Here is a 230,686-nt window from a genome sequence, read left to right as displayed (position 1 = left end):
GAAAGAATCGGTAATATTCACTACCCTTCCGAAGCTAAGCGCGACAAGCTTTATGGGCAACTACGTTTAGCTGTTATGATTCAGCCTAATGGCTACGTGGAAAACATTGAGATATTACAAAGCTCTGGCATTCTCATCCTAGATGATGCTGCCATGCGTATTGTTCGCTTAGCCGAGCCCTTTACTAGTTTTCCTAGCGAACTTGCAGCCGAAGTAGATAAATTAGAAATCATTCGTACCTGGCAGTTCATTCCAGGGCACACACTGCAAAGTCGCCAATAATGTGACGACCCCTTTTGAGTTATTACAGACCTAAAAAAAGCCTCATCAGAGGCTTTTTTTACAGTCATCAGCTTGCTTTAAGCAAACTGACCTTCACCCATAGACTGCCTGATTTTCGCCATGGCATTCTTTTCAAGCTGTCGAATACGTTCTGCCGACACCCCATATTCATCAGCCAAATCGTGCAATGTTGACTTAGTATCAGACAACCAACGTTGTACTAGGATGTTACGGCTGCGACCGTCAAGCTCTGACATAGCTTCTTGTAAGCGACGATTAGAGTCTTCTTCCCAGTTGCCATTTTCCATTAAAGACGCTGGATCATATCTGTGGTCTTCAAGGTAGTTCGCTGGTGCTTGGTATGCGCTATCATCGTCATCATCAGAAGACGCATCAAAGGTAGTATCAGACGAGCTCATACGGCCTTCCATCTGACGCACAACATCAGGACTAACGCCTAAGTCACCCGCTACAGACTCAACCTCATCATTACTAAACCAAGATAAGGTTTTCTTCGCACTGCGTAGGTTAAAGAACATTTTACGTTGCGCTTTTGTTGTCGCAACTTTAACGATACGCCAGTTTTTAAGAATAAATTCATGAATTTCTGCTTTGATCCAATGCACTGCAAAAGACACTAAGCGAACACCCACTTCTGGGTTAAAGCGTTTTACGGCTTTCATCAAGCCAACGTTACCTTCTTGAATAAGGTCACCTTGGTTCAATCCATAACCTGAATAGCTTTTGGCAATATGTACCACAAAGCGTAAATGGGACATGACAAGCTGTCTCGCCGCTTCCAAATCACCATCATAATAAAGACGTTCTGCCAGCTTATTTTCATCTTCTGCTGACAAAATTGGAATCGTGCTTACTCCCTGAATGTATGACTCGAGGTTTTGACCCGGTGTCATCATGTCAACTGGTTGCAGAGCTTTACCCATCTCTATCTTTACCTCTAAAATTAATTTCGTTATCTCTATGACTAGATACTATCAACAAAGTTGCCAAAAAAATGTGAAAAGAAAGTGTATACAAATAGCAACTTTAAAAATTTCGGTTCAATAACACTAAAAAATACGCGAGCTTGCAAGCTTTTATTGCAATTCTATATCGCTAATGTGCTTATTGACCGCTATCCAGGCCCCAAGTGTGCCAATAATGGCACTTATTGTTAAACAAACGACCACTTCACTGGCACTAAATGAGGTTAGTTGAAAATCACTGTGGTACAAGTCTATTAATTGCATTGCCGGACCACTGACCCAAAGACTCACAGCCAATATACAAATACAGGCGCATAAACCACCTAGGACACCAAACCAAAACCCCATGTATAAAAAGGGTCGACGAATATAGGCATCTGTTGCACCTACAAGTTTCATAACAAGCACTTCATCACGGCGGCTTTCAACAGCCATGCGTATGGTATTACCGACTATCAGCAGTACCGCAATCACCAAAAGGCTAGAAAGCGCGTAGACAAACCTTTCACCAAAACTTAAAAAGCTGGCAAGTCGCTGTAACCATTGAGCGTCCAACTCCGCGTATTCAACTTGCTCTTGTTCTTCTAATTCAATCCTTAAAGATTCTAAAATATCTAAGGTATCAAGTTGCACTGTCTCCATTGGAATCACTTGCAACACAATAGGCAGAGGGTTTTCAGGGAGAGAGGATAGAATTTGTTCGTAACCACTGACTTGCTCAAAGTACCTTAAACCTTCTTCTTTAGAGACATAAGACACAGATCGCACATCGTCTCGAGCAGAAATCTGATGAGATAACGCCAATGCTTGCGTATCTTCCAACTCAGAAAAAAGATAAAGGCTGATGACTGACTGTTGCTCCCATTGGTCAGTAACTGACTGAACATTTTTCAGCATTACATAAAGACCACCTGGTAGAGACAAAGCAATCGCAATGACCATTAGGGTCATAAAGCTCGCCATAGGGTAATTCAATAAACGTACAACACTTTCCATCAGTACCGCTTGATGCTGTCGCAGATGCTGACTGAGATTAAAAGGCTGACGTTTCGCTTTTTGATTTGGCTTTTGAGTATTAACGGGCTGATTAGCTTGGCGCGTTGCCCCTCTTTGAGGCGCTTTGTTAGTATTCGGACGAGCGCTCATTAACTAAAGCCTCCATCATTTACCATACGGCCTTGATTCAGCGTCAAGACTCTGTGCCTCATACGTGCAACTAGAGCGAGATCGTGACTCGCCACCAGCACAGTAACACCAACATGGTTAAACTCTTGAAACAGATTCATGATTTCTGCAGACAGTTTTGGATCAAGGTTACCAGTAGGCTCGTCCGCTAAGAGTAGTTGAGGCTTATTAACCACTGCTCTCGCAATACCAATACGCTGCTGCTCACCGCCAGACAAGGCCATTGGGTTATACTTTTCTTTACCCAATAAGCCGACCTTATCTAATGCGGCACGCACACGCTTGCCAATTTGGGCATGATCGGCACCAGAGACTTGAAGAGGTAAAGCGACATTATGAAAGACACTACGGTCAAACAGCAGTTGGTGGTTTTGAAACACCACCCCTACTCGACGCCTATGTTCAGGCACCATTTTTTTTGACAAATTTCTTAAGTCCCCACCATCGACCAAAATATTGCCTGAGCTTTGACGCTCAATCATCATCATAAGTTTCAGTAAGGTACTTTTACCAGCACCAGAATGGCCTGTTAAAAATGCCATTTCACCCTGCTGTAAATGAAAGCTAACTTGGCTCAGGGCTTCCTGACCACTGTCATACTTCTTTCCAACTCTTTGAAATTCGATTTCCACAAGCCAATCCTATTGGTCTATCTCTGCAAGCTTAAACGCTAACAGCTTAAATTAATCATCTACTAAAACGGTAGCTGCTAGTCCTGTTCGAACAAGGCATCTACAAAAACTTCGGCATCAAAGTCTCTTAAGTCATCAACTTGCTCACCCACGCCAATAAATCGGATTGGGATTTCAAACTCTTTCGCTATCGCAAAAATAATACCGCCTTTGGCAGTACCGTCTAACTTAGTTAACGTGATACCGGATACACCCACCGCTTCGCTAAAAAGCTTGGCTTGGCTAATGGCATTTTGCCCTGTGCCTGCATCTAGTACTAACATCACTTCATGCGGTGCATTTTGATCAAGTTTCTTCATCACACGAACCACTTTTGACAGCTCGTTCATTAGGTTACTTTTGTTTTGTAAACGACCAGCAGTATCGGCAATGACAACATCAAAGCCTTTTGCTGTTGCTGAATCAATGGCATCAAAAATAACAGAGGCTGAATCAGAACCTGTCTGTTGTGCGACCACAGGAACCTGGTTACGTTCACCCCATACCTGTAATTGCTCGACCGCAGCAGCCCTAAAGGTATCGCCTGCCGCCAACATGACTTTCTTACCTTGTGCTTGGAACTTCTTCGTCAATTTACCTATGGTTGTAGTTTTACCTACACCGTTTACACCCACCATCAAGATAACATAGGGCGCTTTTTTACCTTCTACTTCAGGTTCAGTCACTTCAAGTGGTTCAGCAGAGCCCGCTAGCATCTCTCTTAATTCATGCTTTAAAGACGCCATTAAAGCATCCGCATCTTTTAGTTCTTTGCGGTTCATTTTTTCTGTTAAGGTTGCAATTAGGCTTTGAGTTGCTTCAACACCCACATCGGCCATCAATAACTGAGTTTCTAACTCTTCAAGCAAGTCATCATCAATTTGCTTGCTACCCACAATCAGATTCGCAAGCCCATTACCTAGACCGTTACGAGTACGGCTTAAACCTGCTTTAACTCTTTGCGCCCAAGTAAGACCTGAGTCAGCTTCCTCTACTTGAGGCTCTGCAATTGGTGCTGGTGCTGGTTCCAATTCACTATTTGTTGTTGTCTCTGCAGTTTTTGGCTCTTGAACTTCAACATCTACGGTTTCTGCTTTGGCTTCTACTTGAGAAGTCTGTTCAACGCTTTCTGTCGTTTGTTCTATTACCTGAGAAACCGTCGAACCTTGTTTCGATTCAACCGCATCTAGTTGTTCTGTATCTTTTTTATCTAACTCGTTCGCGTCTGCACCCATTTTTTTAATGACACGAGGTTTAATTGCATACGCTAAGACAGCGAGCAAAGCACCGATAACGATAGGTGCGTATTGGGCATATTCCCCAAAATAAGGTGTAAAAAACGCAATAATGCTATTAACAAATTCCATTCAGTGGATCTCTTACTGGGCTAAAAATCGAATTTAGTCACGATGTTTCAGCGAATTGAATAAAATAATTTGATGACCTGTGGTAAAAAGGCACAGAAAACAATCAATTTTAACATTATTCCTGTGAGCAAACAGGCCCATAAGAATGAAATTTAGTGTCTAATTGAATTCTTTCAGGGAATATATCCCTTTTTAAGTAAATCATTAAGTATTCGGTAATTAACCATTAGCCTTATGAAAAAATCCGACAAGCCATTATTTAGTAAACCCGTCTTAGCAGGATTAATGATCTTCATTAGTCTGATGGTTCTCGTTCTTAATCTTACCGCGCCACCTTCAAAATACCCTGAAGCACACATAGAGTATTGGCAGACAGAGAATCAAATCCCCATTACTTGGGTTTACCAAAATACTTGGCAGGGCACGAATAAACTTGAATTACGGATTCGTTTTAATCATGGACGCAAAGACGATAGTAAACTTGGCTTAACCGATGCCGTGTTTTCATTATTGATGTTAGATACCTTGCCCCTAAGCACTAGCTCAATCAATCAACGCTTATCCGATGTCACCACACAATTAACCTACCATGTTAGTAATAAAGAAAGTGAGCTGGCTATCACATTAAATAGCGAACCCAGCTTTTTGAGTGCTAGTATGGATATACTTATCCCTTGGTTTAGCCAGCCCGATTTTAAAAACCGTACCTTTCAAAACTGGCAACAAGGCCACATACCTTACTATTTATCAAATAAAGCCCAGTTAGAGCAAAAACTCTTTCCTCAAGCGAACAACCTACCTTTAGATGGGGTGTTAGACGAATACAGTTTGACTCAGCAAGACATTCAACAACACTATCAAACACTGCTTGGCCAGATAGATAAAATCACACTGGCAGGCAATATTAATGGTGTGCAAGAGATGCAGGCTTACCTCGCTCAATTGACTAAAAATGCTGCTTACTCACCAACACCAGAAGCAAATAATACGGCTCAACGAATCGGCTTGCAGACTCAAGTTGGCCCCCAACTATTACAAAGTCATGGTGCATTTTCCTTCAACCAGGTGAACAACGCCAAAGAGTGGATCAGCTTACAACTATGGTTGCCTTATTACCTATCTCAGCTTAAACAAGCCAGCGCACCCAGCTATGTACAGTTGCATTTTGAATCTTCACCCCAGCAGAAATGGGCTTGGTGGAGTATTCAGCACGAGCAAAGTCCACTATTAGATGCCTCTAAACCAGAAGGTAAATACCGCCAAGATGAGTACTTTTCACGGCAGGTACTCGAAGATTCAATCACAAGTTTTAGCCAAGATGCATTCGAACAATCATTAACCCGCTATCAAGAGAGACTAACTAATTATACTCAGTCTCCTAGTTGGTGGGCTCGCATGGCAAGCCAAGAAACCTTGGCACTTGAAGAGCAAGAGGGCCTAACGCTGAGTCAATGGAATGAGTCCTATGCTGAGGCGATAGAAGATTTAAGCTTTAAAGAGTTTAACGCCAATATTCGTCGCTTAATCATGACGTCAAGCCTGCAAGAATTACAGCAAAGACAATAGTTAATAGGGCTTTCTTAATCAGGGTTGAGCCTTTAAAATAGCCAACCTTAAAAGCCCTACCAGTTGGAAGATTAGCCATGAACGCCCGCTCACGCGCCCCTAAAAAACTTGATCACGCAACCAATAAATCTAAACAGCAAAGAGCAAAGCTTAGAATTATTAGCGGCCAATGGCGTTCACGCATGTTACCTATTCCAGAACTAGAAGGACTTAGACCAACACCGGATAGAGTCAGAGAAACCCTCTTCAACTGGATTAATACCTATGTGCCAGGCGCTAAATGTGCGGACTTATTTTGTGGGTCTGGTGCTTTAGGGCTAGAAGCGCTTTCACGTTCAGCAAAGAGCTGTGTATTTGTCGATGCCTCTCGGGTTGTTACCCAACAAATGCAGCAAAATTTAGCAACGCTTGGCTGTAAAGACGCGCTAACACTCAATCAAGATGCACTGAGTCTATTGAAACTACCGATAGAAGCTCAACCAAACTTAGCCGATAAAGCCCCTTTTGATTTAGTCTTTATTGATCCGCCTTTTCGTAAAAGCTGGGTTGAGAATATCTTGCCGTTATTAGAGCAAGGTTGGTTAGCTGAAGGCGCTCTCGTTTATTTAGAAATGGAAAAAGAGACGCCTTTACCTAGCATTACTCAATCTTGGGACTTGTTGAAAGAAAAGACAGCAGGACAACTCACCTATCGTTTATTTCAAGTCTATAGAGATTAATCACAGTTTGACCCCTATCAGATAAAACTGAATCAGATTAAACTATGATTCTTCCTTTTAACCTTAGGCAAAGCGGAGCAGGATGCGCACGTTAAGCTCGACTTATACAGCGTCTAAAAAACTCTTAGTACTGCAATTGCTTTGCTGGTGCTGTTTTTTTGCCCTGCCTGCGATTAATGCTCAAGGTCAAGTCAGCGGTTATTGGGTTTCTTTATGTACCACTGCAGGCATTGAACTCGTTAAAATAGAATCTTCCAAAAGTGATTCTAAACAACATCAAACCACTCAATGCCCCTGTGTTCAGGATGTTATCAGTCTAAGCTTCCCTGAATTTCTCGCACCTTCTAATTTAACTTCTACATCCCTTGTTCGTTATGCAAGCCAAGTTTCACTAAAGAAACCCTATACGCTTGCCCATCCTAGAGCACCACCAAGCCGTATCGAGTTTTACCTTCTGCAATCAGCCTGAACACCTGATTGCTACTTGTAAGAGTACTAGCTGAGCACTGCTTAATTTTAAGCAGTGCTTTAGTGCGTGTGCGCGCACCTTTTTATCTATTTAGTTTGCCAATTCCCCATTGGCTTAAAAAATAAAGGTTTCCCATGTCTATTCCACTTTCCAGTCAAGAATCTAAACAAAAATCTAAACCCGTCTCACGACATTTTTATCACTCCGTTTGGCGCTGGCACTTCTATGCAGGGCTGTTTGTTGTGCCTTTTTTAATTATTCTGTCGGTTACAGGGCTCATCATGCTTTACCAACCGGTTCTTGAACCACAACTTTATCAAAACAAATTTTTTGTCGAGGTTGGAGAACAAAAAGCCTCTTTTGAATCCCAAAAAGAAAATGTCAGCCTTGCCTACTCAGGCACTATCAAAAAATTTATTCAGGGCAAAGCGCCTAACCAGAGCAATCAATTTATCGTTAAAACGTCTGAAGGTGTGAACCTCAAAGTGTTTAGCAACCCTTATACAGGGCAAATACTGGGTGATTTCAACCTGGATAATGGCCTCTATGCCCTAAGCAATGACATCCATGGCAGCCTAATGATTGGCGATATTGGTGACAGATTAATGGAGCTAGCTGCAAGCTTTACCATTTTGCTGGCAATCACAGGAAGTTACTTATGGTGGCCAAGAAATACACCCAAGAAACAAACTGGCAATCGTTTTATTCAAGCCCTTAAAATCAGAAAACAAAATGGTAAAAGAATGTTTTGGCGTGACCTACATGCCACCACAGGTCTAGCATCACTTGTCTTTTTAGTTTTCTTCTCGCTTTCAGGGTTAGCTTGGAGCGGTATCTGGGGCGGGCAATTTGTACAGGCATGGAGCAGCTTTCCAACGGAAAAGAGAGCATCAAATTTCAACTCAAACCCAATAACGGACTCTGATGATATTCATGCCAGCCACAAAAGTTTAAATACAGGTGTGATCGAAACTATGCCATGGAACCTCGAACTGAGCCCTTTGCCAGAATCAGGCACTAACTCTGGCTCAAAGGGCATTGAACAAGGTGTTGAGGTTAACCTTGATTCTGTTTCTGCTTTTGCACAGACAGTCGGATTTACTCACTTCACCATTAGTCTTCCAAGTAACGACACTGGGGTGTATACCCTCTCAGCAAATACTATGAGCGGCGACATTCAAGACGCGACTCAAGATAGAACCCTGCATTTAGATCAGTATACCGGCAAGGTCTTAGCCGATATTGGTTATGCAGATTACAATTTAATGGCCAAATCGATGGCGGTAGGTATTGCGCTTCACCAAGCTAACTACAGTCTTTGGAATCTTATTCTAAATACTGTCGCTTGCGCCATGATCATAATGCTAAGTGTCAGTGGACTTTATATTTGGTGGTTACGCCGTCCAAGTCAGAGCCGCGGTTTAAGCGCCCCACCTTTACCGCAAAATCTAGGGCGTTGGAAAAATGCCAGCATACTCATGTTCATCTTATCTTTATTCTTGCCTTTGGCTGCCATTTGCCTAGTTAGCTTGATGATTATCGATGCGATACTTGTACGCTTTGTACCAAGTATCAAGCGTGTTTATCAATAACCAAAGAACCTAGAAAACAAGCACTAATAAGGAGCAAAACAGCGTGTTTTGCTCCTTTATCAAGGCTTATTCACTTCTTATCTATCTTATGAAACGCTTAATAGACTAGATCACTTGAAGGCCTTATGCGCACAGGATAGACTGTGCCCACTATAGCCAAATATTAGACAGCTTAAAGGTCTTAAAACACGGGCTAATTTAGCTTTTCGAGTCACCCATTCAAACCAGGAAATCTATTCGTATGCCGGACAATATCCCAGCCGATTCCGTTGGTATTGTGGTTCCTCAAGTTGCGCACTTCGAACAGGCTTTAAGCCTAAGTTGCGGCACTGAGTTAGCCCAATATGACCTAATCTATGAGACATACGGCTCACTTAATGCCGAACGCTCAAATGCTATCTTGATTTGCCACGCACTCAGTGGTGATCATCATGCGGCGGGCTATCATGCAATGGATGATAAAAAACCAGGTTGGTGGGATAACGCGATAGGACCAGGCAAACCAATCGACACCTCACGCTTTTACGTTATTTGTTTGAATAACCTAGGAGGCTGTGGCGGAAGCACAGGCCCAACAACAGTCAACCCAGAGACGAATCAAGTTTGGGGGGCAGACTTCCCTATTGTCACAGTAGAAGACTGGGTAGAAAGCCAAGCACGCCTTGCCGATAAGTTAGGCATAGATACTTTTGCTGCCATAGTGGGTGGCAGCCTAGGCGGCATGCAGGTCCTACAATGGAGCATACGTTATCCAGATCGTTTAAAGTCAGCGGTTATTATAGCTTCTGCCCCTAAACTATCGACACAAAACATTGCCTTTAATGAGGTCGCACGACAATCCATTAGCCGTGACCCAGAATTCCATCAGGGTGATTACCATGCTCAACAAACGCTACCCAGAAACGGCTTAGGGTTAGCACGTATGCTGGGGCATATCACCTATTTATCAACAGACTCACTAGGTGAAAAGTTTGGCCGAACCATGCGTCATGATAAGTATCAGTACAATTATGATATTGATTTTGAAGTAGAAAGCTATTTGCGCTACCAAGGTGAAGCTTTTACAAAACGCTTTGATGCCAACACCTACATGCTGATGACAAAAGCGCTGGATTATTTTGACCCAGCAGCGAAAGCCGACGGTGACTTAGCCAAGGTATTAGCAGTTGCTAAATGCGACTTCTTGTTAGTGTCTTTCTCTACTGACTGGCGCTTTTCACCAGAGCGCAGCGAAGAGATAGTTGATGCTCTAGTGAAAGCCGGTAAGCATGTCAGTTACGCCAGAGTCGAAGCCAGCCAAGGCCATGATGCCTTTCTATTCCCGTTACCAAGATATATGGCCGCCCTCTCAGGCTTCTTAAACAGAACCCATAACACACTGCTTTCTAGCAAGAACAAGGGAGCAAACTAATGCGCGCCGATTTAGACATAATTAATGAATGGGTCCAACCCAAAAGCCGTGTTCTTGACCTAGGTTGTGGCGAAGGCGAGTTATTAAGCCATATTATTGGCAACAAAGAAGTACAAGGTTACGGCCTTGAGATCGATGCTGCGCACATTAACCAATGTATTGAAAATGGCGTGCCGGTACTAGAGCATGACCTTGATAAAGGTTTGGATAACTTTGATAACGAAAGCTTTGATCTCGTTGTCATGACGCATGCACTACAGCAGTTTCGCCGTCCAGATCTATTGCTAGACGAAATGCTAAGAGTGGGTAAGGAATGCATTATCACTTTCCCTAACTTTGGTCATTGGCGTAACCGTATCCATCTTGGGTTAAAAGGCCACATGCCAGTTTCCGAGTTCTTACCTTATAATTGGTATGATACGCCCAACATTCACTTTTGTACTTTTAAAGATTTTGAAACCCTTTGCCAAGAAAAAGGCATCAAAATCTTACGATCTGCTGCGGTAGATGGCCAACTGAGAGACAGATGGTGGATTAAAGCTATGCCAAATTTATTCAGTGAAACCGCGATTTTTCACGTAAGCCGTTAGGAAGGTACCATGAAACACATCATTATTTTCTTTTGCTTTATCTTCAGTAGCCTAGTTCAGGCCGAGCAAAAACAGAGCTTTGGTAAACTAGAGGTTCACTACAACACCTTTGAGTCCACCTTCCTTACCCCTAAAATTGCTCAGCAATATGGTTTTATCCGCAGCAAAGGTCGTGGTTTGTTAAATGTCGCAGTCATCAAGCCAAGTAAATCCGATTTACCCCAAACTTTACCTGCTATTGTGACAGGTAAAGTGACTAATTTAATTGGTCAAATCGTAAAACTAGACTTTGTAACCATAGACGAAGGCAACGCGATTTATTATATTGCCGCCTTCACAAAAACAGACGATGAGATTTTGCGCTTTCAAGTCGATGCAAAACTCGACGCTAACAGCGCTCCCATGACTGTTAAATTTAAAAAACACCTCTATGTTGACCGATAACAAAGGATCATTTGCATGAGTAAGACCCTTGTATTAGCCAGTAACAATACGGGCAAAATCAATGAATTCAATGACATGCTGTCTAACTTGGGATTTGAGGTTAAACCTCAAGGTGAATTCAATGTAGAGGAAGCCGAAGAGAACGGCTTAAGCTTTATCGAAAATGCCATCTTAAAAGCCCGTAACGCCTGTGCTCAAACAGGATTACCAGCCATTGCAGATGACTCTGGCATTGAAGTAGATTATTTAAATGGCGCACCAGGTATCTACTCAGCACGTTTCGCTGGCGAACACGGTAATAGCGAAGCGAATAATGCGCTTTTATTAGAAAAGCTTGAAGGCGTGCCAGAAGAAGAGCGTACCGCACGCTTTCACTGTGTACTGGCTTACATGAAACATAAAGATGATCCAACACCTTGGGTATTCCACGGTGTATGGGAAGGTTCAATCTTGACCGAAATTCAAGGCAAACACGGTTTTGGTTACGATCCTGTATTTTATGTGCCTAACCGAGACTGTAGCGCTGCTATGCTGACTAAAGATGAGAAGAATCGCATCAGTCACAGAGCCATTGCTCTTCAGCAACTGCTTGCTGCATTTGAGCAGGCGAAAGCCTAGTTTCAATGCCAGATTTATTACCGCCATTAAGCCTTTATGTACACTTACCTTGGTGTGTTCGAAAATGCCCTTATTGTGATTTCAATTCACATCAGGCAGACCGCTTTGAAGAGGAAGGTAAGCTACCAGAAGCGGCCTACCTCAAGCAATTATTAGCAGACCTCGAAGTCGACCTTGCCTATGTGCAGGGTCGTCAAATTCAAAGTATGTTTATTGGTGGTGGTACTCCCAGTTTAATGAGCGCCGACTTCTACTATCAATTGATGTCTGGTTTAAAGCAGAGATTAGATTTTGTCCCTGATGCTGAAATTACCATGGAAGCGAACCCAGGTACGTTTGAACAAGAAAAGTTTACTCATTTTCGTAAAGCCGGCATCAATAGACTCTCCATTGGCATTCAAAGTTTTCAGCCAAACCTGTTGAAAACCCTAGGAAGAATCCACAACCGCGAAGAAGCCATGACTGCTGTGGATAAGTCACGCCAAGCTGGCTTTGATAATATCAATATTGATTTGATGCATGGATTACCTGAGCAATCCCTCGAACAGGCCATGGAAGATCTAGAAATTGCCATTAAATTAGCGCCAGAGCACCTCTCTTGGTATCAATTAACGATTGAACCCAATACCGAATTTTACCGTCGTCCACCTGAACTCCCTGAAGATAATACCCTTTGGCACATTCAAGATATGGGACAAGCCCTGTTAACTAAACAAGGTTATGCGCAATATGAAGTATCAGCCAATTCGCAAGTAAATAGACAAGCAAAACATAATTTAAACTATTGGCGTTTTGGGGATTACCTTGGCATAGGCGCCGGTGCTCACGGCAAGATCACCTTAGCCGACGGTCAAATTTTTCGTACCCGTAAAACTCGTCATCCAAACCATTATTTAGGTAATTTACCTGCTGCTCTTTGTATTAAAGAGAGTGTCGAAAAAGACGATATGCCGTTTGAGTTCATGATGAACAGGTTAAGATTGTTTGAAGCGTTCGATCTGGCAGAGTATGAGCAGTTTTGCCAACACCAACCACCTGAAAGCTTATTAAAACAGCTACAAGAAGCCGTTGATAAAGGCTTACTAGAAGCACAGGATTGGCAGCAAAAGCGTATTTGCACCACAGAAAAAGGCAAACTCTTTTTAAACGAGTTATTGGAAATGTTTTTATAACATCAGCTAGGGAACCTAAGGAAGGATATGACAAAGTTTTTTCTATTACTTAGCCTAGGCTTAGCTTCCTCCGTTAGCTATGCCCAACAATACTTTTCGTTTGGCCTTAAAGAGAATAGCTGGCTTAAGCAATCAGACGAGCAAAAGTACGCGCTAGATCATAGCCAGTATCAAACCTTTCAATATGGTTATTCTGGCCCTATCAAGCCTGCTGTATTGGTCGATGTTAGCCTTGATAAAGACAAAGAGGTTCGTGAATTTTCTATTAGCTATGTCTGGCAAGAGCACTTCTTTCAAATAGACCAAGGCGTCATTGCTGGCACCACAAGTGGTAATTCAGATAACGCTGATGGCACTTTTTTTAATACCTACAAGCAACTGCTTATATTGAAAAAGCGTTTTAAAGGCTCAAGTGTGATGCTAGGAACAGGCTATCGAACCAGTGAGGTGCCGCACCTATTTAAATACAGCAATCAAACCTTGCAAGACGATGCCCTTAAGATCACCACCTTTGGTGTTGGTATCTATAATGATCCTATTTATCACTATATACATTCGGATGAGCAAGGAGAAAGGAAGGACTGGTACTTCTCTACCTCTGCTGTTTTAGGTTTATCGCAAGCCACAGCCAGTAATGCTAATGCCTTAAGTAACAAGGGTGTGAATGGTGAAAGCTGGTTATTGTATGGTGCCCAAGGAAACTACGAACTGGGTTATTTTTACGGTTTTAAAAATGAGAACTACTCACTCGCGGTGAATATTGGTTACCAAGTACAAAGTGACTTTTTACTCAGTGCAAGGCCTTTCGATTTATTCGACTCGACCAATAACGAATTATCACTCTCAAGTTTAAAACGCATCACCCATGGGCCAAGTGCGCGAATAAATTATGCATTTTAGGCTCGAAACTGGTCTATAAATAGTGTTAGAATCTCGACCCTCTTAAGGGAGTAATTTCCTTGCCAGTGGCACATTAAAACTGACAAGGTTCTTTATCAACATAATCGAACCTCAAGTTCGTGGTAAAGAAGTCCTACTGGGATTAATGAGACTTAAGACAAATTCCTGTTCCAATGTGGGCGACGGGGTTTTGTCTTATTGTCAGTTAGCCCACATTAGGAACCTTTATATGCAAGCCTTAATCGCATCTCTAAGCTCAGTCACTCTGGCTGAAATCGGCGATAAAACTCAATTACTGACTCTCTTTCTAGCGACTCGCTTTGCCTCCAAAAATGCCATCATAATGGCGATTCTATTAGCCACCTTAATCAACCATGGTATCAGTGCGTATTTTGGCCTCTGGTTAAGCTCTTTATTACCTGCCAATGGGCAAACCTGGTTAATTGGCTTGAGCTTCATTGCGGTCGGCTTTTGGTTACTAATTCCAGACAAAGAGGTTGACGATGAAAATAAGCTTTTTAAATACGGCGCCTTCATTACCAGCTTTATCCTGTTCTCATTGGCTGAAATCGGCGACAAAACTCAGGTCGCAACTGTCATTCTAGGCGCAAACTTCCCACAAACTCTTCAAGTTGTGATTGGTTCAACGCTGGGCATGCTGCTTGCTAACCTGCCTATGATCTATGCGGGCAATTATCTGATGCAGCGCATTAATTTAGATAAATCTCGCCGTCTCGCTTGCGCTTTATTTTTACTCTTAGGACTCGCCACCATAGGCTTACCTATGTTAAAGATATAACCCAAAGTTATTGATAAGGATAGGGAAATGCCTAAATTAGAGATTCATGCTGGTCCAGAAGCATTAACACAGCTGCAGCAAGAAGGTTTTCAGAGCCATCTATTTAGCCACTTTTTAGGTGCCAGTGGCGGCCCTAAATGGTTTTCTCATTACGCTTTGGATAGCTATTTAATCGCCGAGTTTTTCCAAAAAAGAGAGACTCCTCTACATTTCATTGGTTCTAGTGCCGGTGCATTTCGAGCCTCATGTTTTGCTCGTAAAAAGCCAGTAGACGCCTTAGAAAATCTAGCCCGAATTTACTCGCAAACTTGCTATTCAAAAGGGGCGAATGCTAAACAGATCAGCCAACAAACACGTGACCTTATCGATGAACTTTTTGCTGAAACAGGGGCAGAAGAGATCATCAATAACCCCCTCTATCAGGCCCATTTTGTCGTAGCCAAATGCCAAGGTTTTGGCGCGAGTGAACAGACAGGCCTACAACTAGCAGGTATGTTTTCGAGCTATGTAAAAAACCGTCTCGGCCGTCAACATCTTGCCAGCCAATCTCAACGTTTTATCTTCCAACCTGCCCACAGCAAGCTGCAAATCAGTGACCCTTTTAAAATCCCCACCCAACAGGTCACACTCACTCAAGAAAATATTAAAGATGCCCTATTGGCTTCAGGTTCGATTCCTCTTGTCATGGAAGGTATTGCCGATATACCAGGCACACCAAAAGGCATGTATCGAGATGGTGGTTTGATTGATTACCACTTTGACTTAGACTTTCATAATCAAGGACTTATCCTCTACCCTCATTATGATGCCAAGCCTAAAGCGGGTTGGTTTGATAAGTCGCTGAACAGAACGCCGCACGCAGGTAATTATGATAAAACGGTGATCCTTTGCCCTTCAGCTGAATTTATCCAATCTTTCCCTTTTCAGAAAATTCCAGATCGTAATGATTTTAAAAACCTGACGGATGAAGAACGTATCCCTTATTGGCAAAAAGTCATGGCCATGACACAAGTATTAGTCGATGAACTTGATAACCTCATTCAATCACAAGATATTAGCCGTATTAAGCCGCTAGCTCTGGTCTAGATTATCAAGGCGTTTAAACTCAGTGGGTGATTTACCATATCTTAAATAAAAGCGGCGGCTAAAATGCGACACATTTAAAAAGCCGCTTTCAATGCTGGCTTGGGTCACGCTCATCCCTTGTTTCAACTTGGTTGCTGCTACTTCAATACGCCTTTGAATTTGATACTCGCCAGGAGTACAACCTAGCTGTTGTTTAAAACGCTGGAAAAATTTAGAACGGCTCATACAGGCAAGCTTTTGTAGTTGCGCCATATCTAAGGGTAAATCAAGATAGTCTTCTATATGCTGCATCGCCCTATGTAGACCTGTGAGTTCAGGGTCATAATCCAGTTGTTTAAGCAAAAAATTACGAGCTTGCTGCTGTAGCATTCGCACGGTTAATTCAGAAATCCCCAGTTCTATCATCAAATCACGTTCGTCACTGTTTTCAGAATAGAGCGCGACTAACCTTTCTAATAAAGATTGAGTCGGTTGGGACAAATCCATATGCAAATGATCAGTATCACGGTAGCGCCACTCACCAATTTCAGCCATGGGCTTATTTTTCAGATTGAGCTGATCACAAATTTGTTGAATACGAGCCTGACTCAAGTTGATTGTTAAGCAGGTCGTTGGGTCTTGTTCTTTTGCCAGTGGAAAATCGATATCAATATGTTGGTTTGGTGACATAACAAAGGATTGCTGCGGTAAAAAGTCGAAGGCAACATCATCACAATGCACCACTTTCTTTCCCGTAAGCATGCCACATAGGGTAATACCGTCCGAGTCCAACCCAACTCTATTCGCACTTTCATAGGTGTCATAAATACTCAACTCAGACTCTAGCCCAGCAAAACCAATACGGTTTTCCACCATCTTTAACGGGTTGGATCTGGCTCTATTTATATTGCTATGAGCCTCTTTTAACACAGGTCTTGCTGCTAAAACTGCCATCAAATCGCCTCGCCATCTTTTTATTATTTTTAAGCTTACAAGCCTTCCTTGGTTTTTGCTCAGCTATTCAGTTTGGACTGAGACAACAAAGGTTAGGACTGTCAGAGCAATGGTTATAGAAAAACAAGCATAAGATGTTTTAAAGCAAGTCCAAAACATCGTCAATCATTTTGACAGAGATGAAAAAGATTACGACTAGCCATAAGTAGCAGATACACACCTTTAAACAAAAATAAAAAACGGAGTTACATTATGATTTATCAACCACCTGGCCATCCTGAATCCCCTATTCAATTTAAAGATAAGTACGCCAACTTTATTGGCGGAGAATGGGTTGCCCCTGTTAAAGGCCAGTATTTTGACAATGTTAGCCCTGTAACAGGCGAAGCGTTTTGCCAAATCCCTCGCTCTAGCTCAGAAGATGTGGAGCTAGCACTGGATGCAGCTCACAAAGCAAAAGACGCTTATGGCGCTTTATCCGTCACAGAACGCTCTAACCTATTACTGAAAATTGCAGATCGCATCGAAGCGAATTTAGAAAAACTCGCTGTCGGCGAAACCTGGGACAATGGTAAAGCGGTACGGGAAACCCTAGCGGCAGATATTCCATTAGCGGCAGATCACTTTCGTTATTTCGCGGGTTGCCTACGCTCTCAAGAAGGCTCTATGGCCGAAATTGACGGCAACACCGTGGCTTACCATGTACATGAGCCATTAGGTGTAGTGGGACAAATCATCCCATGGAACTTCCCTATTTTGATGGCAGCATGGAAACTTGCTCCAGCACTCGCTGCTGGTAACTGTGTCGTACTTAAACCTGCTGAGCAAACACCTGCAACCATCTTAGTCTTAATGGAATTGATTGCAGACCTAGTACCACCAGGTGTTATTAACGTTATTAATGGCTATGGTGCTGAAGCTGGCCGGGCACTATCCACCAGCAAACGTATTGCTAAAATTGCCTTTACAGGCTCGACCCCTGTTGGCCAAGAAATCTTACGTTGTGCCGCTGAAAATCTTATTCCTTCTACCGTGGAGCTGGGTGGTAAGTCACCGAATATCTACTTTGAAGATGTGATGCAACATGAAGACGAGTTTGTGAGTAAGGCAGTAGAAGGCCTAGTCCTTGCTTTCTTTAACCAAGGGGAAGTTTGTACTTGCCCTTCTAGAGCCCTAATCCAAGAAAGCATTTATCCAGAGTTTATCGATATGGTGGTTAAACGCACCCAGTCGATTGTTCGTGGTAATCCGCTCGATACGGAAACACAAGTGGGTGCTCAAGCCTCTCAAGAACAGTTCGATAAGATTATGAGCTATATGGATATTGGCCGTGAAGAAGGTGCTGAGTTCCTGATTGGTGGTAATGCGGAGCGTTTATCAGGCTCTTTCTCTAAAGGGTATTATGTGCAGCCAACCTTAATGAAGGGCAGCAATGATATGCGTATTTTCCAAGAAGAGATTTTCGGCCCTGTGGTAGGTATCACAACCTTCAAAGACGAAGCAGAAGCCTTACGTATTGCCAATGATACTGAGTTTGGTCTAGGTGCAGGTCTTTGGACACGAGATATGAACCGCGCTTATCGTATGGGTCGCAGCATCCAAGCAGGTCGAGTTTGGACCAACTGCTACCATGCATATCCAGCTCACGCAGCTTTCGGTGGCTACAAGAAATCAGGTATTGGCCGTGAAACCCATAAACTCGCGCTTGAGCATTATCAGCAAACAAAAAACCTACTAGTGAGTTATGACACTAACCCACTTGGTTTCTTCTAAGCTAATTGATTAGCTGGTAAGCAATGAATAAGCACGCATAAGTCACAGCTTATGCGTGCTTTTTTATGGGCAGCTTTCTCGTACTACAAGCTCAGTTTGCAATACTTCATCTTTCGCTTCTCTTAAGCCTAAAAAGAGTTCAGCTGCGACACGACCTTTTTCTTCATTTTGTTGATGTACTGTAGTGATAGTTGGATGAATACTGGCACTTTCAGGAATACCATCGAAACCCACAACATTCACATCCTCAGGTACTTTAAGTCCCATTTGCTGGGCAACCTGGACAGTGGCAATCGCAATGATATCACTCATACAGATAATAAGTTCAGGTCTATCCACCATACCCAGTGCTTCACGTGCGGCTTGGTGAGCAAGCTTATGACTACTCTCTGGGATATTCCAAATATTCTCAGAGTTGATTTCGTAATCACACTCTTTTAAGGCATCCATATAACCATGCAAACGACGAATCGAAATAGAGGCAGCAGCATCTAATAGCTCGTCATCACGAATACGACACACACGGTTAGTATCCAACAGAGCAAGACCTAAAACAGCCACCCCTTTTGGTTTATGTTTGAGGGCATGTAGAGTAATTTCTTTCGCCCCTTCATAGTTTTCAACATTCACCGAAGCACAGCCGGGAATAAAACTATCTACCGCTATCGTATGTTTATTAGGAAGAGACCAAGGTGCATTAACAAATTGCTGAGGTTTATGCCCATAGACAATAAAGCCATCTACCATGGAAGATTGCATACGGGTTTGTACATCTTGCTCGGCATCATGGGATGAGAGCAGCAACATGTTGTAATCATGGGCGTCGAGCACTTCTGCCATGCCACGTAAGAACTGGCTGGCCACGGGATCTGACATGCTGTAACTCAATTTGTCAGACAAAACGATACCAACAATACCCGTACGACCCGTACGTAAACTGCGTGCCGCCGCGTTAGGGCCAAAATAACCTATGTCTTCACACTCTTTCAAAATGCTGGTACGTAGTTCAGCCGAAAGTTGATCAGGGCGGTTAAAGGCATTTGAAATTGTCGCGGTAGAAACCTTTAATCTAGCAGCAACATCTTTAAGGGTTAATCGTCTAGGTAAGTTAGCTTTCATATTATCTTCTTATTATTAGTGGAAGACGTGAAGCCAGTGACGTGTCACTGGCTTCCTACTAACAGACTAAAAGCTGTTTAAATAAACCTTGTCAGGCTTACTAATCAATACGCGCATAAAAAGCTTGGTAAGCAGGTAAACTCACTACTTGCTCATTCAAACTTGCTGTAAAACCGTGACCTTCTAATACATCTGTCACTGGCATAGACAGCTCTGCTGTTTGCGCGTCTTTTGTCATGTTAATGACAACCAAAACTTTCTGACCTTCATACTCACGTACGTAAGCAATCAAATCTTGGTTGTTTACTTCAACTTGTGTCAGTTCACCATTTAACAATTCTGGTTGAGTCTGACGCCATTTAATCAATTGGCGAACCTTATGCAACAAAGAAGCTGGGTTAGCTTCTTGCTCTGCCACAGACAAAGCAAGGTGTCTGTCATCAACAGGCAACCAAGGCTCAATCGTAGAGAAACCACCTTGTTCTTCTTTATTCCACACCATAGGTGTACGACAGCCATCACGACCTTTAAACACAGGCCAAAGAGGAATGCCGTAAGGATCTTGAATACGCTCAAAAGGCACATCAGCTTCAGGTAAACCTAGCTCTTCACCTTGATAAAGGCACACGCTACCACGTAGAGAGGTAATCAACGCAAGGGCTACCAAAGGATAAGCGATAGTATCTTCACCTTCTCCCCAACGTGTTGCCGAACGTACAACGTCATGGTTAGAAAGTGCCCAGCAAGGCCATCCATCACCCACTATGTCCTGCATATTCGTCAGAACATCACGAATGTAAGTCGGCGAATGTGGCGTATTCAATAAATCGAAGGTATAAGCCATATGTAGCTTATCACCACCAGAAGTATATTCTGCCATGCGCTCTAGCGGATAATCATCCCCTAGCTCACCCACAGTGGTACTACCTGGAAACTCATCCATCAGGCTGCGCAAATCTTGCAAGAAGCCTAAGTTCTCTGGACGGCTAATATCATACACATGTCGTTGATATGTGTAAGGATTATCATGAGGCGCGCCCATAGTTTTTGGCTCACCTTCCGGTACTGGTGGGTTATCTTCTAAGCCTTCGCTATGGTAATAGAAGTTAACAGTATCTAGACGGAAACCGTCCACACCTAGCTCAAGCCAAAAACGCATATTGTCGAGCTGAGCTTGGCGCGCAGCAGCACAATGGAAGTTAATATCCGGCTGACTGGTTAAGAAGTTATGCAAATAATATTGCAAACGACGGCTATCCCATTGCCAAGCACTGCCGCCAAAAATAGATAACCAGTTATTTGGTGGTGAGCCATCCGGTTTAGGATCAGCCCAAACATACCAATCAGCTTTATCGTTGGTTTTATCTTGGCGGCTTTCTTCAAACCATGGGTGAGACTCAGCAGAGTGGCTCAACACCTGATCTACCATCACCTTAAGGTTTAATTCATGGGCACGAGCTATCATTTTTTTGAAGTCGTCTAAAGAACCAAACAAAGGATCGATATCACGATAGTTTGACACATCATAGCCAAAGTCTTTCATTGGCGAAGTGAACACAGGTGACAACCAGATTGCATCCACACCTAGGGAAGCAACATAATCCAGTTTTGTTGTGATGCCGGCGATATCGCCCACACCATCACCATTTGAGTCCATAAAACTACGTGGATAAATTTGGTAGATGATACCGCCTTTCCACCAGTTTAAGTTGGTTGTCATTAGACGCTCCAATAAGTAAATCAGTCGTTATTAATTAAGTTTGTTTTATAGCCGACGATAGTTATCGCCAGCTGCATTAAACAAATGCATTTTTTCGGGTTTAGTGGTTAAGGAAACGTTATCGCCTCGTTTGTACTGCAATGTACCTGCCAACTTAGCCACCACAAGATCCGCCCCTTCTTGAGTTTTCACATATAAAAGTGTGGCTTCACCTAGGGATTCAACAAAAGCAATCTCGCCCTCAACCAAGACAGTATCAGCCTCAGATTGACAAACGGTTAAATCTTCAGGGCGCACACCAAATTGAGCCGATAAGCCCATCTCGCTTGAACTCAACGTAATTGGCATTTGAACCTGATGATTCGTGTTCAAGGTTAACTGTGTTTCTTTACCTGCTTGTGTCACAGTCGCAGGCATAATATTCATCGCTGGCGAACCAATAAATTTCGCCACAAAAACGTTCGCAGGGTTCTCATACAGATCCAGCGGTGCACCAACTTGTTCTATGTTGCCCGCAGATAAAAGCACGATACGATCAGCTAAGGTCATCGCCTCAACCTGATCATGGGTTACATAAATCATGGTGGATTCAGGCATGCTTTCTTTTAAGTTGGCAATTTCCATACGAGTCGCCACACGAAGTGCTGCATCTAGGTTAGAAAGTGGCTCATCAAATAAGAAGACCTTTGGTTGACGCACAATCGCTCGACCAATCGCTACACGCTGACGTTGTCCACCTGAAAGCGCTTTTGGTAGACGGTCTAGATAGCTAGTCAATTGCAACATATCAGCGGCTTTACGCACCTGCTTATCGATATCTTCTTTACTTACCTTGGCAATTTGTAAGCTAAAAGCCATGTTGTCATACACAGTCATATGCGGGTACAAAGCATAACTTTGGAATACCATGGCAATGCCACGCAATGCTGGCGGAATGTCATTAACCACATCCCCATCAATCTCTAAAGTGCCACCCGAAATGCTCTCTAACCCAGAGATCATCCGTAACAAGGTGGACTTACCACAGCCTGATGGCCCAACAAACACAATGAATTCACCTTGTTTGATGTCTAGATTAATATCGCGCATGACTTCTACGTTGTTATCGTAGATTTTTTTCACATTCGTTAGTTTTAAATCTGCCATTTGTTGCCTCTTTATCCGCTTAGCCCTAGTCGGCTAGCGTCTTAAATTCTAAAAATTGTTAGTCGTACTTTTTCTTTCAGTGGACCTATTAGTATGGTCAAAACCTATTTCACTGAACCCGATAACAAACCTCTTACTAGGAATCGTTGCAATCCAATAAATACACCTAGCGGTACTAAGATGGTAATAAAGGCGGATGCGGTTAGAATTTCCCAATTGCCTCCTCGCGATCCTAATAACTCACGCAAACGGCCCGTTAGTACGAGTTGTTCTTCATTGTTACCAAGGAAAACCATAGCAATTAACAAGTCATTCCATACCCATAAGAACTGGAAGATAGAGAAAGATGCCAACGCAGGAAAAGATAAAGGCAGAATGATTTTTCTGAAAATATCAAATTCAGAAGCACCATCAACACGTGCTGATTCAATAATTTCTCGGGGTAATCCAGCAATATAATTACGTAATAAATAAATCGCTAAAGGCAAACCAAAGGCGGTATGGGCAAGCCAAATCCCAACATAGGTTTTCGAGCCAGTTCCCAAAAACTCACCAATCACATTATAAGAACGTAACAGCGGAATCAGAGACATTTGCAGTGGTACAACTAATAACCCCACCACAGCAGCCACCATTAAAGCGCGCCCAGGAAACTTCATCCAAGCTAAGGCATAGGCTGCAAATGCGGCCATCAAAATGGGGATGATGGTTGCAGGTATGGTCACGGTTAAAGAGTTAATAAAAGACTTACCTAAGCCTTCGGATGTCAAAACTTCACGATAGTTATCTAAGGTAAAGCGAGGCGGTACTTCAGCCGTATAAAAGACCCGCTGACCGCGACCTTTAAAGGCTTTAGGCGAGGTAATTACATAGTCACCGTTCGCTTGCACTATGAGAGTCTTACCTCTTTTCAGCTCAGCTTTTGTCCCAGCTTCAAAGGCTTGTGGCTTAAGTGAGCTATAACCAAACTGCTGGACACTGCTGTCACCAGCTTGAGTAAAAACATTGCCACGGATCACATACACACCGTTTTCCATGGTTTGATCTTTAGGTATCTCAATTCGTGTTACCAAACGCTGCTCTGACGCTGATAATGCTGTCCACCAACCAGAAACAGATAGCTGATCCTTATCTCGAATCGAAGAGATAAATAGGCCAGCAGTAGGAATTGTCCACATCACCACAAGGAAAAGAACCGTAAGGTGCACAACAAAAGTTAATGGGGAACGAGTATTTGCAGATGAAACCATATTAACGGCCCTCCATTTCAGCATTGGCACGGCGGATGTTCCAAACCATGATAGGAATAACAAGGACCATGATGATGATAGCGATAACAGCGCCACGCCCTGAGTCACCACCGCCTCTAAACATCCAATCAAACATCTGGTTAGCTAAGACTTGGGTGTTCCATTGGCCATTTGTCATGGCGAGTACGATATCAAATACCTTGAGTACCAAGATGGTAATTGTGGTCCAAACCACTGCGATTGTGCCCCAGATTTGCGGCACCATAATGCGGAAGAAAATCTGCACACCGTTGGCGCCATCTAGCACGGCAGCTTCAATGGTTTCTTCTGAAATGCCACGTAACGCGGCAGATAGAATGACCATGGCAAAACCTGTCTGAATCCAAATCAGGATGGCCATCAGGAAGAAATTGTTCCAAAAAGGCATGGTAATCCAAGCTTGAGGCTCGCCACCAAAGAAAACCACTATGGCATTTAATAGACCGATTTGCGCATCGTCTCCACTGCGAAAATCATAAATAAATTTCCAAATAACCGAAGCACCAATAAACGAAATGGCCATCGGCATAAAGATCAGACTCTTAGCAATATTGCCCCACCAAATACGGTCTGTCATGGTCGCGATTACTAGGCCTAAAAAGGTTGCAGCAGTGGGTACCACAATCAGCCATAGCATGTTGTTCTTGAATGACTCAAAGAATTCGGCACTCGAAAATAGCCAGCGGTAGTTATCAAAACCAATAAAGTTTTCACCGGTTCTGTCTAAAAAGGACAAACGTAAAGAATCAAACACAGGAAAAATAAGGTAAAAACCAAGTGCTAATAATGCAGGGCCAATAAACAACCATGGTCGAATGGTGTTGGTGATGCGCAGGTTCTTAGCTATGACTAAATGAGGGCGATTTTTCGTTGGAAAGCAAAGATCGAGTATTAGGTTTGAGCCATAAAAATAAACAGCACAGCCTAAAACACCGATAGACATAACAAACAAAGCAGAAATGAGTTGTCCCATGGGACCTCCATTCCGTAGAAACAACCAGTCGTGAAACCAGTCATTCAAAGGTGAGACGATAACAGACCCCTAGAGCATAGGATTACTAGGAGCCTGTTTATGAACTAAGGGTATTGCTAGGGTTACTTCAAGGTATCCCAGTTATTTTGGATCTCTGTTGCTACGGTTTTCGCATCTTTACCGCCAGCATAATCGACCATGCCAGTCCAGAAAGAGCCCGCACCAATTTTACCTGGCATCAGGTCAGAGCCATCAAAACGGAAAGTGGTTGAGTAACGTAAAATCTCACCTTGTTTCTTCGCTGATTCAGATGAATACAGATCAATATTGACGCCTTTATGAGCCGTCAAGAAACTCTTCTGCGCCATCCAAATTTCATGAGCAATCGGCGTACGGATAAAGTCCATAAAAGCACGCGCGCCTTCAGAGTCTTTAGTGATACTCAGCATAGTTCCGCCACCCAATACTGGGTTGCCTAACTCTTTAGACTCATAAGAAGGGAAGTAGAAGAAGTCAGCATCTAAGCCCAATACCGTGTTTTCTGGGAAGAAAGCCGGAATGAAAGATGCTTGTCTGTGCATGTAACATTTTGGTGGTGACGCGAATAAACCTTTAGGGCTATCACGGAAGTCAGTCGCCGCAACCGCTCGGCTACCGCCATCTACATTATCATCGTTACGGATAAACCAACCAAAGTCTTCGATGGCTTCAACCACTCGAGGATCATTGAATTTGATTTCATTACTTACCCATTGGTCATACACACTAGGCGATTGAGTACGCAACAATAAATCTTCTACCCAGTCAGTTGCTGGCCAGCCAGTTGCTGCACCCGAACCCAGACCGATACACCAAGGAGTACCGCCGTCAGCAACGATTTCTTGCGTTAATTCTTTCAACTCTTCCATAGTTTCAGGGATCTCATAATCAGCATCCGCGAAATTCTCTGGTGAGTACCAAACCAATGACTTTAAGTCAGCACGATAAAAAACACCGTATAGGTTTTCTTCGTTTTGTTTGTTTTTAAAGGTCGCAAGGTCTACCCAAGATTGTCCTGCTGCGTAGTTTTCTTTAACCCAATCGCCCGTCTTGTTATCAAGCGGCGTTAGTAAATTTTTAGAAGCTAGGTCAGCGGCTAATCCAGGCTGAGGGAAAATAGAAATGTTTGGCGCACTACCCGCCTGAGTATCGATAACGATTTGCTGCTCAAAAGAATCAGAGCCTGCATAGTTTACTTTTGCACCTGTCGCTTCTTCAAAATAAGCGATAACACTTTCAAATGAGGTCTTTTCATCACCTAACCATGGACCAAATACTGTCACGGTTTCACCAGATAGGTCTGTGGACTTAAGTGCCTCATAAGACGCCCAGTTAAAACGGGAATCTTCATTAGGTTTAAAAATAAGAGATTGCGCAGAGGTTTGAGCAGATACAGCACCTATTGCTAGGGCGATTGTGGCGGATAACAGAGACTTCTTCATTGTCACTCCTTCATGGCCTATTAGGTAAAACTAACTGACCTTTATTTTTATTATGCTTAAACAAGTTTTTGTATTTTATTTTTACGTTTTCACTCTTCTATAAGGATTAAGAAGACCCGTAAATTATTAACAATGAGGTTTGGGCTTTCAAGTTAACTGAGCACTTAAATTTGTCTTAATTTAAAGTTAAGTAAAGATAGAAAAAGAAAAGAGACTAGGTGAATATTTTTTGAGATAACACATCTAAAAATAAATTTATTAAAGATCAATGTGTTATAAATTCTAATTTAGAAGTTTTTTTATTTTTATGACGAGTACAATCAAGTTCAGTTTAAAGCTGCTTAAAATTTAAGCAGCTTTCTTAAGTTTTTACTTTTTCCTTTTGTCGTGGTTTTTAACTACTTTTTGCTTAAAACTGATCGTTTTTTATTCTTAATCGTTTTAAGAAAACTTAATTTAGTAAGCGTTTATCTACTTGCTCTTGGTTCGGTAATGCCGGATACGCACCAAACTCTGTTACCGCACAAGCGCCAGAAGCCACAGCATATTCTATGATGGTTTTCCAACGCGCTTCATCAAGTTCAGCACAGGCTTCAACATTAGGAGCAAGACGAATAAGTTGTGCTAGCAGACCACCCACAAATGCATCACCCGCTGCGGTTGTATCCTTCACCTCAACTTTAGGCGTTGCAACTTCACCTGTGTGCAAACGAGTAAAGTAACGCACGCTTTTAGCCCCATCAGTTAACACAAAGATTTGTGTCTTATTTGTTAAGGTTTGCTTAATCAGGTCCATCGGGTCTTGAGTTAATTCAGTCAGCTCTTCTAAGCTCGCCTTAATAACATGAGCCTGCATCATCCAGTCAATGACTCTTTGCGTATTAGGCTTATGGTCTGGCCACAGGTTACTGCGCAAGTTCACATCACAAGAGATTAACCAGCCAGCGTCTTCAGCCATAGCCATGCCAGCTAAAGTAGCCTGAGTAATGTTTTCGTCTGTTAAGGTATTAGAGCAGGTATGGAAAATCCCCTGATTCCCCTTAAACCAATCAGCGTTAAAATATTCAGCACGATATAGAATATCTGCTGAGGCTTGTCGATAAAACTCAAAGGTACGCTCGCCGTCTTTATCTAGGCTAACAAAAGCCAGTGCTGTCTTAGCTTCTTTACTAAAACGCATATTCTCAATTTGCACACCATAACCTGCTAAGCAATCTGCCAAGAAATGGCCAAAACTATCGTCCCCCACTTGCCCCACAAAATGGCTATTCACGCCTAGCTTAGCAGCTGCAACCGCCACATTAGCTGGTGCGCCACCTGGATACTTAACAAAGGATTCCTCTTGGCTTTCATTGGCCGCTTTATTGGAAAGGAAATCAATTAGGGCTTCACCAAAGGCGATTAGTTTTGTGTTTTGCATGGGCTCTCTCACATGGGCTAACTAGAAGTTCTGATTAAAATCTGAACGAAATTAATCTTATTTATTGAGTATGAAAGTTCAACTCAATTAAATCAACTTAATTTATTTAATTAGAGACAAATTGGTTATCCATTCAATTCTTGTTAAACTCTGAAGATGCCGCTATTCCTATATCAGCAGACGATCATCAATATAAATAGAAGAGATGTATGACTCGATCTAAAACGGTATTTGTCGTCGATGACGATGCAGAAATTCGCAATTTACTGAAAACATATTTAGAAAAACATCAATTTAATGTTCGTACTGCCGATTCAGGTGAATCATTTTTAGCAGATTTTGAACAAGATTCAGCGGCAGACCTTATCATCCTCGATATTATGCTTCCTGGAGAAGATGGTTTTTCTGTCTGCCGTTCGCTAAGAATGAAGTCTCTTGTTCCTGTGATTATGCTCACAGCGAATTCAGATGAGATGGATCGTATCATTGGTTTAGAGATTGGTGCCGATGATTACCTTGCCAAGCCTTTCAACCCAAGAGAGTTATTGGCCAGGATGAAAGCTATATTTCGTCGTATTGAGCAGATCTCAGTGACGAATCAAGACACTCAAGTTGATGCCCAGTCTGACGGCCCCAACACTAAATCCAATCCCTGTATTCAAAAGCATTTTCGCTTTGCCGATTTCTGTTTAGATACTCTATCTAGAGAGTTAAGCCATCAAGATGGTTCAGTCGCAGCGTTATCGGGTGCTGATTACAATCTACTTATGTTGTTTTTAAACAATCCAGGTACCGTTCTTAGTCGCGACTTTATTGCAGAAAATACCCGTGGACGAGATAGCGCCCCACTGGATAGATTTATTGATGTTCATATCAGCCGTTTGCGTCAACGCTTACATGAAGATGCAAGGCACCCTCAGCTGATAAAAACCATTCGCGGTGAGGGTTATATTCTGACTGTCGATGTAGACTGTAAAGATGCCAACTCAGTCGCACTCTAATTCATCCCTTAAAAGCAAAGCGAAGCATGCTTTAAGCAAGTTTCGCCGTTTACCTAGCTCTTTAACTGGGCAAATACTGATTATTCTTGCCTTAGGGGTGACTGTCGCCCAGTTAGTTAGCTCTACGATTTGGCTCAAGCAACTAGCAGCTGACGCTGAGCAAAACGTGAGAGAAGTGGCCCAACCTATGGCCTTTCGCGTCGCTTCTACTATTAGTTACTTTTCGTCTTTACCGCAAAACTATCGACATATTGTCATTGACCAATTGCAAGAAATGGGTGGCACTCGCTTCTTTGTAACCGTTAACAATGAAGAAATCCTCATTAATGAACTTGAAGAATCACCCTTACAAAATGTGGTGATCGAAGAGTTTCGTAATACTTTGGCAAAGCAACTTGGCATTACTAACCCTAAAATAGCCTTTTCAAGCCCAGATGATTTACATGTGATTAATAATCACACTCGCCTATCAGATCTACCCGAAAGATGGGGTCACCATAGCTTATTAGTAAAACCCTTAACGCCCCCTATTTTAGTGATACAAATCCCGATCAATGAAAAAGATTGGCTTTATTTAGCTACCCTAATGCCTGACCCTTATTTTCTGGATGGCTCATCCCCTATTTCTAATGACAGACTATTCTCACTGGCCATTTCTATTATGACAGTACTGTTATTAAGTTTTTTAATTATCCGTCGAGTAACCAAACCTTTGGCCAAATTGGCCAGAGCAGCAGAGTCATTTGGGCAAGGAGACTATCAGCCCGTAGAAGAAGTCGGCAGTGAAGAGATTCGTAACACAGCCCATGCTTTTAATGCCATGCAAACCCGGATTCAGCGTTATCTTGATGATAGGGAACGTCTTTTTGCCTCTATTTCCCATGATTTAAAAACCCCCATTACTCGACTAAGACTCAGGGCTGAAATGGTGGACGAAGAAGACACTCGAGAAGCCATGGTACGGGATCTAGAAGACCTAGACATGCTGGTAAAAGGAGCACTGCAAAGTGTGAAAGAGACAGATATTCATGAAAATCGCGTCGAGATTAACATTTTAAAAATGCTCAAAGATTTACAGAATAGCGCCCAACTAGCCCAAAGAGATATGCAATTAAGTGGTGAGTTGGATCAGCCTTATACCGGCAAACCACTTGCCATCAAACGCTGCCTAACGAACCTGATAGATAATGGTTTGTATTATGGAGAAAGGATTACAGTCGAGTTAGATAATGATGATGAGTTAGTCACGATTCGCATACTTGATGAGGGTCCAGGCATTCCAACTGAAAAAATGGAAAAAGTCTTTCAGCCTTATACTCGCCTAACGATTAAACACGCGAGTCACCCCAGTGGCATGGGACTTGGCTTAAGCATTGCCCGGAATATTGCACGAGCCCACGGGGGAGAAGTCCACCTCATTAACCGTCCAGAAGGCGGCCTAGAAGCCAAGCTCATCCTGCCATTACACTAAATCTAGGCGCTTTGATCCACACGCTAAGGCGGGAGAACTTATTTGCAAATTCACTAGTTTAACGGCTATCAGTGACTCAAAACCTCCTTATTGCCAAGCCCGTCTATACTTAAGTATTACTTTTAAGTTGGATTCGCATTATGTGGTTATTACTTGCGATAAGCATATTTATTATCATTTTTATTTTAGCAAACAGAAAAGAGCATCAAGACTCTCAAGAAGAGCCTGAGCAAGAACTACAAGAGAGTCGTACTCAAGATCACGCTTCTAGTCACAATCATAATCAAGATTTGGCTCAAGAAAAGAAGATGCAGATACATTCTGTTGTCACAGATGTTGTTCACCCAGAAAACCCCGTTTCGGATCAAGACGACTTAGACAAATATGTCTCTGAGGACCCCAAAGCAACAAAGGATGAATCAACTTCAGAAACATCTATTGATCAAAAAAGTACTGAAATGTCAGACTTTACGAGTCATTTATCAATGCTAAAACTAGAGTTTGATCTATTTCATGAGTGGCAATTATTTAGCTCAAAAGCAGCCATTTTTTGGCATCCAGATAATCCTCTTGTCACCATACTTTGTCTTAGTCATTTCGTTAAAGGCGAGGCTAAAAGCCTGATTTATAAAGAATATAAATTCAACACAGATTCTTGGTCATGGCAAGGCGCAAGCCCTAAAGGGGCAGCTAGTGAAGTTAAAAAGAAACTAAGCGAAACCTTTAAAGAGCAAGCTAAAAAATAGTGTGATCGCACGTTTTAGTCAGTAAATAACATCTTTTTTAAAATCAGAGTTTTTCTGCACCTGATAAAATAAGTAATAGATTCAGAGGATGAATATAATTTAAGATGAATTTATTCACTCGCGCAAAATTACTAATACTTGTTGAAATAAGATGCCTGATTCCCGAAAAAAACACACCAATAACCAAGCTAAAGCAGGCCTTAGTCTAAAAACTTTACAGTTAACCTTTTTAGAGCTTAAAGAGGTAATTTTCACGAATAAAGTCCTATTAAATGGTCTCTTGTTAGTGACTAGTTTGCTATTTTCCCTGTCCGTTTTCGCCCAAGATCAAGTAATCCGTATCGGTGGTGATGTAAATTACCCACCCTATGAGTTCCTCAATAGTCAGGGAGAACCTGATGGCTATAATACAGAACTTACTTTGGCGATCGCTGAGGTAATGGGAATGAAAGTTAAGTTTGTCTTTGATAGTTGGAGTAGTGTTCGTCAACAGCTAGACAACCAAGATATCGATATTTTACAAGGTATGGTCTATTCGGACTCAAGGGCCAAAACCTTATCCTTCTCCCCATCCCATGCTTTAATCACTCAGTCTATTTTCACCCGTAAAGGCCTACCTTTAATTAGTAACTTAAGTCGGTTTGACGGCCAAGGACTGGTCGTACAAGATCAAGGCATCATGCATGATTATCTGGTTGAAAATAAAGTTAATGCCGAACTCGTGCTAGTGGAAACCCATGCTGATGCCCTACGTTTAGTGGCGTCAGGTGCAAATGATTATGCCTTGGTTGCCAATTTGCCGGGACTTTATTTGGGGAAAGAGCTCGCTCTTTCTAATTTAAGATCTATCACTCAACCTTATGGCACCCAAAGATATGGCTACGCTGCCCTGCAGAAGAATGAAAATCTGATTGCTAAATTTAGTGAAGGGATGGCCATTTTAAAAAACACCGGTCGCCAACAAGAAATTTACGACAAGTGGCTAGGCCCTTTAAGTAAGCAAGGGCCAGATTGGAAGCTTATCGGGCAATTCACCCTTATCGCCTCCTCCCTACTTTTACTCTTTTTAGGCGGTTCACTCATTTGGAACCGTATGCTATCCAAAGAAGTACTTAAACGTACCCAAAAACTTGAATTACAGCAGCAGCAATTAATTCAAGCAGACAAAATGGCCTCCTTAGGTGTACTCGTTTCTGGTGTAGCACACGAAATTAATAACCCCTGTAGTTTGATGCTGCTTAACATTCCAGCCATTCAAGAAGTGCATCGGGACCTCGAAGAGATTCTCGAAGATCATTATCAAAATCAAGGTGAGTTTTATCTCGCAGGCATTGAATACTCCCTCATGCGAGATGAATTACCTAAGATGCTCAATGACATGATGGCTGGAAGCCAACGTATTAGCCGCATTGTCAATGACCTAAGGGATTTTGGTCGCCAAGAAAATATTGAGCTAACAGAGCATGTGGACATCAACCAGCTGGTTTCTACGTCCTATCGACTGATAGAACAAACCGTTAGAAATTACAGCGATAATGTCAGTATAAAATATGAAGACACACTCCCTACTTTTTTGGGTAGTGCTCAGCGTATTGAGCAGGTCATCATCAACCTCATCCTTAATGCCGCTCAGTCGCTCACCTCGAAAGAAAAGAGTATTGAGGTCCGAACCTACATGGATAGAAACAAAGGTTTGCTGATATTAGAAATTAAAGATCAGGGCTGTGGTATCGCCATAGAGAACTTAAAACGATTAGAAGACCCCTTCTTCACCACTAAAAGGGATCAAGGCGGAACAGGGTTAGGCCTGTCTATTTCTTCCAATATTGTCAGCGAACATGGCGGGCAACTTAGCTTTCAATCCATTCTGAAAAAGGGGACGACAGTCACTCTGACTCTCCCTATATTTAATCAAAAAGCTAACCAAAAGGCACATGCATGAGTAACAACCTTTACCCAGACTTTGGCATTCTATTAGTCGACGATGAAGATTCATTCTTACGCAGCTTAACCATGACACTCAAACGTCGCGGTGGTATTAATCATCTGTTCCAAACGAATGACAGCCGCAATGTGCTGGATATGTTAGAACAACATCCAATCGAGCTGGTACTCTTGGATCTCAACATGCCCAATGTGACGGGCATGTCACTACTTGAGCAAATTCTTGAAACACACCCCCATGTGCGTGTCATTATTATCAGTGGTCTCAACCAAATTGAAATTGCTATGCAGTGCATACGTTTGGGTGCCTTAGATTACTTTGTCAAAACCACAGACGAAGCCCATTTAATTGAAGGTATCAAGCGTACGATTCGCAGTATTGAAATGCGCTCAGAGAATGACAAACTCAGGTCTCGTTTTTTGAATGACACTTTAGAGCACCCTGAAGTATTCGAAAGCATTCTCACGCTAGATAAAAATATGCGTTCTATTTTCCAGTATTTAGAAGCGATTGCCGCCAGCAACCAGCCCATTATGATTAATGGTGAAAGCGGTGTGGGCAAAGAACTCATCGCCCAAGCCATTCACAAACTGAGTCACAAGTCTGGCCCCATTGTCAGTGTTAACGTGGCTGGGCTGGATGATAATATGTTCTCCGATACCCTATTCGGTCATAGCCGAGGCGCTTTTTCTGGGGCAGAAAAAGCTAGAGCAGGCATGATAGAGCAAGCCAATGGTGGCACCTTATTTTTAGACGAGATTGGTGATTTGAGCTTAATGTCTCAGGTGAAGTTGCTGCGTTTATTGCAAGAAGGTGAATACTATCCATTAGGCAGTGACCACCCAAAGCGTCTCAATGCCAGAGTTGTCGTTGCAACGCATCAGGATTTAACGCAAAAACAAGAAGCAGGCGAATTTAGAAAAGACCTTTATTATCGCTTACAAACCCATCAAGTCAGTATCCCGCCACTACGCCAACGCCGTGGCGATATTGCCATTTTGCTAGACCTCTTTTTAGAAGAAGCCGCTACCGAGTTGAATAAAACCAAACCAGCAATTCCAAAAGAATTACCTGTCTTGTTAGCTAATTATACCTTTCCTGGCAATGTACGAGAATTAAGGGCACTGGCTTTCAAAGCCATGGGATTACATCGCAGTAAGATGTTATCAATGGACTCGTTTAAAGAACTCATCAACCCTAAAGACTTGTCACAAGCTTGGTCTGATAGTGAAGAGGAGCAAGCCTGCATCAGTTTTAACCCAGAGCAAAGCCTGCCTTCTCTAACTGAAATTGGCGACTTATTGATTGATGAAGCCATGCTAAGAGCCAAGGGCAATCAATCAATAGCCTCTCGCCTTGTGGGGATTTCCCAACCGGCATTAAGCAAACGTATTAAAAAAGCGAATAGCCAATAGTCGCTCCCTCTCCCTAATTTAACCCCTATAACCTAGGTTATTTCTATAACCTAGGTATAACCCGTAAGCCACTGATAAATATACTTTTTATAAAAAACCATAAATACCTATTCCCTGAGTTATACCCCTTCCATCAAATTGGTTTTCTGTTTTTCTTATATATTTCAATAAGTTAAGAAATTATAAAAACTGGCCCCCGAATTGCAATCTAGTTCACTAATCAAACGCGGTGCTTAAGCCTTAAGTCGTTTGAAAAAGTCATAATAACAATGAGAACAAGATGCACACACCAGCGACAGAAACAAAGCTAGCCATGCGTAAAGAGAAAGATCTATTAGGTGAACTTGATGTACCTAACACCGCTTACTACGGCATTCAAACCCGCCGCGCATGTCAGAACTTTGATTTATCAGGCATACCTATCAAGCATTTTCCTGAGCTAGTAAACGCACTGGCTTATGTGAAACTTGCCTGTGCCAAAACTAACAATCAGCTGGGGCAATTGTCCGATAAGAAAACACAAATCATAGAAGCAGCAGTGAATAAAATCCTACAGGGTCATCACCATGAGGATTTTGTTGTCGACATGATTCAAGGTGGCGCAGGTACTTCCACCAATATGAATGCCAATGAAGTAATCGCTAACATTGGCCTAGAACTTATGGATAAGGAGAAGGGAAACTATACTCACCTTCATCCAAATAATGACATCAATAAATCCCAATCTACCAATGATGTTTATCCAACCGCGGTTCGTCTTTCCATTATTTTATTGCATAGCCAACTGGTTGAAGCCCTAACCTCTTTGCGCGATACCTTTAGCAATAAAGCGCTAGAATTTCACGACATCATCAAGATGGGCCGTACCCAACTACAAGATGCTGTGCCTATGACTCTAGGTCAAGAGTTTCAGTCTTTTGCCAGTACGCTAAACGAAGATATTCAACGAATTGCCGACCTGTCTCAGCTACTCAAAGAAGTAAACCTTGGGGGCACAGCGATAGGCACAGGCATTAATACCAACTCGGATTACGCACCTTTAGCCGTGCAAGAGTTAGCAAATCTAACAGGCGTAGATTTTATTCTTGCTACAGACCTGATCGAAGCGAGCTCAGACATGGGCGCCTTTGTTCTTTTCTCCAGTATGTTGAAGCGCCTTGCAGTGAAGCTATCGAAAATATCCAACGATTTACGCCTTTTAAGCATGGGGCCACGCTGTGGTCTTGCTGAAATTCAACTGCCTGCGGCACAACCTGGTAGCTCAATTATGCCAGGCAAAATCAACCCAGTAATTCCAGAAGCTATGAATCAGGTGGCTTATCAGGTTATGGGCAATGATCTTGCGATTACCTTTGCAGCAGAAGCAGGCCAACTACAACTCAATGCCATGGAACCCTTAATTGCCTACAAGGTACTTGAGTCTATTCGTCTGCTTACAAAATCAATGGGCATGCTAGAAACACGCTGCATCCAAGGTATTACAGCCAATAAAGAAAGATGCCAAGAACTGGTGAATAACAGCATAGGCATTATCACAGCCATTGCGCCAACTCTGGGTTACGAAACAGCAACCCGTGTTGCGAAGCAAGCGCTAGCCACTGGTCGCAGTGTGTTAGAGCTGGTGCTAGAAGAAAATCTCATGGATGAAAAAGAGCTTAAAACCTGCTTACAACCACAGAACATGGTTAAGCCCCAACACAGGGAAGTATAACGCTCTAACAAACCTGAAATTCAAATTACAACAATAACTTAAATAAGACCGGGCCTGTTAACAGGCTTAAATCTAATTATAAAAAAGGTAATCACATGTCTATATCTCAAGCACAAAGCCCTGCTAAGCCAGGTCTAGCCCTATGGCATAAAATTCTTATCGGTATGGTTCTTGGCGTAATCGCTGGGGCGATCTTGGGCCCTAACGCCGAAGTACTCAAACCGATAGGTACCCTCTTCATTAATGCAATCAAGATGTTGATTGTGCCGTTGATCTTCTGTTCTTTAGTTGTTGGTGTTACTTCATTAGAAGACACTCGAAAAATGGGCCGTATTGGTATGAAATCTGTTGCGCTTTACCTAGGTACAACAGCCGTTGCCATTACCATAGGTTTAACCTTGGCAGCAGTTTTCATGCCTGGTGCAGGCCTTAACATGGCTGTTGAAGCAGGCGCAGCAGCAGGTAAAGATGCGCCACCTTTGATACAAACCTTACTTAACATCATTCCTAAGAACCCAATTAATGCATTAGCATCTGGCAACATTCTACAGATCATCGCTTTTGCTATTGGTTTAGGTATTGCTCTGACATTAGTCGGTGAGAAAGCGAAACCTGCTATTGCTGTCTTCGACAGCCTAGCAGAAGCGATGTACAAGCTTACCGAAATGGTTATGAAACTAGCGCCATACGGTGTATTCGGTCTTATGGCTTGGGTTGCGGGTAAATATGGTCTTGAGATTCTACTACCACTAATCAAGCTAGTTGCACTGGTTTACATTGGCTGTATCTTGCATGTTGTTGTGGTGTACTCAGGTATTATCACTACTATCGGTGGACTAAGCCCAGTTCGTTACTTAAAAGGTGTTCTTAACCCAGCTGCCGTTGCGTTTACCACAACGAGTAGCTCAGGCACGTTACCAGCAACAATCAAAGCAGCCCGCGAAGAACTTGGTGTTTCTAAAGGTATTTCCAGCTTCGTTCTTCCACTTGGTGCAACGATTAATATGGATGGTACAGCCCTTTACCAAGGTGTATGTGCCCTATTTATTGCCCAAGCATTCGGCATTGATTTAACCACCTCTGATTACCTACTTATCATAATGACATCAACCTTAGCCTCTATTGGTACAGCCGGTGTACCAGGTGCAGGTTTGATCATGTTGTCTCTTGTTTTAACCACAGTTGGTCTGCCAATTGAAGGCCTAGCCATTGTTGCCGGTATCGACCGTATTCTAGATATGGCTCGTACTAGTGTGAACGTATGTGGCGACATGATGGTTTCTGCCATCGTCGGTAAGAGTGAAGGCGAGCTAGACACGGCTATCTATAACAAAGAAAGCCCTGTCAATCAGCAAGCTTAAGCACAGCTAAAGATTTCACAATTTCAGCAAGCTTTTATTCGTCAATTTAAGCTTTTGGGCAATCTAACAAGCCACCGTTAGGTTGCCCTTTTTTTATTCATCAAACCGCAGGAAAGTACTATGAAGAAAATAACGACCCTAAGTTCGATTCTAATCAGCCTAATTGGCTTCTCCTCTGCTGCTAACGCGGACGATTTGGATGATATTAAAGCCAAAGGTAAGCTCATTGTCGCAGTAAAAGCCGACTATAAACCCTATGGTTATCTTAATAACCAAAATGAAATTGTGGGATTAGAGATTGATCTTGCTAAAGATGTAGCTGACAGGTTAGGTGTTTCGCTTGAACTCGTACCAGCACAAAGCAGCAACCGTATGGAATTCTTGATTAATGGCAAGGTGGACTTACTGATTGCCACCATGAGTGACAAACCAGAACGTCGTGAACTTGTTTATATTGCTGACCAAGCTTACTACTCTTCAGGTAGTAATATTATTGCCAATAAATCGAATCAATACTCCAGTTGGGGTGATTTAAGCGGTCAAAAAGTTTGCGGTATCAAAGGCGCTTTTTATAATCAAGAAACAGAAAACACCTTTGGAGCAACGATAGTGCCTTTCGGCAGTTCTGAAGAGTCTTTAGCTGCATTAAAAAAAGGCCAATGCAGCGCATTTGTCTATGACGACTCTTTTATTGCAGGCAAGCTTAAAGACGCAGAATGGGCACAAGACTATGAAATGCCACTCCCGACCATCAATGATAACCCTTGGGGATTAGCCGTCAGATTAGGTGAAGACAGATTCCATAGTTTTATGAATAGCACCATTATAGAGTGGCATAAAACAGGCTTTATACTAGAACTTGAAAGCAAATACGGTCTTAAAAATACCCCTTTTGCTTTGGGCATGAATGGCTTGTATAAATAATGCTAGATAGAGAACGATAAGCTAAGCACCTAAAAAGTCTAGACACAAAAAAGCCGATGTACCTTATCAGTACATCGGCTTTTTTGTGTCTGACATATCCTTCATATAAAAAGGAAATAGACCCGTTTTTTCCACTTCCTTGCTGATGTTTTAGTACTCACTAAGTTTTGTAACCAAACGCTTTTACCCTGCCACTATGAGAAATATCAACTAAGCTTATTGGATTCACTATCTCAAGGAAGGGAAGAATCATGACGATTAAACAAAAGTGTCTCCTCATCTGCATCCTAATTGTCTTCGCCGTATTAATTTTGTTGGGTTTAGATTTTTACAAAATTAATAAGATCAGCACTTTTAACCAAGTCCAAGCCACTTTAGACCAAGTAAAAATCAGCACACTTGAACTGCGCCGTAATGAAAAAGACTTTTTGTCACGTCAGGATTTAAAGTACCTCAATAAATTTAATCAAGAATTTGAAGTTACTCAAAATAAGCTGGCCAAACTCAATCAAGCTGTCACAAATGCAGACATTAAAACTGATGGAATAGGGATACTGACACAAGAATTTAAACAGTATCATGCTTTATTTAATCACCTAGTGAATACCCAAAAGCATATTGGCCTGACACTAAAAGACGGCCTTTACGGCAATCTACGTAACTCCGTACATAGGGCTGAAGAGTCACTTGCCAAGACCAAGTCTTCGCAATTATTAGCTCAGCTGTTACAGCTACGTCGTAATGAAAAAGATTTCTTACTACGTTACGACCCAAAATACCTCGATACATTTAACCAAAATTACCAAGGCTTTATCCGCATACTCGAAGCAAGTTCTTTAAGCATAAGCGCACAACAAAGCATTCGTTCTAGCATGCAAGATTATGCCCTTAAGTTTCAACAAGTGACTCAAATGATGATTAGAAAAGGACTAAGTGAAGAGACAGGGATTCGAGGGGAAATGCGCGCTGCAGTCCATGCAACAGAAGGTGCTATCACCCAATTAAGTACTCAGTTAGAAACAAACATTGCCAAGGAAGTAGGCAGTATAGATAACCTAATACTAACCACACGTATTATTGCTTTTATTATTTCCGCATTATTGCTCAGCGCCATGGCTTGGATAGTAAGAAGTATCTTACTTCCTTTGAAGCAGCTATCCAGCACCATAACCAGAGCCAAGGAAGAGAATGACTTAACCATGAGGATCAATGTTAACTCAAATGACGAAATAGGCAGTGCTGCCAAGACTTTCAATGCCATGATGGAGCAGTTCCAAGGCATCATAATCAAGATATCAGGGGCGGCAAGTAATGTATCAGCAGCAACAGAAGAGATGTCCTCTACTGCGTTACAAAGCAACCTGAGTAGCCAACAGCAAGAATCTAAAATTCAGCATTTGAGTGAGGAAATGCAATCAATGAAATCCATGATTTATCAAACTCATGATAATGTTGCCAGTGCCGCAGCCATTGTCCATGAAGTGAATCATGAGTGCGAGAAAGGTAAAGGTATTATTAAAAATGCCAGTGATACCATGATGACATTAGCCAACAGTGTCGAAAATACAGCGGGCACAATCGATAAGGTAGAGACAGACTCGAACCGTATTGGCTCTGTGTTAGATGTGATTCGAGATATTGCAGAACAAACTAACCTGCTTGCTTTAAATGCAGCAATAGAGGCCGCCCGAGCGGGTGAACAAGGTAGAGGGTTTGCTGTTGTTGCCGATGAAGTCAGAACTTTAGCAGGCCGTACTCAGATGTCGACTGAAGAGATACAAGAAATGACTCAGTCATTACAAGCCGCCTCTCAGGATGCCGTTGCTCTTATCCATGAGAACCACAGTAAAACTCAAAGCAGTGTCACCGAGACAAACGAGGTCACAACCGCCCTTTCCAGCATTATTGATGCGGTTGAAAAAATCACGCTAATGAATCAAGACATTGAAGCCGCATCACAACACCAGAAACAGGTATCAGATGCCGTCAATAACGATGTGCTACACATAGCCCAAACAGCAAAAGAGTCGACCATGAGCTCAATGTCGATCGCAGAAACAAGCAATAATTTGGCAGAGTTAGCCGTTGACCTACAAACTATAGCGACTCAATTTAAAACCAGCTGACCAAGTAGCTAAAGGTGGAAAAACTTGCCTTAAGCAAATAAAAAAACGCAGCCTTAGCTGCGTTTTTTTTCACTAGAACACTTAAGGGGAGTTAAGTGTTTAGTATTCGAACTTACCCGCTGTGTACAGTTTAAAAGCGGCTTCCCAAACAGGGCCAACTTTTCCATTACCAACAGCTTGGCCATCGATAGTTGTCACAGGTGCGAGTTCTTTAGATGAACTGGTTACCCAAATTTCATCTGCATTGCGCACTTCTTCCATTGAAATATCACGTACTTCAACAGGAATAGAGCCATCTTTTTCAAGGATAGATAAGATAATGTTACGAGTAATACCCGGTAGGATTTGGTTATCCTGAATAGGTGTAATTACCTTGCCATCTTTGACAATAAACGCATTCGAAGAACTGGCTTCAGTCAGGTTATCTTGATCGTTATAAAGCAAGATCTCATCGTTACCACCTTCATAACCTTGTTGGAAATGTAGAACATTACCTAGCAAAGCAGTCGATTTAATTTGGCAACGCTGCCAGCGTAAATCTTGAGTGGTCGCCACAGAGAAACCTTTTGCAGTAGCGGCATTTGCTTCAACCGCCGGTTTGATCGGGTTAGCCATCGCAAAGATAGTGGGTGTTACACCTTCAGGGAAAGCATGGTAGCGTTTCACATCAGCACCACGGCTGATTTGTAGGTAAATACCTTGGTTACCACCACCATTTTTTTCCATCACACCTTCAATGATTTGTTTCCAATCATCTAAAGTTAATTCAGATTTGATACCAATTGCAGCCATGCCATCAAACATACGTTGCATATGAGGCTCAAGACCCACTGTTTTACCATCATAAGCTGGGATGACTTCATAGATGCCGTCACCAAACAAAAAGCCACGATCTAATGGCGAGATTTTCGCCTCATCAATTGGCATAAACTGACCATTAAGATAAACAATGCTCATTTTTGTATCCTCTATAATCTCTGTCTTTAATGTCTAATTTTTATCGATTTACAGCGGTTTCAGGCAAAGCCTGTGAGTTGGCGTAACTTAACAATAAGCTCATCACCTGCACTCGCTTCTAATCCATCTTCCGTTAACTGATTTAAGCGAGTTACCCCATCTACACTGCCTAAATTAGATAGGTACTGCAGAATTTTAATCGGGTGTATTTCACCTAATAAATCCCTTTCTTCCATTTGCCCTAATAAGGCAATCAAACCATAGCCGCCCCAATTAGAGACATCTGCTATCACCAGCTCATCACACTTGGTGGAAGCCGGTACTATGTTTAAATTCTCTAGCGCTGAGGTGACATTCCCCATGCCGATCTCATTGCCACCATCACCAATCGCAATGGTTGGGCATTCACACTCCAACATAAAGCTATCAAAACAAGCCGTGCGTGGGCTAATGTCTTCACCACGCATATTGTAATAACCACCATCAGCGGCCATACCAGGGCGTTCAATAGATAATAGTAGCTGAGGTTGCCATTTTGCTAAGGCAGCTTTGGCTTCGGCCACTCTATCATGCGCCGTGCCTAGCTTTAGTGGTTCAACGCGATACTCTTTTGCAATCGCATCAGATAAAGGTGGGCCACATACGATGACAGGCTTAGCACCCAACTTCTCTAGCGCTTCATATAAAGCAATCGCGCCCACAGGACCATCAGTTTCAAAGGTGTCAGTAACAGGAAACCCCGTACCAATAAAAACACAACCTTGAGTCGTTGCAACATCTGCTAAAAGACAAGCCGCTCTTAAGCTATAACCAGGTTTAAGGGCAGGTTTCACCTCAGCCATGCCTCTTAAATTACGCTCAACTAACAGCGCTTCTAAGACATAACTTGTTTCTTCAATCGACCCCATTGTTCGGTCTCCTAACTCTTTTAAATCAAAGACATGGCTACCTGTGGTTAAATCAAATGCTCGGCTTGACTTTCTCACGGCTAGACCACTTCAACTAGTGTAATTTGTGACTCTTTATATTTTTGAATCTGGTTTATGCCATGGGCATCTTCAATAGAAACCGGCTCAAAACGTAATTTTTTACCTTGGGTTAATTGCGCTAGTTTGGCCGTGTCTCGTGCCATAACTGAGCCAATTTTCGGATAACCACCAATGGTTTGCCTGTCATTCAACAAGATAATAGGTTGACCATCAGCAGGCACTTGAATCGCCCCATGGCAGATACCTTCAGACAACATAGCGCTTGTGCTTGAATGGATTTCTGGCCCTAACATGCGATACCCCATGCGGTCCGCTCTTTCACTGACAGTGTATTCGCAGCTAAAGAAAGAGGCTTTATCAACACGACTAAAGCTGGCTTCTTGATAACCTAACACCGTATGTAACACACACTCAGCGTCATAATTTGGAATAGCCAAACTTGGCATCGCCAAAGGGTTCATTGCCGACACTTTATGGCTGGCTAATATGTCTGTTTTCGCTAGACCTTTACCGCTAGAGTCGGCACCGGTTAAACCACCAACACCTTCACGCACAACGGTTGCAGTACTGCCAAATTGCGCCTCAACATCAAAACCACCCGCAACAGCTAAATAGATACGCGCACCTTGGCTAGCAAAACCTAATTTAATTTTGTCACCCGCTTTAATGTTAAGCGTCTGCCACATAGGCGAATCTTGATTATTCACTTTAACTTGAGTCACAGCTCCTGTTATAGCGATTTGAGTATCCACCATGGCTTCTAGCTGTAGGCCACCAATGGTTGTTTCTATCGCAGTCGCACCAGCTTCATTCAGACAAAGACGATTGGCCCAAGTAAAAGCAAATGGGTCCATAGGACCACCCACTGTCAGGCCGATATTATGTTGTCCAAATCGACCGGCATCTTGTAATAAAGACATTACCCCTGGGTTAATCACTTTAAAGGTGTTCATAGTTCACCTCCCATAGCGATAAATTCAGCTTTAGTGATGGGTTCGAACTTGATTCTGTCACCCGTTGTCATGGGCATACTCGGTGTTTTCGCCGCATCAAACATAGGAACAGGGCATAGACCAATAAGATTCCAACCACCCGGAGAAACGGATGGGTAAACCGCTGTTTGTCTATCTGCAATCGCGACAGCGCCTTTTGGTACCGCTTTTCTTGGTGTTGCTAATCTTGGAGCAGCAAGGCGCTCATCAAGTTCACCTAGATAAGCAAAACCTGGAGCAAAGCCTATGGCATAAACTCGATATTCTTGCTCATGGTGTAACTTAATAATTTCGTCAGTTGTCAGTTCTTTAGCACGTGCAAGGTCTTCTAAATCTGGCCCAGATTCCACGCCATAATAAGCAGGTAAAATAATTTGCTTACCCGTTTGTGACGCTCCCTCTTCTGCCTGCATAGCTGCTTCACGAATTCGCTCAAGCACAAGCTGGCGAGCTTGATAAAACTCAAGTTGGTTATCATCAAAAACAATCAGTAAAGAGGCATAGGAAGGCACTAAGTCAATCAAACTATGGCCGACTAATTCTACTAAGGCTTGCGTTGCAGCTTGAATTTGAGCGGCAACTTGAGCACTGGTTTGCTCGGCAAAGTAGAGAATAAACGCTTGCTCACCAGCGACTTTCAAACGTAAATGCGAAAGCATATGCGCTGAAACTTGTGGTGTTGTAACAGTATTCATTAGGCAATCAACTCCCGGATGGCCGCGATCGCGCGTACGCCTTCCTCATTGTCACCATGCACACATAGAGTGTCGACATCCAATTTTAAAGTATGGCCACTCACACTAGTGACAGTACCTTCGCTCACTAACTGCTGTACCTGAGCCAACATGCGTTCACGGTTATGCACAGCACCTGCTTTAGTGCGAGACAACAAGCGTCCATCATCGTCATAACAACGATCTGCAAAGGCTTCAAAGCTCACTTCAAGTCCTGCGGCTTGCGCTTCTTCTCTGTGTTTCACACTTTCTGGTGTTGCCTGCAATACCAAGCGTACTGGCTTATAAAAGCTTGCGACAGCCTGCATGATAGAAGCACGCACACTGTCTTTACTCATCATGTCGTTATATAGGGCACCATGAGGTTTTACATAGGTCATTTCTGAGCCATGGCTTTGAGCCATACCATCTAGCGCCGCCATTTGATAATGCATCAAACCGACAATTTCATCATGTGAACAGTTCATACTACGGCGACCAAAACCAACAAGGTCTGGATAACCTGGGTGAGCACCCACTTCAACCCCATTAGCAACCGCTAACGCTAGGGTTTTCGTCATCCAAACAGGGTCACCAGCATGGAAACCACAGGCAATATTTGCCTGATCTAAAAACGGCATAGCCTGCTCGTCCAGCCCCATTTTCCAAGAACCAAAACTTTCACCTAAATCACAGTTTAATTTCATTATGGTCTCCTTAAAGAATGGACAAAGAACTGTTACGAATATCAGTTACCAACATGCAACCCGGACTATGGGTAATACAAAATGGTGGTTTGGCTTGTTCTAGCGCTACTTGAGGCGTGACACCACAAGCCCAGAACACAGGCACTTCGCCTTCTTTAATCGTGACAGCATCACCAAAATCAGGGGTATTGATGTCATTAATGCCTATCATGTCTGGTTGGCCAAAGTGCAAAGGCGCGCCATGTACAGAAGGGAAACGGCTACAAATTTGAATTGCGCGAATGGCATCTTTAGGTACCATAGGGCGCATACTGACGACTGTCGTGCCCGAAAAAGGGCCAGCAGATTGGCATTCAATGTTAGTGCGATACATAGGCACGTTAACATTTTCCGTGATATTTCTTACTTCTAAGCCATCTGCGATTAATGGCTCTTCAAAAGAGAAAGAACAGCCTAGAACAAAGGTCACTAAATCTTCTTGCCAAAAGTCTGTGATGTCACTGACTTCTTGCTTAAATTCCCCATCACGAAAAATTTTATAGTTAGATACATCACTGCGAATATCAACATTCTCACCCACATTCGGTAACAAGAAGTCACCTGGGTTTTCTGACATACCCACAATTGGGCAGGCTTTAGGGTTAAGTGTGGCAAACTTTAAGAAATCATCTGCCCACGCTTTTGGCAGAATAACAATATTTCCCTGTACATAGCCTGAGGCTAAACCTGATGTATTTCTCCCCCATTGTCCTGATCGAATTTGATCACGAACTTGAGCAGGGGTTGATAGTGCATTCAGTGACATACAAACACCTTAAAATTGTGATGAGCGAATGTTGATTTAGGCCAACATTCTTATAAGAAAGACACGCTGTCAAACAAGATTTTTTTAATAGTGAATAACACTTCAAAAACTATACTTTTAAGTTTTAATTGCTTTTAAAGTTTATTTTTAAAGATATTAATACCTACCTTTTAATGTTTGACAGTTTAGTCAACTATAAAGATCAGCTTATAAAAAAGGCTGACAGACAAGCCTGGCAGCCTTTTTTATGGCTGTAATGAAACAACCTATATTATGCCTTAATGACCATTTTGTTGATAAACCTTACAGAGATGCTGCTGCTCTAGAGGCTTGATCATAAAGACTCGACAAAGCACGTAAATGCTCTGCCATTTCAGATAACTTTTCTGGTGAAAAATTAAAGTTTTTCAGTGAATCTGTTAGGCAGTCTTCACGCACGTCACGATAGGTTTCGCAAAATATACGCCCTTGCTCGCTAGTACGATAAAACATCTCCTTACCTATTTTTTCTCCTTGAACCAAATCCCGCTTAAGCAATTTTTTTAACGAGTAGTTCACCGTGTGAGCATCTTCTACATTCAGTACAAAGCAGATATCTGTTAAACGTTTAGCTCTTTCCCTATGATTCACATGATGCACCACTAAAATATCTAGTGGTGTCAGATCAACCGCACCTGCACTTTTAGCACAATGTTGCATCCAGCGATTAAAAGCACTATTGGCAATAATCAGTCCGAATTCATATTCACTTAAAGAAGCTCCCTTTTCAGAAGCTAGGTGTGAAGAAGAGACAATACGTTTATCAGACATGTTTTATTTTCCGCTCATATTATTAGGTAAGAAGGTTACGATTTCTGGGAACCATGTTATCAAAACTACAGCCAATAAAATTAACAAGAAGAAAGGTAATGAGGCACGTGCCACATATAATATGTTTTTCCCTGTTAATGCTTGTATGACAAAGAGGTTAAAGCCCACCGGCGGGGTTATCTGGGACATTTCCACCACCAATACGATATAAATACCAAACCAAAGTAGATCGATACCCGCCTGTTGTACCATAGGTAAAACAACCGCCGTGGTTAATACCACCACAGAAATACCATCAAGGAAGCAACCTAGAATCACGAACAATACAGTTAGATAAATTAACAGTTCAGTTGGTGATAATGTCATCGCAGAAATCCACAAAGCCAATGACTTTGGAATACCTAAAAAGCCCATGGCTAAGGTTAAAAAGTGTGCACCAGCAAGTATCAAACCTATCATGCAAGAACTTTTTACTGCGCCTAGTAAGCTGTCAACAAAGCTTTTACGGTTCAAGGCTTTTGATAACAATGCTAAGAACAAAGCACCAACAACACCTAACGCAGCCGCCTCAGATGGCGTAGTAACCCCACCATAAATCGACCCTAATACGAATACGATTAGTGCAACGATTGGCAAGAGTTTACGTAAAGCGATGACTTTTTCTGGCCACGAGATTTTAGTGCCGTCATGGGCAGGTAGCTCATTGCGATTCAACTTAGCCCAGATCATGGTGTAACCCATAAACATGCTAACTAGTAGAAGGCCAGGTAACGCACCCGCAATAAATAAACGGCCGATGGAAACCTCTGCTGCCACACCGTACACAATCAAAATGATTGAAGGCGGAATCAACAAACCTAATGTACCTGAGCCTGCTAAGGTACCAATTGCCATACGCTCGCTATAACCACGCTCTTTAAGCTCTGGCAGCGTCATACGCCCTATGGTTGCAGCTGTCGCCGCAGAAGAGCCAGAAACCGCAGCAAAAATACCGCAACTCAGTACGTTCACATGCAATAACTTACCTGGTAGACCATTCAATAAAGGCGATAAGCCTTTAAATAGATCTTCCGATAAACGAGTTCGAAACAGAATTTCGCCCATCCAGATGAAAAGCGGCAAAGCCGTTAATGACCAAGAGGTTGTTGCGCCCCAACTTGATGTCGCATAAAGCAAGCCTATTTGGTCATTACCCGAAAGTAATAAACCTAAGACTCCCACACCAATCAGAGACAATGCGACCCAAATACCACAGGCCAACATTAGCAACATAGCGGCGGCAAGGGTAATTGATAAAGTAATCGTATCCATTAGACCTCACCTCCTAAATCATTATCTAAACTTAATTCTTCATCTTCATGCTGCATATATTTAGGGGCTTTACCCATCAACATACAGATCAAGTCATCGGCAACTGCAATCGCGAACATAATGGAGCCTAACGCGACAGGAACTTGAGGCATCCATAATGGGATAGGAATATAGCCATAAGATACTTCTTCAAACTCATAAGATTCCCAAGCCAGATGCACCATATAAAACGCCATAAAAGCAGTCAGTAAGGTCGCAAAGATAAGAATTGCCCCTTCTTGAAAGCGACGAACTTTAGGTGGTAAAGACTTTATTGCTAGGGTGACTCGAATATGACCACCTTCATGGAAGGTGTAAGCAAGACCAAAAAACGTCGCTGAGGCTAGACTATAAACAGCAAAGTCTTCGGCTGACGGCACGATAAAACCGAATAATCGGCCTACCACTTGCGCCACTATCAAAAGGGTTATCATAAGGATACTAAGTCCTGATAAATAACCCGATGCAAGATAGGTATTATTTAATAATTTACGCATAACCAAAACCTTTAAAAACGACCTCTAAACCTTTGGGAGGGCAAGGCAAAGAGGTCTATAAAACTAAAATTACTGCTGATAGTTTTCTAACAAAGTTTTGATCGCTGGACCTGACTCATCAATCCATTCTTGCGTCATAGTTTCACCAATTTTGTTAAATTCGCCTGTCAACTGAGCGGTTGGTGTTGATACTGCGATACCGTTAGCAGCTAGGCTATCAGTGTCTTGCTTAGCATTGATACGGACTTGTTCCCAACCTTGCTTTTCAACATTTGCAGCGGCGGCCAAGATGATCTTTTGCACATCTTTATCAAGACGTTTGAAAGAACGCATGTTCACAACCACCATGTTTTTTGGAATCCAAGCTTGGATATCGTTGTAATGGCTTAGGTAATCCCATGCTTGACCATTTACACCTGTAGTAGGTGACGTAATCATGGCATCGATAATACCTGTGCTAAAAGCTTGCGGAATTTCAGGAACTTGAATTGTCGTTGGCGTGGTATCCATCAAGTCAGCAAGACGTGAGGTGGACGGGCTATAAGCACGCATTCTTGAACCTTCAATATCCGCTAAGCTATTAATGGCTTTCTTGGTATAAAGACCTTGAGCAGGCCAAGCCACAGTATAAAGTAACTTCATCCCTTCTTTTTTAAGCTGCTTTTCCATTTCTGGTTTCGCTGCTTGCCATAGTTTTTCAGCATCATCAAAGTTTGTTGCTAGAAAGGGAATGTTGTCATGTTTAAACACAGGGTGAGTGTTACCCATGATACCTATAAAGATTTCACCCATTTGAACCTGACCGGTTTTAACCGCACGAGGAATTTCGGTGTGTTTGACCAAAGACGCACCAGAGTGAACCGTGATGTTTAAATCACCATCTGTTTTTTGTTTAACTTCTTCGGCGAATTGATAAGCAAGTTTTGTCGGAAGATTAGCATCGCCGTAAGGGGTTGGCATGTGCCATTGCGCTGCATTCACAGTAGATAGGAAGCCACCAAATACAATGGATGTCGTCAGCAAGGTTTTTTTAAGCATCTTGTTTCTCCGTTATTATAATTTATGATCAGGCGAGTTTTTCACCTCTCATAAAATTGATTAAGACATAAACAATTACAATTCGCCAACGTTTTATCTGCGTTACATCTAAAAAACATAACAAATATTTAGTCGATAAAACTATAATAATTTATATTTAAAGTTTATTTCACTAGTAAAATCGTTTTTTATAGTTTTACTAATATTAGGCGACTTTAATACAAAGTTTTTACGACCTATTTTAAATTCTCTATAATGGAATTCACTTTCAGTCATAAAATGACAATTAACTCACTAACCAAGCTTAAAGTGGGTCTAAATAGAAAAGGTAGAAGCATTTATCGATGCATTCAGAAGCAAGAATTGCGGTAACAGCTTGAACTTCCATTTCATTTACCCTCATACTATTTTTCAAGCGAACATCAGGTCAGCAAGGTCGCTGGCAAGGTTCAGCATAGGAGAGATTTATGAAATTAACCCCATTCCACCTTGCGATTCCCGTTAGAGACATAGACGAAGCCAGAGATTTTTACGGTACTAAGCTCGGCTTTTCTGAAGGTCGTAGTACCAACGAATGGATCGACTTTAATATGTTTGGTCATCAAGTCGTCACGCACCTTAACCCCAATATAGGAAAAGATGGCAAGGTACAAAGTATTCATAATCATGTTGATGGGCATGGCGTTCCGGTCCCCCACTTTGGTGTGGTACTGGAATTTGACGAATGGCAGAAACTGGCTGATAAAGTCAGTGGATTTATCGATGAGTTTCTCATTGAGCCCTATATTAGATTTGAAGGCCAAGTAGGTGAACAAGGCACCATGTTCTTCTGTGATCCTTCGGGTAATGCCTTGGAGTTTAAAGCCTTTAGAGATATTGAAAACGAGCTTTTTGCCAAGTAAGTTATTCGCCAAATAGCTTAATATCAGGAATCAAGCTCATAAGATAAGCGAGCAGTGAAATAGGAATACATTTAGGACTCACACAAATCTGGAGAAAGGTATGATCAGTGATAAGGATATAAAACACCAATCTGATAAAGAGGCTAGACGTTCTAAAAATCCCATCGTGTGTTACGAAGTAGAGAGCCTTCCTCCCTTTGATGAGGCCTTTTACCAGCAAGCAAAAAATGGCATGGAAATAGTGTCGAAAGTCTTAATTCCCCCAAGAGATGGCAAGAGTTTCAAAGTGCCTGCGGGGCATTTCTTCCGTATTGTCAGTGTTGAAGGGCCACAAGTAGGCGACTTAAACTTATGGAATGCCAACAATATAAATGAACGTTTTTTTAGTGGTAAAACCCGTCAACTCCATGCCAGCCATCTAAACACAGGCGATAGACTCTGGAGCAATATGCCTTACCTTAGACCTATGGCAACCATCACTCAGGATACGTTAGATTGGTACGGTTGGGATGATGATGGCGCTGGAGTGCATGATGTCATCGGGACACGCTGTGACCCTTACACCAACCATATGCTTAAAGAAGTGGATTACAATTATTGCTGCCATTCGAACCTGACTCGCGCGCTCGCTGAATCTCAGCAACTGAGTGCCGAGCAAGCCGAGCCTCATGTTCATGATGTTATGAATGTCTTTATGTGTACTGGCTTTACCCGCGAGACTCACCAATATTTCATGAAAGCCAGCCCAGTAAGGCCGGGGGATTTTATCGAATTCTATGCTGAGATTGATTTATTAGGTGCTTTATCAGCCTGCCCAGGAGGCGATTGTGGTAGCAGTCATTCAAATGATGACACAGCTTGTTACCCTTTATTGGTGGAAATTTATAAACCCACAAAGACAAATAAAGTTGAGAAAAAGCCTTTTTTAACCAGTGGCTATCAAGGCCATCATGGTCTAGATTAAATTTTCTCTTTGTTTTTGCTGACACATTGCTTTTATTTTTTTGTTATTTTTAACCAAATAAATCAGTGTGTTAGCTTTTTCGTTAAGACAACATTAAGACTAAGTTGCATCTTGCAAGACTAAGTTACAATAGGTTGCTCTACTTTACCCCTTGTTCTAAAAGACTTTGCTAAATTGAATGACTATGAGTTATCAATCATAAATTAGCCATTTGCTTTTCGGCTTAATTCAAATACAACTCATACACAATTTTGACCCTCTCAATGAGAGACCTTAAGTTGGTACTAGATACCGAAATAAAAATAACAAGGGTTACTATCATGAAAAAGTTTGCATTCGCTCTAACTGCTGCCGCTCTAACTGTCGGTTCAGCCAATTCTTATGCCGGAGAAGTTGAAGTACTTCATTGGTGGACATCAGGTGGTGAAGCCGCTTCTATCAATGTACTAAAAGGCTTGATGGTTGAAGAAGGCCACACTTGGAAAGATTTCGCAGTTGCCGGTGGTGCAGGCGAATCCGCAATGACAGTCCTTAAATCACGTGCCATTTCAGGCAACCCACCAGCCAGTGCGCAAATCAAAGGACCAACTATCCAAGAATGGGGTAGTCTAGGTTTCTTAACTAACCTTGATGAAGTTGCTGCACAAGGCGAATGGGATGTGGTTCTACCTCAAGTTGTTAGCGATGTAATGAAGTACGAAGGCCATTATGTAGCAGCACCTGTAAACGTTCACCGTGTAAACTGGATGTGGGCTAACCCAGAAGTATTCCGTAAGTCTGGCGCTGATCTACCAACCTCTTGGGATCAATTCCTAGTCGAAGCAGAAAAAATCAAAGCGGCTGGTTACACACCACTTGCTCATGGTGGTCAGGCTTGGCAGGACGCAACCTTGTTTGAAGCAATCGCCCTAGAAAAAGGTGTTAACTTCTATAACAAAGCTTTCATCGCTCACTCTGACAAAGCGCTACGTAGCCAAGACATGATTGATGTTTTCAACACGTTCAAACAAGTAAGAAAGTATGTTGATGTCGGTTTCTCTGGTCGTGACTGGAACGTTGCTACTTCTATGGTTATCAATGGCGAAGCAGCAATGCAAATCATGGGTGACTGGGCTAAAGGTGAATTCACAGCAGCAAACAAAAAAGCCGGTATCGACTATGTTTGCCTACCAGCACCGGGTACAAGCGACTCTTTTACCTTTAACATTGATAGCCTAGCTATGTTCAAGGTTGACGGTAAAGACAATCAAGCAGCACAGCAAGACCTAGCTCGTTTGATCCTTGAACCTGAGTTCCAAGAAACATTCAACCTGAACAAGGGTTCTATCCCAGCACGTTTGAACATGCCTCGTGAGAAGTTTGATACTTGTGCTCACGCGTCTATGGATTCATTCCTAGCAAGTTCAACAACCGGCAACCTAACGCCAAGTATGGCTCACGGTATGTCTACTTCATCTATGGTGCAAGGCGCTATCTATGATGTAGTTACCAACTTCTTCAATGATGATTCAATGACAGCAGAACAAGCGGTCGACAAACTAGCGCGTGCTGTAAAAGCAAGCCTATAAGACCCTGTTTAAACAGCTGGGGCAGATGCCCCAGTTGTTATCTCGCACTTTTAATCAGTACGAGACGCGCTAATACCCGATTTAGTTCACGTTTATAATTACGAAACCTTTGCAGCCTGCTGTGGGTCTAGTTCATGTCATCCATGGATAACGCCAATAAGCACTGTCGACTGCAAAGGTTTTAACTAGATGCTCTACGGAAGCTCATTATTATGACAATCAAAGCCTCCTCACTTGAGTCAAAAGCTACAGCAGCTCAAGCAAAGTCCTTTTCACTTGGGGATCTGATTCCTAAGCTAGTGATGGCACCGACCATAGTGGTCACTATTATTTGCATGTATGGCTATATGATTTGGACTGCTGTCCTGTCGATGACCAACTCTCGCATGCTTCCTTCTTATGACTTTGTTGGTTTAAGCCAATATGAGCGTTTATTTAACAATGACAGATGGATTGTCGCCCTCACCAACTTAGGAATCTTTGGTGGCTTGTTTATTTTTACCTGCTTATTTCTTGGGGTAATGCTAGCGATTTTTCTCGATCAAAAGATTCGAAATGAAGGCGCTATCCGTACTATTTACCTCTACCCTATGGCGATCTCCTTCATAGTGACAGGTACTGCTTGGAAGTGGTTATTAAACCCGACCAATGGCCTTGAAAAGATGATGATTGATTGGGGGTTTGAAAGCTTCACCTTCGATTGGCTAGTTAACCCAGATAAGGTAATTTACTGTTTAGTTATCGCCGCTGTTTGGCAAGCCTCTGGCTTTGTTATGGCACTTTTCTTAGCAGGCCTTCGTGGTGTTGATGGTGACTTAATTAAAGCGGCAAACCTAGATGGTGCCAATATCTTTACCACTTATCGCCGTATCATTTTACCGTCACTAAAACCGGTTTTCTTTAGTGCCGTTGTGATCCTATCTCACATTGCCATTAAGAGTTTCGACCTAGTAGCAGCGCTTACTAATGGTGGTCCGGGTTACTCATCTGACTTACCGGCTAACTTTATGTATGCCCATACCTTTACTCGTAGCCAAATTGGTCTAGGTTCTGCCTCTGCTATGGTTATGCTGGGATGTGTCTTGGCTATTTTGATTCCTTATCTTTATTCAGAACTAAGAGGAGAGCGTCATGACTAGCGCAAACACTATGAATTCAAGCTCCAGTCGTCGTCAAAAGACGCCTTTAGAACACATACTAAGAGTTGCACTCTATATTTGCCTATTAGGTATGGCTGCTGTCTACCTAATGCCTTTTATAGTGATGTTCTTAACCTCACTAAAAGATGTTGAAGAAATACGTTCAGGCACACTTTTATCACTACCGGGCAGCCTTAATTTTGATGCTTGGAGTAAAGCTTGGGGTGGCGCATGTACTGGCAGTAGCTGTAATGGCATTGCACCCTACTTTATTAACTCGTTTCAAATCGTTTTACCTGCTGTTTTGATCTCGACAGTAATCGGTGCTCTTAACGGTTATGTGATTTCCATGTGGAAGTTCAAAGGCAGTGATATCTTCTTCGGTGCACTATTGATAGGTTGCTTTATTCCATTCCAAGTTATCTTGCTACCTATGGCACGTACATTGGGCTGGTTAGGCATAGCAAATACCACAACTGGTTTGGTCTTTGTACACGTAGTGTATGGCGTTGCCTTTACCACCCTTTTCTTCCGTAACTTTTATCAAGGTATCCCAAGTGATCTGATTAAAGCGGCAAGACTAGATGGCGCAGGTTTCTTCACCATATTCCGTCGCATTATTTTGCCAATCTCAACCCCAATTATTGTGGTAACCATCATTTGGCAGTTTACCCAAATCTGGAACGACTTCCTGTTTGGTGTGGCTTTCTCTGGATTCGATACTCAGCCTGTTACCGTGGCTTTGAATAACCTAGTGAATACCAGCTTTGGTGGTAAGGAATATAACGTCGATATGGCTGCAGCCATTCTAGCGGCACTACCGACCCTGCTGGTTTATGTTTTAGCCGGTAAATACTTTGTACGTGGCCTAACTGCTGGTGCAGTAAAAGGCTAAACAAACAACCTAGTGATTGATTGGAATGGGCGCATAAAACGCTATACGCCCAGTGTCTTCCAGTCCCCTTGATAATATTGCGGAGCAGCAAGATGGCAAATTTAATAATTGAACAAGTAAAGAAACGCTACGGATCAACTGAAGTCTTAAAAGGTATTGATATTTCTATTAAGGCAGGTGAATTCCTAATCCTCGTTGGCCCATCAGGGTGTGGTAAATCAACCCTAATGAATGCGATTGCTGGTCTTGATGATGTAAGTGAAGGCCGCATCATGATAGCGGATAGAGATGTGACTTATGCCGATCCTAAAGACCGTGACATCGCCATGGTGTTCCAGTCTTATGCGCTCTACCCAAACATGACGGTAGAAGAGAATATCTCCTTTGGTCTTGAGATGCGTAAAGTACCAAAAGAAGAGCGTGATGTGGAAGTGAAACGCGTGTCTGAGATGCTACAAATAGACCACCTATTAAGCCGAAAACCCGCTCACCTTTCCGGTGGTCAACGCCAGCGTGTTGCCATGGGTCGAGCCCTAGCGCGTCGCCCTCAGTTATATCTTTTTGATGAGCCTCTTTCTAACCTAGACGCTAAGCTACGTGTTGAAATGCGTACCGAAATTAAAAAGTTACACCAGAAGCTTGGCACCACTATCGTTTATGTAACCCATGACCAAATCGAAGCCATGACTTTGGCTGATCGTATCGCCGTGATGAAAGATGGTGAAGTACAGCAACTAGGTTCACCACAAGAAATTTATGACAACCCAGCTAACTTGTTTGTAGCTGGTTTCATGGGCTCTCCCGCCATGAACTTTATCCCTGCCACTGTGGTATCAACAGATAATGGCATCATGCTTGAGCTAGCAACCAAAACACCAACACTCTTACCTTTCCCTAAGAAAGAAACACTCAATGCATATCTAGGTAAGGAAATTTTATTAGGTCTAAGACCTGAAATGATCACTGAGCCGCAGCATCACAAAGAAGGCTTAGAATTTGTGGTTAAGTCACAAGTCAATGTTGAAGTTACTGAGCCTATGGGTGCCGATACTATGGTCATTACCCGCCTTAATGACAGCGAGATCAATTGTCGTTGTCATCCAGCTTATCCGGCAGCACCTGGTAGTGACATCGAATTGATGTTTGATACCTCAAAAGCGGTAGCCTTTGATAAGGATTCAGGCGAGCGTATCGACGCTTAAAATTGCACTTTTTATGGGTCACTTTTTTACGTGCTGGACAGCCTCGTTCAGCGCGTTTTTTTATTTATGTCTTGCTAATATATTGTCCTTAATATGGATTATTTCCTCTTTTTTTCTATTTTTCCTGCACAAATGGTCAATTTCGGCTTCCTAAGTATCGATATCTTAAGCTGAATGTTTTATGGTCTTGCGGGTGTGTTTAGAAAATAAAATAATGAAAGAGAATTTCATTAGCACGACCCTATAACAGAAAAGTATAAAACAAAGGGAACAATCAATGACTTCAATGAAGCGTTATATCTCGCATTTTGCCGTTTCAGGTGTTGCACTTGCTATTGCAGGTTGTGCATCTGTAGGCCAACAGGCTCCTACATGGGAAGCAGATCAAGAATATAAACTGACCATCCTTCACACTAACGATCACCACGGTCGCTTCTGGGAAAACCGTAACGGTGAATACGGCATGGCTGCTCGTAAAACCCTTATCGATAACCTACGTGAAGAAATTGCGCTTGAAGGCGGTGCTTCTCTACTATTATCTGGTGGTGACATTAACACAGGGATACCAGAATCTGATCTACAAGATGCCGAACCAGACTTCAAAGGCATGAACATGCTGCAATATGATGCGATGGCATTAGGTAACCACGAGTTTGATAACTCTCGTGAAGTCTTGATCCAACAGCAAAAATGGGCAGGTTTCCCATTCTTATCAGCTAACGTGATTGACGCAGAAACGGGTGATCCGCTGTTTGACGCTTATAAAATCTTTGAAGTAAATGATCTACGTGTTGCTGTTGTTGGTTTCACAACTGACGATACTATCAAGCTAGGTAACCCTGAGTATCTAGAAGGTCTAGAAATCAAAACGCCCGTTGAAGTTGCAACTGACCTGATCCCTGAGCTAAACAAAAAAGCTGACTTAGTTGTAGCAACCACTCACATGGGTCACTACAGCAATGGTAATTACGGCGGTAACGCACCTGGCGACGTAACATTAGCTCGTAGCGTACCTGGTATCGACGTGATTGTTGGTGGTCACTCTCAAAACAAACTAGAAAAACCAGATGAGCAAAACGGTACTCTTATTGTGCAAGCACAAGAATGGGGTAAGTATGTTGGTCGTCTAGATCTAGTTATCAAAAACGGTGACATCGTTTCTTCTGACTACCGTTTAATTCCTGTTAACTTGAAGAAAAAAGTTGTTCAAGCTGACGGTACTAAGAAACGAGTATTCATCGAGCAAGAAATTGCACAAGATCCAGCAATGCTAGCTATGTTGAAGCCTTACCAAGAAAAAGGTCAGGAAGAGCTACTAGTAGAAATTGGTTTTGTGGATGACCTACTCGTTGGTGATCGTTCTGTTGTTCGTAAACAGGAAACTAACCTAGGTAACCTTATCGCTAAAGCAATGCGTGAAAAAGTAGGTGCTGATGTTGGTATCATGAACTCTGGTGGTATCCGTGACAACATGGAAGCTGGCGTTGTTACTTATAAGAGCGTACTAAAAGTACAGCCTTTCGGTAACATGGTATCTTCTGTTGATCTATCTGCTGCTGAGCTAACTGACTACCTAACGGCTGTTGGTAGCAAGCAAGCAGGTTCTGGTGCGTTCGCTCAATTCGACGGTGTTTCTTTCGCAATGAGAAACGGCACAGCAACTAACATCAAGGTTGATGGTCAGCCAATTAAAGATGATCAAACTTACCGTATTGCAATCAACAGCTATGTTGCAACAGGTGGTGACGGTTATCCTAAAATGACAGGTCACGCTAACTACAATAACTCAGGTTATGTAGATGCAGATGTCTTGGTTGAGTACTTCAAAGAGAACTCACCTGTGCTCACTAACACGCTAGCACCAAGCGGTGCAGTGTCTCGTTAGTAAATCTGGTTAATAGAGAACTCGCTTAACCTTAGGTCATCCCACTTAAGGTTAAGACTGAAGACATAAAAAAACCGTTATCGAGTGATCGATAACGGTTTTTTTGATGCTGCTCAGAAAAGCCTAACGTCACAGCATCTAGGCTGGGGACCTTGTTACCACAATGAACTTATTGAGCTAGTTTATAGCTCAAGGTCCAAGTCAGAGGCTGAGGTAGTTTTTCAGACTCTATTGTTGCTGTGTACAGCATTTCACTTTCACTCACCATCTTCCACATATTAGTGCGAACACCCTTGTCACTGGTCAAGACAGTCGCAATAAAGTCATCACCACGGTTAATGGTGCCAGTAAAAGTGGAACCATCCTGCTTAGTCACAGCTTGATCTTTCGCTGTTGTCGCCAACTCAAACACCTCATCTTGGTTACATTGCCAAGAAAAATTATTGTTCAAAGCAGCAAAGTTCCATGTGTTGCAGACTTGTGCTTGCTCTTTAAGTTTGGAGCGAGCAATTTTACGGATGAAGAAATTCATTTCTTGTACCACTTCTTCTACCGCAGTATCTAAAGTAGCTTGCGTGTTTTCAGCACCTTGAACTTGCCAAACACCTTCGATCATTTCTGCAGAAGCAGACATGGATAAACTAGAGCCGATAATCAAGGCTGGTAAAATCGTTTTTTTCACATCTTTCCCCTTTTATTGTTTTTGTTGGTCTTAAGATTATTTTTTGCGTCGCGCTAGAGGCTAATACGCTAAGTTCTACACTAGTAAACAACATGATATAACCTAAAAGCAACAAAAACCTAAATGATATAACTAATATGAGATATGTTTATGTATTTCCTTCCCTTATATGACTCTCTCACAAGCAATTAAAGGAGAAAAGGAAGATATAAAAAAAGCGCAAACTCTTCACAATTCGCGCTTTTTATCGACATATTGATTAATTAAACAAGCTTTTTGATGCATTTTAGCTGCTGTTCGATTAATTAAATTACCCGTGTAATCACCATGTTAAACACTTTAATTACGAGTGTATGTCAGCTTCCAAGTTAATGGTTTTGGAATCTTATCGGACTCAAGTGTGGTGGTATATTCCAGTTCATTCTCACTCACCATACGCCACAAATTAGTTCGCTTACCTCGTTCCGATTCCAGAACAGTGGCCACATATCTATCACCTTCCTTGTATGATCCAGTAATTAAGCGGCCATCATCACTCATGGTTTCAGTTTGATTCGCCGTTAGAGCAAGCTCATTCGCTGGGATTTCGTCACATTGCCAAAGAAAGCTTTCATCTGTGGTTGCTAGCATCCAAGAGTGACAAACATGGGTTTCACGTTTAAGCACAGTACGACCAATTGCACGGAACAAAAAGTTCATTTCTTGCACCACACCCTCGATTGCGGAATCTAGCGTTTCTTGCGTATTATTGCTGTCCTGCAAGGTCCAAACACCAGACAGCGGTACCCCAGCCATACTTGGCATTGAAATAACAGACGCGAGTATTACGGCAGGTAAGATAGGCTTTTTCACAACATTCCCCTTTTTTATTTTTGTTTAAGTAATTTGGGTTTTATATGAATTTCCATGCCCCTAAGCACATTCAATTCATGCCTTTAAGTAAACACTATGTTATTACAATAAAGTAATATCACTTTGTTTTTACATAACGAAAACAAATAACATGAATACCTAGCCTTCTCTATACATAAAGTAACCAAAGGCAGTAATAAGCGGACATAAAAAAGCCCTCTATATAGAGGGCTTGAAAGGCTATTTTTTAGCTTAACAACAAAGCATTAGCGACGCGTCACAGCAAGCGCTGTTCCCATACCACCACCAATACAGAGTGTTGCTAAGCCCTTATCCACTTCACGCTTATGCATTTCATGGATTAAGGTCACCAAAATACGACAACCTGAGGCACCAATGGGATGGCCAAGAGCAATCGCACCACCATTTACATTCACCTTATCTGTGTCCCAACCTAACTCACGGTTAACGCTAATAGCTTGCACAGCAAAAGCTTCGTTCGCTTCGATCAAATCCAGGTCTTCAATTTGCCATTGGGCTTTTTCAAGGCATTTACGGGTCGCAGTGATTGGTCCTGTGCCCATAATTTCTGGTGAAATACCCGTATTTGCGTAACCTGAGATTTCAGCCAAGATAGGTAAACCGAGTGCTTTGGCTTTCTCTTCGCTTGCTACAATTACCATAGCAGCACCATCATTAAGACTCGATGCATTACCTGCTGTCACTGTGCCCTCTTTATCAAAGGCAGCCCTTAAGCTGGCTAGCTTTTCCAGCTTGGTATTTGGCTTAGGTTGTTCATCATGAGAAACAATAATTGGGTCTTTTTTACGTTGAGGAACAGAAATAGGTAATATCTCTTCCGCAAAACGATTCACTTCCATTGCGGCACCTGCTTTTTGCTGAGATGCCACTGCGAAAGCATCTTGATCAGCACGCGAGACACCATACTTCTTAGCAATATTTTCAGCAGTCACACCCATATGGTAATCGTTAAATGCATCCCAAAGGCCATCTTTCACCATGCTGTCTTCCATGGCCCAATTACCCATTTTGCTACCATTACGACTATTAGGTAACACATGAGGTGCGTTACTCATGCTTTCTTGACCACCGGCAACCACAAGCTCTGCATCACCCGCCAAAATCGCCTGGGCAGCAAGTTGTACTGCTTTCAAGCCAGAACCACAAACCTTATTAATGGTCATGGCAGAGACAGATTCAGATAGGCCAGATTTAAGTGCGGTTTGGCGTGCCGTATTTTGTCCACAACCCGCCGTCAGCACTTGTCCAAGTATGACCTCATCAATCTGATCTTTCGCTGCAGGTACTTTATTTAATAAGCCTGTCAGTAATTGGCTGCCTAGATCAACGGCTGAAAGACTCGCTAATCCACCACCAAATGCGCCTACGGGTGTACGTCCTGCTGCAACTATAACAAGCTTCATATTTTGCTCCTTCATTAATTCAAAAGTACGACTTCCTGATTACTTCTATGCCTAAACCAAGAAATAACTGAGTGATCAAAAAACACTCATCTTGCTAAGCCATTTCTTTGTAACACAGTAATCAAGGCAAATTTATGAAACTTTGAATTTGCCTCTTAAAAAGCCGAGAGAAACGTCATGGGTCATGTTTTAGCACACTAGGAAGCGAATAATAATGGTGATAAAAAGCAGAAAAGGTGACAAAAAAGCCGCTAAAATCGTCAATTACGCGGTTTCTCTTAATTAGAAGGGAGTGAGAAAAGTACAATCTAATTCAGTTTGTTTAGCAAAAGAAAACAAAAAACGCCCGCTTATCATAAGGAAGCGAGCGTTTTATAAAGTCTAATTAAGACTATTTTTCGAACAAAGCATCACGCTGTGCTTGTAGGATTTCATTGATCCCTTTGCGTGCAACTTTTAGCATGCCCATCATGTGCTCATCAGAGAAGGCTTCTCCTTCTGCTGTGCCTTGAATTTCGATAAAGCCACCCTTATCGTTCATGATCACATTCATGTCGGTTTCAGCATTTGAATCTTCTGGATAGTCTAGATCCAATACTGCTTCGCCCTTATAGACACCCACAGAGATCGCCGCGATTTGAGAGACAATCGGGTTTTCCTTGATCTTCTTTTTCTCAACAAGTTTTTTAACGGCATCAGCTAAAGCAACAAAACCACCTGTGATAGAGGCGGTACGAGTGCCGCCATCCGCTTGAATCACATCACAGTCAATTGTGATGGTATGCTCACCTAGCTTTTTAAGATCAACTGCAGCACGCAAAGAGCGGCCAATTAGTCGTTGAATTTCTACCGTACGGCCAGTTTGTTTACCACGTGCCGCTTCACGATCAACACGGCTATGAGTAGAACGCGGCAACATGCCGTATTCTGCTGTAATCCAACCTTGACCCTTACCTTTCAAGAAACGAGGTACGCCAGGCACCAAGGTCGCAGTACAAATTACCTTAGTATCGCCACATTCGATTAATACGGAGCCTTCCGCGTGCTTAGTAAAATTGCGGGTAATTTTTAGATCACGTAACTGATCTACAGCTCGGCCACTTGGACGCATACTCATCTCTCACTTCAATTTGGAAAACGCCAATTATAACCAAGCTCACGTCGAATGCACTCACTTAAGCTGACAAATAGGGCTTCAACTGAACCGGATTCATCCTCACTTTTAAGTACCATAAGAATGCCAGTCTTATGCACCTCTTTACTGTTCCTAGAATCAGCCCTGAGTTACACTTAAGCGCAATATTGAATCGACTTAAAACTATTGCAATGGATGAGATTATGACAGCAAGCATGACCGCCTTCTCCCGTCAGGAAGCCGTTTTCGACTGGGGCACAATCAGCTGGGAAATTCGCTCGGTAAATCAACGTTATCTTGAGCCGCACTTTCGCATGCCAGAAGGCTTTCGTGAACTGGAGTTTAATCTAAGAGATCAGCTAAGAAAGCAGCTCACTCGCGGTAAAGTTGAGTGCCAACTTAGATTCCAAGCGATAGATAAGGCCTCTTCTGGATTAAACATCAATGCAGATAACGCTCAAAGCCTAGCTCAAGCATTACAAGCGCTGGCTCAACATATGCCTAATTTAGCTCAACCAACAGCACTGGATGTATTACAATACCCAGGCATATTGGCGGACTCTGGTAACGACTTTGATACCATGAAAAAAGAAGTATTAGCGCTTTTCTCTGCCGGAGTAAAAGATCTGATCCAAGTCCGCCTGCGTGAAGGTAAAGCCTTAGAAGAAATGATCCACCAGCGCCTAGATGCTATCGATGCCATCGTCGTGGAAGTACAGGCTAAATTGCCTGAAATCATCGCCGCGCAAAAGCAAAATCTATTAGATAAAATGGCCGACGCAAAACTTGAACTTGAACCAACCCGCGTTGAACAAGAGATTGTCATTGTGGCGCAAAAAGCCGATGTGGCCGAAGAACTCGATCGTCTTGCTGCTCACACCAAAGAAGTACGACGTCAACTTAAGCAAAAAGGCCCGATAGGTCGTCGTCTCGACTTCTTGATGCAAGAACTTAATCGCGAAGCCAATACCCTTTCTTCTAAATCTATTGTCATCGAAACCACCCAAAGCGCGGTAGAACTTAAGGTTCTGATCGAACAAATGCGCGAGCAAATTCAGAATATTGAGTAAGGCTTAATCAAACTTTAGTTAAAACAAAAAAAGCCTTAAGTAGATAATACTTAAGGCTTTTCCTATTAGAATACCAAGTATTAGTTTAGTTACACCTCACGCTTTAGCGCATGGATAATCTCTTCGTACATGGCATCCACAGCTGTTGAGGATTTAGACTTTTTACTACGTACTAACTCAACTTCCATTGTCGGTAATTGAGGCAATCCATTTTGGCTACCCAAGACTTTTAATTTAGGCGTTAGACTGCATTTGGTGAGCACTGCAACCGCTATTCCACTTAAGGCAACAGCCACTTGTCCTGAGGTACTCGGGCTTTGATACACAATTCGATACGGCGTATTTTGGCTCTCTAAACGCGCTAATACGGTTTCTCTGATATGGCTACTTTCTTCGTGAGTTGCTAACGGCAAAGGGTCTTTCTCCCACACTTTATATTCTTCTGCTGCTACCCAATATACCTCTTCTAAAAAGAGTAATTCTCCACGAGTCACCTTATCTCTTGTGACAAGGGCGATGTCTATCTCACCGGCTTCAACCTTAGGTATTAAGGCACCTGTGTGCTCACAAGTTAAGGTAATCTCAGCACTAGGGTGACGAATGGCAAAAGCCCTTAATACAGGCGCAAGATACGCATTAGCATAGTCATCTGGAACACCCAAATGGATACGACCTCTTACCCCTTCTCCTCGGGTAAGCTCTAGTGCCTGTGATTGTATTTCCAGCATTTTACGGGCGTAACCTATTAAGTCTTTTCCTGTTGGAGTCAGCGTTAAACTTCTCGCATTACGCTCTAACACTGGCTTGCCAATCACGTTTTCGAGTTTTTTAATCTGCATGCTAACGGCTGACTGGGATCTATGAACTTGCCGTGCTGCATCGGATAACGTGCCAGCATCAACGGCGGCAACAAAAGCTTTTAGCCAATCAATCTGTAAATCTTGCATTGCCATAATTATTCACTCTAATCACTTAACCTATTCGAAAATCGAATTCTTACTAGATGAATTATTCGTTTTTATAATCTTAAAGACCTACTTATAGTTTATCAACCCAGTTCATACCGAATGAGAAGTAGATAGAAGCCCCTTATGTCAGAACATCAAGCATGCCATTCAAATCAAGCTACCTTGCTAATGGCATCAGGCGGTTTGTTATTAGGTACCATAGGCATTTTTGTTGCCAATACAGGACAATCTCCATTAGCCATTGTCTTCTATCGCTGCCTTTTTGGTTGCCTCGCCCTACTCGCTTGGGCTTATTTCTCAGGCAAGATAAATGAATTAAAACTCTCTAAAAGCCAGATGAAATACGTCAGTATTATCGGTGTTTTTATGGTGATTATTTGGAGTCTTTATTTCTATTCCTTACGCCTAATCCCTATAGGGATTTCGACCTTGGTATTTCATATACAGGCTTTTTGGGTACTGATTTTAGGCGCCGTTTTCTTTAAGGAGAAGATCACCCTAAGGTCCTGCTTTATCCTCACTTTAGCTCTCTTAGGGCTTGCCTTAAGCACAGGTTTATTAAATGGCAGTAGCGCAGAGTTTGGCCTTTCAAATGCCTTTTTAAAAGGCATAGGCATATGTATTTTAGGTTCATTTTTCTACGCTGTGACAACCCTAATTGCCAAGCTCGATACCGGTATTTCTTCTTTATCACTGACATGGTGGCAATGTGCTGTTGGTGCTTTAGTCACGGCTTGGATACCGTTTTTAAAAGGCTGGCCACTTGAGGTGTCTGCTTGGGCTTGGTTAATCGGTATAGGGGTCATTCACAGCGGCCTTGCTTTTACTTTGATTTACCAAGGTATCAGCCGCTTATCCACCAGCCGAATTGCCGTATTACAATTCGTTTATCCTGGTACAGCTATACTGATTGATTGGGCCGTTTATGATCATGCATTAAGCCTCATGCAATGGGTCGGTGTAATGCTTATTGCCTATGCATTATGGGCTTTGCGTAAGGCTTAAAAGGAAACTTGATTACCAAAAAATAACCAAGTCATCCCTATACTTAAGCATCAAATAACCAAAAATAGGATGGTTCGATGCAAGACACTCATTTAGACGTGAGCAGTTTTTTGATGCAAGCAAGCCTTGGAGCAGATGAGGATCTGATCAATCAAGTCACAGCACAAGGGATAGAAAATTGGCTTCATGAAGAGTTAAATACCCCACCTAGCCAATTAGGCCCATACCAGTCGAAAACCACAGAGATATGGCGGCACTTCCGCTCTCGTTTACTTAAAAAACATGGGCAAACAGCCATAGATGGGAATGGAAATAACCCAGCTTTACCCTACAAGTGGTACTTTCATATGGCATGGTGGCATCTTAATCTCACCGCTAATACTGACCTTCTACGCCATAGAATTGCTCAAGCTCTGAGCGAGATACTAGTCATCTCTGATAACTCAGTACTTGAACTCGATGCTATCGGATTAGCAAGCTATTACGACCTACTTTATAAACACGCCTTTGGCAGTTATGCCGACCTTTTGACACATATCTCTCGTCACCCTTGCATGGGTGTTTACCTAAGCCATATGAATAACCGAAAAGCTGACGAGTTTCAAAACACTCACCCAGATGAAAATTATGCTAGAGAAATCATGCAGTTATTTTCAGTTGGTCTGTACGAACTGAATCAGGATGGCAGTCGTAAAAAAGACCCTATAGGGAAGGATATCCCAACTTACGACAATAGGGATATCAAAGAGCTTGCCCGTGTTTTTACTGGCCTTAAAGCCTCAAGCTATCAATTTGAATGGGAGAACAGTTTCTGGGATAAAAGTTTTAATGGTTATCAAGTTAGCTTCGAAGATGACATAGATAAACGTTATAAAACAGTACCTTTCGTCAATATGACGAAAGCCATGCAAGTCGACGAAAAGTATCATGACAGACAAAGTAAATCTCTGTTGAAGAAACATATTAAACTAGATGCAAACCAGTCAGGCGAGAGAGAAATTAGCCTTGTCTGCGAGCGGTTAGTCGCACACCCTAATACCGCCCCTTTTATTGCGACTAAACTCATCAACCAACTGGTCACGTCCAACCCAAGTCCTGATTACGTTAAGGCTGTCGCAACGGCTTTTGGTACAGACGGTGATCTAAAAAAAGCAATAACAGTAATTCTAACTTATCCTCTTACACATACTGTTTCTAAAAAGCGCTTTTTATCGGCAACTAAAACCAAACAGAAATTAGTTCAATCGCAAAAACTCAAGTCACCAATTTTACGGACAACCCAAATTCTAAGGGCATTTTCAGCCTCCAATACATCTAAAAAGCTATGGCTGATAGGTGATGACATTGAAGAGCAATTACAACAGCACCCTCTTTCTTCACCTACCGTATTCAATTTTTATAAGCCTGATTTTACTCCTCTTGGGCCGTTGGAAGAGCAAAACTTATTAGCTCCAGAGTTTGAACTTCACAACTCGGCAAGCTCGATCGCTTATGTGAATTATTTGTATTACATGCTTTTTGCAAACTATTTACCCGCAGTCAGCACAGACATTAGCCGCCAGCGCGGCATTAATAACGTGGCAGAGCTAGATATAGACACCCTACAGCAGCGCCATGAAGATCGATTAAAGCTGAACTTTGATAAATACATTCAAACAGCGAAAGACCCATCGCAACACAGTGCCTTGGTTGATGAACTCAGTTTATTGTTAACCGCGAAAGCACCGTTAACCTCTAAACAGCACATATTGTCATCTTTCTCCGCTTATAAAGAACACCCTGAATGGGTTGTCCAAACCATTGTTTTCTTTATTGCCATTTCCCCCGAGTTTACAGTTCTAGAGGTATAGTTATGAGTTTATCAAGAAGACAATTCATCCGTTCAAGTGCTCAGGTCACAGTCGCTGCAAACCTAGCCATTGCGGGCGCTGCACCTGTATATTCAGCGCCTTCATCTTCGGCGAATAAAACCCCCATAGTGAGTATTAAGCCAGAGTCAAAAGCATTGGTGTTTATCATGTTAGATGGCGGTAATGATGCCTTTAATATGCTGGTACCTAGCTCTAATAACCATTATCAAGAATATAAGAAAACAAGAAGCAACTTAGCCTTAGACCAAAGTGAGCTTTTGTCATTAAGTGGATTCAAAGATCAAGACGGAAGACACTTTGGATTACACCCCAGCATGCCTGAAGTTAAGCACTTATTTGAGCAAAATAAGTTAGCCTTTGTTGCCAATATTGGCCCCATGATCACCCCAGTAAATAAGTCCCTTTTTTATAGCCAAAGCGCTAATTTACCTCTTGGTCTCATGTCTCATTCAGACCAATTTAAACATTGGCAAACAGCAAGACCTGAACTCAGAATTAATCGTGGCTGGTTTGGCTTACTCAGTGATTCCTTACAGGCAAGCCAAGCTTCCCCCCGTATTCCTATGAATATTTCCTTGGCGGGAATTAATATTATGCAAAATGGTTTTCAGTCTGGCGCTTACTCAATTACAGACGAAGGCAGCGTGGGTTTAGTCATTAATGAAGTCCCAAATCAACTTAACAAACTGCTGTTAAAAAACTTTGAAGACAGCCTAAATCAAAGCTACTCCAATGATCCATTTAGGCAATCCTATCTTTCCATGACTCGACAATCTCAAGCTCAGCATCAAATATTTAAAGAAGCTTTGGAAGGTTCCAAGATGAAAACTCAGTTCTCCAATAGTGAGCTTTCACAACAGCTTCGTAAGGTTGCACAATCGATTAAAAGTGCAAAAGCCTTAGGCCACAAACAGCAGACATTTTTCCTTAGGTATATTGGCTGGGATCATCACGATGAACTGCTTAATAACCAAGGTAAGATGCTAAAAGTGTTGAGTAAGGCCCTTGGAGAGTTTCAACAAAGTCTAGACGAGCTCGGTCTTGCGGATCAGGTCGTTACTTTTACTGGCTCGGATTTCGGCAGAACGCTCACATCCAACGGAAACGGCACAGACCATGGTTGGGGCGGTAATACCTTGGTGATGGGGAGTCAGATCAATGGCGGTAGAGTATTTGGACAATATCCAAAACTCAGCCTAGGTAAAGAAAACCCTCTGGATATTGGCGACGGTGTTTTAATTCCCACCTTAGCAACCGATGAGCTTTATGCCGAATTAGCACTCTGGTTTGGCGTAGAGAAAAACCAACTCGATTTATTGTTTCCTAATCTAAAAAACTTTCCAGCTAAACAGAGCAAGGGATCACTAAAAGAGTTAATTAGAGCCTGATAAACGCTCAAAAAAAATCAAATATGCTTTCAAGAATCAGACCTGAAGGCATATTTGAAAAATAACTTGGAAAAACTAATGTATAAACAAAGGGCTTTAGCTACGCCAGCTATTCCCGATTAAAAGAGAAATCCCTACAGAAATCCCAAAAGCTAACAAAATATTAACCAGTGAGAACCCCCATATAGCGATACACACAGCAAGCGTCACGACCATCCACAATAAGGTCTCTAAGATCCAGGTTCCCATATCAATACTCCAATGGATTAACTTAGATCTAAGTTTAAGGAGTCAGGGGTTAAGGTTTGGTTATCAGTTATCTTGGTGAGTGCTTGTTAAGAAAGACACGCTCGCAAAATAGCGATGCTTTTGTGCTTGTTGGATAAAATGCCAACCTTGGCTCTGGCATAAGCGTTCAATTAATATCAAACCAATACCAAAGGACGTATCAGAGTCACTGAGCTCTTGGTCATTTAATGAATTAGAGATGGTTAAACTATCAGACGATAACACAATGTCTATCTTGCCTTGTGCAGTATGCTGAAGCGCATTACGAATAAGGTTAGTGATGACAATCTCAACTAACACATGCGGTAAAGGGCCAACAGCAAACTCACTGTGCACATCAATGTCTGCCGTCACCTTCTTTTCATCAGCAAGGTAATAATGATTAGCCAGAATTTCTTGCACCAAACTTTCCATATTTATATGGCTAAGCTCTAAATCTAACAACTGGTTACGGCTCATCCATAACAGGCTGGTGATGAGATTATGCATTGTCACAACAGAACGATTAATACGTGCAACAGCCCGCTGCCCTCCTCTTGGCATCACATCAGAGAGTCTGGTTAGCATGTCACCACTCGCTGAAATGATTGAGACTGGCGTCCTCAATTCATGGCTTGCAGCACGGAGAAAAAACTCTTCTCTTTCTATCGCTTCCTGCTGAGATTTCACACTATCAACCAACTGCTCAGCGAGATGATTTACCTCGTTATAGCGAAAATGAGTCAGTTTTTCTGTGTCCTCTAAGTTTAGCGTTTGCGCCCATTGAGACATTAGAATAATAGGCTGAGTGAGCCGATGAATTAACAAACGTACCAGTACAAACACAAATAATAAAAGTGCTCCCACCATTAAAAATGCAGAGTTCAACTGATTGATAGACTCGGGAGGATTTTGGCTGAACAGCTCTAAATAAATGGCCTCATCATATTGCGACGCCACATAAAGGTAAGTATCTAAACTCATGACATAGTGAAGCGCGGCGTAATAATAATGGCCTGAACCTTCTTGCACGCCTGCCACATACTCTTCGTAAATGACATCAGGCTCGAAACTTTGCCAATCAAAGTGCATTTTAAACGCTGTTGGCAGTTGCTCAAACTCGCTATAAACCTGCAGCGTTTTACTCTGTGATTGAGGAGGAGCGCCATGAGCCAGATACTCTTGCTCAGCTAACGTTAACTCATATAAAAAGCCATACTTTACGGATTCATTCAGCCCGACTTGATAGCTCTGGCTTATCATCAAGACATAGACTGTGGTCAAACTCAATACTAGGCCAAACAAGTAAAGATAGATGTCTCGCTTAATACTCACCCGCTTCATTTTGAGACCTCTCGAATAGCCACTCCGACCCCATGAATAGTCTGAATCATTTTAGTTTCAAATGGGGCATCAATAGCCTGACGAAGTTTAAACAAGTGTACTTTTAAGCTGTCTGCATTTGGTAAATCATCCCCCCAAACTTGGTCTTCTAGTTTACTTTTGCTGACCACATTTGGGCTATTTTGCATTAAGCAAACTAAGATTTTCCAACACAATGGCGGCATTTTTAATACTTGCCCAGCACGGGTTACAAGATGCTTATCTAGGTCGATACTCAAGTCACCAACCGTTAAGTTAGTCACGACACCCTGTGCTCGGCGAACCAAAGCAAACAGCCTGACTTTCAGTTCTTCCATCGCAAAGGGTTTAACCAGGTAATCATCCGATCCAGCAGCAAAACCTGTTAATTTATCATCTAGCGTATCGCGTGCCGTTAACATCAAAATGGGGGTGGTGATTCCCTTTTGCCTGAGTGTTTGGCACACATTAATACCGTCCATTTTTGGCATATTAAGGTCTGTGAGAATAATGTCATAAGACTGATTTAGCGCCAGATTCAGCCCTGCGGCTCCGTTGTAGGCAAAATCAAACTCTATACCATCCAACTCCATATAATCGCTGATAGCTTCTGACAAGTCCTTATCATCTTCGATAAGCAAAACATTAATCGCCATGATGTAGTTACTTCCTTCTTTGCTCTTGTTTCCAAGCCCAAACCGGCGGCTTAACCAAGAGTTTAAAACGGTAACACCAAGTCGGTGCCTGCCAGATCTGCTTAATCAACTTAGTATACCCATGAAAATAGACTTTAAACGGATTGATGGAATTAATTCGAGGATAAACCCCATATTTCACTGGCTCTTCTTCTCTGGCAAAAGTACCAAACATTCGATCCCAAATAATCAGTATGCCAGCATAGTTTTTATCCAAATATTGCGAGTTTCTTGCGTGATGCACCCGGTGATGTGAAGGCGTATTGAATATGGCTTCTATGGGCCTTGGTAACTTTCGTACCGTTTCTGTGTGAAGCAATGTTTGAAAAACTTGCACTAAGGTTTCGCACAATAAAACAACGAAGGGATTAAAACCCATCAAAATCAGTGGCAAATGAAAGAAGAAGGGGAAAAACCAATCTAACGGGCCAAATCGATATGCTACAGAAATATTGAAATAAGGTGAGCTATGGTGAACTGAGTGGGTTCCCCACGCTAGACCATTACTATGAAAAAAACGATGTTCCCAATAGTAGGCAAGATCTGCCAATATCAAGCAACCAAGAATACTCCATCCTGTGATCGGCAATTGTGTCAGACTAAAGTTGTCATACACATAGGTAAAAGCCGCCACATAAGCCAGCCCAATAAAGAAGATGGTGACTAACAAAAATGACAAGGTAATTAAGTTGGTTGCACTATCGCCAACCATGTTCCAACTGAGCTTCTTCTTGAAAGCATAACGTATAAGTTCGACAGCAAACAAAGCCGTCGCAATAAGTAAGAAGTAATTGTTCACCCAAGATTCGGTGAAAATAATGCTCGCTTCAGAGAAGGCTTGAGACATAAACTCCATAAGATCTTTCCTGTAGATTCATTATTTATAATAGACAGACAACTGACTGGATTCAGGTTGCCCTTGCGGACTTAAGTAATGAACTTCCACTAATGCATCAACTGACTTTTTAAAATCAATTCGTCCCCAAGCATCAATAAATTCGGACACACTATATTGACCTCTACTGGCAAGAACATCCTCATTCCCCTTACCCAAAACGGGAAGTGCAATAAGGTCTTTAGATGTGGTTTGTTTCGGTGTGACATAACCAATTGTCACTGTCGCCTGAGTAAAGTCGCTATTCAAATCCTGATATAAAACCACAATACGATTGAGATTTTCAGGCAGCTTGTTTTGTTCAACCCATTCACCTTCAAACTCTCCCCACAGGGCAGACATGGACTCAAGCGCAATGCTTTTCGTCACACCATTCAAGTACTGTCGATCTATATTAGGCAACTTTGTCTCTACCTGAGTATGAGCCTGAGTCATACTCACACCTGGCTGTAATTCATCTGGTTTTGCGCTTTCGGCCATAACAGGTTGAAAGAGAACTAATCCCCAAATAGAGCCTGTAATAGCACCTGCTGTTAGTATTGATGCGAATAATTTCATCCTATCTCCCGTCGTTAAGTGCAACTTAGGAGGTAGAATATAGTTAGTCTGGTTAACAAAAGGTTATGAGATAAAAGAGAAAAACGGTAGCAAGCCACATTGAGGTGATAGCTTTTTGGCATACTTAATTGCCAGCTAATTTAGTAGTCAATTATGAAATGAAATCAGTGCGCAGCGAACTGGCCGACCATTATTTGAAGAAGTCTAAAATGTCTTTGAGTGAGATATCTTTCTTGCTGGGTTTTAACGAAGTAAATTCGTTTATTAGAGCGTATTCCGCTTGGAAAGGAGTCTCTCCTGGCCACTACAGAGAGACCTATCTGGCTTAAATAAAGTGTTCAAGTTAGAAGGCGTTAAAGCCTTCTAACTGCTTCAATTAATTGCGCTTTTTCTTGATCATTAATGATGGCGGCCCAACCGGTTTTCGCTAAACCAGAGGTTAGGTTAATTCGGTCACACACTTTGCTACCGCGAATAGCCAAACCTTGGCTTCGCTCTCCCATAATATAAAGGCCTAAAACAAATTTATGGCCAGCAGGTTGTTCGTCTGTATCATGGAGTATGGGCATATTATCTGCTTCCATAAACTCCTGCACGAGTACATTTTCCACCCCTATTTTAAGCAATTTTTGCTCTAGTTCAGCGTCACTATACGCCTTACCAACTAATACCCCTTGGCCTCTTGCACTGCCATTTCCTCTAAACAGATAATCATTTTTATGGGCAATAAAATGAGGCAATGTATCTTGAGATAAGAGGCAGGTATAAGGAAGATACTGCTTAATTGCTTGCCTTTGCTCTTGGGTTAAACGGGCTTGATAAGCTTCATCCCACATTAATGCTAACCAACGTTTGTTGCTTCTTAGCTCGTCTTCAAAGCCATGTAAAATGCGTGCTTCACTCTTTAGTAAGGCATGTAAAAATTCATCATATGGGTCAATTTCATTGAGCCCAAAACCGCGATAAACCAAAGTCTTTTTCGCCTCTTCTGGCGCTAACCAAGCTTTAGGGTAACTTTGCTCTGTGTGGGTAATCACAGGGAGTCTTACTCCCGCTTGAATGAAACTTAGCTGCATGAGTTCAAAGGACGGATAGCCTTTATCCGCATGGCTTTGCCAATCAAGAATCACCAATCTTTCATACTTTTGTTGGCGACACAGGGTTTTAATTTCTTCGGCTAAGGTGAGATAAGCGCTGACCTTGCCATGGTCGTAATAAGGCTCAAGCGAGAGGCTTTCCATCATCAAATCATAGGCATCACCACAGGCCATACCACCAACGCCTGTGTGCAAGTTCATTCCGCACACTGAGTAGCCTTTTTTATGAGGGACAAGATCTAGCCGAGCAATGGTTTGTTCGCCAGATAACAGCCTTTGCCAATTAATATAGGCACGCAGCACATTAGGAATCATAAAATAGTCGAGAATTTCTTGCTTACTTCTCTGTTGATAGATTTGATTCATTATGTTGGTTTGCGCATCTAAAAGGTGTTTTAGGTCATTCGATAATTTCTCAAAATCCGTTTGAGAAAAGATAAATGGGGTCGAGAAAAACTCATACCTATCCGCAGCTAAACCATTTTTAAAGGTCGTTAATCTCTCCTTTATCTGAGCTTTTTTTAGTTGGTCTGATTTTTCTATCATCAGTCCTTGCAGCTCACGGTTAAATTCACAAAACATTTGGCATCCATTCCTTAAGTGTCAAACAGGGCTACAAGTCCCCTAATTGTTTTAATATGTGGTAGCAGGCGACTAGGTCCAAGCTGCTATGACCTGTTGAGCTAAAAAGTGTGAGCTTAGATTTTAACGTGACATTAAAGGTCTCTGGCTCAGAACGTAAATCTAAAGCTTGAGTATGCTCGAACCCTGCTTCTTGCACAGCTGTGGCTCTGTCTTCCACCAGCAAAATAGAGTCGTTAATAATGTCTAACGACACTTCCCTACCCGTATAAGTAAAAGCCCCCATACAATTAATATGGCAGCAAGCTGGGTCTAAGGTTTCAATCAAGCAGGTTTTACAACTGGTTGCTGTGCTAAGAATCTGAGCGCCTTTTTGAGCATCTTGAATCGTATCGCAAACAACAAACTGCACCCGAGGGAAAGCCTCAGCCAAATGAGATGTAAACTGACTAGCTTTTAAAGGAGAGCGTGAATAGATCTGCACTCGTTTAATAGAACGAACCGCAGCCACACCCAAAAACTGCTGCATCGCTTGCTCGCCTGAACCAATAATCGCCAAGGTGTCAGCATCATCAGGTGCACCTAAATCTGTAAAATAGCCCGTAATCGCGGCGCTTTTTAAATTAGTAATCGCATTGCCGTCTAACACAGCTAAAGGCAAACCCGTCTCATAAGAGAAAGCATTCACTATGGCATGCACACTGGTTCGCCCTTTTTGAGGGTTGTCTTCGATAAAGTTAGCCGCTTTACAAATAAACAAATCCATCGGTTCACTCACGGCCATCATGGCTCCATAAGAGGCAGACTTACCTTCAGGCCTTATAATGTTCCGTAAGGGAGCTTGAATATGATTAAAGCCCTTACTCTCAACCAGATCTTGAATTTGCTTAACCATAAGCGGTATTACTTGCGCACGTTGAATATTGGCTTGATTCAAGTACTTCACACCTAACCCTCACATTGACTACGACAAGGAATCAAAAAGCTTCTTTCTACCAATAAACACACAGCCCCTTTCTGGTTAACACCTTTCGTCTCAACTTTCACCAACCCTTGATTTTCATCAGTCTCTGAAGAGGATTTTGCCAAAATCTTAGATTCAGCATACAAGGTGTCTCCCACATAAACAGGATGAGGCAAAGAGACATTTTTCCAGCCCAAATTCTCAACAGCAGGATTAACGGTACTGGCGAGACTTAGTTCATTCACAATAGAAAAGATCACTAGGCTAGAAACCAAAGTTCGACCACTTTCAATATCCTGTTTTAGTCTTGCGTTTGCTTGTGGTTGAAAGGTTTGTTGCATGTTAAGGGCAGAGTGCCAGATAGTATCTAATTCGGTCACTTTGCGACCTTGGTTATGTTGGAAAATATGGCCTGGGACAAAGTCCTCAAAATACAAGTCATGACTTTCCCAATAATGCTTCTCTTTATCCGCCGTGATATCGCTTATTTGCGCTTGTCCCATGCTAAATATCCTTATTAGTTAGCAAAGACTAATTAGGCACAATTCCCCTATGCTCTTAATATAATTAGCCATTTTAGTGATGAGAATGAACAGATAAAGCATAGTCATTTATGCCATAAAAACAGCTTGCAGCAATTACTGAATATTACGTGTTAATTAAAAGACAGGCATAAGGCAAAAAATAATTGATAACGACGAATAGAGATAAGGAAGCCAAGAAAGCACATAATTAAAACCAGCACCTCCTCATGTAGGGTGAAACCACCTAAAAAGAAAGCGCTGTCTTTTTGTTTTAACTCACACTCATGTTTTCTGGTGCCTTAGTGGTAACGACTAAAGCATTACGTTTAAGTTTGGCTTGATAAAGGGCTTTATCGGCAATGCTGTATAAACGTCCCTCTTCTACTTTGCTTGTAGGCGATAGGCTAAACATGCCAATCGAAATGGTTAAGAAATCACTGACAAGATTTTCCTTATGCGGGATTTCCAGCGACTGCACCTGCTCTTTAATCCATAAGAGTTTTTGCTTGCTGGTTTCAACACTCTGATCAACAAACACAATCGCAAATTCTTCTCCGCCAATTCTAAAAGCATAACAAGAATCGTCGACTGTACTACTAAACACACTCGACACTTTTCTCAGCGCTTCATCACCGACAGGGTGGCCATAAAGGTCGTTGAATTTTTTGAAGTAATCGATATCGAGAATCGCCAAATTGAGGAAAGAGGAATCACGTTGAGCATTATGGTATTCGCGACTTAAAATGGCATCAAAGCCACGGCGATTATACAAGCTAGTTAATTCATCAATGATAGCTAACTTTTTATTCGTAATACTGATCAGGGTATTGGTAAAACTCGTGATTTGATAATGCTTATCAAAGCTTGGTGCTATGGTTGATTGAGCCCAACAAGACTTGCCCTCACCATTAATATAATGCACTTCGCCACGCCATTCAGCACCGGTTTTTAGCACAGATAAAATCGCAGCATTTACCTTACTTGAGCGTTTGGAGTTATCAAAGAAATAGCTTTTTTGACCAATAATCTCAGATTTATGTTTACCTAAAAAACGGCATAAAGCATTACTCGCATTGAGTACCACACCTTCTTGGTCCAAATCAGCTAGCAAGATATTTTGATCGATTAAATGTTCTTTCTCACTTTGCTCTTTTTCAGACAACATGGCTCTTCTAATCGTGCGAGTCGCCAGTAAAAGGATGAAAATAATAGAAAAAATAGTAAAGCTGTAATTAATCCAAAGCGCTTCTAACTTTGCGACTTCAAACTCTTGCTGAAAGCTTTTAGCCTTATGATTAGCAAAATCACTCACCGTTTGAACATTCATCATCAACTGTTCAAGCAACACCGTTTCTTTACCCTTGGTGAGCACCATAGCTTGGGCATGCTCTCCTTGCCTTATCAGCGCAATGATTTCAGCCCGAATCGCCTGCCACTGGATAACCAGACGATAACAGGCATTAATAGCGTGTTTCTCACCTAAAAAGCGATCGGATAAAAGGTCGAAGTCCTTTAGCACTTTTTCTTCATGCTGCTGAATATGCTCTATTGCGAGGTTCAAATCTTGTATCGTATTTGCGGCAACAACATCTTTCATATCACCTTGCATAGACACAAGATTTAGCTTAATTCTTTGAGTGGTGTTCGAGACGATATAAGGATGCTCATAGAACTGGTTCATCGTATTTGCCATACGAGTCAGCAGCACTTTAGACACTATGCCCAAAACGACAATCATCAAAATAATTAAGGTAAAGCCAATGAACAGGGCTTTCTTTTGATTTTTAATTCTAAACTCCCTTATTGTCACCAATCACCCATGTTTGACTCTGTAAAAAAGAAGAGATCAATGAGCTACGAATTAAGGGGCCGATTTTACATGTATATTATTTGATCAGGGCTGATTTTTTATATGGTGAATTGTTAAGGGAGAGAGGACATCCGGGGCTAAGTGTTACATCATGTATATTTATGATTACTCAAAGTAATTTCCTGACAAAAAACTACCACTTTTCCAGCAAAGATAAGATATTTTTATCTCTAATTTTACACTCAGTCAAGTAGCTGACTTTATTGAGTTTACTTCATTTATTTTACATAAAATAAAAGTGTTTAAAAGTTCATCATCTTAGCTTTTAAATAAAGAGTAGCACTCTGTTTGATTCACATCATGAGGCGAATAAACAATCTAATCGCCTCACTAAATGAGGCGATTAGATTATAGGTTTAACTTGTATCGCGTACTACGTCCGCCCGCGCCCGTTTTCACCAAACAACCTAACTCAATTAAATGTGCCAAATGTCGAGTTGCCGTGGCGCGGCTTACCTTAGCGACCTTCTGATATTGACTACTATTAATACCCAACTCAAAGTCACCATCTAATAGCCTATTCAGTACTTTACTTTGCTCACTGCTTAATTGAGTTTGATCAAAGCCTTGCCAATATCGGGTTTTAGCAAGTGTCTGTTCTATATCTGCTAGGGTGTTAAGCAAGCTTTGATTCAAGGTTTGTAAAAACCAAACTAACCAACTTGTGATATCAAGCTGACCCTTTTGAACGCTTTCAAGCACGTCATAATAAGATTGACGATTTTCCAGAATACTCACTGACATAGCATAAAGACGAATGGATTGGCTTTCCCCTTGGGCTAGTGCAAGATCTGTTAACAGACGTGTTAAGCGCCCATTGCCATCATCCATAGGATGCAAGGTAACAAACCAAAGGTGAGTAATACCCGCCCGTAATACAGGGTCTAGAGATTCATCTAATAAAGACTGATTAAACCAATCTATAAAGAATGTAAGATCGGCCTCTAACCTTTCTCTTCCTGGCGCTTCAAAGTGCAGCGTTGGACGATCAATTCGACCCCTTTGTTTATAGGAAATGACCTGCATAGGAGATTCACCACGCAGCTCGCCACTTAACTTATCGAAAGAAATGTCATTTCTTATGTAACTTTGACTAGCATCACCAGAAAACAACAACCTATGCCAATGTAAAATACGGGGTAAACTTAGTGGGGTTCTAAGGGACTCAGCAGAGGAAGGCAGAGCATCTAACATCAAGTCAGCCAAACAATCCGATTGTTCAGATCGAGCATAAGGCTCACTCTCAGAAACACCGAGTTTATTAGCAAGGGATGAACGCACAGAAAAGGCATTCAGCTTCTCCCCTTCTATCGCACTGGAATGAATAATATTGGCAAGCAAGGTATCTAAAGTGGTATTCAGCGCTTCATCTTTTGATTGATGGCTCATACGACCCAACAACAAGCCTTGATTAAAATGCACCTCACGCAGCAAAGGCGCGAGCACATCAGATTGCCAAGTAAAATTAGGCCAATCCGCTTCTTGCCAAATCCACATACCACACCTCAAATGAGTCGAAAAACAAACCTATTCTACTCACCATATAAGGCGAATAGATGTTCGATTGTTACTAATATCTCATTTAAAATCGAAAAATAGCATTTAAAAACATCAACCTAAACGCTAATTCTAAAATTATAGAAGAATATACCTCAGACACTGTAAAATAAGCCTGAGTTTTTAAGACAGATATTACCAATTAAATTCACCATCAATAATCACAGCCTTTGTGAAAATAAAGCGAACTAAAAGCATCGATGTGAAATAATATTTATGCGATGATAGCTATATTGCTATTAAAAATTAAAATCGTCATTTTTTAGGAGATATTGAGTTGAAGCGCCCGATAATAAATGCTGTGGATCTGTTCTGTGGAGCTGGTGGGTTAACCCATGGATTAGAGAAAGCTGGCATTAATGTTGTAGCAGGATATGATGTCGAAGAGTCTTGCAGATTCGCTTACGAACACAACAACCAAGCTAAATTTATTAATCAGGATGTTACCAAGCTACAAAAAGACGAGATTAAGGCGCACTTACATGGAGGAGATTTCACATTACTCGCAGGGTGTGCTCCTTGCCAACCCTTTTCGACGTACTCTAGATCCACTAATTCTGCTAGACAAAAAGACAAGCGCTGGGGGCTACTAAATAGTTTTGGTCGATTAGTCTCAGAAGTATGTCCTGACTTTGTAACCATGGAGAACGTGCCTGGTCTAGTAAGCCAACCCGTATTCAATGATTTCCTCCAACAATTAACGAATGCTGGTTACCAATATGACTACCAAATAGTTTTCTGCCCTGCCTACGGTATGGCACAAACTCGAAAACGATTGATGTTACTAGCCTCACGGGAAAAAAATATTCAACTCCCAGAACCTTCACATACTCCTGTACAATACGTTACGGTAGCCGATGTGATTGCAGATTTACCGCCTTTACTAGCAGGGCAAACACTCGCTGACGACCCTTTACATCAAGCCTCTACATTAAGCCCTATAAACCTGAAACGAATTCAAGCATCTGTACCAGGGGGCACTTGGTTGGATTGGCCGGAAGACCTACGCGCATCTTGCCATCGAAAAGACAGCGGAAAGACATTTCCAAGCGTTTATGGAAGGATGTCATGGGACAAGCCCTCCCCAACTATCACAACACAATGTAATGGTTATGGTAATGGACGCTTTGGACACCCTGAACAAGATCGCGCCATAAGCCTACGCGAAGCAGCTCTGTTGCAGTCGTTTCCAAAAAGCTACCAATTTTCCCCTAGAGAAGAGAAACTATCTATAGGTGCACTAGCGAAAATGATTGGGAACGCAGTACCAGTACGACTAGGTGAAATGGTAGGCCTGAGCATAAAAGAAGCTCTGGCTTAGAGTAACGAAAAATACATCTAAACATGGGAAAGGTAATGCTCATTATTGATATAATTTTCATACGCATTCATCAAATGACTTAGATAGTCTTTCACAATATCAATTAGAATGCGAAATTCACTATATGCATGTCCTTTACCGCACTCTGCAAATGAGACACTGCCATGGCCTAGGCTATTACGTACTTCTTTGATATAACGCAATGGCCCTTGCTCATTACGAAAGGGTCGCCGTAATTTTTCTTCAACCGTACGAGGTAGTATCAACTCCACCCCGACGCGATTATTCAACTTACTAATTGCAACCATATCCCAATTACCACCTCCACCACGTGGGATAGTAATTTTAACTGGTTCGCGACCAACAGCTTGATCTAACAATTTCAGCGCCCGCTCAAGACGTTTTTCAGGTGTAAGGTTATCTTCTGGAGGAATCATGTGTTTTAGGTACAAATCACGTATCTTATCTGAAAGCTTAGTAAGATCATCGCTAATCCCCCTTTCACTATGCCGCCCAATAGCACTCAGTAATTGATTTACCGTCGATTCAACTAAGTTATATAGTTGTAAGTATGTACTGGAAAATAGAATTTTTTGCTGCTGAATAGTAACAGCGTAATAATTGTCATTTACTAAAAATTTAGCACCTCCGCTTCCAATTGCATCGCTGATGTTTCTAATGAGCTCAAAGTGCGCTTCAATGTCACTTACCCGTTCGTTATAGGTGTCTTTGACTAATTGCAAACTAAAAAACCTCTAACAATGCATCTTTCATGACATCAATTCTGCCAACTAATTTACTTTTGACGTTAGCTCCATCGGAGGTAACTTTCTTCAAGAAATCTTTGCTATTAACGATAGACTCAGCTTGCTGTTGAGTGATTGTAAGGTCAGGTTTGACCAGCAAGGCTTTGTATGAACCAATTGAGATAGATTCAAACCGAGCTCGAGGTGTAGTCTTTGCACCTGCAGATTTCCTAAACCCCAGAGGAAAAAACTTTTCAACAAAGTTCAGAACCTTGACTAATCGTTTACGATATAAGTCAGCTAATTTTGGGTTTGCCTCAAAAGCACTATTCATATTACGTGTGTAGATAAACAAAAACTCTTTTACTTTATCCTTGTACTCATCAAGCCCATCTGTGTAGGCAAAAAAGCGCAATGCTAACTCCTCTCGCTCCCTAGTCGCTTTCTGGCTAGTGGTTACATTTGCAAGACGGGTAAATTGCTCGTCTTTTGCGATATCAATAATGAATTCCATAAAGGGACCGCGCAGAGCACCACGACGAACTTCTGCTGGATTTGCAACCTTACTACCAGTGTTGATCCGCTCAAATAGGTCTATACGGGATTCCAGATCTGTTTTATCAGACAATACTACAGCTCGGATCGATTGGTTTTGGAGTTTGCGTTGCCGAGATAAAATCAAATCCTCAAATTTAGTTCCATTAAGAAAATTCAAACGATCTAACCCATCTAACCGTAATCGACTGTTCATATATTCTTCAAGGGTCCGTAAACGTTGTGATCCGTCAACAATTTCCAGTTGCCCCGTCTGATCATTCATCCAAAGGAATACAAATGGGATAGGAAGCCCCATCAATAAAGACTCAATAAAGCGGCATTTCCGTTTCGGTTCCCAAGTAAATTCACGCTGGTAATCAGGGACAGCAAAGTCCTGATTAGCTACTTTTTGGGCTAATATCTCTATGGTATATTCTGATGTATAAAAATCGATCTTCTTGCTGAATTCTTGTAACTGAAGTTCAGCCTGTTGTTGTTGCTCTTCTTGCGTCATATCTATATCCAATGGATCCATTTTCAAATATATTTACTGCGAAATAGAGTGCTCAAAAACCTCTAGTTCAACCAAGTTATAAAACATTATTTAGAGGATTTTTTGTTTGACCAACATCACTCATACAACTTTTAATTTGATATGTTCAAAATCCTTCTCTATCTCCATAGCACCATACAAAAAAACGCGGCCCATGCATACAAAAGCTGTCAGTAATTTAAAAGGTTAGAGCCTCATTAAAAACGAACTGAGTGAAGTTGAGACGAGGCAAAGATTTTACGAAATAGCGGAGTTTATCGTGATAAATGAGCATATTGAGTAAAAGCTTTAACAATGTCTCGGCAAACTCAGGCGTTTTAACCCCAATAAAAAGAAATATGGTACAATCCCTGTCCGATTTCTGATCGGGCTTCGCGCTTCGCGTTGTTATACTCTTATTTTTCCACTATTAGATCTTTATCAGAGACCCGAATGAATCAATCTCGCGGAAATCTTTTCATTCTTTCAGCCCCTTCTGGCGCTGGAAAATCAACCTTATATAAAGCATTACTGGCTCAAGATGAGCAGGTACGTATTTCTGTTTCTCACACCACCCGTGCTGCGCGCACAGGCGAAGAAGACGGCAGAGAATACTTCTTTATTGATGCTGATGACTTCTTAGATATGATTGCTGAAGATGCCTTTGTTGAGCATGCACAAGTATTTGATAACTATTATGGCACCTCGAAAAAAGCAATCGCAGATATGCTTGATCAGGGTCTAGATGTTATTTTGGAAATCGATTGGCAAGGGGCGCGTCAAGTACGTGAACTTTACCCTGATGCTTTGAGTATTTTTATCTTACCACCATCGACAAAAGCGTTAGATGAACGTTTGCGTGGTCGTGGTACGGATTCAAACGAGGTCATTGAGCGTCGTATGTCTAAAGCGGTTAGCGAAATGTCTCATTATGATGAGTACGATTATGTTGTCATAAATGACGATTTAGATCAGGCTCTCATGGAAATGCAGGCCATTTTTACAGCTATGCGCAATAGAAGACAGCTTATTGCACAAAAACATGCAGATCTTATCAATGATCTCTTGTCTTTGTGAGAAGCGGTTAAGTAGAATTAGAACATTCATGAATTAAATAGGTAGAGATCAAGATGGCTCGAGTTACTGTAGAAGATTGTTTAGAAAATGTTGATAACCGCTTTCAGTTGGTTATGGTTGCAGCAAAACGTGCTCGCCAGCTAGCAACAGGTGGTAAAGACCCAAAAGTTGCTATCGAAGATGACAAATTTACTGTTGTTGCATTACGTGAAATCGCTGAAGACGTTATCAACGCAGGTAATGTTGATCAGCAAGACCAACCGATTCACGAGTTTTAATTTATGGTATCGCTCGTTTCAACATATCTAGCTCACTGTTGAGGTGAGCGATGTATACCATAGAAGATTTAGCCTCTACCCTGATCCAGTACTTGCCATATGAGCAAGTCGCTGACATCAAACGCGCTTATTATTACGCCGAACAAGCTCACGATGGTCAACGTCGTAAAAGTGGTGAACCTTATGTGATTCACCCTTTAGCTGTTGCGCAAATTTTAGCTGAGTTCCGCATGGACTGTGATGGCCTAGTCGCCGCCCTGTTACATGACGTTATTGAAGATACCGGCATTAGCCGTGAAGCCTTAACAGAACAATTTGGTGAAGGGGTTGCGGCGCTGGTTGATGGGGTAAGTAAACTTACCCATCTCGAGTTTAATAATCAGCTTGAGAAACAGGCCCATAACTTCCAAAAAATGGCGATGGCCATGGCAGATGATATTCGTGTCATCTTGGTGAAGTTAGCCGACCGATTACACAATATGCGCACGCTGGATTCTATGCCAGCCCATAAAAAGCGTCGTATTGCTCGCGAAACCTTAGACATTTATGCGCCGATAGCCAATCGCTTAGGTATGTATAATGTTCGTATCGATTTAGAATCCCTCGCCTTTCAGGCTTATTATCCTATGCGTGCTCGCATGCTTAACCGTGCTATTAATAAGAAGTACGGCCAACGCATTAAGGATACTGAAAAGTTAGGCGATTATTTAAAGGCTGAACTAGCAGCAGATTATATTGAATCTGATATTAGTATTCGCGAAAAACACATCTATAGCATTTATCAGAAGATGCAGAAGAAGCGCCGTTCTCTAGGCGAAATTATGGATGTGGTTGGTGTGCGTATTGTCACTGACAAACATGATTCTTGTTACCGTATTCTCGGTGTTATCCACTCTTTGTTTAAGCCAGTTGAAGGTCGTTTTAAAGACTATATCGCTGTGCCTAAGTCCAATGGTTATCAGTCTTTGCATACCACGGTTGTGGGCACAAATGGCTTACCGATGGAAGTGCAGATTCGTACCCAAGAAATGAATACGGTAGCTGATAATGGCATTGCTGCCCACTGGGCATATAAGTCTACTAGTGTCGGCGCTAGCAATAGCCATGATAGAGCGACAAAGTGGGTTAAGAGCCTTTTAGAAATCCAGCAAAAAGCCGGTAATGCTATCGAGTTTGTCGATAACGTTAAGAATGATCTTTTCCCAGATGAAGTGTATGTTTTCACGCCTGATGGTGAAATTATCGAATTGCCAACAGGCGCGACACCGGTCGATTTTGCGTATGGCGTTCATACTGAAATCGGTAATACCTGTATTTCCTGTCGTATTAACCGACGCTTATCCCCATTAAGCACTCAGTTAGAAAGTGGCCAGACGGTTGAGATTATCACTGCGAAAAAAGCCCAACCGAATGTGGCTTGGCTAAGTTTTGCGATTACCGGTAAAGCACGTGCAAATATCCGTCATTATCTTAAAGACAAGCAACGTGAAAACGCCATTTCCATTGGTACCCGCCTTCTTAACCGCTCTCTGAATACATTTAAAACCAACATAGAACATCTCGCCCAAGAACAAATAGATCAAGTATTAGCTCATTATCAACTTGATTCTATGGACGATCTTTTAGAGTCTGTTGGTAAAGGCCGTCATGTGGGCTATTTGGTATCTCGCCAGTTGTTCCCACACTTCAACGAAGAAGAATTAATTTCTCCTAAGTCTTTCAAAGTGAATGGCTCTGAAGGCATGTTGTTATCTTATGCTAAGTGCTGTTCGCCGATTCCTGGTGATCCGATTATCGGATTTGTTCAGGTTGAAAAGGGCATTATTATTCACCACCAAGGCTGTCCTAATATTCAGGATCACTTAACTCAACCTGAGCGCTATATTCATATGGCTTGGGGTAAAGAGATAGAAGAAGATCTCAATATTAGCTTGATTGTCAGTTATGTGAATGAGCGTGGCGCGGTTGCTAAAATAGCCAGCTCGATCAGTGATACGGATTACCAAGTTTCTAACTTGGATATCATTGAAAGAGGCAGAATCAGTCGTTTACGCTTAAGCATTACTATTTCAAGTCGCGTAGGATTAGCCGATGTGATGCGCCGTATTAAAGCGGTACGCTGTGTTGAAAAAGTGACCCGCGAGACCATAGTTTCACGTTAGCGAGATGCCTCTCGCTAACTTTTAAGTCTGCAGTTGATTATAAAAAAAGCCTCTTGAAGGCCATAACATAATGAGGAAATAGAGATGTCCAAGCAAGTGATTCATACCGACAAAGCGCCACAAGCAATCGGCCCTTACTCTCAAGCGGTACGTGCAGGTAATACGGTTTACCTTTCTGGTCAAATTCCACTTGTGCCAGAAACAATGGAAATCATTAGTGAAGACGTATCTGAGCAAACCACTCAGGTATTTAAAAACCTTCAAGCTGTATGCGAAGCAGCCGGTGGCTCTCTAAAAGATATCGTAAAGTTAAACATCTTCATGCCAGACCTAGGTAACTTCAATGCAGTAAACGAAGTGATGATGCAGTTCTTTAGCATTCCTTACCCTGCACGTGCTGCGGTTGGTGTGCGTGCATTGCCAAAAAATGTAAAAGTTGAGATTGAAGGTGTGATGGTACTAGAAGATTAATCTTCTTTTCCTCAGATCTAAAAAAGCCGATGTTGAGACAGCATCGGCTTTTTTATTGCTTGTCGGCCAACCTATTGAACAAGCTGCTTGTTCAAATTTACTTACTTAAATAGTCTTTCAGTAAAGCTTGATAACCTTGCACATAACTTGGGTAGATAAACTGATAACCTAAGCTTTGCAATGCATTGGAGCTTAGTTGTTTGCCTTTAGCCGGTATCATGTCATTCAGGCTTAACTCTGAGCTTATTTCTTGTTCAGTCTCCATATGAGCAGCAATCCAATTCACTAGCTCCCACTGACTTACTGGTGCTTGGTCTGTGCCAATATAAATAGAGGCGAGTTTACTCCCTGCTAGTTTAACTTGGCCTAGAAAGAATAAGCTGGCGACACAGTCATCCCTATGAATACGGTTAGTCCATTGATTTGCTGCGCTAAACCCTTGGCCTTGGGCGATTTTATCTAGTGTTCTGTTTCGTCCCGGTCCATAAATACCCGAGAAGCGTACCACTGTGTGATCTAGTTGCCCCTCTAACCAAACGTTTTCAGCTTGATGTAATACCTTGCCTGTGACTGAACTGGGCAGAGCTTGCGTTGTTTCATCCAACTCTAAGCAGCCGTCTTGTTCGCTGCCATAGACACTGGTACTTGAGATAAAAAAGATATGCGGGCCATCTTGCGTCGCAAGCTTTTGGTAAACCTGTGACAATCTTTGGCTAGTTGCCAAATAAGCCGCTTCATACGCTCTCTGATTACGCCCTTGCGGGGTCATAATAAGGTAGACAAGATCCACTTTTGGAAAGGCTGCTTCAGGCAATTCACATATATCACCCAAAATACCTTTAACTCCTGTCGGGAATTCATTGGTAGAGCGTCGAATTGCGTGCACGTCATGCCCTTGTTCGACCAATTTTGTGGCAAGGCCACTGCCTAGATCACCACAACCTGCTATGAGTATGCTTGACATAAATGAAGCGTCCTTACGCGAAATAACGAATCTTAATATTATACTTTATCAAAAATTACTTTATCATAGTTATTAACAATCGATTCTATTTTATAGGCTTACTCTATGACGCTTACCGAACTTAAATACATTGTGATGCTAGCCAAAGAACAACATTTTGGCCGTGCAGCGGATGCTTGTCATGTTTCACAGCCTACCTTAAGTGTGGCTGTAAAAAAGCTCGAAGAAGAACTCGGTGCAGCCATTTTTGAGCGCTCTAAAAGTGCGGTTTATATAACGCCTCTTGGCCAACAAATTGTGGATCAAGCAGAACGAGTAATGGAGCAGGCGAATGTCATCAAAGAGTTGGCTTCTACTGGACAAAACCAGCTAAAAGGTCCAATTAAAGTGGGTGCAATTTATACTATCGCGCCTTATTTATTTCCTCATATGATTCCTTTCTTACATCAGCATACTCAAGGTATGCCTTTGATTATTGAGGAGAATTTAACTGAGAACCTAAGGCCTAAGCTAAGAAACGGTGAGTTAGATGCCATTATAGTCGCGCTCCCTTTTAGAGAACCAGATGTAGTGACTCAACCTATCTACGAGGAAGAGTTTGTGGTGCTCATGCCAAAAAACCATAGTTGGACCAAGCTGAGCCATATTGAGACCTCACAACTCAGTACTGACAACCTTTTGATCTTAGGCAAAGGCCACTGCTTTAGTGACCAAGTCACAGAAGCCTGCCCTATTCTTAATGAAGCCGATTATGATACCGCCAGAACCATAGTCAATGGCAGCTCACTAGAAACCATTCGTTATATGGTGTCTTCTGGTTTAGGCGTTACTGTATTACCTAAATCTGCGGCGACTAATATCAATTCAGACCTTTTAGAAGTGCGCCCTTTTGCTCATCCTGCACCAAAACGAACGGTCGCCTTGGCTTGGCGCGCGAGCTTTCCTCGCCCACAGGCAATTGATGCACTAAGTCAGTCGATTCGTGATGCTTATCAGCATTTCCCGGTCTAATTCGACCTATCTTTGATCGTTTGAACTCGCTTTATAAGGAGCCATATGGATTCGCTTGAATGTGTTGCAGTTACTGAGCTTAAAGGTGTCGGCGCGGCACTCGCTGAAAAGTTGCAAAAGCTGCATATCGAAACTCTGCAGGATTTAATTTTCCACCTGCCGATTCGCTATCAAGATAGAACCCGTGTGCTCCCTATTGGCCAACTCAAGTTTGGTGACGAGATAGTGGTAGAAGGCAAGGTTGCCAGTTGTGAAGTGCAAATGGGGAAGCGTCGTAGTCTGGTATGCCGTATTCGTGATGATTCTGGTTCACTATGCCTGCGCTTTTTCCATTTTAACGCCAGTCAGAAAAAACAGTTTGAAGCCGGTAAAGCGATACGCTGCTTTGGTGAAGTAAGACGAGGCAGCACGGGATTGGAAATGTTCCACCCCGAATATCAACTTGTAAGTGATGACTGGCAAGCTGAAGATGACAGACTCACACCTATTTACCCTTTAACTGAGGGCATAACGCAAAACAAGATTCGACTCTTGTGCGAGCAAGCTCTTGAGCATTTATCACCTTATAATTTACAAGAGTGGCTGCCAGAGCAAATTCGTCAGGAGTTTCAGCTACCTGCTCTTTATGATGCCGTACGATACCTGCACCAACCACCTACCGATGCCAATATTGAAGAGCTAAAAGCAGGATCTCATCCGGCTCAATATCGTTTATCTTTTGAAGAGTTACTCGCCCATCAATTAAGTTTAATTGGCAAGAAGTTTAAAGCCAAAGAAGACCTTTCAATCAGCTTAAATGAGCCCGGCGAAATTTTAGATAAGCTATTAAAAAGTTTACCTTTTTCTCCTACTAACGCACAAAAACGTGTGGTTGGAGAAATACTAGACGATCTTAAAAAAGGTCACCCTATGTTACGTCTGATTCAAGGTGATGTAGGCTCTGGTAAAACCTTAGTGGCCGCGATGACAGCGGCGGTCTTCGTCGCCCAAGATTTACAAGTCGCGATTATGGCGCCAACCGAGATTTTAGCCGAACAGCATCTGGTTAATTTCAGCCAATGGTTTGAGCCATTAGGTATAGAAGTCGCTTGGATGGTAGGTAAGCTAAAAGGTAAACAAAGAGAGCAAGAGTTAGCTAAAATTGCCTCTGGTGAGGCCAAAATAGTGGTCGGTACCCATGCACTCTTTCAAGACAGTGTTGCGTTTCATAATTTGTCTCTGGCTATTATTGATGAACAGCACAGGTTTGGTGTGCATCAAAGGATGGCACTTAGAGAAAAAGGCATGAATGGCCAGTTACAGCCTCATCAACTCATCATGACGGCGACACCGATTCCTCGTACTTTAGCTATGTCGGCCTATGCAGACCTTGATTGCTCGATTATTGATGAGCTTCCTCCTGGACGAACACCTGTCACGACGATTGTTGTTTCGGATCAAAGGCGTGATGAGGTTATTTCACGTGTTCAAGCCGCTTGTCAGGACGGTCAACAGGCTTATTGGGTCTGTACTCTGATTGAAGAATCCGATGCTTTACAATGCCAAGCCGCCGAAGATACTGCCACCATGCTCAGCGAGCAACTACAAGGTTTGTCCATTGGTTTGGTTCATGGCCGTTTAAAGGCGCAAGAGAAAGCGGACATAATGAATCGCTTTAAAGCAGGTGAATTACAGCTTTTAGTGGCAACAACTGTGATTGAAGTTGGAGTTGATGTGCCAAATGCCAGTTTAATGGTCATCGAAAACCCAGAACGCCTTGGTTTGGCTCAGTTACATCAGCTACGTGGTCGTGTTGGACGAGGTTCTGCTGCAAGTCATTGTGTGTTGCTATATAAAACCCCATTAGGGCAGCAAGGCAAAGCGCGACTTTCAACTATGAGAGAAACGTCTGACGGCTTTAAGATTGCGGAAAAAGACTTAGAGTTGAGAGGACCAGGTGAGTTGCTTGGCTCTAGGCAAACCGGTTTGATGGAGTTTAAGGTCGCCGATTTGCAAAGAGATAAAGGCTTACTTGATCAGGTTCAAGCTACAGCACAGCGTTTATACCACAATCACCCGGAAGCCATTTCGCCCCTGTTACAGAGGTGGCTGCCGAATATTGAGCATTATCTAAATGTTTAAGGTTTAGAGAATGTTAACGACTGTGGTGTTCTTCACTTCTTCCATGGCAACATAGGTACGTGACTCACGCACATGAGGAAGCGTTAGCAAGGTTTCACCTAACAATTGGCGATATGCATCCATATCTGGCACACGGGCCTTTAGTAGGTATTCAAAGTCACCAGCGATAAGGTGGCACTCTAAGATTTCAGGAATATTAGCAATGGATGCTTTAAATTCATTAAAACCTTCTGGTGATGTGGCTTTAAGGCGAATTTCTACAAATACTAATAAGCCCGCTTCTACTTTACGAGGATCGACTAAAGCGCAATAGCCTGTGATATAGCCATTACGTTCTAAACGACGCACCCTTTCTAAGCAAGGGGTCGCACTCAAGCCCACACGACTAGCTAACTCCACATTAGATAATCTGCCGTTTACTTGTAGTTCTCTTAATATTTTTCGATCTAACCTATCTAACGGTTTAGGCGAATTATCCATCTCTGTTGAATCTCCCCATTCAAACAAGGTCTTACGCTAGTCTAGCATGCGCTCAGCGAACAACAAAAATTACAAATCTTTGTATTTATTGATCTTAGCTTCAGTTTTAGAGCGTCTATATTTCACTGTTAAGCGAACAAAGTAAAACAATAACATTTTCAAGCCCTAAGTGATGGCTCAAAACAGACAATTATTCTGTACAAAAAGACATTTTTAGAAGATTCGACGAACCATTATGGTGCTTTTTTAAATTTTTAGTCTTAACTTAAACCTTACTAGTTGAAAGGTTTATTTTTGAAGTTGAATTCACTTTCTTTATCGAAAAAGAGTTAATCGATAAAGAAAAACTATAAAAAAGCAGGATCTACTCAAAATGCAGGGGTATTTTGTTAGTTTTCTCTTGACTCAGTACCTTAAACAGTAATTCTATAGAGGCCAGCCGAATGCTTTCAGAATATTCGGCTGTAATAATACAAAATAAAATAATAAGTTAATTTTGGCCTAAGAATTGCTATTGAAGAATTTAACTCACTAATAATTCGAGTTTTAACGCAAGTAAATATCAATAATCTATGTCTAAAAATTACGACCAATCAAAACGCCTGGGAGGCAAAATAAGATGAAATCTAACGTGGGTAAGTTAATTTCTACTGCAGCTGTTGCTCTAACAGTAAGTGCTGGTGCAACTGCTGGTACGCTTGACGATGTAAAAGCAAAAGGCTTTATTCAATGTGGCGTAAGCCAAGGTGTTCCTGGTTTCTCAAACGCCGATGACTCTGGTAACTGGACAGGTATCGACGTTGATGGGTGTCGTGCAACTGCAGCAGCAGTATTCGGTGATGCTCAAAAAGTTAAATTTACCCCTCTTTCTTCTAAAGAACGTTTCGCAGCACTAACCTCTGGTGAGGTTGACATGCTTTCTCGTAACACTACTTGGACTTACACTCGTGATACTTCACTAGGTCTAGACTTTACTGCGGTAAACTTCTACGACGGTCAAGGTTTCATGGTTCGTAAAGACCTAGGTGTGGAAACAGCATTGGATCTTGACGGTGCAACAGTTTGTACTGAACAAGGTACAACAACAGAATTGAACATGGCTGACTTCTTCCGTAAGCACCAACTAGAATACGTTCCAGTTGTTGTACAGAAAGTTGACGAAGCTGTAGCAGCTTATGCATCTGGTCGTTGTGACGTTTACACAACTGATAAATCAGGTCTAGCAGCACAACGTACTAAACTAGCTAACCCGAACGATCACATCGTTCTTCCAGAAACTATTTCTAAAGAGCCTCTAGGCCCAGTTGTTCGTCACGGCGACAACCAGTGGAAAGATGTTGTTACTTGGGCAATCTTCGCTCAGGTTAACGCTGAAGAAATGGGCATTAGCTCTAAAAACGTAGCTAAAATCAAATCAGAAACTAAAGATCCAGGTATCCTACGTCTACTAGGTGCTGAAGGTAATATGGGTGCAGCTCTAGGCCTAGACGCTAATTGGGCTTATAACATCATCTCTCAAGTAGGTAACTACGAAGAAGTTTTCGAACGTAACATTGGTCCTAACACTCCAGTTGGTCTACCACGTGGCGTGAACAAACTATGGACAGATGGCGGTGTAATGTACGCGCCACCAATTCGTTAATTCGTAATAGCCTCTCTAACATCAGGAGCTTTCGCTCCTGATGTTACCTCGCCCTACCATCCTACTGACGAGCAAACACTTTGCCTGAAACGAGATGAGCAATAATAATCCAACGAGTAATACCAGTTTTTTGAATGATGCTGGCAACCGCGCCATTATCTTTCAAGTTATACTGCTAGCCGTTGTAGTTTTTGTTGGTTACTACCTATTCAACAACCTACAATCCAACCTAGAGAGTCGCGGTATTTCCACTGGTTTTCGTTTTTTAAACGAACCAGCGGGCTTCCCCATTCTTATCCACCTAATTGATTACACAGAAACCAGCACCTACGGACGCGCCTTCATGGTTGCGCTGATTAATACCTTTGTCATTTCTATAATGGGTATTATTCTTGCGACTATCATTGGTGTTGTTATGGGTCTAGCAAGACTTTCTAACAACTGGTTAGTAGCCCGTCTGGCGACAGTTTATATCGAGACTTTACGTAACATCCCTTTGTTACTACAAATGTTCTTCTGGTATTTCGCCGTACTCTCTGCCTTACCTACCCCTAAAAACAGTATAGTTTTGGGTGATTTCATGTTGAATAAACGTGGAATATATTCACCTGATCCTCAATTCCAAGATGGTTTTGGTATCGTTATTTTTGGTTTCCTACTGTCTCTTGTGATGTCTATCGCATTGATTCGTTGGGCTAAAAAGCGCCAAACCAGGACAGGTGACTGGTTCCCTGCTTATTGGAGTTCTTTAGGTGTCATTATCGTCGTTACCTTTTTAGCCCTTGTTGTATCTGGCTTCCCGATTGAGTTTGAAGTACCGCAAAAAAGTCGCTTTAACGTAAAAGGCGGCATGGTGTTAACACCAGAGTTTGTGGCAGTTCTTATCGCTCTTTCTACCTATACAGGTTCATTTATTGCTGAAATCGTACGTGCCGGTATTTTGTCTGTTAACTGGGGACAAACTGAAGCGTCTCGCTCATTAGGTTTACCTGATGGCCTAACACAACGTTTGATTGTATTGCCACAAGCATTACGCGTTATCATCCCACCACTAACAAGCCAATACTTAAACTTAGCGAAAAACTCCTCTTTAGGTGCTGCTGTCGCTTACCCTGAACTTGTTGCTGTCATGATGGGTACAACCCTGAATCAGACAGGTCAGGCGATTGAGACAATTGGTTTATGTATGCTGGTTTACGGCACATTAAGTTTGACCATTTCATTATTTATGAACTGGTATAACAAAAAAATGTCACTAACAGAGAGATAGGAGGCGAATCATGGCGAAAATCTTTCAACCATCTCCAAGCCTTCCACCACCAGTAAACTCGGTAGGTGCAGTTGCTTGGGTCAAGCGCAATTTACTATCCTCTCCACTGAATGTATTACTTACCGTATTCAGTGTTTATTTAGTGTACTTGCTTATTCCACCCGTTATTAGTTGGGCTTTTATTAACGCAACTTGGGAAGGCACATCTAAAGCAGACTGTACTGCTGGCGGTGCATGTTGGGCCTTTGTAAATGTGCGATTTAATCAGTTCATGTACGGCTTATACCCACCTGAAGAATACTGGCGCGTTAATCTTGCCGGCATTATGCTAGTTGTTCTAGTCGCAGGTTATGCCATCAAAGCAATTAATAAAGCAATTTTAACCACTGTTATTATGGTTGGTTATCCTGTTATTGCTTACTTCTTGTTTGCTGGCGGCGTATTCGGTATGCCAGAAGTAGAAACAGCACAATGGGGTGGTTTATTCCTAACTATGTTGCTCGGTATCATAGGTATCGTTGCGTCATTCCCATTAGGTGTTTTGCTTGCACTAGGTCGTCAATCCGACATGCCTATTGCTAAGTCTGTATGTGTTGTTTTCATTGAAACTATCCGTGCAGTTCCTCTGATCACAATTTTGTTTATGGCGTCAGTAATGATTCCGTTGTTCTTACCTGATGGTATGAACTTTAATAAACTTATGCGTGTATTAATTGGTATCACCTTATTCTCTGCAGCTTACATGGCAGAAGTAATACGTGGTGGCTTACAAGCGATTCCGAAAGGTCAGTACGAAGCGGCTGATGCTATGGGTCTAACTTACTGGCAGTCTATGGTATTGGTTATCTTGCCACAGGCGCTAAAACTAGTAATTCCAGGTATCGTAAACACCTTTATCGGTTTGTTTAAAGATACAACTCTGGTTTACATAGTCGGTATGTTTGATTTCCTAGGTATTATCCAATTAGCAACTCATAATGCTAACTGGCTAGGTACTACCATCGAAGGTTATGCCTTTGCTGGCTTTATCTACTGGGCTATTTGCTTCGCTATGTCACGTTACAGTATGGCAATCGAGCGTAAGTTAGAAACCGGACACAAGCGGAACTAGAATTTTTTTGAGGCCTTTCAAATGACAGAACACAATATGGCACTCGCTCAGCTTGAGCCGGGCGAAAAAGCAATTATCGAATTTAAAGATGTAAACAAGTGGTACGGGGATTTCCACGTACTTAAAAACATCGATTTCAGTATCAAAAAAGGCGAGCGTATCGTTGTTTGTGGACCATCAGGTTCAGGCAAATCAACAATGACTCGTTGCATCAACCGTCTTGAAGAACACCAAAAGGGCTCTATCATTGTTGACGGCATTGAAATGAACGATAACTTGAAAAACATCGAAGCTATCCGTAAGGATGTGGGTATGGTGTTCCAGCACTTTAACCTGTTCCCACACTTAACGATTTTGGAAAACCTGACTTTAGCACCAATCTGGGTTCGTAAGATGCCTAAGAAAGAAGCTGAAGAGATGGCAATGCATTACCTTGAGCGTGTAAAGATAGCGAACCAGGCGAACAAATTCCCAGGTCAGCTTTCTGGTGGTCAGCAACAGCGTGTTGCGATTGCCCGTGGTCTTTGCATGAAGCCACGCATCATGCTGTTTGATGAGCCGACATCCGCACTTGACCCTGAAATGATCAAGGAAGTACTAGATGTAATGATTCAGCTAGCTGATGAAGGTATGACAATGGTTTGTGTAACTCACGAGATGGGCTTTGCAAAAACCGTTGCTGACCGTGTTGTTTTCATGGATGCGGGTGAAATCGTGGAAGCGAATGAACCACACGAATTCTTTGAAAACCCTCAGCATGACCGTACTCAATTGTTCTTAAGTCAGATTTTGAACCACTAATTGAGAAAAAAAGCAGTCATTGCACAAAAAAGCCCCTTTTAGGGGCTTTTTTGTTTTTCGATATTTGTTAAATTGCTTGCTTATTAACACTCATGACGCAAATTGAAATTTATGACTCAGCAAGAATCAGATATAACCCCAAGCCTAAAGGTTAAAATTGTTCACTTACAGGATTCAACCGGTAAGGTTCAAGCCATTTTCCCATTTGATTCTATGCTCGATATCGGTGCTATTACACGCGTTAGTAAGCGCCGCTTAGCCACGATAAATTCTTATAATGTCACCAGTGACCTACTGCTCAATACTCATAAAGTCATCACCTATATTGATGAAAGCCTCAAAGGTAAAACTAAGCTATCTCTGAAAAAAACAGATCTGACGAAATTTAACTCAATCGAGGCAATTGAGATTAATAAGATTTTTTCAGGCTCTAAATGTTACTTTGGCGATTTCTCCATCCCTCAAGATCAGCTTAAAACCGAAGTTGAAAGCCATGAGCAAGATGAAGAAAGCATGTTGAGTGCTTTAGGTGGATTTCAGTCCATTCGTCTTCGTCAACGTTTAGAAGAAACTCTTGAACTCCCTCCTTTACCAGCATCATCACAGCGCATCATACGTTTGTGTGCAGATGAGAATGCAGGCACTGATGAGTTATGTGAAGTGATTAGCCTTGACCCTAGTTTAGCGGCTCAGGTCGTTAGTTGGGCCAGCTCTCCTTACTATGGTGCGCCTGGAGAAATTGAGTCGGTAGAGGATGCTATCATTCGTGTGTTAGGTTTTGATATGGTGATGAACCTAGCACTTGGTCTATCAATGGGTAAAGCCTTAGCTGTGCCGGAAAATGGGCCTAGACACTATGATAATTACTGGCTTGAAGCGGTTTCCTTCGCCTCTTTAATGGAAGCGATGGTGAAAGCCATGCCTGCGAAAAAGCGCCCTAGGTTAGGCCATGCTTACCTAGCAGGCTTGCTACATAACTTTGGCTTGCTAGCCATTGGCGCCGTGTTACCACCTCATTTTAATATCTTGTCTCGTCAACTTGAAATTAACGCTCACCTTCCAACCAATTTAGTTGAAGTACAGTTACTTAAGCTCAGTAGAGAACAGATTGGGGCTTGGCTATTACGTCATTGGGACTTACCAGATGGTATCTGTAACGGCATTCGTTACAGTAAAAATTTGGCCTATGATGGAGAAAATGCCATCATAGCGAGAATGTTAAATGTATGTCATAACCTGTTGAATAAAGAAGATATTTCTAAAGCCAGCCAAGATATGATTGGGCTGGATCAGAAACAACTACAAAGCCTTTATAAAGACCTACAAGACAACTCAGAAAACATTAAGTTGATGGTATCTTTAATTAATGGCAATTAGGTAAGTCAGACTTCAATAGGAAAGGCTCTCTCTTTTCTTAAGCTCGGGTTATATTTTTAGACTATTGGGACAATATCCTTATTTTGATGCCAGTTATTGATCAGCCAAACAGCAACCCAAGACTCAACTTCACAGCGACCAAACAATTTGATTATGTTTGGTCATCTTTGAGCCGTGCTCACAGTAAAAATATTCCCGCTTTTATATTTCCATGGCTTACAGAGCAGGGTTCTTTAACGGCAAAAATTCAAACACTGGGCAAACTGACGGTCGATGTCATTTCAGATACTTGGGGCCAAACGACCCAAAGAGAAAGAAAAAAACTTAACTTAAAAGCCCGTGAAGCGGCTCGCATACGAGAAGTTATCCTTAACGTAGATGGTCAAGCCATTATCTATGCACGCTCCATCATTCCTGCAAGGTCATTAAAAGGCCATTGGCGCTATTTACCTAAGTTAGGTAATAACCCCCTTGGTGGCTTCCTTTATAAGCATAAAGGTCTGACTCGTGGCGAAATAGAAGTGGCCCAACTGCCTGCTAACTTGTTTTCTCATATAAACGAGCCAACTTGGGCAAGACGCTCTGTTTTCTATCAATATGGTCAAGGTATACTCGTCAATGAAGTGTTTTTTCCTGCAATCAAACCCTTTTTAAATTTAAAGGATGAATAATGAGTAAAATCATCGCTTTAGCCGAGTTAGCTCGACTAGATAAGCCGATTGGCACCCTATTACTCTTGTGGCCAACTTTATGGGCCTTGTGGCTTGCTGCTGATGGCTTTCCTGATTGGCACTTACTTCTTATTTTTATTGCTGGCGTCTTTTCTATGCGCTCAGCGGGTTGTGTTATTAATGATTATGCAGATAGAAAAGTTGATGGTTTTGTTGAGCGAACCAAGGGTCGTCCGCTGCCTTCAGGCAGGGTTAGCGAAAAAGAAGCCTTAGGCTTTTTTGCCTTATTATGTCTCATCAGTTTTGTACTCGTACTTTTCACCGATCTAAAAACCATTATCTTATCCTTTGTCGGTTTAGGCTTAGCAGCGCTATACCCTTTCATGAAACGAGTCACCCATTTACCTCAGTTATTTCTAGGATTAGCTTTCTCTTGGGCGATTCCTATGGCCTATGTAGCTCAAGGTGGCTCCTTAACTGACATTGAACTTTGGATGCTCTTTATGGCGAATGTGTTTTGGACGATCGCCTACGACACTTATTACGCCATGGTCGACCGCAATGATGATCTTAAGGTAGGAATCAAGTCCACTGCGATACTCTTTGCTCAATATGACCTTGTCATTATTTTACTGCTACAAGGACTTGCTCTGTCATTATTGGTTTGGGTCGGTGTTATCAGAGAGCTAGGCGCTTTCTTTTTTATCAGTTTGTTGATTAGCGCTGGCTTTTTCTTTCAACAATTTTGGCAAGCAAGAGAAAGGGAGCGATCTGCTTGTTTTAAATCATTTTTAGATAATAATCGCATAGGCTTTTGTGTATTTTTAGGCTTTATTGCGGGCTTTTTTGTACACTAAATTAAGTCATCTGTGACATTTTAACTAAACTGTCACAATTGATCGTTTTAATTAAACCGTTCCAGAGAAGAGGATAGATCCTGTGACCGGTAAAAAAGTATTAATAATTGACGATGAATCATCAATTCGAGAAATGATCGCCATTGCTCTTGAGATGGCTGGTTATGAATACCTTGAAGCGGATAATAGCCGTACCGCCTACGAGATAATCGTGGATCATAGACCCGATTTGATCCTTGTGGATTGGATGATGCCTGGTGGCAGTGGTATTGAGCTAACACGTCGTCTTAAAAAAGACGTACTAACAGCTGAAATTCCCGTCATCATGCTTACCGCAAAAAGTGAAGAAGACAATAAAATTCAAGGATTAGAAGCAGGTGCGGACGATTACATCACCAAGCCTTTTTCACCTCGAGAGTTAGTTGCTCGCCTTAAGGCGGTACTACGTCGAGCTCACCCTCAGGGTGTTGATGAGCCTATTGAGGTTGATGGTCTAAAACTTGATCCTCTAAGCCAAAGGGTTTCTATAGGCACTAAACCTTTAGAAATGGGCCCAACCGAATATCGTTTACTCAAGTTTTTAATCACTCACCAAGAAAGAGCTTATTCAAGAGCACAGCTATTGGATCAGGTTTGGGGTGGGAATGTTTACGTTGAAGAGAGAACTGTCGATGTTCACATTCGTCGCTTACGTAAAGCGATAGGTGATAGCCATGATTACCTTATTCAAACCGTTAGGGGTACAGGTTATCGATTTTCAAGTAAGCGTTTGGCTTAAAAACTTATGAAGACAGTTTGGAAAAGCGCCACCGTTAAACTTTTGCTTGGTTTTTTCACTTGCCTATTTATTGGCATGCTTAGCGAGCAAACTTTCCCTTTACTATTTTTATATGTTTTAAGTTTATTATGTTGGCAGTTTTACGAGCTTTATCGCTTTCATAGCTGGATTCGACGTTCTGGACGTTCATTACCTCCGGATTCTTCAGGAATTTGGGGGGATGTTTTTGACGCAGTTAATCGACTGCAAAAGAAACAAAGAAAGTCTAAAAAGCGCATGCAACAAGCTTTAGCTAGAATTGAAGACTCTACATCAGCATTGCAAGATGGCGTTATCATGGCCGATAACACAGGCCGCTTAGAGTGGTGGAATACTTCCGCTGGAGATTTGCTTGGTTTAGTTAAACCCACAGACCGAAGCCAGCCGTTAACCAACATTGTTCGCACTCCTGAGTTTTTTCGTTATTTTAGCCAAAAGCGATTTGGCGACCCTTTGGTGATTCAATCACCCGCCAAAGAAGGCACTTTTCTAGAGTTTCAAACCACGCTTTATTCAAAAAATGATCACCTTATTTTTGTTCGTGACGTCACACGTCTGCACTTACTTGAGCAAATGCGTAAAGACTTTGTTGCCAATGCCTCACACGAGCTAAAAACACCACTCACAGTGATTAAAGGCTATCTAGAAACACTGGATATGTTTAAAGAGTCTTTGCCTGAGCGGATGCAAAAAGGCGTGGTAAATATGAATACTCAGTCTAATCGCATGGAATTACTGATCGAAGACTTGCTCCTTCTTTCTCGTTTAGAAAGCAACCAAAGAGCAGATTCAGACCAATGGCATAATGTCAGTGATCTTATTCAGGTGATTTGTGATTCAGCTAAGGTGTTTACCACCAGCGAACACTTTTTAAGCTGGGATGCGGATGAAGAAAGCTCTATCTTTGGTAGTTACAGCGAACTTTATAGCGCGTTCTCAAATCTAGTCGTGAATGCACTCAAGTACTCACCCGATGGTGGTGAAATAGATATAAGCTGGCAAGTAAATAAAGACGGTGGGATTTTCTGTGTTCAGGATAATGGCTTAGGAATAGATCCTAGGTTTATTCCTAGATTAACCGAACGTTTCTTTCGGATTGATAAAGGTCGAGGTTCTGACACTGCAGGTACTGGCTTAGGTCTGTCTATTGTGAAGCATGTACTTCATCATCACGATAGTAAGTTGGATATTAGTAGTCAGCTTGGCTTTGGCAGTACTTTTTCCTGCCACTTCCCTCGTACAAGGGTAAGAGAATCAAGTACACCAGAGATTGAAGCGATTGATAAGGACGCCTCTTAGCGTTTATTGGCTAGTCCAATTCTATTTGGACTAGCCATTTATCTTTCTAGCAAGAAAACACTAACGCATATAACTCATGAAGTTAAACGTCTCGCTACAAGCTTTCAAACAAGGCTTTAATAAAAGTCTCTTTCTCTTCATCCTGATCAATTAACCCTAACGTGACGGTCAAAAAAGATGAGGTTGGTTTTTTCTCTGTTGTCGCTACGCCTTGCACATAATAGTTCAAACGGTTGACCTTACCTTTAAACTCTAAATCGAGCACGGCTTGATCTAATACGCTTGGAATAACATCGTCACTCTTAATCAAAAGACTGGCTTCTGTACAGCTAAACTGGATCACCATGGTTCTAAACTGCTTACCCGCAAAACGCACCATACTCGGCACTTTAACGTCTTTAATCGTGACTTTAGGGTGAGTGATTTTAGGTTTAGTAACCGTTGCTGCTTTCGGGCTTTTTCCTCCAAGTAAAACATCTAGAGAACCTGAAGTATGACTTGTCATGCCTTTAGGGCCAGAACCTGTCGCCGCTTTTGTTAGATTATCCAACACTTCCTTTTCAGCACCTGTGCCTCTAGCGCCTTTAGCCATCAGAGCGGAATCTAAATTATGCTTTTTCGCCGCTGATACTATTTTATTAACCAGTTGCTCACTGGAGAAAGGTTTACCTAGGTAATCCGTTACCCCAGTTTTTACCGCTTCCACTACATGGTCTTTATCGCCACGGCTGGTGATCATGACAAAAGGCACGTTTTCCTTTTTGTAATTATCTTGCTGACGACACCAATCAAGTAGTTCAAGCCCTGTCATTTCAGGCATTTCCCAATCGCATAAGATCATATCAAATTTGACCTTATTCATAAGTTGTTGAGCTTTACGACCGTTTACCGCTTCTTCCAACTGAGCTGATGGAAAGTGTTTTTTTAAAGTACGACGAATCAGATCTCGAGTAAAAGAAGCATCATCAACAACCAAAATTTTTATAGCCATTTATTTATTTCCAAAATTTTGTGCAAGGCTATCACTCTTTGAATAACTTGCTTTAAATGAATCACACCAAAGAATGGTAGAGGCCACCACCGCTAATGGAATGACCACAAAATTAACGAATGGAATAGGTAGTAGCAGCATGACTATGAAGCCAAAAGACCAACATAAAATAGGTTTTTGCCTAAGACCTACTCGCATTTCAGCAAAAGATACTCGGTTATTATCGAACGAGTAATCCATATATTGTATCGCTAACACCCAAGCGCCAAAGAATAGCCAAAGAAAAGGCGTAATGATGTTAACTATAGGTATTAAGGACAGGATAAACAAAAGTATAAAGCGAGGCAAAAAGTAGAGTACTTTCTGTAATTCGCGCACTACACTTTGGCTAATCAAGAGACATACTTTACGAAAGTCTAAATCAGATTCAACTGTCTCTCCCGATAATCTAGCCTCTACTTTTTCAGCAAGAATGCCGTTGAAAGGTGCTGCGATTATATTGACGCCGATAGAAAACGCATAAAATAGACTGATAGCACTTAACAAACTAAAGCCTAGATAAAATAGCCAACTTAAAAATGAAAGCCAATCAGGCAACCAGCTCATCAGATAAGCCGTTAAGTCACCAAAATAGCTAAATGCGACCATATATAGCAGCGCCATTAGGCCCATATTGGCTAATAAAGGTACCAGGATAAAAAGCCTTAAACCCGGCGAAAGTAGGATAGGTAACGCTTTTAAATAAGCCCCTATCACTTGAAAAGGTTGCAGTATCACAAATTTGTTCCATCAATTTTCTAGAAAATAGACATTATCATATTTTTATCTAACTTCCCTGTAATTATCACGCTTCCCAACCGATTTAGCAGAGCCTATTTATTCGTTTTTTAGATTAAACCTTTATTATGCGTATAGCGTAATGCGCAATTTCGATTGAGCCATTTACCCAATTAGTTAACTATCGAAGACTCAGACATTTGCTGCAATTAGAAAGTTTAGTGTCAGAGAAACAATGCACCATTAATAATAAATAACTTAAGTTAACTAAAGGGGCCTTTTATGAACCTGAAAAAAACTCTACTCGCTAGTGCGTTACTTAGCGTAGCCTTCGGCGCAGTACAGACTCAAGCTGCCGATGTTCCTGCTGGCGTTAAGCTAGCGGATGTTCAAGAACTTGTACGTGGTGGTGGCGCAGAACCTGCAACACTTGATCCACAAAAAGTAGAAGGAACACCAGGCTCTCACCGTACTCGTGAGCTTTTTGAAGGTTTATACAACCTTGATGGCGATGGCAACCTAACTCCAGGTGTTGCAACTAGCTATACAACAAATGCAGATAACACTGTCTATACATTCAACCTACGTAAAGATGCTAAATGGTCTAACGGCGACTCAGTTACCGCTCATGACTTCGTATTTGGCTTCCAGCGTGCTGTTGATCCAGTGACTGCATCTGCTTATGCTTGGTATGTTGAAATTCCATCTATTGTTAATGCGTCAAAAATTATTAACGGTAAAGCAAATGTGAAAAGCCTAGGTGTTAAAGCCGTAGACGACTACACATTTGAAGTAACACTGGAACGCCCTGTTCCTTACTTCGTAAAAATGACGTCTCACCAAACACTTTTCCCAGCACCACGTAAAACCATCGAAAAGCACGGTTCTGAGTGGGTTAAACCTGGCAATATGGTAAGTAACGGTGCCTACAAACTTGATTCTTGGATCGTAAACGAGAAGATGGTGATGGTTCGTAACGATAACTATTGGAATAACGACAAAACCGTTATCAACAAAGTAACTTTTTTACCGTTAGAAAATGATAGTGCTGACCTTAAGCGCTATGAAGCGGGTGAAATTGATATTACTTGGAACCTACCAAGTGACCACTTCAAGCGTTTGAAGAAAGAGTCTCCAAACGAAGTAATCATCACACCTCAATTGGGTACTTACTACTACCAGTTCAATACTCAGGTTGCACCTTACAACAACCCAGATGTTCGTAAAGCACTTTCTTTTGCGATCAACCGTGACGTCATTACTAAATACGTAACCGGTGTTGGTGAGCAACCAGCTTACTCTTTCACACCTTCTATCGTGAATGGTTTTGATCCAGAAACACCTGCTTATGCAACTATGACTCAAAAAGAGCGTGAAGCTGAAGCGAAAAAACTACTTCAATCAGCGGGCTTTGATAAAAATAACCCTCTGACTTTTAACCTTCTTTACAACACAAATGATGGCCACAAACGTATTGCGATTGCGATTGCTTCTATGTGGAAGAAAACATTGGGTGTAGAAGTAACACTTGAAAACCAAGAGTGGAAGACTTACCTAGAAACGAAAAAAGCAGGTGACTTCCAAGTTGCTCGTGCGGGTTGGATCGGTGATTACAACGAAGCATCAACTATGCTTGATTTGTTAACATCGACTCATGGTAACAACGACGGTAAATACTCAAACACTGAATATGACCGCTTGTTGAACGAAGCAAAAACAATGCAAAACCCTGCTAGCAACTATAACAAGGCAGAAGAAATTGCGATCAACCAAGATATGGCTGTCGCACCTATCTACACCTATGTTACTAAGCGTATGAAAAAACCTTACGTTGGTGGTTATCAGCCAAACCCAGAAGACAACATCTATAGCCGCGACATGTACATCATTGCTCACTAAGAGCTCTATGTATTAAGCGCTAGTAGCAGACTTACATTAGGTAAGTCTGCTACCTCCCTTACTTCTTCTAAGATCTAGTTTCCCTAGTATTAGTCAATGGTTAGAACCTTGGCCCATGAGGCTAATCAGGTATTATTATGCTGACATTTATTTTTAAACGTATTTTTGAAGCGATTCCGACTTTATTAATACTCATCACAGTTTCTTTCTTCTTGATGCATTCTGCACCAGGTAGTCCATTTTCAAGCGAGCGCTCTCTGCCGCCTGAAGTTTTAGCGAACATCAACGCTAAATACCACCTTGATGAGCCTGTTATTAACCAGTTCTTCTACTATCTCGGTGGCGTTTTACAAGGGGACCTGGGTCCATCCTTTCGCTACAAAGACTTTACTATCAATGAATTAGTAGCTCAGAGCTTACCTGTATCCGCTGAAATCGGTATCTGGTCTTTTATTATTGCCGTTGTCATCGGTGTGTCTTGTGGTATTTATGCTGCCTTAAGACAGAACTCATTAGTTGATTATTGTGTCATGGCCTTTGCCAATATCGGTATCGTGCTGCCTAACTTTGTCTTAGCACCTCTTTGTATCTTATTTTTCTCCATCTACCTTCAGTGGTTACCCGCAGGTGGTTGGAATGATGGCGCTTGGCCTTACCTTGTTATGCCAGTCATTGCCATGTCGACCAGTTACATCGCACAAATTGCCCGAATTACTCGAGGCAGCATGATAGAGACGATGCACTCCAACTTCATTCGTACCGCTAGAGCGAAAGGCTTACCGTCTTACCGCATAATTTTGCAACATGCGCTACGTCCAACCATGCTCCCTGTTATTTCTTATTTAGGGCCTGCATTTGTCGGCATTATCACAGGCTCTGTGATTGTAGATGTGTATTTTGGTACAGGTGGTATTGGCCAGCATTTCATTAATGGTGCGCTAAACCGTGACTACTCAATGGTTATGGGTGTCACCATTTTAGTTGGCTCACTTACTATTTTATTTAATGCCGTCGTCGATATTTTATACGCGGTTATTGATCCAAAAATTCGTTATTAAGGCACTCAATCATGATGTTAACTAAAGATAAAATCGAGGCCGTAGAAGATTTCGCACAACAAGTGACTGAAATTGAAGGCCGTAGTTTATGGCAAGATGCGAGACGCCGCTTTCTGTCAAACCATGCTGCGGTTATCAGTTTGATTATTCTTGGAATCATTGCGCTATTAGCGCTTGTTGGCCCTTTTCTAAGTGTGTGGAACTATGATGATATCGACTGGGAAGCCTTGTCTGATATTGAAAACTTAGGCCGCCCTAGCTTTGAAACTGGCCACTACTTTGGTACAGATGTTCTAGGCCGTGATATTTTTGTACGTACCATGCAAGGGGGCCAAATCTCCTTACTAGTGGGTATTCTAGGTAGTTTTGTGGCTATCGTTATCGGTACGCTTTATGGGGCTACATCTGGTTACCTAGGTGGTCGTGTCGACAGCATTATGATGCGTGCTCTAGAGATTCTTAACTCTTTCCCATTCATGTTTTTCGTGATCATCTTGATGACTATTTTTGGGCGTCATATCTTTTTGATCTTTGTCGCAATCGGTGCCATTTCTTGGTTAGACATGGCGCGTATTGTGCGCGGACAAACTTTAAGTTTGAAAAATAAAGAGTACATTGAAGCCGCGCATGCTTGTGGTGTGTCTTCATTCAAGATTATTACCCGCCACATTATTCCTAACTTGCTGGGTATCGTTGTGGTTTACGCCACCCTACTCGTGCCAGGCATGATTCTACTAGAGTCTTTCATCAGCTTCTTAGGACTTGGTGTTCAAGAGCCGATGACAAGTTGGGGGGCTCTTATTTCTGAAGGTGCAGGTACCATGGAACTTGCGATTTGGCAGCTTGCTTGGCCGCTAACCTTCCTGATTCTTACCCTGTTTTGTTTTAACTTCCTAGGCGACGGTTTGCGCGACGCACTAGACCCTAAAGATCGCTAAGGAGAGTTATATGAACTTATTAGATGTCCAAGATTTACGCGTTAACTTTAAAACGCCAGACGGTTCTGTAACGGCTGTTAATAATCTAAATTTCAGCCTTGCTGAAGGTGAAACCCTAGGCATTGTAGGCGAGTCAGGTTCTGGCAAAAGCCAAACTGCGTTTGCTTTAATGGGCTTACTTGCAGGCAATGGCTTAGTTGAAGGTAACGCTTTATTTGAAGGTCAAAACATTTTAGGTTTGCCTGAAAGCGCTATGAACCGCATCCGCTCTGAGAAAATCGCGATGATTTTCCAAGACCCTATGACCTCATTAAACCCTTACATGAAGGTCGGTAAGCAGTTGATGGAAGTCTTGATCCTACATAAAGGTATGACCAAGAAAGATGCTTTTGAAGAATCTGTACGCATGCTTGATGCGGTAAAGATGCCAGAAGCGCGTAAGCGTATGAATATGTACCCGCATGAGTTTTCTGGTGGTATGCGCCAGCGTGTCATGATAGCGATGGCGTTATTGTGTCGCCCTAAACTTTTAATTGCAGATGAACCGACCACAGCACTTGATGTAACGGTACAAGCACAGATTCTAACTCTGCTGAATGAGCTTAAGTCTGACTTTAATACCTCTATCATTATGATTACTCATGATTTGGGAGTAGTTGCCGGTTTATGTGACAAAGTATTGGTCATGTACGCTGGTCGTACTATGGAATATGGCACCACAGATAACGTCTTCTATCACCCTTCACACCCTTACACTCAGGGTTTATTAGAAGCGATTCCTCGCCTTGATACGGAAGGGGAAATCCTAGCAACCATTCCTGGTAATCCACCTAACTTATTACAATTGCCACAAGGCTGCCCTTTCCAAGAACGCTGTGTTCACGCTTCAGATAAGTGTCGTACTGAATCACCAGAACTTATTCAATGTGAGAACCATGGTTTACGCGCTTGTCATAAATCCATTAAGGAGCTAGTAGCATGAACAACAAAGTCCTAATGGAAGTAAATGATTTAAAGGTTCACTTTAACATCAAGAATGAGAATTCTTGGCCTTGGGAGAAAGGTCGCCCTCTAAAAGCAGTAGATGGTGTAAGCCTTAAAATTTATGAAGGGGAAACCCTTGGTGTTGTGGGTGAATCAGGTTGTGGTAAATCAACTCTTGCCCGTGCCCTATTACGCCTATTGCCAATTACCCAAGGCAATGTTGTTTGGTTAGGACAGGACCTAACCCAGCTCAATAAAAAAGACATGCGTGATAAGCGTCAAGAATTACAAATGATCTTCCAAGACCCGTTAGCCTCGCTAAACCCTAGAATGACTATTGGTGAGATCATCGCTGAACCACTTAAGACCTTTCAGCCTGACTTAAGTGATGATGCGATAAAAGAAAAAGTTCGCGCTATCATGACCAAGGTAGGTTTACTACCGAATGTTATTAACCGCTACCCACATGAATTTTCTGGTGGCCAATGTCAGCGTATCGGAATTGCTCGCGCACTGATTCTTGAACCAAAATTGGTTGTTTGTGACGAGCCGGTATCAGCATTGGATGTGTCAATTCAAGCTCAAGTGGTTAACCTGCTTAAGTCTCTGCAAAAAGAAATGGGACTTTCTTTAGTCTTCATTGCGCACGATTTAAGTGTCGTTAAACATATTTCAGACCGTGTTCTAGTGATGTACCTAGGTCATGCGGTTGAGCTTGCAGATAAGCATTCACTCTACGATTCACCAAAACACCCTTATACCAAAGCCCTATTATCAGCTGTCCCTGTGCCAGATCCTAAACTGGAAAGGGAAAAAGAGATTCAGCTGTTATCTGGCGATTTGCCATCCCCGATTAACCCACCGTCTGGTTGTGTTTTTAGAACTCGCTGCCCAAGCGCGACAGAAGCATGTGCTCAACATATTCCTCAACTGGAAAGTGTTACCGAGTCTCATGAAGCTGCGTGTGTGAGACTAAGCGACATTAACTAGACATTTTTGCAATGCCCTTTGATGCCTTCATTTATGATTAGATGAAGGCTTTTTTTTATTTTTCACTTCCTGCATTTAACGCCATCTAATTGATATACAATATTAATTTTCAACTATTGCTAGTTTATCGCTCGACTTGGTCTAAAATTCTTGGATTATTGTGTCCTTTATAAATAAAAAGAACCTTTATTCCATAAACTACCGAATTGTTACTGCAATCCATCATATTTTTAGACTAATATAATTAGTAAATTGATAATAAACCTTACGAAGGGACGCCCCATGCAAAGTTTGAAGTTTTGCTTAGTTTTAATAAGCCTAATTTTCTCTTCTGTATCCTACTCATTAGAACTGCCTTCAACTCGTACACTGTTAACAGTAAGTGGCCTAATAAGTAATACGAATAAAGATAGTAATGCGATTTTTGACCGCTATATGCTGGACCAACTACCTAGATCTAGTATCAGTACTCACACTCCTTGGAATGAAGGTAAACACACTTATACTGGGTTTAATGCTAAAGAGTTTTTTGATTTACTAGGGGTAGAAGGTGAAAGCTTAAGCCTTATTGCGCTAAATGATTATATGATAGAAATCCCAGTAAAAGATTTTACTGAGGTGGGTGCTATTTTTGCTACTCACATGGATGGCGTGCCTATGACGGTCAGAAATAAAGGGCCTATCATGATCATCTATCCATTTGATGATAAGCCAAAACTGAAAAATGAATCCTATTATGGAAAGTCTATTTGGCAAGTTAATCAGATAGTCGTTAATCAATAGCAAGTAACATAAGGATAGGAGCGAAATGTGAAGGGATTAACGAAAGACGTAAAATCAATCATGATGAAACGTCTCACGTCTTTCTTACTGGTGATTTTCTCATTCACCCTACTCGCTTCTGTTGTGCTCTACTTTTTAGCCAATTCAAACAGTACTAAGCATGTTAGAACCACCTACGAGAGTAGCATTTGGTCAAGCCTACAATTACAAGTACAAAGCTATCGTTTTGTCGACTACCTCAAACGCCTAGATAAAGATAATCCACCCGCAGCTGGTGATGTACTTTTTTATTATGACCTTTTGATGAGCCGCATTGATCTACTCAAAGTGGGCAGCGTCGGCAACCGCATTCATTATTATGGTGATGGCCGTAGCATTCGTATTTTAAATTTTATTAGTGCTGAATTAGAACTGTTACAACCCAACATTGTTCAGATCGAGAATAATGATCTATCCAATCTCAATAAGCTCGTCAATAAACTGCACTTACTAGAGCCTCAGATAAATAAGTTTGTCAGTCTCGTTAACCAAAGTAGCCGCGCCTATTCTGTCGAACAACGAGAACAAATTCTCGAAGAATTTCAGCTATTTAAGTACATAATGCTGATTTTCATCATTAATGCCATCGCACTTTTCTTGGTGCTAATGACGAATATTAGAAGCACTCGAATTGCCGTCATGAAAGCACAAGAGGCAGAACATCAAATTGAAAACATTGCTCAAGATAAAACACACTTTTTAGCGACCATGAGCCACGAAATTAACACCCCGCTAGATAGAGTGATTAATATGAGTAAGCTATTAAGAACCAAAGGTTTAAATAACGAGCAATGTCAGATACTGGATACCATAGAAGATTCAGGCACTCTGCTACTCAATCTGATTAAAGACTTTTCAGACTTATCTGATATTGCCTCTGATAATCTTACTCTGGATTATGCGCCTTTTAGTTTGGCGCAAGAGTTAGAGAAAAGTATCAAGTTTGCGGCCATGAGATCTAACCCTAAAGCCGTTAGGGTATTGAGTTATATCGATTTAACTCTACCTGACCAAGCGATTTACGATAATAGCCGTCTCCATCAGATCATTTATAACCTGATAGATAACTCTTTTAAGTTCACGCCATCAGGTCATATCAGCATAGTCATAAGAATGTCTCAATCTAAGGCGCCACAATGGCGACCTAGTCTTTATCCAGAAATACCTGCTAGCATGATTCAGGTGGTGATTAAGGATACTGGTATTGGCATATCCGAGAGTATTCTTGAGATGCTTCAAAGTCCTCTGGATAGTCAGGTGCCTAATTTCCCTGAAAACAAATACTGCTTGGGCCTTTATTTATGTCGTGCTCTCGCCCACCTAATGCATGGTGAATTAAGTTGTCATAGCCCTGAGTCTGGCGGCAGCGAATTTATTTTGGAACTGCCCATATTCCATCATCAAATTACACCGATTCAAGAAGGTAAAGCAGCACAAGCTTTAGTGAAATCATTAACCAATAAAAATATGATTATTCTAGAGGCGAGTGATTCAGTAGCGCATCTAATGGCCATGCAAGCCAATGGTTTGGGGCTTAATACGCCACTACATACTCACATGCTTAATCAGATACCAGAGCAAAAGATTCATTACATCTATATAGGTGATGACGCTATGCTAGATGACCTATCCTATATTAATTTACAAAAATTAGTTAATACAGGTAGCCAAGTTGTCGCTGATTCCAACTTAAGCCAGAACCGAACTAAAGCCCTTGCACATGCACTTTATAAAGGGCCTCTTTTACACTTAAATATGGGGCACGTTTTAAACGAGCTAGCCCATCAAGACTTTATATCTAGTCAAGCTTACTAGCCCTAAGCTGGATCTGTTTTATGACTCTGATGAGATAGAAAGATGGATGAACTTATCGATAAGCACACAATTACGCTTCTGATTAGCCAGCTTGGATTAGGCATGGTCAAAGAGGTATTTGAAGCCTTTGTTCCTAATGCAGAAGAGAACATACATTTCTTGCAGAAGAATTGGCATGTGGGACAACACCAGGATTTACGTATTAAGTCCCACTCTCTTAAGTCATCTGCCGCTAACCTTGGTTTTATGCAGCTATCAAGATTAGCGAAAAGTTTAGAAGAACATTGCGTTAATCATGAGCAACATGAATTCAATGCCAATCAAGATAAATTAGATGATCTCAGCCCAGCACTGCAAGCCAGCATAGATGAGCTTGCCTTGATGGGTATCGCAAGAGAGAGTTTATAACTGCCACTCAAACCGTGTTGCTTGCGTCAATGTACGTAATAGTGTTTCGATGCCCGCTTGGTCCTCGGCATCAAAGCGATTAGCAATCGGGCTATCTATATCTAAAACGCCAATCAGCTTACCCGCCACAACCATAGGCAGCACGATTTCTGATTCAGACGCACTGTCACAAGCAATATGTCCAGCAAAGTCATGAACATTCGCTATCCTTTGAATTTCTTGTGTACTGGCTGCTGTGCCGCATACACCGCGACCAAACGGAATACGTGTACAAGCCACTTTACCCACATAAGGCCCTAACACTAACTCTTCACCTCGTGCAAAATAAACCCCAGCCCAGTTAACGTCTTCTAAGCTTTGCATGAGAAAGGCAGCGAACTGTGACAGGTTACAAATCATGTCTTCTTCCTCCATCAACAACCCAGTTAATTGTAGGTTCAATGACTCATAGAACTCAGGCTTAGATGAAGATTGATCTGTTTCTAATGTAAACATGACGCTGTCCTTTTCCCTTTTAGAGGTGTGAATAATTAGCTTGGTCATGATAATCAAATATCCAAATACAGAAAAGGCCCCTAATCACTTAGGAGCCTTTCCTTAATCCATCAGACAAGAAGTATTATTCGATTTCTTGCTGAATCTCTTGAGCTGGTACATGGCGAACGTCGACACCTTTCACCATATAGATCAAATGCTGACAAACATGACGCGCATAATCGCCAATACGTTCAAGGGATCTTAGTACCCAAATAACATTCAAAATACGTGTGATACTGCGAGGGTCTTCCATCATATAAGTCGCTAAAGAACGTAGCGCTGTCTTATATTCCATATCAACAACTCTATCTTGCTTAGCCACTTTGATAGCCATATCTATATCTAGTCGAGCCGTTGCATCAAGCGCATCATGTATCATGCGAGATACCATGGTACCAATACGGTTAATTTCAACATAACCTCTTGGTGACTCACCCTCTTCAATCAAGGATAAGGTGAATTTAGCAATTTTCTTAGCTTCATCACCCATACGCTCAAGTTCACTGACCGCTTTAGAGATAGATAAGATCATGCGCAAATCAGAAGCTGCTGGCTGACGCTTAGCAAGAATACGAGTACATTCTTCATCAATCAGCTCATCTAGCTTATTCACTGTAGCATCCTGCTCACGTACATCCTCAGCTAACTCAGAGTTACTGTTTAGTAAAGCTTCAATCGCATCACTCACTTGCTTCTCAACCACACCACCCATAGTTAGAAAGTGTTGGCGTAAGTCTTCAAGCTCAGTATTAAACTGCTGCGATATATGGTGTGTCATTAGTTCTTTCATGATCTTCTTCCTTATCGACAGAGCTAGCCGTAACGACCAGTAATATAGTCTTCAGTTTGCTGCTTACTTGGATTAGTAAACAAAGTATTAGTATCACCAAACTCAATTAAGTCACCCATATACATAAAGGCAGTGTAGTCAGAAACACGGGCAGCCTGTTGCATGTTGTGAGTAACAATTGCGATGGTGAACTCTTCTTTCAGCTCATGGATCAATTCTTCAATTTTCAAGGTTGAAATTGGGTCCAAAGCAGACGCAGGCTCATCCAACAATAGTACTTCTGGCTTTACCGCTACAGTGCGTGCGATAACCAAACGTTGCTGTTGACCACCAGACATACCTAATGCACTTTCATGCAGTCTGTCTTTTACTTCGTCCCAAAGTGCCGCCGAACGCAAAGCCCATTCTACGGTTTCATCTAGAATACGTTTTTTGTTAATCCCTTGAATACGTAAGCCATAAGCTACGTTTTCATAGATGCTTTTCGGGAAAGGGTTAGGCTTTTGAAATACCATACCAACACGGCGGCGTAGTTCAGCGACTTCAGTCCCTTTCGCATAAATATTTGTATCATGTAGGTTAATCTCACCGGTAATGCGGCAAGTATCAACCAAGTCATTCATACGGTTAAAGCAACGTAATAGGGTCGATTTACCACAACCAGATGGCCCGATAAATGCGGTTACCTTCTTTTCAGGAATGATCATATCAATCCCGTTTAACGCCTGCTTATCACCATAGAAAAGCTCTAGGTTGTTCACAGTTAAACAAGGAGTTTCTGTTTCGATACGCAAAGTCTGTTGGCTACGCTGCATCGCCGAAATATCAATTGAGTGTGCTTTCATTTCGCTCATAATCGTCTCTTCTCTGCTATCTACATTTCCAGCGATTTATATTTTTCACGTAAGTGATTTCGAATAGTTACTGCTGATAAGTTCAATAAGGCAATAACGATCACTAACAATAAGGCTGTGGCATAGACAAGTGGTCTTGCCGCTTCAACATTAGGACTTTGGAAACCCACATCATAGATGTGGAAACCAAGGTGCATGAATTTTTGATCAAGGTGAATAAATGGATAGTTACCATCTAGCGGTAACGATGGTGCTAATTTCACAACACCCACCAGCATCAGTGGTGCAACTTCACCCGCGGCACGTGCCACAGCCAGAATGACACCTGTCATAATCGCTGGACTTGCCATAGGTAGAACAACACGCCATAAGGTTTCTGCTTTTGTCGCACCCAAAGCTAAGCTACCTTCACGTACGTTTCTTGGAATACGTGATAGACCTTCTTCTGTCGCTACAATAACAACAGGAACGGTAAGTAGTGCTAAGGTGATTGATGCCCACATCAAGCCGCCTGTACCAAATGTTGGTGAAGGCAAAGCTTCTGGGAAGAAGGCTTGGTCAATCGAAGACCCCATAAAGTAGATGAAGAAGCCTAAACCGAATACACCGTATACGATTGAAGGTACACCTGCTAGGTTGTTTACGGCGATACGAATAATACGTGTTAACCAACCTTGGCTAGCATATTCTCTTAGATAAACAGCAGCGACAACGCCAAACGGTGTTACCAAGATAGTCATCAATAGCACCATCATAATAGTACCAAAGATAGCTGGAAACACACCGCCTTCCGTATTCGCTTCACGCGGGTCATCAGATAAGAATTCCCACAGCTTAGCGCCATAGAAGCCGATCTTATCAAATACATTCATCGCATTAGGTCGAAAAGCACGTACCACTTTTGCAACCTGTAGTTCGCTGATCGTTCCGTCCATGGCTTCCACTACGAAAGTATCACGGTTGATCTCGCCATAAAGTGTAATCAACTGCTCTTGCAGCACTTTATACTCTTGATCAAACACGGCTCTATCAGAATCTAGGTCAGCTAGAATGGCTGGCGTTAAACCATCATTCAACTCTAAAGAACGTTGCTTCAGACGCAAACGCTCTAATCCATGGTTAATCGCACCTATATCATGCTTTTCAATTTGATAGATGTCTTCATGGATGACTAATGCTCTTTCGATACTTTTCTCAAAGCTTTCCCAAGTCGCTAACGCACTGTCAGTAACTTGCTTATCTTGAGTTTCAGCGATCACAGTGCCATCTTCTTTCACTGCTTTAAGGTAGCCGTAAAGGTTACCCCATTCGTGTCTTTCAGCAGCAATTAACATTTCAGGTTCTTTTACTTCTGTTAGGAAATCATCGATAACCCAACGAAAGTCAGAACCGTAGATATCGCGGTTACCTGTCTTCATTAGCGTACGAGAAACGATGTCCTTATCTGCGCTAATTTCGATACCCGCTTCTCTCACTTGCACTGCGGGTACTTCAAGACTTTCGACTCTCTCAGCAATTAAGTTGTAAGCAGGTTGACCAGGAACTTCATACTTAGCTTCAACAATATCTGCTGGCCAGAAATGGCCTAAGCCACGTACGGCAATAAGTAGTAACAATCCAACTACCATGATCACAGAGATAGCAACTGCCCCAGCATTTAGCCAGACCCATGGATCACCAGACTTAAACCAATTTGAAACGGATGGTTTTTGCATTTTTTTCTCTTTAATACTTGTCATACTGTTGCTCACTATAAGTTACAGAGAACCGTATTTTTTACGTAAATGTTGGCGAACTGTTTCTGCGATAGTGTTAACCACAAAGGTAAACAAAAAGAGCACAAATGCCGCTAAGAATAAGATGCGATAATGCGAACTATCGACTTCTGATTCTGGTACTTCAACCGCTAAGTTAGCTGCTAAGGTACGCATGCCTTCGAAGATGTTGAAATCCATGATTGGCGTATTACCTGTCGCCATTAGTACTATCATGGTCTCACCAACAGCACGACCCATACCTATCATAATGGCCGAGAAGATACCGGGACTCGCCGTTGGTAATACAACACGAACCATTGTCTGCCAATAAGTGGCACCCAAAGCAAGTGAGCCTTGTGTCAGTGCTTTTGGCACACTAAAGATGGCATCTTCAGTGATAGAGAAGATAGTCGGAATAACGGCGAAGCCCATAGCGAAGCCAACCACTAATGCGTTTCTTTGGTCAAACGTAATACCAAGGTCATTAGTAATCCAACCACGCATATCACCTGCAAAGAAATTAAGTTCAATCACAGGGCTCATCGCCACACAGAACCAACCTAAGAAGATAATCACAGGGATCAAGATGATTGGCTGCCAACCGTCAGGAAGCAACCAGCGAATCTGATTAGGCAAGCGCGACCAAATATAAGCAAACAATAGAATGCCTAGAGGCAATACCATCAGAATACTGAAAGCGGCTGCTAGGTTTTCTTCAAGGAAAGGCGCGAAAAATAGACCTGCCAAGAAACCCAGAATAACCGTAGGTAAGGCCTCCATAAGCTCGATCACGGGCTTTACCTTGCGGCGTAAACCTGGCGCCATAAAGTAAGCCGTATAGATAGCACCACAAATCGCTAAAGGTACCGCCATAACCATGGCATAAAAGGCTGCTTTTAAGGTACCAAAAGCAAGTGGCATCAGACTGTATTTAGGTTCGAAGTCATTATTGGCAGCAGATGATTGCCAAGTATAAGTTGGCTCTTGATAACCTTCATACCAAATCTCAGCCCATAATGACCCCCAAGATACTTCTGGGTGCTCATTATCGATTTTGAAAAAGCGAATACCTTGACCATCTTCTAACAATAAGCCGTTTGCTCTTGGAGAAAAGGCAATATTAGTCGCAGTCTCGTCACTCAACTTCTCATTGATCACTTGGCGTGAAGAGGTTGCATTATAAACAGCAACTACACCACGAGTGTCTAATGTGGCAAATCCTTTACGGCGTTGCTCCATAGCCACATCAATAATGCCTACCGGTTGAGATACGTCGCGGATAAAGGTGAGGTTTTCAACATTATCTTCATCACGAACATTAAACCATTGGCTCACTTTACCTTCAGAGTCAGACACCATGATAGATGATTGACCGAGTAAGTAGCTCATGGAGGTTAGTTCGCTACCTTCTTCCGTAAGCTGATGCTGGGCCTTTACTTTAATATCATCAATATCACGTAGATCAAGTTCTGTCATAGCCCCTGTTTTAGTTGCTATATACAAATACCTTTGATCACCACTGATAAGCAATGACGTCGCATTATTGATGAAAGGTAACGCTGCTTGTGTTTCTGTTAGCTCAACTTCTTCTGTTATGAAGTTGACATCTTTCTCAAGCTTAACGATACGGCTTTGGCTTTCTCCCATGACAACAAGCGTTAGCGCTTCTTCGCCATTTCGGATAGCGACTTGTTGAATAGGAAAGTCTGCAGCGTCAATTGCTTGCTCACCAAATGGGTATACAACCACAGGCGTGATCTTACGTTTACCATCTGGGTAGCTAATTTTGTAGTTATGTTGAGCAATTATAAGCTGACCATTGTCATAAGCTAACGCCATTATACGACTGGTATCATCTTCAATCGCAAACGCCGTCATATCAGCAGCAATCGTACTCTCTACTTGTTTAATAACTTGTCCATTTAAGTTATTAAAGAAGATGATGCTGCCATTTTGCGCAACACGCATTGCGACTTCATTCTGCTCTTCAACCGTTAAGTAATGACTAGCTCCCGCTTCTTCATACGGCAAGCTATATACGGCTTCTGCTTCGATTTCAGCACCAGCAAATAGCGGTACAACTTCATATAAGAGGTAAAAACAAATCAGTAGTACAGCAAGAATTACGCTGCTTCCACCTATTGCAATACCGGCTGTAGCAGCCTTGTCTTTTGCTCGCCTAATTTTTCTGTGGCGTAGCAAAGCTGGGCTGTTGAAATCCAAATCTGGGGCTTGACGGTCTGTTGTTTTACTCATCAGAAATCATCTTGTAATTTGTTGCATATTTGTGACAACAGCAAGCATAAGAAAAGCAGGAAAGATGAATCTTTCCTGCTTCAGATCTTGCTGTACCATTCAAATGTTATTGAATGCCTAGATCGCTCAAGTACTTGTTAGCAACCTTGCTAGGTAGTGGTACATAACCATCTTTTACGACAACTTCTTGACCAACTTGAGACAATACCATTTTAACGAATTCACGTTGTAGAGGGTCAAGTGGCTTGTTTGGCGCCTTGTTCACGTAAACGTAAAGGAAACGTGATAGAGGGTAAGCACCCGTCGCCGCGTTTAGTGGTGTTGCTTCGATGAACTTGCCACCTTCTTTTTTCGCTAGAGGGATAGCACGTACAGAAGAGGTTTTATAACCAATACCTGAGTAACCGATACCGTTCAAAGAGGTTGATACCGACTGTACAACAGACGCAGAACCTGGCTGCTCGTTTACACTGTTTTTGTAGTCACCTTTGAAAAGGGCTTTCTTTTTAAAGTAACCGTATGTACCTGATACTGAGTTACGACCGAACAATTGAACATCACGGTTTGACCAAGCACCCGTTAGGCCAGTTGTACCCCAGTTAGTGATATCTTGGTTGTATCCACCTTTACGAGTAGAAGAAAAGATAGCATCAATTTGTGGTAAAGATAGGCCTTTGATTGGGTTATCTTTATGTACGAAAACAGCTAATGCATCGATCGCTACTGGAACCGCTGTTGGCTTGTAGCCGTATTTCTTTTCGAAAGCAGCAACTTCTTTGTCTTTCATTGTACGGCTCATTGGGCCGAAGTTTGAAGTACCTTCAGTTAGTGCTGGTGGCGCAGTTGAAGAACCTGCCGCCTGAATTTGAATGTTAACATTTGGGTATAAACGTTTAAAATCTTCTGCCCAAAGTGTCATTAGGTTTGCTAGTGTGTCCGATCCAACACTTGATATGTTGCCAGATACACCGCTTGCCTTATTGTATGAAGGCAGCATTGGATCAACAGCAGCAACAGCACTTACAGATAAACTTGCGGCAGCAGTAAGAGCTAGACCGGCAACTAAATTTTTCATCATTACAATAGCCTCAGTGGTTACATCCAAATTCATGGGTTAATTCCCATATCTTGTTTGATGATTGATACTATAACGAGGGAATGTGACAAAAATGTTAAAGCTAAACGCCCCCTTCAATTTGCATCGGAGTTTTTTATCTAAAATTAAAAAAATCTTTAAAAATCAACACACTAAAATTTAAAACTATTTTATATTTTTTCAAAAAAGTACATTCCATCCTTTTTTAGCGTCATTATCCGTGTCATAAAAGTCTCTTAAATTAAGCGTCTTATCACAATTGTCATATTTGCCAATTTCTCTTAATAAGATAAATCCTTGATCTAATTAACACTTACTGTGTATTTGGTATTTGAAATCCCATAAACTTGAGCTTCAAAGGCGAAAATACGCCTTAAATCAATACATAACAGTCTGTGGACTTTGATCATGCTAAAAATAATAATCGACCTCGCTGAATCGCTTTCTTCTGCGGTTGGTAAGTGTGTTGCCTGGCTTACCTTAGGAATGATGGCGTTAACCTGTCTTATCGTTGTCATGCGTTATGGCTTTAATGCTGGCTCTATCGCATTACAAGAGTCTGTACTTTACCTACATGCATTAGTCTTCATGCTAGGTGCAGCTTATACCTTTAAGTCAGATGAACATGTACGTGTAGATGTTTTCTATCGTGGCTTTAGTGAAAAGAAAAAAGCTTGGGTAAACCTAGTAGGAGGCATTCTCTTCCTTTTACCTGTTACCCTTTACACTAGCTATTTGAGTTTTGATTACGTCTCCGCATCTTGGAGAGTATTGGAAACCTCGCAAGAGCCAGGTGGGCTACCTTTTATCTATTTATTGAAAACCTTGATTCCCTTGATGATGATCACCCTCATTATTCAAGGTCTTGCCGACATATTTAAAAGCATCGGCATAATCACTGGTCAGCTATCGTCACAATCAACACAAGGACCTCAAAATGACTGAGCTAATTCCACTTTGGCTCTTTGGGGCTGTTTGTATCTTTTTGCTCTTTGGTTACCCTGTTGCTTTCTCATTAGCGGGCACCGCCTTAATCTTTGCTGGCCTTGGCAGCATGATGGGGACTTTCGATCCTGTTTTTTTAGAAGCACTACCCAACCGCTTATTTGGCATCATTCGTAATGAAACCCTGATTGCCGTGCCTTTATTTGTCCTAATGGGCGTCTTGTTAGAAAAATCTAAACTTGCTGAAAAGCTGTTAGATAGTATGGCAATGCTATTTGGTACCTTGCGCGGTGGTTTAGGCATTTCAGTGATTCTTGTCGGTATGCTATTAGCAGCAAGTACAGGTATCGTTGGGGCCACTGTAGTCACCATGGGTATGATCTCATTACCGACCATGTTGCGCCGTGGTTATGATCCGTCCCTTGCAGCAGGTACGATTTGTGCGACAGGCACATTAGGTCAAATTATCCCTCCTTCGATTGCTTTAGTCTTGTTAGGTGATGTTATGTCCAACGCCTTCCAAAAAGCACAATTGGAAATGGGTATCTTCTCTCCTAAGACCGTCTCTGTAGGGGATTTATTTGTAGGTGCTCTGATCCCCGGCCTGTTATTGGTTGTGGCCTACATTATATATGTTGCTATGGTAGCTTGGTTGCAACCCCATAAAGCCCCTGCAGTTCCAAGAGAGGAATTATTAGCAGGCTCTACTGAACCTGTTGCTTTGCTACTTATTAAAGGTCTGGTACCACCTCTTACCTTAATACTGGCTGTACTTGGCTCTATCTTATCGGGTATTGCAACCCCAACTGAAGCGGCGGGTGTTGGTGCTTTTGGTGCTGCGATATTAGCGTTAGGAAGCGGTCGCTTAAACCTGACCACCTTAAAAGAAGTGGTTTACTCAACGACTCGCGTTACCTCAATGGTATTTTTAATCCTAATAGGAGCGTCTTTATTTTCCCTTGTCTTTAGAGGGTTTGGTGGTGAAGAACTCATTCATCACTTCTTTAGCCAGTTACCTGGTGGTGTCTTTAGTGCCATGCTAATCGTGATGTTAGTTATGTTCCTATTAGGCTTCATCTTAGACTTTATTGAAATTACCTTTGTTGTGGTGCCGATTGTCGCGCCTGTTTTATTAGCAATGGGATTAGATCCAGTTTGGTTAGGTATCATGATGGCAATTAACTTGCAGACATCTTTCCTAACACCACCATTTGGTTTTGCACTATTTTATTTACGTGGCGTTGCGCCACCAGAGCTTAAAACTCAATCAATTTATAAAGGGGTCATGCCTTTTATCTTGATTCAAGTTGCCATGCTGGTGCTATTAGCCATTTACCCAGAATTAGCCACTTGGTTACCGAGTGTCATTTACGGTGATTAAGCCAAGCATATAAGAGGACATTTTATGAAAGCGGTTCAAATACAAAATTATGGCCCAGCATCCGATTTAGCTGTGGTTGAAGCACCAAAACCTGCTATTACAGCAGGCCAGTTATTAGTACAAATAGGCGCAGCTGGCATAAACCCAGTGGATACTTATATTCGTTCTGGTACCAACAATTATCAAGCAAGCTTTCCTCATACTCCTGGTAATGATGGTGCAGGGACAATAGTTGAGGTAGCTGATGATGTCACCGAGTTTAAAGTCGGTGATCGTATCTACTTTAGCCGCTGCTTATCAGGCTCATCTGCTGAGTTTGCTTCTTGCTTAGCCGAAAAAGCCTTTCCATTGCCTGATAACATTAGTTTTGAGCAAGGTGCTTGCTTGGGCGTACCTTATACGACTGCTCATAGAGCCTTATTTGGTCGAGCGCATGCGCAAGCAGGCCAAAAAGTACTGATTCATGGTGGTACAGGCGCTGTTGGTATTGCTGCCGTACAGCTAGCTTTAGCGGCAGGTTTAGAAGTCGTTGCCAGTGCCGGCTCTGATGCCGGAGAAGAGCTTCTTAAGACACAAGGTGCGCACCTTGTCATTAACCATAAAGAAACCAATCACTTAGCGCCTTTTCAAAATTTAGAAAATGGTTTTGATATTATTATTGAAATGCTTGCTGACCAAAACTTAGATCAAGACTTAAAAGCACTAGCTCACGGTGGTTGTGTCGCGGTTATTGGAAATAGAGGTACGGTCGAGATCAATCCTAGAGACCTTATGGCACGTGATGCCGCTGTTGTTGGTGTTGCCCTTGCCAATGTGAAAACACCTGCACTTAAGCAAATTGGTAAGTCTCTATACCCATTACTTAATTCAGGCCTACTCACCCCTGTCGTTCGCAAAACTTACTCACTGGCTGAACTTGGCCAAGCTCATGAAGATGTTTTAAAAGCAGGAGCTCTCGGTAATCTAGTTGTCACTTTAGCGGATTAGACTCTCGATCATCGAGATGGGTTTCGATTTAAGGCCATTAATATCTTGTATTAATGGCCTTATTTTTAATTTGAAACTAGGCTCACTATATGAAATAGAAACTTTACTAATACGCTATTTCAAAGCAAACTTATTTGCTAGCCTAACTTATTAACGCACTTTAAAGGAGCCTTATATGAGTGTGACAGTTGTTGTAAGCTTTAAAGTTAAGCCATCTTTAGTTAATGAATTTATCGATCTATTGCAGTCTCATCAAAGCAGTATGATTCAAGCCGGTGCAAAAAACGTTACCCTCTTCACTACCCCAGACAGAGCAAACAAGGTTTTTGAGATAGAAACTTGGGATTCCGTCGATGATCACAAAGAATATGTTCGAATGATTTCAGAAAGCCCAGAACTCGAAAAGTTTAACGGCTATCTTGTTGAACCTTATAAAGTTTCTTATTTAGAAGAAGTCTCTAGATTGGATGCTTTCTAGCCTTCTATGAAGGCTTTTGCCTAAACAAAAGACAACAATACTTTACCTATTCTAGCCGCCATTGTATAAACTGATTTTATCTATACTAAATGGCGGAGAGAAATGTGTTAACGCCCTCTGATGTTCTATCCTTGCCCATTCAGGCACACACCCATGACCATGAATATCATCAGTTGGTCATAGTGCTTGATGGCGACACGGATTTTGACATTCAGGGACAAGGCCAACAACTCGCTCCTGGTGGTGGTTGTGTTGTGCCTTCTAGTGAAGGTCATGCTTTTGCAGGTTTAGGCGAAAATCGCATCATGGTGGTTAATTTACCCATCCCTCCTCAACAAGCCATTACCCAAGAAGAATATGAACTTGTTTCTCGCATGTTTGATCAAGCAAGCTTTTTCCAACTCAATGCCAGATTAAAACTATTGGCCACCAGCTTAAGCGGTGAGTTAGAACAGCACCCTGAAGACAAACTCTTAGCACGAGCCTGCGGTAACACATTACTCAGCGCCATACGCCATCAGCTCACCGAAACAGACATAGTCACTCCCATGACGGCAGGTCGTCGATTAGATATTGATAAACTAGATCAATATATAGATAACAATCTGTCTCGGCGGATTCAGATGCAAGAATTAGCACAATTTTGCTTTTTAAGTGTGAGCCAATTTCATCAGAGATTTAAAGAAAAAATGGGCTTAACTCCCCATCAATATGTACAGCAAAAACGCCTCAAGCATGCTCAATTTTTACTAGCTAATGGTTACTCTGCATCCCAAGCAGCCAGCCTTTGTGGCTTTTCTAGTCAAAGTGCAATGACCACACTTTTCTCTCAAGAACTAGGCATAAGCCCTGTTCGCTTTCAAAAGCTTTACCTCACTTAAACTTCCCTCGTTCGCCCAGAGTTTTTTGTAAAATTAGGCGAGCATTCAGTAAGACTGAAATCAAAAGTCATCATAAAGTAAACAAAATGTCATATTAGCACCTCACTGATACCGTTTGATTGTTAGATATTGTTCTAAAATCAAAACAGCGAGCGCTTGTATTCTATCTCCCCTATTGGGTATGGAGCTTACTTATGTTTAACGCAATTGATGTGCTTGATTCTTCTTTCATCAAGCAAAAACCTGCCCAGTTATGGGAACTTATCTCTCCCTTATACAATGTGGATGAAGCGAGCTGGTTAACACAGCTACTGCCTCTTGCTAAGCCTTCTAAAGAAACACTGCAAGCCACAACAGATAATGCGACTACACTGATTCAAGCGGTACGTGCTGACGATGAAGCTAGCAGCATGATTGACTCTTTGTTACTAGAATACAGCCTAGATACGAAAGAAGGCATATTACTAATGTGTCTGGCAGAAGCCTTGATGCGTGTGCCTGATGGTGAAACGGCTGACGCTTTCATTCGCGATAGACTTAGCGCTGCAGACTGGAATAGCCACTTAAAAAACTCTGATTCTTTCTTCGTAAATGCCTCAACTTGGGGGTTGATGCTTACGGGTAAAGTCGTTGGCATGAGTGAAAAAGATGATGGTACGCCAGCAAACTTAATGAACCGCCTCGTTAACCGTTTATCTGAACCTGTTATTCGTAAAGCCATGTATCAAGCAATGAAGATCATGGGGCACCAGTTTGTTTTAGGGCGTTCTATTAAAGAAGCCTTATCTCGCGGTAAAAGCTATCGTGATAAAGGCTATAGCTATTCATTCGATATGCTAGGTGAAGCCGCTCTGACACAGCAAGATGCAGACAAGTACCTCGATGCTTACCTGCGCGCAATTGATAGCGTGGCGCAAGATACTTACAAAGGTAGTGCAGCAAACCCAACTATCTCAATCAAGTTATCTGCTCTTCACCCAAGATACGAAGTGGCGCAAGAAGCTCGAGTAATGACAGAGCTATTTGAAAGCGTAAAAAACCTTATTATCAAAGCCAGAGAGAAGAATGTCGGTATTACTATCGATGCAGAAGAAGCTGATCGTCTAGAAATGTCTTTGACACTCTTTGCTAAGCTTTACCAAGACCCTGTTTGTAAAGGCTGGGGGTTATTTGGTTTGGTCATTCAGGCTTACTCTAAACGCGCACTTCCTGTACTAACTTGGTTAACAGCCATTGCTGCAGAGCAAGGGGATCAGATCCCTGTACGTTTGGTAAAAGGCGCTTATTGGGATGCCGAGATCAAACTTTGTCAGCAAAAAGGGTTTGATGGCTACCCTGTTTATACACGTAAAGAATCAACTGATACGTCTTACCTTGCCTGCGCTCATTACCTATTAAGCCAACATGCTAGACAGTGGATTTTTCCTCAATTTGCAACACATAATGCTCATACAATTGCAGCGATTAATGCGATTGCAGGTAATACAGGCGCAAGCACCGCTGAGTTCGAATTCCAACGCCTACATGGCATGGGTGATGCGCTTTATAATCGTGTCATCAAAGACCAAGCAGTGAATGTTCGTATTTATGCTCCTGTTGGTAGCCATAAAGACCTGCTTCCTTACCTTGTTCGTCGTTTGCTTGAAAATGGCGCTAACAGTTCTTTCGTACACAGACTGGTGGATGCTAAATGTCCAATTGAAGAACTAACACACCATCCAGTTGAAACCCTGTTAAGCCGTAAAACATTGGCTAACCCTTATATCAAGCTACCTATTGATATGTTCGAAGAGCGTCAAAACTCTTTTAGCCCAAATATCGACATCAGTTCACAATGGCTACCGTTTGAAAAAGAAGTGCAAAGCTATATGCAAAACACTTGGCAAGCAGGTCCATTGGTCTCTGGTGAAAAGCTAGCAACAGACATACAACACCTAGTACGTAGCCCATATAAACAAAGCCAGGTAGTGGGTGAGCTAAACTGGGCACAAGCAGATCAAGTAAGCCTTGCTATCAGCAAAGCGCAAGACGCTTTCCCAAGTTGGTCCGCAAAACCTATGTCCGAGCGTGCAGCTTGTTTATTAAAGATGGCTGATTTGTTAGAGCAAAATCTGGCTGAACTTGTTGCGATTTGCCACAAGGAAGCAGGTAAAACCATACAAGACAGCATTGATGAAGTAAGAGAAGCGGTGGATTTCTGTCGTTATTACGCTTGCTTCAGCCAAGATAATCTAGCCCAAGCTAAGCCTTATACTGACTTTAGAGGAAACCAGCAGCAACAATCATTTGAAGCCAGAGGTGTATTTGCTTGTATCAGCCCTTGGAACTTCCCATTGGCGATTTTCCTTGGCCAAGTGACTGCCGCACTAGTTGTGGGTAATACGGTTGTTTCTAAGCCTGCTGAGCAAACCTGCCTCATTGCTATGCGTGCTGTAGAGTTATTGCTAGAAGCAGGGGTTCCTGCTGATGTTGTTCATCTATTGCCAGGTGATGGCGCAACAGTCGGTAATGCCATTACTTCTGATAAGCGCATTGCTGGTCTTGCCTTTACCGGTTCCACAGGGACAGCACAACGTATTAACCGTGCCCTAGCTGCTCGTGGCGTTGACCCTGTTCCTCTGATTGCTGAGACAGGTGGACAGAACGCCATGATAGTGGACTCTACAGCTTTACCAGAGCAAGTAGTAAGAGATGCCGTTAACTCAGCCTTTGCGTCAGCCGGTCAACGCTGTTCAGCCCTGCGTGTACTCTTTGTTCAAGCAGACATCGCTGACCGTGTTATCACCATGCTACAAGGTGCGATGCAAGAGTTGGTCGTTGCAGATCCTCAGTTCCACAGCACTGACCTTGGCCCTGTTATTGATCAAACAGCTCAAAACAAGCTTGCTGCCCACATTGAAGTCATGAAAAAAGAAGCTAAGTTGATTGGTCAAACAAAGCTACCTGAAGCGTGTGATCAAGGTACTTTTATTGCACCAACCGCGTTTGAGCTAAGCAGCATTAATCAGCTAGGTGATGAGCAATTCGGTCCTATCTTGCACTTGGTACGTTACCAAGCTAGCGAGTTAGAGAATATGATTGAAGAAATCAATAACTCAGGTTTTGGCCTCACCATGGGTGTTCATAGCCGTAATGAAACAACCTGCCAACGCATTGCTGAAATTGCGCGTGTAGGTAACCTTTATATTAACCGAGATCAAATTGGTGCCGTTGTAGGTGTTCAACCTTTTGGTGGTCAAGGCCTATCGGGCACAGGACCAAAAGCAGGTGGACCTCATTATTTAGCGGCGTTTATGAAATAAAGTGTGACGCCACACTTTATTAATAAGCAGCCAATTCAGGTAAAAGAATTTAGGTACAGATATTATGAATACTAATAATAAAACACAAATTGATAAGGCAATGCAGGCGTTTCCATTATGGAACCAACTAGGTACTGAGCAACGCGCTGAAAGATTAACAAACAGCCTTAACACCTTAACTGGTGATGCAAGAAAAATGGCTCAGTGGCAGATCAATAATGCCCTAGCTCAAATTGCCGCTAAGCAGTTAATGCCTGGGCCGACAGGTGAGAGTAACCTGCTTTCAAATCAAGGTCGTGGTGTGTTTATCAGCCTTATCACTGATATACATGCTCAAAGAGAGCAGTTATTTACGGCGGTCGTGGGTCAGGTATATGCTGCTTTAGTAGCAGGAAATAGCGTTATTCATCATGGTGAAATGGGTCAAACCTTACTAGCAAGTTTAGACGCTTATTTACCTGATGGCGTCTTACAAGAAGCAGATCAGGCAGAACATCAAGCGAACTTGCTAGATATAAGACTGGCTGGGGTTTGCGCGTTAACTGATGATAAGAACTTGATTGAAATAAAACAGATACTCGCGAATAAAGAGGGCCTTTTATGTCAGCTAGTGAGTGAAACTGATTTCATCAATTACTCAAACCAAACTAAGCCGAGCTTTATTCACCAGTTCACCACAGAGCAGACCATTAGTACCAATACAACGGCTGTTGGTGGCAATGCAACGCTATTAGAATTGGGCAGTAAAACAGATTAGCCTCTGTTTCACAGGCATTAAAAAAGGCTTCAAAGTTAAACTTTGAAGCCTTTTTTTTATGACTTACTAGTAACCTAGATTAACTAGTCAGCATCACGAGCATTGATATAAGCACGCTCAGACACAGCATGCCATTTGCTCACTTTAGAGCGGAAATCCATGAAAGAGTCATATACTTTCTTACTCATTTCATCGCCTGCTGCCACTTCTTTCAAAGTCTCATCAGAAGCGGTACGCAATTGTGCTAACACTTCTTTCGGGAAAGGCTTAAGCTGAACGTTATGATCATTTACTAGGGTTACTAGTGCATCATTGTTCAGAGCAGTAAACTCATCAAGCATATCTTGGTTAGCTTGACGACCAGCGGCTTTAACAATCAGTTTAAGATCTGCTGGTAATGCTTCAAATGCTGTTTTGTTAACCATGGCTTCAAGCGTTGTACCTGGCTCGTGCCAACCTGGGTAGTAGTAGAATTTAGCCGCTTTATACAGACCAAACGCTAGGTCGTTATATGGACCAACCCACTCAGTCGCATCAATCGTACCTGTTTGCAAAGCGGTAAAGATTTCGCCACCAGGCAAGTTAACCGGTGTACCACCTACTTTTTTCAGTACTTCTCCACCTAGGCCAGGAATGCGCATTTTCAAGCCTTGGAAGTCATTAATAGAGTTGATTTCTTTATTAAACCAACCACCCATTTGTACACCAGTATTACCTGCTGCCATAGGGACTAGATTAAATGGAGCATATACCTCTTCCCACAGAGCCATACCACCGCCATGACTAACCCAAGCGTTGATTTCTTGTGCTGTTAAACCAAATGGAACCGCTGCAAAGAACTGTGCCGCTGGCGCTTTCCCTTTCCAGTAATAAGACGCACCGTGGCCCATTTCGGCTGTACCACGTGAAACAGCATCAAATACTTCTAGAGGTGGTACTAATTCACCCGCAGCATAAACTTTTACATTTAAACGTCCACCAGACATCTCTGTAATGTTTTTTGCTAGTTTCTCAGCACCTGTACCCAAACCTGGAAAGTTTTTCGGCCAGGTCGTTACCATTTTCCAGTTGATCACTTCGGCTTTAGTTTCAGCCTTTGCTTGCTCTTCAACTTTTTCACCACCGCCGCAAGCGACTAAGGTTGCGGCTGCTAACCCTGCAACCGCCCACTTTCCAAAACTTTTTGCTGTAAACATTTTGATTCCTCAGCTTTTATTGTTATTTATTTTGCTTTTATCAGCCTATTGATAAGGTCTAAAAAGTTAGCTTTGCCCATCTAAACGAAGCTAGTAAAACAAATACTAGGCGCACTAGCTCATTGTCTCAACTGATTTTTTTAACATTGTTCAAATTTATAGTGTTTGTAATTTAGCAAAGGCTAAGACAAGCCATTTTGTTCCTTCATCATCAAAGTTTACTTGTACTCTCGCTTGAGGCCCCTGACCTTCATAATTAATTACCAAACCTTCACCAAAAACAGGATGACTCACCCTATCGCCCATGCTGATATTGGTTTCAGGTACTTGATAACCCTCTAGCACTGAGTTGTTAGGACGTGCAAAATTAGGTCTATGGGTTGATACAGGTCGCGAGACTTGTGATCTTAGGCGCACTTCTTCCAGACAGTCGCTCGGGATCTCATTGATAAAGCGAGATGGGCTATTAAATGACTCACTGCCATGTAAACGGCGTGATTCAGCATAGGTAATATAGAGTTTCTCCATCGCACGTGTGATACCCACATAGCATAATCGTCTTTCTTCCTCTAAGCGCCCTGGCTCTTCAAAAGACATACGGCTTGGGAACAGGTTCTCCTCTACACCCGTTAAGAAAACAAGCGGGAACTCAAGGCCTTTCGCTGAATGCAAGGTCATCAACTGAATCGCATCTTGATACTCATCTGCTTGAGCCTCACCCGCATCAAGTACTGCTTGATCCAAAAAGGCCATCATAGGAGAGCTATATTCTTGCTCTTCCGTTTCAGTTTGAGTCCAGCTAAACCCACTAGCAGCACTGACCAGCTCTTTTAAGTTTTCAACTCTGGCTTCGCCTTTCTCACCTTTCTCTTTTTCATGGAAGGCTATCAGACCTACTTCTTGGATTAACTGCTCAAACACTTCACCTAAACCTAGATCATTACTTTGCACACTGTTCGTCATGCCATTCACTAGCCCAAGGAAAGCCTCAATAGCATTGGTCGCTCTTGCTGGAAGCAACTTTTGGCGTACAATTTCAGACGCAGCTTGCCACATAGAGCAGCCTTGATCTCGAGCTAGTTCACGAATTGTCCCTATGCTTCGCTCACCGATGCCCCTAGGAGGAACATTAATCACTCGTTCCATAGCCCCATCATCATTAGCATCTATCGCTAATCTGGCATAAGCCAAGGCATTCTTGATCTCTAATCTGTCATAGAATCGATGGCCACCATAAATACGATATGCCATTTGCTCACGCACTAAACATTCCTCTAAAACACGCGATTGCGCGTTAGAGCGATATAAAATGGCCATGTCTCTTAGGCTTGATCCATCATCACGCCATTTTTTAATAATGCTGAGAATAAATCTGGCTTCATCTTGCTCATTAAAACCAGCATAGAGGGAGATTTTTTCCCCTTCAGGGCTTTCTGTCCAAAGCTCCTTTCCTAAACGATCGTCATTATTCTTAATCAGACCGTTAGCCGCTTTTAGAATGTGGCCCGTAGAGCGATAGTTTTGCTCCAAACGAATCGTTTGTACCTCATTAAAGTGCTTAGTGAAGTTCTGTATGTTTTCAATTTTTGCCCCGCGCCAACCATAAATAGATTGGTCATCATCACCCACAGCAGTAATTGAGCCCTTATCACCCACAAGAATACGCAACCAAGCATACTGAATGCTGTTGGTATCTTGGAACTCGTCTACCAGCACATGTACGAAGCGTTCTTGATAGTGACGTAGCAAAGCAGGATTACCCAATAAGAGTTCGTGTGCACGTAATAAAAGTTCACCAAAGTCTAAGGTGCCATTACGTTCACAGGCTTCTTCATAGGAGTAATAAAGTTCACGCATACCTTTGGAAAAAGGATCATGACTATCAGGGACATGAGCAGCACGCCTGCCCTCATCTTTTTGACCATTAATAAACCAGCAAACTTGCTTTGGCGGCCAGCGAGTTTCATCGATGTTTTGTTCTCGCATGATACGTTTAACCATGCGTAGTTGGTCATCGCTGTCCATGATTTGAAAGTTTTCTTTTAGTCCAGCATCACGCCAATGAGCACGCAACAAACGGTGGGCCAAACCGTGGAAAGTGCCGACCCACATACCTTGAGGAGGTACCCCAACAAGCTGCTCTATCCTAGCCTGCATTTCTTTCGCGGCTTTATTGGTAAAAGTCACTGCCATTATGCTAAATGGCGAAACTTCATAAGCATGCATTAACCATGCGATTCTATGTACTAGAACACGTGTTTTACCACTCCCTGCCCCAGCTAGTATCAGGGTATTTTGCAAGGGAGCAGCAACAGCTTCTCGTTGTTTATCATTTAAAGAATCAAGAATAAAAGAAACATCCATTGAGCAGGTTCCGCCTTGCTAATTAAGTGGCTAAAAATTGATTTCATCTTTCTGTCACATAAAAAAACTACCATAGTGGTTGATTTTTGATCGATTTTACGGTCTTTTATGTGTTGTAACTTGTTGACCTCTATTTTGACTTTTTTCACCTGTCGATGACAGTGATCTGTGCATTTCATTGTCATTGAAATACATCAAAGGAAAAAACGATGAACAAACTAGCTACTGAGTTAAGTGAACTTAAAACAGAACTTTTACACGCATCTATCAGTTTTGATAATGAGAAAAGCGAGAAGCTACAAAAAGAAGACGGCGTACGCATGTTAAAAGCACGTCGTGCTATTGAAGCTTACCGAGAGCAAAAAAGCTTGTCTGATTCCATCTCAAGTGGATGGGATATTAACTAATTTCGCTCTGACAAGCGAAAAAAGCCAAGTTAATATCGGCTAATGCTCATTTTGTGATGTAACGTTAGTTTGCCTTAGCCAAATTAAGGTAACAATCAGAAACATCATGCCTTCCTATTGCTGTTTTACCCAGCAAGGTGTTTTTTCCGCCCTAAAAAAATATCTAATTCACTTACGTTTACATACGCTTTCCATTCACTGCAGACATTTGCTAGCGGTGCTAGACCTGTTGGAGTAACATAGCAGGGTTTTTTAAAGCGCTAATCAAATAGCACGCAATTAATAATTATAATAGAGCGAGTAACCCTTTTGGGGAGTCACCATGTTTGAGAACATTCAAGCTGCGCCAGCAGATCCTATTCTTGGTTTAAACGAGTCTTTTTCTAATGAAACTAACCCTAATAAGATAAATCTAGGGGTTGGTGTGTATAAAGATGAGCAAGGTAAAACACCCATTCTGCAAGCCGTTAAACAAGCAGAAGAAAGACTATTATCCAGTGAGACCAGTAAAAGTTATCTAAGTATTGAAGGCACTTCTCAATACCGTGAAGCAGTACAAAACCTTTTATTTGGTAAAGACCATCCAATTATTGCTAAAAAATTAGCCCATACTGCCCATACACCTGGTGGTACAGGCGCGCTGCGTGTCGCTGCAGAATTTATTAAAAAGCATATTCCAAATGCGACCGTTTGGGTCAGCAACCCGACTTGGGCTAACCATCAAGCCGTTTTCCAATCTGTCGGTTTAGAAGTGGCAAGCTACGCCTACTATGATGCAGTTAATAAAAGCCTAGACTTTGAAGCTATGCTTGCCAGTTTGTCTCAAATCCCTGAAGGGGATGTGGTACTTTTCCACGGCTGCTGTCATAACCCAACCGGCATAGACCCAACCGCAGAACAATGGCAGCAATTAGCCAACCTTTGTAGCAAACAAGGCTTTATGCCTTTGTTTGACTTCGCTTATCAAGGTTTTGGGGTAGGTTTAGAAGAAGATGCACAAGGTTTAAGAACCTTTACCCAGCAAGTTCCAGAAATGTTAATTGCCAGCTCATTTTCTAAAAACTTTGGTTTATATAATGAACGTGTGGGTGCTATTACTCTGGTTTGTGATACTGCTGAGCAAGTCGATATTGCGTTTACGCAACTGCAACGCACTATCCGTACAAACTATTCCAATCCACCAGCACATGGTGCAGCCATAGTGACAGAGATTTTATCTGATCCGGCACTGCGTAGCTTATGGGAAATGGAATTAGAGAGTATGCGTAAGCGTATTCATGAGATGCGTAGCTTGTTTGTTAGCACCTTAAGAGCTAACGGTGTAGATCAAGATTTCTCCTTCATTTCTCGTCAACAAGGCATGTTCTCTTTTTCAGGTTTAACACCAGATCAAGTTAGCCGCCTAAGACAAGAGTTCGCCATTTACATTGTTGGCTCTGGCCGAATCAATGTTGCCGGTATCACACATGAAAACATTAAACCTTTATGTGATGCGATTAGTGCCGTTGTTCAAAACAACTAACTAAAGCTATTAAAGTGCCTTAAAAGCAGCCCTTTTAATAAGGGCTGCTTTTTTTTTGCCTATCAATAAATTTCTTATGAATTCTTTTTTCTGACTTGTTCTAGATAGGCTTTAAGCATTATTCTGCCTTATCTAATTTAGTTAAGAACCTAAGGACTCTAACCTATGTCTGCTACTTTGATTTATTGCTACGACCCAATGTGTAGCTGGTGTTGGGGTTTTCAGCCCACTTGGAAAGCATTGCAGTTAGCACTTGAACCTTATATTGAAAGCGGAGAGATTCAAATCCAGCCCATGTTAGGGGGTCTAGCTGTTGATTCCAATGCACCTATGCCGTTACCGATGCAAACTAAACTTGCAGAGGTTTGGAAACAGATCGAAAACCAGTTAGGAACTAAGTTTAATCATAATTTTTGGCAAGACTGCCAACCTAGACGCTCTACCTATCCAGCATGTCGTGCATGCTTAGTAGCAAGGGACCAAAACTTAGAAAAAGAAATGTCAGCACAAATCCAGCAGGCCTACTACCTAAACGCACAAAACCCATCGGACCTAGGTACCTTAGCGCAATGTGCCACTAACATTGGATTAAAAGAAGATGGCTTTCTAAAAGCTATGGAACACTGCAAAAAAGCAGAAGTACTCGAACAGGAAGTTCAAATAGCGCGTCAATTAGGGCTTAATTCTTTTCCATCCATTGCCTTAGTAATGGCAAACCAAATGATTCAAATTCCGCTGGATTATCTTAATGCGGATCAAATGCTAACTGATATTCTAGCGGCATTAGCTCAATTAAAAAACGCTTAGTATTCAATCAAATAACTAAAACTCATTAGATATTCTAGTGAGTTTTAGGCTAAACCTAGTTTATTTATAACTTTCTCGTAAACCATATTAATAAAGATCTCCCCTATTCGATCGACTCGTATAAGGGGGTAAACCAATGTCTTTTTGCAAATGACTAGATAGGTTTGTCAACTGATCAAACTCTCTCTTAGATATATTTACTCCACTTAAATCATTGTTATTACTGTGTTTAGCAAGATTTTTTAAAATGTTTTTAAACGCTTTTTTAATAATCTCTAATATACTAATCAATAATGGGTACATGCTTGCATCTCCTTGTGTTTAGGCTTTTAATCATGCCTAAGAGAAGCGAAATACACGAACGCTAAAAACTAACGTTAAGAATAAGATAAACTTATGAGTTCTCAGCTATGGATACTAGAGTTACACATTTAAAAGCAATTCATTACTTTGCTGTTGCCAGTAAAACCTTAAGCTATACCAAGGCAGCACAAGAGCTGTTTGTCTCTCAAGCTGCAGTGAGCCAGCAGATCCGCCTCTTAGAAGAGCATCTTGGTAATAAGTTATTTTATCGTGCTGGGCGAGATATGCAGCTTACGACTCAAGGTCATATCTTAGCTGAGCACCTAGGAGAAGCTTTTTCTTTAATAGAGAAAGGTTTGGATAGAGTCAAAGCAGAACCTTTTGCAGGCAACCTAAGTATTATTTGTCCGCAGAGTTTTGCTTCTAGCTGGGTGATGCCCAAGCTTTGGCGCTTTACCGCTATGCATGATGAGATTACCGCTAGATTGCTCTGCTGTGATTACAGAGAAGACTTAAGAGCCGGTAATGCCGATATCGACATTACAACAGAAGTTGACTCTCAAAAGGACTGTCAGCAAATAAAGTTGCTGGAAACAAACCTAGTCCTAGTTGCCTCTAAATCCCTCGCTGAGAGTATTAAATTTCAGAGTATTGACGATTTACTAAAGTGTTGGTTAATACAAGCTGACGAAGCTGAATTTTCATGGTCTGCCTTTTTTACAGAATATGGAATTGATACCAATGTAAAACAAAAACTTTGGGCAGAGGTAGGCTCTTGGTATATGGGTATCAGCGCCGTAAAAGCAGGCCATGGAGTATTTATTTGTCCGGAAATAATGATTCAAGATGACCTTCTGTCCGGTGAACTAGTGCATGTTTTACCTCAACTTCCTTTTAGTAAAAGACTCACCTTTTACATGAATTATCAGGAGTTTTCGCCTCGTATCGAGCGTATCAAAGCATTTGAAAAATGGATTTTAGATGAGTTAGCAGGGGTAACAGTCGACCCATTTGACCACCGCCACCAAAGCTTAAAACCTATAACAGGCGAGCATTAGTGCTCGCCTGCCTAAATAGATTAACCAAAGTCGTGGTTAATTAGATCTAACATAGGGTTATAAAGGGGCTCATCTGTGCTGTCTTCTCGTTCTTTTTTACTACTTGTCGTCTCAGTACTTGTTTCATCTTTGTGAGTACTTACTTCTTCTTTAGACTTTTCAGAGCTTGTAAAACACTCTTTTTCTAACCAATTAAGGCTAACTTGAGTTTGGTTTAAACTTAGGTTAACAGCAAACCAATGATTAGCATCCTCAGCAAGACTTAGTAAATGGCCTGGTATCAAACCATGTAGATTACTCGCTTGATATGCTTGCCACTGGCTAATGCTAATTGGGCTATTACTGCGCACCCATAAGCTATGCCCGCCTTTATTAATAACAGCAGATAAATGCCCAGGGTTTAGCCTTTCTAAGGCTGATTTCATTTTCTCAGCATTCGCCCAAATAGATCGTGACATAGCGGCAAAGGCTTTTACAGGAGACTGATTTAATAATGGAATTAAAGCTAGCTGTAAATCTTCCCCAGGGCATAAACCAGCCACTGATAGCGCTTGAGCAAGTGGCTTTTCATAACGTCCCACTTGTAACCAAGCAATACTTGGTAAAGCATCATGTAGGCCTTCAAAACCGCCTATATAAGCAACTAAGCCAGTTTGATCTAATGACTTAAGACTCATAACAGCTTGCGGCCTATTCGGTAAATGTGAGCAAAGATCCCACTCAATACTAGGCAAGTCGTGCTTTTCTATCAGTGCATACCAACGACGTAAGCTAAGGTTACTTATTGCCTGTCCTGCGGGGAAAGAAAACTGACTAGGGAAGAGTAATAATTTAATCTCATCTTGTTCGATGATTTTATCCACCACATCGAGATCCACACCTCTTTCACCAGCATTTAGGCACACAGCTTCACGGCCTAGTGCTTGGACGGTATGCCTTAATCTATAATCACAGGGTGTTAAAATAAGTACCTTGTCACCCACTTGAGTAAGTGATTGCAGACTTTGCATCAGCAACTGGTTTGGATTATTTGCTAACCAAAGTTGATCTAACTTAGTTTGAACACCAAGTTGCTCTAGGTAATGGCTTAGCGCCTGACGTACAGCAGTTTCACCTTGAGGATGATGAATACTTAAATTATGGGGATTCAAAGAGAAAACATCTTGCTCTAACAGCTCGCTTGCCTGACAGGTCAGTGCCTTTTGATAGCTAATCTGCTCTTCTGGAGAAATGATATCTTTATCTTTAGAGTAATGGGGATGGTCTGCCGCCAACATAATAGCGGGACGAACCTGACTTTGATGGCAAACAAAGTAACCAGATTTAGGACGAGATTCGATCCAACCTTGTTGGCTTAGCAATTCATAACCATGAATCACTGTATTCAGGCTCATTCCTTGCTCTTTTGCCAGTTTTCTCAAGGATGGCATCTTATCGCCAGCCGTTAACTTATTTTGCTCGACTTGATCTTGAAACCAATCCACTAGCCCTTGATAAAGAAATTCAGCCACGGCGTTGTACCTTTTAAAATATTATTTGATAAAACTGTATCTAAAAGACTGGAAAAAACCAAGTAATGCCTGTTGGAATCAAGCAATATTTCTATTTAGGTCCTTAGAAACAAATTAGATAGCACCAGATAGATTCAAACTGGGTTACAATTTTGTCTCAGTTTTCGTTTTGTTAAGGACAGCTTTTCATTCATCATGATGCCATTTGACTCAATCAGCATACGTCAGCAGTTTCCTATTCTTGCTCAATTAGCCCATGGCCATCCCTTGGTCTATTTGGATAATGCCGCAACCACGCAAAAGCCAGAAGCGGTGTTAAATGCCATCATGAATTATTATCAAACCAGCAATGCCAATGTGCATCGTGGTTCTCATTTTTTAAGTGATAAAGCGACTAATGCTTTTGAACAGGCAAGACAAACGGTGGCTGATTTCATACAAGCACCTGAAAATAGTCATGTAATCTGGTGCAAAGGCGCTACAGAAGCCATTAACCAGGTTGCTTACGGGTTAGAGTCACAGCTAATGGCGGGTGATGAAATCCTTATCTCAAGCTTAGAGCACCATGCAAACCTTGTCCCTTGGCAACAACTAGCATTCAGAACGGGCGCAATACTGCGCTCGATTCCTTTTACCTCAGATGCCCAGTGGGAAACTGAGTACGCACACTATTTTAGTGATAAAACCAAAATACTCGCCTGTACTCAAATTTCCAATGCCATCGGCGTTAAGCTCCCTTTAGAGCAGCTCATCCAAGAAGCAAAAAGAGTCGGTGCGCTTACCTTAATTGATGGTGCCCAAGCTGTCGCTCATTACCCTGTTAATATGGCGCAACTAGATTGCGACTTTTACGTTTTTTCAGGGCACAAGATGTACGCACCAACTGGCATTGGCGTACTTTATGGTAAAGCAGCTGCGCTAGAAAAACTGACTCCCTTACAAACAGGGGGAGAGATGGTATTAAAGGTAAGTTTGCTTGAAACCGAATTTAATCAACTACCCTACCGCCTTGAAGCAGGCACCCCCCATATTGAAGGTGTCATAGGCTTAGCCTCTGCTTGCGAGTTTTTGATGCAACAAGACAGGCAAGCAATGCTCGATTGGGAGATAAGCCTAGCCAACCGTGTTAGACGTATTTTAATGAATGAGGCAGGTATTAAAGTCTATTCCCCCTCTAACAGCACTCTAGTTTCATTCTCCGTTAAAAATATTAACGTAACGGACCTGAACGCCTTTTTAGACAGTAAAGGCGTTGGCATTCGTTCTGGTAGCCACTGTGCCCACCCATTAATGGCTCAACTTGGTGTTAATGGCACATTAAGAGCTTCTTTTGCTTGTTATAACAATGAAAGAGATGCAGATCATTTTGTCGCAACTCTTTTGGATGCGATAGATTTATTGGCTGATTAAAACTTAGTGAATTGATATATAAAGAATTTTGGAATTTAAATTGAATACAAACGAGATCAAAGACACATTTAACCAATGTAAATCTAAAGAAGAGAGCTTTAGGGCATTAGTTAAAATAAGCAAAACGTTAAGTCGCTTAGATACAGATTTTAAAATAGAAGTGAATGCAGTGACAGGCTGTGAAAGTCAGGTGTGGTTGCTAGCACAAGAAGATAAAGAAACAGGTCTTTGGCATTTTCAAGCAGACAGTGATGCCAAGCTAATACGTGGTTTTTTAGCCATTATTTTAGCTTATGTAGAAGGATTAAATTCAGACCAGATTCAACAGCTTGATCTTCTCTCTCAGCTTAAAGATTTAAACTTAGAAGCCTATCTCACCAGCTCTCGTAACAATGGCATTCTAGCCATAATTACGAGAATAAAAGAATTAACGCAATAATCAGCGTTAAGCTTCTTGCGCAATTTCATCCGCTTTTTTTGTAAGCTTCTCCAATACACGACTCGCGGCCACAAACCCAAATGTCGCAGTAACCATGGTACAAGCACCAAAACCGCTGTTACAGTCCATCTTCTCGCCTCTTTCTATCTTACTTCTATCCATGCTAACACCGCCATCAGGGGTGGGATATCTCAACTGTTCACTAGAATATACGCAATCAATATCGAATCGGCGCTTAGGGTTACGGCTAAAATTATAGTGACGGCGTAAGAAGTTTCTTAATTTAGCTGCTAGCCTATCTTCCTCTGTACGAGAGAGGTCAGCAACTTGCACTTTACTCGGATCGACTTGTCCACCAGCACCACCAACGGTAATTAAGTTAACCTTATTACGCTTACACCAGGCCACCATAGCGGCTTTTGGCTTAATGCTATCTATGGCATCAATAACATAGTCATAATCACGGTCTAGGTGCTCCTGAACGCTTTCAGGGGTAACAAAGTCTTCAATGCAATCTATTTGGCAATCAGGATTGATGAGTTTTATTCTTTGCGCCATTGCTTCAACCTTAGCAACACCAATATTGCCATCTAGCGCATGGACTTGACGATTCACATTAGTAATACAAACATCATCCATATCAATCAATGTAATACGGCCTATGCCAGACCTCGCTAATGCTTCAGCGGCCCATGTGCCCACACCACCAATCCCCACAACACAGACATGTGCTTGAGTGAAATACTGATAGGCATTCACACCATATAAACGCCTAATACCACCAAACCTTTGTTCCACGCTCACAACCCAACCCCAACACTTATCTCAACAATAGGATCGCAACTTATTGCTAACTTGCTTAAAATGGAATTTTACGCAATTTTGTCGCGCAATCACAGCTAGCTTTTAGCTTTATGGAAGATGAGTGAATATGATTCAGCAAGCTTTTGATCAATTAGGCTTAAGCCCTAGAGAAACCCTGTTATATCAGACCTTATTGCAGCTCGGTCCAGCCTCTATCAGAGATATCGCAGATAAAAGTGGTATTAATCGCGGTTCAGCCTATGAATCTTTAAAACAGTTACAAGCCAAAGGGGTAGTGAGTTACTTTCCTAAAGGTAAACGCCGCTTTTTTAGCGCCGAGAATCCAGAAATTCTACTCAAACTTGCTGAAGAAAAACGCACTAACCTTGATAAGGCGATAGACTCCTTAAAGCATTCGATTATCCCTAACTTACACCAGTTACAACCAGATTATCACCATACCAATGTGAGGTATTATGAAGGGGATGAAGGTATTGAATGGGTACTAAGAGATATTCTAAATGTTGTTTCTGAGCAAGACAGTGATGAAAAAGAATATTGTGTTTTTTCTTCTAAGCCCATTCGACCTTTCTTGTACCGCCCTTTCCCTAACTTTACTAAGCAAAGAATCAAACTGGGTATCAAGGTAAATGTTATTGCGATTGGTGATGGTGGTGAAGATGCAGAACTTTCTGAGCGTAAATGGATACGGACTGAAGGTGCTGTTGACGCCAGTTACATAGCTATCTATCCACCTAAGTGTGCCATTATTTCTCTGGCCAGTGATAACTTCCCCTCTGCCGTGGTGCTTGAGTCTAAAGACATCGCTATGGCTCAACAAATTATCTTTAATACCTTGTGGGGATTGCTGTAAATTTTCATTATAAATCAGCAATAAAAAAGCCCCGTTTACCTAAGTAAGCGGGGCTTTTTTGAAACTCTCTTACGTAATCAGTTATTTCGAGCGAAATTGGCTGATAGTACGTAGTCGAGCAACGGCTTCTGCTAGCTGAGCGGTCGCACGAGAGAAATCGATATCTGAATTCTGTTGATTCAGCAATTCCTCTGCATGTTTCTTCGCTTCTAGAGCAGCCGCTTCGTCCAGATCATGGGCACGAATAGCGGTGTCTGCCAAGACGGTAATACGGTGTGGTTGCACTTCAAGGAAACCACCCGATACGAAGATAATATCTTCTTCACCGTTTTGTTTAACCACGCGAACAGGGCCTGGAAGCAGTGGAGTCAGCAATGGTGCATGTCCAGGTTTAATACCTAGATCACCAAAACTACCGGCTGCCACAAGAGTCTCTACCGATCCAGAGAAAATCTCTTGCTCAGCGCTTACGATATCGCAGTGTACTGTGATAGCCATAAGATGCCTCTCTATGTCAGGCTTAACCGGCAACTATCTAAGCCACCGGTTATGCATGGTTAAAGTTTCTTAGCTTTATCGACAGCTTCGTCGATGCTACCAATCATGTAGAACGCTTGTTCTGGCAATTCGTCGAACTCGCCATCAAGGATGCCTTTAAAGCCACGGATTGTATCTTTCAAAGAAACATACTTACCTGGCGCACCAGTGAAGACTTCAGCTACGAAGAATGGCTGAGACATGAACCGTTGGATCTTACGTGAACGGTTTACAGATAGCTTATCTTCTTCAGAAAGCTCGTCCATACCCAAGATCGCAATGATGTCTTTCAATTCTTTATAACGCTGCAATACAGTTTGAACGCCACGAGCTACGTCGTAGTGTTCTTGACCGATTACTAGAGGATCCAACTGACGAGAAGTACTATCTAGCGGATCGATCGCTGGGTAGATACCCAAAGATGCGATGTCACGAGACAATACAACAGTCGCATCCAAGTGCGAGAATGTTGTTGCTGGAGACGGGTCAGTCAAGTCATCCGCAGGTACGTATACCGCTTGGATAGATGTGATAGAACCAGTCTTAGTAGATGTGATACGTTCTTGAAGAACACCCATCTCTTCAGCAAGAGTTGGCTGGTAACCTACCGCAGAAGGCATACGACCCAACAATGCAGATACTTCAGTACCCGCCAATGTGTAACGGTAGATGTTATCTACGAAGAAAAGAACGTCACGACCTTCGTCACGGAACTTCTCAGCCATAGTCAAACCAGTCAAAGCAACACGTAGACGGTTACCTGGTGGCTCATTCATCTGACCGTATACTAGAGATACTTTATCGATTACGTTCGAATCAGTCATCTCATGGTAGAAGTCATTACCTTCACGCGTACGCTCACCAACACCAGCGAATACAGAATAACCACTGTGCTCGATAGCGATGTTACGGATAAGTTCCATCATGTTTACGGTTTTACCTACACCGGCACCACCAAACAGACCAACTTTACCACCTTTCGCAAACGGACATACAAGGTCGATTACCTTGATACCAGTTTCCAAAAGTGCGTTGTCAGAAGATTGTTCCGCATAGCTTGGAGCTTCGCGGTGGATAGCCCAACGCTCTTCTTCGCCAATTGGACCTTTTTCATCAATCGGATTACCCAGAACGTCCATAATACGTCCTAGAGTTTTGGTACCAACTGGAACAGATACTGGGTTGTTTGTATTTTCTACAACCAAACCACGCTTCATACCTTCAGTTGAACCCATGGCGATAGCACGTACAATGCCGTCACCTAGTTGTTGTTGAACTTCCAACACCAACTCTTTACCCTCGATCGTTAGGGCATCATATACTTTTGGCACATTATCACGTGGAAATTCCACGTCGATTACCGCGCCGATAATCTGTACGATTTGTCCGCTACTCATGTTCGGATCCTCTTAATACCTAAATACCTTAAACCGCTGCCGCGCCGCTTACAATCTCAGAAATTTCCTGAGTGATCGCTGCTTGACGAGCCTTGTTGTACACCAGCTGTAATTCATTAATGATATCACCAGCGTTATCCGTTGCGTTTTTCATGGCAAGCATACGAGCTGCTTGTTCACACGCAATGTTTTCAACAACTGACTGATATACTTGAGATTCAATATAACGAACTAATAAATCGTTCAGAATCTCTACAGCTTCTGGTTCATAAATGTAATCCCAGTGGTGCTGTAACTCTGCATTCTCTTCCGCATTAAGAGGTAGAAGTTGCTCGACTGTTGGTTTCTGAGTCATGGTATTCACGAACTCGTTAGAAACAACATAAAGACGATCAATTCGACCTTCATCAAATGCGTCCAGCATCACCTTCACACTACCTACTAGGTTTTCTGCTTCAGGTGCGTCACCTAATCCGGTAACAGCTGCTGTAACGTTTCCGCCGTAGTTTTTAAAGAATGAAACGGCTTTAGAGCCAACGGCACAGACATCGATTTCGACACCTTCGTTAGCAAACTGCTCCATATCTTTTAGGGTTTTCTTGAACACGTTAATGTTCAAACCACCACATAACCCACGGTCAGAAGAGACTACGATATAACCAACACGCTTCGCCTCACGCTCGGTAAGGTAACGGTGTTTATACTCAGGATTCGCATTAGCCAAATGGCCAATTACTTGGCGAATTCGTTCCGCATACGGACGAGAAGCGGCCATACGATCCTGAGCTTTACGCGTTTTACTTGCCGCTACTTTTTCCATAGCGCGAGTAATTTTACGCGTATTGTTAATGCTCGAAATCTGAGTGCGTATCTCTTTTCCGACTGCCATAATGAACTGCCCTTGTGAGAATGTTAATTCACAAACTGCAAATATAGACTGGTGGGAACTGCTAACGCAGTTCCCACCAATTTATTACCAAGTTTGTGTTGCTTTAAACTTCTCGATTGCCGCTTTAAAAGTCGCTTCAATCTCGCCGTTATAATTGCCAGTTTTGTTAATGTCAGCCATAAGATCAGCGTGTTCGCTGTTCATGTAGCTAAGCAAAGATTGTTCAAAACTACCAATCTTGTTTGTTTCAACATCTTCAAGGAAGCCATCGTTGGCAGCGTAAAGGATTACGCCCATATCAGCTATAGACATAGGGCTAAACTGTTTCTGTTTCATCAGTTCAGTAACCTGTTTACCGTGCTCTAGCTGTTTACGAGTAGCTGCGTCAAGGTCAGATGCGAACTGAGCGAAAGCCGCCAATTCACGATACTGAGCTAGGGCAAGACGGATACCGCCACCTAGTTTCTTAACGATTTTAGTTTGTGCAGCACCACCAACACGGGATACAGATACACCCGCGTTCATTGCAGGACGAATACCCGCGTTGAACAAGCTTGTTTCCAAGAAAATCTGACCATCAGTGATGGAGATTACGTTGGTTGGTACGAATGCTGATACGTCACCACCTTGAGTCTCGATGATAGGAAGAGCAGTCAAAGAACCAGTCTTACCTTTCACTTCACCATTGGTGAATTTCTCAACGTAATCTACGTTTACACGAGATGCACGCTCAAGAAGACGAGAGTGAAGATAGAATACGTCACCAGGATACGCTTCACGACCTGGAGGACGACGTAGTAGCAATGAGATTTGACGGTAAGCCCAAGCTTGTTTAGTCAAATCATCATAAATAATTAGTGCATCTTCACCGCGGTCACGGAAGTACTCACCCATTGTGCAACCAGTGTATGGTGCTAGGTAAAGCATAGAAGCAGGGTCAGAAGGGCCAGCCGCAACGATTGTTGTGTACTCTAATGCACCGTTTTCTTCTAGCTTTTGTACTACGTTAGCGATAGTAGATTGCTTTTGACCAATGGCAACATACACACACTTAATACCACTGCCTTTTTGAGCAATGATGGTATCGATAGCAAGTGCTGTTTTACCTACCTGACGGTCACCGATAATCAACTCACGCTGACCACGACCTACAGGTACCATTGCATCAATGGCTTTATAACCAGTTTGAATTGGTTGGTCTACTGATTGACGTTCGATTACACCAGGTGCAACCTTTTCAACTGCATCAGTAAGTTGAGCATTTACTGGGCCTTTGCCGTCGATTGGGTTACCCAATGCGTCAACAACACGACCAAGTAGTTCTGGACCAATTGGAACTTCCAAAATACGACCAGTACACTTAACTTTTTGACCTTCGACTAGATTTTGGTAGCCGCCTAATACTACAGCACCTACAGAGTCACGCTCTAGGTTCAATGCCATACCATAAACACCACCAGGGAATTCGATCATTTCCCCGTACATTACGTCAGCCAGACCGTGAATCAATACGATACCGTCTGCTACGCTGACAATTGTGCCCTCATTTTGGGCTTCAGAAGTCACATCAAGGTTCTCGATGCGCTTCTTAATAATCTCGCTGATCTCAGATGGATTCAGTTGCTGCATGCTAAATTCCTCAACCCTGGTTTCGATTTATCGAAACGCTAGGAGTTTATCGCCTCGGCCAGTTTCGCAAGTTTCCCGCGAACTGATCCGTCGATGATTAAATCGCCTGTACGGATAACCACGCCACCGATAAGGCTTGCGTCTGTTTCAGTCGCCAAGTTGACGGTACGGTCCAACTTTTTGCTCAATGAAGCACTGATTGCTTGCTCTTGTTCCGCTGAAAGTTCGTAAGCTGACGTCATATTAACGTCGACTGCTTTTTCGAAGTTCAGTTTGAACTGATTAAACAATTCGGAAATCGCTACCAATAAAGTTAGGCGGCTATTTTCCGACAATGATTTCACAAAGTTTTTACCTTGATCTGTCATTACTTCATTGCAAACATCTGCTAGCGCGTTTGCTTTTTCTTCAGCACTAAAAGCAGGATTTTGCACTGCCTGTGCTAATGTCGTGTCACTCGCAGCGGTAGCCAATACGCTAAGCATATTGGCCCATTCTGCTACTTGACCTTGCTCACGAGCAACTTCAAACGCAGCTTTGGCATACGGGCGAGCGACTGTCATTAATTCAGCCATTGGACCCTCGCTTAAAGCTCTTGTGCTAGTTTTTCAACTAGTTCGCTGTGGGCTTTCTCGTCAACACTGGCACCCAAAATTTTCTCAGCACCGATAAGAGCAAGTTGAGAAACTTGAGCGCGTAGTGCTTCTTTAGCACGTACAACGTCTTGTTCAATCTCAGAATTTGCTGCATCGCGCAAACGTTGGCCATCAGCCAATGCTTGTTCTTTTGCTTCGTCAATAATTTGGTTAGCCCGTTTGTTGGCTTGTTCAATAATTTCGGCCGCTTGTTCCTTGCTCTCACGTAACGTATGAGTGGCTTTTTCTTGAGCCAACTCTAAGTCACGTGAAGCACGGTTAGCTGCTTCTAAACCATCTGCAATTTTTGCACTACGCTCTTCAAGCGCAGCAATCACTGGTGGCCACACATATTTCATGCAGAACCAGACAAAAAAGGCAAACGAGATAGCTTGGCCTATAAGTGTGAGATTTAAGTTCACGCTAATATCCTCGCTCTAAGTCGTTTAAAAAATTTTTGCAATAAAAGCAAAAACTTAGCCAGCAACCTGAGCAACGAATGGGTTTGCGAAAGTGAAGAACAACGCAATACCTACACCGATCATAGTTACGGCATCAAGAAGACCCGCTACGATGAACATTTTAACTTGCAACATTGGAACCATCTCAGGTTGACGCGCAGCGCCTTCCAAGAATTTACCACCAAGTAGACCGAAACCAATCGCAGTACCTAGGGCACCTAGACCGATAAGAAGGGCTACAGCAATCGCAGTAAGACCAACTACAGTTTCCATTTTAACTCCTAATTTTCATAGTTTTAGATTGAAGGTTTAAAAAAACTTTATATAACTCTGTGCTCGTTTTACACCAAGATCTTAGTGATCTTCGTGTGCCATACTTAGGTATACAATTGTTAGCATCATGAAGATGAATGCTTGCAATACGATTACCAAGATATGGAAAATTGCCCATGGGACAGATAATGCCCACTGTACCCAGAACGGTAAAATAGCGATCAAGATAAAGATCAACTCACCTGCGTACAGGTTACCGAAAAGTCGCAATGCTAGGGAAATTGGTTTCGCAATAAGGCCTACACCTTCAAGCAATAGGTTGAATGGGATCATCCACTTACCGAAAGGTTGTAAGGTTAACTCACCAATAAATCCTGAAATACCTTTCACCTTGATGCTGTAGAAAACAATCAAGAAGAAAACAGAGAAAGCCATACCTAAGGTCGCATTCATATCTGTTGTCGGTACCACTTTAAAGTAAGGAATACCAACAAGAGAGGCTAGCGTAGGCAGGAAGTCTACAGGTATTAAGTCCATGGTATTCATCAAGAATACCCAAACAAAAATCGTTAGTGCTAGGGGTGCAATCACCTTGCTCTTACCATGGAAGGTTTCTTTGACGCTACCGTCAACGAACTCAACCATAAGCTCTACAAAGTTTTGCAAACCAGAAGGGGTATCAGCAGATGCCTTCTTAGCTGCTTTTCTAAATAGCCAAATGAACAACAACCCCAATCCAATGGAGAAACCCATTGTATCTAGGTGAATTGCCCAAAAGCCCATGTCGGCTGCTTCTGCTGCACCATGGGCAATACCCCATGTTCCATCAGGATGTTGACCATAGGTCAAATTCTGAAGGTGATGCTGAATATATTCAGAAGCTGTTGGATTTTCACTTGCCATATTATCTATCCACGCTCTTTAATGATTAAAAACTGTCATCCTTTTGTACTTAATTAATGCTTAAGTACAAAAGGGCTAAGCCAATGGCTTAAAACTGTCATTCCAAAACCCGCAAAAAAGTAACCTGCAGCTAATGGCTTTACTAGGCTAAAAATCAGACTCATCATAATTGCCGTGATGATTAACTTGCCTGCTTCACCTTTGTAAAAAGATTTCGCGATCTCTTGAGCCGGTCTAACCTTCTTACTTCCAAATACTCTAAACGCCATATAAGCACTTGGTATCACACTTGCGATAGCGCCTAAAAAAAATGAGTAGGCAGATAACTCACTATTCGCAAAATAGATAACCAATGAAATGACGCATGCCGCTAAAAACTGAAAAAAGACAAAACGATAGACTGCTGTTTTTTTCGCTTTAATAAGTTCTAAAGAACTTAGTGGCTTACTCTGTGTCATCGGTACTAAATCTCTAAAATTTTGTAACTAAACAAACCGAATATTTACCAGCTTATTTAACAAACTCAAATACTTAATTTGAATCTACAAAATACCCTAGAGGTTAAAAATTCGACGCATTATAGGGGGAATATGTGGCGCGTTCAACACTATCGAGCTATTCATGTCGATGATTCTTAAGTTTTATGGAAAAAATGCACAAAAAAAACGCATATGAGGCCCTTAGTTGGCCTCAAATAGTTCACTTAACAGTAATTCTAAGTGCTCAGGGTTACGGTACTCAATCACCAATTTACCCTTGCCTTTCGGGTTTTGTTGAATCTTCACGGCAGCATTAATTTTCTGGCTTATGCTTTCTTCTCTTTGTCTGAAATCAGGTAGGCTGACACTTTCTTGATCATTGTTCTGTGATTTAAACTGAATAGCCTTCACTAAACGCTCAGTTTCTCTTACAGACATACTTTTTGTGACTACTTGAGATGCTGCATGTATTTGATCATCGTGCTCTAGTGGCAGTAAAGCACGCGCATGGCCCATTTCAAGATCACCATGCTCTAATAAGCGTCTTACTTCAGGAGTTAAACTTAATAAACGCAATAAATTAGCGACAGCAGAACGTGATTTACCAACTGTCTCAGCAACTTCTTGTTGGGTCAGTTCAAACTCTTCAATTAAGCGTTGTAACGCGATTGCTTCTTCTACTGGGTTTAAGTCTTCACGCTGAATATTTTCAATCAGCGCTAAAACAACCGCATCAGAATCTTCCACATGACGAACAATAACGGGGACTTTTGATAATTCGGCGATTTTAGCAGCACGCCAGCGTCTTTCACCGGCAATGATTTCATATTTGCCACTTTCTATTGGACGAACAACAATCGGCTGCATTATGCCTTGTTGTTTGATAGAAATAGCCAATTCATCAAGCTGTACTGAGTTCATATCACGACGAGGTTGAAACTTACCTTTGCAGAGTAAGTCATGATCTAGATAGGTAAGCCCTGTCAGCTGTTCTACCACCTCATCTGTTTGCTCTTCATTAGCAACAACCTGAGGTGCTAATAAGGCATCTAAGCCTCGACCTAAACCACGTTTTTTAACCGTCATTTTTAAACCCTTTATACAAGTAATGCCCCTGTTGTTACAAAAGCATGCTTTAACTAGTGCTAACTATATTTACAAATAGGCAATATTTAAGCCTGATTTTTACGAATAAATTCGCCAGCTAATGCAAGGTATGCAATAGCACCTCGCGATTGCTTTTCATAATGAAGAACCGGTAGGCCATAACTTGGCGCTTCCGCCAAACGTATATTTCGCGGCACCACGGTATCATAAACTTTTTCGGCAAAGTGTTTAATCAGCTGCTGAGAAACATCATGAGTCAAACTCGGCCTTGGGTCATACATGGTGCGTAAGATTCCCTCTATGGCTAGAGTAGGATTTAAGGCTTGTGTAATACGCTCTATGGTCTGCAATAAGGCAGTTAAACCTTCTAACGCATAATATTCACATTGAACGGGAATAAGTACGCCTTGGGCTGCAGCTAGTGCATTCACAGTGAGCATATTCAAAGAAGGAGGACAGTCCAATAGGACAAAATCATACTCTTGTTCTACTTCGTAAAGAGCAGACCTAAGTCGCGTTTCTTTACTCGGCAAATCTAAGAGAACAACTTCAGCACCTGTTAAGTCACCATTTGCAGGTAAAACACTATATCCAGCAGGCTCAACATTCACCACAGCCTCTTTCACCCCATGGGTTCCTACTAGGACATCAAATACACTGATGCTCAAGGATTCCTTATCTACCCCACTTCCTGTGGTGGCATTACCCTGTGGGTCTAAATCAATCAACAACACCCTGCGTTTCATCGCGGTTAAAGATGCAGCAAGATTGACACAGGTTGTGGTTTTACCGACACCGCCTTTTTGGTTAGTGACGGCTATAATTTTTGCCATTACTCGCTTCCTTTACGTTTCATGACGACCAAGTGACGCTCAGCATCAACATGGGGAACAGTTAAGCTATGTACTGTATCAACATAGACATCTGCTGGTAATTCTTGAATCTCTTGCTCAGGATATACCCCTTTCATTGCTAAAAAGTTTCCTTCTTGTTTAGGCAATGGCAAAGTCCAATTAATCATATCTTGAATCGATGCAAAGGCTCTTGAAATGACATGATCATACTCGCCAGCAAAAGCATGTTGCTCGACTCTTTCATTGGCTACCGTCACATTATCGACAGCCAATTCCATTTTAACTTGGGTTAAAAAGCGCGTTTTCTTGCCATTGCTGTCTAACAAAGTGAATGACTTTTCTGGAAAACAGATAGCCAGAACCATGCCAGGTAAGCCTGGACCAGTTCCAACATCAATAATTTTGTCGCCTTGGATATAAGGAATCGTTGATAAACTATCAATCAAGTGTAAGGCAATCATTTGATCCACATCGCGGATGGCGGTGAGATTGTAGGCCTTATTCCACTTTTGCAATAATGCTAGGTAATCCACTAGCTTTTGAATAGTTGTCTCAGGAAGATCGACGCCCATTGTTTGGGCCCCTTTCTGAATAGTCTCAAAATGTGTCACAATCAATTCCGTAAAAAATAAGGTTAACGGCTGCTGATTCTAGGCACTTTTGCTCGCAATGGCACGTTTTTTAAGACTGATTAGCAATAATGAAACCGCAGCAGGGGTTATACCCTGTATTCTAGAGGCTGCAGCTAGTGTCTCAGGCTTGGCTTCGATTAGCTTTTGTTTCACTTCATTTGATAGACCTTCGATATTGGCGTAATCCATATCGAGTGGCAAAGGTGTATTTTCTTGACGACGTAACCTTTCAATATCTTCTGCTTGACGGCTAATGTAACCCGCATACTTAACTGATATTTGAACTTGCTCTGCAACTTGTTCAGAAACCGGTTCTTCGGGAGCATCTTTTAGATTTGCCACGTCAGCATATTCAACCCCAGGACGTTTTAATAAATCCATCAAGCTATATTCATGAGTAATTGGATTTTCTAATTTTGGGTTGATAGCCGCCGCTTCTTCCGTATTAGGAACAATCCAATTAGATTTCAATCTAGTTTGCTCGGTTTCGATTGCTTCTTTTTTAGTACAAAATGCAGCCCAACGCTCATCATCAATAAGGCCTAATTCACGGCCCTTCTCTGTCAAACGTAGATCCGCATTGTCTTCACGTAAAATTAGTCGATACTCTGCGCGGCTAGTAAACATGCGATAGGGCTCTTTCGTGCCCATAGTAATCAAGTCATCAACAAGCACACCAATATAAGCTTCATCTCGTCTTGGACACCAGGCTTCTTTCCCTTGTGCTAATAAAGAGGCATTTAAACCCGCCAATAGACCTTGAGCACCCGCTTCTTCATATCCTGTCGTGCCATTAATTTGCCCCGCAAAGAACAAGGCTGGCATATGTTTCGTTTCTAACGAGTACTTTAGATCCTGAGGGTTAAAATAATCATACTCTATAGCGTACCCAGGACGTGTGATATGAGCATTCTCAAAGCCTTTCATTGAACGAACAAGTTCGATTTGGACATCAAAAGGCAGCGAGGTAGAAATACCATTAGGGTATAACTCATGGGTTGTTAGACCTTCTGGCTCAACAAAAATTTGATGTGAGTTTTTATCCGCAAAACGCACAATTTTATCCTCAATTGAAGGACAGTATCTCGGTCCAATCCCATCAATTACACCAGTGTACATAGGTGATCTATCCATACCACCACGAATAATGTCATGGGTTCTTTCATTGGTATGAGTAATAAAGCAGTTTATTTGCTTCGGATGAAGTTCTCGTGAACCCATATAAGACATTACAGGGGTAATATCATCACCTGGTTGTGCTTGCATGACACTAAAATCGACAGAGCGAGCATCAATACGTGGTGGTGTACCTGTTTTAAGGCGATCAACTCTAAAAGGTAAAGCACGTAGTTTTTCAGCCAAACCAATTGATGGTGGATCACCTGCACGGCCACCAGCATGATTCTCAAGCCCGACATGAATAAGGCCACCTAAAAAAGTACCCGCTGTTAAGACAACGGTTTTACTTTGAAAACGAATTCCAGTCTGAGTAACTACACCACAGGCTTGACCATTTTCAACAATAAGATCTTCGACAGATTGTTGGAATAACCAAAGGTTTTCTTGATTCTCTAAGATGTCACGTATTGCCGCTTTATAAAGAATTCGATCGGCTTGAGCACGCGTTGCTCTGACAGCAGGTCCTTTTCGAGAGTTCAAAGTTCTAAATTGAATGCCAGCTTTATCTGTAGCAAGTGCCATTGCACCGCCTAAAGCATCAATTTCTTTTACTAGGTGAGATTTCCCAATACCACCAATGGCAGGGTTACAAGACATCTGCCCTAGCGTTTCTATGTTGTGGGTTAAAAGTAAGGTTTTCACACCTGTGCGTGCAGCAGCTAATGCCGCTTCAGTGCCAGCATGACCACCACCAACAACAATTACATCAAAGCGACTCGGGAAATCCACTTGAACCTCGGTATTACTAAATAAGAAAAACAAAACGAATAAAAAACGAACAATGCTCGAATTTGAGGGCGCTAGTATAAAGCCAAAATTTCAAAAAGAAAGCGAAGCAAGCTTGTTACCCCCGGTCATCATTAATAAAAATATAAGTATATATATGTCTATTCTTATATTTGTAGTTACTATATAACAGCTAAAATTCTGTTGATAAAACAAAAAAAACATTATAAATCATAAGATTAAAAGAATAGTAAACTGTTAAAAATAGACATATTAAGCTGTGATGTGGAAAACCTAAAGGTGTGTATAAAGTGCCTAGTTATACACTTGGATTTTTAACCCCCTTACTTGTTCAAAACTGTGCAAAACTTAATATTAGGATATCACCATACTTATTAACAAGATGTTTTTACCCTGATTTATGTGTGTAAGTGGCTGAATCAGTTGATAAAATAGGACTTTTGAAAGCATTGTTAATCTATTTTTAATATTTTTTTATCCACATTAAAAAACTTTAAAAAAATCGTATATTTCTTAAAAAAGATAAAAAATGTGAATAATACTTTCAACAGGTGGAGGCTTCTGCTTTCTTTTTTAGCTTATTACAGTGGATAAGGTGTTTTGAGCACAGGTTTTTTTATTCACAAAGCTAGATTGTATTTAAGAATGATAGATTAACGCTGAACTGAATGATTTAACTAAACAGCATAAAACTGAGGGAGGACTAGAATTGAAATGCGGTGTGGGATATGAGGAATTAATACAATATAATTAAGGCAGATAAAACCTCTTTATCTGCCTTAATTTAGCTACTTACCAATACAGAAGGAACCGAAAATACGGCCTAACAAATCGTCACTCGTGAAGGCTCCTGTGATTTCACTAAGGGCGTTTTGAGCTTCTTTTAAGTCTTCTGCTAATAACTCTCCTGCACCAAAGTCATGTAACTGTAATGAACCTGCATTAAGGAAGTCTTGAGCTTTATTTAATGCTTCAATATGGCGTCGGCGAGCGATAAAGCCCCCTTCTGTTGTACTGTCGTATCCCATGACATCTTTAAGATGTTGAGTAAGGTGCTCAACACCATCTTGATTTTTAGCAGATAAAGAAATAACAGGAATATCATTTACTTGAGTTACCCCAACGCTTTCTTCAGTGAGATCTACCTTGTTACGAACTAAGGTTAGATTATCTCGGCTAGCAAGCTGTGCAACAAATTCTGGCCAAATTTGGGCTGGGTCGGTTTCATTAGAAGATGACTTACTATCTACCATAAGCAAAATGCGATCTGCTTTATGGATTTCCTGCCATGCTCTTTCGATACCTATTTGTTCAACTTCATCAGGGCTTTCTCTCAGGCCTGCAGTATCGATAATATGAAGTGGCATACCGTCAATATGAATTTGCTCTCTGAGTACATCTCGTGTGGTGCCTTCTATATTAGTGACAATGGCAGAGTCTTTACCTGATAAGGCATTTAGCAAGCTAGATTTACCTGCATTAGGGCGACCTGCAATAACCACACTCATACCTTCTCGTATGATGGCACCCTGTTTGGCTTCTTTTTGAACTGCAACAAGGTTTTGCTGAATACCTGCAAGCTCCTTGGCAACCTTACCATCACCAATAAAGTCGATCTCTTCCTCTGGGAAGTCTATTGCCGCTTCTACATAAATTCGTAAATGGATAAGGGATTCAACTAATTCGTCAATACGCTTGGAAAAGGCCCCTTGCAGAGATCTTAAAGCGCATTTAGCTGCCTGAGTTGAGGCTGAATCGATTAAATCCGCAATGGCTTCTGCTTGAGTTAAGTCCATTTTATCATTTAAGAAAGCACGTTCAGAGAACTCTCCTGGACGGGCTAATCTCGCACCTAGCTCAAGTGTTCGGCTTAACAGCATATCTATAATGACAGGCCCACCATGGCCTTGAAACTCAATAACATCTTCACCAGTAAAGGAGTTAGGGTTAGGAAAATAAATTGCTATTCCTAAATCGATTTGCTCACCAGAAGCATCTTTAAATGGGCCGTAATGGGCATGTCTTGGGCTAGGTTTAAAGCCTAAGATTTGCTCTGCTATGGTTAAACTTAATGGCCCTGATAGCCTGATAATACCTACGCCACCTCTGCCAGGAGGAGTTGCTTGTGCTGCGATGGTATCTTTATCTAGGACTTGGCTTAATTCCGTCATTGTTCGCCTTTGTATTATAGAGCTAGGTAAATAGTGATTAAATTATCAGCTAGTCTAGGGGCAATCACAAGTTGCTAGAAGAGCTTAATAATAAAAGTGGGTCATAAAAAAGGACCTCATATGAGGCCCTTTTTAAACTATCTAGTTATAGAAAAGCTTAGGCTTCTCTTTCAATACGTTTAGTAATTACGTATTGCTGCATGATAGATAAGGTGTTGTTGACTACCCAGTAAAGTACTAGACCACTTGGGAACCACAAGAAGAAGAAGGTAAATGCAACCGGCATAATCTTCATGATGCGTGCTTGCATCGGATCTGGAGGTGTTGGGTTTAGCATTTGCTGACCTAACATACTGATACCCATAAGGATTGGCAGTACAAAGTAAGGGTCCATTGCTGATAGATCGTTAATCCATAGCATGAATGGAGCATGGCGTAATTCCACACTTTCCATCAATACCCAGTAAAGAGATAAGAATACTGGCATTTGGACTAGAATAGGTAAACAACCACCCAGTGGGTTTATCTTCTCTTTCTTATATAGTTCCATCATGGCTGCAGACATTTTTTGTCTATCATCACCATGCTGCTCACGTAAGCGTGTTAGTTCTGGGCCAAACTTACGCATTTTAGCCATAGAACGATAACTTGCTGCAGATAGTTTAAAGAACAAGGCTTTAACCACTACTACCACTAAGATAATGGCAACACCCCAGTTAACAACAAAAGACTGAATCGCAGTCAATAGCCAAAATAAAGGCTGTGCTAACCACCATAACCAACCATAATCTACGGTCAGCTCTAGATTAGCTGCGGTTTCACTTAGCTGATCTTGAAGCTTAGGTCCTATATATAGGGTTGAGCTTAAAGTACCTTGGTTACCCGCTGCAATTTCAACACTTGAGCCAGTAAAACCTATGATATTAAACTCACCTTTTTGACGAGTATATAGTGTTGCTTTATGGCCATTTTCTGGCACCCAAGCACTAACAAAATAATGTTGAAGTAATGCAATCCAACCATTATTTGTTGTTAATTTTGTTGGGGTTTCAGCCATGTCAGAAAAGCTAACCTTGGTATAAGGAGACTCTTCGGTAGATACCGCTCCACCTAGGTAAGGTTGTAGCCCCATACCACTAGACGCACTTGGATCTTCTGAATTATCACGTTTGATCTGAGCAAATAAGTTACCTTGCCAAGCCGTGTTTGAATTATTGTCTACCGTGATTTGCTGACGAACAGCATATTGACCACGCTTAAAGATATAGGTTTTTGTGTACTGAACACCTTGAGCATCGGTGAAATAAAGGTCTACCGCTAGGCTATCTTCACCGTCACCTAATTTATACTGGCTCTGATCTGCTCGATATACAGGGCGACCATCTTTATTCGCATCAGGACCATTTCGACCGACTAAACCACTTTGTGTTACATAAACACGCTCAATACCATTATCTAGTAGAACAAAAGGTTCGTTAGAGGCTTGTGCTTTTTTATATTCAGGTAAAGAGGCTTTAACAATGTCACCACCAACTGGGTCGATAGAAACAATTAAAGCATCTGTGACAACTTGAATTAGAGCTTCAGAAGCGGGTTGCTGAGAATCGACCACAATATCATTGGCAGCAGCTGGAGATGCAACCGTTGAAGGTATGTCAGTGTTGTTAGAGGAAGCTTGTGTTTGGGTTGTTTGAGCAACATTGTTTGTAGCCACTGAACCATAGTCTTGGTTCCACTGTAAAAACAGCATATAGCCAACAACAAAAAGTGCACCCCATAAAAAATAACGTCTGAAATCCATGGTATTCAACTAATATTGTTTGGTTAAAAAAAGGGCTAGGCCCTGAAACTCACGCCTTCTACATCCTGCCAATAATGGTCGCGCATGTCAGACAAAAGCTTCACGAAAAAAACTGGCGTTATTAAACCAGCCTTTCAAGCTTTTTTCAGCCTATTTCTGTTTGGCTTTGGTGTCTTTTGGCTGATTATTGGCTTTTTTAGACCTTTTAATAAGTTGATGCCATGCTTTGTCTATGCGTTTTGACAAAGTTGGGTTATCTAACTCTTTAATTCCTTGGCGCGCTAGAAAGACAATGTCGAATCCAGCGAGTTCGACTTTATGATGACGGAAGGAGTCCCGCACGAGTCGTTTGATGCGGTTTCGTCCTACTGCACGCTTTTCATTTTTTTTAGCGACAATGAGTCCCAACCTAGAAAGGTCGTCATCACGTTTTGTTGCCAAAAGCAGAAATTCGCCAGCAAAGACTTTACAAGAGGTGTGATTAAATACGGTTTGATAATCCCCAGCAGTCAGTAATCTGACCTGCCGGGGAAAACAAAAGTCTGTCATAAACGGCTTATGCGCTTAGAGACTTACGACCACGAGCACGACGACGTGTTAGTACAGCACGACCGCCTTTAGTAGCCATACGGGCACGGAAACCGTGGTTACGCTTACGTTTTAGAACGCTAGGTTGAAAAGTTCTTTTCATTTTCTTTCTCTCACTACTGAAGCAGTGTTTCAGTTTTGAGGGTTAGCCTTAGCCAAGCCTCTTCTTTTTGATTCAAAATCAGGCGGCGAATTTTATTGGAGTTCGCCAATGAATTCAATCGTTAAACATACAATTAGCCTAAAAAACTAGAGAAATAATACATCAACAAATTATTCACAGGGCTTATCAAATATGTGCATTAAAAAAATTAAAATACATAAAAGATATTCACATAACATGTTTTAATTATTTTTATTGTGAATAAAATCATGATCTTAATTTAAAAAAATCCTGTTGATAAAACAACTAACAAGGTCCTTTTTTTGTGTTGATAACTAGCTTGTTTATCCACATTTCATGTTTTTTATCTACCCTTGTGAATAACTGCCTCTGTTATTAACATTTTCTCACGGTTTAAGCTTTTCCTGTGTATTCTTAACTTATTTACATCTTTTTGTGGATAACTGATCCGCTCCGAGTTAGAATTTCGCGCTTAACTGTTTTTTATTTGCCCTGCAGGAGTAAAAGTTAGTGTCGTTGGAGTATTGGGATCTTTGCCAAAAGCGATTACAAGATGAGTTTTCTGCTCAACAATTCAATACTTGGATTCGTCCTCTTGATGCTGAAATCAACACAAATGGCGACTTAATCCTCTCGGCCCCTAATCGATTTGTATTAGATTGGGTAAGTAATAAGTATCAAACACGTATTAAAGAGCTCCTCACAGAATTTGCCGGAAGCGAACCCGCTCCTGTTTTATCTTTCACTGTGCGTGCTCAAGGTTTTAGTAAACCTAGTGCTCCACCAGCGCCAGCGCCTGTCATAGAAACCGTTGTGGCTCCTATGAGTGAAGACTTATCTTCTGGCGTAAGCTATCGTCCAGGCTTTAGCTTAATGGAAGAAGGCACAGAGAAGCATGCTGACCTTGAATTTGAAGCACCATTAAAACTCTCTGATAGTGGATTGATTGGTGATCTAGAACCCTACAAGCAGGGGCAATTACCTCTTTCTCCTTCATCTAACCGTAAAGTGGATGTTGAAGGGGGAATCAATCATGGTGCCAACCTAAACAACTCCTTCACTTTTGATAACTTTGTTGAAGGTAAATCCAACCAATTGGCCCATGCTGCAGCTTTACAGGTTGCTGAAAACCCAGGTGGTGCTTATAACCCATTATTTATTTATGGTGGCGTTGGTTTAGGTAAAACCCACTTAATGCAAGCTGTGGGTACAGAGCTTATGCGCCATAACCCGAATGCTAAGGTGGTATATCTGCATTCGGAACGTTTTGTGGCTGATATGGTTAAAGCATTACAACTTAACGCGATTAATGATTTTAAACGTTATTATCGCTCTGTAGATGCCCTATTAATTGACGATATACAATTCTTTGCTGGCAAAGACAGAACTCAAGAAGAGTTTTTCCATACCTTTAATGCCTTATTAGAAGGTGGTCAGCAAATGATTCTGACCTGTGATCGTTATCCAAAAGAGATCAAAGGATTAGAAGACAGGCTTAAATCACGTTTTGGTTGGGGCTTAACTGTGGCTATCGAGCCACCGGAACTTGAAACCCGTGTTGCGATTTTGATGCGTAAGGCAGATGAAAGTAATATTAAGTTATCTTATGATTCCGCTTTCTTTATTGCGCAAAAAATACGTTCCAATGTGCGTGAATTAGAAGGGGCGTTAAAACGTGTCATTGCTAACTCTCATTTTACTGGTCGTGCGATTACGCCAGATTTTGTGAGAGAGTCCCTTAAAGACTTACTTGCATTGCAAGATAAGCTTGTAAACATAGATAATATTCAGCGTATTGTGGCTGAGTATTACAAGATTAAAATAAGTGATTTATTGTCGAAACGTCGTAATCGTTCGATTGCCCGTCCCCGTCAAGTAGCCATGTCACTTGCAAAAGAACTGACTAACCATAGTTTGCCTGAAATTGGTGATGCTTTTGGTGGTCGTGATCATACAACTGCGCTTCATGCTATTCGTAAGATCAAAGAACTACAGGATACGGATTCGGATATTCGTGAAGACTATAAGCAACTTATGCGAATTTTGACGACCTAAGGTCGTGATTGATAAATACGAGGAAAATAATGAAATTTTCAGTTGTCCGCGAGGCACTTCTAAAGCCACTTCAACTCGTTGCTGGTGTGGTTGAACGCAAGCAAACGATGCCTGTTTTGGCCAATGTATTATTAGAGGTTAAAGACAATGTTTTAACCTTAACTGGCTCTGATTTAGAAGTTGAATTAGTTGGTCATATCACATTAGATGAGTGCCAAGAAGGCCGTATTACTGTTCCTGCACGTAAACTAATGGATATCTGCAAAAGTTTACCTGACAGTGCTGTGATTGAATTATCTGTTGATGATACTCGTGCAGTGATTCGTTCAGGACGCTCTCGTTTTACTTTATCAACCTTGCCTGCTGATGAGTTCCCAAATATCCAAGATATGCAGGGTGATCTAAGTGTGGTTGTGGCACAAAACAGTGTACGCAAACTGATTGAAAAAACAGGCTTTGCCATGGCGAACCAAGATGTTCGTTACTATTTAAACGGCATGCTGTTTGAAGTCGCTGATGGTCAGCTACGTGTTGTTGCGACTGACGGACACCGTCTTGCAACGGCTATTGAAGATGCACAAGTATCTGGTGATCTAACGCAAGTGATTGTACCTCGTAAAGGTGTACTTGAACTTAACCGTTTGTTGAGTGACACAGATGAAACTGTTGAGCTTCAAATCGGTTCTAACCATATCCGTGCGAAAGTTGCCGACTACATTTTTACGTCTAAATTAGTGGAAGGTAAATTCCCTGATTACCATAGAGTAATACCACGCAATAACGACAAAATTGTGATTGCAGATCGTCTAGAATTACGTCAAGTTTTCCTACGTGCTTCGATCCTTTCTAATGAAAAATATCGTGGTGTTCGTTTGATTCTTACCAATGGTATGTTGCAAGTGTTTGCTAACAACCCAGAGCAAGAAGAAGCTGAAGAATCTGTATTAGTTCAATACCAAGGTGAAAACCTAGAAGTTGGCTTTAATGTAAGCTACTTGCTAGATGTGTTAGGCGTGGTGAATAGCCAAGAAGTTCGTATTTCATTAAATGATGCGACAGCCAGTGCGCTAGTTGAAGAAGCAGATAGTCACGCGGCACAATATGTCGTGATGCCAATGCGTCTATAATCGATTTTCATAATACCAAGCCAAGTGATGATGAAACTTGGTTTGGTATTAGACGCTATCTCACAAGGTTTATCTGTATGCCCCTGCATCGCTTGGATATTTCCCAGCTAAGAAACTTATCCAACGTCCGTTTTCAACCTTCCCCCCAAGTTAATTTAATTTCTGGTGCTAATGGCAGTGGTAAAACCTCTGTTCTGGAAGCGATTCACTTATTATCTTTAGGCCGCTCTTTTCGAAGTCATAAGCATAAAACTTATATTCAAAAAGAAACCTCGGAATGTGTAATCTTTGCTTTGCTTGAGCAAGCAGAAACACCTATCGGCATGAGTCAACCACCTCAGCCAATAGGCCTTAAACGACAGTTAGATGGAAGCTTAGAAGCACGGGTATCAGGACAGAAAATTCAATCCTTGATTGAGCTAACCCAAGCCCTCCCCGTACAGTTAATTAACCCTGATGCCTTTCGATTATTAGAGGGTTCCCCTAAGATTCGACGCCAGTTTCTTGACTGGGGTGTGTTTCATCATGCAACAGGCTTTATAAATGCATGGCGAGGCTGGCAAAAAGCATTAAAACAGCGCAATTCCTTACTCAGACGTGGTAAAATATCTGATAGTTTGTTGTTAGCATTTGATCATGAGCTGATTCGATTAGGCTCAGAGGTAAATCAGTATCGTCATGATTACCTAGATCGCTTAATTCCTGTCTTTAAACAGGTTTTATTGAGCTTAAATGCTGAGCTAGAAGTGAATTTGCAGCTTTACCAAGGTTGGGATGCGCAAAAATCATTAGCTCAAGCACTAGATGCTAGCCGACCACGAGATATTGAGTCTGGGTATTCCAACACCGGACCTCAAAGAGCAGATTTAAGAGTAAAAACACCCCATGGTGATGCGCTTGATGCCCTCTCTCGTGGCCAGCAAAAATTAGTGGTATCTGCTTTGAAAATAGCTCAAGGCAAGCTGTTGATAGAATCAGGACGTTCGATCGTCTTTCTGGTAGATGATTTACCAGCTGAACTAGATAAAGAACACAGAGATAAACTCTGTCAATTATTAGAAGCGTTAGATAGCCAAATTTTTATTACAAGTGTCGGCCCAGAAATAATGGATTACAACTGGTCTGAGACGACCGACGTTCGTCATTTTGCGATGAAAGCAGGCGAATTGTCCCATTATCCGAGTGATGCTTTGCAGGAGAGTTAAATGAGCGAAAACAATTACGATTCATCCAGTATCAAGGTTCTAAAAGGCCTTGATGCAGTACGTAAACGCCCAGGAATGTATATCGGCGATACGGATGACGGCACTGGCTTACATCACATGGTATTTGAGGTGGTGGATAACTCAATTGATGAAGCGTTAGCTGGTCATTGCGATACCATTAATGTCATCATCCACCCAGATGAATCCATTACTGTGTCCGATAACGGACGTGGTATTCCCGTTGAAATGCACCCTGAAGAAAAAGTGTCTGCTGCTGAAGTTATCATGACAGTGCTACACGCGGGTGGTAAGTTTGATGATAATTCTTACAAGGTCTCTGGTGGTCTTCATGGAGTAGGTGTATCGGTAGTAAATGCCTTATCTAAAAGCCTGACTCTTACTATTCGAAAAGACGGAAAACTGTACGAGCAACATTATGCTCATGGTGACCCGCTTGCACCTATTGCTGCTATTGGCGAAGCTGAAGCAAATGGTACACAAGTACACTTTAAGCCTTCAGAAGATACCTTTAGTAATATTAAATTCCATTATGACATTTTAGCGAAGCGTTTACGTGAGCTTTCATTTTTGAACTCAGGTGTTGCGATCAATTTAAAAGATGAGCGTAGTGGCCAAGAAGAAGCCTTCAATTACACGGGTGGTTTACGTTCATTTGTAGAGCATTTGAATACTAATAAAACCCCGATTAACCAAATTTTCCATTTTATCTGCCAACGTGAAGACTTAGATGATGGCATTGCCGTTGAAGTTGCATTGCAGTGGAACGAAGGTTTCCAAGAAAACATCTATTGCTATACCAACAATATCCCACAAAGGGATGGTGGTACTCACTTAGCAGGTTTCCGTGCTGCTCTAACTCGTACCTTAAATAGCTTTATTGAAAAAGAAGGCTTAGGTAAGAAAACGAAAGTTGCCACAACAGGTGATGATTCTCGTGAAGGTTTGACTGCCATCGTATCGGTGAAAGTGCCTGATCCTAAGTTCTCTTCTCAAACTAAAGATAAGCTGGTTTCTTCTGAAGTGAAAACTGCAGTAGAGCAAGAAATGAGTCGTCGTTTGTCTGAGTACCTTCTAGAGTCTCCGAACGAAGCTAAAATCATTGTCAATAAAATGATTGATGCGGCTCGAGCGCGTGAAGCTGCTCGTCGTGCACGTGATTTAACTCGCCGTAAAGGCGCATTGGATATTGCTGGCTTACCGGGTAAGTTGGCAGACTGCCAAGAGAAAGATCCTGCACTTTCTGAACTATACCTAGTGGAGGGTGACTCTGCGGGTGGTTCTGCAAAACAAGGTCGTGATCGTCGCACACAAGCTATTTTGCCTCTTAAAGGTAAGATCTTGAACGTTGAAAAAGCCCGTTTTGATAAAATGCTCTCTTCTGCAGAAGTGGGAACACTGATTACTGCACTAGGTTGTGGTATTGGCCGTGATGAATTTAACGTTGAGAAGCTACGTTATCACAGCATTGTTATCATGACCGATGCGGACGTGGATGGATCACACATTCGTACCCTACTTTTGACTTTCTTCTTCCGTCAAATGCCAGAGGTGATCGAGCGTGGCCACATTTATATTGCCCAGCCTCCTCTTTATAAGATCGCTCGTGGTAAGCAAGAACAATATCTAAAAGACGAAGCTGCACTTGAGCAACATTTGATTGAAGTCGCTTTATCTGGTGCTCAGATGTTTGTGAATGATCAAGCGCCTGGAATTCAAGGTGAAGCCCTCGCTAAAATTATGCATGACTATATTGCAATATCGGATGATATTGAGCGTATGTCTCGTGTATATCCAACGGATGTGATGGGCAAACTTATGTATTGCGCAGAGCTGGCGCCAGATGACTTAAGTAATGAAGCCAAGGTAAACGCTTGGATTGATGAGCTTAAAGCTTTGATGCCACAAGATGTACGTACAGGCTTCCGTTTCGAGTTTAAAGTTGATCATGATGATGAGCGTGACTTGTATCTACCTGCAGTAGAAATCATGTCTCATGGTGTTGCCAACCATTACCGCTTTGAGCAAACTTTCTTTGCATCAGCTGAATACAGACGCATGGTTGCCATGTCTGGTTTGATTGATGAGATCTTCACAGAAGAGTCATTTATCAAGCGTGGAGAACGTACTCAACATGTTGATACTGTTGAAGATATGAAAGCTTGGTTAATGAAAGAAGCATCACGTGGCATGGCGATACAGCGTTATAAAGGTCTAGGTGAGATGAACCCTGACCAGCTATGGGAAACTACAATGGACCCAGATGCACGTCGTATGTTGCAGGTGTCTATTGATGATGCGATTGCAGCGGATCAAATGTTTACCACTCTTATGGGTGATGAAGTTGAGCCTCGTCGTAACTTTATTCAAGATAATGCTCTATCAGTTGCTAACCTAGACGTTTAATTTAGCTTTAGCAAAATCAAAAAAGCAGCCTAATGGCTGCTTTTTTTGTTTGTGTAATATGAGCTTATGATAGGAATTATATAGAGTCATACTTTGTTAGTGTCTTAAACTCAATATCCACTTCTATGCCAAAGATATCTTTAAGAGTGTTCATATAAGCATCTTTAGTATCTAAGTTGTATTCGGTAACACCTAACTCTGTTTTTACTTTCACCTTTCCATTTAAGAGTGTTGTTATGCCATCATGACTTCTAATTGTTGCGATACAACGTGATGTGAAAGCTGAGTTTGGGTGTGTCGAGGTATAATGGTTGGCGTACTCAATATCCCCTTTGCAAACATAGCTCATATCTAAGCTGTATAAATCTAACCAAGACTCCTCTTCTGTTTTTATCTGTAAGATTGCCCCATAAAATTTATCGTTCAACAAAACGAAATGTTTGGGAGTCTGTCTTTAGCTCTTCATTTAGCCTATAAGGAAGTGGTTCTCTAGGTGTCTGAGAACCAAAGCCCGCATCTAGTATCCATTGTTCACCTTCTAGGGTGACGAGTGTTACTTGATGGCTGCGCCCGCTTGGTTCCTCTGCTAAGTGTACTCTTGCCAACAGAGGTCTTGCTTCAAACCCCACCTGAATAAGAGCGCTTAATAACAAGCCGTTTAGCTCAAAACAGTAACCTCCCCGCTGGCTCATAACCAGTTTGTTAAAAAGCGCTTCTTCAGATAGAAGTATGAGATTGCCATTAACTATATCTAGATTTTCAAAAGGAATTTTTTTGTGTTGAGAGGCATGTAGCAGCTTCAAATACGCTCTATTAAGATCTTTTTGGGCAGTCATTCCAATTTTATTTAAATAGGCTTCTAACATACGCTCATTCATTTAGGTTAAACCTTTAATTGCTATTAATGGGGGCTAATTACTGACGTAATTTTTAACTTGATGTGAGTATAAAAGTTGAAGTTAAGTTTAAGTCAATAATGTTTAGTAAAACGCTTATTTGGCTATCAGTATGTGCCAAAATCTTTTTAAATAATGGTTTTTAAAGGCTTTCAGTTTTGCTTTCCTAATGCCTGATAATCAATCGCTTCCTTTATTAAGGTTAAGGTAGCTTCTAGGTTAGTAAGATCAACCGAAGCTAAGGCTAACCGAATAGCATGGGGTGTATGTTCTGTCGTTGAGTAAGGTTCTGCACCTGAAACGCAAATATTGAGATCTAATAAGGCCTTGATTAATAAGTCTGATCTCACATCCTCCGGTAAAGGTAGCCATAAAAAATAAGAGGCGGGATGAGATTGATAGCTCAATTCATGAAATACTTTTTTGACTATTTCTTGCCTTTTGATCGCATCTAAACGTTTCTCCTGCTCTAGGTGATAGATGCTGCCATCTTCAATCCATTGGCAAATTAGTGCTGACAACAAGCCTGCGGTGTTCCAAGTTGTAGCCCGAATACTTCTCTCAATTGATGAAACCCATTTCGTGGGTGAGAGGATAAACCCGACCCTTAACCCTGTGGCAAGACTTTTTGAGAAGCCGGATATATATAAGGTGATATCAGGAGCCAGAGTCACCAAAGCTGGTGGTGCTAGAGTCTCAAGAAAACTGTAGGCGGCATCTTCTATTATGGTGAGTTGGTGTTTTCTTGCTATCTCTATTAGCTGTTTTCTTTGTGCTAACCCCATTACTGAACCTAAGGGGTTATGTAATGTGGGCATTGAATAGATAGCTTTAATATTACGTCGCTCACAGGCTTGGACTAATGCATTGAGATCTGTGCATTGATTTAGCATAGGTATCGCAATCAGTTCCAAACCATGTACTTGGGCTAGGAGTTTAAAACCTGGGTATGTAATCGCATCAACTGCAACTAGGTCCCCTGGTTTTAATAAAGACATAACACTCAGTGCTAAGCCTTGTTGGGCTCCATTAACGATTGCCATGTTTTGTGTTTCTACACTGATATTATGATGAGCTAAATAGCTTTTGATGACGCTTTTATCACATTGACGACCATTATGAGGTTGATAACTTAATAAGGACTCTAAATCGCCTGAATAACTTAATTTCCTTAAGGCATCTCTTAACATCTTAGGTTGGTTATCTAAGAGAGGTGAGTTGAAATTAAGATCTTGCATACCTTCAGCTAATGAAACTTGTTTAATACCATGGCTAGGGGGAACCTGAGTTTCTTTGACAAAGGTACCTCGGCCAACTTCACAGCTCACTAGCCCCATCTTGGCTAATTCTTTGTACACCTTCGAAGCCGTGGCTAATGCAATCTTTTCTTGTGAAGCAAATTGTCTATGGGTGACAAGTTTAGATCCAGGGAGAAGCTTTCCGTGTCTAATATCTTCTACCAGTTTATCTAAAATACCTTTGTATTTTTGCGTGCTCATAAAATTGTACCTAGAACAATTTTTGTATTGTTATGGAAATAAGGATTAGAGTGCCATTTCAAACATTCTAAAGGATAAACACTGTGCATATCTCTATTCTTACCTTTGATAGCTTTAATGAACTGGACTCTTTTATCTCTTATGGCATTTTAAATCGAATCAAAAAGCCAGAATGGCGTGTATCTATTGCGGGTTCAAGCCCTCAAATCACCTCTATGAATGGCATGGTAGTAGAAAGGCAAATTGACTTAAATGAAGCTTCTAATACGGATGTGGTGCTGGTTGGCAGTGGCATGAAAACCCGTGATGTGGTGCTTGATCAAAGTATTATGTCGCAGCTTTCTTTAGATCCAAGTAGACAGTTAATTGGTGCTCAATGTTCAGGCGCGCTTGTATTAGCTAAATTGGGGTTATTAAACGAGGTGCCTGCTTGCACGGATTTAACTACTAAACCTTGGGTGCAAGAAGCAGGTGTCAAAGTATTAAATCAGGCCTTTTATGCGAGTCAAAACACAGCAACGGCTGGTGGTTGTTTGTCTTCCACATACCTTGCTGCTTGGGTGATAGCACGTATAGAAGGAATTGAGGCGATGAAAAATGCTATAGATTATGTTGCCCCTGTGGGTGAAAAAGAGGCGTATGTCGATCTTGTTATGCAGCAGGTTATGCCTTTTATAGAAAGAGACTCATCTTATAACTAGCCTCTTTCTACAGTTTGTATCTATTAAATTGATTAAAATAAATCTGTGTTATTAACTGTATTGATAAAGAGTTGCCAAAGTAAAGGCGGCAAGATCTGTATAAACCTGAAAATGACAGTCTATTTCTTTGTACTGAGTCTCTCTGCCTTTACCAGTAAGTACTAAGGCTGTTTTGCAGCCTCTAGCATGCCCAGCTTCCAAATCGCGTTTTGAGTCGCCTACCATAATCGCAGGTGTTTCTTCAAAGTTAACCCCAAGTTCTGCTTCAATAGACTCTATCATGCCGGCTTTTGGTTTACGGCAATCACATTGATCATCTGGACCATGTGGGCAATAACGAATCCCACTGATACTACCGCCCTCAGCTTTAACCAATTGAGTCATTTTATGATGCATGGCATCTAAGGTATCAATATCATAATAGCCTCTTGCTATGCCGGATTGATTTGTCACAACAAAGACTTTGAAACCTGCTTTAGACAAAGCTGCAATGGATTTAATACTGCCAGGAATTGGAATCCATTCGTCTAACGATTTCACATATTGATCAGAATCTTGGTTTATCACCCCATCTCTATCGAGCAAAATGATAGGTTTAACTTGAGTCATGTTGGTATCCTGGCCGTTGAGTTGAGGCATTATAAAGGCTTTGAAACAAGGTTAATAACATTTGTTTCACATCATTACTGTTTAACTAATCTAAACTAGGTCATATTAAGGCTGACAAGATAAAGGCAAGCAGAAGTCTGCTGAATCTTTTACAATAGCGCCCTTATACTTTATTAGATCTTGGTATTTATACCGTATAAATGCCTTAAAAGTACTGAATGGAATATTATGAACAATAAGTTAGGCTCACTTTTTATCTTTATTTTACGCTCTTTAGGACTACTACCTTTTTCTTTAGTGCAAAAACTAGGAGTCCTATTTGGATTAACACTTGCGAAGCGTAATCGCCGTACCATAAATGCTATCGACATCAACTTAAAGCTTTGTATGCCTGATAAAAACGCCGATCAAAGGCTCGCTATTCGTAATGATAGACTCAAAAATATGGGACAAACCGCTCTAGAGATGAGCCATGTTTGGACTAAGCCGAAGGAACAAGTCCTCGCCCTACTAAAACCAAATAACAATGATAACTCTGCCTTTGAAGAAGCGGTTAAAAGTGAATATGGGGTGCTAGTATTAGCGCCACACCTTGGCCACTGGGAAATGATGAACTACTATTTGGCGCAATTTAGACCTTTAACCGCCATGTATCGTCCTGTAAAAAATGCGAAGAAACTTGATGGCTTTATTCGCGATGCTAGGGAGAGAGCTGGTTCTGAGTTGGTTCCGACTAACCGTAAAGGCGTAATGCAACTAATGAAAGCCTTAAAAAGTAGTGGCTTGGTAGGGATTCTACCGGATCAAGTTCCAAAAGATGGCGGTGGTGTTTATGTGCCTTTTTATGGACAGCAAGCTTATAGTATGACCCTTACCTCGCAGCTGGTTAATAAAACAGGCGCTAAGGCTTTTATAGGTGCCGCTTTTAGGGTGAAAGGTGGTTATGAGGTGGCTATGCAACCAGTTGATGAAGGCTTCTACTCTGATGATATTGAAACGTCTGTCGCCGCGATGAACCGCTCTATTGAAAAACTAATTGAGCTACACCCAGAGCAATATCAGTGGGAATATAAACGTTTTAAAAAGCAGCCAGATGGCCACTCTCTTTATCCAAGAGGCTAGTTTGAGATTTAGCTAACGGAATTAAATTTCATTCAAAATAACTAAAAAAGGCGCATTAAAATGCGCCTTTTTTGTATTGCGTGTTTCAGCCTAAATAAGATATCCGGCTTCAATTATCGTCCTTTAAGTCTGCAAATTGCGCCCTACCGCAAGCGTTAATTAAGTCGCTAGGTTTAAGGCCAATATCTAAGCCCCTCTTACCACCACTAACGTAAATACTTACTAACGCTTTAGCACTTTGATCAACTGCGGTAATTAAGGCTTTCTTTTGTGCTATTGGACTAATTCCCCCAACCAAATAACCGCTGCTTTTTTGCGCTTCATTTGGGTCTGCCATGATGAGTTTCTTAACGCCAAAATGAGTGGCTGCTTTTTTCAAGCTTAAGGTGTGAGTGACAGGAATAATTGTCACAAACAACTTAGTGCCATCGCTCACTAATAAGGTTTTAAAAACACAGGCTGGTTCGAGTCCTAGTTTATCTGCCGCCTCCAAACCAAATTGAGTACATTGGCTGTCGTGTTCATACTCGTGCAAGCTGTACGGAATCTTCTTCTTTTTGAGAAAGTTACATGCTGGTGTCATAGGAGTCCTTACCTTTGCCAAAACATGGGGGTAAATAATACCAATAGCGTAAAGACTTCCAAACGACCTAATAGCATAGAGAAACACAACATCCATTTTGCAGGGTCACTGATAGAACCAAAGTTCGCGGCAACTTCACCTAAGCCCGGACCTAGGTTATTCAAAGTTGCTGCAACAGCAGACCATGCTGTGAGCTGATCTAAGCCTGTTGCCATCAAACCTATCATAAGTATTACGTAAACAAGCAAATAAGCTGAGAAGAAGCCCCATACTGCAGAGATAACTCTTTCATGAATTGCCTTACCACCAAGTTTGACAGGAATAATGGCATTAGGGTGGATTAAACGCTGAATCTCACGAAAGCCCTGCTTTAGGATAAGTAGGATACGAATTACCTTCATACCACCACCGGTAGAGCTGGCACAACCACCGGCAAAAGACGTGACGATTAATAAGAAAGGTAAGGTATTTGGCCAGGTTGAAAAATCTTCAGTGCCAAAGCCTGTTGTCGTGGCAATGGAAATACTTTCGAACATGGCGTATCTAAATGCGGTCGACCATTCATAGCTGGATGTCATCGCTAATACCAAGGTGGTAATGGTAATGGTACACAGCAAAATAAAGCCAAAAAACTTCACTTCTGAATCTTTGAAGTAATGCATGATGGAGCGACTACGCCAAGCGTAAAAGTGCAGCCCAAAGTTCAATGCTGAAATGATCATAAAGATCACTGTGATGGCTTCAATCATAGGGCTGTCAAAGTAACCTATGCTGGCATCATGGGTAGAGAAACCACCAATGGCAACGGTGGAAAAGCTGTGACAGATGGCATCAAATAAACTCATCCCCGCCGCCCAAAAACCTAATGCGCAGGCAATGGTTAAAGATGCATATATGTACCAAAGGGCTTTCGCTGTTTCGGCGATTCTTGGTGTTAACTTAGAATCTTTTACCGGACCTGGTGTTTCGGCACGATAAAGCTGCATACCACCAACACCCAACATAGGCATGATAGCTACAGCTAATACAATGATACCCATACCACCAAGCCACTGAAGTTGTTGGCGATAAAATAATAAAGCATGGGGCATATCATCTATGCCGGTCAGAATCGTTGCCCCTGTGGTTGTCAGACCCGAAATGGATTCGAATAAGGCATCGGTAAATGAGAGGGCTTGAGAGTCAACTAACATGAAAGGCACAGCACCAAATAACCCCAGTACTGACCAGAACAAGACCGTAATGATAAAGCCATCACGTATTCTTAATTCTTTGCGGTTCCCTTTAAAGGGAAGCCACATACAAAAACCACCAATAAGGTTAATGAGTAAAGCGTATAAAAAAGCATGAGTATCACCATCTTGGTAGATAAGGGACACGATTAAAGGCGGAATCAGGGTTAAGCTGAAGACCATAACCAGAATGCCAATAACGCGAAATATGACCTTGATGTGCATTTGCTTTCCTAATGTTGACGCTTCTGATTAATCTAGTGCGCTTTAGGTGATTGTTCTAATTCAATTAATAACTTGAGTGTCTTGTTAGCAATTTATTCTCTAGAAGAAGGTTAAGCCCACTTGGAATAATTGCTCGACAGCTGGGATTTGTTTTTTGTTCGAAACGAAGATAATGACATGGTCTTCTGCTTGAATCATAAGATCTCCCGTTGCTATCAATACCTCTTCATCCCTTACTACTGCGCCTATTGTCGCCCCTTCTGGTAAGTTGATATTGGCTATGGTTCGCCCTACTACTTTAGACGATTTATAATCACCATGTGCTACTGCTTCTAAGGCCTCAGCCGCGCCCTTTCTTAGTGAGTGAACATTTACCACATCACCACGACGAATGAAGGAAAGTAAGGTACTTATGGTCATATGTTGAGGTGAAATAACTATATCTATCATATCGTCCTGTACGATATCGACATAAGCTGGATTATTGATAATCGTCATTACGGTTCTAACACCTAATCGCTTTGCCAACATGGAAGACATAATATTTGCTTCATCGTTATTCGTAAGCGCGCAGAATACATCTGTAGACTCTATATTCTCTTCCAATAAGAGCTCTTGTTTAGATGCATCGCCATGTAAAACTATGGTGTTATTAAGGTTTTCGGATAAATAGCGGCATCTAGGTAAACCTCGCTCTACTATCTTCACTCTGTATTCATCTTCTAAGCTTTGTGCTAAACGCTCACCGATATTACCGCCCCCTGCAATCATGATACGGCGATAAGGATTATCTAAGCGTCGCAACTCACTCATCACATCTAGTACATCTCGTTGGGCTGTCAAAAAGAAGACTTCATCGTCAGCTCTAATATGGGTTGTACCGGCAGGTTGGATAGATTGACCATCACGATAAATCGCTGCAATTCGGGTTTGAATAGAAGGCATATGTTCTTTCAAGAAACTAATAGGTTGGTCAATGAGAGGACCCCCTACTTCAGCTCTTACTACCACAAGCTGAACCTTGCCTTCAGCAAACTCCATAACTTGTAGTGCACCTGGATATTGAATCAGGCGTTTAATATGACGAGTCACTTCTTTTTCTGGGCTGATGCGAACATCAATAGGCAGACCATTATAACCATAAATTTCAGGCCGACTGGCATAAGCATTAGATCTAACACGGCCAATTTTAGTCGGTGTTTTAAATAGGGTTTCCGCTATTTGGCAGGCAACCATGTTGATCTCATCTTGGTTGGTGACGGCAATTAGCATGTCCGCGTCATCACCACCGGCTCTTTCTAAGACATCAGGATGAGAAGCACTACCTTCTACTGTTTGAATATCTAACCTGTCTTGTAGTTCACGTAAACGCTTGTCGTCCATATCAACAACCGTTATGTCATTATCTTCATTCGCTAAGTTTTCTGCGAGAGTCGCGCCAACCTGACCTGCACCTAATATGATGATTTTCATGAACTATCCTGAGCTGCTCTAGGTGATGTGTGTCGACCTAGATGAGATGGGGCCACTGCCCTAATGTAAAAAGAAGTATCGTGTTAATTTTAAACAAGTCGAGCTAATTAATTAATGCTAATAAGAAAATAAACTGGATTAATTTGCTCTAGACCGCGAAATAATCATTATCAAATGACTTTTGATGAGGAAAAGTTTTGTCGAGAAACTATGTGGGCGATTTTCAGTGTTGGCTCAGAGATTAAAGTTAAATTAAGGTGAAAAAAGTGTGATGGTTTCTAGGGAAAAAATCTATGATAGGAAACAGTTTGCCCTTACTCCTTATTAATTTTAGTAAGAGAGATAAGGGCATACTTATTTATCCAAGCGCTTATTTAGCGCTTTTTCTAGAGAGAGCTTAGCTCTTCTCTAACAGGCAATAGTAGAAACCGTCATGGCTATTTTGTTTAGGGAACAATTGGATACCATGACTTACCTTTTTACCCCAAGACACATTAAGCGTGATTTCTTTTGCGTTTTTAGTTTGGCTTAAGAAGCTTGCCATTTGCTGTTCGTTCTCTTCAGGCATAAGTGAGCAAGTGGCATAAAGCATTCTACCGCCGGGTTTTAGTGTTAACCAAATTTTTTCAATTAACTGCTTTTGAATAGTGACGAGTTCATCAATATCAGCAGGCTTACGATTAATTTTAATATCTGGGTTACGACGAATAACACCCGTGGCAGAACAAGGAACATCTAATAAGATTTTGTCGAATCCGGTTTTGTCCCACCAAGAGTCTAAGTCCCCTGAGTCGGCACAAATTAACTCTGCGTTGAAGGCTAGCCTTTCTAAGTTCTCTTCTATTTTAGCCAGACGCCATGACTCTAATTCAACTGCGGTAAGATGAATGTCTGCGCTTTCTAATAAATGGCCTGTTTTACCGCCTGGAGCTGCACAAGCATCGAGGACTTTATCCCCTTCTTTTGGTGCTAAAATAAAGGCACTAAGTTGAGCCGCTTCATCCTGAACACTCATGTCACCATCAAAAAAACCGGGTAGTGATTGTACTGATACCGCTTGTTTCAAATAGATGGCTGACTCAGAGAATTCACCTTTCTCATTTTCTATACCCTGCTGAGATAATTTCTCCATTTGTGTTTCACGTGAAACACGAGAAAAATTAACTCTTAGGCACATCGGAGGACGAGCATTATTTGCTTCGACAATTTGCTCAAAGTCACTAGCCCAATGTTTATTGAAACGTTTAAGAATCCATTTAGGATGAACATGAGCAACAGAAGGCATCTCTTTCATGATGGCTTTAATATCGTCAGCTTCTCTTAAGTAGCGTCTTAAAATGGCGTTAACTAACTTACCTGCCCATGGTTTTCCAATCAGTTTGGCACTCTCAACCGCTTCATTAACTGCCGCATGTTCTGGTGTATCCATATAATCAATTTGATATAGAGCAACTAAAATGGCCGCGTAGACATCGTAATCCTTTTCTTGAAAAGGCTTATCTAACATATGTAAAGCAAAGCTATTCAGCTTTGGGTAATGACGACTCACCCCAAAACAAATTTCTTTTAATTGTGGGATATGCTCAGGTTTAACATCAGTTTGCTTGCGGGCTAACTGGGTGCTTAAAGAGCCCTTGTTGAGAAGAATGCTTTCAAGTATTCGAATGGCTACAAGTCTGACACTGCTAACTTTTTCGTTCATAATTTTCACTTACAAGTTAATAATTTAGCCTAGAAAATTAGATACTAGACTAGATAATAATTAGGCCCCTATTTGATTGCCAACAGCGAAAGCTGTTTTAAATTTTCCGTTTAGCGCATCTCTAATAGCAAGACGTTTACCTCCTGGAAATTGCACCATATGTAAGGCAATTGATCCCTCTTGAGCAGCAACGATGACGCTATCCTTATTTATCTCTATCACATCACCTGGCTCAAATGAACTTGACTCTATGCTATGAAGGCTTGCTTGATATATCTTGATATTACCTTTTTCAGTTTCAAGATAGCTGCCTGGCCAAGGTGATAGACCTCTAATTTTACGCGCTAGGTCCGCAGCTGGTGTATGCCAATCAATCAGACCTTCTTGCTTAGTTAACTTGCTCGCATAGTTAGCTAAAGTGTCATCTTGCTTTTCAGCTTGATGCTTGCCTTCTTTTATTTGTCTCAGTGTCTCCACTAAAAGTGATCCACCTAATGGCGCTAACCTATCGTGTAGATCTGCTGATGTATCTTCATCAAGAATGTCGCAGCTTACTTTGCTAAGCATATCACCTGTATCTAGTCCCACATCCATTTGCATTATGGTGATGCCAGTTTCTTTATCCCCTTCAATGAGGGATCTATGAATCGGTGCAGCACCACGCCATCTTGGCAACAAAGAAGCATGTACATTGATACAACCAAGTTTAGGCGTATCCAATACGGCTTTTGGAAGAATCAATCCATAGGCAGCAACAACCATGATGTCAGCGTCAAGATTAGCAAGTACTTGCCTATCTTCTTCAAGTTTAAAATTAAGAGGTTGATGTACAGGAATATCATGCTCTAAAGCCAATTGTTTAACCGGGCTTGCAACTAACTTTTGCCCTCTTCCTGCCGGTCTATCCGGTTGACTATAAACGGCAATGACTTGATGGTCTTCAATACCTGAGGAATCGATTAAAGCTTTAAGGCTGGCTGCAGCAAATTCAGGTGTACCTGCAAATACGATTTTTAACGGAGTCTTTTGTTGAGGCATGTTTTTGCTCTTTCAATAAAAATCAGGCCGAAGCCTGATTTATAAATGGGGGTAGTCTCCTAGCATTAATGCTCTTTAGTCTGGCTAGCTAGGATGAAGACTGACTAAAGGGTTAAGCTCGCATGCGCTTCTGGCTTTTTACCAGTTTCGTTTTAATGCGATTGCGCTTTAATGGTGATAAGTAATCCACCATCAGTTTACCGTCTAGGTGATCAATTTCATGCTGCACACAAACAGCAAGTAGACCTGTTACCTTCTTTTCGAACTCTTTACCGTGACGGTCAAGAGCAATAACCTTAACTCTTGCCGCGCGGTAAATGTGTTCGTAAAAACCAGGTACAGATAGGCAACCCTCTTGCTCTTCATTAGGTGCATCATCGAGCACTTCAAATCTAGGGTTGATAAAGACCATAGGGTCATTTTTTTCTTCTGAAAAATCCATTACAACGACACGTTGATGAAAATCAACTTGTGTTGCAGCAAGACCTAAACCGTTTTGATCGTACATAGTCTCAAGCATGTCATCTATTTTGACTTGCAAGGCGTCGTTAAAATCAGTCACAGGCTTGGCTACAGTTCGTAGACGTGGATCAGGATATTCAAGAACAGGTAGAACAGCCATTATTAATTACCGTATAAAATTAGTTAGTTTTCAGTTCCTATTTATTTGATAGCTTGTTTAACTCGAATCGCTTTTAAGGAAAAAGTGAGATCCAGCCAATACCAAGACTCAAATTAATAGGAGTTAGATCAAAAAATATTCTTATTATTGTACCGTATGTGAATTAATAGAGTAGTGTTTTACAGCCTATATCGAATAATTATTAATGATAAAGACCATTTGTTCACCCCACTCTTTGGGGCAAATAGACGCAAGGAATGCGCTAAATGGAAAATACACAGGAACCGCCATTATCAGGGTCCACTTGTTTATCAAAGCATGACTGGCTTGTTTTAAGTTTTATTAAGGGCGTTGGCCCTGCAAGACTAGATAGGTTATTTACTTATCTTAATGCCTTTGAACAAGAGCAAAGTCAGTTTGACTCTAAACAGACTGCTAACAGCCTCATTAGTTATGAATTACTAACACAATTAAAATGGCCAAGGGACACAGCGAATAAAGCCATTACATATCTTGTCCATGGTTGGCTTGAGGATGAGACTAAGACTCAGCTTAATCTGGCTCAAGAGTGGCTAGAACAAAGCCCACTTCATCATTTAGTTTTTCGTGGCGATCTTACTTATCCAAGTGCTTTAGGAGAAATCCCAGTACCACCTCTCTTCTTATATGTTAAAGGCGAACTGACAAGTTTACAGCAGTCTAAGTTGGCAGTTGTTGGTGCTAGAAAAGCAACTCAATATGGATTGGACACAGCATTCACATTAGCAAAAGGATTAACAGAACAAGGTATTAGCATAGTCAGTGGTGGTGCTATCGGAATAGATACCGCTGCCCATCAAGGTGCATTAAGTATTCAAAGAAGCACAATTGCCGTTATGGGAGCGGGCTTATTAAACCTATATCCTAAACATAATAGCTCTCTCTTTCGTTCTATCATTGAGCATCAGGGCTGTTTATTAAGTGAGTACCCGCTTAATACTAAAGTTCAAGCTAGGCTCTTCCCTGCTCGTAATCGCATTATCAGTGGTTTGAGTTTAGGTGTGATAGTGGTAGAGGCAAGCTTTAAAAGTGGATCTCTCATTAGTGCCAATTATGCGTTAGAACATGACAGAGAGGTATTTGCTGTTCCGGGCCGTATTAGCGACCCTGCTTCGGTTGCTTGTTTAGATTTAATTAAACAAGGGGCTAAGTTGATCACCTGTACTGAAGATGTATTAACTGAATTCCCCATTCTAAAATGTGAGTCTCAATTACTCTCTCAAAAGCATCATGATCTTAATTTTAAGAAAGATAAGAATGTGTACCCTAGCAGGAATGAGGAGTCGAATTCCTATGTTTCACGTGAAACACAGGCCAAAGTTGAAGTGATCCCCTCCTCTTTTTGCAGTGAATCTATCTCAGAAAATGCTCGCACTCTTGTAAACCTGATTGATGAAAGTCTGGTTAAAAAGAGTTTGAAAAATGAATTCGAACTAGATCAACTAGTAAGCTTAAGTGGTTTTACTATTGATGAAGTCATGCAGAGCTGTATGGAATTAGAACTAGCAGAAATACTTGATCCACTTATCACTGGATACGCACGGCAGCTTGAATCTACTACCTAGTTATTTGTATTCACTTAGGGAGGTTGCGAATAAGTCCTCACACCTCATTATGTGAATATAAGCCTGAGTACACAAAGCTCGTTTAGTGTTGAGGAATAAAGCTAAAAGATGAGGTAGAGGGAAACTGAATGGAGATAGAGGTGTAAAGAAAGGCTCTATTTAAAAGGGAATAAAGACCTAACGAAGAGAATAAAAACGGCTTATTGTTTTAAGCCGTTTGTGTCGGATGTTTAATATCAAGAGAAAAAGTTAGTGACCTCCAAAGATGTCATTTTTAAGCTGCTTAATATCGCGTCGCTCTTTCTTATTGGGTTTATGATCAGCCATGATACGCCCCCCTAGTGATTTATGTTCTAGGGCACGACGCTCACGTTTCTCTATCGATTCTTCAGTTTCTTCGTATAAGAGCCTTGCCTCAGGTGCGCCACGGCGCTGTTCGCTGATCGCTTTGATGATGAGGGTCTTTTCATCCCAACCTAATCTTAAAGTGATCGTTGCCCCAACTTCGACATTACGACTCGCTTTACCTTTACTGCCATTGTAAGAAACCTTGCCACCGTCAATTGCATCCTTACAAATAGAGCGTGTTTTGTAAAAACGTGCGGCCCAAAGCCATTTATCTAGTCGAACTGCTTGTGATTTTGGTTGTTTTTCTGGTTTACTCATACAATGATTATTCACTTTAAATTGGTTGATAACAGCTGAATTAAAATGGCTGTTTGATGTCTAGCTAAGACTAGATAATCTATTTTATGCCCAGCGTATGGGGTTAGTACTTTACTTAATCCTAACGCTTTTGTTATGAGAGATATTTGAGGCCATTATGCAGGATGTGATTAATCACCCTTTTTATCAAGCGTTACAAGAAATTATACATGATGCAGCGGATGCTATTATGGAAATCTATCAACGCTCTGATTTTGGTATCGAACAAAAATCGGATGATAGCCCTGTCACTGCTGCCGACCTAGCTGCGCATCATATTATTCTTGCAGGGTTAAATAAACTGACCCCTAACATTCCTGTCTTATCTGAAGAGAATGTCATTCCTTATGAAGAACGTAAAGACTGGCCATTATTATGGGTAGTCGACCCACTTGATGGCACGAAAGAGTTTATTAAACGCAATGGTGAGTTCAGCATAAATATCGCCTTAGTAGAAAACCATAAAAGTATTTTAGGTATGGTGTACTTACCTGTGACCCAAGAAGGCTACTTTGGGGTGACAGGTGATTGGCAGAATATGAAAAAGGCGGCGGTTAAGTGGACTCAAGATGGCACTGAGTTATTAAAAATACGAGAGCCTAAAACGCCCCTTATTGCGATGACAAGTCGCAGCCATGGCCCTAATCTACCTGAGTCTTTAAGAAAGATATTATTAGAAGATTTTGACCATATTGAAGAAATCGCGAAAGGTAGCTCTATCAAAGCGTGTCGCATTGCCGAAGGAGAAGCCGATCTACATCTTCGTAGAGGACCAACTTGTGAATGGGATACGGCAGCATCTCAAGCAGTAGTAGAAGCCGCTGGCGGCGTTCTCATGAGCTTTAACGGTGAACCTTTTAGATACAACGCCAGAGAGTCTTTACTGAATGGTCATTTCTTAGTGACAGGGTCTGAGCTTATGCCAGTTATCTTGAACTGGTATTTAGAGCAAAACTTATCAGAAGATTAGTTACCCCTTTAGATTAGGTTTAAGGCAGTCAAAATAACGGCCTTAAACTTTGCTTTAAAATAGAGAAAAAAATATCAAACACATGTGCTTCAAGCATAAAAAGTAAGTGACTATTTACTTATATAGTCACTTACTCATATTCAAAACTACTGTTGTCAGACTCTTTTCTTTTTCTATTTTGATACCCTTTAGCGTGCAAACAGCGCCGCAGCAGGGTTAGGGAAATCCGTAATACTACCTGTACCAAGTTCGGCGGCTAAACCTACAGATTCATGCAAGCTTGGGTGGGCATGAATAGTGAGTGCGATATCCTCAAGTTCAGCACCATACTCAATGGCTAAGGTTAACTCCCCTAGTAACTCTCCAGCATGTTCTCCGACTATGCCTGCCCCTAAAATCTTTTGAGTGTCAGCATCGTAAATTAACTTGGTTTTACCATGTTTAATTTCTGCAGCTATAGCTCTCGCACTTGCCTTCCAAGGAAAGCTCGCCACTTTAAAATCTAAGCCTTCTTCTTTGGCTTGTATCTCAGTCATGCCTACCCAAGCTACTTCTGGGTAGGTGTAAGCTATGCCAGGAATCGCTTTAGCTTGGAAGTAACTTGCTTTGCCCGCAATGACCTCTGCAGCAATATGGGCTTGATGACTTGCTTTATGTGCCAGCATTGGGCCATAAGTAACATCGCCAATTGCAAAGATATTAGGCAAGTTAGTACGGCATTGATCATCAATTAAAATAAAACCTCTAGCATCAATTTCGACACCGATTTCTGGAACGCCTGCTAATTTACCATTTGGACTACGTCCTACAGCGACTAAAACGGCATCAAAATTGTGGGTTTCAAGTTTGCCTTTGGCATTTTTATAATCAACAACCAAGTGCTCAGGCAGACTTTCTATCTTGGTTACCTGAGTATTAGTTAGAATATTAAAACGGCCTTTATTGGCTTGTTCAAACACCTTCACTAGATCCTTATCTGCCCCCGCCATAATTTGGCTAGACATCTCAGCTACACTGACTTGGCTACCTAATGCTTGGTAAACCGTAGCCATTTCCATACCGATAATACCGCCACCTAAGATAAGCAAGCGCTCAGGTATTTCTGCAAGGTTCAATGCAGTCGTTGAGTTTAAGATACGTTTATCTTCATAAGGGATAAAAGGTAAACGAATATTCTTTGAACCCGTTGCTAAAATGGCTTGCTGGAATGTCACTGTTAATTGACCATCGGCACCTGTTAACACCAAGGTATCCGCACTGGTTAATTGTCCTTCTCCTTGCAGTACAGTTACCTTACGTTGCTGAGCCATAAGCCCAAGGTTAGACGTAAACTTATTCACTGTATTGGTTTTAAACTCTCTCACTTGATCAAGGTTTACTTTCGCTTCTCCTAGTTCTACACCAGACAAGCTAGGTTCTTGTGTACTGCGTATTTGACCTGCCACATGCAGCAATGCTTTTGAGGGTACGCAGCCTACGTTCAAACAAACCCCACCTAGCGCTCCATACCTCTCGACTAATACAACATTAAGCCCTAAATCCGCAGCCCGAAAAGCGGCGTTATAACCACCTGGGCCTCCCCCTAAAACCAAAACATCATAGTTAATATCTGGGTTAAAACTTGTCATAACACCGCCTTTAAATTGCTAAAATTATGCTTTTCGATAGGCTTACCTATCAGTAGATAGATAAAATATAACTTGTATCCTCAGAGGGAGTCAATAAAATATCTATCAGTAGGTAGATAAAAATTCCAAGAGAATATTTGGCGCTCTTCTCTAATAAAATAATAAGCACACGAGTATGAAACTTTTATGAGCAAAACAGAGAAAAAAGACACTAAAAGTCTAATCATGGATTTGGCAGAAAATGCCATCATTGCGGGAGGTTTTAACGCTTTTAGTTTTCGTGAGCTAGCTGCTCAGATTGGTATTAAGAGTGCAAGTGTTCACTATCACTTTCCAACCAAGGGTGATCTCACTGTAAGCGTGCTGAGGCGCTACAAAGAAAACTTCGAAAGTGAGCTGCCTTGTGTAGCAACAACGCATGCTAGTTCCAGTCAATTACTCAATGGGTTTATTGATGGCTTTAAAACAAAAATCGTTGATAACCACAATATGAGCATTTGCACCATGCTCACCACAGATGTGCGCCAATTACCTGATGAAGTCCGTGAAGAGTTAGCAGATTTTTACCGTATCAAGCTGAATTGGTTAGGTTCAATCTTCATGCTAGAAGCGGATGTAGATAAAAAACAGGCACAAGTTAAAGCCAGCCAAATGTTAGCTAGCCTTCATGGGGCTTCAATCCTAGTGCAGGCCACAGGTGATGTGGAAAAATACGAAGATGCGGTGGGCTACTTGAGATAAAAGACATAAACTGAGCAAAAAAATGCCCCTTCACTTGATGAGTAAGGGGCAGAAACCGGAAGCTTTAGGGATAGTTAAATCAGGTTGGGTGGTGCCCGACTTAAGCTTCCAATGTTTGGCTAAAGACATACTAGGTGAGATAGGAAGTGTCTTAAATGCAAGAAAACCAATCTAAAGTTAAGGCAGCACAAAACATTCCTTAATACGACTTTCTCGTTTGATAAAGCCCTATGCTCCTTGTACTACTCACTACAAAAGAGTCGTGATTTAATTCAAAAGATAGAACAAAAGCATGGTATTTTAGGTACAGCTAAGGCAAACCTTGTTGCGAAAAAGAGCACTTACTTCAGAGGCATTATGAGCACTAAGAACTATTCACTTGGACAGATTGGCGATTATGAAATTAAACAACTAAAGGTGTTTAAGACGGTTGTCGATTGCGGTGGGTTCTCAGCAGCAGAAACGGCACTAAACATTGGCCGCTCTACCATTAGTCTTCATATCTCAAACCTTGAATCACGTTTAAACCTAAGCCTGTGTAAGCGTGGTCGTGCTGGCTTTTCGTTAACGCAAGAAGGGCAAATCATTTATCAAATGACCAATGAGTTACTCGACTCACTGGAGGGCTTTCGTACTACGGTCAATAATCTTAATGCCAGTCTGACAGGTAAACTGCGAGTCGCTTTATCGGATACAGTGAGTCTGGATGAACGTAGTCAATTCCCTGATTTGATTCGAGCGTTTGGTGCCCAAGCCAGAGAAGTCATGCTGCATACCAATGTGGCGCCTATGGCAGACATTGAACGTATGGTGCTAAACGATGAGGCCGATATAGGCTTTATTCCTTACCATAGACAATTGGACGGGTTGAATTACATTCCTCTGTATCAAGATACTTGTTACCTCTACTGTCATGCATCTCACCCCTTGGTAAGCATGTCTGAAGCAGAGCAAAAGCAAGAGGTGAATCAGTTTCCTACCACGCATGCTGGGGTGAAACCCCATGAGGGCATAAGTGCTCAGATTAATGAGATGAACCTCTCTGCAGTGTCTTATTTCTACGATACACGTTTAGCCCTAATTCTTTCAGGGCAATATATTGGCTTCTTACCTGACTTTTATGCGCAAGCCTATATTGATAAAGGGGAGCTGGTGGCGGTATTAGCAGAACAAATAAATTATGACTTAGGTGTGGCTGTGATTAGTCGTAAAACAGCCCAACCCAATAAAGCCCGTGAGCTTTTCATTGATATTATTAGTCAGCAGTTTGCCTAATAGAAGCAATCGCTATTTTTCAGCTTTGTAGAAACTAAAAAAGAGCCATAAGGCTCTTTTTTTGAATGCTGGACTGACTCAATGGCTTAGGTTAATTCAGCAAAACAAGCTTTAAGAATTGTCATACCTTCATCAAGAATGTCGAACTCTGCTGTTAATGCCGGCAAGAAACGAATCACGTTACCACGGATGCCGCATGATAAAAGGATCAAACCTTTCTCAGAGGCTTTTGATACTAACGCCTTAGTGAGTTCAGGGTTAGGTTGATTCACATCCCCATCCTTCACGAGCTCCAACGCTATCATGGCACCTGAGTTACGAATGTTGCCAACGAGATCTGTATGCATTTCTTTGATGTCATGAAGATGTGTCACCATATGCTTACCAATTTGAGTCGCACGCTCACATAACTTCTCTTCTTCGATCACATCAAAGACTGCCAAGGCCGCTGCGCAACCAACCGGTGAACCACCATAAGTACCGCCTAGACCACCAGGAATGGGGGCATCCATAATGTCTGCTTTACCGACAACCGCTGCAATTGGGAAACCGCCGGCAATACCTTTCGCTGCCGTCATCAAATCCGCCTCTACCCCAGATGTTTCGTGGGCAAACATGCTACCTGTACGGGCAAAGCCTGTTTGGATCTCATCCATAATTAAGAGAATGCCATGCTCATCACAAATAGCTCGCAGCGCTTGTAAGAACTCAGCTGGCGCTTGATAAAAACCCCCTTCCCCTTGTACTGGCTCAATAACGATCGCCGCCACACGAGAAGCTTCAATGTCACAGGTAAAGCGCATTTTAAGGTCATTTAGTGACTGCTCAATGCTCACCCCATGGTATTCATTTGGATAAGGCACATGGAAGATGTCAGATGGGAAAGGGCCAAAGCCAACCTTGTAAGGCGCAACTTTACCGGTTAATCCCATGGTCATATTAGTTCGACCGTGAAAACCACCATTAAAGGCGATCACACCCGGACGGCCCGTATAAGCACGAGCGATTTTGACACAGTTCTCTACCGCTTCTGCGCCAGTGGTGACCAAAATGCTTTTCTTAAGTGTTGGGCCAGGCGCTGCTGCATTTAGCTTTTCTGACAATTCAACCGCAGATTCATAGGGGCTAACCATGACACAAGTATGAGTAAAGCGTTCCACCTGAGCCATCACTGCCGCTTTTACCTTCGGGTGATTATGACCCGTGTTTACCACAGCGATACCTGCACCAAAATCAATATAGCGTTTACCCTCTACGTCCCAGACTTCGGCATTTTGTGCTCTGTCCACATAAACTGGCGCCATATTGCCTTGCCCGCGAGCCATGGCATTTTCTTTTCTTACTTGTAAGTTAGCGTTTTTCATTGTCATCTCCGGTCTACTCGTCTTATTAGGCGAGCTGTCATTAGCTGTTTGCTTTAGTAATTTCCGGGACAGTATTAAGTGAAAGCTTGGCTTTAACTTAAACCACCCATGCATAGGTATTTGGTTTCAACATACTCTTCTATGCCGTATTTAGAGCCTTCACGACCACTACCAGATTCTTTAACGCCACCAAATGGCGCGACTTCACTGGAAATGATGCCTTCGTTGATGCCCACCATGCCGTACTCAAGCGCTTCGGATACACGCCAGATACGACTCAAATTTTGGGAATAGAAATAAGAAGCAAGACCAAATGGGGTATTGTTTGCCATGGCAACGGCTTCTTCTTCGGTTTTAAAACGGAACAGCGGTGCGACTGGCCCAAAGATCTCGTTATGGAAAATATCCATATCTTCAGTGACATCAGTTAGTACAGTCGCTTGATAAAATTGGCTACCTGCTTGGCTGGCTTTATCGCCACCTGTTAGGACCTTCGCCCCTTGTACCACAGCACCATTTACCAACTCTTCTACCTTATTAACCGCTGCTTGGTTAATAAGCGGCCCGATAGCAACACCAGCCTCTAGGCCATCACCGACTTTCATTTCAGCAACTTTGGCTGCAAGCTTGGTTGCAAACTCGTTATAAATACCTTCTTGAATCAGCATGCGATTGGCGCAAACACAGGTTTGGCCTGCATTACGGTATTTAGAGGCAATAGCACCCTCAACCGCCGCATCGATATCCGCATCATCAAATACGATAAAAGGTGCGTTACCACCCAATTCCATTGAGGTGCGTTTCACGGTTTGAGCACACTGGCTAAGTAGTAACTTACCGACAGGGGTTGAACCGGTGAAACTTAGCTTGCGAATACTTGGGTGGCTAGTCAGTACGCCACCAATGTCAGCTGCACTTTTACCTACAACCACATTGATAACCCCTGCTGGAATGCCTGCTTGATGGGCAAGCTCTGCTAAAGCGAGTGCACATAAAGGGGTTTCATCAGATGGCTTGATCACTATGGTACAACCTGCAGCAAGCGCTGGGCCTACCTTACGAGTAATCATAGCGATCGGGAAATTCCAAGGCGTCACAGCTGCAACAACTCCCACAGCCTGCCTGATAGTCATGATGCGTTTGTCTTTTGCAAAAGTCGGGATAGTATCGCCGTAAATGCGACGCGCTTCGTCAGCAAACCAATCAATAAAAGAGGCGCCATAAGCGACTTCGCCCTTTGCTTCGGCTAAAGGCTTACCCTGCTCTAGTGTCATCAATAGGGCTAAATCTTCTTGGTTATCCAAGATAAGCTGATTCCAGCGACGTAGGAGTGTTGCACGCTCTTTTGCGGTTTGTGCTTGCCAAGGTTTAAGTGCGGCTTCTGCTGCAGTCACAGCGTCTTCTGTATCGCTAGCGCCGAGGTCTGCAACCTCTGTTAAAAAGGCGCCATTGGCAGGATTGGTAACGGCAAAGCTTTTGCCTGACTGGGCACTTACCCATTGGCCGTTAACATAAGACTCTTGTTTAAAAAGGCTTTGGTTCGCTAAATTAATTGCTGTTTGTGAAGTTTGCATCGTCTACTCCAGACTTAAATTCTTATCTCAATGTCTATGGGTCAGAATTTATGCTTCAAAATTCGATCATAGGGTTTAGGTACATTGATAATGACGTGTCTTGGATACTAGTCAAAGCGAAAGCGAAAGAAGATGCTGTTAAATCGCTTTAATGTTTGATGCTCTTCAAACTTATAATCCAAAGCCCTGACTTAAGCCCTGACTTAAGCGCTTAGTTTTAGCGGCATGCTTTTGACTTTATAGGGTGGTGAGAAGTATATTTAACCTATTGAAAAATAAGAAATAGATAATGATTTAAGCAATTAATAGCTCGCCTTATAGGTTGAGGTGACTTAATCGCAGGCTCCCTAGAGTTCAAGCCATAATGATAGTGATAGTTAGATCAAAGAGTCGTACGCTAAGGTGAAAGGTTAAAAGGCTGTTTGCCAATACAGTTTGTGATCAGCAAATGGTTAGCAAAACATCAAACTAATACTCCATTATGATGAATTAGGCTTTTACGCCTCCAGTAAGCAGGTTTATCAGCCCTGTTTTTGTATTGTCTAACAAGGTTTTCTGGGCATCAGGGTCTGTGATGTTACGGGCAATGGAAACCGTGCCGACTAAATTGACCATCAATTGCTGGGCTAGCGCTCTTGCCACTTCTATACCCTGTTTTTCTGCAGGTTTATCAGTGTATTTATTATTTGATTTTTCATTATTCGCTTCATCCACCATTAAAACTTGTTCTAATAATGCTTTGCTGAGTGTTTTTATCATGCCATTAAATACAGCCTCATAACTGGCTTTAACATGCTTGTCTCTATGAGCGATATCAGTACTTAAAAAAGCTAATGGACAAGGTGGAACCTCTTGATTTACATGCTCTAGGCTTAAGTATTGCCGAATTAAATTTACTATCTTGGCTAAGGTTAAATCGCCACTTTCACGGGTAAAAAGAGACTGTTCTGCCGCACTTTTTATGGCCTCAGAGTAAAGCGCACCCTTAGAACTAAAATGCGCATAAAAGGCCCCATGGGTCATCTTTGCATGCTTCATTACCTGACTAATGGAAACACTGTCATATCCTTGGCGACAGAAGAGATCAGCGGCTGCTCGTCGAATACGTTCACGGCTTTGCAGCTTATGGTCGGCTGAATAAGGCATTTGGCTTTCCTCTATAAGCTTAGTGCTTAAAATCTAAATATTATCTTGATCATATAAAGGCTTACTTTAGCATCTTCCCCATAGAATGAATAACCATGAGGAAAGACCATGCTTGATCGAATCGTAATAACTGGAATGGGACTCGTCTCACCTCTAGGCTGTGGTGTCGACAGCGTATGGCAGAAGCTTATCGCTAGTGAGTCAGGTATTCGTGCCCTTGATGACAACCTAAAGTTAAATGATAGCGTGAGTACACGAATTGGTGGGCAAGTCCCAATCCAAGGTAAAAATGCTAAGGCTGAAGAATTTAGCAACGCTCTAGTGGAAACAGACTATATGTCGGCCAAAGAGCGTCGTCGTGTGGATGCCTTTACCTTGTTTGCTCTCGCTGCTGCTGATGAAGCTTTAACTCAGGCTAACTGGCAACCAACGGATCTAGAAGATCAAGAAGCAACGGCCACCATCATTGCCACAGGCATAGGCGGCTTGCCAACCATTACTCACGCCAAAGAAGTACTAGATAAATCAGGGACTAGAAAAGTATCTGCCTTTACTGTGCCTGCATTTTTAGCCAATTTAGCTGCGGGAAACGTGTCTATCAAATACGGCTTTAAAGGGCCCATAGGTACACCTGTTACAGCATGTGCTGCTGGGATACAGGCTATTGGTGATGGCATGCGTATAATTCGCAGTGGCGAAGCCAAAGTCGCCTTAGTTGGTGGTGCTGAAGCCTGCATAGACTCTTTATCTTACGCAGGGTTTGGGGCCTTAAAAGCTCTCTCTACCAATAATGACAATCCACAAGGGGCTTCTCGTCCTTTTGATGAAAACCGCGAAGGTTTTGTGATGGGAGAAGGTGCGGGTTTGCTCGTTATTGAAACCTTAGAACATGCCCTAGCTCGCGGCGCGACGCCTCTAGCTGAGATAGTCGGTTATGGTACCAGTGCCGATGCTTATCACTTAACGTCAGGTCCAGAAAGCGGTGAAGGGGCTGCCAGAGCCATGAAAGCCGCTATGACGATGGCTCAGATAAGCCCAAATGACATTGGTTATGTGAATGCCCATGCGACCTCGACCCCAGTAGGAGATAGAGGAGAAATCAACGCCTTAAGACATGTTTTCAATGATGAGGTATTTACTGACGGAGTACAGGCTTTGCCTATCTCAGCCACTAAATCCGCAACGGGCCACTTACTCGGTGCCGCTGGTGGCATAGAGTCTATCTTCAGCGCCATGGCTTTGCGTTCAGGTGTGCTGCCTCCGACCTTAAACCTTGAAAATGTCGACCCGACTATGGCTGACTTGGACTTGATTCCTAACCTAGCCAGAGAAAAGCAAGTAGAGCATGTGCTCTGTAACGGCTTTGGCTTTGGTGGCGTGAATGCGGCTTTGATCCTGAAACGCTATCAGGGCTAACTGAATTCTAACTCGGTTAAAAACAAAGGCCTCAGTTGAGGCCTTTGTTCTTTTTGCAAACGCTGAAATGATAAATGTCTGTTATCTCACTCTCTTCGCTTTTCATCTGCCTGTGCTAATACCCTGCTCCTTCATTGAGTGTTAGACTAGCTGCCATTATTTTTATGGTCTTACTCAATTTCTATAAAGACCTTTAATTCGCTTTTTAAGTGTTATTTACTCGCTATTTTAACGACACTTTTATAGCCACGTTTTTAGATATTAGAACCGGAGTCTTCACCTTGTCAGCTTCAAACACACCTTCAAGTGAGAAACACCCAGGGCAAACCGCCATTGGTGCCAAAGAGATCGCCGATGTTAAAGCCTTTTTAATGGATTTACAGGACCGTATTTGTGCCTCGTTAGAAATGTTCGAGCCGCAAACGCGTTTTCAAGAAGATGCTTGGGAGCGTGAAAATGGTGGCGGTGGTCGTACCCGTGTCATCGCCGATGGTGAAGTGATTGAAAAAGGTGGGGTGAACTTTTCCCATGTCATGGGAAGTCAACTTCCTCCTTCTGCAACGGCAGCAAGGCCTGAGCTTGCTGGTGGCAGTTTTGAAGCCATGGGTGTGTCTCTGGTGATTCACCCTAAAAACCCTTATGCGCCGACGTCCCATGCTAATGTGCGTTTGTTTGTGGTCCATAAAGAAGGTATGGACCCTGTTTGGTGGTTTGGTGGTGGCTTTGATCTAACACCCTATTATGGATTTGATGAAGACTGTACCCAGTGGCATCAAACCGCATTAGAAGCCTGTGAGCCTTTTGGTGATCAATACTATGACAAGTTTAAAGACTGGTGTGATGAGTATTTCTATTTGAAACACAGGGGCGAGCCACGTGGTATTGGTGGTTTGTTCTTCGATGATTTCTCTGAATTAGGCTTCGAGCAAAGCTTTGGTTTAATGCGCTCTGTTGGTGACTCTTTCATGAAGGCATATCACCCTATTTTGGCAAAACGCTTAGATACCCCTTATGGTGAACGTGAGCGTGACTTCCAACTACATAGACGCGGCCGTTATGTAGAATTTAACTTGGTATTTGACCGTGGCACTCATTTTGGTTTGCAAAGTGGCGCAGGGCGTACCGAGTCTATCCTGATGTCTTTACCACCTGAGGTGAAATGGAGCTATGGTTATGACGCTCAAGCTGGCAGTGAAGAAGCGAAGTTAACTGACTATTACCTAACGGGCCGAAATTGGTTGAATCGCCCAGTAACGGATAAGGCTGAAGGAGAGGTTTAATGGACAAATATTTAGTGGTTGGTAACCCTATTGCCCACAGTAAGTCGCCTGATATTCACGCAGAGTTTGCCCGTTTAACCCAGCAAGATATTTCCTATGAGCGCTTTCTTGGCGACTTAGAGAGCTTTGAAACTCAGATAAAAGACTTTTTCGAGCAGGGTGGAAAGGGCTTTAATGTCACTGTGCCTTTTAAAGAAAGAGCCTTTGCTTTGTGTGATGTGCTAAGTAGCAGAGCGAAAACAGCCGGTGCGGTAAATACCCTATTACAGAATCAAAATGGTGAGATTTATGGTGACAATACCGATGGTATTGGCATGGTAAGAGACATCAAAGTGAATAATAGCCAAACGATGAAAGGTAAGCGTATCTTGGTATTAGGGGCGGGTGGTGCTGTACGTGGTATTTTAGAACCTGTTCTGTCTCAGAAACCTAGCGAGTTAGTCATTGCTAACCGTACTGTGTCTAAAGCCCAAACCTTGGTGGATATTTTTGGCCCAGAAGACTTCCCTGATACTAAACGTGCCGCTATGGGGTTTGCTGAAGTGGAAGGTGAATTTGATATGATCATTAATGGTACGTCCGCTAGTTTATCTGGTGACCTACCGCCAATACCTGACACTGTTATCGGCGTTAATACTTGGTGTTATGACATGATGTACGCGAAAGAGCCGACGGTCTTTCTAAATTGGGCGCAAAACTTAGGCGCAAAAGGTTGTGATGGTTTAGGTATGCTGGTGGAACAAGCGGCAGAAGCTTTTACCTTGTGGCGTAATAAACGTCCAGAAACCCTGAGCTTAATTAACAAGATGCATGCTGAACTATAGCTGTTTGTGCGAGTCTTTTTTAAGACTAAAGCTGAGTCGTTTACGTTTTGAATAGGTGAGAAGGTAAGTAATGAAAGCCCAGTGGTTTAATCAAGTGGAACAAATTGGTGAAGCAAGATGGCAAGAAGCCATTGGCAGTACCACTTACCCTTTTGCACAATATGGTTTTTTTCATGCTTTAGAGTCTAGCCAAAGTCTTGTTGAAGAATCTGGCTGGTATCCAGAATACCTCTTATTAATGGAAGATGATGATACGCCCGTTGCTATCGCCCCTACCTTCTTAAAGACCCATTCTCAAGGAGAGTTTGTCTTTGATTGGAGTTGGGCGGAAGCGTACCAAAGGCATGGTTTAGACTATTTTCCTAAGCGTATTTGGGCTGTTCCCTTCTCTCCTGTGACTGGCCCTAGGCTTTTCTCTGGACTGGATTCAACGACTCAAGCGGAAGAACTCGATCATTTACACTTGCTAGTAGCGCAAGTGCTTACTGACCGTACAGGCGAGCAAAAGCTTTCAAGTTGGCATCTTCTGTTTAATCAAGAAGAGCGTCTTGGTGGGCTAAAAAGCGAATATCTATTACATAGAACCGCGTGCCAATTTCACTGGTTTAACCGTGACTATCAGGATATGGATGATTACCTGTCTTACTTCTCTAGTCGCAAACGTAAAGTGGCTAAAAAAGAGCGTAAGAAGGTATTGGATCAGGGTTTAAGTTTAGAACGTAAATTGGGTAAAGATCTCAGCAAAGAAGAGATAGACTTCTTCTATATTTGTTATCAATCAACCTATGCTAAACGGGGCCAACAGGGTTATTTAACTCGCGACTTTTTTCAAAGTTTGATCAGCCATATGGGAGATCAAATTCTTCTGGTGCTGGCATCAAGAGGTGATGACTGGATTGCTGCATCTTGGTGTTTCTTTGATAACCATTCCTTGTACGGCCGTTATTGGGGTTGTGTGGAAGAGTTTGACTGTCTGCATTTTGAGGCTTGTTATTATCAAGGTATCGAGTTTTGTTTAGAACAAGGTTTGCAACACTTTGATCCGGGTACTCAAGGAGAACATAAAATTGCCCGTGGTTTTGAGCCTGTGTATAGCCATAGTCTCCACTATATTGCTCATCCTGGTTTTCGTGATGCTATCGCGCAATTCTGCACAGAAGAAGGCAAAGCTGTAGAGCAATATAAAGCTGAGATAGAACAACAGTTACCCTTCAAAAAAGCAGACTGCTAATTATTAATATTTAGATCATAGGCGCCTGCTTCAAAGTCATCAAAGTAGGTTTGATAACGCCCATCTTTGCGGTACTCATCTAATACTCGATTAAAGTTCTTGATGATCTGAGGGCTATCTTCTAAGGCTTTAGAGACCAATAAAAAACTATGATTCTCTAATAACCTTTTTGAGTGAAAGGTAATCAGGGCTTGCTGTTCTGGCGTGAGTTGTTCCCTGATGCTAGCAAGGCCAACACTCTTCTCTAGCGGTAATGCATCAATTCGCCCCGCTAGTAACTTTAAAAAAGCGACCTGATTATTAGGCGCTAAATCTATGCTGAGAATACCTTCCTTAAGAGCATCATCAAATGCCTTGCCATAGCTAGAGCTTAATATGCCACCAAGCTGGTATTGGCTCAGATCGGCAATTTTAGACCATTCAAACCCAGAAACTTTAAGATGAAAGAAGACAAACTCCTCGTTAAGTACTGGTTCACTGTAGTAAAAATCTTGTTCACGTTCGGCTTTGTGCATCCAAACCGCCGTTGCATTAGCACGACCTAGCGCCGCTGTTTTATAAGCACGCGTCCAAGGGTAAAAGGCAAAAGCAGGCGTATAACCCGCCTCACTTAAAACATCATGAATAAGATGGGTAACAAAGCCATTGTGCTGCTGACTTTCTGTAATAAAGGGTGGCCATTCACCTAAGGTAATTTTAACACTGGGTTTTTGGTCTGCATGACCTAAAGTACTGATAAACAGACAAAAGGTAGCAAATAAGAATCTAAGCATTGCTTCACCTCTTTTTTATTAAAGCTAAGTTTTAGGTTAGCAGGTGAAAGTAACACAAATGTAGTAATCGGTGAAAACTCAGGATTATCTTGTATTCTTTTATCAATCAATTTTGCTATACGTAGCTTTATGTGAACTGGTATTATCCCGCCTTGCAAAAATCCTAGAGTACATCTTCTCTTTGTACTCACTTATTCTTTTTCTTTCATAGCGTGGAATTTCCTATGGGCATTAGAAGTGCGTTTTATTTACTCTTATTAGCCGCCATTTGGGGTAGCTCCTTTTTATTTATGCGTATCAGTGCGCCAGTTTTTGGCCCTGTGTGGATGATAGAATTACGCATAGGTTTTGCCGCCCTTTTTCTAGCTGTCGTTACTTTAGCCTTTAAAAAACGTCTGTACCTAGCGAAACACTGGCGTCATTATTTGATACTTGGGTTGTTAAGCGCAGCCTTGCCCTTCTTATGTTATGGCTTTGCAGCAGGTGATTTAACCGCTTCCCTCATGTCTATTATTAATGCCACAACGCCTGTATTTGGTACTGTGATCAGTGCGATTTACTTCAAGCAAAAGCTAGCGCGTGACACCTTGATTGGCTTAGTACTTGGAGTTGTTGGTGTGTCTGTCATTGTAGGTTTTGATGCAGAGCTCTTTAAAACGGATGCTTGGTTGTCAGTACTTATCGTTCTAGGTGCACCTTTTTGTTATGGACTGGCCAGTACTTTTACGCAAGTCTCAAAAGGTGTGGAGCCTTTACCTAATGCCTATGGCACCATGTTAATGGGGACTTTGGTGTTACTGCCTATGTTGTTCTTCTATCGCCCATTGGCTGAACCTAGTATCGAAATTTCTCTGGCTGTTATCATGTTAGGTGTTGTCTGTACTGGAGTCGCTTACCTTATCTTTTTCAAACTACTTAATGAGATAGGCACCTCTTCTACCTTGACGGTCACCTTCCTTGTTCCTGTCTTTGGTGTGATGTGGGGAGTGATTTTTCTAGATGAAATGGTAGGCTGGCATACGCTAGCTGGGACTGTATTGGTCATCGCTGGCACAGTGAAGACAACAGGATTTAGTTTTAAAAAAGCGGCTAGCTAAGGCTTAATCTAGGCTTTCTAATTCAAAAAGTACGAATACAAAAAAGCAGGCTCTATTTAAGCCTGCTTTTTTAGTTGTTATCAGTGCACTCTATTTAATGGAGGCTTTAGATATTTTAGAAATCTTGATGCGGTCCAAAGACTTCGTAATGGATACGATCAGAATCTACCCCTAAATTCTGCAATTGCTGTTTGGCAAACTGCATAAAGCCCACTGGGCCACATAGGTAGAAGTCACCGTCCTCTAAAGGCAAGGTTGTAATTGTACTTAGGTCCATTAAGCCATGATGTACACTCTCCTCTGGATCATGGTCTTGGTTATACCAAGTGTGATGAGTCAGATTAAGTTTGCTCGCTAGCTGCTTCACACGCTTTTTGAAAGAGTGTTGTTCATGGTTTTCACAGGCATGAAGATAATGCACTTCAACATCACTTCTTTGTTCCGCAAGGTTCTCTAGTATCGCTTGCATAGGCGTTAGGCCTACACCCGCAGAGATGGCGACAACAGGTTTGCCATTGTTTTTAAAGACAAAATCACCCGCTGGTGCAAAAAGTTCTACCTCATCTCCCAGACGTAAACCATCATGCAGGAAGTTAGATACCAAACCCGGTACGCCCATGGCTTCACGTTTGACTGAGATACGGTAGCTTTCGCCATTGGCTTGGTCAGAAAGTGAGTATTGACGCATTTCCAAGTTTTCAGAGGTAATTGGCTTCACTCTGATACCAAGATACTGCCCCGGCTGATAAGTAATTACCGCTTTTCTGTCTACCGGTTCAAACACAAGACTTTTAACCAGCTCAGACTCGATACGCTTTTCAACGAGCTTGAACTGTCTTGGCCCTTGCCAACCACCTTCTTGGGCTTCGTTAGACTCATATAAGCCGTTCTCAACTGAGATAAAGACTTCTGCAAGTTGGCCGTAAGCGGCAACCCAAGCATCTTCTATCTCAGCTGTGAATACATCACCAGCAAGCTCTCTAAGTGTTTCTATTAGGTGCAAGCCTACAATGTCATAGTGAGCTGGTCTGATATCCAAGCTAGTATGCTTATGGGCAATACGCTGTACTGCTGAAGTCAGCATAGGTAGGTTATCTATGTATTTTGCATAAGCAGCTATGGCATTAAATAGAGCTAAAGACTGAGTGCCTTCGGCCTGATGGGCCATATTAAATACATCCTTAAGCTCAGGATTATGCTCAAACATACGCTTATAAAAGTGTTGAGTAAGAGAAGGCCCTACGCTTTCAAGCAATGGAATTGTGCTTTTTACTGTGCTTATTTGTTGATCAGTTAACATTTTGTATCCTTATTAATCTAACGCTCTGTGTGAGTGACGTATTTAGGTTGAGTTGATAAAAAGTGCGCTATAAACGCTGACGAATTAAGATGCTGCTGTAGTGCAGAATAAAGAGTGCAAAGGCACCTATCCAAAGGGCTGCACTGAATTGCCATGCTTCTATTACTAGGCCTAAAGCAGGCAAAAAAGTACGTGTTAGTGCTGCTCCAAGCATCATGACAAAAGCCAATGACATTAAGGGAGCCGATTGAATTAAGCGCCCTGTATGGCCAAGGGATACCCGAGACATAATGGCAAGTATCATGCCGCCGATAGCGCCGATCGCAATTAGGTGTAACGCGTCAGAAAAGCGAATAGCCTCAGTGAAAAAGCTTGCTCCTAAGCAAATAAAACCTATCCCAAGCGAGCCATACGTTAGGTGTAAGGACCATAAAAGTGGTACTTGTAAGCTGGCCCTTGGGTGCCAATGGTAAAGCTGGATGAGCTGCAGGCTACCTAAAAAAATCATGATGAAACCAGGCACAAGTGCAAATTCAAAAAATGGGTAAATAAAGGCGTATAGGTTATTAATTAAGGCCGTTGCTATCAGTAACTTAGTTAATTTTGGTGTAGCGACAACTTTTGCAGGCAGTGGCAGTGCCTTGGTGCCATTACGTGTGAACATAGGGATGAGACGGCCCCCTAATACGCCAGCTAAAAGAGCAAATAAAAGCACCCCAGTACGGCCAAAATGTAAGGCAAGCTCTGTATCTCCGGCTAAATCAGCCACTATGATGCCCATATTAATCAGCATCATGATGCTCAGTAGAGGCAATAGCATGAGATTACGGTTTTTAGCGCGATATAGAAGCTGAGCTAAGAAACCTATGCCGATTAGCCACCAAATAAGCTGTACACCAAAGGCTAAATATTGAAGCGACAGACTCTCTTGCCATAATAAGATGCGTACAGAAACCCAAATAAGGCACCATAGAAGCAGTGGTTTACCATGCAAGCTACGAAGTTGAGTCCATGTTTGCGATGCCGTTAAAAGGAATGACAAGGCCACAAAGGCTGCAAAACCAAAGACCATTTCATGGAAATGCCAAATGACATTTGATAGTCCTTGTTCTGGTAAGCTGAGTTGCCCGTTTAATACGAACAACCATAAACTTAAAGCAACTAAGGAAAAAACACTGGCCCCTAAAAATCCGGGGCGAAAAGCTAACTCAAATAGATCAAAGCCTGGCTTCCCTTGCGTTTGATTATGTTTGATCTGATCTGGGCGTATATTGCTCATCATAGAATTTCAGCCTTAATACCATTCTGGCCAATCAAACGCATCACATAACCCACTTTTAAAAAAGCAGCGAAAACTACTAGCGCAATATGGCTTACAACCTGAGTTGCTATGCTGAACAGTTCAGGTTGTAAGTAACCAATGAAAATGGTTGCTAGCACTATGATGACAGACGTTAGCATCAAGCTGTTGCCTGCAAACAAAACGCTTTTAAAGTTCTCTTCTAGCTCGTAATGAGTCAATCTTTGCTGGCTCATAATAGGTAATAGTTTGAAATGATGGCCTAACATTTTTGTCTCCTTTGATGCCTCTCTGACATCTAATCGTCATTTACATATCTTTCTTGTATTTGTTATTGCATATCTGATGCCAATTATTTTATTTGTTATTTATCAGTGGTTTACGTTTTATTTGAGTTTTTAATAAGTCAATATGACCTATTTAAAAAAGAGTTATAAATACCTATTAGAGTCAATATGACCTATACTCGTTTATAGATTTCATCTTAGGAGTGAAAATGTGATTACATCGGGTGACTTGCTTGAATTAGCAATTGATATGGCGCAAAACGTGACAACCAAAGATAGGTTTGATCGTTTGTTAAAAACCATACGTAATATTATCCCCTGTGATGCTGTCGTTTTGCTTAAGCGTCAGGGCCAAGAACTTAAGCCATTAGCCCAAACTGGGGTTAATCCTGAGCTATTAGGTCGGCGCTTTGAAATTTACTCCCAGCCTAGATTTGAAGCCATCTGTGAAAGCCAAATTCCAGTACGCTTTGCCAGTGATAGTGATTTACCAGATCCTTACGATGGCATGTTACAAGGGGTCGAAGGCGACTTACCTGTGCATGCTTGTATGGGCTTTCCTCTGTATGCGGACGAGCAACTGATTGGCATATTGACATTAGATAGCCTTACTCCTGGGGTGTTTGATGATATTGCTGCTAAAACCTTGGAAGTGATTGCAGCTGTATCTGCGGCCAGTTTGAAAACCGCTATTCTCTTTAAAAAGTTAGAGTCTCATACTGAGCATTTTCAAAATGTTGTGTCTGAGCTGACTAAAGAAGCCCTGATTAAGGATGGTGGTGAGCTGATTGGACAAAGCTTACCCATGCAGAAAATGCAGCAAGAATTGGGCTTGGTTGCCCCTTCTGACTTCGCTGTTCTGATTGAGGGAGAAACCGGTGTGGGCAAAGAGCTGGTGGCCCGTACTCTACATAGAAAATCGACTCGAGCAGAGGGGCCATTGGTGTATGTGAACTGTGCCGCTTTGCCTGAGAACTTGATTGAAAGTGAGTTGTTTGGCCATGTGAAAGGGGCGTTTACTGGTGCGGATAAAGACAGAGCTGGGAAATTTAGCCTAGCAAATGGCGGTACCTTGTTCTTAGATGAGATAGGTGAATTGCCTCTTTTAGCTCAGAGTAAATTGCTTCGAGCTCTGCAAAGCCAAGAAATACAGGCCGTTGGTAAGGATCAAGTCGAAGTGGTGGATGTACGCGTTATTGCTGCCACTAACCGAGTACTGAAAGAAGAAGTAGAAGCCAATCGCTTTCGATCAGACCTGTATCATAGATTAAGTGTATTTCCCGTCTGTATCCCTCCATTAAGAGAAAGACTGGGTGATATTACCTTATTAGCAGGTTATTTTACCGAACAATCTCGTCGTAGGTTAGGTCTACCCCACTTATTAATTGATGATGAAGTGATTGCCAAATTAGAAGCCTATGATTGGCCGGGGAATGTACGTGAACTAGAGCATGTGATGAACCGTGCCGCTCTGATGGCAAGGTCTGACAGGCAAGATCAGTCTGAGATGACGAGGATTAAAGCTTATCACCTTGGTCAGTTACAAAGCGCGTCTCAAGCCTTAGCGGAAACGACTAATCAAGCTTTAGTTCATCATACTTATACTTCACAAGAAAGTCAGGATAATCGTTCGGGTTTGGTACAAGAAGCTTGGCAAGTGAGTAATCTTAAAGAAGCAACAGAGGTCTTTCAAAGCCAGAAAATTCATCAAGCCTTGCTAAGTTCAGATTACAACTGGTCAAAGGCTGCTAGAGCTCTAGATATGGACAGAGCAAACCTAGTTCGACTTGCCAAACGTTTAGGTATAGAAGTGGTGAAACAAGTAAATAGATAGAAAATGGGTTAGATAAACACCCAACAGTATCTAGGTGTTTATCTTTAAATCTCGCTAAGAGGTTTTTACAGGAGCATTAGGTTTAAACTAAGATTCTTGTGCCTGTCTAGCTTGGCTAACTTGTCTGATACGTTCGGCAGGTACGGCAAGTTGAATCAATAAGTATTCCTTTAAGTCAGCGTCTAAGCCCTGATTATCCATCGCCATTGACATGCAATCTAACCAAGCCTGTTTATCTTCATCTATGACATCTAAATGCATATGCGCTCTCGGCAATTGGATAGAACCATATTTTTGACTATAGAGCTTGTCGCTACCCATCCAGCCAGTTAAAAAGCGGTAAAGCTTGTCTATGGATAACTCTGTATCGGCTGGGTGCATATCATAAAGGCGTTTGAACTGAGGTTCTGTCCCCATAAAGTGGAAGAAGTCTGATACCAGAGCATGCAAACCGTCTTTACCTCCAACCGCTTGAAAGGTGCTATCCCCTTCACCATAGGATTTGTTTGATTCAGACATCATCTGACTCTTTCTTTTCTGTGCTAGTTACTGAGGAAGATGGACCAGATCTTTTCGCTTTTTTCTCGGCATCCATCTTGATTGAGTTTCTAAAGCCACCGATCGCAGCTAAAATGCCTATAATTGCACTCATGTAATAGGGAATTTGAAACAGCATGGTGATACTGACAAAAACAATACCAACAGCTAGGCCTTCTGCGAGGGGTTTTGCATACTTTTTCATATAGGGCTCCAAGATGTTTTAATTTGGCGCGATCACCAATAAATTTGCCCTAGTTTAATCAAAACAAGATATGAATGCTCGTCTTCCTTGTTTTAGAAATGAACTCCTCTCTATTTGTGGATAACCTTTCTTCGTTATTTAGCAAAATAATATGTGGATAAATGAGATACTAATACACATTATATCTGTTATAGAAAAATCGAATGTGTATATTCGGCTTTATATGAACAAACTTGTGTGTAATTGATGTTTTTATCCACAGTGAAAACGAAACTTCTCGCCAAAATAGGCTGTTTTTAAGTATAAATAGCCGCTTTTTAGCCCATAATTCACACTTTTACCCAAGGTATTAAATTTAGTATGTCCAGCTTGTTAACTCTTATTCCTACTTTTCGTAAAGAGAAGCAGTTAAATAAACGCATTTGGCATATGGCTTGGCCTCCTATGTTATCTAACATCACCACACCGCTTTTAGGTTTGGTAGATACGGCTGTGGTAGGACACCTAGCAAATGAAAGTCACCTTGGGGCTGTAGCGATTGGCGCGAGTATTTTTAGCTTAGTTTTTTGGGCGTTTGGATTCTTACGAATGGGGTCGACAGGTTTAACCGCTCAAGCCTTAGGTCGTAAGGATGATCAAAGAGTATTAGAGCTTCTATTACAGTCTGTTTTGCTGGGTATCTTGATTGGCTTACTTTTGATCCTATTTCGAGAACCCATTATTGATGTCATGTTATGGATGATGTCTCCCAGTGCTCAAGTAGAACCTTGGGCAAGGTTGTATTGTGAGGTGCGTATTCTAAGTGCGCCAGCGGTCTTGGCTGGTTATGCCGTCGTTGGTTGGTTTTATGGGGTACAAAATGCCCGTGGACCACTTTGGATCATGTTATTAATTAATGTGGTGAACATGGTGTTGGATTATTACGCTGTTTACCATTTGGATATGGCCAGTGATGGTGTCGCTTGGGCAACCGTTTTCTCCCAATATGCTGGCTTGGCTCTCGCTTTATATTTGGCAAGTAAACAGTTGAAAAAACTGAATATTAATATCTCCACTGAGGTCGCAAAAAGTTTATTAAAACTCTCTGAATACATTGCTTTGATTCAGGTAAATCGCTATCTATTTGTACGAACTATCTTGTTATTAACGGTTGGTATTTTCTTTACCGCCCAAGGCTCGGCTCAAGGGGATAATATCCTTGCGGCAAATGCTGTATTGCTGACATTTTTAATGATCATTTCCAATGCTTTAGATGGCTTTGCCTTTTCTGTTGAAGCCTTATGTGGCGAGGCAATCGGCCAGAAAGACAAAATGCAATTCGAAAAGGTAGTGCTTTTATCGAGCGTTTGGGCTTTGGTGGCTGCGGTTGGCCTTGTCTGTGTTTTTTGGCTGTTTGGAAATCATATCGTTTCTCTATTAACCAGTATCGAATCGGTTAAAAGTATCGCGGCGATATATCTGCCATGGTTGATTATCTTCCCACTTCTGGGGATTTGGTCCTTTATGCTGGATGGTGTCTTTATAGGTGCCACTGAAGTGAAGCAGATGCAAGATGCCATGATAGTGTCAGTTGTGCTTGTCTTCTTCCCTTGCTGGTATATCACGCAGCAATTAGGCATGGGTAACCATGGACTTTGGTTTAGTCAGGCGGCTTTATTTGTTGCCCGAGGAGCGAGCATGTATTGGCTCTATCGCCGTAATCTGGCTCAAGGAAAATGGTTTGTCGATAATAAGACTGATTCAATTCTATAATAGATGTTTTGCCACAGATCTTATGACTGTGGCTTCTTTGTCATAGGTTTAAAAATGTTGGCTCAGGGTTTAAAAGGTGCTCAATTAGCATTAAAGCGTAAATGGCAGCAGACAAGTCAGTTAGTTTTGCTATGTGTGATAGGGATGCTTTTTCACTCCAGTGCTATCGCTAAGGATGTGGTTTTTAGTGATGATCTTGATGAATTTATATTACATAACAGTCCAGCGCTTATTTCTCAGATTAAACACCAGTCAGGTGTGGGCTTTAATAGTTTAAAAAAACAGCTTGAAAAACGAGGTTGTGAAGCAAACCTGCTCACAGATACCGCTTTGCTTGAACAAAAAGACAACTATGGATTTTTTCTCTATTTAAAAGCCAAAATAAATCAGTGCTCGAAACAAAATGAGGTGAGTGATAAAAGGGAATTTAGGGCAACTTTAGAGGGAAAATCACCCTATTTGTTAGTTGCCGACGTTAATCTAGATGCTCCTATGTCCTATTTTGGTCATTCTTTGCTTCTGTTTCTAGATGAGGAAGATTTTTACTTTTCACCTGTATTGTCCGTGTTAGCCCCGCTAGAAAGTAAGCAGCTTTTCTCTCAAACCCTCAAAGGTGGCTTCTCTAGTATCAAGGCAGAAATTAACCTGACACCTTTGCACCAAGTTATCTCCTTTTACAATAACTATGAATCACGCTCCTTACGTTTTATTAAGCTACCTGAAGATAAGTTTGATAGTGAAAAGCTAATAAACTATTTCGATCAGGCTTTGAATGACCCTTTAAGGTATAACTTTTTTGTTAAAAACTGCGCGACCTATCTTTATGAGGCACTTGATCAGGCTTGTGATTGTTTAGATGAAAACAGAAGCATAATCTCGCCTGCCTTGATGGAAGCTCAGGTTTATCAACAAGCTCCAGAGACTCAAGTTTTTGAACTTAAATCTCTGTTGGCTAGGTTCCACCAAGCTTATGAGCCACTAAACAGCTTTGAACAAAGAACGGTTCGACAAATGATTCTAGATCAGGGTTTTCAATATCAAGGTATTCATCAAGATCTAGGGGATGTCGCTGTGTTAGGCACTCGTTTAAGTTTTGAAACCTACAAAACACCTTACCCATCTTATTTTGGTTTACTAGATACTTATGGCAACTCAACTGGTTTATTAGATGGTTTGCCTGAAACCCAGCTACCCAATGATCAAATGCGAGATAAACTTAATCTTTCATCCTTTGGAGTGTCGACCAATAAGGATGAAAACTCTGCTCGTTTTGCTTTACTGGATTACCGTTCTTTTTATCAAAGACAAGAGAGCATTAATTCGGCAAGTTTAGCGGCGGGTGTCGTTGAGCTTTCTGGTATTGAGGATACGAGTCGAGTAGAGAGTGTTACCTTGTTAGAAATAACCAGTTTAAAACCGCTCAATGCTATAACTAAAAAAGCATCTTGGCGCTTTGGCACCGGTGCGCAGCGCGATCAAGATAATCAATTGAACGCTTATTTTAATTATGGGATAGGAGGAAGTATGTCTGCCTTAGGTGCAAAATTCTATCTCTTGCCAAGTATTGAGATTTCTAACTTAACTAACTTGCCTGTCTATTCTGGTTTTGAAACCAATATGGGTTTTGTCTCGTTAGCTTATGAAAATAAAGACCTGCTTGATCATGAGTTAAGTTTTTATAAAAGGCTAAATTCTGCATTCGCTTTTGAGTATCAGGCAGTGAAGCAGGAAAGAGAAGAAACAAGTCATACCGCCTCTGTGTTTTATTATTTTTAAAACCTTTCTTAAGGCATAAAAAAACGAGCTTAACCTAAGGTTAAAGCTCGTTTTTTATTGCCTAAATGCTAGCATTTAGGCAATAAAGTTCATGTATAAACCGATAATACAAATAACCAGTAAGGCAAAACCTAGCACACGGAAGAAGACTTTACTGTCTTGTGCTTGAATATGGTTATGGAATTTTTGCCCTAATAAATGACCAGTAAAGGCACAAGGTAATAACCAAATTTGATGGATTAACTGTAGATCGATACCAGCGATTAAAAAGGAAACCATTTTAATCATGACTAGGATAAACCAGAGTACAAATAAGGTGTCTCTTAGTTGGTGTCGAGCCACATGCGTTGCGTATACCGCTACAATTAAAGGCGCGCCAATTAACGATGTGCCACTGACATAACCACCCATCATCAGAAAAACATTATCTAGCCATTTATTATTACTTTTGAAGGGTTTATCCAAAATATAGGAAATGGCGAAGAAGATGACTATGCCAAAAATAATGCCGGTAATCAGGTTAGATGGCAGAGTTAATAAGCCAAATACACCGATGAGCTTTGGCACTATCATGATGCCCAACGACTTTTTGAGATAAGCCCAATCGATATTACTTTGACCTGAATCTGGATCTAACTTTGCTTGTTTTTTACTTTGTCTATGACCTTTGATAGCAATCCAGCTAGAGAAAATAAGTAGGTGAATTGCGATAACAGGTAAATATACCAAAGGGTCATTATGGATTAGCAATAAGAAGGGTAAGGCGAGGACTGCGCCACCAAAACCTAAGCCACTTCGGACAAAGCCGCTCCAAATAAAAACCAGACCAATGGCAATGTACTGCCAAAGAAATAAATCCATCATGGATAAGATCCTAATGTTTAGAAGAGATCATATTGAATAAAGAAGGCGAATCTTAACATAGGGGATGAGTAGAATTATGCAAAGAGGTGAACAATCCTCATAATATTGCAGGAGATGAAATCATTAGGGAAAACTGTTTCCCTAATGATGTTAGAAAGGCGGTGATTAAAATGCGTCTGGGAGTTTTGGTTGTTCAAAACTCACAACTTGCCTTGGGTCTGTTTCAGCTTGGCCCCAAGATTGTTCTAAGGGAATCACCCCAGCCCATACAGGCCAGTCATAGTCTTCCTCATCGTCAACTGGTGGCTCAGCTCTGACTTTTGTCGATGCTTCATTGATTGGAATCCTGACTAGGCCTGTTGCTTTAAGCTCCTGCTCGTTCACTGGTCTTAGGGCTTCCCAACGGCTTGGAGACACCTTATCGAGAAAGATTTTAAGTTGGCGCTCTTTTTCAATTGGGTCAGTAATTGTTTCTGGTGTACCAAATAAGGTGACAGAGCGATAATTAACCGAGTGATGCATGGCAGAGCGGGCCATTACTAAACCATCTAGGTGAGTTACATTGATACAGACTGGTTGATTAACTGCATTTTTGACGTTGCGAGCCGAAGCCAGTCCGTGCCAGTAAAAGTAATCCCCATCACGCCAATGGCAAGTAGGTACAACAAAGGGCTGGCCATTAATGCTTTGAGCAACGTGGCACATGAGGGATGTATCCAATATGTCAAACATAGTCTCTTTATCGTAACTTGCTCGTTTCGCTCCTCGCCTAACTTTGCTCTTCTCTGTTTTTAAAGCGTCTGTTTTTAGTTCGTCAGACTGGCTCATACTCACCCCCTAATCTGTTTTCTAGTGTCTCGTATTTTAATAATTTAGCCTGTAGCTGATTGCGAACTGCTGGCCATTCACTTTGGATAATTGAGTAGCAAACCGTGTCTCTTAAAGAACCGTCAGGCATGATTTGATGGTTACGTAATATGCCGTCTTGTTTTGCCCCTAATCTTTCGATCGCTGCCCTTGAGGCATGGTTCATAAAATGGGTTTGAAGCTCCACCGCAATAGCACTATGCGACTCAAACAAATGCTTTAGTAACAGAAGTTTACAGCGAGTATTAACACTGGTACGACGGGCTGAGGCTAGGTACCAGGTGTAACCTATCATGGCCCTTTTATGTTCAGCTTTAATGTCATAAAAACGAGTAGATCCTACTAGATCGCCTGTCTGCTTTAATCTAATTGCAAAGCAAATTTGATCTTTTGCTGATAGGGCCTGCTCGACATAAGTGGCTGCTTTTGCTTTAGTCGGAATACTGGTGAACCAGAGTTGCTCTGCATCTTGGTCAGAGACAACCTTTGCTATCTCATGACTATGCTGATGGTTTAGTCTTTCAAGCTGTAAAAAATCATCTTCAAGCTTGTCTATCTCAAGCCACATATCATCCTCCTTTGTATCTATTAACTATTCGACTCTTAAGCTGTAACTAAAGAATTTTGCATCTTGCTCAAAACCTATTTTTTCGTATAAGGCTTGGGCGTTGAAGTTGTCTTTCGCTGTACTTAGATCAACTCGAATGGCTCCACGTTCTAAAGCAAACTTTTTGACTCTAGCGATTAAGGCTTCAGCAACACCCTTTTTTCTGTGTTCAGGCATAACAAACAAATCATTTAAAACAATAATTTTTCCTAAAGAAGTCGAAGAAAAAGTGGTGTAATTCAAGACAAAACCTTGTGCTTCCTGGTGCTCGTCATAGGCAATAAATATGTCTGCTTCTTGGTTATCCAAACGTTCTTTAAGGTAAGTGCGATACTTGTTTGGGTTAGATTCTTTTTTATAAAAAATCATGTACTGGTTAAATAAAGCAGTGACTTGGTTTAACTCATCTTGAGTGACACTTTTAATCTGGGTCGTCATAAAACAAACCTCCTGTTAATTCGAATGATGAAAGGACTTGAACAGAATATGAATTTCTGGATATATTAAAAATATCCAGAATGAATAAAAAAAGGCATACCAGATTGAATGAATCAAATGCGATATTAAGGCTATCTATTGACCATCAATCAGGTGTCGCTAGGTATCGTCAATTACTGGAGCAATTTAAAGGGCTTTTTAGTGGCCAGTATTTACAGGAAGGAGACAAGCTCCCTTCCAGCCGTGAACTTGCTTCTATGTTAGGGCTGTCTCGCTCCACCACAATTAAGGTGTATGACATATTAATCAGTGAAGGTTATCTGGTAAGCCAGCCTAAAAAAGGCTTGTATGTTGCCCATATGGCAGCTTTGTTACCGGGTGAACTTGAGCTGACGAAGAGCTCTCCTCATAAGCTAGAAAAATCAAAAAAATTGGTGATGGATGATCCTATTCAATTAGGGTCAGGCATAGATGTAAGAGCTTTTCCCCATAAGGCATGGGCAGCGTCTATGCGCCGTAGCTGGCTAAATCCAGATATAGGTGTGATTCAAGGCGAATATCATAACGGTCTGCCTAGATTAAAAGAGTATCTAGCGGACTACCTCGCCAACGTGCGTGGATTAGAGTGTGATCAAGAACAAATTATTATCACATCAGGTAATCGAGATGCATTAAGTATTATGAGTCATGCTCTATTATCTGATTATCTAGATGAGACGAGGGTTTGGTTAGAAAACCCCTGTTTTCCTGCAATGTCGCGCTTTTTCCACTGGCTTGGACGGGATTTAAAGCCTTTACCTGTTGATCAAGAAGGGGCTTCGACACCTAAGCTAACGCCTGCCAAGCCTAACCATCTGCACCTAGCCTTGATTACACCTAATAGGCAGTACCCTTTAGGCATGGCGATGAGCTCTCTAAGGCGTCAAGAATGGTTAACGCTCCTGTCGCAGATAAATCATAGCTCAGCACTAGGTTCCCAAACAAAGGATGCTGGACTTTGGGTTATAGAAGATGATTATGACAATGAATTTTACTATCAAGGCCGTCTAGGTGTACCTCTGATGAACCTAGATGAGAGCCAGCGGACATTCTTATTAGGCAGTTTTTCTAAGATTATGTTTAGAGGTTTACGCTTAGGCTATATTGTTGCTCCTAAGGCCCATATTGAACGTATCAAGAAGAGCCAGAGGCAATTAGGTCCAAGTGCATCTCTGCCTATGCAGTCTGCCCTTTTAGATTTTATGGAACATGGCCATTTTAATGCGCATTTACGACGCATGAGACGCCTTTACCGTGATAAACGAGATTATCTTGATGTGAAAGTCGCTCATTACTTAGGGCAGTATTGCGATTGGCAAAAGCCAAATGGTGGTATGCATACACTTGTCTATCTAAAAGAAAAATGGATACAAAAATGGAGCGTCTTAGAACAAAATAAACCAGATTGCTTGGATCAAGCTTTGATGGAGAGTTTATTAGAAAAGGGGATGCATATTTCTGCTCTCAGTCCCTATCACTTTGAAAAAAGTAATATAAAACAAGGCTTTGTATTAGGGTTTACTGAGCCAAGTAAAACAGATATTGATACCTTGTTAGCTGCTGCTGAGAAGCAACTGAGTTCCTTTCTACAACAAAAATAAAGGTACCGAGGAAACTCGGCACCTTTAATGAACTTAACCAACCTTATCCATACTGGCTTCTATAGGAAGCTTTTGTAATACATAAGAGCCCGGGGCTGCTGCCAAGGAGGTATCTTTAGCAATGTCTCTAGCAGGTACTTTTTCGGACGTGTCTTGTTCTTCACTCCAGCATTGCCAGTGAGTCCACCAAGACCCTGTATGATGGTCTGCTGATTTCACCCAAGTTTGAGCATCTTGGGCATTGATATCACCACCTGCCCAATAGCCATACTTGTTTTTCGCTGGTGGATTAATCACGCCAGCAATATGGCCTGATTCACCAAGTACAAATGTAACCTTGCCTTTAAGGTATTTACTGCCGGTAAAGGTGCTTTCCCAACCTGCAATATGGTCATCTTTAGCAGATAAGAAATAAACGGGTACCTTGATCTTAGAGAGATCGATGCCAACACCGTCAATTTCTAACCCTTTAGGCTCTTTTAACAGGTTATTTAGGTAGAGTTTACGTAAAATATCGTTATGACAAGCCGCTGCAATGTTGGTCGAATCACTGTTCCAGTAGAGAAGATCAAAATCTAACGGACTTTCGCCTTTTAGATAATTCTTCACATAATAATTCCAGAACAAGCTGTTTTCTCGTAATAAGCTGAAGGTAGATTCAATCAAACGGCCATCCATATAACCACGTATCTTATTCTGGGTTTCTATGGCAGATATTGTTGGCTCATTGATGAAAACGCCAATTTCACCTGGATTACTGAACTCCAACATGGTGGTTAAGAGGGTCATACTCTTGATACGTTGTTTCATGCGTTTACTGACCATGTAAGCCGCTGTAGTTGAAAGTAGCATACCGCCAACACAGTAGCCGATAGCGTTAACATGTTGTTCGCCAGTTAAGTCTTCGATCTTTTCTAAAGCGGGAATCACACCTCGTGTTGCATAGTGACCAAATTCGTATTCAGCGAGTGATTCGTCTGGGTTAACCCAAGATATCATAAAAACACTGTGCCCTTGTGCGACTAGCCAGCGTACCAGTGAGTTCTGCTCGCGCATGTCCATTACATAGTATTTATTGATAAAAGGCGGCACGATTAAAATAGGACGTTTAGCAACGGTTTCTGTGCTTGGGTGGTACTGAAGTAGTTCAATTAGCTCGTTACGAAAAACAACTTCGCCTGGCGTTGAAGCAAGGTCAACACCTACCTTGAAAGCATCTTGCTTGGTCAAACGCACTTTTAAAACATCCGCACTGAGTTTCATGTCTTCTTGCAATTGAGACATGCCTTTAACTAGGTTCTCTCCTTTAGATTCAAAGGTTAAGCGAATCAGTTCTGGGTTTGTTGAGAGAAAATTTGTTGGGGAAAGCGCATTAATCATTTGACGCGTAAAAAAGTTAAGGCGCTCTTTTGTGGCTTTTTCAAGACCATTTGAACTGTCTATCATTTGCAGCATATTACGGCTAAAGAGTAGATAAGACTGTTTTAAAACATTGAATAAAACCTGCTCTTTCCAAGCTGGATCATCAAAGCGTTTATCGCCCTTTTCGGCGCTAATGGCATCATCTATTTCTGGGTGTACCGCTTGCATCAGAGAGGTTTGCCAAATATTCATTTGGTCATGCCACCACTGAATTTGAGTATCCATCATTTTTAATGGATTTTGTGCTGCCTCTTCAACCCACTGACCTAAATCTTGGCTGTTAAGTTGAACTAAGGCTTCTTGCATGGGGTTGTTGACGGGCTTTTGCTGCATATTTTTGACTATGGCAGCATTGCACTCACACAGTTTCTCGAAAATCTCTCCATACATATTTGGGCTGAACATTTGCACCTCCTGATTTGCTGTGCGTGCAGCTCATCTTGTAAAAAGGTGATAGGCAACAAAGTTTGCTGCCCCACCACCTACACGGGATTAGATTAAGCAGTTGGTGCTGCTTTCTTCATTGCTGTTGCCGCTAGTTCATCAAGGTTACCCTTGAATGACTGTGCGATTTCAGACATACGTTTGCCGTCTTCAATTAATGATTGGCTCAGCTCAGTGAAGGTTTCAGCTTGTTTGGTATTAAACTCAATTAAGCTAGTAACGTCTTTAACAGCCGTTGCACTTTTAATTTGGTTAATGCCAATATCAGCGTATTTCTTCATAGCTTCAAGCTGAAGGTTAGTGGTCTCTTCGATGTTTTTAACTAGCATTTCGTTATAACTAGTGAAAGGGGACATCATGTTTTCTGTTTGTGAAGAAAAAGTTTTAAATAGTTCGCTATACATACTGAATCACTCCTAATTGCTGGTATACGATGGTTTTTGCTATTTTTACTGCGCTTATTCCATAAATCATCTTTCTTGTTGGTATGTAGGTTGATTTGGTCCAGAGGGTTATTATTCATCACATTCATGCTGGCCAAACCTAGACACTCAATCCAAGAAAGGTTTTGGCCTGTTAAACAGGCCAAACTGGTTATCATCAATGCATGTATTGCCCGCCATTGATTGATAAGGTTTCACCTGTGATAAAACCGCTATCCTTGCTTGCTAGATAAGCAACGGCTGCCGCGACTTCTTTTGGCTCTGCCAAACGGTTAACCGGAATTTGAGCTGTAATTGATTCAATTACACTGGTTTTTAATTCTTCAACCATAGGTGTTTTTGTATAACCTGGAGCAACCGCATTGACGGTAACGCCTTTACGAGCACCTTCCATTGCGAGTGCTTTGGTAAAACCTATCATGCCGGCTTTAGCGGCTGCGTAATTAGTTTGACCAAATTGACCTTTTAATCCATTGATTGAAGAAATATTAATAATTCTGCCATAACCCTTCTCACACATAGCGTTAAAAACAGGTTGGCTAACATTAAATAAACTATTTAAATTGGTATCAATAACATCACGCCATTGTTTATAGTCCATTTTCTTAAATTGAGTATCACGTGTAATGCCTGCGTTATTGACTAATACATCAAAACGACCTAGCTCTTTGTGCAATTTTTCCAACTCAACTGAACACTCTTCATTATTTGTAACATCCATAAAGGCAAACTTTACACTCTCCTTATCAATGTCATAATCGTTCAACCACTGGGATAAAACGTCAGCAGGCTTTGGACGACATATAGCGACTACTTGGTAGCCTTCCTCGATTAACTTCTTACATGTAATGCTGCCTATTCCGCCAATGGCACCAGTTACTAGAGCGATAGGTGTAAAGTTATTCATAATTCCATCCTTTGACTCGTTATCAGACTAAGTTTTTTGGGTAATAAATCGTCTACATCATTTATACGGATAAAATATTTCAATTTATTGACATCTTTAGTCAGGCAATTTATAAGCCATTTTAAAATGATTGAGTAATATTTTATTTATATAGTGATTATTTTAGTGGTAAATTCTGTAACAAAAACATGAGCTTAAATTGATATAAACAAGAAAAAAAATTCAAATTTTTTTAAAAACATTAATTTCTTGCTATTTATCATTTAAAAATAAATACATATAAATGCACTTTATTCGTGCACTAAGTTATATGTAACACAATGTATTTATTTTGAATTTCTATTCATTGTTTGTTGTTTTTATTTTTGAAACTTATTAAAAATAGTGGTGCGGATTATATTTAATTAAAATGAAAAGTTGATTTTTATTATATAAAAGTCATGGTCTATCAAATTTGATACAAATGCTGATACTAGTGAAATAGAACAAAAAATTACTACTTTGTTTATATATTGTTGAAGTATTAATTTTTTTATTTTTTTTAAACTCCTATTTAAAATTGCATTTATCATTAGAGTCCAATGAGTTAGGTAGAAGCTGCTGAAAAATTTAACAAGTCTTGTTGTAAGCAAGGTAACTTTTATCAAAAAGTTGTGAATCTGGTTCAAATAAATACAAGCCTCTTAAGTAAACTAAGTTATGATAAGCGCAGCTAGTTCCTTACAGGGTTTAACAAATTTTGATTTTAATATTTAGAGGAATAAAACAAGATGTTTAAGCAAATGCTTACCTTTGTAACTGTATTAACCTGTACCCTTTTAACCTTTAATGCTACTGCCGCTGGTCACATGGGTGTGATGGTGATGGATGCACAAGCGAGAGCTATGCCTCCGGGCTCTAAAAACAGTGCTGCCTACTTTACCTTGATGAACCATAAGCAAGAGTCAATCAGTTTAGTCAGTGCTAAAAGTGATGTATCAAAAGTCACTGAATTTCATAATCATCTGATGATTGATGGCGCAATGAGTATGCGTAAAGTGCCTAGTGTTGACGTGGCTGCAGGCGAGAGTGTGTCTTTTCAGCCAGGTGGTTTTCATGTCATGTTAATTGGACTAACGCAAAACTTGAAACCGGGTGAGCAAGTAACCATTCAGCTAAACCTAGCCAATGGCGAAAGCATGATGGTTAAAGCTGACATAGTGATGCCAACGGACATTAAAGAAGCCCCCAAATCTGGTAAACACGATAAGCACTCGATGAACCATTAACTTAGGGAACCTGCGAATAAGCCCTCCCGCCTCAGCGTGTGGATAAAAGCCTCTAGATTTATGGCGAGGAGCGTAACTTAATAGTAATTCTATTGATAAGCTCTTCAACATAAAGATAGGGCTTTTAGACCACGCCCTTCGGGTCTTTCAGAAAATGTAACACCCTGTGTTGTTACTTCTCGCAAGGTACCTACATTACGTCAAAGTAACGCCTTGTATGATACTTTTTCTGAAAAGACTGAGAAGAGGTGACTTAATCGTAGGTTCCCTTAGACTCGGTATGTGCTTGTGCTAGAAAAAGCCCTGATATTGCATCAGGGCTTTTTTATACCTATGCACGATTTAAGTGCATTGATTTTAGCCTTTCTCAGTATTCATCTGACTATTTTTTAGCTAGATATCCCTTATTAACTGCTAAACGCGTATGATGGGCCTTATACATATCAGCTAAAAGGGCTGAATTCAGCACGCTTTTCACTAAATACGGGCTAAACAGTTTAAATACTCCTTCCTAGAAATCGGTTAGAAAGTAGATAGTTTTCATGACAAATAAAAATCGACACTTTATTTTTGGCTATGGCAGTTTAATTAATGCGACTAGTCGAGCAAAAACAGGTGAAACAGGACAAGTTTGGCCTGTTCGAATCGCGGGTTATCAAAGAAACTGGTCGGTTATGTCAACCGAGTTTGGTATGAGCTCTGTCGCTGTGATTCCCGTAGAAGAAGCCCATTGTAATGGGGTTTTGATTGAAATTGATGAATCAGAAATTCCTTCTTTTGATGAAAGAGAAAGAGGCTATGAGCGGTCTCAAGTTAGTTTAGAGCAACTTACTGCTTATCAAGGGCAAAGCCTACCTCAAGGTACTATCTGGATTTATCATAGTCATGAAATAGCACAACCAACCCAAGAATGCCCAATTGCATTAAGCTATGTTGATGTAATTTTGTCTGGTTGTTTGGCATTAGGCGAAAGTTTTGTACATGATTTTTTATCCCTAACACAAGGCTGGCAACACCCTTTGATCAATGATAGAAAAACGCCGCGTTATCCTAGGGTTCAGCCCGAATTGAATACTAATGACTTTATTTCATTATTAGAGTCTGTTACTAAAAAATCTAAACAAGAGTTATCTGTATCTTATGAGTCTTAATTCAACCAGTTTATTGCTTGAGCGCTCCGTTTCGCAATTTACAGGCAAGGTGTTATTTGCCAATCCGGAAGACAGCTTCCCACTTACTCTCCTTGATCAAGCAGACTGCTTTGCTTGGTGCCAATCTAAGACAGTGTTTAATCAATTGTCTCGTGCTGGTATGGATGAGAACAAAATGGCTTTCGCAGCTACTTGGGACCATGACACAACCGACTTTGACAATATCATTATTTATCAGCCGAAAGCGAAAGAGCTATTAGATTATTTGCTTGCTGCTTGTTTACCTCTACTAAAAATAGGCGGTCAAATTTGGTTAGTAGGAGACAACAAAAGCGGTGTTAAATCGGCTTATAAGAAGCTAAATGCTGGTTTAGAGAATGTTGGCAAGGTAGAAGGTGCAAAACACTGTTTATTATATGTGGGTGATAAACAGGCAGAACCCCCTGCTTTTAACTATGAAAGCTGGGTTAAAACTTGGACCCAAGAGGTTGCTGGAAAAAGCATTATTCTTAAGAGCCTACCGGGTGTTTTTGGTCATGGTAAGCTAGATTTAGGTACTAAATTATTTTTAGAACAGCTTGATCAACACCGATTTATGAGCCAAGTGAGTGATGCTCGCATGCTAGATTTCGGCTGTGGTGACGGTATTATTTCTATCTGGTTGGCTAAGCATACTAATGCTCGTATTACGGCATTAGATGATAGTGCTTTGGCAATTGAAGCAACAAAAATGAGTTGCGAAGCCAATGGCGTGTTAGAGAAAATGACTTTCTTAGGCTCTAATGGCCTGACTGAAGTGAAAGGCAGATTTAACTACATTTTTTCTAACCCTCCTTTTCATAAAGGCACGGATACGGATTACTCAATTGCTGAGAGCTTCATTATGAGTGCCAAACAGCATTTAACCTTAAATGGTGAGTTGTTTATTGTCGCCAATGATTTCTTACGCTACCCATCCATCATAGATGCGGCGTTAAGTACCCATACCCGCCTTAATCGTGCGCAAGGATTTGCTATTTACCATGCTCGCCAGAAGAAGCCTAAATAGGGTTTCAGGCGTTCAAGGTATAAAAAAAGCGGTTTGTTTTAAACAAACCGCTTTTTTATTGCCTGCAATTTTTAATCAAAGTTTTGTATTACACAAACTCTGCTAAACGACCTTCTTCAACCGCATGACAAGCAATCATTTGGTTTTCAGCCGCTTTTAAAATAGGTGCTTCTTGATGGCACTTGTCATTAGCATGCATACAACGACCATGGAAAGCACAACCAGCAGGTGGATTTAACGGTGATGGTAGCTCCCCTTCAAGCTTGATACGAGTACGACGTTTATCGGCATTAAGTTGAGGCGTACTGGATAATAGCGCTTGGGTATAAGGATGCTTAGGCGAACTAAAGATATCCTCTTTTTTGCCTTGCTCCACGACCTTGCCTAGATACATCACGATGACTTCATCAGCGATATGCTCTACAACGGATAAGTCATGAGAAACAAACACATAGCTCAAGCCAAATTCTTGTTGCAAGTCCATCATCAGGTTGAGTACCTGAGCTTGTACCGACACATCAAGAGCTGACACAGGCTCATCAGCAACGATAATGTTAGGGTCTAGCATTAGGCCCCTAGCAATGGCGATACGTTGACGTTGACCACCAGAGAACATATGAGGGTATCTATCATAGTGTTCTTGCTTAAGACCTACTTTTGCCATCATGCTTAAGGCTTTTTCTTTACGTTCTGCCTTACCCATCTTGCTATTGATAACCAGAGGTTCCTCTAGAATCGCACCAATCTTTTTGCGTGGGTTAAGTGAGCCGTAAGGGTTTTGAAAGATGATCTGAATTTTCTGACGCAATTTTTCTTGCTCAGATTTATTCAAATTAAGCAGATCTGCTCCTTCAAAGTCGATTTCACCTGCAGTAGGTGTTTCTATCATGGTAAGCATGCGACCAAGAGTCGATTTACCACAACCTGATTCACCTACCACGGCAAGCGTACGTCCTTTTTCCAAAGTAAAGCTAACGCCGTCTACCGCTTTAACTACGGCATCGTCTTTAAACAGCCCTTGCTTAACTTGGTAATGTTGCTTTAATTCACTGGCTTTAAGAATGACCTCAGCCGATGTATTTAACTGGCTCATAGACTTGGTCTCCCTTCTTGATTTAGAGGTGTATGACATTTAACTTGGCGGTCCAGATCTCCTTGGGTCGCAGGCTCAATCTCACGACATTCTGCACTCGCATAAGGGCAACGCGGACTTAATAAGCAACCTTTAGGTCTGTCATATTGGCCAGGCACCACACCCGGAAGGGCTTCTAATCGTGAAGCACCACTTGATGACTCAGGTAGTGATTTCAAAAGTGCTTGAGTGTAAGGGTGCTTTGGACTTTTAAACACTTCACTAGCTGGACCAGACTCAACAATTTGACCTGCATACATCACGATAACCTTATGAGCGACTTCAGCAACAAGCGCAAGGTCGTGGGTAATCAAAACCAGACCCATTTTCTTTTTGCGTTGAAGGTCGATAAGCAAGTCAATAATCTGCGCTTGAATGGTGACATCTAAGGCTGTGGTGGGTTCGTCAGCTATCAAGAGCTTAGGATTACAGGCAATCGCCATGGCAATCATAATACGCTGACTCATACCACCAGATAGTTGGTGAGGGTATGCGCTTAAGCGTGACTCTGGTGCAGGAATACCCACTTGAGTTAGTAATTCTATCGTACGTGCTTTAAGCTCTTTTTTACTGCCACCCTGATGGGTTTTTAGTGCTTCCATGATCTGATAACCCACGTTAAAACAAGGGTTTAAGCTTGTCATTGGGTCTTGGAATATCATGGCTATGTCAGAGCCAGTGAGCTGGCGTCTTTTCTTCTCAGGCATGCTGAGTAAATCTTGCTGTTGAAAGCTCAGTTCTTTAGCTTCCACCTTTCCAGGAAAATCAATTAAGCCCATGATAGATAAGGAACTGACACTTTTACCTGAGCCAGACTCACCTACTATACCTAATACTTCGCCTTCTTCTACTTTGTAACTGATATTGTCTACCGCTTTGAATTTACCAAAGGTGACGGAAAGATTTTCGAGTTGTAACAGTGACATCACAACCTCCTACTGTTTCAACTTAGGATCAAGAGCGTCGCGTAAACCATCGCCCATGAGGTTAAAGGCTAATACTGTGATAAGTATCATAAGACCTGGGAAGGTAACGACCCACCATGCACGTTGTACGAACTGCAAAGCATCTGCCAACATACTACCCCACTCAGGAATAGGTGGCTGAGCACCTAAACCTAGGAAGCCTAGGGCTGCCATATCGAGAATAGCACTGGAGAAACCAAGTGTTGCTTGTACGATTAATGGCGCTAAACAGTTAGGTAATACACATACAAACATAAGGCGAAGCGGACTTGCACCTAATACTCGCGAGGAGGTGACATAGTCTTTACTCATCTCAGCCAAGGTTGCTGCACGCGTTAACCTGACATAATGAGGTAAGGAGACTACCGAGATGGCTAATGCCGCGTTCACTATGCTTGGTCCTAAAACCGCAACAATAGCGATCGCTAAAAGTAAGCTAGGCATAGCCAACATGATGTCGACAATACGCATAATGGCAGTATCAACAATGCCACGGTTGTAACCGGCGATTAAGCCAAGAAAGATGCCGACAACCAAAGACGCTGATACTGCAACTAGTCCGACAGAAAGTGACAATCTGGCACCATGCATAAGTCGAGATAAAATATCACGGCCAACGTCATCAGTACCTAAGATATATTGCCAGTTTCCACCTTCTAGCCATGCGGGAGGCAGTAGCAACGCCGAGCGGTTTTGTATGGATGGCGTGTGGGGCGCGATCCAATCGGCAAAAAGGGCCATAAAACAGATAAAAACAATAAAGATAAAACCAGCTAGTGCGCCTTTGTTTGCACTGAAATAATGCCAAAACTCTTGAAATGGCGTCATAGGTGCGGGTGCATTGTCGTAAACTGCGTCTTGTTCTTTTGTACTTGCACTGTCAGATGTTTGTGTTTGATTCATCATTTATTCCTAGTGACTTTTCCTAATTGCATTGATAAGTAATTAATTACTGTGTCGAATGCGCGGGTTAATGATGCCGTAGGTCAGGTCGACTAACAGGTTAACTATGATAATAATGGTGGCAACAATTAGTATGCCCCCTTGAACTACCGGATAATCACGACGTCCAATAGATTCAATTAACCATTTGCCAATACCAGGCCATGCAAATACGGTTTCAGTTAAAATGGCACCACTTAACAATATGCCAACTTGGAGACCGATTACGGTTATCACAGGAATAAGCGCATTACGTAGCGCATGAATAACGATGACGCGCCAAGGAGCTATGCCTTTAGAGCGAGCGGTACGAATATAGTCTTCGCTTAATACTTCTAGCATAGAAGAGCGCGTCATACGGGCGATTACTGCCATCGGTATGGTGCCAAGTACGATACTAGGAAGGATAAGATGGGAAACAGCGGAACTAAAAGCCCCTTCTTCATCGGATAATAAGGCGTCGATCAACATAAAGCCGGTGACATCTTCTATCCAGAAAACAACATCTATTCGCCCCGATACCGGGGTCCAGCCCAGATTAACGGAGAACACCAGCATCAGAAGAAGTGCCCACCAGAAAATAGGCATGGAGTACCCGGTTAATGAAAATGTCATCACCGAGTGATCAAATAGAGTTCCTCGCCTTACCGCAGCAATAATACCTGCAGGCAAACCGACCAAGACAGCAAAAACCGCTGCACAAAAAGCAAGCTCTACTGTCGCTGGGAATAGGGTTAAAAATTCACTCAAAACGGGTTCACGGGTTACCAGTGAGTTGCCCAAATCACCTTGGAAAATCCCTTTTACATATTGAAAGTATTGAATGTAGAGCGGCTGATCTAAGCCAAGTTCTGCACTCAAAATGGCGTGTCTCTCCGCTGAAACGCCTCGCTCTCCAGCCATAACCTCGATAGGGTCACCCGGAATAAGTCGGATAAGGGTAAAAGTCAGTAATGTGATACCAATAAATGTTGGTATTACTAAGCTGAGTCGTTTGAAAATAAACTGAAACATAGTGAATCTCTAGATGGTGAGTTTCTTTGTAAGAAACAGATCTCTAAGAAAAGGGAGGGATAAGAAAAAAACTGGAGAACCAAGCCCCACGCTTGATTCCCCAGAATTCTTGCTACTATTTCTCTAGACTAACGCCTGAGAAGTAATGACCACCAAGTGGGTCAATTTTGTAGCCTTTAACTTCGTTGCGAATTGGCTCGTACACAACAGAGTGTGCCACTGTGATCCAAGGCGCTTCTTGCTTGAAGATTTGTTGAGCTTCTTCATAGTAAGCGGTACGTTGAGCTTGGTCAGATGTTTTCTTCGCTTTGATCAATAGATCATCAAACTCAGTGTTACACCATTGCGCACGGTTAGAACCCCCTACGCCGTCACAACCAAGTAGTACGTATAGGAAGTTATCTGGATCCCCATTATCACCAGTCCAACCTAGTAGTACGGTATCATGTTCGCCCTTCTTAGAACGGTTTAGATACTCACCCCACTCGTAAGACTTAATCTCTGCTTTAACGCCAACTTTAGCCCAATCTTCTTGCATAACTTCCGCCATACGACGAGCATTTGGGTTGTAAGGACGTTGTACAGGCATAGCCCAGATGTTGGTGTCGAAACCATTTTCATAACCCGCTTCTTTCAACAACTGCTTAGCTTTAACTGGGTCATAGTTGTAATCAATAACCTTGTCGTTGTAAGACCAAATTGTTGGTGGTAGTGGGTTTTTAGCAATTTTACCTGCACCTTGGAAAACGGTATCGATAATCGCTTGTTTGTTAGTTGCATAGTTCAATGCTTGACGAACTTTCGGGTTAGTGAAAGGTTCTTTCTGCGTATTGAAACCTAGGTAACCAACGTTTAGGCCTTCTTGACTCATCAAGTTGATGCTTGGGTCATTTTTCATTTGATCCAAGTCAGCAGGGTTTGGATAAGGCATAGCGTGACATTCGCCAGCTTTCAGCTTAGCGTAACGTACAGAAGCATCAGGAGTGATTGCAAAGACTAGACGATCAATCTCTGGCTTACCTTTCCAGTAGTTTTTAAAGGCTGTGTAACGGATCAAAGAATCTTTTTGATACTGAACTTTTTGGAAAGGACCCGTCGCAACAGGGTTGATGTCTAGCTTCTCTGGTGTACCTTTCTTCATCAAGTAATCTGCTTGTTCAGCAGAGAAGATAGATGCAAAGTCCATTGCTAGGTTAGCTAAGAAAGGAGCCTCAGGTTGGTTAAGGTCAAACCTTACTGTGTAATCATCAACACGAACTATGTCTTTGATCAAGCTATCCATACCCATACCTGTGAAGTACTCATAAGAGCCGCCAGATACTTTATGGTACGGATGGTTTGTGTCCCACTGACGAGCGAATGTGAAGATTACATCATCAGCATTGAAGTCACGGGTTGGTTTAAATGTTTTTGAAGAATGGAACTTTACACCTTTACGTAGGTGGAAAGTATAGGATTTACCGTCGCTAGAAACTTCATAGCTTTCAGCAAGGCCTGGCTCAGTCTGAGTGGTACCTAGTTTAAATTCAAGTAAGCGGTTGAACATATTCTTTGATGTGGCATCAAAGGTTGTTCCAGAAGTGTAAAATGCTGGGTTGAAACCCTCTGGGCTGCCTTCAGAGCAATATACGAAGGTAGACGCGGCACTTGCTGATGTTGAAATAGCTGAAGAGGCTAAAATAGCCAGCGACAATGCTGTTAACCCTTTTTTCATTTTCTATCTCCAAAACTTATTATTATGTGAAAAACGAAGAAGTCGAATCAGGTATTACTTTTGATATGCATTTTTTATAGAAGGAAGTTCGCCCTGAACTTAAACTAAAGCACCCTGCTCAGCACTTCGACATACAAAGCAGGGTGGTAAAGCTCTCATCCTTGAGCCCTCTTTAGCCTAAATCTAACCTCTCCTATGCAGAGACAAGATCTAAAGCCTGTTCGAAGACTACTTAAGCCCATCGCCAAGACCAATCGAAATAACGATATACGCTATGCAGATAATGAATAGAAAGAATGAATAAGGGGGACTAAGGTTCGATGGTTAAAGGCTTTGCCGATGTTTTGATAAAAACTGAAAGTGTCTCATTTTATTCAATTTAGCGTCAGATTCTGCAACTAATAAGAAAAATAGCGATAAAACAAAGGGTTTTAATCCACTTTTTAGATTAGAACTCGTCAATATCGCTTTTGTCTCTTGTCTTACTTTTCTGTATTGAATGAGATGTGGCTCATGTCATAATATTTTGCCTTTAGCATTAAATGAGCCTCTTAAAAACTAAAATTCCAAGTGATGATTTAAGTGAATATTTTACTCTTATACAGACAATTTAAGCTAAACTAGCGGCAACTTTTGACATGATTAAGGTAGAAGCGCTTTTACTTAGGCGTCGTTAAAATGAAATTTTATGGCGAAATACTTTAAGGCTTAGGCAAAAACTAGGCCCATTTTACCTGTGGATAAAAATGTTAACGAAATATCTGGTTAGTACAAAAAATATACACATTTGGCAGTCTTTTTAATTAGCTAACAAAATATTAAAAGCAGGGTTTTCCGCTTGAGAGCTTAACGGTAAGTACTTACTTATAAGTAACGCCTGAAGGCTATAAAGAAAAATTATAATTCTCAAAGTTTAAGTTAGTGAGAACGAAAGCAAGTTCGCTTTCATTCTCATTAGCTCAAATCAAGGATTGAAAAACAAAGAGTTAGGATCTTAATAGGTCTGCGATAATAGGAAACAAGGTGGCTGCAAGTGTGTTATTTCCTTCTGTGTCTAGGTGGACACCGTCTTGTACACTAGGCTGTAATAACCCTGCGGCATTCACAAAGATACAATCATTTTGCTGTGCTACCTTTTGATAAGCTTGATGGAAATCACGAGATTTCTCAACGCCACCTTTAAAAATATCAGCAGCTTCGCCTATTGGGGATAAAATGTTTGGTGGTGCAATGACTATAATATGAGGGCTAGGAAATTGGTGATTGTTTGGTTCTCGTACTTTCTTGATTATTTGCTCTACCCCTTTTGCTGCTTCATAAGCGCTGGCATTAAAATAACGTTTCAGGTCATTTGTACCTAACATTATGATCAGCAGGTCGACAGGGCCAAAAATTTCCATTGCTGATTGAACAAAGCGAGCGCCATTTCGGCCTTCATTAAAGGGGTCGTCCCAAATTGTGGTACGCCCTGGTAAGCCAAAGTTAATGACTTTATGTTGTACACCCAATAATTCATTTAGCATCTCAGGCCAGCGACAGTGGGCTGGAAAGCGCCCTCCGTTAGGTGATGCCCCCCAAGTTAAAGAGTCGCCATAACATAGGATAGTTGCCATAGTTAACCTCCAAGAATTAATTTATCTAATTGTTCTATAGAGTGTAGCCAGCATTTTTATGAATAGAGAAATTATAGGTGTTATTCCTAATAAGGAATATTTATATTAAATCTAGTTGCATACCTAATGGGCCATTAGGTATGACATGCGACTTGGTTACGGCCAAGCAATTTAGCCTGATATAGCGCCTTGTCTGATTGGCGGATTAAATGTTCTATATCATCTTCGTTAACCTGATGATGAGCGACGCCAAAACTTAACGAAATACGGAAGTGATCTTGGTTTATCTCATACTCATTGTTATGTATGTTTTCCCTTAATGTATCTGCCAAGGTACGAGCTTGATTAATGGTGCAATCAAATAGTGCTATCACAAATTCTTCCCCGCCCCACCTTGCGACCAAGCTTTCTTTGTTAAAATTAAGTTTGGTATGTTTTTTAAGTTCATGGGCTATCTTTTCTAATATCTGGTCACCATAACTATGGCCGTGAGTATCGTTAATGTTTTTAAAAAAGTCGATATCACAGGAAATAACCGCAACCTCTTGATAACGGCATGACTTAGTTTGGTACAGTTCGAAAAAACCACGGCGATTCAATAGACCGGTTAATGAGTCTTTCTTACTTAGGCTCCTTACTGCTTTGTAGTGGCTAAAGCTGAAGGCTGTCATTATGCCAAGGTTGTTAAGAATCAAAGAAATGGTATGGGCAACCACAATTATACCCAGTATCAACATAGGCTCTATGGATTCAGTTAATAAATAACAGCGCACGATTTCTGTGAGGAAAATAATAAAATGGGCACCAAAGGTAATAATGTGTCCTATATTTTTCTCTTTTCGAAACTGTCCGTAATACATTAATGCAAAATAAGCATGTACTAGACCAGACACTAGTGCTTGCCCGTAACTGCGTAAACTCATGTCATCACTTGCCCCCGGTGACCAATAAATGATGCTATAAGCTAAGATAAAGGCGGCAATGCCATAGTAATTTAGCGTGTGATTGAGGAACTTACTTGTTGCTATGTAGTAGGTGAGAATAGCAGCATAATAAAGGGCTGCAGCAAGAGAAATTGGCACATAAAAAAAGTCAAAGATACGACTGATATACAAAACCCAAGCAAACCCAAAGAGTATAAAGGAGATGCAGAAAACCTTTAGACTGTCTTGTTCTTCACGGTAGTAAGCCACTAGGTTCATTAGAATAATATTGGCAAAAATAATAATGCCTGTACCTAAGGTCATACCAATAGAGATTAGATCTGAAAGCGACATTTAAGCTCCCGTTAGTATCCACAGCAAAGGACAATAATGCTCTATCGAATTGAAATACTTATCTATTTCAAGAAGTCTAATGGGACTCACTCGGTTTTATTGTGCTATAACTTATTTGGATAATTTGTTGTTATATTATCCGTATAGGTTATGTGGTTTTTTGTATCTAAACAAGTAAAACTTATATTAATTTTTACTTAAACTCACTCAATTTCAGCGCACAAAATACTTTCATAATGTGGTGTTTTTTGAGCATAAAAAAGCCGGATGAATCCGGCTTTTAAAGTGCAGTGTCTAACCTGTTAGTTAGCTGGCTATTCAGCTGATTAGTGAGCTTGATCCCAAGTGTCACCAATCCCTGCTTCGACTAATAGGGGGACATCAATACTGCTGGTGTTTTCCATTATGTCTAAGATCTTTTCTTGGGCAGCACTTAAGTCACTTTCTTTGACCTCGAAAATCAATTCATCATGTACTTGAAGAATCATTTTTATGTCTAAGTCTGTGTCCTTCAACCAGGCATGCATTTCAATCATGGCGCGTTTAATAATGTCTGCTGCTGTTCCCTGCATCGGCGCGTTAATCGCTGTTCTTTCAGCAGCTTGGCGCATCATGGCATTGCTGGCTTTAATATCTGGTAAATATAAGCGGCGACCAAATAAGGTTTCTACATAACCTTTTTCACGGGCCATTTCACGGGTGTTTTCCATATAGGTTCTCACCCCAGGATAACGTTCAAAATACCTCTGTATGTACTTTTGAGCCTCAGGGCGGCTTATACCTAACTGTTTGGCAAGGCCAAAAGCAGACATGCCATAGATCAAACCAAAGTTAATAGCTTTCGCTCTACGCCTCTGCTCACCTGTTACCTCATCTAAGGTAACTTCAAAGACTTCAGCTGCTGTGGCTTTATGTACATCCTTGTTATTCGCAAAAGCTTCTAACAAACCAGGGTCCTGCGATAGGTGAGACATGATACGCAGCTCGATTTGAGAGTAATCGGCGGCGATCAGTTTATAACCTTCTGGTGCAATAAAGGCTTGGCGAATACGACGGCCTTCTGCAGTACGAATAGGAATGTTCTGTAAGTTCGGATCTGTAGAGGATAAACGACCTGTGGCTGTTACCGCTTGATGATAAGAGGTATGGATACGACCTGTCTTTTGAATCATTTCAGGCAGCTTGTCCGTGTAAGTGGATTTCAACTTAGACAGACTTCTATGCTCCATGATCAAACGAGGTAGTTCATAGTCCAAAGCCAACTCTTGTAAGATAGGTTCAGCGGTGGAAGGCTGACCTTTAGGTGTTTTCTTTAATACCGGAAGCTCTAGTTTCACAAACAGAATTTCTTGTAACTGTTTTGGTGAGCTTAGATTAAACGCTTGTCCAGCCACTTCATGGGATTTAATTTCTAATTCTTCAAGGCGAGTGGCGATTTCACTGCTTTGCTCATGTAGCAGGTCTGGATCAATCAGTGCGCCAGTTTGTTCCATTCTAGCTAGCACAGGGACGAGAGGTAACTCTATCTCTTTAAAGATGGAAACAAGCTCTGGTGTCTTCTCTAACTTAGACCAAATGGCCTGATGTAATCTAAAGGTGATATCGGCATCTTCTGCTGCATAAAACGCAGCTTGCTCTAGCTCTATCTGGTTAAAAGTCTTTTGTTTAGCACCTTTACCCGCGATTTCTTCAAAGCTGACAGACTTATGAGAAAGGAATTTCTTCGCCAAACTGTCCATATCATGGCGATTCGCAGTCGAGTTGAAAATATAAGACTCGAGCATGGTGTCGAACTCAATACCTTTAAGCTCAATGTCATAGTTAGCTAAAACATTGGCATCGTATTTTAGGTGCTGACCCACTTTTAATTGAGATGCATCTTCTAAAATGGGTTTGATTTGAGCTAAAACCCAGTCTCTATTAAGCTGTTCTGGCGCACCGTCATAATCATGGGCAACAGGAATATAGGCTGCTTTGCCTACTTCAACGCTGAGAGATAAACCCACTAATTCAGCCGCCATATAGTTGAGGCTGGTGGTTTCTGTGTCTAAAGCGAAAAGAGGTGCTTGCTGGATTTTATCTAACCAGATAGCAAAATGTTCTTTATCTAATACCGTCTCGTAACTAATTTCGACGGCTTCAACTTTGGCTTCTTCGGTTTCTGTGTTGTCTTCTTCATCTGCTGTTGGTTTATCTAGCTCTTTTAACCAAGTTTTAAACTCAAGCTTGCTAAACCATTCTTTTAGCTCTTCTTTGTTTCTTGGTGCGTTATCCAATGTTGTGGAATCAAAGTCTAATTCAACGTCACATTTAATGGTTGCCAGCTGGTAAGACAAGAACGCCATGTCCTTATTGTCTTCCATTTTTTTCGACAAGGTTTTAGCCCCTCGAAAGCTCAGGCCAGCAATTTCGTCAAGGCGAGAGTAGATGCTTTCTAGACTACCTAGGCCTTGTAGTAGGCCCAATGCGGTCTTTTCTCCCACGCCAGGAACCCCAGGAATGTTATCGACCTTGTCTCCCATAAGAGCAAGAAAGTCGATAATGAGCTCTGGACCAATGCCAAATTTGTTTTTCACACCCTCAATGTCCATAACCGTATCTGTCATGGTATTTACTAAGGTTACTTTATCTGTAACCAGCTGAGCCATGTCTTTATCACCGGTAGAGACAATGACCTCTCGGCCTGTTTCACCGACTATTTTGGCAATGGTACCAATAACATCATCTGCTTCTACTCCACCAATGCTGATTAAAGGCAATCCCATTGCTTTTATGATGCTATGAATTGGCTCTATTTGTAATCGCAAATCATCAGGCATAGAAGGACGCTGAGCTTTATACTCAGGGTACATGTCGTCTCGAAAGGTTTTCCCTTTAGCATCAAAAATGACAACTATAGGGGAGTCTGCATAGGTCTTAATTAAGCTTTTTATCATGCTAGTCACACCACGAATGGCATTGGTTGGCTGACCATCACTGGTGCTTAAAGGTGGTATGGCATGAAATGCGCGATATAAATAAGACGATCCATCAACCAAAATCATTGGGGATGAGGTATTCGCAGGCTTAGTGGTTTTGTCTTCGGCCGACATGGAAACTGTCTCCATCAGGGTGCTAATCAAAAAGAAAATAATCAAAAAATCTTGGCGCTTAGGTTAACACAGGGATGGGCGTAAGGCGTAACAAGCTTGCTGGATAAATGGCTTTTATAATATGCGAAGGATAAAACGAAATTATAGGCGATATGGAGTAGGAATTATGGCTTCTTGATTGACCTTTACAGGAAGATTGTGGAGCATAGGCGACTTCTTGGCTTTCGTTCATTTTTTAGGGCGATAAGTGCTTTTAACTTCGACACTAGAATAGGTAACAAATTGGCTGTTTACACTTCCCTCACGCAAGATGACATGTTGGCCTTAATGGCAGATTATGATTTAGGTGACCTAGTGTCATTTAAGGGCATTTCGGGAGGAGTCGAAAACACCAATTACTTTGTAAACACCACGCAAGGTAAATATGTTTTAACCATTTTTGAAGAGTTCGAAGCAGAAGAAGTACCCTACTTTTTAGATGTTGTCGCGCACTTTAAGCAAGGTGGCTTTAATGTGCCTGCTGCCATTTTAGATAAACAAGGCGAACGTCTTAAAACACTTAAAAATAAGCCAGCTATCCTAGTCGATTGCTTTAACGGTGACGAACTTGCGAAAACCTCTACTAGTGCATGTCATCAAATGGGTAAACAGCTTGCTTTACTTCATCTTGCAGGACAGTCTTTCCCTGATCAAAGGCCTTCTCACCGTGGTGTTGCTTGGTGGCAAGCTACCAGCCTGTCTTTGAGCACTCAATTACCAGAAGACGAAGCTAAGCTGTTATCAGAACAAGTGGCCAGCTTTGATGCCTTCCTTGAGAAAGCGAATACCTTACCAATGGGCACAATTCACGGAGACTTGTTCTATAACAATACCTTGTTTGAAGGTGAGTCTTTGTCAGCCATTATTGATTTCTACAACGCTTGTCACAGCTGGTTAATGTACGACCTTGCCATAGTGGTTAATGATTGGTGTACCGATAGAGCAACTGGCGAGCTAGATATGGAAAAATATCAGGCTTTAATCTCGGCCTATCGTGCTGAACGTGAGCTATCTCAAGATGAGATTGATGCGTGGGGACACATGTTAAAAGTCGCGGCTATGCGTTTTTGGTTGTCTCGTTTAGAAGCTTGGTATGGTGCCATTAATGATCCTGAGCGTTTAGCTCAACAGCATGACCCAAAAGAGTTTAAACGTATTTTACAGGCTCGTTGTGACTTTTCTCCTGCACTTTAATTAGCCTCATATTTGGCACTGGTGCAGTTTTAGTTAAAAGCAAATAAAGGATACAAACTCATGTTCCGATATTTTTTAACCACTGCACTTTTTCTTACTTTTCAATTTGCTCAGGCTCAAACATTAATAACCTTGGGCACTGGGTTCGATATCAGTGTTAATAAAGCGCAAATTAAGGCGTTTGAAGTTAGTTGGCATTTTGATAAAAGCGCGAGTACAAGCTTACTTATTGCGTATGATACAAATTCAGACGGTAAGTTTAGCGGCAAAGAAAAAGTCGAGTTAATCGCTATGCTAAAGCAGTTTGAGCCGCAGGATTACTTTTTACACTTGAAAGAAGGCAACGCTGATATTAAGCCAGAATCCATCACGGCAATTAGAGTGAGTGTGTTAGATACCCTAGTTTCTATGCAATTTGGCGTATCATTGGCTAAGTCTGTTAACCTGCAAACAACAGGCTTAAGTTTGGCATTTGCTTCAAGTAAGAGAGTGGCAATTGATCAAACTGCTATGAGGTTTCAACTTAATGGTATGTTGGCGCAAAATTGCAGTGTAAAAACACTCGAAAATCAGTCTGTGGACAGTCATAATTGGCAGCACGTTTTGTGTCGTCGATAAGAGTCGTGGTATCCACTAGTTTAAAGAGAAATGCTTATGTTAGAACAATTCCAATGGTTACCTTTCTTAGCCGCAATTACCCTGCTGACCATGAGTCCAGGTGTCGATACGATTATCGTTATGCGTAATTCTGCTGTCGCGGGTTATAAAAAAGGATTATTAACCAGTTTAGGTATTTGTTTGGGCTTATTTGGTCATGCTGCTGTCTCTGCTTTGGGCTTGTCCGTTATTTTATTAGGCTCAGCAAGCATGTTCACTGCATTGAAACTAGCGGGTGCGGCGTATCTTATTTATTTAGGTTATCAAAGTTTAAGAAGTGCGGCACGACCAACAGGTCTGATTGTCTCTCAAGAAGGCATGACAGGTTTAAGCCACATGGCAGCCTTTAGACAAGGCTTGCTGTCTAATGTGTTGAACCCTAAGCCAATCATCTTCTATATGGCATTTTTACCTCAGTTTATTAACCCTGAGTACTCTGCCTTACAACAGTCTTTGTTTATGGCGTTTATGCACTTCTCTATTGCCATGATTTGGCAGGGTGTATTGGCATTACTGGTTCATAGAGCGAAAGCTTGGTTAGCAAAGCCTCAAGTGTCTCGTGTAATCGATGGCCTGAGTGGGACCTTGTTATTAGGCTTTGGTACACGCCTAGCGTTACAAGAGTCTTAAAAAATTGATTCTTAGGGGTTATCTCCTTTAAGAATTATGTGACAGGCCCTATTATCCATAGGGTCTGATTTCATGGATGAAATAGTGTCAGATATTTAGCCATAAGCTAAATATGTATTTTATGAAATTCGATATGAGTTGTTCTAATGAGTTTGCTATTTGCTACCTGGATTAAGTTCTTTTTCCTATTTGCTCCCTTTTTTGTGTTATCCATGTTTTTAGCCTTAACCCGAGGCGAAACCACTAAATCAAGAAGACAAGTTGCTAATAAAGCGATTATTGCTGCAGCGGCGATTTCGGTTGTGTTGATTTTTTTTGGCGGCAGTTTATTCGCCGTTTTAGGCATCACCTTGGATTCCTTCCGTATTGGTTCAGGCATATTGCTCTTTATGTCTGCTTTAAGCCTTGTGAAAGACGGTACCCGTAATCACGCCACAGGCATGCCTAACGAGCAAAGAGAAGATATCTCTGTTGTGCCTTTGGCTGTTCCGACAATTATTGGACCTGCTACCATAGGTACTATCTTAGTTTATGGTGCTGATTTTCAGGGCTGGGACTTATTGATAGGTTTGATGGGATTATTTTTGGCCCTTCTATCCCTCGGTATTATCCTTTATTCAGGTTCCCTGATTGAAAAGCTGCTGGGGCCAACAGGGCTAAATATTTTAAGTAAAATTACCGGTTTAGTGCTGTCTGCTATGGCTGCACAAATTTTTATGGGTGGGGTAATGGGGTTTTTAACCCCTTTGGTACAAGGCTAGGTTCCCTAGTTAAACCACTTTATCGCTTTTGATAAAAGCCAGTGAGATAAGGTATCTCACTGGCTTTTTCTTGTGACACTATTTGTTATCTTATAACATAGCACGAATATATTTTTACCACCTGCCCTTTGTTTATGATGGGCTTGGAGACGCTTAATGACAGAAAACCATAACCATGATCATAACCATGGTGACTGTATTGAATCGGCATTAGTCACGGCTGAATCCATTTGTAAAAGTCAGGGGCAAAAGCTGACTAAAGTGAGGCGCCGATCATTAGAGTTAATTTGGCAAAGTCATAGACCATTAGGTGCTTACCAATTATTGGCTAAGTTAGCCGAAGAAGGTTTTAACTCAGCACCGCCGACTGTCTACAGAGCGCTCGATTTCTTATTGTCTGCAGGCTTGATTCATAAAGTAGAATCCATGAATGCGTATTTGGGCTGCGCCCATGCGGATAAAGCCCATAAAGGATACTTCCTGATTTGTGATGCGTGTCACAATGTTATGGAATTAGAGTATCAAGATATTCATAATTCATTGTTAGCCAAGGCAAAGCAGCATGGTTTTGAGATTAGAGCCAATACCATAGAGTTAACAGGTTTATGTGAATCTTGTTTAAACCAAGAGCTAACATCAGAGAACCTTGATAAGGCAGGTCACTAATGTCAGACGGTGCAAATAATGCCTTGGTTAGTTTTGATAATATCGGTATAGCGTTCGATGGTCGTACCTTATTAAGCGATATCAATATGACCATACATAAGGGTGAAATTGTTACCCTTATCGGCCCTAATGGCAGTGGTAAAAGTACCCTGATTAGAACCTTGCTAGGATTACAGCAAGCCACTTCTGGTCGAATTCAACGCCACGCTCAATTACGTATCGGTTATATGCCACAAAAGCTGCATATCGATCCAACTTTGCCATTAAGTGTGAACCACTTCTTAGGCTTGGTTAAAGGGGTTAAGAAACAGGATATTCCTGTTGTATTGACGCGTTTAGGGATAAATAAGCTGGCAAATAAACAGGTACACTTCTTATCTGGTGGAGAAACACAAAGGGTATTGTTGGCCCGTGCTCTGCTTAATCGCCCTAGTTTGTTAGTGCTGGACGAGCCTGTGCAAGGGGTGGATGTTAATGGCCAGATTGAGTTGTATAACCTTATTGCCTCTATTCGAGATGAATTAGGCTGTGGGGTGCTTATGATCTCTCATGATCTGCACTTAGTCATGGCGAAAACCGATACTGTGGTATGTATTAACCAACATGTTTGCTGCTCTGGTTCTCCTCAGCACGTTAAAGAGCACCCAGAATATCAAGCTTTGTTTGGCGTGCCTGGCGCGGAAGATTCTATTGCCATCTATTCTCACCATCATGATCACACCCATGATGAACACGGTAAGGTGATGCCTAATGACTCACACTCGCACTGCAATCACTAAGTAACCGACTTATATTTGGAATAACTCGCTATGTTTGATCTTTTGTTTAGGGCCTTGATTGGCGGTTTAGGGGTTGCTGCTGTAGCTGGCCCTTTAGGTGCCTTTGTGGTGTGGCGACGTATGGCCTACTTCGGAGATACCTTAGCTCATTCTGCATTGTTAGGTGTGGCCTTAGGTTTATTGTTTGATATCAACCTTAACCTTGCTGTTATCGTACTTTGCGTGGGTTTAGCCTTGGTATTAGTGACTCTGCAGAAGAAACACATTATCGCCACAGATACCTTATTAGGTATTCTTGCGCACTCTTCTTTGTCATTAGGCTTGGTTGCTGTCAGTTTTTTAGACAATATCCGTATCGACCTAATGGCTTATTTGTTTGGTGACCTATTGGCGATTAGTCAGCAGGATTTGTTTTGGATCTATGGTGGCGGTTTTCTGGTGTTGGCTTTATTAGTGGTTTTCTGGAAGCCATTATTGGCCATGACGGTCAATGAAGAGCTCGCTAAAGTAGAAGGTTACCCAGTAGAAGCTATTCGTCTTCTATTAATGTTATTGGTGGCGTTGGTGATTGCTGTTGCGATGAAAATAGTGGGTGTCTTGCTGATTACTTCCTTGATGATTATTCCTGCTGCAACCGCGCGTAAGCTATCACGTTCACCGATACAAATGGCGAGTGTTGCAAGCCTGATTGGTTGTTTAGCTGTCTCTAGTGGGCTTTTTGTGTCTTATCAATGGGATACACCAGCAGGACCAAGTGTGGTTGTGTGTGCAGCTGTTTTATTCTTACTTGCTTATAGTCTGCCTTTTGGTAATAAACGCAAGCACTAGCGTTTAAACCGGATAACTTTTTAGTACACACGTTAGAAGACAGTTTAATTGTCTATCCCATAAAAACGTGATTAAAAAGTTATCCGATAGTTTGGAAAAGGTCTATTGATTCAATCGCTTATCTAGAGCTTGCCAGTGTTTAAGATCATATGGCGCAATGATGCTTCCGGCAAACTGTCCCGACTTATTCACGATCAAAATACGATCAAAATGATTCGCATAACCTTCAGATCTTACCAATGACCAATAGTCACTGTGACCTTTCATTCCTTTCTTAATAATCTGTATCTCTAAACTTACCTGAGGCTTTTCTTCTGCTTCTGACGCGTTAGCTGTGTCTAATTTAATTTGCTCAAGCTGAGCCAAAGTACGTACGCACAAAGTATCGCATTGGCTGGGTTGAACATAAAAACTGGCCCATTTGTTTTGAGTTAAACCTTCAATTGGCATCATATTACGAGGGAACTCTAACAAGGATATTCCAAGTTCAGCTTGTTCCTCAATACTGATATTGATGCTATTAAAGTGCTTTTGATAGGCTTTATTAACAACCCAAGATCCAAGCAATATTAAAGCGATAAAAAACAATAAAAAGCGGCCACGTGAGACTATTTTGTAAGTATCTATCATGACTTGTCTGCTGCTTGTTCCGCTAGGTATTCGTCTTTCAGTTTCACATAATTAAGGCCAGCATATTGAAAGTAGGTAATTTCAGACTCTTTTAAAGCCCTTATCTTCTTAACGGGTGACCCAAGATACATAAAGCCAGACTCTAAACGTTTACCAGGAGGTACCAAAGAGCCAGCACCTATGATGACTTCGTCTTCCACAACGGCACCATCAAGTATGGTGGTCCCCATACCAACTAAAACCTTATTGCCAATTTTACAACCATGTAACATGGCCATATGACCTACGGTCACATCATCGCCTATTTCAAGAGGATGGCCTTCTGGCTTGTAACTACTGGCATGTGTGATGTGCAGACAAGAATTGTCTTGAATACTGGTGCGCTCACCAATGCGAATACGGTGCATATCACCACGAATCGCCACGAGCGGCCAAACTGAGCTGTCTTTGCCTATTTCAACATCGCCAATAAGAACGGCGGACTCATCCACCCAGACTCTTTCTGCAAGCTTGGGGGTATTACCACGAAAGGACTTCATCACCATGTTAATTGTCTCTCTAA

The 230,686-nt window shown here is 41.7% G+C and carries 211 protein-coding genes and 1 riboswitch (1 of these 212 running past the window's edge); of the genes, 102 read left to right on the top strand and 109 right to left on the bottom strand.

Annotated features, from left to right (window positions below):
• A protein-coding gene (locus tag Q0A08_RS16665) for an energy transducer TonB (protein ID WP_438462641.1) crosses the window boundary here: on the top strand, positions 1–282 show its final stretch. It extends 582 nt beyond the left edge of the window; the window shows 282 of its 864 coding nt (coding positions 583–864); its start codon lies beyond the left edge, outside the window; it ends in the stop codon at positions 280–282.
• Between the two features lie 77 nt (positions 283–359).
• Here Q0A08_RS16665 and rpoH read toward each other — a convergent pair whose 3' ends face one another.
• From rpoH to ftsY, 4 genes are all read right to left on the bottom strand, one after another.
• Positions 360–1,226 carry an RNA polymerase sigma factor RpoH gene (rpoH, locus tag Q0A08_RS16660; RefSeq protein ID WP_438462640.1) on the bottom strand — a complete coding sequence of 289 codons (867 nt, stop codon included), beginning with the start codon at positions 1,224–1,226 and terminating at the stop codon, positions 360–362.
• Between the two features lie 153 nt (positions 1,227–1,379).
• The gene (gene ftsX, locus Q0A08_RS16655) at positions 1,380–2,414 is read right to left on the bottom strand and encodes a permease-like cell division protein FtsX (protein WP_438462639.1); all 1,035 of its coding nucleotides are present in this window, start codon (positions 2,412–2,414) and stop codon (positions 1,380–1,382) included.
• Positions 2,414–3,085, bottom strand: a complete 672-nt coding sequence (gene ftsE / locus Q0A08_RS16650) for a cell division ATP-binding protein FtsE (RefSeq protein WP_046015278.1) — start codon at positions 3,083–3,085, stop codon at positions 2,414–2,416. Before ftsE ends, ftsX begins: the two co-directional genes overlap by 1 nt.
• Before the next feature lie 77 nt (positions 3,086–3,162).
• On the bottom strand, positions 3,163–4,491 hold the full coding sequence (gene ftsY, locus Q0A08_RS16645; protein WP_438462638.1) for a signal recognition particle-docking protein FtsY: 1,329 nt from the start codon (positions 4,489–4,491) through the stop codon (positions 3,163–3,165).
• Between the two features lie 285 nt (positions 4,492–4,776).
• Between ftsY and Q0A08_RS16640 the strand changes: the two genes are divergently transcribed.
• From Q0A08_RS16640 to Q0A08_RS16585, 12 genes are all read left to right on the top strand, one after another.
• Entirely contained in the window at positions 4,777–6,057 is a 1,281-nt protein-coding gene (locus tag Q0A08_RS16640; RefSeq protein ID WP_438462637.1) for a hypothetical protein, read from the top strand.
• Positions 6,058–6,134: 77 nt separating this feature from the next.
• Positions 6,135–6,776 carry a 16S rRNA (guanine(966)-N(2))-methyltransferase RsmD gene (gene rsmD, locus Q0A08_RS16635; RefSeq protein ID WP_438462636.1) on the top strand — a complete coding sequence of 214 codons (642 nt, stop codon included), beginning with the start codon at positions 6,135–6,137 and terminating at the stop codon, positions 6,774–6,776.
• Between the two features lie 82 nt (positions 6,777–6,858).
• Complete coding sequence (locus tag Q0A08_RS16630) at positions 6,859–7,245, top strand: hypothetical protein (protein ID WP_438462635.1); 387 nt, start codon at positions 6,859–6,861, stop codon at positions 7,243–7,245.
• A gap of 134 nt (positions 7,246–7,379) precedes the next feature.
• The gene (locus Q0A08_RS16625; protein ID WP_438462634.1) at positions 7,380–8,837 is read left to right on the top strand and encodes a PepSY-associated TM helix domain-containing protein; all 1,458 of its coding nucleotides are present in this window, start codon (positions 7,380–7,382) and stop codon (positions 8,835–8,837) included.
• A gap of 241 nt (positions 8,838–9,078) precedes the next feature.
• Complete coding sequence (gene metX, locus Q0A08_RS16620) at positions 9,079–10,248, top strand: homoserine O-succinyltransferase MetX (RefSeq protein ID WP_438462633.1); 1,170 nt, start codon at positions 9,079–9,081, stop codon at positions 10,246–10,248.
• On the top strand, positions 10,248–10,838 hold the full coding sequence (gene metW, locus Q0A08_RS16615; protein WP_046015285.1) for a methionine biosynthesis protein MetW: 591 nt from the start codon (positions 10,248–10,250) through the stop codon (positions 10,836–10,838). Before metX ends, metW begins: the two co-directional genes overlap by 1 nt.
• 9 nt (positions 10,839–10,847) lie before the next feature.
• Positions 10,848–11,282, top strand: coding sequence for a DUF4426 domain-containing protein (locus tag Q0A08_RS16610; protein ID WP_438462632.1), 435 nt, complete (start codon positions 10,848–10,850; stop codon positions 11,280–11,282).
• A 15-nt stretch (positions 11,283–11,297) separates the two neighbouring features.
• Positions 11,298–11,900 (top strand): RdgB/HAM1 family non-canonical purine NTP pyrophosphatase, encoded by a 603-nt coding sequence (gene rdgB, locus Q0A08_RS16605; protein ID WP_438462631.1) that lies wholly within the window; start codon positions 11,298–11,300, stop codon positions 11,898–11,900.
• Positions 11,901–11,905: 5 nt separating this feature from the next.
• Positions 11,906–13,072, top strand: a complete 1,167-nt coding sequence (hemW, locus tag Q0A08_RS16600; protein WP_438462630.1) for a radical SAM family heme chaperone HemW — start codon at positions 11,906–11,908, stop codon at positions 13,070–13,072.
• Positions 13,073–13,099: 27 nt separating this feature from the next.
• On the top strand, positions 13,100–13,972 hold the full coding sequence (locus Q0A08_RS16595) for a hypothetical protein (RefSeq protein WP_438462629.1): 873 nt from the start codon (positions 13,100–13,102) through the stop codon (positions 13,970–13,972).
• A gap of 33 nt (positions 13,973–14,005) precedes the next feature.
• A riboswitch (yybP-ykoY riboswitch) is annotated at positions 14,006–14,196 on the top strand.
• A gap of 5 nt (positions 14,197–14,201) precedes the next feature.
• Positions 14,202–14,771 carry a TMEM165/GDT1 family protein gene (locus tag Q0A08_RS16590; protein WP_438462628.1) on the top strand — a complete coding sequence of 190 codons (570 nt, stop codon included), beginning with the start codon at positions 14,202–14,204 and terminating at the stop codon, positions 14,769–14,771.
• A 27-nt stretch (positions 14,772–14,798) separates the two neighbouring features.
• Positions 14,799–15,857: a patatin-like phospholipase family protein gene (locus Q0A08_RS16585; protein ID WP_438462627.1), complete on the top strand. Its 1,059-nt coding sequence runs from the start codon at positions 14,799–14,801 to the stop codon at positions 15,855–15,857.
• Here the strand turns inward: Q0A08_RS16585 and Q0A08_RS16580 are convergent.
• Positions 15,843–16,790, bottom strand: a complete 948-nt coding sequence (locus Q0A08_RS16580) for an AraC family transcriptional regulator N-terminal domain-containing protein (RefSeq protein WP_438462626.1) — start codon at positions 16,788–16,790, stop codon at positions 15,843–15,845. The genes Q0A08_RS16585 and Q0A08_RS16580 overlap by 15 nt on opposite strands.
• A gap of 252 nt (positions 16,791–17,042) precedes the next feature.
• Between Q0A08_RS16580 and exaC the strand changes: the two genes are divergently transcribed.
• Positions 17,043–18,563 carry an acetaldehyde dehydrogenase ExaC gene (gene exaC, locus Q0A08_RS16575; RefSeq protein WP_438462625.1) on the top strand — a complete coding sequence of 507 codons (1,521 nt, stop codon included), beginning with the start codon at positions 17,043–17,045 and terminating at the stop codon, positions 18,561–18,563.
• A gap of 63 nt (positions 18,564–18,626) precedes the next feature.
• Here the strand turns inward: exaC and Q0A08_RS16570 are convergent, their stop codons facing one another.
• The 7 genes from Q0A08_RS16570 to Q0A08_RS16540 all read right to left on the bottom strand — a co-directional run bounded on the left by Q0A08_RS16570 (position 18,627) and on the right by Q0A08_RS16540 (position 27,711).
• Positions 18,627–19,682 carry a LacI family DNA-binding transcriptional regulator gene (locus Q0A08_RS16570; RefSeq protein WP_438462624.1) on the bottom strand — a complete coding sequence of 352 codons (1,056 nt, stop codon included), beginning with the start codon at positions 19,680–19,682 and terminating at the stop codon, positions 18,627–18,629.
• A 100-nt stretch (positions 19,683–19,782) separates the two neighbouring features.
• Positions 19,783–21,402 carry an alpha-glucosidase family protein gene (locus Q0A08_RS16565; RefSeq protein WP_438462623.1) on the bottom strand — a complete coding sequence of 540 codons (1,620 nt, stop codon included), beginning with the start codon at positions 21,400–21,402 and terminating at the stop codon, positions 19,783–19,785.
• 45 nt (positions 21,403–21,447) lie between these two features.
• Positions 21,448–22,548, bottom strand: coding sequence for an ABC transporter ATP-binding protein (locus Q0A08_RS16560; RefSeq protein ID WP_438462622.1), 1,101 nt, complete (start codon positions 22,546–22,548; stop codon positions 21,448–21,450).
• Between the two features lie 104 nt (positions 22,549–22,652).
• Positions 22,653–23,798 carry a carbohydrate ABC transporter permease gene (locus tag Q0A08_RS16555; RefSeq protein WP_438462621.1) on the bottom strand — a complete coding sequence of 382 codons (1,146 nt, stop codon included), beginning with the start codon at positions 23,796–23,798 and terminating at the stop codon, positions 22,653–22,655.
• Between the two features lies 1 nt (position 23,799).
• On the bottom strand, positions 23,800–24,810 hold the full coding sequence (locus Q0A08_RS16550; protein ID WP_438462620.1) for a carbohydrate ABC transporter permease: 1,011 nt from the start codon (positions 24,808–24,810) through the stop codon (positions 23,800–23,802).
• 122 nt (positions 24,811–24,932) lie between these two features.
• Positions 24,933–26,291 carry an ABC transporter substrate-binding protein gene (locus tag Q0A08_RS16545; protein ID WP_438462619.1) on the bottom strand — a complete coding sequence of 453 codons (1,359 nt, stop codon included), beginning with the start codon at positions 26,289–26,291 and terminating at the stop codon, positions 24,933–24,935.
• Between the two features lie 451 nt (positions 26,292–26,742).
• On the bottom strand, positions 26,743–27,711 hold the full coding sequence (locus Q0A08_RS16540; protein WP_438462617.1) for a carbohydrate kinase family protein: 969 nt from the start codon (positions 27,709–27,711) through the stop codon (positions 26,743–26,745).
• 209 nt (positions 27,712–27,920) lie between these two features.
• Between Q0A08_RS16540 and Q0A08_RS16535 the strand changes: the two genes are divergently transcribed.
• The 9 genes from Q0A08_RS16535 (at position 27,921) to Q0A08_RS16495 (ending at position 40,411) form a co-directional block, all read left to right on the top strand.
• Positions 27,921–28,712, top strand: a complete 792-nt coding sequence (locus tag Q0A08_RS16535; protein WP_438462616.1) for a response regulator — start codon at positions 27,921–27,923, stop codon at positions 28,710–28,712.
• Positions 28,690–30,183, top strand: a complete 1,494-nt coding sequence (locus tag Q0A08_RS16530) for an ATP-binding protein (RefSeq protein WP_438462615.1) — start codon at positions 28,690–28,692, stop codon at positions 30,181–30,183. The genes Q0A08_RS16535 and Q0A08_RS16530 overlap by 23 nt, the downstream gene beginning before the upstream one ends.
• A gap of 140 nt (positions 30,184–30,323) precedes the next feature.
• The gene (locus Q0A08_RS16525) at positions 30,324–30,929 is read left to right on the top strand and encodes a hypothetical protein (RefSeq protein WP_438462614.1); all 606 of its coding nucleotides are present in this window, start codon (positions 30,324–30,326) and stop codon (positions 30,927–30,929) included.
• 151 nt (positions 30,930–31,080) lie between these two features.
• Positions 31,081–32,871: a transporter substrate-binding domain-containing protein gene (locus Q0A08_RS16520; RefSeq protein WP_438462613.1), complete on the top strand. Its 1,791-nt coding sequence runs from the start codon at positions 31,081–31,083 to the stop codon at positions 32,869–32,871.
• A complete protein-coding gene (locus tag Q0A08_RS16515) occupies positions 32,868–34,289 on the top strand; it encodes a sigma-54-dependent transcriptional regulator (protein ID WP_438462612.1) in 1,422 nt (473 codons plus the stop codon). Before Q0A08_RS16520 ends, Q0A08_RS16515 begins: the two co-directional genes overlap by 4 nt.
• 280 nt (positions 34,290–34,569) lie before the next feature.
• A complete protein-coding gene (locus tag Q0A08_RS16510) occupies positions 34,570–36,000 on the top strand; it encodes an aspartate ammonia-lyase (protein WP_438462611.1) in 1,431 nt (476 codons plus the stop codon).
• Positions 36,001–36,095: 95 nt separating this feature from the next.
• Positions 36,096–37,361 (top strand): dicarboxylate/amino acid:cation symporter, encoded by a 1,266-nt coding sequence (locus Q0A08_RS16505; protein ID WP_438462610.1) that lies wholly within the window; start codon positions 36,096–36,098, stop codon positions 37,359–37,361.
• A gap of 120 nt (positions 37,362–37,481) precedes the next feature.
• Positions 37,482–38,285: a transporter substrate-binding domain-containing protein gene (locus tag Q0A08_RS16500; protein ID WP_438462609.1), complete on the top strand. Its 804-nt coding sequence runs from the start codon at positions 37,482–37,484 to the stop codon at positions 38,283–38,285.
• Between the two features lie 251 nt (positions 38,286–38,536).
• Entirely contained in the window at positions 38,537–40,411 is a 1,875-nt protein-coding gene (locus Q0A08_RS16495; RefSeq protein WP_438462608.1) for a methyl-accepting chemotaxis protein, read from the top strand.
• 99 nt (positions 40,412–40,510) lie between these two features.
• On the opposite strand, the gene Q0A08_RS16490 is transcribed toward Q0A08_RS16495, so the two are convergent.
• The 10 genes from Q0A08_RS16490 to Q0A08_RS16445 form a co-directional block, all read right to left on the bottom strand.
• Entirely contained in the window at positions 40,511–41,368 is an 858-nt protein-coding gene (locus Q0A08_RS16490; protein WP_438462607.1) for a D-amino acid aminotransferase, read from the bottom strand.
• 59 nt (positions 41,369–41,427) lie between these two features.
• Positions 41,428–42,354, bottom strand: coding sequence for a glutamate cyclase domain-containing protein (locus tag Q0A08_RS16485; protein ID WP_438462606.1), 927 nt, complete (start codon positions 42,352–42,354; stop codon positions 41,428–41,430).
• A 2-nt stretch (positions 42,355–42,356) separates the two neighbouring features.
• A complete protein-coding gene (locus tag Q0A08_RS16480) occupies positions 42,357–43,310 on the bottom strand; it encodes a biotin-dependent carboxyltransferase family protein (protein WP_438462605.1) in 954 nt (317 codons plus the stop codon).
• Positions 43,307–44,044 (bottom strand): 5-oxoprolinase subunit PxpB, encoded by a 738-nt coding sequence (gene pxpB, locus Q0A08_RS16475; protein WP_438462604.1) that lies wholly within the window; start codon positions 44,042–44,044, stop codon positions 43,307–43,309. The genes Q0A08_RS16480 and pxpB overlap by 4 nt, the downstream gene beginning before the upstream one ends.
• A complete protein-coding gene (locus tag Q0A08_RS16470) occupies positions 44,044–44,769 on the bottom strand; it encodes a 5-oxoprolinase subunit PxpA (protein WP_438462603.1) in 726 nt (241 codons plus the stop codon). Before Q0A08_RS16470 ends, pxpB begins: the two co-directional genes overlap by 1 nt.
• A 10-nt stretch (positions 44,770–44,779) precedes the next feature.
• Complete coding sequence (locus Q0A08_RS16465) at positions 44,780–45,574, bottom strand: putative hydro-lyase (protein WP_438462602.1); 795 nt, start codon at positions 45,572–45,574, stop codon at positions 44,780–44,782.
• Positions 45,575–45,877: 303 nt separating this feature from the next.
• Positions 45,878–46,384 carry a winged helix DNA-binding protein gene (locus Q0A08_RS16460; RefSeq protein ID WP_438462601.1) on the bottom strand — a complete coding sequence of 169 codons (507 nt, stop codon included), beginning with the start codon at positions 46,382–46,384 and terminating at the stop codon, positions 45,878–45,880.
• A 3-nt stretch (positions 46,385–46,387) separates the two neighbouring features.
• The gene (locus Q0A08_RS16455; RefSeq protein ID WP_438462600.1) at positions 46,388–47,695 is read right to left on the bottom strand and encodes a TRAP transporter large permease; all 1,308 of its coding nucleotides are present in this window, start codon (positions 47,693–47,695) and stop codon (positions 46,388–46,390) included.
• On the bottom strand, positions 47,695–48,231 hold the full coding sequence (locus tag Q0A08_RS16450) for a TRAP transporter small permease (RefSeq protein ID WP_438462599.1): 537 nt from the start codon (positions 48,229–48,231) through the stop codon (positions 47,695–47,697). The genes Q0A08_RS16455 and Q0A08_RS16450 overlap by 1 nt, the downstream gene beginning before the upstream one ends.
• Before the next feature lie 69 nt (positions 48,232–48,300).
• Complete coding sequence (locus tag Q0A08_RS16445; RefSeq protein WP_438462598.1) at positions 48,301–49,269, bottom strand: TRAP transporter substrate-binding protein; 969 nt, start codon at positions 49,267–49,269, stop codon at positions 48,301–48,303.
• 467 nt (positions 49,270–49,736) lie between these two features.
• Here Q0A08_RS16445 and Q0A08_RS16440 point away from each other — a divergent pair, with 467 nt between their 5' ends.
• From Q0A08_RS16440 to ushA, 7 genes are all read left to right on the top strand, one after another.
• A complete protein-coding gene (locus tag Q0A08_RS16440) occupies positions 49,737–50,171 on the top strand; it encodes a VOC family protein (protein ID WP_438462597.1) in 435 nt (144 codons plus the stop codon).
• A 100-nt stretch (positions 50,172–50,271) separates the two neighbouring features.
• Entirely contained in the window at positions 50,272–51,135 is an 864-nt protein-coding gene (locus Q0A08_RS16435) for an urea carboxylase-associated family protein (protein WP_438462596.1), read from the top strand.
• A gap of 320 nt (positions 51,136–51,455) precedes the next feature.
• Positions 51,456–52,703 carry an ABC transporter substrate-binding protein gene (locus tag Q0A08_RS16430; protein WP_438462595.1) on the top strand — a complete coding sequence of 416 codons (1,248 nt, stop codon included), beginning with the start codon at positions 51,456–51,458 and terminating at the stop codon, positions 52,701–52,703.
• A 212-nt stretch (positions 52,704–52,915) separates the two neighbouring features.
• The gene (locus Q0A08_RS16425; RefSeq protein WP_438462594.1) at positions 52,916–53,842 is read left to right on the top strand and encodes a carbohydrate ABC transporter permease; all 927 of its coding nucleotides are present in this window, start codon (positions 52,916–52,918) and stop codon (positions 53,840–53,842) included.
• Positions 53,835–54,737, top strand: coding sequence for a carbohydrate ABC transporter permease (locus Q0A08_RS16420; RefSeq protein WP_438462593.1), 903 nt, complete (start codon positions 53,835–53,837; stop codon positions 54,735–54,737). Before Q0A08_RS16425 ends, Q0A08_RS16420 begins: the two co-directional genes overlap by 8 nt.
• A 92-nt stretch (positions 54,738–54,829) precedes the next feature.
• Positions 54,830–55,939, top strand: coding sequence for an ABC transporter ATP-binding protein (locus Q0A08_RS16415; protein WP_438462592.1), 1,110 nt, complete (start codon positions 54,830–54,832; stop codon positions 55,937–55,939).
• Between the two features lie 277 nt (positions 55,940–56,216).
• Entirely contained in the window at positions 56,217–57,824 is a 1,608-nt protein-coding gene (gene ushA, locus Q0A08_RS16410) for a bifunctional UDP-sugar hydrolase/5'-nucleotidase UshA (RefSeq protein ID WP_438462591.1), read from the top strand.
• 169 nt (positions 57,825–57,993) lie between these two features.
• Here ushA and Q0A08_RS16405 read toward each other — a convergent pair whose 3' ends face one another.
• The 4 genes from Q0A08_RS16405 to rph all read right to left on the bottom strand — a co-directional run bounded on the left by Q0A08_RS16405 (position 57,994) and on the right by rph (position 61,914).
• Positions 57,994–58,506 carry a hypothetical protein gene (locus Q0A08_RS16405; RefSeq protein ID WP_438462590.1) on the bottom strand — a complete coding sequence of 171 codons (513 nt, stop codon included), beginning with the start codon at positions 58,504–58,506 and terminating at the stop codon, positions 57,994–57,996.
• A 339-nt stretch (positions 58,507–58,845) separates the two neighbouring features.
• Positions 58,846–59,358, bottom strand: a complete 513-nt coding sequence (locus tag Q0A08_RS16400; protein WP_438462589.1) for a hypothetical protein — start codon at positions 59,356–59,358, stop codon at positions 58,846–58,848.
• Between the two features lie 266 nt (positions 59,359–59,624).
• Positions 59,625–60,803 (bottom strand): acetyl-CoA C-acetyltransferase, encoded by a 1,179-nt coding sequence (locus tag Q0A08_RS16395; protein ID WP_438462588.1) that lies wholly within the window; start codon positions 60,801–60,803, stop codon positions 59,625–59,627.
• Positions 60,804–61,194: 391 nt separating this feature from the next.
• Positions 61,195–61,914, bottom strand: coding sequence for a ribonuclease PH (gene rph / locus Q0A08_RS16390; protein WP_063339047.1), 720 nt, complete (start codon positions 61,912–61,914; stop codon positions 61,195–61,197).
• 227 nt (positions 61,915–62,141) lie between these two features.
• On the opposite strand from rph, the gene Q0A08_RS16385 reads away from it, so the two are divergent.
• Positions 62,142–63,008: a YicC/YloC family endoribonuclease gene (locus tag Q0A08_RS16385; RefSeq protein ID WP_063339046.1), complete on the top strand. Its 867-nt coding sequence runs from the start codon at positions 62,142–62,144 to the stop codon at positions 63,006–63,008.
• An 89-nt stretch (positions 63,009–63,097) separates the two neighbouring features.
• Here the strand turns inward: Q0A08_RS16385 and Q0A08_RS16380 are convergent, their stop codons facing one another.
• On the bottom strand, positions 63,098–63,961 hold the full coding sequence (locus Q0A08_RS16380; RefSeq protein ID WP_438462587.1) for a LysR family transcriptional regulator: 864 nt from the start codon (positions 63,959–63,961) through the stop codon (positions 63,098–63,100).
• A gap of 138 nt (positions 63,962–64,099) precedes the next feature.
• Here Q0A08_RS16380 and Q0A08_RS16375 point away from each other — a divergent pair, with 138 nt between their 5' ends.
• The 3 genes from Q0A08_RS16375 to Q0A08_RS16365 all read left to right on the top strand — a co-directional run bounded on the left by Q0A08_RS16375 (position 64,100) and on the right by Q0A08_RS16365 (position 68,240).
• Positions 64,100–64,981: a DMT family transporter gene (locus tag Q0A08_RS16375; protein ID WP_438462586.1), complete on the top strand. Its 882-nt coding sequence runs from the start codon at positions 64,100–64,102 to the stop codon at positions 64,979–64,981.
• Between the two features lie 77 nt (positions 64,982–65,058).
• Positions 65,059–66,831, top strand: coding sequence for a DUF1800 family protein (locus Q0A08_RS16370; RefSeq protein WP_438462585.1), 1,773 nt, complete (start codon positions 65,059–65,061; stop codon positions 66,829–66,831).
• A gap of 2 nt (positions 66,832–66,833) precedes the next feature.
• Entirely contained in the window at positions 66,834–68,240 is a 1,407-nt protein-coding gene (locus Q0A08_RS16365; protein WP_438462584.1) for a DUF1501 domain-containing protein, read from the top strand.
• Between the two features lie 96 nt (positions 68,241–68,336).
• Here Q0A08_RS16365 and Q0A08_RS16360 read toward each other — a convergent pair whose 3' ends face one another.
• The 5 genes from Q0A08_RS16360 to Q0A08_RS16340 form a co-directional block, all read right to left on the bottom strand.
• A complete protein-coding gene (locus Q0A08_RS16360) occupies positions 68,337–68,489 on the bottom strand; it encodes a hypothetical protein (protein ID WP_438462583.1) in 153 nt (50 codons plus the stop codon).
• Between the two features lie 63 nt (positions 68,490–68,552).
• The gene (locus Q0A08_RS16355) at positions 68,553–69,851 is read right to left on the bottom strand and encodes a sensor histidine kinase (RefSeq protein ID WP_438462582.1); all 1,299 of its coding nucleotides are present in this window, start codon (positions 69,849–69,851) and stop codon (positions 68,553–68,555) included.
• Positions 69,848–70,525 carry a response regulator transcription factor gene (locus Q0A08_RS16350; protein ID WP_438462581.1) on the bottom strand — a complete coding sequence of 226 codons (678 nt, stop codon included), beginning with the start codon at positions 70,523–70,525 and terminating at the stop codon, positions 69,848–69,850. Before Q0A08_RS16350 ends, Q0A08_RS16355 begins: the two co-directional genes overlap by 4 nt.
• A gap of 7 nt (positions 70,526–70,532) precedes the next feature.
• Positions 70,533–71,420, bottom strand: a complete 888-nt coding sequence (locus tag Q0A08_RS16345; protein WP_438462580.1) for a sterol desaturase family protein — start codon at positions 71,418–71,420, stop codon at positions 70,533–70,535.
• A gap of 21 nt (positions 71,421–71,441) precedes the next feature.
• Positions 71,442–72,017: a hypothetical protein gene (locus tag Q0A08_RS16340; RefSeq protein ID WP_438462579.1), complete on the bottom strand. Its 576-nt coding sequence runs from the start codon at positions 72,015–72,017 to the stop codon at positions 71,442–71,444.
• 158 nt (positions 72,018–72,175) lie between these two features.
• Here Q0A08_RS16340 and Q0A08_RS16335 point away from each other — a divergent pair, with 158 nt between their 5' ends.
• On the top strand, positions 72,176–72,346 hold the full coding sequence (locus Q0A08_RS16335; protein ID WP_438467655.1) for a helix-turn-helix domain-containing protein: 171 nt from the start codon (positions 72,176–72,178) through the stop codon (positions 72,344–72,346).
• Positions 72,347–72,370: 24 nt separating this feature from the next.
• Here Q0A08_RS16335 and Q0A08_RS16330 read toward each other — a convergent pair whose 3' ends face one another.
• The 5 genes from Q0A08_RS16330 to Q0A08_RS16310 all read right to left on the bottom strand — a co-directional run bounded on the left by Q0A08_RS16330 (position 72,371) and on the right by Q0A08_RS16310 (position 78,551).
• A complete protein-coding gene (locus Q0A08_RS16330) occupies positions 72,371–73,696 on the bottom strand; it encodes a hypothetical protein (protein ID WP_438462578.1) in 1,326 nt (441 codons plus the stop codon).
• Positions 73,697–73,727: 31 nt separating this feature from the next.
• The gene (locus tag Q0A08_RS16325) at positions 73,728–74,642 is read right to left on the bottom strand and encodes an ornithine cyclodeaminase family protein (protein ID WP_438462577.1); all 915 of its coding nucleotides are present in this window, start codon (positions 74,640–74,642) and stop codon (positions 73,728–73,730) included.
• A gap of 2 nt (positions 74,643–74,644) precedes the next feature.
• Positions 74,645–75,163, bottom strand: a complete 519-nt coding sequence (locus Q0A08_RS16320; RefSeq protein WP_438462576.1) for a MaoC family dehydratase — start codon at positions 75,161–75,163, stop codon at positions 74,645–74,647.
• Between the two features lie 292 nt (positions 75,164–75,455).
• Positions 75,456–76,994: a diguanylate cyclase gene (locus Q0A08_RS16315; RefSeq protein ID WP_438462575.1), complete on the bottom strand. Its 1,539-nt coding sequence runs from the start codon at positions 76,992–76,994 to the stop codon at positions 75,456–75,458.
• Positions 76,995–77,402: 408 nt separating this feature from the next.
• Positions 77,403–78,551, bottom strand: coding sequence for a Fic family protein (locus tag Q0A08_RS16310; RefSeq protein ID WP_438462574.1), 1,149 nt, complete (start codon positions 78,549–78,551; stop codon positions 77,403–77,405).
• Positions 78,552–78,888: 337 nt separating this feature from the next.
• Between Q0A08_RS16310 and Q0A08_RS16305 the strand changes: the two genes are divergently transcribed.
• Complete coding sequence (locus Q0A08_RS16305) at positions 78,889–79,932, top strand: DNA cytosine methyltransferase (protein WP_438462573.1); 1,044 nt, start codon at positions 78,889–78,891, stop codon at positions 79,930–79,932.
• 17 nt (positions 79,933–79,949) lie between these two features.
• Here the strand turns inward: Q0A08_RS16305 and Q0A08_RS16300 are convergent, their stop codons facing one another.
• The gene (locus Q0A08_RS16300; protein ID WP_438462572.1) at positions 79,950–80,675 is read right to left on the bottom strand and encodes an MAE_28990/MAE_18760 family HEPN-like nuclease; all 726 of its coding nucleotides are present in this window, start codon (positions 80,673–80,675) and stop codon (positions 79,950–79,952) included.
• 1 nt (position 80,676) lies between these two features.
• Positions 80,677–81,729 carry a DUF262 domain-containing protein gene (locus tag Q0A08_RS16295; protein WP_438462571.1) on the bottom strand — a complete coding sequence of 351 codons (1,053 nt, stop codon included), beginning with the start codon at positions 81,727–81,729 and terminating at the stop codon, positions 80,677–80,679.
• A gap of 471 nt (positions 81,730–82,200) precedes the next feature.
• On the opposite strand from Q0A08_RS16295, the gene gmk reads away from it, so the two are divergent.
• From gmk to Q0A08_RS16275, 4 genes are all read left to right on the top strand, one after another.
• The gene (gmk, locus tag Q0A08_RS16290; protein WP_438462570.1) at positions 82,201–82,824 is read left to right on the top strand and encodes a guanylate kinase; all 624 of its coding nucleotides are present in this window, start codon (positions 82,201–82,203) and stop codon (positions 82,822–82,824) included.
• 53 nt (positions 82,825–82,877) lie between these two features.
• Positions 82,878–83,102: a DNA-directed RNA polymerase subunit omega gene (rpoZ, locus tag Q0A08_RS16285; RefSeq protein WP_438462569.1), complete on the top strand. Its 225-nt coding sequence runs from the start codon at positions 82,878–82,880 to the stop codon at positions 83,100–83,102.
• Between the two features lie 50 nt (positions 83,103–83,152).
• Entirely contained in the window at positions 83,153–85,264 is a 2,112-nt protein-coding gene (locus Q0A08_RS16280) for a RelA/SpoT family protein (RefSeq protein WP_438462568.1), read from the top strand.
• A gap of 84 nt (positions 85,265–85,348) precedes the next feature.
• Positions 85,349–85,735 (top strand): RidA family protein, encoded by a 387-nt coding sequence (locus Q0A08_RS16275; RefSeq protein WP_438462567.1) that lies wholly within the window; start codon positions 85,349–85,351, stop codon positions 85,733–85,735.
• Between the two features lie 97 nt (positions 85,736–85,832).
• Here Q0A08_RS16275 and Q0A08_RS16270 read toward each other — a convergent pair whose 3' ends face one another.
• The gene (locus Q0A08_RS16270) at positions 85,833–86,699 is read right to left on the bottom strand and encodes an NAD-dependent epimerase/dehydratase family protein (protein WP_438462566.1); all 867 of its coding nucleotides are present in this window, start codon (positions 86,697–86,699) and stop codon (positions 85,833–85,835) included.
• Between the two features lie 105 nt (positions 86,700–86,804).
• Here Q0A08_RS16270 and Q0A08_RS16265 point away from each other — a divergent pair, with 105 nt between their 5' ends.
• Positions 86,805–87,710 carry a hydrogen peroxide-inducible genes activator gene (locus Q0A08_RS16265; RefSeq protein ID WP_438462565.1) on the top strand — a complete coding sequence of 302 codons (906 nt, stop codon included), beginning with the start codon at positions 86,805–86,807 and terminating at the stop codon, positions 87,708–87,710.
• A gap of 45 nt (positions 87,711–87,755) precedes the next feature.
• Positions 87,756–89,831, top strand: coding sequence for an ATP-dependent DNA helicase RecG (gene recG, locus Q0A08_RS16260; RefSeq protein WP_438462564.1), 2,076 nt, complete (start codon positions 87,756–87,758; stop codon positions 89,829–89,831).
• Between the two features lie 3 nt (positions 89,832–89,834).
• Here recG and lrp read toward each other — a convergent pair whose 3' ends face one another.
• Complete coding sequence (gene lrp / locus Q0A08_RS16255) at positions 89,835–90,311, bottom strand: leucine-responsive transcriptional regulator Lrp (protein WP_046015371.1); 477 nt, start codon at positions 90,309–90,311, stop codon at positions 89,835–89,837.
• A gap of 619 nt (positions 90,312–90,930) precedes the next feature.
• Between lrp and Q0A08_RS16250 the strand changes: the two genes are divergently transcribed.
• The 9 genes from Q0A08_RS16250 (at position 90,931) to phoR (ending at position 100,156) form a co-directional block, all read left to right on the top strand.
• Positions 90,931–91,953 (top strand): amino acid ABC transporter substrate-binding protein, encoded by a 1,023-nt coding sequence (locus tag Q0A08_RS16250; protein ID WP_438462563.1) that lies wholly within the window; start codon positions 90,931–90,933, stop codon positions 91,951–91,953.
• A gap of 94 nt (positions 91,954–92,047) precedes the next feature.
• A complete protein-coding gene (locus Q0A08_RS16245; protein WP_438462562.1) occupies positions 92,048–93,223 on the top strand; it encodes an amino acid ABC transporter permease in 1,176 nt (391 codons plus the stop codon).
• A 10-nt stretch (positions 93,224–93,233) separates the two neighbouring features.
• Positions 93,234–94,334: an amino acid ABC transporter permease gene (locus Q0A08_RS16240; RefSeq protein WP_438462561.1), complete on the top strand. Its 1,101-nt coding sequence runs from the start codon at positions 93,234–93,236 to the stop codon at positions 94,332–94,334.
• Positions 94,335–94,355: 21 nt separating this feature from the next.
• Positions 94,356–95,135, top strand: coding sequence for an amino acid ABC transporter ATP-binding protein (locus tag Q0A08_RS16235; protein ID WP_438462559.1), 780 nt, complete (start codon positions 94,356–94,358; stop codon positions 95,133–95,135).
• 111 nt (positions 95,136–95,246) lie between these two features.
• Positions 95,247–96,512 (top strand): HDOD domain-containing protein, encoded by a 1,266-nt coding sequence (locus tag Q0A08_RS16230; protein ID WP_438462558.1) that lies wholly within the window; start codon positions 95,247–95,249, stop codon positions 96,510–96,512.
• A gap of 86 nt (positions 96,513–96,598) precedes the next feature.
• Complete coding sequence (locus Q0A08_RS16225) at positions 96,599–97,183, top strand: chorismate--pyruvate lyase family protein (protein ID WP_438462557.1); 585 nt, start codon at positions 96,599–96,601, stop codon at positions 97,181–97,183.
• Positions 97,183–98,040, top strand: a complete 858-nt coding sequence (gene ubiA, locus Q0A08_RS16220) for a 4-hydroxybenzoate octaprenyltransferase (protein WP_438462556.1) — start codon at positions 97,183–97,185, stop codon at positions 98,038–98,040. Before Q0A08_RS16225 ends, ubiA begins: the two co-directional genes overlap by 1 nt.
• Before the next feature lie 82 nt (positions 98,041–98,122).
• A complete protein-coding gene (gene phoB, locus Q0A08_RS16215) occupies positions 98,123–98,818 on the top strand; it encodes a phosphate regulon transcriptional regulator PhoB (protein WP_438462555.1) in 696 nt (231 codons plus the stop codon).
• Positions 98,819–98,824: 6 nt separating this feature from the next.
• Positions 98,825–100,156 carry a phosphate regulon sensor histidine kinase PhoR gene (gene phoR / locus Q0A08_RS16210; protein ID WP_438462554.1) on the top strand — a complete coding sequence of 444 codons (1,332 nt, stop codon included), beginning with the start codon at positions 98,825–98,827 and terminating at the stop codon, positions 100,154–100,156.
• A gap of 94 nt (positions 100,157–100,250) precedes the next feature.
• On the opposite strand, the gene Q0A08_RS16205 is transcribed toward phoR, so the two are convergent.
• Positions 100,251–101,147: a response regulator gene (locus tag Q0A08_RS16205; RefSeq protein WP_438462553.1), complete on the bottom strand. Its 897-nt coding sequence runs from the start codon at positions 101,145–101,147 to the stop codon at positions 100,251–100,253.
• A complete protein-coding gene (gene cysZ, locus Q0A08_RS16200) occupies positions 101,148–101,924 on the bottom strand; it encodes a sulfate transporter CysZ (protein ID WP_438462552.1) in 777 nt (258 codons plus the stop codon).
• Positions 101,925–102,206: 282 nt separating this feature from the next.
• On the opposite strand from cysZ, the gene Q0A08_RS16195 reads away from it, so the two are divergent.
• From Q0A08_RS16195 to Q0A08_RS16160, 8 genes are all read left to right on the top strand, one after another.
• Positions 102,207–103,823, top strand: a complete 1,617-nt coding sequence (locus Q0A08_RS16195; RefSeq protein ID WP_438462551.1) for a peptide ABC transporter substrate-binding protein — start codon at positions 102,207–102,209, stop codon at positions 103,821–103,823.
• 137 nt (positions 103,824–103,960) lie between these two features.
• Positions 103,961–104,881, top strand: coding sequence for an oligopeptide ABC transporter permease OppB (gene oppB / locus Q0A08_RS16190; protein ID WP_438462550.1), 921 nt, complete (start codon positions 103,961–103,963; stop codon positions 104,879–104,881).
• An 11-nt stretch (positions 104,882–104,892) separates the two neighbouring features.
• On the top strand, positions 104,893–105,819 hold the full coding sequence (gene oppC / locus Q0A08_RS16185) for an oligopeptide ABC transporter permease OppC (protein WP_438462549.1): 927 nt from the start codon (positions 104,893–104,895) through the stop codon (positions 105,817–105,819).
• A gap of 10 nt (positions 105,820–105,829) precedes the next feature.
• Entirely contained in the window at positions 105,830–106,801 is a 972-nt protein-coding gene (gene oppD, locus Q0A08_RS16180) for an oligopeptide ABC transporter ATP-binding protein OppD (protein WP_438462548.1), read from the top strand.
• The gene (gene oppF / locus Q0A08_RS16175) at positions 106,798–107,793 is read left to right on the top strand and encodes a murein tripeptide/oligopeptide ABC transporter ATP binding protein OppF (RefSeq protein ID WP_438462547.1); all 996 of its coding nucleotides are present in this window, start codon (positions 106,798–106,800) and stop codon (positions 107,791–107,793) included. Before oppD ends, oppF begins: the two co-directional genes overlap by 4 nt.
• A 282-nt stretch (positions 107,794–108,075) precedes the next feature.
• Positions 108,076–108,576, top strand: a complete 501-nt coding sequence (locus Q0A08_RS16170; protein WP_438462546.1) for a hypothetical protein — start codon at positions 108,076–108,078, stop codon at positions 108,574–108,576.
• Between the two features lie 27 nt (positions 108,577–108,603).
• A complete protein-coding gene (locus tag Q0A08_RS16165) occupies positions 108,604–110,430 on the top strand; it encodes a sensor histidine kinase (RefSeq protein WP_438462545.1) in 1,827 nt (608 codons plus the stop codon).
• A gap of 42 nt (positions 110,431–110,472) precedes the next feature.
• On the top strand, positions 110,473–110,838 hold the full coding sequence (locus Q0A08_RS16160; RefSeq protein ID WP_438462544.1) for an Hpt domain-containing protein: 366 nt from the start codon (positions 110,473–110,475) through the stop codon (positions 110,836–110,838).
• On the opposite strand, the gene Q0A08_RS16155 is transcribed toward Q0A08_RS16160, so the two are convergent.
• The 6 genes from Q0A08_RS16155 to Q0A08_RS16130 form a co-directional block, all read right to left on the bottom strand.
• Positions 110,833–111,333 carry a GAF domain-containing protein gene (locus Q0A08_RS16155; protein ID WP_438462543.1) on the bottom strand — a complete coding sequence of 167 codons (501 nt, stop codon included), beginning with the start codon at positions 111,331–111,333 and terminating at the stop codon, positions 110,833–110,835. The two genes, Q0A08_RS16160 and Q0A08_RS16155, sit on opposite strands and share 6 nt — an antisense overlap.
• A gap of 124 nt (positions 111,334–111,457) precedes the next feature.
• Entirely contained in the window at positions 111,458–112,165 is a 708-nt protein-coding gene (gene phoU / locus Q0A08_RS16150) for a phosphate signaling complex protein PhoU (protein WP_046015390.1), read from the bottom strand.
• A 23-nt stretch (positions 112,166–112,188) separates the two neighbouring features.
• Positions 112,189–113,019: a phosphate ABC transporter ATP-binding protein PstB gene (pstB, locus tag Q0A08_RS16145; protein ID WP_438462542.1), complete on the bottom strand. Its 831-nt coding sequence runs from the start codon at positions 113,017–113,019 to the stop codon at positions 112,189–112,191.
• Between the two features lie 20 nt (positions 113,020–113,039).
• The gene (gene pstA / locus Q0A08_RS16140) at positions 113,040–114,734 is read right to left on the bottom strand and encodes a phosphate ABC transporter permease PstA (protein WP_438462541.1); all 1,695 of its coding nucleotides are present in this window, start codon (positions 114,732–114,734) and stop codon (positions 113,040–113,042) included.
• 42 nt (positions 114,735–114,776) lie between these two features.
• Positions 114,777–117,032, bottom strand: a complete 2,256-nt coding sequence (locus Q0A08_RS16135) for an ABC transporter permease subunit (RefSeq protein ID WP_438462540.1) — start codon at positions 117,030–117,032, stop codon at positions 114,777–114,779.
• A gap of 106 nt (positions 117,033–117,138) precedes the next feature.
• Positions 117,139–118,143, bottom strand: a complete 1,005-nt coding sequence (locus Q0A08_RS16130; protein WP_438462539.1) for a PstS family phosphate ABC transporter substrate-binding protein — start codon at positions 118,141–118,143, stop codon at positions 117,139–117,141.
• Positions 118,144–118,536: 393 nt separating this feature from the next.
• Here Q0A08_RS16130 and Q0A08_RS16125 point away from each other — a divergent pair, with 393 nt between their 5' ends.
• From Q0A08_RS16125 to Q0A08_RS16095, 7 genes are all read left to right on the top strand, one after another.
• Positions 118,537–119,073, top strand: a complete 537-nt coding sequence (locus Q0A08_RS16125; RefSeq protein ID WP_438462538.1) for a TRAP transporter small permease subunit — start codon at positions 118,537–118,539, stop codon at positions 119,071–119,073.
• Positions 119,066–120,454: a TRAP transporter large permease gene (locus Q0A08_RS16120; protein ID WP_438462537.1), complete on the top strand. Its 1,389-nt coding sequence runs from the start codon at positions 119,066–119,068 to the stop codon at positions 120,452–120,454. The genes Q0A08_RS16125 and Q0A08_RS16120 overlap by 8 nt, the downstream gene beginning before the upstream one ends.
• Before the next feature lie 24 nt (positions 120,455–120,478).
• The gene (locus Q0A08_RS16115) at positions 120,479–121,441 is read left to right on the top strand and encodes an NADPH:quinone reductase (RefSeq protein ID WP_438462536.1); all 963 of its coding nucleotides are present in this window, start codon (positions 120,479–120,481) and stop codon (positions 121,439–121,441) included.
• Positions 121,442–121,616: 175 nt separating this feature from the next.
• Positions 121,617–121,919 (top strand): putative quinol monooxygenase, encoded by a 303-nt coding sequence (locus Q0A08_RS16110; RefSeq protein ID WP_438462535.1) that lies wholly within the window; start codon positions 121,617–121,619, stop codon positions 121,917–121,919.
• Between the two features lie 104 nt (positions 121,920–122,023).
• Positions 122,024–122,800: an AraC family transcriptional regulator gene (locus Q0A08_RS16105; protein ID WP_438462534.1), complete on the top strand. Its 777-nt coding sequence runs from the start codon at positions 122,024–122,026 to the stop codon at positions 122,798–122,800.
• A 194-nt stretch (positions 122,801–122,994) separates the two neighbouring features.
• Complete coding sequence (gene putA / locus Q0A08_RS16100) at positions 122,995–126,102, top strand: bifunctional proline dehydrogenase/L-glutamate gamma-semialdehyde dehydrogenase PutA (protein WP_438462533.1); 3,108 nt, start codon at positions 122,995–122,997, stop codon at positions 126,100–126,102.
• Between the two features lie 64 nt (positions 126,103–126,166).
• Positions 126,167–126,859, top strand: a complete 693-nt coding sequence (locus tag Q0A08_RS16095; protein ID WP_438462532.1) for a 1-pyrroline-5-carboxylate dehydrogenase — start codon at positions 126,167–126,169, stop codon at positions 126,857–126,859.
• A gap of 83 nt (positions 126,860–126,942) precedes the next feature.
• Here Q0A08_RS16095 and Q0A08_RS16090 read toward each other — a convergent pair whose 3' ends face one another.
• Positions 126,943–128,055, bottom strand: a complete 1,113-nt coding sequence (locus Q0A08_RS16090; protein WP_438462531.1) for a TRAP transporter substrate-binding protein — start codon at positions 128,053–128,055, stop codon at positions 126,943–126,945.
• A gap of 156 nt (positions 128,056–128,211) precedes the next feature.
• On the bottom strand, positions 128,212–130,419 hold the full coding sequence (gene uvrD / locus Q0A08_RS16085; protein WP_438462530.1) for a DNA helicase II: 2,208 nt from the start codon (positions 130,417–130,419) through the stop codon (positions 128,212–128,214).
• Between the two features lie 209 nt (positions 130,420–130,628).
• Between uvrD and Q0A08_RS16080 the strand changes: the two genes are divergently transcribed.
• The 3 genes from Q0A08_RS16080 to Q0A08_RS16070 all read left to right on the top strand — a co-directional run bounded on the left by Q0A08_RS16080 (position 130,629) and on the right by Q0A08_RS16070 (position 133,155).
• Positions 130,629–130,826 carry a PA3496 family putative envelope integrity protein gene (locus Q0A08_RS16080; RefSeq protein WP_438462529.1) on the top strand — a complete coding sequence of 66 codons (198 nt, stop codon included), beginning with the start codon at positions 130,629–130,631 and terminating at the stop codon, positions 130,824–130,826.
• A 322-nt stretch (positions 130,827–131,148) separates the two neighbouring features.
• Entirely contained in the window at positions 131,149–132,348 is a 1,200-nt protein-coding gene (locus Q0A08_RS16075; protein ID WP_438462528.1) for an amino acid aminotransferase, read from the top strand.
• Between the two features lie 165 nt (positions 132,349–132,513).
• A complete protein-coding gene (locus Q0A08_RS16070) occupies positions 132,514–133,155 on the top strand; it encodes a DsbA family protein (RefSeq protein ID WP_438462527.1) in 642 nt (213 codons plus the stop codon).
• Between the two features lie 87 nt (positions 133,156–133,242).
• Here Q0A08_RS16070 and Q0A08_RS16065 read toward each other — a convergent pair whose 3' ends face one another.
• Complete coding sequence (locus Q0A08_RS16065) at positions 133,243–133,458, bottom strand: hypothetical protein (protein ID WP_438462526.1); 216 nt, start codon at positions 133,456–133,458, stop codon at positions 133,243–133,245.
• 107 nt (positions 133,459–133,565) lie between these two features.
• Between Q0A08_RS16065 and Q0A08_RS16060 the strand changes: the two genes are divergently transcribed.
• A complete protein-coding gene (locus tag Q0A08_RS16060; protein ID WP_438462525.1) occupies positions 133,566–134,516 on the top strand; it encodes a LysR substrate-binding domain-containing protein in 951 nt (316 codons plus the stop codon).
• A gap of 20 nt (positions 134,517–134,536) precedes the next feature.
• Here Q0A08_RS16060 and Q0A08_RS16055 read toward each other — a convergent pair whose 3' ends face one another.
• A complete protein-coding gene (locus Q0A08_RS16055; RefSeq protein ID WP_438462524.1) occupies positions 134,537–136,027 on the bottom strand; it encodes a GntR family transcriptional regulator in 1,491 nt (496 codons plus the stop codon).
• A 195-nt stretch (positions 136,028–136,222) separates the two neighbouring features.
• Between Q0A08_RS16055 and Q0A08_RS16050 the strand changes: the two genes are divergently transcribed.
• Together Q0A08_RS16050 and Q0A08_RS16045 are read left to right on the top strand one after the other, a co-directional pair.
• Entirely contained in the window at positions 136,223–137,437 is a 1,215-nt protein-coding gene (locus Q0A08_RS16050) for an aminotransferase class V-fold PLP-dependent enzyme (RefSeq protein WP_438462523.1), read from the top strand.
• A gap of 40 nt (positions 137,438–137,477) precedes the next feature.
• On the top strand, positions 137,478–137,876 hold the full coding sequence (locus Q0A08_RS16045) for a SufE family protein (RefSeq protein WP_438462522.1): 399 nt from the start codon (positions 137,478–137,480) through the stop codon (positions 137,874–137,876).
• Positions 137,877–137,882: 6 nt separating this feature from the next.
• Here Q0A08_RS16045 and tcdA read toward each other — a convergent pair whose 3' ends face one another.
• Positions 137,883–138,680 (bottom strand): tRNA cyclic N6-threonylcarbamoyladenosine(37) synthase TcdA, encoded by a 798-nt coding sequence (gene tcdA, locus Q0A08_RS16040; RefSeq protein ID WP_438462521.1) that lies wholly within the window; start codon positions 138,678–138,680, stop codon positions 137,883–137,885.
• 127 nt (positions 138,681–138,807) lie between these two features.
• Here tcdA and Q0A08_RS16035 point away from each other — a divergent pair, with 127 nt between their 5' ends.
• A complete protein-coding gene (locus tag Q0A08_RS16035) occupies positions 138,808–139,554 on the top strand; it encodes a TrmB family transcriptional regulator (protein ID WP_438462520.1) in 747 nt (248 codons plus the stop codon).
• Positions 139,555–139,635: 81 nt separating this feature from the next.
• Here Q0A08_RS16035 and Q0A08_RS16030 read toward each other — a convergent pair whose 3' ends face one another.
• The 17 genes from Q0A08_RS16030 to rpmH all read right to left on the bottom strand — a co-directional run bounded on the left by Q0A08_RS16030 (position 139,636) and on the right by rpmH (position 155,939).
• Positions 139,636–140,052, bottom strand: a complete 417-nt coding sequence (locus tag Q0A08_RS16030; protein WP_438462519.1) for a F0F1 ATP synthase subunit epsilon — start codon at positions 140,050–140,052, stop codon at positions 139,636–139,638.
• 59 nt (positions 140,053–140,111) lie between these two features.
• Positions 140,112–141,488, bottom strand: a complete 1,377-nt coding sequence (gene atpD, locus Q0A08_RS16025) for a F0F1 ATP synthase subunit beta (RefSeq protein ID WP_438462518.1) — start codon at positions 141,486–141,488, stop codon at positions 140,112–140,114.
• A 28-nt stretch (positions 141,489–141,516) separates the two neighbouring features.
• Positions 141,517–142,377, bottom strand: coding sequence for a F0F1 ATP synthase subunit gamma (atpG, locus tag Q0A08_RS16020; protein WP_438462517.1), 861 nt, complete (start codon positions 142,375–142,377; stop codon positions 141,517–141,519).
• 84 nt (positions 142,378–142,461) lie between these two features.
• Complete coding sequence (gene atpA, locus Q0A08_RS16015) at positions 142,462–144,006, bottom strand: F0F1 ATP synthase subunit alpha (RefSeq protein WP_438462516.1); 1,545 nt, start codon at positions 144,004–144,006, stop codon at positions 142,462–142,464.
• A gap of 38 nt (positions 144,007–144,044) precedes the next feature.
• Complete coding sequence (locus Q0A08_RS16010) at positions 144,045–144,569, bottom strand: F0F1 ATP synthase subunit delta (protein WP_438462514.1); 525 nt, start codon at positions 144,567–144,569, stop codon at positions 144,045–144,047.
• Positions 144,570–144,592: 23 nt separating this feature from the next.
• Positions 144,593–145,063, bottom strand: coding sequence for a F0F1 ATP synthase subunit B (locus tag Q0A08_RS16005; RefSeq protein WP_046015418.1), 471 nt, complete (start codon positions 145,061–145,063; stop codon positions 144,593–144,595).
• Positions 145,064–145,117: 54 nt separating this feature from the next.
• Positions 145,118–145,375, bottom strand: a complete 258-nt coding sequence (atpE, locus tag Q0A08_RS16000; RefSeq protein ID WP_009834415.1) for a F0F1 ATP synthase subunit C — start codon at positions 145,373–145,375, stop codon at positions 145,118–145,120.
• 81 nt (positions 145,376–145,456) lie between these two features.
• Positions 145,457–146,278, bottom strand: a complete 822-nt coding sequence (gene atpB, locus Q0A08_RS15995; protein ID WP_438462513.1) for a F0F1 ATP synthase subunit A — start codon at positions 146,276–146,278, stop codon at positions 145,457–145,459.
• A 53-nt stretch (positions 146,279–146,331) separates the two neighbouring features.
• Entirely contained in the window at positions 146,332–146,736 is a 405-nt protein-coding gene (locus Q0A08_RS15990; RefSeq protein ID WP_438462512.1) for an ATP synthase subunit I, read from the bottom strand.
• A gap of 222 nt (positions 146,737–146,958) precedes the next feature.
• Positions 146,959–147,843, bottom strand: coding sequence for a ParB/RepB/Spo0J family partition protein (locus Q0A08_RS15985; RefSeq protein ID WP_438462511.1), 885 nt, complete (start codon positions 147,841–147,843; stop codon positions 146,959–146,961).
• A gap of 86 nt (positions 147,844–147,929) precedes the next feature.
• Positions 147,930–148,697: a ParA family protein gene (locus Q0A08_RS15980; protein ID WP_438462510.1), complete on the bottom strand. Its 768-nt coding sequence runs from the start codon at positions 148,695–148,697 to the stop codon at positions 147,930–147,932.
• Complete coding sequence (rsmG, locus tag Q0A08_RS15975) at positions 148,697–149,329, bottom strand: 16S rRNA (guanine(527)-N(7))-methyltransferase RsmG (RefSeq protein ID WP_438462509.1); 633 nt, start codon at positions 149,327–149,329, stop codon at positions 148,697–148,699. The genes Q0A08_RS15980 and rsmG overlap by 1 nt, the downstream gene beginning before the upstream one ends.
• 39 nt (positions 149,330–149,368) lie before the next feature.
• Entirely contained in the window at positions 149,369–151,258 is a 1,890-nt protein-coding gene (gene mnmG / locus Q0A08_RS15970; RefSeq protein WP_438462508.1) for a tRNA uridine-5-carboxymethylaminomethyl(34) synthesis enzyme MnmG, read from the bottom strand.
• An 806-nt stretch (positions 151,259–152,064) separates the two neighbouring features.
• Positions 152,065–153,447: a tRNA uridine-5-carboxymethylaminomethyl(34) synthesis GTPase MnmE gene (gene mnmE, locus Q0A08_RS15965; protein ID WP_438462507.1), complete on the bottom strand. Its 1,383-nt coding sequence runs from the start codon at positions 153,445–153,447 to the stop codon at positions 152,065–152,067.
• 157 nt (positions 153,448–153,604) lie between these two features.
• Positions 153,605–155,248, bottom strand: a complete 1,644-nt coding sequence (yidC, locus tag Q0A08_RS15960) for a membrane protein insertase YidC (protein ID WP_438462506.1) — start codon at positions 155,246–155,248, stop codon at positions 153,605–153,607.
• A 150-nt stretch (positions 155,249–155,398) separates the two neighbouring features.
• Complete coding sequence (gene rnpA / locus Q0A08_RS15955; RefSeq protein WP_438462505.1) at positions 155,399–155,797, bottom strand: ribonuclease P protein component; 399 nt, start codon at positions 155,795–155,797, stop codon at positions 155,399–155,401.
• 7 nt (positions 155,798–155,804) lie between these two features.
• Entirely contained in the window at positions 155,805–155,939 is a 135-nt protein-coding gene (gene rpmH / locus Q0A08_RS15950) for a 50S ribosomal protein L34 (protein WP_438462504.1), read from the bottom strand.
• A gap of 531 nt (positions 155,940–156,470) precedes the next feature.
• Between rpmH and dnaA the strand changes: the two genes are divergently transcribed.
• From dnaA to gyrB, 4 genes are all read left to right on the top strand, one after another.
• Positions 156,471–158,015 (top strand): chromosomal replication initiator protein DnaA, encoded by a 1,545-nt coding sequence (gene dnaA, locus Q0A08_RS15945; RefSeq protein ID WP_438462503.1) that lies wholly within the window; start codon positions 156,471–156,473, stop codon positions 158,013–158,015.
• A gap of 29 nt (positions 158,016–158,044) precedes the next feature.
• On the top strand, positions 158,045–159,142 hold the full coding sequence (gene dnaN, locus Q0A08_RS15940; RefSeq protein WP_046015429.1) for a DNA polymerase III subunit beta: 1,098 nt from the start codon (positions 158,045–158,047) through the stop codon (positions 159,140–159,142).
• Positions 159,143–159,219: 77 nt separating this feature from the next.
• A complete protein-coding gene (gene recF / locus Q0A08_RS15935) occupies positions 159,220–160,347 on the top strand; it encodes a DNA replication/repair protein RecF (protein ID WP_438462502.1) in 1,128 nt (375 codons plus the stop codon).
• Positions 160,348–162,771, top strand: a complete 2,424-nt coding sequence (gyrB, locus tag Q0A08_RS15930) for a DNA topoisomerase (ATP-hydrolyzing) subunit B (protein ID WP_438462501.1) — start codon at positions 160,348–160,350, stop codon at positions 162,769–162,771. It abuts the gene before it with no gap.
• Between the two features lie 76 nt (positions 162,772–162,847).
• On the opposite strand, the gene Q0A08_RS15925 is transcribed toward gyrB, so the two are convergent.
• The 3 genes from Q0A08_RS15925 to Q0A08_RS15915 all read right to left on the bottom strand — a co-directional run bounded on the left by Q0A08_RS15925 (position 162,848) and on the right by Q0A08_RS15915 (position 165,166).
• Positions 162,848–163,201 (bottom strand): arylamine N-acetyltransferase, encoded by a 354-nt coding sequence (locus Q0A08_RS15925; protein WP_438462500.1) that lies wholly within the window; start codon positions 163,199–163,201, stop codon positions 162,848–162,850.
• Positions 163,188–163,649 carry an arylamine N-acetyltransferase family protein gene (locus Q0A08_RS15920; RefSeq protein WP_438462499.1) on the bottom strand — a complete coding sequence of 154 codons (462 nt, stop codon included), beginning with the start codon at positions 163,647–163,649 and terminating at the stop codon, positions 163,188–163,190. The genes Q0A08_RS15925 and Q0A08_RS15920 overlap by 14 nt, the downstream gene beginning before the upstream one ends.
• 170 nt (positions 163,650–163,819) lie before the next feature.
• Positions 163,820–165,166: a PLP-dependent aminotransferase family protein gene (locus tag Q0A08_RS15915; RefSeq protein WP_438462498.1), complete on the bottom strand. Its 1,347-nt coding sequence runs from the start codon at positions 165,164–165,166 to the stop codon at positions 163,820–163,822.
• Between the two features lie 83 nt (positions 165,167–165,249).
• On the opposite strand from Q0A08_RS15915, the gene Q0A08_RS15910 reads away from it, so the two are divergent.
• Positions 165,250–165,867: a DJ-1/PfpI family protein gene (locus Q0A08_RS15910; protein ID WP_438462497.1), complete on the top strand. Its 618-nt coding sequence runs from the start codon at positions 165,250–165,252 to the stop codon at positions 165,865–165,867.
• Positions 165,868–165,918: 51 nt separating this feature from the next.
• Here Q0A08_RS15910 and gmhB read toward each other — a convergent pair whose 3' ends face one another.
• On the bottom strand, positions 165,919–166,476 hold the full coding sequence (gene gmhB, locus Q0A08_RS15905; RefSeq protein ID WP_438462496.1) for a D-glycero-beta-D-manno-heptose 1,7-bisphosphate 7-phosphatase: 558 nt from the start codon (positions 166,474–166,476) through the stop codon (positions 165,919–165,921).
• Positions 166,477–166,656: 180 nt separating this feature from the next.
• Between gmhB and Q0A08_RS15900 the strand changes: the two genes are divergently transcribed.
• Positions 166,657–167,598: a lysophospholipid acyltransferase family protein gene (locus tag Q0A08_RS15900; protein WP_438462495.1), complete on the top strand. Its 942-nt coding sequence runs from the start codon at positions 166,657–166,659 to the stop codon at positions 167,596–167,598.
• Between the two features lie 109 nt (positions 167,599–167,707).
• On the opposite strand, the gene ybaK is transcribed toward Q0A08_RS15900, so the two are convergent.
• The 6 genes from ybaK to def all read right to left on the bottom strand — a co-directional run bounded on the left by ybaK (position 167,708) and on the right by def (position 174,473).
• Positions 167,708–168,181: a Cys-tRNA(Pro) deacylase gene (gene ybaK / locus Q0A08_RS15895; protein WP_438462493.1), complete on the bottom strand. Its 474-nt coding sequence runs from the start codon at positions 168,179–168,181 to the stop codon at positions 167,708–167,710.
• Between the two features lie 8 nt (positions 168,182–168,189).
• On the bottom strand, positions 168,190–169,638 hold the full coding sequence (locus tag Q0A08_RS15890) for a TrkH family potassium uptake protein (protein WP_438462492.1): 1,449 nt from the start codon (positions 169,636–169,638) through the stop codon (positions 168,190–168,192).
• Positions 169,639–169,737: 99 nt separating this feature from the next.
• Complete coding sequence (gene trkA / locus Q0A08_RS15885) at positions 169,738–171,111, bottom strand: Trk system potassium transporter TrkA (RefSeq protein ID WP_046015439.1); 1,374 nt, start codon at positions 171,109–171,111, stop codon at positions 169,738–169,740.
• 397 nt (positions 171,112–171,508) lie between these two features.
• The gene (gene rsmB / locus Q0A08_RS15880) at positions 171,509–172,813 is read right to left on the bottom strand and encodes a 16S rRNA (cytosine(967)-C(5))-methyltransferase RsmB (protein WP_438462491.1); all 1,305 of its coding nucleotides are present in this window, start codon (positions 172,811–172,813) and stop codon (positions 171,509–171,511) included.
• 60 nt (positions 172,814–172,873) lie between these two features.
• Positions 172,874–173,851, bottom strand: a complete 978-nt coding sequence (gene fmt, locus Q0A08_RS15875) for a methionyl-tRNA formyltransferase (protein WP_438462490.1) — start codon at positions 173,849–173,851, stop codon at positions 172,874–172,876.
• A 112-nt stretch (positions 173,852–173,963) separates the two neighbouring features.
• On the bottom strand, positions 173,964–174,473 hold the full coding sequence (gene def, locus Q0A08_RS15870) for a peptide deformylase (protein WP_438462489.1): 510 nt from the start codon (positions 174,471–174,473) through the stop codon (positions 173,964–173,966).
• Positions 174,474–174,739: 266 nt separating this feature from the next.
• On the opposite strand from def, the gene dprA reads away from it, so the two are divergent.
• Positions 174,740–176,077 carry a DNA-processing protein DprA gene (dprA, locus tag Q0A08_RS15865; protein ID WP_438462488.1) on the top strand — a complete coding sequence of 446 codons (1,338 nt, stop codon included), beginning with the start codon at positions 174,740–174,742 and terminating at the stop codon, positions 176,075–176,077.
• A gap of 249 nt (positions 176,078–176,326) precedes the next feature.
• On the opposite strand, the gene hslR is transcribed toward dprA, so the two are convergent.
• Positions 176,327–176,743, bottom strand: coding sequence for a ribosome-associated heat shock protein Hsp15 (gene hslR / locus Q0A08_RS15860; RefSeq protein ID WP_046015444.1), 417 nt, complete (start codon positions 176,741–176,743; stop codon positions 176,327–176,329).
• Positions 176,744–176,900: 157 nt separating this feature from the next.
• Between hslR and cysQ the strand changes: the two genes are divergently transcribed.
• The gene (cysQ, locus tag Q0A08_RS15855) at positions 176,901–177,752 is read left to right on the top strand and encodes a 3'(2'),5'-bisphosphate nucleotidase CysQ (protein ID WP_438462487.1); all 852 of its coding nucleotides are present in this window, start codon (positions 176,901–176,903) and stop codon (positions 177,750–177,752) included.
• 188 nt (positions 177,753–177,940) lie between these two features.
• Here cysQ and lpdA read toward each other — a convergent pair whose 3' ends face one another.
• Positions 177,941–179,380, bottom strand: a complete 1,440-nt coding sequence (lpdA, locus tag Q0A08_RS15850) for a dihydrolipoyl dehydrogenase (protein WP_438462486.1) — start codon at positions 179,378–179,380, stop codon at positions 177,941–177,943.
• A gap of 186 nt (positions 179,381–179,566) precedes the next feature.
• On the opposite strand from lpdA, the gene Q0A08_RS15845 reads away from it, so the two are divergent.
• Both Q0A08_RS15845 and Q0A08_RS15840 read left to right on the top strand, forming a co-directional pair.
• Positions 179,567–180,121, top strand: coding sequence for a TetR/AcrR family transcriptional regulator (locus tag Q0A08_RS15845; RefSeq protein WP_438462485.1), 555 nt, complete (start codon positions 179,567–179,569; stop codon positions 180,119–180,121).
• Positions 180,122–180,358: 237 nt separating this feature from the next.
• Positions 180,359–181,396 (top strand): LysR family transcriptional regulator, encoded by a 1,038-nt coding sequence (locus tag Q0A08_RS15840; protein ID WP_438462484.1) that lies wholly within the window; start codon positions 180,359–180,361, stop codon positions 181,394–181,396.
• A gap of 86 nt (positions 181,397–181,482) precedes the next feature.
• Here the strand turns inward: Q0A08_RS15840 and gabT are convergent, their stop codons facing one another.
• From gabT to Q0A08_RS15825, 3 genes are all read right to left on the bottom strand, one after another.
• Positions 181,483–182,760: a 4-aminobutyrate--2-oxoglutarate transaminase gene (gene gabT, locus Q0A08_RS15835; protein ID WP_438462483.1), complete on the bottom strand. Its 1,278-nt coding sequence runs from the start codon at positions 182,758–182,760 to the stop codon at positions 181,483–181,485.
• Between the two features lie 92 nt (positions 182,761–182,852).
• Entirely contained in the window at positions 182,853–184,334 is a 1,482-nt protein-coding gene (locus Q0A08_RS15830) for an NAD-dependent succinate-semialdehyde dehydrogenase (protein ID WP_438462482.1), read from the bottom strand.
• A 489-nt stretch (positions 184,335–184,823) separates the two neighbouring features.
• Positions 184,824–185,480: a TetR/AcrR family transcriptional regulator gene (locus Q0A08_RS15825; protein WP_438462481.1), complete on the bottom strand. Its 657-nt coding sequence runs from the start codon at positions 185,478–185,480 to the stop codon at positions 184,824–184,826.
• Between the two features lie 108 nt (positions 185,481–185,588).
• Here Q0A08_RS15825 and fabF point away from each other — a divergent pair, with 108 nt between their 5' ends.
• The 4 genes from fabF to Q0A08_RS15805 all read left to right on the top strand — a co-directional run bounded on the left by fabF (position 185,589) and on the right by Q0A08_RS15805 (position 190,231).
• On the top strand, positions 185,589–186,896 hold the full coding sequence (gene fabF, locus Q0A08_RS15820) for a beta-ketoacyl-ACP synthase II (RefSeq protein ID WP_438462480.1): 1,308 nt from the start codon (positions 185,589–185,591) through the stop codon (positions 186,894–186,896).
• A 332-nt stretch (positions 186,897–187,228) separates the two neighbouring features.
• The gene (gene hemF, locus Q0A08_RS15815; protein ID WP_438467653.1) at positions 187,229–188,176 is read left to right on the top strand and encodes an oxygen-dependent coproporphyrinogen oxidase; all 948 of its coding nucleotides are present in this window, start codon (positions 187,229–187,231) and stop codon (positions 188,174–188,176) included.
• Complete coding sequence (gene aroE, locus Q0A08_RS15810) at positions 188,176–189,000, top strand: shikimate dehydrogenase (RefSeq protein ID WP_438462479.1); 825 nt, start codon at positions 188,176–188,178, stop codon at positions 188,998–189,000. The genes hemF and aroE overlap by 1 nt, the downstream gene beginning before the upstream one ends.
• 70 nt (positions 189,001–189,070) lie before the next feature.
• Positions 189,071–190,231, top strand: coding sequence for a GNAT family N-acetyltransferase (locus Q0A08_RS15805; RefSeq protein WP_438462478.1), 1,161 nt, complete (start codon positions 189,071–189,073; stop codon positions 190,229–190,231).
• Here Q0A08_RS15805 and Q0A08_RS15800 read toward each other — a convergent pair.
• The gene (locus Q0A08_RS15800; RefSeq protein ID WP_438462477.1) at positions 190,228–191,004 is read right to left on the bottom strand and encodes a substrate-binding periplasmic protein; all 777 of its coding nucleotides are present in this window, start codon (positions 191,002–191,004) and stop codon (positions 190,228–190,230) included. The two genes, Q0A08_RS15805 and Q0A08_RS15800, sit on opposite strands and share 4 nt — an antisense overlap.
• A gap of 224 nt (positions 191,005–191,228) precedes the next feature.
• On the opposite strand from Q0A08_RS15800, the gene Q0A08_RS15795 reads away from it, so the two are divergent.
• Positions 191,229–192,101 (top strand): DMT family transporter, encoded by an 873-nt coding sequence (locus tag Q0A08_RS15795; protein ID WP_438462476.1) that lies wholly within the window; start codon positions 191,229–191,231, stop codon positions 192,099–192,101.
• Positions 192,102–192,216: 115 nt separating this feature from the next.
• On the opposite strand, the gene hmpA is transcribed toward Q0A08_RS15795, so the two are convergent.
• The 3 genes from hmpA to Q0A08_RS15780 all read right to left on the bottom strand — a co-directional run bounded on the left by hmpA (position 192,217) and on the right by Q0A08_RS15780 (position 194,970).
• A complete protein-coding gene (gene hmpA, locus Q0A08_RS15790; RefSeq protein WP_438462475.1) occupies positions 192,217–193,401 on the bottom strand; it encodes an NO-inducible flavohemoprotein in 1,185 nt (394 codons plus the stop codon).
• A 67-nt stretch (positions 193,402–193,468) separates the two neighbouring features.
• Positions 193,469–194,683 (bottom strand): NnrS family protein, encoded by a 1,215-nt coding sequence (locus Q0A08_RS15785; RefSeq protein WP_438462474.1) that lies wholly within the window; start codon positions 194,681–194,683, stop codon positions 193,469–193,471.
• Positions 194,680–194,970 carry a hypothetical protein gene (locus Q0A08_RS15780; protein WP_438462473.1) on the bottom strand — a complete coding sequence of 97 codons (291 nt, stop codon included), beginning with the start codon at positions 194,968–194,970 and terminating at the stop codon, positions 194,680–194,682. Before Q0A08_RS15780 ends, Q0A08_RS15785 begins: the two co-directional genes overlap by 4 nt.
• A 229-nt stretch (positions 194,971–195,199) precedes the next feature.
• Here Q0A08_RS15780 and norR point away from each other — a divergent pair, with 229 nt between their 5' ends.
• Positions 195,200–196,822, top strand: a complete 1,623-nt coding sequence (gene norR / locus Q0A08_RS15775; protein WP_438462472.1) for a nitric oxide reductase transcriptional regulator NorR — start codon at positions 195,200–195,202, stop codon at positions 196,820–196,822.
• A gap of 87 nt (positions 196,823–196,909) precedes the next feature.
• Here the strand turns inward: norR and Q0A08_RS15770 are convergent, their stop codons facing one another.
• On the bottom strand, positions 196,910–197,341 hold the full coding sequence (locus tag Q0A08_RS15770) for a group II truncated hemoglobin (protein ID WP_438462471.1): 432 nt from the start codon (positions 197,339–197,341) through the stop codon (positions 196,910–196,912).
• Positions 197,334–197,564, bottom strand: a complete 231-nt coding sequence (locus Q0A08_RS15765; protein WP_438462470.1) for a hypothetical protein — start codon at positions 197,562–197,564, stop codon at positions 197,334–197,336. The genes Q0A08_RS15770 and Q0A08_RS15765 overlap by 8 nt, the downstream gene beginning before the upstream one ends.
• 360 nt (positions 197,565–197,924) lie before the next feature.
• Here Q0A08_RS15765 and Q0A08_RS15760 point away from each other — a divergent pair, with 360 nt between their 5' ends.
• Both Q0A08_RS15760 and Q0A08_RS15755 read left to right on the top strand, forming a co-directional pair.
• Positions 197,925–199,316 carry an MATE family efflux transporter gene (locus tag Q0A08_RS15760; RefSeq protein WP_438462469.1) on the top strand — a complete coding sequence of 464 codons (1,392 nt, stop codon included), beginning with the start codon at positions 197,925–197,927 and terminating at the stop codon, positions 199,314–199,316.
• A gap of 54 nt (positions 199,317–199,370) precedes the next feature.
• Entirely contained in the window at positions 199,371–201,092 is a 1,722-nt protein-coding gene (locus Q0A08_RS15755) for a lipoprotein N-acyltransferase Lnb domain-containing protein (protein WP_438462468.1), read from the top strand.
• A 75-nt stretch (positions 201,093–201,167) separates the two neighbouring features.
• On the opposite strand, the gene Q0A08_RS15750 is transcribed toward Q0A08_RS15755, so the two are convergent.
• The 4 genes from Q0A08_RS15750 to Q0A08_RS15735 all read right to left on the bottom strand — a co-directional run bounded on the left by Q0A08_RS15750 (position 201,168) and on the right by Q0A08_RS15735 (position 203,868).
• Positions 201,168–201,956 carry a TSUP family transporter gene (locus Q0A08_RS15750; RefSeq protein ID WP_438462467.1) on the bottom strand — a complete coding sequence of 263 codons (789 nt, stop codon included), beginning with the start codon at positions 201,954–201,956 and terminating at the stop codon, positions 201,168–201,170.
• A 165-nt stretch (positions 201,957–202,121) separates the two neighbouring features.
• Positions 202,122–202,784, bottom strand: coding sequence for a pyridoxamine 5'-phosphate oxidase family protein (locus Q0A08_RS15745; protein WP_438462466.1), 663 nt, complete (start codon positions 202,782–202,784; stop codon positions 202,122–202,124).
• On the bottom strand, positions 202,771–203,391 hold the full coding sequence (locus Q0A08_RS15740) for a GNAT family N-acetyltransferase (RefSeq protein WP_438462465.1): 621 nt from the start codon (positions 203,389–203,391) through the stop codon (positions 202,771–202,773). The genes Q0A08_RS15745 and Q0A08_RS15740 overlap by 14 nt, the downstream gene beginning before the upstream one ends.
• A 24-nt stretch (positions 203,392–203,415) precedes the next feature.
• A complete protein-coding gene (locus Q0A08_RS15735; protein ID WP_438462464.1) occupies positions 203,416–203,868 on the bottom strand; it encodes a GNAT family N-acetyltransferase in 453 nt (150 codons plus the stop codon).
• Positions 203,869–203,972: 104 nt separating this feature from the next.
• Between Q0A08_RS15735 and Q0A08_RS15730 the strand changes: the two genes are divergently transcribed.
• Positions 203,973–205,508 (top strand): PLP-dependent aminotransferase family protein, encoded by a 1,536-nt coding sequence (locus tag Q0A08_RS15730; RefSeq protein ID WP_438462463.1) that lies wholly within the window; start codon positions 203,973–203,975, stop codon positions 205,506–205,508.
• Positions 205,509–205,541: 33 nt separating this feature from the next.
• Here Q0A08_RS15730 and phaC read toward each other — a convergent pair whose 3' ends face one another.
• The 3 genes from phaC to Q0A08_RS15715 form a co-directional block, all read right to left on the bottom strand.
• Positions 205,542–207,335, bottom strand: a complete 1,794-nt coding sequence (gene phaC, locus Q0A08_RS15725) for a class I poly(R)-hydroxyalkanoic acid synthase (RefSeq protein WP_438462462.1) — start codon at positions 207,333–207,335, stop codon at positions 205,542–205,544.
• Between the two features lie 92 nt (positions 207,336–207,427).
• Positions 207,428–207,778, bottom strand: a complete 351-nt coding sequence (locus tag Q0A08_RS15720; protein ID WP_438462461.1) for a phasin family protein — start codon at positions 207,776–207,778, stop codon at positions 207,428–207,430.
• Between the two features lie 196 nt (positions 207,779–207,974).
• Positions 207,975–208,724, bottom strand: a complete 750-nt coding sequence (locus Q0A08_RS15715; RefSeq protein WP_438462460.1) for an SDR family oxidoreductase — start codon at positions 208,722–208,724, stop codon at positions 207,975–207,977.
• A 770-nt stretch (positions 208,725–209,494) separates the two neighbouring features.
• Between Q0A08_RS15715 and Q0A08_RS15710 the strand changes: the two genes are divergently transcribed.
• The 3 genes from Q0A08_RS15710 (at position 209,495) to Q0A08_RS15700 (ending at position 212,191) form a co-directional block, all read left to right on the top strand.
• Positions 209,495–209,992, top strand: coding sequence for a copper chaperone PCu(A)C (locus tag Q0A08_RS15710; protein ID WP_438462459.1), 498 nt, complete (start codon positions 209,495–209,497; stop codon positions 209,990–209,992).
• 542 nt (positions 209,993–210,534) lie between these two features.
• The gene (locus Q0A08_RS15705; RefSeq protein ID WP_438462458.1) at positions 210,535–211,143 is read left to right on the top strand and encodes a gamma-glutamylcyclotransferase family protein; all 609 of its coding nucleotides are present in this window, start codon (positions 210,535–210,537) and stop codon (positions 211,141–211,143) included.
• A complete protein-coding gene (locus Q0A08_RS15700; protein WP_438462457.1) occupies positions 211,133–212,191 on the top strand; it encodes a methyltransferase in 1,059 nt (352 codons plus the stop codon). The genes Q0A08_RS15705 and Q0A08_RS15700 overlap by 11 nt, the downstream gene beginning before the upstream one ends.
• A gap of 88 nt (positions 212,192–212,279) precedes the next feature.
• Here the strand turns inward: Q0A08_RS15700 and Q0A08_RS15695 are convergent, their stop codons facing one another.
• The 8 genes from Q0A08_RS15695 to polA all read right to left on the bottom strand — a co-directional run bounded on the left by Q0A08_RS15695 (position 212,280) and on the right by polA (position 223,940).
• A complete protein-coding gene (locus tag Q0A08_RS15695) occupies positions 212,280–213,284 on the bottom strand; it encodes a peptide ABC transporter ATP-binding protein (protein WP_438462456.1) in 1,005 nt (334 codons plus the stop codon).
• A complete protein-coding gene (dppD, locus tag Q0A08_RS15690) occupies positions 213,281–214,249 on the bottom strand; it encodes a dipeptide ABC transporter ATP-binding protein (RefSeq protein WP_438462455.1) in 969 nt (322 codons plus the stop codon). Before dppD ends, Q0A08_RS15695 begins: the two co-directional genes overlap by 4 nt.
• Before the next feature lie 9 nt (positions 214,250–214,258).
• Entirely contained in the window at positions 214,259–215,194 is a 936-nt protein-coding gene (gene dppC, locus Q0A08_RS15685; RefSeq protein ID WP_438462454.1) for a dipeptide ABC transporter permease DppC, read from the bottom strand.
• Positions 215,195–215,233: 39 nt separating this feature from the next.
• Positions 215,234–216,244, bottom strand: coding sequence for an ABC transporter permease subunit (locus Q0A08_RS15680; RefSeq protein ID WP_438462453.1), 1,011 nt, complete (start codon positions 216,242–216,244; stop codon positions 215,234–215,236).
• Between the two features lie 115 nt (positions 216,245–216,359).
• Positions 216,360–217,958, bottom strand: coding sequence for an ABC transporter substrate-binding protein (locus tag Q0A08_RS15675; protein ID WP_438462452.1), 1,599 nt, complete (start codon positions 217,956–217,958; stop codon positions 216,360–216,362).
• Between the two features lie 986 nt (positions 217,959–218,944).
• Positions 218,945–219,571: an SGNH/GDSL hydrolase family protein gene (locus tag Q0A08_RS15670; RefSeq protein ID WP_438462451.1), complete on the bottom strand. Its 627-nt coding sequence runs from the start codon at positions 219,569–219,571 to the stop codon at positions 218,945–218,947.
• A 134-nt stretch (positions 219,572–219,705) separates the two neighbouring features.
• A complete protein-coding gene (locus Q0A08_RS15665) occupies positions 219,706–220,848 on the bottom strand; it encodes a GGDEF domain-containing protein (RefSeq protein WP_438462450.1) in 1,143 nt (380 codons plus the stop codon).
• 326 nt (positions 220,849–221,174) lie between these two features.
• Positions 221,175–223,940 carry a DNA polymerase I gene (gene polA, locus Q0A08_RS15660; RefSeq protein ID WP_438462449.1) on the bottom strand — a complete coding sequence of 922 codons (2,766 nt, stop codon included), beginning with the start codon at positions 223,938–223,940 and terminating at the stop codon, positions 221,175–221,177.
• Positions 223,941–224,222: 282 nt separating this feature from the next.
• Between polA and Q0A08_RS15655 the strand changes: the two genes are divergently transcribed.
• The 7 genes from Q0A08_RS15655 to znuB all read left to right on the top strand — a co-directional run bounded on the left by Q0A08_RS15655 (position 224,223) and on the right by znuB (position 229,494).
• Positions 224,223–225,173, top strand: coding sequence for a homoserine kinase (locus tag Q0A08_RS15655; RefSeq protein ID WP_438462448.1), 951 nt, complete (start codon positions 224,223–224,225; stop codon positions 225,171–225,173).
• Positions 225,174–225,233: 60 nt separating this feature from the next.
• Complete coding sequence (locus tag Q0A08_RS15650) at positions 225,234–225,791, top strand: DUF1007 family protein (protein ID WP_438462447.1); 558 nt, start codon at positions 225,234–225,236, stop codon at positions 225,789–225,791.
• 36 nt (positions 225,792–225,827) lie between these two features.
• Positions 225,828–226,460, top strand: coding sequence for a LysE family translocator (locus Q0A08_RS15645; protein ID WP_438462446.1), 633 nt, complete (start codon positions 225,828–225,830; stop codon positions 226,458–226,460).
• 146 nt (positions 226,461–226,606) lie between these two features.
• The gene (locus tag Q0A08_RS15640) at positions 226,607–227,221 is read left to right on the top strand and encodes a MarC family protein (RefSeq protein WP_438462445.1); all 615 of its coding nucleotides are present in this window, start codon (positions 226,607–226,609) and stop codon (positions 227,219–227,221) included.
• 156 nt (positions 227,222–227,377) lie between these two features.
• Positions 227,378–227,887: a Fur family transcriptional regulator gene (locus Q0A08_RS15635; protein ID WP_438462444.1), complete on the top strand. Its 510-nt coding sequence runs from the start codon at positions 227,378–227,380 to the stop codon at positions 227,885–227,887.
• Complete coding sequence (gene znuC, locus Q0A08_RS15630; protein WP_438462443.1) at positions 227,887–228,666, top strand: zinc ABC transporter ATP-binding protein ZnuC; 780 nt, start codon at positions 227,887–227,889, stop codon at positions 228,664–228,666. Before Q0A08_RS15635 ends, znuC begins: the two co-directional genes overlap by 1 nt.
• A gap of 30 nt (positions 228,667–228,696) precedes the next feature.
• The gene (gene znuB, locus Q0A08_RS15625; protein ID WP_438462442.1) at positions 228,697–229,494 is read left to right on the top strand and encodes a zinc ABC transporter permease subunit ZnuB; all 798 of its coding nucleotides are present in this window, start codon (positions 228,697–228,699) and stop codon (positions 229,492–229,494) included.
• Positions 229,495–229,596: 102 nt separating this feature from the next.
• On the opposite strand, the gene Q0A08_RS15620 is transcribed toward znuB, so the two are convergent.
• Complete coding sequence (locus Q0A08_RS15620) at positions 229,597–230,124, bottom strand: hypothetical protein (protein ID WP_438462441.1); 528 nt, start codon at positions 230,122–230,124, stop codon at positions 229,597–229,599.
• Positions 230,121–230,669: a gamma carbonic anhydrase family protein gene (locus Q0A08_RS15615; RefSeq protein ID WP_438462440.1), complete on the bottom strand. Its 549-nt coding sequence runs from the start codon at positions 230,667–230,669 to the stop codon at positions 230,121–230,123. Before Q0A08_RS15615 ends, Q0A08_RS15620 begins: the two co-directional genes overlap by 4 nt.
• Positions 230,670–230,686: the final 17 nt, after the last annotated feature.

It is taken from the genome of Marinomonas sp. PE14-40, from assembly GCF_051623805.1.
Taxonomy (GTDB): Bacteria; Pseudomonadota; Gammaproteobacteria; order Pseudomonadales; family Marinomonadaceae; genus Marinomonas.
Note: the sequence above shows the minus strand (reverse complement) of the source record. Positions and strands in the feature narration are given on the sequence as shown.

Coding starts and splice junctions, on each gene's coding strand:
- rpoH (WP_438462640.1), bottom strand. CDS start 1,226: ATGGGTAAAGCTCTGCAACCAGTTGACATGATGACACCGGGTCAAAAC.
- ftsX (WP_438462639.1), bottom strand. CDS start 2,414: ATGAGCGCTCGTCCGAATACTAACAAAGCGCCTCAAAGAGGGGCAACG.
- ftsY (WP_438462638.1), bottom strand. CDS start 4,491: ATGGAATTTGTTAATAGCATTATTGCGTTTTTTACACCTTATTTTGGG.
- Q0A08_RS16640 (WP_438462637.1), top strand. CDS start 4,777: ATGATCTTCATTAGTCTGATGGTTCTCGTTCTTAATCTTACCGCGCCA.
- rsmD (WP_438462636.1), top strand. CDS start 6,135: ATGAACGCCCGCTCACGCGCCCCTAAAAAACTTGATCACGCAACCAAT.
- Q0A08_RS16630 (WP_438462635.1), top strand. CDS start 6,859: ATGCGCACGTTAAGCTCGACTTATACAGCGTCTAAAAAACTCTTAGTA.
- Q0A08_RS16625 (WP_438462634.1), top strand. CDS start 7,380: ATGTCTATTCCACTTTCCAGTCAAGAATCTAAACAAAAATCTAAACCC.
- metX (WP_438462633.1), top strand. CDS start 9,079: ATGCCGGACAATATCCCAGCCGATTCCGTTGGTATTGTGGTTCCTCAA.
- metW (WP_046015285.1), top strand. CDS start 10,248: ATGCGCGCCGATTTAGACATAATTAATGAATGGGTCCAACCCAAAAGC.
- Q0A08_RS16610 (WP_438462632.1), top strand. CDS start 10,848: ATGAAACACATCATTATTTTCTTTTGCTTTATCTTCAGTAGCCTAGTT.
- rdgB (WP_438462631.1), top strand. CDS start 11,298: ATGAGTAAGACCCTTGTATTAGCCAGTAACAATACGGGCAAAATCAAT.
- hemW (WP_438462630.1), top strand. CDS start 11,906: ATGCCAGATTTATTACCGCCATTAAGCCTTTATGTACACTTACCTTGG.
- Q0A08_RS16595 (WP_438462629.1), top strand. CDS start 13,100: ATGACAAAGTTTTTTCTATTACTTAGCCTAGGCTTAGCTTCCTCCGTT.
- Q0A08_RS16590 (WP_438462628.1), top strand. CDS start 14,202: ATGCAAGCCTTAATCGCATCTCTAAGCTCAGTCACTCTGGCTGAAATC.
- Q0A08_RS16585 (WP_438462627.1), top strand. CDS start 14,799: ATGCCTAAATTAGAGATTCATGCTGGTCCAGAAGCATTAACACAGCTG.
- Q0A08_RS16580 (WP_438462626.1), bottom strand. CDS start 16,790: ATGGCAGTTTTAGCAGCAAGACCTGTGTTAAAAGAGGCTCATAGCAAT.
- exaC (WP_438462625.1), top strand. CDS start 17,043: ATGATTTATCAACCACCTGGCCATCCTGAATCCCCTATTCAATTTAAA.
- Q0A08_RS16570 (WP_438462624.1), bottom strand. CDS start 19,682: ATGAAAGCTAACTTACCTAGACGATTAACCCTTAAAGATGTTGCTGCT.
- Q0A08_RS16565 (WP_438462623.1), bottom strand. CDS start 21,402: ATGACAACCAACTTAAACTGGTGGAAAGGCGGTATCATCTACCAAATT.
- Q0A08_RS16560 (WP_438462622.1), bottom strand. CDS start 22,548: ATGGCAGATTTAAAACTAACGAATGTGAAAAAAATCTACGATAACAAC.
- Q0A08_RS16555 (WP_438462621.1), bottom strand. CDS start 23,798: ATGGTTTCATCTGCAAATACTCGTTCCCCATTAACTTTTGTTGTGCAC.
- Q0A08_RS16550 (WP_438462620.1), bottom strand. CDS start 24,810: ATGGGACAACTCATTTCTGCTTTGTTTGTTATGTCTATCGGTGTTTTA.
- Q0A08_RS16545 (WP_438462619.1), bottom strand. CDS start 26,291: ATGAAGAAGTCTCTGTTATCCGCCACAATCGCCCTAGCAATAGGTGCT.
- Q0A08_RS16540 (WP_438462617.1), bottom strand. CDS start 27,711: ATGCAAAACACAAAACTAATCGCCTTTGGTGAAGCCCTAATTGATTTC.
- Q0A08_RS16535 (WP_438462616.1), top strand. CDS start 27,921: ATGACTCGATCTAAAACGGTATTTGTCGTCGATGACGATGCAGAAATT.
- Q0A08_RS16530 (WP_438462615.1), top strand. CDS start 28,690: ATGCCAACTCAGTCGCACTCTAATTCATCCCTTAAAAGCAAAGCGAAG.
- Q0A08_RS16525 (WP_438462614.1), top strand. CDS start 30,324: ATGTGGTTATTACTTGCGATAAGCATATTTATTATCATTTTTATTTTA.
- Q0A08_RS16520 (WP_438462613.1), top strand. CDS start 31,081: ATGCCTGATTCCCGAAAAAAACACACCAATAACCAAGCTAAAGCAGGC.
- Q0A08_RS16515 (WP_438462612.1), top strand. CDS start 32,868: ATGAGTAACAACCTTTACCCAGACTTTGGCATTCTATTAGTCGACGAT.
- Q0A08_RS16510 (WP_438462611.1), top strand. CDS start 34,570: ATGCACACACCAGCGACAGAAACAAAGCTAGCCATGCGTAAAGAGAAA.
- Q0A08_RS16505 (WP_438462610.1), top strand. CDS start 36,096: ATGTCTATATCTCAAGCACAAAGCCCTGCTAAGCCAGGTCTAGCCCTA.
- Q0A08_RS16500 (WP_438462609.1), top strand. CDS start 37,482: ATGAAGAAAATAACGACCCTAAGTTCGATTCTAATCAGCCTAATTGGC.
- Q0A08_RS16495 (WP_438462608.1), top strand. CDS start 38,537: ATGACGATTAAACAAAAGTGTCTCCTCATCTGCATCCTAATTGTCTTC.
- Q0A08_RS16490 (WP_438462607.1), bottom strand. CDS start 41,368: ATGAGCATTGTTTATCTTAATGGTCAGTTTATGCCAATTGATGAGGCG.
- Q0A08_RS16480 (WP_438462605.1), bottom strand. CDS start 43,310: ATGAACACCTTTAAAGTGATTAACCCAGGGGTAATGTCTTTATTACAA.
- pxpB (WP_438462604.1), bottom strand. CDS start 44,044: ATGAATACTGTTACAACACCACAAGTTTCAGCGCATATGCTTTCGCAT.
- Q0A08_RS16470 (WP_438462603.1), bottom strand. CDS start 44,769: ATGAAATTAAACTGTGATTTAGGTGAAAGTTTTGGTTCTTGGAAAATG.
- Q0A08_RS16465 (WP_438462602.1), bottom strand. CDS start 45,574: ATGTCACTGAATGCACTATCAACCCCTGCTCAAGTTCGTGATCAAATT.
- Q0A08_RS16460 (WP_438462601.1), bottom strand. CDS start 46,384: ATGTCTGATAAACGTATTGTCTCTTCTTCACACCTAGCTTCTGAAAAG.
- Q0A08_RS16455 (WP_438462600.1), bottom strand. CDS start 47,695: ATGGATACGATTACTTTATCAATTACCCTTGCCGCCGCTATGTTGCTA.
- Q0A08_RS16450 (WP_438462599.1), bottom strand. CDS start 48,231: ATGCGTAAATTATTAAATAATACCTATCTTGCATCGGGTTATTTATCA.
- Q0A08_RS16445 (WP_438462598.1), bottom strand. CDS start 49,269: ATGCTTAAAAAAACCTTGCTGACGACATCCATTGTATTTGGTGGCTTC.
- Q0A08_RS16440 (WP_438462597.1), top strand. CDS start 49,737: ATGAAATTAACCCCATTCCACCTTGCGATTCCCGTTAGAGACATAGAC.
- Q0A08_RS16435 (WP_438462596.1), top strand. CDS start 50,272: ATGATCAGTGATAAGGATATAAAACACCAATCTGATAAAGAGGCTAGA.
- Q0A08_RS16430 (WP_438462595.1), top strand. CDS start 51,456: ATGAAAAAGTTTGCATTCGCTCTAACTGCTGCCGCTCTAACTGTCGGT.
- Q0A08_RS16425 (WP_438462594.1), top strand. CDS start 52,916: ATGACAATCAAAGCCTCCTCACTTGAGTCAAAAGCTACAGCAGCTCAA.
- Q0A08_RS16420 (WP_438462593.1), top strand. CDS start 53,835: ATGACTAGCGCAAACACTATGAATTCAAGCTCCAGTCGTCGTCAAAAG.
- Q0A08_RS16415 (WP_438462592.1), top strand. CDS start 54,830: ATGGCAAATTTAATAATTGAACAAGTAAAGAAACGCTACGGATCAACT.
- ushA (WP_438462591.1), top strand. CDS start 56,217: ATGACTTCAATGAAGCGTTATATCTCGCATTTTGCCGTTTCAGGTGTT.
- Q0A08_RS16395 (WP_438462588.1), bottom strand. CDS start 60,803: ATGAAGCTTGTTATAGTTGCAGCAGGACGTACACCCGTAGGCGCATTT.
- rph (WP_063339047.1), bottom strand. CDS start 61,914: ATGCGTCCAAGTGGCCGAGCTGTAGATCAGTTACGTGATCTAAAAATT.
- Q0A08_RS16385 (WP_063339046.1), top strand. CDS start 62,142: ATGACAGCAAGCATGACCGCCTTCTCCCGTCAGGAAGCCGTTTTCGAC.
- Q0A08_RS16380 (WP_438462587.1), bottom strand. CDS start 63,961: ATGGCAATGCAAGATTTACAGATTGATTGGCTAAAAGCTTTTGTTGCC.
- Q0A08_RS16375 (WP_438462586.1), top strand. CDS start 64,100: ATGTCAGAACATCAAGCATGCCATTCAAATCAAGCTACCTTGCTAATG.
- Q0A08_RS16370 (WP_438462585.1), top strand. CDS start 65,059: ATGCAAGACACTCATTTAGACGTGAGCAGTTTTTTGATGCAAGCAAGC.
- Q0A08_RS16365 (WP_438462584.1), top strand. CDS start 66,834: ATGAGTTTATCAAGAAGACAATTCATCCGTTCAAGTGCTCAGGTCACA.
- Q0A08_RS16360 (WP_438462583.1), bottom strand. CDS start 68,489: ATGGGAACCTGGATCTTAGAGACCTTATTGTGGATGGTCGTGACGCTT.
- Q0A08_RS16355 (WP_438462582.1), bottom strand. CDS start 69,851: ATGAAGCGGGTGAGTATTAAGCGAGACATCTATCTTTACTTGTTTGGC.
- Q0A08_RS16350 (WP_438462581.1), bottom strand. CDS start 70,525: ATGGCGATTAATGTTTTGCTTATCGAAGATGATAAGGACTTGTCAGAA.
- Q0A08_RS16345 (WP_438462580.1), bottom strand. CDS start 71,420: ATGGAGTTTATGTCTCAAGCCTTCTCTGAAGCGAGCATTATTTTCACC.
- Q0A08_RS16340 (WP_438462579.1), bottom strand. CDS start 72,017: ATGAAATTATTCGCATCAATACTAACAGCAGGTGCTATTACAGGCTCT.
- Q0A08_RS16335 (WP_438467655.1), top strand. CDS start 72,176: ATGAAATCAGTGCGCAGCGAACTGGCCGACCATTATTTGAAGAAGTCT.
- Q0A08_RS16330 (WP_438462578.1), bottom strand. CDS start 73,696: ATGTTTTGTGAATTTAACCGTGAGCTGCAAGGACTGATGATAGAAAAA.
- Q0A08_RS16320 (WP_438462576.1), bottom strand. CDS start 75,163: ATGGGACAAGCGCAAATAAGCGATATCACGGCGGATAAAGAGAAGCAT.
- Q0A08_RS16310 (WP_438462574.1), bottom strand. CDS start 78,551: ATGTGGATTTGGCAAGAAGCGGATTGGCCTAATTTTACTTGGCAATCT.
- Q0A08_RS16295 (WP_438462571.1), bottom strand. CDS start 81,729: ATGACGCAAGAAGAGCAACAACAACAGGCTGAACTTCAGTTACAAGAA.
- gmk (WP_438462570.1), top strand. CDS start 82,201: ATGAATCAATCTCGCGGAAATCTTTTCATTCTTTCAGCCCCTTCTGGC.
- rpoZ (WP_438462569.1), top strand. CDS start 82,878: ATGGCTCGAGTTACTGTAGAAGATTGTTTAGAAAATGTTGATAACCGC.
- Q0A08_RS16280 (WP_438462568.1), top strand. CDS start 83,153: ATGTATACCATAGAAGATTTAGCCTCTACCCTGATCCAGTACTTGCCA.
- Q0A08_RS16275 (WP_438462567.1), top strand. CDS start 85,349: ATGTCCAAGCAAGTGATTCATACCGACAAAGCGCCACAAGCAATCGGC.
- Q0A08_RS16270 (WP_438462566.1), bottom strand. CDS start 86,699: ATGTCAAGCATACTCATAGCAGGTTGTGGTGATCTAGGCAGTGGCCTT.
- Q0A08_RS16265 (WP_438462565.1), top strand. CDS start 86,805: ATGACGCTTACCGAACTTAAATACATTGTGATGCTAGCCAAAGAACAA.
- recG (WP_438462564.1), top strand. CDS start 87,756: ATGGATTCGCTTGAATGTGTTGCAGTTACTGAGCTTAAAGGTGTCGGC.
- lrp (WP_046015371.1), bottom strand. CDS start 90,311: ATGGATAATTCGCCTAAACCGTTAGATAGGTTAGATCGAAAAATATTA.
- Q0A08_RS16250 (WP_438462563.1), top strand. CDS start 90,931: ATGAAATCTAACGTGGGTAAGTTAATTTCTACTGCAGCTGTTGCTCTA.
- Q0A08_RS16245 (WP_438462562.1), top strand. CDS start 92,048: ATGAGCAATAATAATCCAACGAGTAATACCAGTTTTTTGAATGATGCT.
- Q0A08_RS16240 (WP_438462561.1), top strand. CDS start 93,234: ATGGCGAAAATCTTTCAACCATCTCCAAGCCTTCCACCACCAGTAAAC.
- Q0A08_RS16235 (WP_438462559.1), top strand. CDS start 94,356: ATGACAGAACACAATATGGCACTCGCTCAGCTTGAGCCGGGCGAAAAA.
- Q0A08_RS16230 (WP_438462558.1), top strand. CDS start 95,247: ATGACTCAGCAAGAATCAGATATAACCCCAAGCCTAAAGGTTAAAATT.
- Q0A08_RS16225 (WP_438462557.1), top strand. CDS start 96,599: ATGCCAGTTATTGATCAGCCAAACAGCAACCCAAGACTCAACTTCACA.
- ubiA (WP_438462556.1), top strand. CDS start 97,183: ATGAGTAAAATCATCGCTTTAGCCGAGTTAGCTCGACTAGATAAGCCG.
- phoR (WP_438462554.1), top strand. CDS start 98,825: ATGAAGACAGTTTGGAAAAGCGCCACCGTTAAACTTTTGCTTGGTTTT.
- Q0A08_RS16205 (WP_438462553.1), bottom strand. CDS start 101,147: ATGGCTATAAAAATTTTGGTTGTTGATGATGCTTCTTTTACTCGAGAT.
- Q0A08_RS16195 (WP_438462551.1), top strand. CDS start 102,207: ATGAACCTGAAAAAAACTCTACTCGCTAGTGCGTTACTTAGCGTAGCC.
- oppB (WP_438462550.1), top strand. CDS start 103,961: ATGCTGACATTTATTTTTAAACGTATTTTTGAAGCGATTCCGACTTTA.
- oppC (WP_438462549.1), top strand. CDS start 104,893: ATGATGTTAACTAAAGATAAAATCGAGGCCGTAGAAGATTTCGCACAA.
- oppD (WP_438462548.1), top strand. CDS start 105,830: ATGAACTTATTAGATGTCCAAGATTTACGCGTTAACTTTAAAACGCCA.
- oppF (WP_438462547.1), top strand. CDS start 106,798: ATGAACAACAAAGTCCTAATGGAAGTAAATGATTTAAAGGTTCACTTT.
- Q0A08_RS16170 (WP_438462546.1), top strand. CDS start 108,076: ATGCAAAGTTTGAAGTTTTGCTTAGTTTTAATAAGCCTAATTTTCTCT.
- Q0A08_RS16160 (WP_438462544.1), top strand. CDS start 110,473: ATGGATGAACTTATCGATAAGCACACAATTACGCTTCTGATTAGCCAG.
- Q0A08_RS16155 (WP_438462543.1), bottom strand. CDS start 111,333: ATGTTTACATTAGAAACAGATCAATCTTCATCTAAGCCTGAGTTCTAT.
- phoU (WP_046015390.1), bottom strand. CDS start 112,165: ATGAAAGAACTAATGACACACCATATATCGCAGCAGTTTAATACTGAG.
- pstB (WP_438462542.1), bottom strand. CDS start 113,019: ATGAGCGAAATGAAAGCACACTCAATTGATATTTCGGCGATGCAGCGT.
- pstA (WP_438462541.1), bottom strand. CDS start 114,734: ATGCAAAAACCATCCGTTTCAAATTGGTTTAAGTCTGGTGATCCATGG.
- Q0A08_RS16135 (WP_438462540.1), bottom strand. CDS start 117,032: ATGAGTAAAACAACAGACCGTCAAGCCCCAGATTTGGATTTCAACAGC.
- Q0A08_RS16130 (WP_438462539.1), bottom strand. CDS start 118,143: ATGAATTTGGATGTAACCACTGAGGCTATTGTAATGATGAAAAATTTA.
- Q0A08_RS16125 (WP_438462538.1), top strand. CDS start 118,537: ATGCTAAAAATAATAATCGACCTCGCTGAATCGCTTTCTTCTGCGGTT.
- Q0A08_RS16120 (WP_438462537.1), top strand. CDS start 119,066: ATGACTGAGCTAATTCCACTTTGGCTCTTTGGGGCTGTTTGTATCTTT.
- Q0A08_RS16115 (WP_438462536.1), top strand. CDS start 120,479: ATGAAAGCGGTTCAAATACAAAATTATGGCCCAGCATCCGATTTAGCT.
- Q0A08_RS16110 (WP_438462535.1), top strand. CDS start 121,617: ATGAGTGTGACAGTTGTTGTAAGCTTTAAAGTTAAGCCATCTTTAGTT.
- putA (WP_438462533.1), top strand. CDS start 122,995: ATGTTTAACGCAATTGATGTGCTTGATTCTTCTTTCATCAAGCAAAAA.
- Q0A08_RS16095 (WP_438462532.1), top strand. CDS start 126,167: ATGAATACTAATAATAAAACACAAATTGATAAGGCAATGCAGGCGTTT.
- Q0A08_RS16090 (WP_438462531.1), bottom strand. CDS start 128,055: ATGTTTACAGCAAAAAGTTTTGGAAAGTGGGCGGTTGCAGGGTTAGCA.
- uvrD (WP_438462530.1), bottom strand. CDS start 130,419: ATGGATGTTTCTTTTATTCTTGATTCTTTAAATGATAAACAACGAGAA.
- Q0A08_RS16080 (WP_438462529.1), top strand. CDS start 130,629: ATGAACAAACTAGCTACTGAGTTAAGTGAACTTAAAACAGAACTTTTA.
- Q0A08_RS16075 (WP_438462528.1), top strand. CDS start 131,149: ATGTTTGAGAACATTCAAGCTGCGCCAGCAGATCCTATTCTTGGTTTA.
- Q0A08_RS16070 (WP_438462527.1), top strand. CDS start 132,514: ATGTCTGCTACTTTGATTTATTGCTACGACCCAATGTGTAGCTGGTGT.
- Q0A08_RS16065 (WP_438462526.1), bottom strand. CDS start 133,458: ATGTACCCATTATTGATTAGTATATTAGAGATTATTAAAAAAGCGTTT.
- Q0A08_RS16060 (WP_438462525.1), top strand. CDS start 133,566: ATGGATACTAGAGTTACACATTTAAAAGCAATTCATTACTTTGCTGTT.
- Q0A08_RS16050 (WP_438462523.1), top strand. CDS start 136,223: ATGATGCCATTTGACTCAATCAGCATACGTCAGCAGTTTCCTATTCTT.
- Q0A08_RS16035 (WP_438462520.1), top strand. CDS start 138,808: ATGATTCAGCAAGCTTTTGATCAATTAGGCTTAAGCCCTAGAGAAACC.
- Q0A08_RS16030 (WP_438462519.1), bottom strand. CDS start 140,052: ATGGCTATCACAGTACACTGCGATATCGTAAGCGCTGAGCAAGAGATT.
- atpD (WP_438462518.1), bottom strand. CDS start 141,488: ATGAGTAGCGGACAAATCGTACAGATTATCGGCGCGGTAATCGACGTG.
- atpG (WP_438462517.1), bottom strand. CDS start 142,377: ATGGCAGTCGGAAAAGAGATACGCACTCAGATTTCGAGCATTAACAAT.
- atpA (WP_438462516.1), bottom strand. CDS start 144,006: ATGCAGCAACTGAATCCATCTGAGATCAGCGAGATTATTAAGAAGCGC.
- Q0A08_RS16010 (WP_438462514.1), bottom strand. CDS start 144,569: ATGACAGTCGCTCGCCCGTATGCCAAAGCTGCGTTTGAAGTTGCTCGT.
- atpE (WP_009834415.1), bottom strand. CDS start 145,375: ATGGAAACTGTAGTTGGTCTTACTGCGATTGCTGTAGCCCTTCTTATC.
- atpB (WP_438462513.1), bottom strand. CDS start 146,278: ATGGCAAGTGAAAATCCAACAGCTTCTGAATATATTCAGCATCACCTT.
- Q0A08_RS15990 (WP_438462512.1), bottom strand. CDS start 146,736: ATGACACAGAGTAAGCCACTAAGTTCTTTAGAACTTATTAAAGCGAAA.
- Q0A08_RS15985 (WP_438462511.1), bottom strand. CDS start 147,843: ATGACGGTTAAAAAACGTGGTTTAGGTCGAGGCTTAGATGCCTTATTA.
- Q0A08_RS15980 (WP_438462510.1), bottom strand. CDS start 148,697: ATGGCAAAAATTATAGCCGTCACTAACCAAAAAGGCGGTGTCGGTAAA.
- mnmE (WP_438462507.1), bottom strand. CDS start 153,447: ATGACGGAATTAAGCCAAGTCCTAGATAAAGATACCATCGCAGCACAA.
- yidC (WP_438462506.1), bottom strand. CDS start 155,248: ATGGATTTCAGACGTTATTTTTTATGGGGTGCACTTTTTGTTGTTGGC.
- rnpA (WP_438462505.1), bottom strand. CDS start 155,797: ATGACAGACTTTTGTTTTCCCCGGCAGGTCAGATTACTGACTGCTGGG.
- rpmH (WP_438462504.1), bottom strand. CDS start 155,939: ATGAAAAGAACTTTTCAACCTAGCGTTCTAAAACGTAAGCGTAACCAC.
- dnaN (WP_046015429.1), top strand. CDS start 158,045: ATGAAATTTTCAGTTGTCCGCGAGGCACTTCTAAAGCCACTTCAACTC.
- recF (WP_438462502.1), top strand. CDS start 159,220: ATGCCCCTGCATCGCTTGGATATTTCCCAGCTAAGAAACTTATCCAAC.
- gyrB (WP_438462501.1), top strand. CDS start 160,348: ATGAGCGAAAACAATTACGATTCATCCAGTATCAAGGTTCTAAAAGGC.
- Q0A08_RS15920 (WP_438462499.1), bottom strand. CDS start 163,649: ATGAATGAGCGTATGTTAGAAGCCTATTTAAATAAAATTGGAATGACT.
- Q0A08_RS15915 (WP_438462498.1), bottom strand. CDS start 165,166: ATGAGCACGCAAAAATACAAAGGTATTTTAGATAAACTGGTAGAAGAT.
- gmhB (WP_438462496.1), bottom strand. CDS start 166,476: ATGACTCAAGTTAAACCTATCATTTTGCTCGATAGAGATGGGGTGATA.
- ybaK (WP_438462493.1), bottom strand. CDS start 168,181: ATGACACCAGCATGTAACTTTCTCAAAAAGAAGAAGATTCCGTACAGC.
- Q0A08_RS15890 (WP_438462492.1), bottom strand. CDS start 169,638: ATGCACATCAAGGTCATATTTCGCGTTATTGGCATTCTGGTTATGGTC.
- trkA (WP_046015439.1), bottom strand. CDS start 171,111: ATGAAAATCATCATATTAGGTGCAGGTCAGGTTGGCGCGACTCTCGCA.
- rsmB (WP_438462491.1), bottom strand. CDS start 172,813: ATGAACGAAAAAGTTAGCAGTGTCAGACTTGTAGCCATTCGAATACTT.
- fmt (WP_438462490.1), bottom strand. CDS start 173,851: ATGCCTCAACAAAAGACTCCGTTAAAAATCGTATTTGCAGGTACACCT.
- def (WP_438462489.1), bottom strand. CDS start 174,473: ATGGCTGTTCTACCTGTTCTTGAATATCCTGATCCACGTCTACGAACT.
- dprA (WP_438462488.1), top strand. CDS start 174,740: ATGGAAAATACACAGGAACCGCCATTATCAGGGTCCACTTGTTTATCA.
- hslR (WP_046015444.1), bottom strand. CDS start 176,743: ATGAGTAAACCAGAAAAACAACCAAAATCACAAGCAGTTCGACTAGAT.
- cysQ (WP_438462487.1), top strand. CDS start 176,901: ATGCAGGATGTGATTAATCACCCTTTTTATCAAGCGTTACAAGAAATT.
- lpdA (WP_438462486.1), bottom strand. CDS start 179,380: ATGACAAGTTTTAACCCAGATATTAACTATGATGTTTTGGTTTTAGGG.
- Q0A08_RS15845 (WP_438462485.1), top strand. CDS start 179,567: ATGAGCAAAACAGAGAAAAAAGACACTAAAAGTCTAATCATGGATTTG.
- gabT (WP_438462483.1), bottom strand. CDS start 182,760: ATGAAAAACGCTAACTTACAAGTAAGAAAAGAAAATGCCATGGCTCGC.
- Q0A08_RS15830 (WP_438462482.1), bottom strand. CDS start 184,334: ATGCAAACTTCACAAACAGCAATTAATTTAGCGAACCAAAGCCTTTTT.
- Q0A08_RS15825 (WP_438462481.1), bottom strand. CDS start 185,480: ATGCCTTATTCAGCCGACCATAAGCTGCAAAGCCGTGAACGTATTCGA.
- fabF (WP_438462480.1), top strand. CDS start 185,589: ATGCTTGATCGAATCGTAATAACTGGAATGGGACTCGTCTCACCTCTA.
- aroE (WP_438462479.1), top strand. CDS start 188,176: ATGGACAAATATTTAGTGGTTGGTAACCCTATTGCCCACAGTAAGTCG.
- Q0A08_RS15805 (WP_438462478.1), top strand. CDS start 189,071: ATGAAAGCCCAGTGGTTTAATCAAGTGGAACAAATTGGTGAAGCAAGA.
- Q0A08_RS15800 (WP_438462477.1), bottom strand. CDS start 191,004: ATGCTTAGATTCTTATTTGCTACCTTTTGTCTGTTTATCAGTACTTTA.
- Q0A08_RS15795 (WP_438462476.1), top strand. CDS start 191,229: ATGGGCATTAGAAGTGCGTTTTATTTACTCTTATTAGCCGCCATTTGG.
- hmpA (WP_438462475.1), bottom strand. CDS start 193,401: ATGTTAACTGATCAACAAATAAGCACAGTAAAAAGCACAATTCCATTG.
- Q0A08_RS15785 (WP_438462474.1), bottom strand. CDS start 194,683: ATGATGAGCAATATACGCCCAGATCAGATCAAACATAATCAAACGCAA.
- Q0A08_RS15780 (WP_438462473.1), bottom strand. CDS start 194,970: ATGTTAGGCCATCATTTCAAACTATTACCTATTATGAGCCAGCAAAGA.
- Q0A08_RS15770 (WP_438462471.1), bottom strand. CDS start 197,341: ATGTCTGAATCAAACAAATCCTATGGTGAAGGGGATAGCACCTTTCAA.
- Q0A08_RS15765 (WP_438462470.1), bottom strand. CDS start 197,564: ATGAAAAAGTATGCAAAACCCCTCGCAGAAGGCCTAGCTGTTGGTATT.
- Q0A08_RS15760 (WP_438462469.1), top strand. CDS start 197,925: ATGTCCAGCTTGTTAACTCTTATTCCTACTTTTCGTAAAGAGAAGCAG.
- Q0A08_RS15755 (WP_438462468.1), top strand. CDS start 199,371: ATGTTGGCTCAGGGTTTAAAAGGTGCTCAATTAGCATTAAAGCGTAAA.
- Q0A08_RS15750 (WP_438462467.1), bottom strand. CDS start 201,956: ATGATGGATTTATTTCTTTGGCAGTACATTGCCATTGGTCTGGTTTTT.
- Q0A08_RS15745 (WP_438462466.1), bottom strand. CDS start 202,784: ATGAGCCAGTCTGACGAACTAAAAACAGACGCTTTAAAAACAGAGAAG.
- Q0A08_RS15740 (WP_438462465.1), bottom strand. CDS start 203,391: ATGTGGCTTGAGATAGACAAGCTTGAAGATGATTTTTTACAGCTTGAA.
- Q0A08_RS15735 (WP_438462464.1), bottom strand. CDS start 203,868: ATGACGACCCAGATTAAAAGTGTCACTCAAGATGAGTTAAACCAAGTC.
- phaC (WP_438462462.1), bottom strand. CDS start 207,335: ATGTTCAGCCCAAATATGTATGGAGAGATTTTCGAGAAACTGTGTGAG.
- Q0A08_RS15720 (WP_438462461.1), bottom strand. CDS start 207,778: ATGTATAGCGAACTATTTAAAACTTTTTCTTCACAAACAGAAAACATG.
- Q0A08_RS15715 (WP_438462460.1), bottom strand. CDS start 208,724: ATGAATAACTTTACACCTATCGCTCTAGTAACTGGTGCCATTGGCGGA.
- Q0A08_RS15710 (WP_438462459.1), top strand. CDS start 209,495: ATGTTTAAGCAAATGCTTACCTTTGTAACTGTATTAACCTGTACCCTT.
- Q0A08_RS15705 (WP_438462458.1), top strand. CDS start 210,535: ATGACAAATAAAAATCGACACTTTATTTTTGGCTATGGCAGTTTAATT.
- Q0A08_RS15700 (WP_438462457.1), top strand. CDS start 211,133: ATGAGTCTTAATTCAACCAGTTTATTGCTTGAGCGCTCCGTTTCGCAA.
- Q0A08_RS15695 (WP_438462456.1), bottom strand. CDS start 213,284: ATGAGCCAGTTAAATACATCGGCTGAGGTCATTCTTAAAGCCAGTGAA.
- dppD (WP_438462455.1), bottom strand. CDS start 214,249: ATGTCACTGTTACAACTCGAAAATCTTTCCGTCACCTTTGGTAAATTC.
- dppC (WP_438462454.1), bottom strand. CDS start 215,194: ATGATGAATCAAACACAAACATCTGACAGTGCAAGTACAAAAGAACAA.
- Q0A08_RS15680 (WP_438462453.1), bottom strand. CDS start 216,244: ATGTTTCAGTTTATTTTCAAACGACTCAGCTTAGTAATACCAACATTT.
- Q0A08_RS15675 (WP_438462452.1), bottom strand. CDS start 217,958: ATGAAAAAAGGGTTAACAGCATTGTCGCTGGCTATTTTAGCCTCTTCA.
- Q0A08_RS15670 (WP_438462451.1), bottom strand. CDS start 219,571: ATGGCAACTATCCTATGTTATGGCGACTCTTTAACTTGGGGGGCATCA.
- Q0A08_RS15665 (WP_438462450.1), bottom strand. CDS start 220,848: ATGTCGCTTTCAGATCTAATCTCTATTGGTATGACCTTAGGTACAGGC.
- polA (WP_438462449.1), bottom strand. CDS start 223,940: ATGTCGGCCGAAGACAAAACCACTAAGCCTGCGAATACCTCATCCCCA.
- Q0A08_RS15650 (WP_438462447.1), top strand. CDS start 225,234: ATGTTCCGATATTTTTTAACCACTGCACTTTTTCTTACTTTTCAATTT.
- Q0A08_RS15645 (WP_438462446.1), top strand. CDS start 225,828: ATGTTAGAACAATTCCAATGGTTACCTTTCTTAGCCGCAATTACCCTG.
- Q0A08_RS15640 (WP_438462445.1), top strand. CDS start 226,607: ATGAGTTTGCTATTTGCTACCTGGATTAAGTTCTTTTTCCTATTTGCT.
- Q0A08_RS15635 (WP_438462444.1), top strand. CDS start 227,378: ATGACAGAAAACCATAACCATGATCATAACCATGGTGACTGTATTGAA.
- znuC (WP_438462443.1), top strand. CDS start 227,887: ATGTCAGACGGTGCAAATAATGCCTTGGTTAGTTTTGATAATATCGGT.
- znuB (WP_438462442.1), top strand. CDS start 228,697: ATGTTTGATCTTTTGTTTAGGGCCTTGATTGGCGGTTTAGGGGTTGCT.
- Q0A08_RS15620 (WP_438462441.1), bottom strand. CDS start 230,124: ATGATAGATACTTACAAAATAGTCTCACGTGGCCGCTTTTTATTGTTT.
- Q0A08_RS15615 (WP_438462440.1), bottom strand. CDS start 230,669: ATGGTGATGAAGTCCTTTCGTGGTAATACCCCCAAGCTTGCAGAAAGA.